The following is a 230,686-nucleotide window of genomic DNA, read 5'->3' on the forward strand; positions in this document are numbered from 1 at the left end:
TGTCGTCGCTTACGCTCGAAGGTTGTAAGATCGACAAGCCGGCCGGAGCTGTATGGAATACCTCTAAGCATGCAGTCTGCGATGCTTCCGGCAATATTATCACATCGCAAGTTGTCATCAAGCCTAACACAATCGGCATTGAGCGCATCAGTCCGAACGAGCCGGGTTATCGTAGCATATACAGCATCGAGGGCGTGAAGATCGATATCCCATTTGAGCAATTGCCTTCCGGTGTGTACATCGTAGATGGCAAGAAAGTACTCAAGATGTAATATTGCAATCGAGGATGGCGGTGCATTAGAATACGCAAACTGCTGTGTTACTTGTGACATTCGGCTTTGGGTTGCATACTCCGGCATGATCTCTTCAGCCTCCATCTTAGCACCTTGCATTTTGCGCATTCTAACTAACGCATCTGAATGGGGCTGTGGCAAAATTCGATTTTGCTACAGCCCCTTCCTCTCTTTGTAGCCCTTGTGTGTCTTCCATCGAGGCTGCTAATTCCTGTAACAGAAGGCCCAATTGCGACAATCTCTCTGCTTTTAGAGAGGGGTAGCGGAATTGTCTGACACGATCCAAGCTGGAAGATCGAGAGGAAAGAGGCCTTTCTGTTTTTTGCTAAGAATTTACTAACTTGCTCGCAAGGATCTCCCTTATAGGAAGAGACAAGGAAAGGCCTCTAACCGGAGAGGTAGCTCCTGACGCTATCTCCCACAGGGAGAGATTAGGAGTTCTTGCAATAGCTTCAAGAGGAAAAGGAATGAGCAAGTTCAATTGGAAACCAAGAAAAAGGAGAACGAAAAGATGAAAAGAACGATTACACTGGGATTATTTTTTGTGTTGTCTGTGTTGTTCTATGCAGTGCAGGCACAGGAGCCGAAGAATTACGGATTTGAAATCAACGGAGAAGTGATAGGCCCCGGGAATTATCAAAATATTACCACTATACCGGGAGTGAGCGGAATGATAAGCTATACCCCCGAAACCAAGGTCTTGAAGATGCAGAATGCCGAGCTTCTCAGCATTCGGAACATGGAAAATGAGGGTATGACAATACAGCTCACGGGAAACAATTCTGTCAGGACTACTCGTGAACTCGCTTTGGCTATGAATGTCTCAACCCGTATCACCGGCCATGGTACGCTGATGGCTGCTTCCAGAAACAATCCGGCCATACTTATTGCTGGTAGCAAGATGGGATCTTCTTCGGAATCGAAAACAGTCCTTACCGTAGATGGGGGCTGTACACTGACGGCTATTGGAACTCAAGGAATCTGTGGTAGAGCCGAGGACAAAGGGGGAGGTTTGATAATAGATGGAGCCACAGTAAAAGCCACAGGAGCCATGGGAGGCTCTGTCGTGGAGTTGCTGTCTTTTGAGCTGAGAGGAGGATGTGCGATTCGTCAGCCCAAAGGAGCTGTATTCGATGCAGAGGAAACTCATTCTATTGTCGATGCTCTGGGGCAAGTTGTGAAGACAGAGGTGATAATAGAGCCAATTGTAGAGGAAGAAGATTATGGTTTCTCGATTGTCGGTATCCCAATCACTTCTCTGAACTACCAGCGTATAGGAGAGATCGAAGGAGTAACGGGAAGTGTCGTGTATAATCCCCAAACTAAGGTCTTGACCTTAGATGGAGCCTCTATTCAGGCAAGTGGACAGGCCGGCATTTGGAATAGAGAGAATTATGATATGGTGGTAAGCCTCATGGGGAAGAATAAAATCGTAACCGAATCCAGAAGTTTCGGAGGGATCACTTTTTCCACAAGCGGGCGTATTACTGGCCACGGAGAGCTCGATTTGTCTGCGACTTATTCCGGGATCCTATTGGGAAAACCGACAGGACTTAGGATTGACGGAACTTGCAAGCTCGTAATATCCGGTGGTACTTTTGGTATGAGGGGCTGCAACAAAGAATTTCGAGAGAGTATAAGGATAGATGGGGCTCCATTGCTCAAAGTCATAGGCCTCGGTGGAGGCTCGATAGCAGAGCTGGGGTATCTTGGCTTGGAGAATGGATCTCAAATTTGGTTACCTCGGAATGCTCGATTTAGTGGAGAGAAGTGCGCTGTGGTAGATGCCAATGGAGAAATAGTGAAAACAGAGATTCTTATCTCCAATGTGGCTCCGGAGTCGGCAGAAAAGGTAGAGACAGAGCCGAGTATAGAGGCTTATACACACGAGGGATATTTGTATCTCACGTTGCCATGCAGAGAGACTCTCTATATATATGATTTGAGTGGTGTGTTGCTTAGTTCGGTCAATCTGTCCGCTGGAGAGCATCGTGTCGCCCTGCCGGAAAGAGCTTTTCTGTTGAGAGTGGGTGACCACATCATGAAAACTCTCGATTGATTTGCTTTTGCAGAAGAAGTCCATAAAGTTAAAAAACGCTTTGAGGGGATGTGCAGAGCTCTCGTGTCGAGGCCTGCTCCAGAAATAAACTTAAGGTTGTTCTCCGAGGAGGGGTGTATTGGAGACTGTTGCCCTATGCAGCAGTCTCTATCTATATGTTGTGGTATTTTGCGGACAACCTTTGTGACTGGAGACTGTTGCATAATGAGACTGTTGCGTAATACGGCTTTCGCAGCCTTATTATCGACATTCGGGCTTGATTATACATGACGAGTATTTCTCTCCGCTCCTTCTTAGAGCCTTGTGTTATGCCCGTTTTGTCCAGTCTTAGGCAGGTTTGCGAGCAAATCTGCGAAACTGTTGTATGAGGCAACAGTCTCTACTGATGATTGTTTAACTTTGTGCCGGGTGTGTCCGTTTATCAAAACTTGCTCATTCGGACAATAAGACCCATTGCCACAGAGAGTGTGTATCTCGTGTGGCATCTGTTTAGAATAAAGCGTTGTTTATCTAATCAAGGAGTATATGAAAAGGAAAAAACTCACCGCTCGTCTTTCTATCTTGTCGGCAATAGCTCTGCTTTCCATTCAACCTGCTTCGGCTATGCACATTATGGAGGGATATATGCCTCTGGATTGGTGTGCCATCTGGTATGCACTCTCTCTTCCGTTTGTTGTGCTGAGTTTTATGTATCTGCGCAGACAGGTCAAGCGTTCTCCCCGTATTCGTATTAGCTTGGGTTTGGCCGGAGCTTTCGTGTTTGTGCTGTCTGCTCTCAAATTGCCCTCGGTGACAGGGAGTAGTTCGCATTTGACAGGTACAACTCTGGGTACTGTGACTGTAGGTCCCATGGCTATGCCTCTACTTGGTCTCATTGTTTTGCTTTTTCAGGCTCTTTTGTTGGCTCATGGCGGGATCTCCACCCTTGGAGCGAACGTCTTTTCAATGGCTGTAGCCGGCCCGTTTGTTGCTTATGCTGTCTATGTATTGTTGGGTAAGATTGGTTTTAATAAGCATGAGATGCTCAGGCACATCAATCTTTTTATTGCCACTTTTCTCGGCACTATGGCTACCTATACTACCACTTCTTTCCAATTGGCAATTGTCTATCCTGACGCTCAGAGTGGCATCTGGGGGGCGGCCATGAAGTTCCTCTCTATTTTCGCTGTTACGCAGGTGCCATTGGCTATTCTCGAGGGGATTATTACGGCACTTGTCTTCTCTATCCTGCTCAAACAGGGAGTTAAGCCTGTGCATATGATGATTGCTGACAATAATAAATAACAAGGAGAGAGCTATGAAGAATTTGTCTAATCGTATTATACTGTCTTTGCTTGCGCTGTTGGCGTTGGCTGTCCCCATTGTCGGGATTTTTGTGGATTTCGGAGGAGGTACGGATGATGCTGCCGGAGAGATGATCGGGCAGATCACGCCCGGTTTCGAGCCTTCCGATCGTAGCTTTGGTATCTCTCCAAGTGAGGAGGCCGAGCCTTGGCTTTTTGTGTTGCAAATACTAATCGGGCTTATTCTCTTTGCTATAGCTCTCTATGCATTGAATAAGAATCACAAGAGAGAGCAGCGGTAGGTGAGTAGCGAATTTCTTTCTCCCTCCAATACCGGAACGTGGGTTTCTTAAACCTAAGATAATGGGTAGCGAAGCATCCTTACTCTCTCCGTTGAAGTATCGGTTTGTACTTCTTTTTGCTCTTTGCTTTTGCGCACTGGTCGTTGTACTCATCTTGCCATCGGCCAGTTTGCTTCTGGCCATGGCTGCAGTTGTGTACTCCTTGCTACTTATTTTTAAGCGAGAGGAGTTGTCCCGTTTGAAGCATATGACCGCCGTGGCTTTTGCCTTTATCCTGCTGGGGGTATTGCCTTTGCTTTTCGGGCGCACTGCAGGTGATGACAATGCCTGGCTTTCCTGGTATGGATGGGGTGTGACGGCAGATACTTTTCACATGGCTTTGTTGGTTGGCAGTCGTTGCCTGGCTGCCTTTGGGGTCTTACTGACTTTGATGGCATTCTTCCCTATTTATATGATGGCATCGGAAATGCGGCGCATGGGTATTCCCTCCTTGTTTGTCGATCTTTTTGAACTCATATACAGGTATATCTATGTTCTTTCCGAGACTGCCGAGCATATACGCACGGCCCAGATAGCTCGCCTGGGGTATGCTTCGTGGAAGACAAGACTGCATCACTCGGCTCAACTCGTCGGGCAGACTTTGGTATTGGCCTATGACGAAGCTGATAAGATGTACAACGGACTGCTTTCTCGTGGTTATGACGAAGATGCCAGCAAAGACAAAGAAAAGAGAGATACGAGGGGCACGTCTTTGCTCCCTCAGACTGATCAACCGATCTTGCAACTCAAGGATATTTGCTACGGATACGACAAATCGAAAGAGGTCCTTAAGAACTTCAACCTCTCTATCCCTGCCGGTCAGCGTTTGGCTATATTGGGGCAAAATGGAGCAGGAAAATCCACTCTGTTTCTTTTGCTTAATGGTATCTTTCGCCCATCTGTGGGTAGCATCCGACTTTCCGGATTAGAAGTAAGTAGTAGCTCGAAGGATTTGTCCCGACTGCGCAAAGAGGTTGCTTTGGTCTTTCAGAACTCCAACTATCAGTTGTTTACTCCTTCAGTGCAGGATGAGATTGCTTTTGGGTTGAGGAATATAGGTCTCACAGGGCAGGCTTTGCAGGCTCGTGTGGAGAAGCAGTTGAGAGATTTCGGCCTTGTGGAGATGCGGCACACCCCACCGCATAAGCTCAGTGATGGGCAGAAAAAATGGGTCGCTATAGCTGCTGTACTTGCCACGGACCCATCAGTTGTCATATTCGATGAGCCGACTTCCAACCTCGATTGTTTGTACAGCCGTAAAGTCTTTCGTTTGATGCGACAGCTAAGTCATGAGGGGAAGACAGTGATTCTCTGCACTCATGATATGGATTTGGCATATGAGTGGGCCGAGAGGATCGTGGTGCTGCGCAAGGGAGAGGTTTTGGGCGATGCTACTCCTTCGGAGATTTTTGCCGACACTGCTTTGTTGCACGAAACGCATCTGGATACACCACGTATGCTCCGCTGTAGCCTGCAGTCGAATACAATTCCTCGGCCGGAAGACTTACCCGGGAGCCCACAGTGTTACTTACCTCTTTTTATACACAGTGGAGCCGTCCGAGCTCTTATTGTTGGCGGAGGCCGTGGGGCTGCAGCTAAGGCTTCTACACTCACAGCTTGCGGATTGCAGACTGATGTTATTGCCACTGAGGTGTGTCCGGATATTCGTCGTTTGAGCGAGGAGAATCGGATAAGCCTATACCTGCGATCTTTTGTGCCGGGAGATACACAGCCTTACCGCTTGGTTGTAGCTGCAACGGGAGACAGTCGGCTCGATCATGCAATTTGTCGTGAAGCCGCTGATCACTCCTCCTTGTATGCAATGTTGAGTGACCCGGATCGCAGTCTGTTTCATTTCGCAGCCACAGGGCAGCGTGCAGGGATTGAGATCGCTGTGCACAGTCGGTATAGACTGCCGGAATTATCCACAGGATTAAGAGACAAAGTGCTAACTTCGTTACCCATTTCTCTCGACGATAGATTGGAAGAGTTGGGTTTGCTTCGAGCCGAATGGATACGAAGCAAATCACAAGATGAAGCATTGGCCCGGTCACTAAGACTGGCTTATGAAAATAAAGTGAAGAGTTTTATAGATAGTATTACGCTATGATAGGTCTCATAGGGATCAACCACAATACAGCCCCAGTGGAGGTTCGTCAGCAATTTGCCCTGTCTCCGGCCGAAGCCTCGGCCTTTGTAGATGGACTGGTGCAGATGGGGCAAATCTTGGGAGCGATTGTTCTTTCCACTTGCAACAGGATAGAGGTCTATTTTGAACATGAAGGATCCGACCCTGCGATTGCAGAAAAGATCAGCGAACGCTTGCGCACATTCAAGAAGATAGACTATCCCGCAACCCAGTATGTATACAGCCATAGGGGAGAGGAGGTGACATTGCACCTTTTCCGTTTGGCTGCCGGTCTGGAGTCTATGGTGGTCGGTGAGACACAGATTTTGGGGCAGCTCAAAGATGCTTTTCGGCAGGCTAACGACAACAGCCAAAGTACTTCTATGCTTTCTCGCCTTTTTCATAAGGCTTTTGAAACAGCCAAAATTATTCGCACGGAATTTATCGTATCCTCCACACCTATCTCGGCAGGTTCGGCTGCCGTAGAGATGATGGACGGCTTGCAGGGAGTGGAGCGTGATATGCCGGTTCTTATATTGGGAGCCGGGCAAATGGCCGAAACGATTCTTTCGGCTTTGAGGGCAAAGGGCTATTCTCAGGTGAAGATGTACAACAGGACTCGAGAGCGAGCAGCCAAAATGGCGGCATTGCACGGTATATCCTATTATTGTGAAGGGGAGTTGCACAAAGCTCTCGCAGCCTCTCGGCTTATTTTTGTGACCACCTCTGCCCTTACCCCTATTGTGACCCGAAACGAGATGTCGGCAAGAGACCGGGATGTCTTTCTTTTCGATATGAGTGTGCCACGCAACATCGAGCCAGAGGTGTCCGATCTGCCATTCACCCATGTCTACACCATAGATGACCTCAAGAGAGAGAATTTAGGACAAGATGTGCAAGCTCTCGATCATATCGCTATAGAGCGATGTATCTCTGAGAAAGCCAAAGAGTTTTCTTCCTGGGTAGAGGCTTCGCAGTTGCGAGGGATTATAGGCCGGATCCAGAGCGTGAGCAAGATGTTACTTGAGAAAGAATTGAACAACCTCCCATCGGCTATACCGGCAGAACAAAAGTCGCTGATCGAGGAGCATGACGAACATTTCCGCATCACACTCTCTACTGCTGTCATCGCCGCATTGAAAGAAATTACTTCCGATGGGCGAAATATGAAACATGCCGATGCGATCAATGCCCTCTGTCGGGCAATAGAAAAAAGAGAGGCATGAAAGAACATCTTGTGATAGGTACAAGGGGGAGTCGCTTGGCTCTCAAACAAACGGAGATGGTAGTCAAGGCTCTCTCTCTTGCCTTCCCCGGGCTGAATTGTTCGGTGCGGGTTATTTCTACCCGTGGCGACAGAGATCTGGAGATGTCTCTCAGTGGTCAGCTCACCAAAGGTCTTTTTACGCAGGAGATAGAAGCTGAACTTCTGGATGGGCGTATCGACATGGCTGTACACAGTCTCAAAGATTTGCCAGTAGAATGTTCCCAAGGGATTTGTATCGGGGCTTACCTGAAACGCGCTCCAGTGCAGGAGGCTTGGATCGGCCCTGCTCCTCTTGAGCGAATGCCGGCAGGGAGTATTATCGGTACTTCCAGCCCCAGGCGGATTGCCCAGTTGCAACGCGCATGTCCGTCTTTGCACACCAAGCCTATCCGAGGGAATGTGGAAACACGTATTGCCAAGCTGCGTGCCGGTGAGTTTGATGGAATATTGATGGCTTGCGCAGGTATGCTTCGGCTTGGATTGGAGGATCAGATCACCGAGCGGATACCGACCTCTACGATTGTCCCGGCTCCGGGACAGGCTGCAATAGCAGTGCATCGGAGAGAGAATGACCTGGAGACAGATCTGTTGTTGAGCGCAATCAATCATCAAGATACAGAGCGAGAAGTTGTCACCGAGCGGACTATTCTTTCGGCTCTGGGAGGGGGGTGTGCAATCCCTCTCGGCTGTTATTGTCATTATTCAGGTCAGGACAAACGGTATACTGTGCAGGCTTTCCATGCCGGTAGTAATGGAGCCGAAGCTGTCTATCTGGAGGAGTGTTTTTCTGAGGATGACTATGAACAAAGTATACGACAGATCGTACGTAAACTCAAAAGAGAAGCTACCTTATGATACAAAAAGGGAAAGTCTATCTGGCAGGAGCCGGCCCAGGAGATCCGGGTTTGCTTACTCAGCGTACAGCCCGGCTGTTGGCAGAGGCGGATGTTGTCGTCTACGATGCTCTCTCCAATCTCTCTTTGCTGGAGAATTGCAGGCCGGATGCAGAATTGATATCCGTTGGAAAACGTGTCGGCAGGCACTCTCACAGTCAAGGAGAAATCAATGAGATCCTTGTTCAGCAAGCAAAAAAAGGACTGGCGGTTGTCCGGCTCAAGGGGGGTGACCCTTTTGTTTTCGGTCGGGGTGGAGAGGAGATGCAAGCCCTCAAAGCGGCTGCCATCCCTTATGAGGTTATCCCCGGGGTAACTGCCGGAGTGGCTGTGCCGGCTTACTTCGGCATCCCTGTTTCTCACAGAGGTTTGTCTACGACCGTCACTTTTGTTACTGGCACGACCAAGGAAAACAGAGAGCCGGACTTGGATTGGCAGGCATTGGCTAGTTTGAGAGGTACGATTGTTTTTTATATGGCTACTCGAATGGCTCCTGTGATCAGTAGCAAACTGATAGAGGCTGGAATGCCTGCTGTGACACCCATGTGTATCATCAGTCGAGGAACTTTGCCTCAGCAGCATATTCTCAAAGGAATGATAGCAGACTTTACAGCCGAATACACCGATTATGAGCAGTTGTCTCCCGGTTTGATCGTTATTGGAGAGGTAACCCGATTTGCTGAGGATTATGCTTGGCATTCATCTCTGCCATTGGCCGGGAAGACTGTCCTTGTGACTCGTTCTTTGGCTCAAAGCTCCGTACTGGCCGATAAACTCAGAGAAGCCGGAGCCGAGGTGTTGCTGTTCCCGACAATTTGCATTCGTCCCAAAGATGATTTGACGGAGCTGCAAAGAGCCATTGAGCATATTGAGACTTATCACTGGTTGGTATTCACTTCGGCCAATGGTGTAGAAATCTTTTTCGATAGACTCCATACTTCGGGGTATGACTCTCGCATCTTGCATCATTTGCGATTCGGAGCTGTCGGCAAGGTGACAGCAGAGGCTCTCCGTTCTTTTGGGATACGGGCAGACTTTATCCCACAAACTCATACCGGAGAGGCTTTTGCTCGTGAACTTTCTGCTCGGGAGAGCTTGTCCGGTCTGCGTGTGCTGATTCCCGGTTCGGCTCTTTCTGGAGAGATTCTCCCTTCTTTGTTGGAAGAAAGTGGTGCAGTCTGTGAGCCGATTGCTATTTATGACAATTTGCCTATGGACTACCCAGAGCAACAATTGAGACTCCTCACAGCTCATCCCTTAGACTATATCACATTCTGCAGCTCTTCGGCAGTGGATAATTTCTACCGCCTGATAGAGCGATACGGCTTGCAAGAATGGATCTCATCTGCCCGCACTGCTGTCATCGGTCCGGTCACGGCAAAGACCCTCGCCAAGTATGACCGGCAAATTGATATAGAAGCCCCAGAGGCACATATGGATGCATTGGTGCAAGCTATTATAGGTAATGACAACTAATTCAAACAGACATAATTAATATGTTCCCTGAAACCAGACTTCGCCGTCTCAGAAGCACGGCACAAATGCGAGCTATGGTACGTGAGACTGCCCTCGCTCCGAGCGATTTTATCGCTCCTCTTTTTGTTGTACACGGACAGAATATAAAGGAAGAGATCTCTGCCATGCCGGGGCAGTATCGTTTCTCTATAGATCGAGTGGTAGACGAATGTCGTGAATTAGATGCCGAAGGTGTTTCTGGTGTGATGCTCTTCGGTATTCCAGAGCACAAGGATGCCACGGGATCTGAGGCATATAGCCCGGATGGGATAGTACAGCAGGGGATTCGGGCGATAAAGAAAGCTCTGCCTCACTTTATCGTGATAGCTGACATTTGTATGTGTGAATATACCGATCATGGGCATTGCGGTATTATACATGATCATGATGTAGATAATGATGCAACACTGGAGTATCTGTGCAAGCAAGCTGTGTCCTTGGCCCAAGCTGGAGTGGATATGGTAGCTCCCTCCGACATGATGGATGGCCGCATCAAAGCTATGCGCAAGGCTTTGGACGAAAATGGCTACACCAATTTGCCTATCATGGCATATTCGGCCAAGTTTAGCAGTGCTTTTTATGGCCCTTTCCGTGAAGCTGCAGACTCGGCTCCTTCCTTTGGAGACAGACGCTCTTATCAAATGGATCCGGCCAATGCTAATGAAGCCATCCGTGAGATCCGAGCCGATATAGAGGAAGGAGCGGACATCGTGATGGTCAAGCCGGCTTTGCCTTATCTGGATATTATCCGACGTGGTACCGAATTATTCGACCTGCCTATGGCAGCCTATCACGTGAGTGGAGAATATGCCATGGTTAAGGCTGCTGCGGCTAATGGTTGGATAGATGAGGATCGTATCATATTGGAATCTTTGATAAGTATCAAGCGTGCCGGAGCCAAGATCATCATTACCTATTTCGCCAAGGATGCCTCTCGCCTGCTTAACAAACGATAAATCGCTATGAATACAAAGCTCTCCGAAGCCCTTTTCGAGCAAGCCAATCGTTATATCCCAGGAGGAGTAAACAGTCCTGTACGCGCTTTCCGCAGTGTAGGGATGAATCCTCTTTTTATCGATCATGGCAAGGGTAGTCATATCTTCGATGTGGATGGCAATGAATACATAGACTTTATATCATCTTGGGGCCCCCTTATTTTAGGGCATGCCAACCCCACCATCCAGACGGCCATCCAGGCAGAGGTTGAGAAGGGAACCAGCTATGGAGCCTGCAATGCATTGGAAGTGGAGATGGCCAAAGCCATATGCTCTTTCTTTCCTTCTACCGAGAAGGTAAGGATGGTCAATTCCGGTACCGAAGCCACAATGAGTGCCATACGGTTGGCTCGTGGTTATACGGGGCGTTCGCGTATCATCAAGTTCGATGGCTGCTATCATGGACATGCAGATAGCTTCTTGATCAATGCCGGTTCGGGTTTGGCGACCTATGGTGCAAGTGGTAGTGCCGGAGTCACAGAGCATACTGCACACGACACGTTAGTGGCAGTGTACAATGACATTAATTCTGTGCGTAATCTGCTTGATCTCTATCCGCAGGAAATTGCGGCTGTGATCATTGAGCCCATTATGGGTAATATGGGGCTGATCCTGCCCAAGAATGGTTTCTTGCAGGAGCTGCGTGAGCTGACAAGAGAGCGTGGTGTACTGCTCATTTTCGATGAAGTCATTAGTGGTTTTCGTGCTGCTAAGGGTGGGGCACAGGAGTTGTATGGAGTTTGTCCGGATTTGACATGCCTTGGCAAAATCATCGGAGGAGGTTTGCCGGTAGGAGCCTTTGGAGGGCGTGCTGAAATAATGGATTTGCTCTCGCCTCTTGGCCCGGTCTACCAAGCCGGGACTCTCTCGGGTAATCCTTTGGCGATGGCAGCCGGTTTGGCGATGTTGAAACAATTGGCAGAAGAAGGTTTCTATGATAAACTGGAAGAAATAGGAGCTGAATTTGAGCGTCTTGTAAGAGAGGCGATTGCCCCCTACAAGAATCTCCTCTCGTTCAATCGGTGTGGTTCGCTTTGTACCCTCTTTTTCAAGTCCGGTGGGGTGAAAATGAACGAAGATGCCAAGCTCTCCGATACGGGACTGTATGCACGCTACTTCCGCATGATGATCGAGCGTGGCATTTATTTGCCTCCAAGCCAGTTTGAGTGCATGTTCCTCGGTGCAGCACACAACACCGAAGATTTGCAGCGGACATCCAAAGCAATGCGGGAGGTGTTGGATATTCTCTTTACTTAATAAAGCCTGTCACTATATCGACAGCCGTATGAGGAGCTCTTTTGAGAAGGGTTTCTCATACGGCTGTTGCCGTTTAGCTCTCTTTACAAAGAACTCAAGCAATAGTCTCATTTTATGTGATTATGACATAAACAAAACCCGAAACTTATTGAGTACCTTTGCACTCTCCAAATTGCGATTTACTAACTACAGATATATGGCAAAGGTTATGAGAATTAAGAAGGGTCTCTCGCTCAACCTGAAAGGGAAAGCCCCAGAAGAGCGTTTGCGCCCACTCTCTCCAAGCTCCACTTATGCAGTGGTTCCGGATGATTATCCCGGTCTGTTGCCTAAGTTGATGGTGCGAGAAGGTGACCGGGTATTAGCCGGAAGCCCTTTGATGTACCACAAAGGAGCGGAGGAATTGGTATTTACCTCTCCTGTTTCCGGAGAAGTGCTGTCTATCAATCGGGGGGCTAAGCGCAAGATACTCAGCATAGAGATCAAACCGGATGCAACAATCGAGTATGCTCCTTTTGATATAAGTCGGGCTGCGAACCTCCCGGCAGATCAGTTGCGTAATTTGCTCCTTTCTTCCGGTATGTGGAGCTTGCTTCGTCAGCGTCCGTTTGATCGGATAGCAGATTTGAGGCAGACTCCCCGGGATATTTTTGTGACAGCTCATTTTACCGCCCCTCTGGCCCCTCGTTGTGCTTATATGTTGGCTGGGCGTGAGGCCGAGTTGCAAGCTGGTCTGTCAGCCCTGGCAAAGCTCACTCAGGGCAAGGTGTATGTGGCAGTAGAGCCGGGTGCTTTCCCGAATTTGAAAGAGGTAGAGCGTGTGGAGGTCTCCGGACCTCATCCGGCTGGTCTTTGTGGAACGCTTATCAATAAAATTGCCCCTGTAAACAAAGGCGAGATGGTATGGACGCTCAAAGCCACTGATGCAGCTGTGATAGGCCGTTTCTTGCTGACAGGTAAGACAGATTTCAGTCGTCCTGTAGCTCTCACCGGAAGCGATGCAGCTCAGCATGGCTATACCGAGTTGTTGCCGGGTTGTCGAGTACGTGAGGTGTTTGCAGATGCGCTCTGTGTCAGAAAAGAGCATGAGCGTGTGATTTGTGGAGATGTGCTCACTGGGCGCAAACTTGACGACAGCAATCCTTTCTTCCCACAAGGTTGTGATCAAATCACTGTGATTCCGGAGGGAGACGATGTAAACGAGTTTTTTGGTTGGGCTACACCTGGCTTCGGCAAGCTTAGTCACAGTCGTAGTTTCTTCTCTTGGATGAGTCCGAAGAGCCGAGAATATGTGGTTGATGCCCGTGTGAAGGGAGGCGAGAGGGCGATGATTATGAGCAACGAATATGACAAAGTATTTGCTCTCAATATTTTGCCCGAGTATTTGCTCAAGGCAATCATTGCCTTCGATATCCCCAAGATGGAAGATTTGGGGATTTATGAGGTAGCCCCGGAAGACTTTGCCCTCTGTGAATTTGTCGATACTTCCAAGATAGAGATACAGCACATTGTACGTCAGGGCTTAGACCTGCTCTACAAAGAAATTAACTGATCACAAACCCACTAATTTATCAATACAGTGAAAGCGCTAAGAAGAACATTAGACAAGATGAAGCCTACCTTCCAACCCGGAGGTAAGCTCTCTGCTTTTCATTCGGTATTCGAAGGGTTTGAGACCTTCCTCTTTGTACCGAACAAGACTGCCCGTACGGGTGTGCATATCCATGATGCTGTAGACTCCAAGCGTACCATGACAGTTGTGATCATGGCCCTTATGCCGGCTCTACTCTTTGGTATGTACAATATTGGTTACCAACACTATCTGGCTGTCGGTCAGCTGTCTCAGGCTGGATTTTGGACACTCTTTGCCTTTGGTCTCTTGGCTGTTTTGCCCAAGATTGTAGTGTCTTATGTTGTCGGTTTGGGTATCGAATTTACCATAGCTCAGAAGAAACACGAAGAGATACAGGAGGGATTCCTTGTTTCCGGTATGCTTATCCCTATGATTGTACCCGTGGACACTCCTCTCTGGATGATAGCAGTAGCAACCGCTATTGCTGTTGTTTTTGCTAAAGAAGTTTTTGGCGGCACCGGTTATAATGTGTTCAATGTGGCCCTTGTGACACGCGCAATCTTGTTCTTTTCTTACCCGAGCAAGATGAGTGGAGATGAGGTCTTTGTGCGTACCGGCACCAGCTTTGGTATGGGTAGTGGCACTGTGGTCGATGGCTTTTCCGGAGCAACTCCTTTGGGGCAGATAGCAGTATCCTCTGACACTGCGACTCCTATAGCTGAGCAACTGCACAATATTATGAATAACCCGTTGGATCTCTGGCACCAATTCTTGGGGCTGATCCCGGGATCTATAGGGGAAACCTCCAAGTTGGCAATTCTATTGGGAGCTATTCTTCTCATCTGGACGGGTATCGCTAGTTGGAAGATTATGCTTTCCGGTCTGGCTGGAGCCTCATTCATGGCATTCATTTTCAATCTTTTTGGCAGCACACCAGCTATGCAGGTTAGCCCTTTGCAGCACATGTTGCTTGGTGGTTTTCTCTTCGGCTTGGTATTTATGGCAACAGACCCTGTTACATCGGCTCGCACCGAGACTGGTAAGTGGGTCTATGGTTTTTTGGTCGGTCTTATGGCTGTCTTCATTCGTGTGCTCAACCCCGGCTATCCGGAGGGTATGATGCTTGCTATTCTTCTGATGAATGTTTTTGCTCCACTGATCGACTACTTTGTGGTGGATGCTAACATCAAGATGCGCAAACGCAGGCTAAGCAAATGCAAACAGGGAGTAAACGCCCAATAATCAACAGACGGTTATGAATAGAGAAAGTAATTCATATACAGTAGTCTATGCCACCATCATGGTGGTACTTGTGGCAGTGGCTCTGGCATTTACAGCTCAGGCCCTGAAGGAGACACAGGACAACAACGTGAAAATAGACAAGATGCAGCAGATCCTCCGTTCGGTAGGTATTGTAGAGAACGCCAAGTCTGCTGTTATTGATAAGTACAGATCAACGATCAAACAAGAACTTCTGGTCCGTGCCGATGGCTCTATTGCCCAAACTTATGAAGGAAACAAAATTGCCGACAATGAGGCATTTTCCCTTAACACGGCAAATGCTTTCAAGGAATTGAGCAAGGGCAAAAAAGATCTGACTATGCCGGTCTATGTGGCCGAAGTAGCCGGTACTACCAAATATATTTTCCCTCTCAACGGAGCCGGTTTGTGGGGGCCGATTTGGGGATATATTTCGGTAGATGAGGATTGCAATACGGTATTTGGTTCGGATTTCGGACATCAGGGGGAAACTCCGGGACTCGGAGCTGAAATCGCTACTCCCAAATTTATTGATCAATTCTCTGGCAAAACGCTTTTTGATAAGGATGAGTTTGTTAGTATAGCTGTCGTGAAACCTGGTCAGAAACCTCATCGTGAAGGGCAGGACTATGTAGATGGAATATCCGGAGGAACGCTCACCAGCAATGGAGTAAATGAAATGCTTTTTTCTTCCCTCCGGCATTACACTGCATTTCTTATGCAGCACCGTGCTACAGCAGATACGCCTGCTCTTTCTTCTGCTGATGGCGAGGAAGCAGTGCAAGATGTTTCAATGACAACCGTAATCGAAAACAACTAAGCATATGGCACTCTGGAATAAGAAAAATAAAGAAATCTTACTGTCTCCATTGAGCAAAAACAACCCTGTGATTGTGCAGATGCTCGGTATTTGCTCTGCTCTTGCTGTTACAGCTAAGTTGGAGCCTTCGATCGTGATGGCTATATCGGTGACTATTGTGGTGGCTTTTGCTAATGTGATTATCTCACTGTTGCGCAAGACGATCCCGTCTCGGATACGTATTATTGTGCAGCTTGTTGTGGTGGCAGCTTTGGTAACGGTTGTGAGCGAGCTCTTGCAGGCCTATGCATATGATGTGAATAAACAGCTCTCGGTATTCGTTGGCCTGATCATCACCAACTGTATCCTTATGGGGCGTCTTGAAGCTTTTGCTCTTGGCAATGGGCCATGGGAGAGTTTTCTCGATGGAATTGGTAATGGAGCTGGCTATGGACTGGTATTGATAGTGATCGGATTTTTCCGTGAGCTATTTGGCTCGGGTTCTCTGTTGGGCATGAGAATAATCCCCGAATCTTTCTATGAAATGGGTTATGCCAATAATGGCCTAATGGTTATGCCTCCGATGGCACTGCTTCTGGCAGCTTGTATCGTTTGGGTACACCGTGCTCGAAACAAAGACTTGCAGGAGGAGAACTAAGCAACAGCAGTGTCACACAGTAATAAAAGCCAAAACAAACAATGGATTATATAAGCTTATTTGTCCGCTCGATCTTTGTGGACAACATGGTTTTCGCTTTCTACCTGGGGATGTGTTCCTATCTGGCCGTTTCCAAAAATGTGAAAACCTCCATAGGTCTGGGTGCAGCTGTGACTTTCGTCTTAGTATGTACGTTGCCTATCAACTATATGCTTGAGAATTACGTCCTGAAAGACGGGGCCCTGGCGAGCTGGCTTGGCGAGACTTTCCGTGGCGTAGATTTGAGCTTTCTTTCGTTGATCATCTTTATTGCGGTAATTGCCTCATTTGTGCAGCTTGTGGAGATGGTGATTGAGCGTTTTAGTCCTGCGCTGTATAACTCTCTTGGGATTTTCCTGCCGTTGATAGCTGTCAATTGTGCTATTCTCGGGGGATCGCTCTTTATGCAACAGCGAGAATTTGCCAATGTCGGTATGGCTACGGTCTATGGCTTTGGTTCGGGGATTGGTTGGATGCTTGCCATCGTTGGTATGGCAGCCATACGTGAGAAGTTGCAGTACTCCGATATCCCCAAGCCCTTGCGTGGATTGGGAATTGCCTTTATCATCACCGGATTGATGGGAATTGCTTTCCTGAGCTTCTCTGGGGTCAAGTTTTGAAGCTGACAAGTATATAAGTCCAACTCATAGATCAGTCGAATCGAAATGATGCAGATAATACTTACGAGTGTGGTTGTCTTTGTGGTCATCACACTCATCTTGGTGATAGCTTTGCTATTTGCCAAGAGCAAGCTGGTTCCTTCAGGAACAGTAAAGCTCTCTATTAACAACGACAGCAATTTGGATGTGCCTATTGGAGGAACTTTGCTAAATACACTGCAGTCCAACAATATCTTTCTCTCTTCGGCTTGTGGTGGAGGTGGTAGCTGCGGACAGTGTCGCTGTCGTGTGGAAGAGGGTGGAGGACAGATCCTGCCTACCGAGATTCCCCACTTTACCTATAAGGAGCAGAACAACCACTGGCGATTGGCTTGCCAAACGAAAGTGAAGGAAGATATGTCTATCCAGATACCGGAGAGTGTTTTTGGGGTGAAAGAATGGGAGTGCGAAGTCGTATCGAATCGCAACGTATCCACCTTTATCAAGGAATTTGTAGTACGTCTGCCCAAGGGTGAGGTGCTGAATTTCCAGAGTGGTAGCTATGCACAGATCTCTATCCCCAAGTATGACATCAAGTACTCCGATATGGAAGTCGAAGAGAAGTTCCGATCGGATTGGGATAAGTTCAAAATGTGGGATCTCTCTGCTCGCAATGATGAGGAGACCGTGAGAGCCTATTCGATGGCCAATTATCCGGCAGAGGGCAATATCATCACACTCAATGTCCGTATTGCTACTCCTCCTATTGACCGCAACACCCATACTTGGGCAGCGGGCATACCGGCCGGTATTTCTTCCTCCTACATCTTCTCTCTCAAAGCGGGAGACAAGGTACGTATGAGTGGGCCCTACGGAGACTTCCATATTCAAGATACCAATGCCGAGATGCTCTATATCGGAGGAGGAGCTGGTATGGCACCATTGCGTGCTCATATACTGCACCTCTTCAAGACTCTCAAGACTGGTCGTAAGGTATCTTACTGGTATGGAGCTCGCTCGAAGAAAGAGATCTTCTATGAAGAAGACTTCCGAGAGATAGAGAGAGAGTTCCCCAATTTCTCTTTCCACATAGCTCTTTCTGATCCGCAGCCGGAAGATAACTGGACCGGATACACAGGTTTCATCCATCAGGTGATTCTTGACAATTATCTCAAGGACCACGAGGCACCGGAGGATATCGAATACTATATGTGTGGTCCTGGCCCAATGGCCAATGCCGTGAAGGTGATGCTCGACAATCTGGGCGTTGCACGAGAGCAGTTATTCTTCGACGACTTCGGTTGATGCACTGTTGGGTAGCTCCGACTTTGCGAGCTATTTAATCTCTTGTTTATCAGAAATTCGAGTTGCCCTATAGCTCTCGAAGATTACAAACGGCTGTCACTCTGTGAGGAAGAGTGGCAGCCGTTTGTTTTTGTACAAAAGCTAATTCGGTCAAGGAACGAAGGATTTTCTCGCCTCTTGGATTATCGGATGCATTTGATCATTACACAATAAGAGGGTAGGGCTATGATAAACATGTTGCTTAGCTCATGTTGCAACATACTTCTACCGGGAGTTCAGCCTTGACACGCCAATTGGCTGCCTATGTTGCACCTCCACCAAAGGAGTGCTGCTATCTTCAGCAGATAATTCGATAGATTCGCAATCCAAGGAAAACATATTCTGATGCAGTTGCCTTGATAGGAGGCTGCTGCGGCACAGAGGTTTGTAGAAAAAAGCCTTTCTTTGTAGCCAAGCTGTCGTAGCCGGGGCTTTGTAGTCGAATTTGTAGGCTGCGACACAGATGTTTTATTATTAAGCTATTTCGATGTATAGTACGAAAGATAGAGATCAAGAGTTGAGTGCCCTTGGTAGCAAAGTTGATTATAAGCAGGATTATGCACCCGAAGTGTTAGAGGCTTTTACCAACAGACATCCTGATAATGACTATTGGGTGCGCTTCCACTGCCCCGAGTTTACCAGTCTTTGTCCCATCACGTCTCAACCCGATTTTGCCACAATTTATATTGACTATATCCCGGGTGAACGAATGGTGGAGAGTAAGAGCTTGAAGCTCTACCTGTTTAGTTTTCGTCAGCATGGAGCTTTCCATGAAGATTGTGTCAACATCATCATGAAAGATCTTATCGCACTTATGGATCCCAAGTATATAGAAGTACTGGGAGACTTTACCCCTCGTGGTGGTATCAGCATATTGCCCTACTGCAACTATGGTCGGCCGGGTACCAAGTATGCCGAATTGGCCGAGCAGAGATTGTTCCTCCATCAGTCACCGAGATGAAAATTCTTGCTATCATCAACCCCATAGCTGGAGTTGGGGAGAAGAGCCAAGTCCCTTCTCGATTGGCCAAGGCTATTCAAGACACGGACCATCAGTTGGCTGTTACCTACACCAAGAGTGCAGGTCACGCCGCTCAGATCGCACATCAGGCGATAGAGATGGGTTTTGAGGCAGTGATAGCGGTAGGAGGAGATGGCACTGTCAATGAGATCGCCTCTGTCCTGAGGCATACTGATGTTACATTGGGCATTATCCCCAAAGGTTCCGGCAATGGTTTGGCCAGAGCTTTGCATATCCCCATGACCATCACAGGAGCTATAGATCGCATTGTCAAAGGCAATGTCCGCACTATCGATTGCTGTATGGCTAATGATCACGCCTTTTTCTGTACCTGTGGTTTGGGGTTTGATGCTAAGGTGAGCGAAGAGTTCTCCAAAGCCTCTCGGCGAGGCCCTCTGCAATATGTTTTCACTACAGTATCGGAGTTTCTCACTTATAAGCCGGAATTTTATCATCTGTGTATAGACGGGCAATGTTTTTCGCAAGAGGCCTTCGTCCTCACGGTAGCCAATGCCCCACAGTATGGCAATAATGCCTATATCGCCCCCGGTGCAAGTCTTGAAGACGGGATCATGGATGTGGTCGTGATTAGTCCTGTGAAGCAAGTACAGGGGCCAGTCTTGGCCTTGCAGCTATTCACTGGGAAAATAGGTAGTAATAAACACCTGGATCGCTATTCCGCCAAAGAGTTGGTGGTGGAGCGTTCTTCTTCGGGCATGGTACATCTGGATGGGGAACCGATTGAGATGGGCAAGGAAATTAAGATTGTCGTACAACCGGCAGCTGTGCGTGTTTTTGTTTAGCTCTCTGCTCACTGTATAATCCAACTGACAACACCTAAAACAACACAATACAAGATGAAAGTAAAACTTCTATTCGCAGCTTTGGCTGTTGCTTTGACTGCGGGTTTGCGTATGCCCGAGGCATCGGCTTGCACTAATCTGATCGTGGGTAAGAAAGCCTCGAAAGACGGCTCTGTAATGGTCTCCTATTCGGCAGACTCTCATGTACTCTATGGAGAGCTTTACCATTATCCGGCTGGCAAACATGCCAAAGGAACGATGCGTAAGATCGTGGAATGGGATACCTACAAGTATCTGGGCGAAATACCCGAGGCCCCCGAGACATACAATGTGATCGGCAACATGAACGAACATCAAGTCCTCATTGGTGAGAGTACTTGGGGAGGACGCAAGGAGTTGCATGAGCCGAATGGCATTATGGACTATGGAAGTCTGATTTATGTTGCTCTGCAACGCTCGAAGACAGCCCGTGAAGCAATTAAGGTAATGACCGACTTGGTAGAGAAGTATGGATACCACAGTAGTGGGGAGAGCTTTAGCATTGCCGATAAGAATGAGGTTTGGGTTTTGGAACTCATTGGTAAGGGCAAGCATGAGAAAGGAGCTGTATGGGTAGCTATTCGTATCCCCGACGATGCTATCAGTGGGCATGCCAACCAAGCTCGTATACAGCAGATCCCATTCAAGGACAAAGCGAACTGCATGTACTCCAAAGATGTGGTTTCTTTTGCTCGCAAGATGGGCTACTTCAGTGGTAAGGACAAAGATTTTAGCTTCCAGGCAGCTTATAATCCTTATGATGCAACCGGCTTGAGGGGCTGCGAAGGCCGTGTGTTTGCCTTCTTCAATAAGTTTAGCAAAGATGCCAAGCAATATGAAAATTTCATCTTGGGCAAGAGCGATACGCCTATGCCTCTCTACATCAAACCCGACCGCAAACTCTCTGTAGGCGATGTCCGTGATATGATGCGTGATCATTACGAAGGGACATGTCTGGATATGACCAAAGATGTTGGAGCAGGCCCCTACCATGTGCCCTACCGCTGGAGACCGATGACTTTTGTTGTTGATGGCAAAGAGTATGTCAATGAACGTGCTATTGCTACACAGCAAACCGGTTGGGTCTTTGTTGGTCAGCTGCGTTCGGAGCTGCCCGACCCCATAGGAGGGGTTTTGTGGTTTGGTACGGATGATGCCGATATGGCTGTCTTTACTCCGATTTACTGTAGCGTGACCGAGGTGCCCGAATGCTATCGACAGGGCAATGGAGATATGCTTACTTTCTCTTGGACTAGCTCTTTCTGGATTCACAACTGGGTGGCCAATATGGCTTATCACAAATACAGCTTCATGATAGAAGATATTCGCAAGGTACAACGTGAGTTGGAAGGAAGCTACGATGCGCAATTGGTGCCCATGGCAGACAAAAAAGCATTGGAGCTTTTCGGACAAGACCCAGCTCAGGCAACGACATTCCTCAATCAGTTCTGTGCGCTCAACTCCAATGCTGCTACAGCACGATGGAAACAGTTGGGCGAGTATCTGTTGGTGAAGTATATAGACGGGAATGTCAAAAAGGAGAAGGATGGCAAGTTCTTGCGTGATGAAAATGGTAATACCCCTATGCCTAATCAACCGGGCTACGATGAAAAGTATTATCGCAACATCGTGGAAGATACCGGAGATCATTTGCTTATCGGACCGGCTAACTGATCCCTACAATAAGGTATTATAAATACGAGCAGGCTGCAGCTGTATTGCTGTGGCCTGCTTTGTTTTTGGGAGAGAAATCCTGGGAACTACTACTTTGAGGAGATCATATAAGCACATATTGGAGCTTTGTCGTATTGAGTAGTGATCTCAAAAAAAGCAGATAAGAGAGAGCTTGTTTTTCTTCTGTTGAAGTTGGTGTGTTTTGTAAATTTTTGGCCATGGCGAAAACCAGAGAAAATAGGATAAAAGGGACTGTACAGACAAGAGGAACCTCACCTCTTTTTTGCATTTTTCTGACACCTCAAAATGTCGATGAATAGGGCATTCTGAAAGGGGGCAAATTCTCTCCTGTGAGAAATTTTGCTAACACAGGAGAGAATAATATTTTCCTCAGGAGAGAATTTTTGCTCTCTCCTGTGTTAATCAAAGAGCCTCCCATGAGCATCAGAAGAAGGAGAGAAAAAGAAGCCTAAAACCTCTCAATTTGGGTGGAAAGTCGAGAGAAAAAGAAATATAAAGATGTAGAAATAGATGAATAATTACACTTTTGAGGGCTCCAACCAAACTTGCTCATTGCTACCTTTTTGTAAACAAAGCAATCCGCCGATAAAAGATGATAATACTTTAAGTTGCGCCCTGTGTTTTTATTGAGAAGAGGGATGATGTGTTACTGCAAAAAAATCGTTTCTTCGCTCGTATAACCGAAGATCATGCAATAGCATGGTCTCATAAAAGTTGTGGTGCATTATGAAATCTATTTCTTTGACAATCCTGTTTTCCCTCTTTGCCCTGACCCTGAATGCGCAAAAGAAAACGTTTCATGATTTTTCCGTAAAGACTATCGATGGAAAAGAGCTGTCGTTAGCCTCCTTCAAGGGAAAGAAAGTATTGGTTGTAAATGTAGCCTCTAAATGCGGACTTACCCCTCAATACTCCAAGCTGGAGGAGCTGTATCGTACATACAAGGATCAAAACTTTGTGGTTGTGGGATTTCCTGCCAATAATTTCATGGGACAAGAGCCTGGCTCTAACGAAGAAATCGCAGCTTTTTGTTCCACGGAATATAATGTCAGTTTCCCGATAATGTCAAAAATCTCCGTGAAGGGAGAGGATATGGCCCCTCTCTATCATTGGCTTACTGAGAAAGAAGAGAATGGGGTGGAAGATGCCCCGGTGAAATGGAATTTTCAGAAGTTTATGATCGATGAGCATGGCTGCTGGATAGGGGTTCTTTCTCCGAAGGAAGATCCTTTTTCCGATAAAATTATTTCTTGGATAACAGGATCACCGAATATGGAGTAACAGACGGATATGTAAGTCCCTGTAGAAACAGAAGAGAGAGCTGCCCATTCTCTATTTATGTTTGTGTTTGTGCAAATTGGGCGCAGTAGAAAATTTAAGAATGTGATTATGAAGAGAACGTATTTATTTAGCATGCTTATCGCTTTTGCAGCGATGCTCACTGCCACCTCGGCTGTGGCTCAAAATCAAATTACTCTCACAACTTCCAAAGCTGTGGGAGAAACAATCGAATTGGAAATCAAGGCCAATGGGGCCTTCTCCGTAGAGGGAGCCACTCTTGTAGAAGGCAAAGAGTACACGATTGCCGATGCTAATGGGAAAATAATTCTCAAAGGTGATATTACCTTCTTGGACTGCGGTTCGAGCATGCTTACTTCGTTGGATGTGACGAAGGCCCCTTCGCTCTCAGAGCTTGATTGCGAGGAAAACCAACTCACTTCATTGGATGTGACGAAGAACCTCCTTCTCTCAGAGCTTCACTGTGAGGAAAACCGAATTTCTTCCTTAGATGTGACGAAGAACGTGAATTTGACAGACCTCAATTGTTCTGCCAACCAAATAACGTTGCTGAATGTGGTGAATAACACGGAGCTGTTGGAGCTACATTGCTCCAGTAATAAACTCACTTCGTTGGATGTGACGAAGAATACCAAACTGGAGGAGCTTTGGTGCTTTGACAATCAACTTTCTCAACTTGATTTGTCAAAGAATAAGCAGCTGACAGAGCTGGCTTGTTCTTTGAACAAGATCCAAGGACAGTCAATGGATAATCTTATAGCATCTCTACCTGTTTCTACCGAAACAGATGGAGAAAAGAGTTTCCTGGGTGTTATTGACAATACGACCGGAAAGGAAGGCAATATCTGTACAAAAAAACAAGTAGCTGCAGCTAAAAGTAAAGGATGGATTCCTCAAGAATGGAAAGGAGATGCAGGGTGGATCGATTATGAAGGATCGAGCGACGTATCCATCAAGGAAGTGTTGCCCGAGGGAGAAGCCTCAGTTGTCGCTATCTACAGTGTGGACGGCCATCGCCTTTCAGAGCTTCAGCCAGGAGTGAATATCGTTCGTCTGAACAATGGTAAGACCCGTAAGATTTTCTTTGCCAAGTGATTTGAACTAAAGAGGGTGGTTTGAGACACCCTACAAGGAGGGGCTGTGCCAAAATGTTTGTTTTGACACAGCCCCATATTTGTATTGCAGAGGTACAGCTCTTCTTCAATACTCTTGAGAAAAGGAGAAATTGGGCAGGCATGTTTATCTTTGCCCCATGTACTCCGGAAGGCTATCTTTGAGACTATCGCTTAATACAGTAGTAGCTGTGCATTATTATCGGCATTCAGCTTTGGTGGTTGCATACCTCAAATATGCTCCCTCTTTTTTGCTTCCGATATTTTGCAATCTCTGTGTCTTACATAGTTGAGCAATAAGGATTTGACGGATATGTATCCGAGGTATGATGTTTGCCCGGAGTTGAGTGATGAGATTTTTCTTGGATAGATCCATCCCAACAGGACAGAATATATAATCATATGAAAGTTTGTTCTCCTCTTCCCTCTCTGACAGCTTCTCGCCGTTTTTTGTGGCTGATTGGTGGAGGTCTTGGTCTATTCTTTTTGCTGCTGTGCATAGCTCGGTATATCGATTTGCTACCCTTGACAGAGACAGAGTCGGTGCTTGATAGTCACTTGATGCAAGGCAACAAATTGCTTCGGTATGTTTTTTTCGGCTTACCCCTACTCCTGTTGCCTCTGCTGAGGAAGGGGATATTCCCCCATTCCGGCGGAAGGTATCGGCGATGGATCCCCTTTGTTGCAGCCCTCTCTGCCTACTATTGGTTCTATACACCTATGTATTGCTTGTATGGCCTGATTGTCATTGCTGCATTGGCTACTCTCGATGCTTTTGCAGAGAAGCGTAAACCCGAAAGGCCTACTTTGTTGCAGTGGGCTTGGCTTGCTTACGGTGCTCTGCAGCTTATCGGGATGCTTTGGGGGCCGACTGAATATGCCTGGAAAACCGGTCAAACGCGGATCTCTCTTTTTGTCTTTCCTCTCATTGCTTGTCTCTACCGCCCCAAAAAGGCCGAAGTCATGCGCTTCTTTGTCCTTGCAGGGCGCCTGCTGTTTCTTTATCTGGCTTTTTGCTTTTCTGTCTATCTCCTTTACACGGCAATTCTGGGTATGAACCCCATGATAGCTCTGACTTTCGACAAGTATTATTTTTCTCTTTCGGGGGCTCCCTTTCCTTTTGTATCTTATGCTTTGCTGTTGTCGTGGGCACATGCCATACAGCCTACATTCTCTATCTGGCTAATGCTTACAATTTGGCTCTGCAACCTGTGGATGTACCGAACTAAAGGTCCCGGAATGAGGAGTATGGAGTTACTCTTCTACTACTTGCTGATGTTTGCCTATGCTTTTGCCCAACAGACTCGCTATGGATTATTGGCTCTCTGTATATTGGGAGTATTGGTGCTGTTGCATTTTTGTTTGCTTCGATTTCGTCCGTCCGCAAGGCAAATCAGGATTTTCTCCGTTGTTCTTATGAGTTTGTTTGTCTCTGTGCTGTTTGTGTTGTGGTACTTTCGTCCAACCTTCCTTCAGGATGAGGTTCGGATGGAGCTTTTCAGCCGATGGGTAACACATTATCCCGATCGTTGGCTTTTCGGTTGGGGTACAGGAGGAGAGAAAGCCATACTCGACACTCTCCATACGCACAATGACTTTTTGTCAGCTCTTTTCAACCATGGTCTGCCGGGGCTTGCTGTACTGCTTTTTTGGATCGCGATATGGAGCTATGAGGCAATTCATACTCGTAATGCTTTGCTTTCGGCTCTGGGGATCACTACTTTGGGACTGATGTGTATTGATGGTCCTCTTAATGCGATGTACGGAATATCCTTTCTTTCTCTCATGCTGCTTTTTTATCCTCATTCTCCACAGATATATTTGCACCCCGAGAAAGACAAAATGCCAACTCACCACCTCAATTCGATATGACTGCCAATATCCAGCTTAGTATAGTGACCGTATGCTATCAGGCCAAACCCTTGCTATCGAAAACCATAGCAAGTGTGTGGGCCAACAAGCGACCCGATGTGGAATATCTTGTGGTGGATGGAGGTTCGACAGACGGCAGTCTTGAGCTTATCGAGCAGAGCCCCGTGATCGATCGTTATGTGTCGGAGCCGGACGGAGGAATCTACGATGCGATGAATAAGGCTGTCCAGTTGGCTTCGGCCCCATGGATTATCTACATGAATGCGGGGGATGTTTTTGCCGGAGAAGATGTCTTACGTCATTTTATGCCGTTGCTCAATGCGGAAGCCGATGTTGTATATGGTGATATCATGAAACCTCGTGCCGATGGGAGCCTCTATCTCAAGGCTGCACATAAGCCAGGAAATTATCACAAGATGTTTTTCTGCCATCAGGCTGCTTTTACCCGTCGGAGATTGTTGAGCAAATATCCGTTCGACACAAGCCTGAAACTCTCGGCAGACTTTTTGCTATATAAGCAGCTTTATCTGGCCGGCTATCGATTTGTGTATCACCCACATGCTGTGGCTGTATTCGATACGCAAGGGGCAAGCAACAGGCAGCGATCTCGTGGTTTGGCTGAGAATATATCCGTAATTCGTCGCACAGATAGTTTGTTTGAGCAAATTCGTTTGCTCCCTCGTCTCTACTTTACCTATCTGATGACCCTAATTCGTAGAAAATGATACTTGCTTTTGATGCCAAACGTTTTACGCATAATAGAACCGGCTTAGGCAACTACAGCCGCTTCTTGTTGCAGGCTCTTGCCGAAACTTTCCCCGAGCATAGCTATCTGCTTTTCTCTCCGTCGGAAGGTAAACCGGAGTTGTACTCTTCTCTTTTGGAGCGGCACCCTTTGCACCTACATACACCCGATAGTCGATGGGGGTGCATCTTCCCTGCGGTATGGAGGTCGAGTGATATTCTCCGTCAGGTACAAAAAAGTGGAGCCGAGCTGTATCATGGTTTGAGCAATGAGCTTCCGCATGGCAAAACTACCAACCTGCCGATGCTGCTCACTGTTCACGACTTGATATATATGCGTTATCCGGACTTCTATAAGCCAATCGACAGACTGCTCTACAAAAAGAAATACGGAGACTCGGCTCGGAGAGCGGACCGCATTGTTGCCATTAGTGAGACAACAAAAACAGATTTGATAGATTACTTCGATATTTCTCCCGATAAAATCGATGTCGTCTACCAAGGCTGCCATCCTGCTTTTGCCATTGCTGATAAAGTTGCTGCCGAAGCAGCCAAATCTCGCTATGCTTTGCCCGATAGCTACATTCTTTTTGTGGGTAGTATAGAGGAGCGGAAAAACCTTGGCCTCATCGTGGAGGCTCTCTCGCTCTTACCCTTGCCGGATATACATTTGGTAGCTATTGGTCGTCACACGCCCTATACCGATCTGGTGAAAGAAAAGATTGTGAAGTTGGGTTTGCAAGATCGTGTGCATCTGTACCACAATATTCCTTTTCTTGATCTTCCTGCTATTTATCAGGCTGCAACTGTTTTTTGTTACCCTTCTCGTTTTGAGGGCTTCGGTATTCCTGTGATCGAAGCTCTCTCGTCTCGGATACCTGTTGTTGCTGCCACTGGGAGCTGCTTGGAAGAAGCCGGAGGGCCCGACCAACTCTATACAGATCCCGATGATCCTGAGATGTTGGCCTCGATGCTCGAAACGGCTATCTCGGATACAGCCAAGCGAGAGGAGATGATAGTTCGAGGGCAAGAATATATCAAAGCATTCCGGGCTGACCGCATTGCGCAAGACATGATGCGGATATACCGCTCTTTAGTCTGAAAAAGGAGCCTCTTGGCTCATTATTCCACAGATGTCAATGTCTTTCTAAACGTCATTTTTGTGGATGCTTGTTTAGCAGGATAACACTTCGGAGCCTGCATGGGAAAACATATGTATTAAGATGCAAAGGGCCTGTTATATTTCTGTATACTTATCCTCCCTATAAGGCTACCCAACAAAGCCCGTTGCATGCCAAATTTATCGTCTTGAACTATTACCTTTGCGCTGCGCGCTCCACAAGAGGAGCCGTGTGCAGGCCTTTCCTCGTGTTCTTTATCGCCGAAAAAGTCTGTGGACAATTATTCGTCTCAACGTTGCGCTCTCTAAAGTGATACAAGATGCAAGACAGTAACACAGCCCCCGAGGCATCCATCCTGTTGATATACACAGGTGGTACCATAGGAATGATAGAAAACCCCGATACGGGAGCTTTGGAAGCCTTCGACTTTGCCTATTTGTCGGAAAACCTACCCGAGCTAAAACGTTTTGGATTTAAGATAGACTCCATACAGTTCGATCCTCCCGTAGATTCTGCCACAATAGATATTTCTCTGTGGTCTCGTTTGGCCGAAACCATAGCACAGCGTTATGAGGAATATGATGGTTTTGTTATCCTGCATGGCACAGATACGATGGCCTATACGGCCTCTGCTCTGAGCTTCATGTTAGATGGGTTGTGCAAGCCGGTGGTTCTGACAGGAAGTCAGTTGCCTATCGGCAAATTGCGAACTGATGGGAAAGAAAATCTCATTACAGCTATCGAGATAGCAGCGGCTCGCAATAGTTGCGGTTCCATGCGTATACCTGAGGTGTGCATCTTCTTTGAGAATTATCTGATGAGGGGTAACCGCTGTGCCAAAATATCGGCTGATCAGTTTAATGCGTTCGACACCTTCAATTACCCTCGTCTGGCTTTTGCCGGAATAGATATCCGTTACGAATCAACCTATATAGCTCCTTTGCCCAAGCCGGGGAAGAAGTTCGAGATACACACTGGTATGAATACGCATGTTACTTTCCTCAAGCTTTTCCCTGGTATTTCTCCCGATGTTGTGCGAGCCACATTTGATATCCCCGGGCTTAAAGGAGTTGTCTTGGAGACTTATGGGAGTGGCAATGCGCCCATGGAGCCGTGGTTCCTCGACTTGATCCGTTTGGCCATAAGCAGAGGTATTGTGATCGTAAATGTGACACAATGCGTCATGGGGTATGTGGATATGGTTAAGTATAAGACTGGCCTCTATCTCAAACAGATGGGCGTGGTGTCCGGCTATGACCTCACTTCGGAGTGTGCAATAGTTAAGCTCATGTACCTCTTTGGGCAGGGCTACGAACGAGACGAAGTGGCTCGACTCATGGAGGTACCCCTGCGTGGAGAGTTGAGCTGTGATCCAATCATTGCCCAGCGACATTTCGGGCACTGCGAACAATCTGTCCCGTCATTCGAAACAAACGGTATTTGATTGTGTAAGCGTTTGTTTGGAGTACCATGATCCGGTTTATGAGCCTTGCCAGCGGAAGTAGTGGCAATTGCTATTATCTGGAGACTCCTATGGGAGCCCTGCTGATTGATACCGGGATCAATGTACGTACTATTGCTGCCAATCTGAAGACTGTCGGAGTCGATCTGCAGCAGAAGCTTCGCGCCATCCTGCTCACTCATGACCATGCCGATCATATTCGTTCCATAGGACGCACTTCGCTCAAGTACGAGCTTCCTATCTATGCTACCGAAGCTGTTTTCGCTGGGATAGACAAGAGCCGTTACGTGGTGGAGAAACCTCACCTTTCACTCAGACATGTTATAGACAAGGAGACTCCTTTTGAGTTGATAGGCTTGCGGGTAACTCCCTTTGATGTGCCACACGATGCTTCGGACAATGTCGGCTACTACATGGAAGGGGACGATGATTTCCGTTTTTGCCTGCTCACCGATGTCGGGCATATTACTCCTACTATTCGCTCCTATGCAGGCCGAAGTAAGCATTTGGTCGTGGAGGCGAATTATGACTCTGAGATGTTGATCGCTGGCCCATATCCTGATTTTCTAAAACAACGTGTTTCCGGGCCACGTGGGCATTTAAGCAACCAAACCACAGCAGATTTTCTGTCCGAAGTTTTCACTCCCGAGATGGAGAATATTTGGCTTTGCCATTTGAGTAAGGACAACAATCATCCGGAACTGTGTTGGAAGACGATAGAGAACCGACTTTTCTATGAGGGAATCCGAGTGGGGAAGGATGTCAGTCTCACTGCCTTGGCAAGGACTCGCCCCTCTCCTTTGTATGTTTTGCAGGATTAAGATGTATGACTTGCTAAGCCTCCTCAAAAAAGCCCTCTCAAAACACTTTTCCTAATCAGTGTTTTGAGAGGGCTAAAAAGTTCTCCTTGAGAGGTCGTGCAAGGAGATTTGTGGGGCTACTCATGAGGGACTGTATACCGTTCCTCCCATTGAGACCGCTGCACAGTACGGTACTTGCTATGTTGTTTTCGACATTCGGGCTTAGTCATAACGATGAGTATATCTCCTGCACCCTCAGTCTCATTTTAGATTACCATATTCTGCAAAGTCAACAAAATGGCAAGTAATTGCCTTTCGGGAGCCCATCTAAAGGACTCTTATTCTTTTTCCCACTTGGCGCATTCACCACTTTCTGTCCTGAGTAAATAAAAACCCATTGGTAATTTGCTGACATCTATCCAATCGTTTTTGTCAGTCGTTTGCAGCACATCTACCAATTCTCCTGATGATAGTTGGTAGATACGGATGATGCACCCTTGCCACATCCCGACAATCCTGATGCAGCTCTTTGTTGGATTCGAGTATATGGCTATCGGGTTGTTCGCTTTACTTGTTGGCAATTCGGTGGAGATGTCGGAGTAATACTCATACGCACCGCAGTCTACGGAGTGGTTGTTTACTCTGGCATTTCCTGCGATGTCTTTCCCCTCAAGGACCCAATTGGGGATAAGCGAGCTGCTCCCTATGTTCGGGCCCTGGTCAATGTATTCGGAACCGGCCTTGAGTCGCCAATCGGTTTGCTGTAATTCTTGTTGTTGTGCTTCATTACTCGGATTTCCCTCGAAAGTACTTGGTCGCACAAAGTTCTGGGTTGCCTTTTGAGATTCGGTAATGCAGCCGATAACTGATGATACATTCTCTTGGATGCTGTTGCCATTTGCGTTGTTTACTATGGTGGAGCAGTACATATATCCATTTGCTCCTTGGGTAGAAGTTCCGCTAGTATAGGTACCTCCTCCTTTTGCTATGGGAGCCGAAATCTCGTTGTTATAGATAACGCAATTGACTACAGTGCCACAATAGTTCTCAATCCCTCCTCCATAAGCCATTTTGGGTAGGGAGTTGGGATTGGCTTGCGCTTTGTTGCCACTGACGAAGCAGCCGAAGATAAGTCCAGGGTTGCCATCTCCGCCCAAGTTCTTAATTCCTCCTCCAAAGGCTTTTGCAAAAGCATTTGCCAAATTGTTTCTGATAACGCAGCCATGCACTTTTCCCTTGTTGCAGATCCCTCCTCCTTCGGCATATTGATGCCCGTCCACCTTGTTCCCTTCGATGCGACATTTGTTTACCTCTCCATTTTTCTCGTTTGCCACTCCTCCGCCAATTACAGAAGAACTGCCGTCTGCCATATTGTTGTAGATGTTGCAATCCTCCATTTTCCCGTCGTTGTATACTCCGCCTCCGACGACACCTCCGTTGCTGCCGGAGTGTGTCTTGGCATAATTATCCGAGATCGTGCAGCCTTCCATTTCCCCGTAAGAGTAGGCTCCTCCACCTTGAGCCGATGAGGAGGCGTAGGAGAAATTCTCCGCTATTTGGCATCTACTGACCTTGGCATGATTGAATATGCCTCCACCTTGGCTGAAAGCCATAGAAGAAGAGATATTGTTCCGAATGGAGCAGCCAGATACATGGCCGTTGTCATCATTGTATATCCCTCCCCCACAGGATGTAGAGTTGGGGTAGCCTTGGGTGTTGGCATTAGAGTTTTGTATACTGCTATTTTCTACGAGTCCGAGGTTATAAATGCTACCACCCATTGCTTTGGAAATACTCCTCTCCGAATGGCAAAGGTTATCGCAGAAAAGACTGTTGCTAATTTTACCCTCATTGTATGCTCCTCCTCCGAATGCCGGATTGTATGCCGACTCGAAGCAGGCATTATTTCTTATCACACAATTGTTTATAGATAGGTTCTTTGTGATGTAGATCCCTCCGCCTTTGCCATCATTGGTGTTGTTCCCTCCTTCGATTGTCAGGCCATTGAGTTGAGTCTCTTGTACAAAAGGGCCATTCGAAGTGATCACCCTATAGCAGTTGGCTTCGTTCCCACTTACTTGCCAAGTCCATATTGGCAGATTTTCATTCTTTGCCGGTTTCCGAACCCAGTTGTCTTTGACTCCATCTACATCCCCGCTCAGGATAGTCCGATGTTGGAACTCCCATGCGGAGATGTTGCCATCACCATCATTGTCTGTTTTGGTTCTGCTGTCAATGTCATTTTCATTTCCTGCAAAGCCACCATAGAGATGTACCCCTTCTTTTATCACAAAGGTTTTGCTGCGAGGATCTTTCTCATTTAGTTGTTGAGTTGGATAGTAAGATCCGGCCGCTATCCAGATCTGATCTCCAACCGAGGCTTTGTTTATCATAGCTTGTATATCTCCCGATGCTTTTTCCCAAGAACTACCGTCTCCGGTAGCTCCTTCCTTCACGAATAGGATGCGTTGAGCATTTGCATGGGTAGCCGATAATAGTAGCAGAATGCTAAGGATTGTATTTCTCATCGTATTTCCCTTTTTCAATTATAATGATTCTCTGTTTTGCTGAAACATACGGAAGCCTTTCTTGGCGGACCATTGAAGGAGAGATTCCTTCTCTGGCAAAGGTAAACTTTTATAGAATGGAAGATGCTCTTTTGCAGCTTGTTGCTGATGGTAGATGGAAGCTTGTATTTTTATTTGCTGCTGATTACCTTTGCTTGGACCTCTTTGGAGAATTGGAGAAGAGTGTTCTCCGAGTTTGTTTTTCTGTGGAGGTCTGTTTCCTCCTTCGTTTTGTCTCGATATAAGATTGATTTTCTTATTGTCGGAGGAGGAAAGGTTGGGCGTTTATTGTAGAGAGTAAGTTCCCCGTTCTGTGTGTATTCAATTCCTTGGATTAACTTTGCAGTTCGCAGAAGTATTAAGCTTAGTAACATAGATAGAGATAGATTATGATCAAGTTAGACAGTCTGGATAGACGTATTCTCAGCATTATTAGTGAGAATGCTCGTACTCCGTTCAAGGATGTGGCCGAGCAGTGCGGTGTATCTCGTGCCGCCATACATCAGCGTGTACTGCGTTTGCAAGAACAGGGTGTGATTATAGGTTCGGGTTATCATGTCAATCCGAAGACATTAGGATATAGTACTTGTACCTATGTGGGAGTGAAGCTGGAGCGAGCCTCGCTTTATAAAGAAGTGGTGCCCAAGCTGTATAGTATTCCGGAGGTAATCGAATGTCATTATACCACCGGACCGTATTCTGTCTTGATCAAGCTGTACGCCAAAGACAATAATCATCTGATGCGTATCCTTAATGCCACTATTCAGGAAATTCCCGGTATCATCGCTACCGAGACTCTTATCTCCCTTGATTTGGCTTTTGTACGCAATATCCCCATCCCGCAGGAGGAGCTTTGAGCCAGTTCTCAAAGGTCCCTTGTACTGTTCCCCGGAGGGAACGTAGCTGCCTATGACCATTGCTCGCTCTTACTCCCTTGTGGAGCTTTGTCGGTCTTTGCGAGCATGTATTGCTCATGGTTTCGACGGTAAATATTGGATACACGCCGAGACCTTGGATGTACGCACTAACGAAAGTAGCGGTCATTGCTATTTAGAACTGGTTCAGAAAGGAGAAGATGACGACCGACTGATAGCCCGTATGCGTGCTTCCATGTGGCGGAACGTAGCTGTGGAGGTTTGCAGCCGGTTCAAGCAGCAGACAGGAATGGACTTTGCTTCTGGTATGGAGGTAATGCTTCTGGTCTCTGTTTCTTTTCATGAGCAATTCGGCCTCTCTCTTGTCATTCACAATATAGATCCTGCCTACACCTTGGGCGACTTGGCTCGCCGCAGGCGGGAGATTGTGGATCGCTTGAAGCATGAGGGTTTGTTGGAGCGCAACAGAGAGCTTCCTCTGCCTCGTCCCGTACGCAGCCTCGCGATCATTTCTTCTGCTTCCGCTGCCGGGTATGGCGATTTCGTACACCATTTGTCCGATACGACCGAAGGTTTTGTTTTCTACACACATCTCTATCCGGCTGTTATGCAGGGTGAGCAGGCCGAGCGTTCTATCCTTGTAGCCTTGGAGCGCATTGTGGCAGATTGCCGGTTATACGATGCTGTTGTTGTGATACGTGGAGGAGGAGCTGTGGCCGAGCTTAGTTGTTTTGATTCTTATGCCATAGCCAGAGCAGTGGCTCTTTTCCCTCTGCCTGTGATATGTGGTATCGGTCATGATAGAGATTGCTCTGTATTGGATATTGTAGCTTCTGTCTCGCTCAAGACACCCACAGCCGTAGCCGATTATCTCATTTCTTCGATGCGTAAGGAAGCCGATATGATAGAGCGTTTGGCAATGAACCTACGCATGGGGGCACAGCAATTGCTCCTCGGCTATGCCGATAGACAAGAGCGGTTGGCTATCGGCCTTTCTCAGCCTTTGAACCGTCTGATGCGTTGCTATGCCGATCGGCTTGGGTCTTTGGAGAAGAGTCTGGCTGTGGAGGGGCATCGCTTCTTGCAAGTCGAACAGAGGCGTCTCTCGGGTATAAGTGATAAACTCCCTCTTCTCAGGCGAGAACAAACGAACCGTCTTCTACAACAACTGACTTTGTGCTGCCGACGGATAGCTCCGGCTGCTCGGCAGTGTCTTGCTCTTCGGGATAGGGAGCTTAGTTTGCATGAGCAGGCTATCCGTCTTTCGGAACCAAAGCGTATCTTAGAGCGAGGTTTTGTCTTTGTTACAGGAGGAAATGGCCTTTTTCATACCAGATCCTCTTCGTTGGAAGCAGGAGAGCGGGTCTGTTTGCACTTTGCTGATGGGCAAAAGATTGCTCATATAGCGCATACTGAAGAGACTGACGAACAGCAGTAAAAGAGCATAGATGCAAGAAACATAATACAAACAATCATTTGTCTTATCACAATGAAACCTATTGCATTGATTACCGGAGCAACATCCGGGATAGGAAGGGCTACAGCTATCCGGCTGGCCGATTTGGGCTACAGACTGATCGTCGCAGGTCGTCGCCAAGAGAGGTTGGAGGAGTTGAAAGCCGAACTGGCAGGCCGTACCGAGCTTTTCCTCATTTGTCTGGATGTGCGATCTCAGGCCGAGGTTGAATCCAAGCTGGGGCAGCTACCGGAGGAGTGGCGAATGGTAGAGGTCTTGATCAATAACGCCGGATTGGCAGCCGGCTTGGATCCCATACAACAGGGCAATCCCCAAGATTGGGATCGTATGATAGACACTAATATAAAGGGATTGCTATATGTAACACGTACGATTGCCCCTGGTATGTGTAAGCGTCGTAAGGGGCACATTTTCAATCTGGGATCTATTGCCGGCAAGCAGGTCTATCCTAATGGAAATGTCTATTGTGCTACCAAGCATGCTGTAGATGCCCTCAGTAAGGGAATGCGTGTGGATATGCTTCCCTATGGAGTGAAAGTGACGCAAATTTGTCCCGGAGCTGTGGAGACGGAGTTTTCTCTAGTGCGTTTTCATGGGGATCAGCAAAGAGCCGACAATGTCTACAAAGGCTTTGAGCCACTCAAAGGCGAGGACATAGCCGATTGCATAGCTGCAGCTCTCACCTTGCCCGACAATATTTGTATCAATGATATGCTGGTGATGCCCAAAGCGCAGGCTGACGGGATCTTTTTTCATAAGCATTGAGTTTCGGATTTTTCGAGACTGAAGGATATTTGGCTGTGGATGGCAATTGCATCCGGAGGAAAATACCGGTTGTGCACGTCTTACAGTTGCTATTTACTAACCCTCAAACACGAACAAACATGGGATTTATCAAGGAGTTTAAGGAATTTGCCATGAAAGGCAATGTCATGGACATGGCTGTTGGTATCATTATCGGTGGAGCTTTGGGCAAGATTGTATCTTCGTTGGTCGAAGATGTGATTATGCCTCCTGTCGGAATGTTGCTTGGTAATGTTAATTTCTCCGACTTGCGAGTTGTCCTCAGAGGAGCAACTGTAGAAGCTGGAGAGACCATTCCGGAAGTAGCTATCAGATATGGAGCTTTCTTGCAAACTGCGATAGACTTTCTGATTATTGCTTTGGCTATATTCCTCATGATCAAGGCTATTAATAAGTTTAAGCGCAAAGAAGAACCAGTGGAAGAAGCTCCAGTAGCTCCGGCTGAGGATATTCGTTTGCTTAGTGAGATACGAGACCTGCTCAAGAAAGACAAATAAGAGAGCTGCGTAGGCTTGTATAGGCCTAAAGAAGAGCCTCTCAAACCTTTTTCTATCAGAGGTTTGAGGGGCTCTTCTTGTCGGAGGATAGCTGATGGCTATCTACTCTTTCGTGCAATATTTCTTTACTCCGATTATTTTGAGTCTGTGCAATGGCTTTATTTTACAAGACTATCTTCAGTGTCTTGTGGTTCCCTTTCTGCACAATTCGCAATACATAAATGCCTTCTGGCAGAGTAGAGGGAAGTTGCCATTCCGAGCCTGCATTTAGTGAAGTGTGAGCAAGGAGACTGCCTGAGATGTCGAATAGGGATACTTGGGTGTCATCGAAATGAGCTTTGATCATCCGACTGGCTTTGTTGTACGTATATCCTTCCTGCTCCGACTGCAGAAGATTGGGGGAGTCTATTCCGGTAAATATCTCATCCTTGAGTACGATGTATGAGACATTTGTTTTCTGTGAATCATTGGGGTCTAACCTGAAAGAGACCATCACCTTCCCATTTCTTGACAAGAATGGAAATCCCATTACTGGGGTATCCGTTTCGGGTATCTTGTGGAAGTCGGACACGTCTACTCCTGTTTTCTGGTTGATCCATTCACTCAAAGTCATTTCGGTACCATCTTTGCGAGCGACAAAGCAGTCCCAACCTCCTGTTGGTGCATATTTGCCACAGAGCAGCTCGTCATCCGACCAGGCATTTATGGCAATAGCATCTGAAATCTTGTCGAATATGATAGACTTATTCTCCGATAGTTTGTGAATGTAGGGCGATTCTTTTCCGAGGTGTTCTTCTTCTTTGTTGTACGGTCTAATTCCGGCGCAGATATATTCTTCATTGAAACTTGGGAGCATCTTACGTCCGGAGGAAGGAACAATTGCGAATTCAAAACCGCTTGGAAGAGGGATTGTTGTACCGAAGAATGTAGCGTCGTCTAAGCCTTTGGAGTGGTATTGGCCATCTTCACCTATTTCCCAAACCATGAATCGATCCAGCCACCCAGTCCAGTCTTTTTTGAAACCCAAAGATTTTCTTCCCGTCTTGTGAACAGAACATGGCATTGGTGAACTGGGCATCTTTCTGCGGTACTTCTAGGATGGAAAGCTTGTACGGGCCATCTTCTTGCCGTATTCCAACAAAAGGTTTGAGTGTAAAAAGCCGCCTTTTTCTTTGGCTACATTCCCACAGATATATTTGCCATCCGCAGATGCAAACATTGGCCCCACAAAGGGGTACTCCGAATCGGGACTGGTGAAAGCTGTGAATTTGTTGTCGGCTTCGGTTATGACACCTCCATTACCCTTTACGACGAAAATGAGCATATCTCCGTTGTCGAATACAGAGACTATCTGGTGTTGTTCGGGTGGATAATAGCTTTCCTTTGTTTCAAGGTCGTACCGGAAACTATTGTCTGGGTTGAGGCCGAAGATATAACGACCATTCCCGGAAATCCCTCCGGTGAGACAGCCAGTCTCGTGCTCTCCTGTGAGCATGATGGGGCCTTCTACGATACCTTGTGCTTGCGAGGAGTGAGAGAAAAGAAAAGAGAAGAAAAACAGCCCGGGGGCAAGTAAAAGGGAGGAAGAGAAGTAACTTGAAGTTTTGATAACCGCTGCAATTGAAGGACAATCGTGTTTCATAATGTGTTTCATTTTTACTTGATAGTGTTGTGAAATTAAAGGACCAACATTTATGACGTTGGTAAAACTTGTTTCCGCAATATTAGATTTGTGTTTCTTGTGGTTTTCATGGTCTTTTCCATGGTATGCTTTTGCCTCAAAACCTTTGTTTTGGAGAACGGATAGAGGTTATTCTTGTTTGTTAAATGCTATGCTCGAATGGTTGGTATTTTGCCGTTTTTCTTAGAAAATACATGCCATCCGATCACGAGAGTAGATTTTTATGTAAGAATATCTCTTCGAGTTCTATCTTTTGTACATTTGTGGCAAGTGGTATGATGAATGTGATGCGGAAAGAAAAGAGAGGAGATTTCCTCTTTCTTCTTATTTGCGTCTTTGTTGTGACCTTACTCGGAGAAGTTCTATGGTGAATATTTTGTCCCGAATCGTTTTTTCGTTACTCTGTCTTACAGGATTTATTTCTTCAAATCTATATGCCCAAAGTGAGGGATCTATACAGGGCTTTGTCTTTTCTGACAAAAAACCGGTCGAATTTGCCTCAGTGATAATTTACGCCTCGGATAGCACTGTGATTCTGAATGGTACTTATACAGACCGTCGAGGGTTTTATCATTTTAGGTCCCTAGTCTATGGCAAGTATAGGGTGGAGGTTTCCTCCGTCGGCCATGAGAAGAAAGCTCTGACAGCAACGGTCGATAGCCTACATAGTGTGGTTACACTAAACTTCGATCTCCCTCTCCAGAACAAAGAGTTACAAGAAGTCTCTGTCTATGGATTTTCTCGCAATCATGTAGGTCGCCATAGCTATCATTTCGATAAGGCGCAGAAGAGTAGAGCTGCGGTTGCTCGAGATCTGGTTCTCTCACTTCCTCGTTTAAAGGAGAATCCAAGTACAGGGCGAATTGCCTCCGCCAATGGAGAGCCTGCTCCCCTTATCCTTATAAATGGAGTTGTTTCTGATGAAGAAGAGCTCAAAATGATTCCTCCTCAAAAGATTGTTCGTGTAGACTATTACGATTTGCCTCCTATGCGCTACAATACGGCCAATAGCGTGATTGATGTGATTACCCTTTCTCTCGACGATGGGCACACTGGAGGGGGAGAACTGGGAATATTCCCCTTAGCTACAGAAGCTAATGCTCGTATGTCTTATGCCTATAACAAGAGGAGGCATAGAGCGAAGTTTTTCTCGAATGTCTTTTATCGGGATACTCGTCTTGGTCGTAAAGAACAACAAGAAATAAGCTATACAACAGAAACTCCTTATTCATTTCTGTATGATAAGGAGGAGAAGTTCCTTGTCGAGAATCTACTTCTCAAAGGGGTATATACTTACACTGATGCAAACAAACAGACATTCCAGGCTTCTGTATCAGGTGTTTTTGACCATTTCAAAAATCGCAGTCAGTTATTGGCTGAGGCCTTTGTCAATACGAAAAAACAAAACCGCAGGGGAGAGTCTCATAGTAGAGCTTCGACCTTTAGTCCGATACTTGATTTATACTACGATTGTCGTCTGCCCAATGGAGATAAACTTTATGCAAATACTGTTTTTACAACCAATGTTGTGCAGCAGGTAATGGACGCAGAGGAGCGAGATCATGAGAATCTATCTCAAATTTTCTACCAAGATCATTTGTCTGCGAATAATCACAAGAGTTCCTTGATAGCTCAGCTCGATTATGCTCATTATCTAGGGCGAACTCTCCTACATGCTGGAATACAGGGTATGTATTCGCGTTCTCTCTTTAAGATCGACGGAAGTAGTTTGGCGAAGAAAATTGATGATTTGCAGCAACAGTATCGGCAGCGTGTATATGTCTCTTTGGAGGGTGGCTTTGGCCATTTCTCTTATCGTATCACGCCAGCATTGTCTTTGGCCTACGCCTCTTCTCATTATGGACAGCCGGAATCTCGTATTCGTTTTTTCTTTAGTCCCGCAGCACAGCTTCTCTACCGATTCAAGCAGAGACACCGTTTGCGTCTTAGTATGGAGGGGGAGAATTATGTCCCCGAATTGGGGCAAACTACCAGCGCATTACGACAACTTAGAGAAGGACTCTTCTTTCGGAATAATCCTCATTTGAAGAATAGTTATCGCCTGAAGTCTCAAATTCAGCACAGTTGGGCAAACAAATACATCGATATAGAAACATCAGTCAGTTACCGGCATGTTTGGGATGAATTGATTGCCTGTTTTGCAGAAGAAAAAATTAGTGGTGTAACGGCTATTGTGCAGTATCCTGACAATGCGAAATATTTTCGGCAGGTAGAGTTTCGGAGTGAACTTGCCCTGACGCCTTTGGGAAATGAAGTTCTCACTCTTCGTTTCTATGCTCATCCTCGCCAGCAGTACTACAAGTACACGGACGAGAGGATCTCCTCTTTGAGCTCTCTTCCATTAGGAGCTTCGATTGCTTTTCGCAAGAGAAATTTTGGATTGCAGGCGGATTGCTCCTTACCATACAAAAATCTACGTGGTTATTTCACATCTTCCTCTGACTGGTATTCTGCTGTAGCGATTTTTTATGGTGTTGGCAACTGGTCTTTCCGGGCTGGTGTAGAGAATCTTTTTAGAGAAGAAATGTATGTCTCAGACAATCATCCGGATGTGCTTGTTCAAGAGAATGTTCACACTTATATGCGAGATAATTATTGGAAAGTCTTTGCCGGCTTCAGTTATTACTTCTCTATCGGGAAGGAGTATCGTTTTTCAAAAGAACTGGACAATGAGGACTATGACCGTGGAACTCTTTAATCTTTGACTTTTTTATTAACCCCAGACCGGATACACTCCAAATCCAAGAATATATTTAACCCTGTCTTTGGAAGGTTTGCTGCTGTCAAAAAGAAAGTCTTTTGGTTTGAATGTTATTCTAATTGAAAGAAAAAAGGAGGTTGGACTAAATTTATTTGCTGTATCAGCCATCTAAGTTTGCATGGAAGTGTTTGTTTTCATACCTTAGCTGCGCACAGATTGGATCGTAGGTCTTTTGGGGGGTTGGGCTGGCGATCATTTTGGGGTGCAGAAGATATGCCAAGGATCATAGGTACAATGAGCATCAATAGCACAAGCAAATACCAGACGGGTTCTTTTGTAGAGAATTTTCGGGGAGATTTTACCCACTCTCGGCTGACTGCACCTTCTTTCTCCGAGAGCAGAGAAGTCGAGCTGTTTATCACCTCCTTCAAAGGGAGATGCTAGTGAACTAATAGAGGATTTTTCGTAACAGATCAACAAGAAGATTAGTCGTTTTAGTAATTCAAAAATATTTTCAAAAACAATGAACCGAAAGAAAAATCATTACTTACTTGGTTTCGTTATTCCTGCAGTTTGTTCTGCCTTTGTTGTGAACACTCCAGCCAATGCCTCTGCATTGAGACCCTTGTCTTATGCAACACATAGTGTGAGAGCTGAGGAGCCTGCAGAAGCTTTCGCCGAAGAGGCTGTGGAAGTTGTAGAAATGACAGAAGCCGGCAAACTCAAGGAAAAGTTGGGCGAAAAGCTCGCTACTGTCAAATCTCTGAAGGTGAAAGGCCCCATCAATGTAGTGGATCTTCGTGTTATTAAGACTGATATGACTGCTGTTGAAAGCGTTGATTTGGAAGACGCAAATATTCAAGAGCACAAGGAAGGTACCAGTACATATGCTGCCAATGAAATTGGTGGATTTCAATTCAGTCAAGTTGAAAAGATCACTAAATTCGTATTCCCTAAGAGCTTGAAAACGATTGGGAGAAAAGCATTTATGGGATCCAAACTCAAGGAGGTTATTCTCCCGGAAGGGCTTGAGACTTTGACTAAAGAGGCTTTTCAAGGTTCTGTCGATCTCAAGAAAGTTGTATTGCCCGGCTCTTTGAGAGTTGTTACCTATTCTGCTTTCTCCGGTTGTAAGGCTCTCGAGTCATTGACATTGAACGAAGGAATTCAAGAGATTGAAAGCACTGCATTCAAGAATTGCAATGCTTTGACTGCTGTTTCTTTTCCATCTACAATCACTAAGGTTCAGGGTTCTGCTTTCAATAACTGCAAGGCCTTGAAAGAAGTGACCAGTCTGGCAACCACTCCTCCCTCTCTTGAGGCTTCTGCTTTTGCGCAAGAGGTGTTCGATGGAGCCAAGTTGCTGGTAGCAAAGGGTAGCTTGGATAAATACAGAGCTGATGAGAAATGGAATAAGTTCAAAACAATAGAAGAAGTCCAAGGCGAAGTGATTGTTGATCCCAATCAAATCGTTGCTATGGAGACAGCTGGTCAGTTGGCTATCAAGCTGGAAGGCAAGTTAGATAAGGTTGAGGCTCTGAAGGTCACAGGAAAGATCAATGCGGAAGACTTGAAGACCATGAAAGAGATGGTGAAGTTGGCTGAGATTGATCTTTCCGAAGCCCAGATTGAGGGCACGGAAACAGCTGCGGCTAACACAATCGGAGAAGCACAATTCAGTGGAAAAGCTATTTTGACGCGTTTTGTATTCCCAATGAATCTAGTGAAGATTGAGAAAGAAGCATTCAAAGGAACCACTTTGGCAGAGGTAGCCTTGCCAGAAACCCTCACTGATTTGGGAGAGAGCGCATTTATGGATTGTGCTGAACTCTCTGGTCTTACGTTGCCTGCATCTCTCAGCACCCTTGGCTCTGATGTGATCAAGGGTTGTCCCAAGGTGACGATTCTCACCAGCAAGCCAACCACCCCTCCAACTGCTACTGCTGCTGCTTTCGAGGGACTTTACTCTACCCTTGAGTTACGTATTCCAGCAGAAGCCAAAGCTGCTTACAAAGCTCATGAGATGTGGTCAAAGTTCACCAATGTGAAAGATTTGGAAGGTAACCCAATCAGCGAAGATCCTGCTATCTTCACAATCACGATGGATGAAGCCGGTAAGCTCAAAGACTTGCTGACCGAAGATCAGAAGAATACCCTCACCGCAATTAAGGTGAATGGCCCGATCAATGTCAGAGACTTGCGAACTCTGAAGAAAGAACTGATCTTGATTGAAAAGATCGATTTGGCTGATGCTAATATCGAAGCTGTAACTATCGGAGAAAAAGAATATCCGGCCAACTCGTTTGAGGAGTCTCAGTTTGAGGAGAAGAGAACTCTCAAGTACTTCATATTCCCTAAGACGATCAAGAGAATAACTGCCAATGCCTTCAAAGGATCGGGTCTTGTAGAAGCCATCTTGCCCGAAGGCCTGGAAATGATAGATGGGATATACGCTTTTGCTTTCTGTTCAAATTTAACCAAGGCTTCTATACCAGCTTCATTGAAAGTTCTCCCTGCATATACATTCGTAAGTAATGCTAATCTGCAGGAAGTAACCTTTAAAGCAGGGCTAGAGGAGATCCAGAACAGAGCTTTCTCTGGCTGTAAGATGTTGTCATCAGTTAGTTTGCCGGAAACTCTTAAGTCTTTGGAAGGCGGAGCTTTCAAGGGTTGTGTACCTTTGACGGAGTTGACATTGCCAGCTTCTCTCCAGAAATTGGGTAAGGATGTAGTAAAAGAATGTCCCAACTTAACTAAACTTGTTTGTCTGCCGACCACTCCTCCCGAGGCTCCTGTAGATGCATTTGAAGCTGTTTTGTATCAGAACTTGGAGCTTCGTATTCCTAAGGAGGCTTTCGAGGCTTACGATAGCCACGCTGCTTGGTCTCAATTCCGTAACCTGAAAGATTTGGAGGGTAAGCCCTTGGCTATTGACAATGAACTCTCGAAGATCTCTGGTGTGAGAGTAGCTGGAAATGTGATTTCGATAGAAGTATCTGGAATGTCTACACTTGTCATATACGATGTCTTGGGTAGAGAGATTTATCCTCTTAGTCTAGTTGCTTCGAAGGCAGAAGTGAATGTGAAGACTGGGGCTTACATTGTTGTTCTCAACGGTAAAGCAACAAAGGTGATGGTCGATTGATCTGTTTTTGATATAATAAAGATGAAGAAGTTATTTATCTTCTGCATTACAATCGCACTGGCTTCGGCCGTGCGATTGTTTGCACAAGCAAACTCTCAGGACATACCTCTGATGACCTCAGAGGGTCGTTTTTATTGGGGGTATTGTGATCTCGAATCTCCGTTGAGTAGGCCAGGGCGCGGATATCCCAAAGGCTTTATAGGCAATGATACTAAGATTAGTTCCTTTGCTCGTTTCAAGGCAGACAAGACTAAGGCGTACAGTGGAGCTAAGGTTTTGGGTATGCGTGTGGGTGTGTGTGCAGATATTCCCTCTGCGGAGTTATTCGTGAGAAACACTCTTGAGGGAACCTCTCCCTTGCTTAGCAAGGTCACTAATTTGAGGCAGGGTTGGAATGAAGTGTTCTTCAATAATTCTTATTCTTTGGAGGAGAAGGATGTGGTTTTTGGCTACACCTATACTCAGAAAGATGTACTTGCTTCTCCTTTTGTTATAAGCGTGGACGAGGTTATATCTGCTCCCATGGAAGGCAATTACATCTCTTTGAATGGAGGCCCCCCCACGGTTCGTACCCATGAGCAAGGTTGTCTCAGAATCCAGTTGATTTTGGACGGGGATCATCCTGAATTCCATAACAAAACTCAGATTGCGGATTTAAAGCTTTCTCCTGTTATGAACGAAAAGGGAGAGATAACAGCTAAATATAAGCTATATAACATGGGGTCGAATAGGATTGAAAAGGTCGAGATCTCTTACTATGTAGATAATAAGCTGTGCAAACAGTCGGAGCATGTGACCTCTCTGCTTCCTTTGGAGCCTCTCGAGATAGAGGACAAAGAAATCAAAGTGTTGGGAGGCAAAGAGCTGGGTGTCAAAGTTAGCAAGGTGAATGATCAGAAAATCTTCTCCCAGCCGAGTGTTTTCTCTTTGGAAAAAATTTTGGAAAAGGCTTATCCACGAAAGGTTCTTTTGGAAAACTTTTCTACTGAGTTTTGTAGCTCTTGTCCGGGAGGCCATTCTCAGTTGAAAGAATTGATTGGAGAATCTTTCTCAGACAAGGTCACTTGGGTTGTTCATCATGTTGGATTTACCTATGATAAGTTTACATTAGAGGAGAGCAAATCGTTGGAGATGCTCTATGGAGATCCTCACAACCCGCCTTATCCGGAAGGTCCCTTTGCTCCTGCTATATCTCTTGACAGGACTTCTTCGGAACTTAAAATATTAAGCACCAAAGAAAAATTTCCTGCACATCGTATCTTTTCTAAAGACAAGGAAAAGACTAAGATGTTCTTTGAGGAAGCTGTGGAAAGACCGGCTCTCCTTACAATAGAACTTACTGAAGCCTATCGGGCGGAAGATCATAGTCTGAACATCTCCATATCAGGGGAGACTTTGCCTATGCTTGCAGGTAAGGGTATATATGCCAATATCTACATTGTGGAAGATCATATCTATTCTACAGATCAAGTTGGTACTGGGACTGATGAGAATGGAAAGAGAAAGCCCTTTATTCATAATGGAGTGTTGAGAAAGTTTGTAACCCCGATTGCCGGTGAATTGATTAAGGTCAGTGCCGAAAATAAGTACTCATTTGAGACTGCTTGTACTCTTGATCGAAGCTGGAACCCTGCTAATCTGCGTATTGTGGCCTTTGTTGCTAAGGCATTGAAAAGCGATCCGCTTGATTGTCAGGTGTACAATGCAGAAGAGACAATCATTTCGACGTTTAAAAATGTCGATCTCATCCAAGATGATGCTCAAACTCTCTTGTTTGTGAAAAATGGTACTATCTTTTGTTCTGGGGAGGCTTCTATTGATTCTGTCTATAGCCTTGAAGGGAAGCGTTGTCTCAATGAAGGGCTGGAATCGGGTGTTTATGTTATCCGAGTGAGAAAGGGCAACAAGATGTTTGTTCGCAAGATCAACATTAAGTGAGTGTTGTTTTGAGTGCAAAATTTATTTTAATACCATCTTTGATTATTTTGAATCATGAATACTAATTCTAAGCTGCGTTATTTGTTTTTATCCATAGGGCTGGTGTCTTGTTTGTTGCAAGGGATTTTTGTCTTGAGTGCGCAAGAAAGTCAGGCTGTTATTAAATTGTGGACAAGAAAAGAAATAGGCACAACTCTTGACCTAACTATAGAGCATGGTGAAGGAACAGAGATAAAGGTTGAAGGGGCCGAAAAAAATCTTTTCAACTCGGGTTACTACACGATAAAGGATAAAGAGATCAGAATTGTAGGTCCTGTGCACCGACTTTTTTGTTTTGAGAATCAACTTGACTCTGTAGATATTAGTGGCAGTTCTGTAATCGAGTATTTGGGCTGTAGTAATAACAGAATGAAGAAGCTTATCATTGGTGAGGCTAATGCCTCGATGAAGACACTACACTGCTACGGCAATGAGCTCCGCTCTTTGGATCTGGAGAAACTCCCCAACTTGGAGTTCCTTAATTGCTATTACAACTACCTGAGTGATTTGGATCTAACTCCTTGTTCGAAGTTGAAATTTGTGGCTGTTTTCGGTTGTTTTATCAAAGGCGATAAGGCCGAAAAGTTTATCAACAGTATGCCAACTTGCGGAATATTGACTCCGGGTTTGTTCTTTGCAGTAAATATTCTAAATGCCACACATAATGAGACTAATGTTTTTTACAAAGATCTCATTGACAAGGCTAAAGCAAAGAATTGGCTTGTGAAGGACTTTGCTATGGGGGCAAATGAGTATAATGGAATAGACTATGAAGGAGAACCAAACCCCATAAGTTTATTTCCTACTGAGAAGAGGCTTTTTGTGGTGAAGTTGGATAAGAGTTCGAATCGTTGCTATATCGAAGGAGCTCGCCCTAATACCGTAGGGGCTATATTGGGGATGGACGGATCCTGTATCAAGGTCTTTTCTATTGACAATGAAGGTAGAGCTGTTATTGAGTTGGATTCTCTTTCTTCAGGAACTTATTTGATACATATAGATAGGAGAGAGGTTAGCAAGTTTGTTCTCTGACATCTTCTGTTATCTATTAATAAGCGATTGGTTAAAAGATTGATATAGCAAATAGACATGATTAAGAATTTGAATAGTTACTTGCTTGCTGTTTGGAGTTTGGGACTCATTGTAGGAGCCATATCTTGCTCATCAGACAACAAAAAACAAGGAGAGGAGATACCGGTCGTTTTGACTGTGAAACAAACCTCTGTGACAGTAGAGGAGGGACAGACTGTGCAATTGGAAGCCAGTGTTTCTCCCGAGGGAACCAAGATCAATTGGACGAGTAAAGATGCCACCATTGCCACAGTAAGTGAAACAGGCTTACTATCTGCAATTAAGCCTGGCAACACTTCAGTAGAGGTTTCCGCAATAGGAGCTGAAACCAAGAACATTGCTGTGATTGTGACCCAGAAAAAGGTTCCAGAGGAGAACAAATATCACTTCGAAGCAGCTGATTTTGCTTCCTATAAACTCCTTTTGGAAGGGAAAGAGGATATGGCTGATAAGATCCGTGCTTATGAAGAGCAACTTGGGCTCCGAAAGCTCAACGAACAAGAGTCTGATGACAAGAAGCTCCTTTTCAATACCTATGGGAGCAAGCTCTCTGTAACGAACATCACTGGTGTCCGCTACAAATTTCCTAATCCGGAAGATGAAGCAGATAGGTTGGGAGTTGTACTGATGGTTCTAGCAAATCCGTTGAATTTGGAGATTGCACTTGGAGACGAGTTCTCCGGTTGGCTAAAGAAGAATGGTTTGAGTGGTAAGATGACTGACTATTCCGATGCTGTCGGCATCATTGGAGGAAATGGAGAATGGGCTGCCGGTATGGAAACAGAGGACAAGAAATGGAATGTAGTTGTGTTGGATATGGCTGGTAAAACCGCTATAACCGTCGAGCCGCTTATTTCTTTTGAGTTTTCTAAAGCCGAACGGATTGCTTCTTTGAAGAAGATTCTTTCCCAAAAAGTCTTGTAGAGTAAGACTTCCATAGACTTAAAAAAGGAGGCTGTGCCGAATATTCTTTTCGGTACAGCTTCCTTTTCTTTTGTCCCTTGGGAAATAAGTATCCAACCCGTAAGGATCGTTGCATGCAACGATAGTCCCTTTTCCTCTCTCAGAACCCCGACTTAAGAGTCTTTCTCTTGATCTCATCAGATCAAGAGAAGCTTTGCATTGCTCTCTGAATTGGATTAAGATCTCATACAATGTCTCTGAATGGTAGTGTCCGAAAAAGAGTGTAGGTTAAGTTTCTCTTCTTTTCATTTGACATCCCTATTTTGCTTGGTCGTTTTCTTACGTCGAACTGACGTTTCCTAAACTGGAAAGTATATTTCCCTTATGTGGAAAGTTTGCTTTCCACACTTGGAAAATAGATGCCCTATATAGGGAGGCTTTTGCCTGATATGCTCATTAAGGCTGGGTGGAGTATCCAGTCTCTTTGTTCATATCAAGCCATATCTGAAAGGAGTTTGTCCACCTCATCTTTCGGTTCGAAGGCGAGACTCTTTGATGCCATTTTGTCAGTGAGAAATTGGGATGGTATCATATTTGATTGATAGAAAGTTAGATATGAACATCAATAGCTATACCATCAAATCGCAGGAGGCTCTACAGCAGGCTGTAGAGCTGTGCCGCGTCGAGGGGCAGCAGCAGATAGTGCCGCTGCACTTGTTAGTCGCCCTGATAGACAAGGGCGAGAGTTTGGTAGATTTCGTTCTTCCCAAATTAGGGTTGCAACGGACTGTATTGCGTGAGCGAGCCATGGCTCTTTTATCTAAGCAGCCTAAAGTCTCCGGTGGAGAGCCTTACCTTGGCAACGAGGCAAATGAAGTCTTTAGACAAGCGGAGGATATTGCCCACCGGATGCAGGATCGCTATGTTGCGCTGGAGCATTTACTCTTGGCTATTATATCAGTTAAGAGTGAGGCTGGGCAGCTGCTTAAAGATATGGGAGTGACACATGAGCAACTCGAAGCAGCTGTTTTGGAGCTTCGCAAGGGAGCGAAAGTGACGAGTCAATCGGCTGAGGACACTTATCAGTCTCTGGAGAAGTATGCGACAGATCTTTGTGCCCGTGCTCGCGACGGGAAGTTGGATCCGGTGATAGGTCGAGACGAAGAGATACGACGAGTGTTGCAGATCCTCTCCCGTCGAACTAAGAATAATCCAATTCTCATTGGTGAACCCGGAGTGGGGAAGACGGCCATAGCCGAAGGCCTGGCACATCGTATCATACGAGGAGATGTGCCTGACAATTTGAAGCAGAAAAAGATTTTCAGTCTTGATATGGGAGCCTTAGTCGCCGGGGCCAAGTATAAAGGAGAATTTGAGGAGCGTCTGAAATCCGTAGTCAGTGAGGTGAGCAAGAGCGAAGGAGAGGTGATCTTGTTTATCGATGAAATCCACACGCTGGTGGGTGCCGGCAAAAGTGAGGGGGCTATGGATGCCGCCAATATCCTCAAGCCGGCTTTGGCCAGAGGAGAATTGCGGGCTATTGGAGCAACAACCTTGGATGAATACCAGAAGTATTTCGAGAAGGATAAGGCTTTGGAGAGACGTTTTCAAATGGTTATGGTAAATGAGCCAGACGAGCTGAGTACTATATCAATTCTACGGGGTCTTAAGGAGAAGTACGAAAATCATCACAAAGTGCGTATTAAGGATGAGGCTATCATTTCGGCTGTCAAGCTCTCCAATCGTTATATTACCGATCGTTTTTTGCCGGACAAGGCAATTGATTTGATGGATGAGGCTGCAGCCCGATTGCGTATGCAGATGGATTCTTTGCCAGAAGATCTCGATGAGGTGGAACGCCGAGTCAAACAGCTGGAGATTGAGCGAGAAGCTATTCGCCGAGAGCAAGACGAACCCAAGTTAGCCAAGCTTGAGAAAGAGATAGCCGATCTGAAGGAAGACGAACAGTTGCGTCGGTCGGTTTGGCAGCGGGAGAAAGATCTGATCAATACCATACAGCAGTGTAAGGTAGCTATAGAAGACCTCAAATATCATGCCGAGCGTGCCGAACGGGAAGGAGACTATGGCAAGGTGGCAGAGATCCGCTATGGATCCATTGTAGCCGAGCAAACAAAAATGGCAGAGTTGCAGCAACAACTCTACGAATTACAACAAGATGGTAAGGCGGCAATCAAGGAAGAGGTAGAATCGGATGATATAGCAGAGATCGTGGCTCGCTGGACTGGAATACCCGTGAGCAAGATGATGCAAAGCGAGCGCGAAAAGTTACTTCATTTGGAGGGTGAATTGCACAAACGAGTCGTAGGTCAAGATGAAGCTATTACGGCTGTAAGTGATGCAGTGCGTCGTTCTCGTGCCGGGTTGCAAGATGCCAAGCGTCCTATTGGTTCTTTTCTTTTCCTCGGATCTACTGGAGTGGGGAAAACAGAGTTGGCCAAGGCCCTGGCAGAATATCTCTTCGATGATGAGGCTATGCTTACTCGTATTGATATGAGCGAGTACCAAGAGAAGTTTGCTGCCTCTCGACTCATCGGAGCCCCTCCGGGATATGTAGGCTACGAAGAAGGAGGACAACTCACGGAAGCCGTGCGTCGTAAGCCTTATTCAGTAATCCTTTTCGATGAGATAGAGAAGGCGCATCCCGATGTATTCAACCTCTTGCTACAGGTCTTGGATGATGGGCGACTGACCGATAATAAGGGCCGAACAGTCAATTTCAAGAATACGATTATTATCATGACTTCTAATGTCGGTTCGAATATCATACAGCAACAGCTGACAGGCCTTTCCGACAATGTAACAGAAGAGACTGTAGAGCAGACGAAGCAGCAGATCCTGAATTTGCTCAAGCAAAGTGTACGACCCGAATTTCTCAATCGTATAGACGAGGTTATTGTATTCCGTCCGCTTTGTAAAGGGGAGATCCGTCGTATTGTGGAGTTACAACTGCAGGCGGTGTCTGCTTTGTTGGCGGAAAATGGTTTGAAAATGACTTATACACCAGCTGTTGTAGACCGAGTTGCGGAGCGAGGGTTCGATCCGGAGTTTGGAGCAAGGCCGGTGAAACGAGTACTGCAGCGTGAGATCCTCAATGAGTTGAGCAAGGCTTTGCTGGCTGCTCAAGTGACCGGAGAGCATCCTATCGTAATTGACTTGGATGAGAAAGGAGAGTCGATCATTTTCCGGAATTGATTTCGAGGTCGGGATTGTCTGTCAATCGATCGATCTTGCAAAACACAAAAAGGGAGTGCCATAATTAATGGCACTCCCTTTTTGTGTTTTAGGGAAGAGAAAACTGCGAAGTGTTGAGATGGGAGAGAGCGTGCGTAGTACTTATGACTTAACTCAGTACCCTGAAAGCAACACCGCAAACTTATTCGACATGAACACAGCTATCACAAATTCCTTGCATGGAGAGCAAGGATAGGTGTCTGTCTGTGGATCCCTTTACTTATCCTTTAATGAGGGTCGAATCTTCTTGTGCTATATTCAAGCTGTCTGTCTCTGCAGCAGCTGTGGCAGCTGCCACAGCATCTACCTGCTGTGCTGCGGTAGAATCGGTTGCTGTGACAACAGCTACCTCTTCTTTCGGACTTGTTGCACGTCTGATGCCTTTGTCCATACCACTAAAGCCCATGAAGCTCATAGCCAAAATACCAGCTACCAACATTGCTGCTGGCATGCCCACCATGGCTTTCGGTAGAGCTGTCTTAGCCAATTGCTCGCGGATACCGGCAAAGGTAACCAAAGCCAGTGTGAAGCCGATAGCAGTACTGATAGCATAGATAAGACTCTGCATGAAGCTATAGTCTTTTTGAATGACGAGGATAGCAACCCCCAGTACGCAGCAGTTTGTAGTAATCAAAGGCAAGAAAACACCGAGAGCTTGATACAGAGAGGGGGATACCTTCTTCAGGATAATCTCCACCATCTGCACCAGTGCAGCGATAATGAGGATGAAGACAATCGTTTGCGCAAATTCCAGACCATAGCGATCCAGAACAAACTTCTGAATCAGAAAGGTTACGATCGTAGCCAGCGTAAGAACGAAAGTCACGGCTGCCCCCATTCCTATAGAGGTCTGTACTTTCTTGGATACTCCCAAGAAAGGGCAGATACCCAAGAATTGAGCTAATACGACATTGTTTACAAATATCGCAGCAATGAATATCAATAAGTATTCCATAGATTCTTCTGTTTAGGGAGGGGGGATTAAGCTTTCTTCTGGAGTTTATTCACAACAGCAATCAGGTAGCCCAGAGCGATAAAAGCACCGGGAGCAAGTACGAAGAGAAGCGCACCATAGCTCTCTGGATAGAGATTTAAGCCAAATACGCTACCTGTACCGAGCAGCTCACGTACCGAGCCCAAAAGTGTGAGCCCCAGTGTAAAGCCAAGACCGATACCTATACCATCGAGAGCAGAGTGCAGTACTCCTCGCTTGGCCGCAACAGCCTCAGCACGCCCCAGCACAATACAGTTTACCACAATCAGAGGGATAAACAACCCTAAGCTGGCATACAGAGCCGGCACATAGGCCTGCATAAGCATCTGCAGCATGGATACAAAACCTGCGATCACGACAATAAAAGCTGGGATACGCACCATATCCGGAATCAACTTTTTGATCATGGAGATCACCACATTGGAGCAAATGAGCACAAACATGGTGGCCACACCCATCCCTAAGCCGTTCATGGCGGAGGAGGTTGTACCCAGCGTGGGGCACATCCCGAGCATCAGCACAAAGGTGGGGTTTTCCGCTACGATACCGTTTACAATGACGGCTAAATTCTTGTTCATGGCCATATCAGTTGCCTCCTTCCGTTTGATTGGTGGTTACTACTCTTTGGTATGCCTTGTAAGCCCTATTCACCGCATCTGTGAAAGCCCGGCTCGAGATAGTAGCAGCTGTGATAGCATCTACACTCCCTCCGTCTTTGGAGACTTTCAGCTCTTTTACTTCGGGCATGGCGATACCTTTGACACATCCCTTGCCTTTTCCTTTTGCGTCTGTTTCGCCAAACCATTCGGGGATTTTAGTTCCCAAGCCCGGTGTCTCGGCATTTTCCAGTTCCACAAAGTCTATGATTGTTCCTTCTGTATCGAAGCCTACCATTTCGGAGATTTTACCACCGAATCCGTCGGCATAAGACTCCACGGCATAGCCTATGGTCTCTCCTTCTTTCTTTGCTGTATAGACAACCACATCGGCTTTGTCCCCATCAAGCGTAAACTTAGTTTCGCTCAATTCGGTCTTATCGTCCATGCCGGGGATTACCTTGGCGATGGCTGCGTTTTTGGCTGCTTCTTTGGAGACTTTGATAGGCTCTTCGGTCAGCTTGTACATACCGCCGAGCATAGCTGCTACCACCAGGCAGATACCTACCAGAGAGAGCAACATATTGGGTAGAGTAGAAGCGAGTTTTTTCATTTCTTGTTTCCTCCGAAGCGTTTAGGTTTCATATAAGTATTGATCAGTGGCGTAAATCCATTCATGATCAGGATTGCAAAAGACATCCCTTCCGGATAGGCACCGAACAGGCGAATAGCCACTGTGAGGAACCCGATCAGGCAACCATAGAGGATCTGCCCTTTCTTGCTCATGGGCGAGGTCACATAGTCCGTAGCCATGAAGATGGCACCGAGCAGCATACCTCCGGTGAGGACATGGAACCAAGGAGTCGGGTATATGGCCGGATCTACGAGCCACATGATACCTCCGAAGATAAAGGCTGTAGCCAGTATACTCACAGGGATGTGCCAAGTGATGATACGACGCATGAGCATATAGGCACCTCCCAGGATGAGGGCAATGGCTGCCATCTCTCCGAGTGACCCTCCATGCAGACCAATCAAAGTATCCAGCGTAGAGGGGAGCATATCGGCGCTCATACCAGGTGCTCCTGCTATCACGCCCTTGGCTATACCCAAAGGAGTCGCACCGGTGGTTGCATCTGCCATTGCAGCTCCGAAAAGAGGCTGTGGTACAGGCCAAGTGGTCATCTGTACCGGGAATGAAATAAGTAGGAATACACGCCCTACCAAAGCCGGGTTGAAGATGTTACCACCTATGCCACCGAAAGACAGCTTGCCGAGTCCCATTGCTACAAGAGCTCCCAGCAGAAGGATCCAGATAGGCAGGTTGCTTGGTACATTGAAAGCGAGCAATACACCTGTGAGAATGGCCGATCCATCGAAAATTGTCGGACGCCGTCCCATCAGGTACTTGGTAATCACGTACTCCACAATACAGCAGGCCACTACGGACACGGCCGTAATGAGCAGCGAGTGCCAGCCAAACAGATATACAGACACTAAGAAGGCAGGAATGAGGGCGATGAGCACCCCATACATATTCTTGCCTATACTGTCGCCTCCATGAATATGAGGCGAGGGGGATATAAACAATTTATTTTCCATACGAGTGCTTCACTTATTTCTTGCTTCTTGAGCGAATGATACCCATTACGGTCTGTTTGCCCAATCGGATATAGTCCAACAAAGGACGATGAGCTGGGCAAGTGTAGCTGCATGAGCCACATTCGATACAGTCGAAGATATAGTTGGCTTCGGCCCCTTCCCAGTCTTTGAATTTTGTATCGCGCATCAAGAACGCAGGGTTGAGCCCCATCGGGCAGGCCGATACACACTTGGCGCAGCGGATACATGGCTCCATAGGCTTACGCTCGCTTTCTTCCCGACTCAGCAGCAATACACCGCTGGTCCCTTTGGTTACGGGAACATCTGGGGTCAAGAGAGCTTTCCCCATCATTGGCCCACCTCCGATGATTTTCCCTGTGTCTTCGGGCAGACCGCCGGCCGCTTCTATGAGGTTGGCTATGGGAGTACCCACACGCACCAGGTAGTTGGATGGTGAGGCGAGTTTCTTACCCGTGATGGTTACTATGCGTTCCACAAGAGGCTTGTTCTTCTGCACAGCCTCATAGACAGCAAATACGGTACCGACGTTTTGTACAACAGCACCCGTGCTGATAGGCAAGGCTCCGCTCTTGACCTGTTTGCGTATCACGGCATCGATAAGCTGTTTTTCGCCACCTTGGGGGTATTGTACCTTCAAGGGCATTACCTCTATGCCGCTATATTTAGCTGCCAAGGAGCTCAAGTGGCGTATCGCATCAGGCTTGTTGTTCTCCACGCCAATCACGGTGCGATTTACTCCAATGGCTTTCATCAAGATTTGGCAGCCAACCATGATTTCTTCTCCTTTGGCCATCATCAAGGCGTGGTCGCTCGTCAGGTACGGCTCACACTCTACTGCATTGATGATGAGGATTTGAGGAGTTGATCCGGGAGGGGGAGACAGTTTGACGTGTGTGGGGAATGTAGCTCCACCAAGCCCCACGATCCCGGCTGCGAGTATCTTGTCTATAATAGCCTTCGGCTCCAGATCGCATTGAGCTTGCAGCTCTGTACTTCTGTCGATGGTATCTACCCATTCGTCACCCTCTACATCGATGATGATAACAGGCTTTTTGTAGCCACTGGCATCGTATTGTGTATCCAGCTTGGCTACTTTACCGGATACCGAGGAGTAGATGTTGGCCGATACAAAGCCCGATGCTTGGGCGATCAGCGTACCTACTTTCACCTCATCGCCTTTGTTTACCACGGCAGTTGCCGGTGCTCCGATATGCTGTCCCAGAGGGATAGCCACTTGTTTGGGCAGAGTAAGCACCTCGATGGGCTTCCCGGCCGACAATTTGTTTTCCGGCGGATGAATACCGCCGAGTCTGAATGTCCTCAACATAGACTTGATATGCTGTATATTGATTATTCTTCTTCGAGATAGGAATTCACAAGAGACTAAGAGAGCTCGAGGATCAGGCCTGAGGTATTGTTGCTTCTTGCGCTACCGGGGCCGTTGTTGCCTCTGGTTTGGCTGCCGGAACCTCAGGTTTCGGCTTGCGTGGCGGGAAGTTAAGCTCATGGATTGCATGGGTAGGACAAACCTCTACGCAAGAGCGACACAGACGGCACTTCTGCCAATCAATATAAGAGAGATTGTTCTCTATTGTGATTGCTTCGAACTTGCACTCTTTCAGGCATTTGGAGCATCCGATACAAGCATTGGTACAAGCCTTCTTGGCTACACCGCCTTTGTCTTTATTTACACAGCTGACGAAGATACGGCGACTCTTGGGCCCTTTCTTACGCAGCTCTATGATGTGCTTGGGACAGGCTTTCACGCAGGCTCCGCAGGCAGTACATTTTTCTTCGTCCACTTCTGGTAGGCCAGTCTCCGGGTTCATGTGTATGGCACCGAAGTTACACGCAGCCACACAGTCTCCACAGCCCAGACAACCATAGCTACAGCCGGTCTCTCCACTGTATAGAGCTGCAGCGATAGCGCAACTCATAGCACCATCATAAGTATTGGTGCGAGGGCGAGCTTCGCAGTCTCCATTACAGCGCACCACAGCTACCATAGGGTCAGCTGCTCCTGCAGACATCCCCAGAATATCGGCTACTTTGTTCATCACATCGGCTCCACCGACGGGGCAAAATAAACCATCCAAACTATCAGCCTTGGCACAAGCCGAGGCAAAACCCGAACAGCCGGGGAATCCGCAACCCCCACAATTGGCCTGAGGCAGCACTTCTGCTACTTGTCCGATACGTGGGTCTTCCTTGACTTCAAACTTCTTGGCTGCCAGAAATAGCAACAAAGAGCCGATTGCTCCGATCACAACGAGCACGACTACGGTAGTAAGAATTATCATATTTATTTCTGTGTGTAGATTTTTCTCAAACTAAAGACGAATTTCTTTCGCAGGATACTGCCCGATAAGGCAAGCAATGCATAATACACTGCAATGGCTCCGAGACCGACCAGAGCAGCGAACAAGTCGTCCAACCCCAGCATAAGAGAGACAGCTACAGTAGCTACCAATACGATCAGCGGAAAAACAAAAGAAAGCAGCATGGCCCACCAGCCGAGGGATTCCCGTCCTTCCAGCTCAACCTGCTCACCCTCTTGGAGGGTGGGGTAGGAGCCAGGGACTACTATTTCCCGCTCTTTGCAATCGGCAGAGCTGCAAAAGCCTTTGGCATGACAGCCGGCACATGCACTCATTTGCATCATGCGTACAATCACCCTATCGGGATAAACAGCCTTTACTTCTACTATTTGCCTAACAATATCGGCCATCTTGTGTGGTTCGTTCGTACTAAGCAATATAACCTACAATGGCTACACGCGACCGCAAAAATACACATTATTCGGTAAAACCCTATTCAAATCTTACAGCAGTTGTCAGATTGACTCTGTTATACTCTTCTCGAAGCTGTTATGAATGATATTATATTGTGTAATACTCAATTATCGATACCCCTCTTGTCGCATTTGTAAAAGACAATGCGACTCTGCCGAAGTCTTAGCTTCAGCAGAGCCGCATCGCAGGGGATCAAAATCGAGAGAGTTCGATCAGCGTAGGAGTTCCTTTATGGCTGCATTTTGTATGTATTTAGCAAACTCCATGTCGTTGGCTGCATGTTGAGCCATATGGCGGTCTTGCTCGATCGCAGACCGCAAGTTGTTTATTACGCCATTCATGTCGTTCGTCCGGGCTGCTATAACGGCTTTGAGGTATGCAGTTGTAGCGTCGGGGCGGCCAATCTGCTCCAGAGTCTGTGATGCCTTGTTGTATTCGTGGTTGAGGATCTGTGCCACCGCCGCATTGTTAGTCTTGGCTTCTCCGTAGATACTTACGGCTTCGGCATAGTCGCCATGGCTGAGGGCGAGCAGTGCGCGGGCTTCCTGGAGCTCGGGTACGTTACCGGCTCCACCGAAGAGTTGCATGGCTTTGTCTCTTTCTCCATTCATTAGAGCCAGAAGACCCATATTCATACTCGTTTCGGGGTTGCCGGGCTTTTTAGCATTGGCAGAGGCAAACCATTCGGCTGCATCAGCCATTTTGCCATCCCGGTAGTAGAGCATACCGATGTTGTTGTAGGCTCGGTAGTCTGCCGGATAGATCTTAATCGCCTTGCGATAGATTGCCTCTTGCTCGTCCGGGTTGCTTACCAGAGTGGCTGCGTAGAGAAGTTCCTCTATATTGAGCTGTTCGGGTTTGCTGGCTGCCAAAGAGCGGATTTCATCGTCGCTCTTGCCTATGATCTCCACATTGGCTGTAAGTCTGGATCTTCTCAGTTGTGGCAGAATATCATCGGCCAGCTGTTTGAATACCACGGAGATATTTTTGATCTCACGCTCACGTGTTTCGGGGTCGGGGTACATCTGCAAGACACGCAACACAAGCTCTTTGTCCTGAATGTTGCTTTTCTCCACCAACTCTTTGAAGCCTTCCCAGTCTTGGGCTGTGTAGTGAGCTGCGATGTCAACGTTTTTGATCCTGTTGCGAGAGAACTCTCTCTTTAGCGAAGCTGTGGTATTGCTCTCTCGTTTGCCACTGAGACGCTCGTTGAGCTCTATTCCGCCATCGGGAGAGGCGTAGGCCTGTACTTCCACCGATACACGTTTGTTCTGGGCTTCGTTGGCTTCTTTTACGGTATTGCGCCAATCGGCTATTTCTTTCTTGCCTAATTCTTTACTTCTCACTTCTGCCTGCTGTATGAGGAAGTGTATGTTGGCATTGTAGGCTTCTTTGATGATACGCTGAAAAGCATCCGGAGCAATGGCGGCCGAGGAGTTTGCTGCTGAAGCCAAAGCTTCTGTAGCGATTACACCGTCGGCTATTTTTACTTCTGGCAGGGTATATTCTTTGTTCCCCTTTTTGCCCTTGAGGTGAAGGTACAGTTCGCTGCGCTGCATATCGGGCTTGTAGTGAAACGAAAAATCCATTTTCACTGCATCTCCCTGAGCAAAAGAAATGCTACGCTCGTTGCCACGCACTTTCTCTCCCTGATAAACAAAGGAAGGTCCCCAGGTCTCTCCGTTGGCATAGCGCAGTACGGGAGTGATGATTAGTTGGGCTTTTTTCTTGAACCATTTAGGTGCAAATGTGGCTGTGGCAGATACGGGTATTCTACCTCCTTTCAGCTCCATAGGCTGTGGGGCTACTTTTACCATGTCACTGCTGTAAGGGCGGAGTTTGGACGAGCAAGAAGACAAGCCCAAAACAGCCATGGTGATGACAGCAATACGGACAAAAATGTTTGTTTTCATTGATTGTATTGGATTAGTTGTGATAGGATCGATATTTCTGTATGCCAATAAGTTTTTGCCCCTCCCTCCTTTCATCCGGAATGAGGGCTGGCAAAGATACTTCTTTTCCGTCATCGGTCTTGGAGACATTTCTGTTGCCCAATTATGCTCTTGAGAGAGAAATGTGCAGGAGAGTGCGATCTGTGATGTAAAAAAATGTTTTTGTCGATGTGGCGAAAATCGCTGTTTTGAGAGTCGTTTTTACTGGTTTGTTTCTCAAAAAATCCCTTCTCCAGAATGCCCTATTCATCGGCATTCTGAGAGGGTCAAATTTCTCTCCTGTGAGAGCAAAATTTTTCTCCTGTGTTAGCAAAATTTCTCTGAGGAGAGAATTTTTGCTCTCTCCCCAGAGAATAAAAATTAGAACCCCAGAGGGGGGCAGAGCCGACAAAAATCGACAGTTTGCGTTTTTACGTTTTGTTGTTGTTAGAGTATTGTTTTTACATGCTTTTGAAAAGTCTTCTTCTGAGGTGTGGTTTTGTTTCTAAGTTTGCTGCAAGGCAGAGATGGCAGAAATGATTGAGTTGAAGATTGGCTTGAAGCCTTAGGTCGATGTTCCGCAGACATTGTACCCGAAAGTTGCAATCCGGGTATATATCCGATGTAACCCGCACCCGAATACTGTAATTCGGATTATATGGGATGCCGGTTGAGTTGTTTGAGAGTAGCAAAATCTTATCTTTACGGGGAGGAGAGCGACAGTATCTGCACGCAGAGAGGGTGTCTGCACGTAGAGGGAGGACTGTTTCGCGTAGTGAGAAGAAAATAGGATCAAATACGATTAGCAATGAAAAAGTTATTACTTGCAGTTATTTCTGTCATTGGACTAATGGTGCTGCTGGGTGGATGCTCAAAAAAAGATGAGCCGAATGATTACTCCCTAAATGGGACAGTGTGGGTCAACAATGAAAATGGTGTCAGGATACTGAAATTCGAGAAAGAGACGTTCTCCTTCAATGCTTCCTATGAATCGGAAGATCGAAGACAGGTGAGAGAGCAAGGCTGGGGTACTTATGTGTATAAGCCTCCATTCGTTTTTTTCTCAGCAATTAATCCGAGCACGGGGCGAATCGATACTCAAACCGGCAAGATTGACGGCAACAAACTCTCTTTCCGTAATTTTATATACACCAAACAAGAGTAAGTAGCTGCGAAAAGCTGTTCCAGCGAAGAGAGTATTGCTTGTTTCTTTTAACGGGCAGGCTAATGGGAGACAAGGAGGCACCATCGAAGGGTCTCCTTTGTTTGTTTTAAGCGAAGTGCAAATTTCTACCAATAGGGAGGTATCGCTGTTATTTTGTTGTTTTTGAAGAATACTTTTTATAATTTGCGCACGGTTTGTCGGAGGAATAGCCAATCCTCTACTTGCAGCCAACACATAAAACAACACAACAATCAAACAACACAACAAAATCTTTTTGCCACCATGAAAGTGTACCAAACAAAAGAAATTCGGAACATCGCCTTACTCGGTAGTTCCGGCTCGGGAAAAACCACCCTTGCGGAGGCTATCCTCCTTGAGGGTGGAGTGATAAAACGCAGAGGAAACATTGCTGCTGGCAATACTGTCAGCGACTATTTCCCTGTGGAAAAAGAGTATGGATACTCGGTTTTCTCTACTTTGATCAGCACTGAGTGGATGGATCGCAAGTTGAACTTTATCGACTGTCCCGGGGCAGATGACTTTGCCGGAGCGATCGTTTCTGCTCTCTCCGTAGCCGACATTGCTGTAATGGTTGTGAACGCACAGTATGGCATAGAGGTGGGGATGATCAATCAGTTTCGCCACATAGACCGGCTCAACAAGCCCTCTATCTTCCTGATCAACCAGCTTGATAGCGATAAGGCGGACTATGAAGCTGCTATTGCGCAGCTCAAAGAACGCTACGGCTCGCGCATCGTGCCGGTGCAGTATCCGGTTAATCAGGGAGCTGGCTTCAATACGGTCGTGGATGTGCTGAAGATGAAGATGTACAAGTACGGAGCCGAAGGCAGCCAACCCGAGGTGACTGACATCCCCCAAGAGCAGATGCCCAGAGCAAAAGAGATGCACCAGGCTTTGGTAGAAGCAGCAGCCGAGAACGATGAGGCCTTGATGGAGAAGTTTTTCGACCAGGGAAGTTTATCTGAGGAGGAGATGCGTGAGGGGATCCGTGCCGGCTTGCTTTCTCGGAGCATTAGTCCGGTATTCTGTGTCAGTGCCGAAAAATGTGTAGGCGTGGGTCGCAGTATGGAGTTTCTTGGCAATGTGGTACCTTCCCCCGGCAAGATGGCTCCTGTTTTGAGTCAGGAAGGAGAAGAGGTAGGTCCGGATGCTTCGGCTCCGACCAGTTTATACTTCTTCAAAAGCTCTATCGAACCACATATAGGTGAGGTTTCTTACTTCAAGGTGATGAGTGGGACGCTCAAAGAAGGGGATGACTTGGAGAATATTTCCAGAGGATCGAAAGAGAGAATCAGCCAAATCTTTGTTTGTGCAGGTCAGACCCGCACCAAAGTTGAATCCATGGTGGCTGGAGATATTGGGGCTACAGTCAAGCTTAAAGATGTGCGACGAGGTAATACGCTCAACGCCAAGGGAGTGACACATAGTTTCGATTTGGTGGAATATCCACAACCCAAGTACAGACGTGCCGTGCGTGCAAAGAATGAAGCCGAATCGGAAAAGCTCGGTGAGATACTCAATCGTATGCACGAAGAGGATCCGACTTGGGTAGTAGAGCAAAGTAAAGAGCTGCGCCAGCTGATCGTTGGAGGCCAGGGAGAGTTTCATCTGCGTACCCTCAAGTGGCGAATAGAGAACAACGACAAGGTGGAAATTGAGTTTATGGAGCCTCGTATCCCATATCGGGAAACGATCACCAAACCAGCACGGTCGGATTACAGACACAAGAAACAGTCCGGAGGAGCCGGCCAGTTCGGTGAGGTACACTTGATCGTGGAGCCTTACGAAGATGGTAAACCGATGCCTGAGACATACAAGTTCGGTGGTCAGGAATTCAAGATTACGGCTCGTGATACACAGGAAATACCGTTGGAATGGGGTGGTAAGCTCGTCTTTGTCAATAGCGTTGTAGGGGGAGCTATCGATACCCGTTTCATGCCGGCCATCCTCAAGGGGATTATGGGGCGTATGGAGCGTGGCCCACTCACCGGCTCCTATGCCAGAGATGTGCGAGTGATTGTCTATGACGGCAAGATGCACCCGGTAGATAGTAATGAGATCTCGTTCATGCTGGCCGGGCGCAATGCTTTCAGTCAGGCTTTCCGTGAGGCCGTCCCGAAAGTATTGGAGCCGATATACAATGTAGAAGTATCGGTGCCTGCTGACTATATGGGAGATGTGATGAGCGACTTGCAAGGACGACGTGCTATTATCATGGGCATGGAGAGTCGCAAAGGCTATGAGCTGATCAAAGCAAGAGTTCCTTTGGCCGAATTGTCCTCGTATTCGACAACACTAAGCTCTGTGACAGGAGGGCGAGCTTCGTTTGTGATGTCTTTCGACAACTACGAACTGGTGCCCGGTGATACGCAGGAGAAACTCCTGCAGGCCTACGCTGCAGAGCAGGCCAGTGAGGAGTAAAAAGCTCTTGAGAGAGATTGTGCCAAGTTCTCAATAGTAGTAGATAGATGCAGAGGGGCCAAATCCGAAAGGAGAGGCCCCTTTGTCTTTTTAGAGCTTTGTGCAATGGTTTTCTTTTGAGGCCATAGCTATTCGAGATACGAGCAAGTCAATCGCTGTCCCATGGATTCTCGGAGCCATCTCCTGTATGCTGTAATGGTTCTCAAGAGGCTCTCTCCAAAAGCCCTCCGAATACTTTGTGTGTTAGCAACCAATTGTTACCTTTGCTACAGTTAGTTATGTATAATCGCCAAATGTCAGAACTCATGAAGAAAATTGTGTTGATAGCAGCGACCTTGGCTATGGTCTCTGCCTTTACTTCCTGCAAGCCTAAACAGAGTGCTTATCGGCAAGCTTATGAGGCTGCAAAACAGCGCGAAATCGTATCCAAAGAGGGAAGCTCTACAGCAACAATGACCGAGGTATCCAAGCCTATTGATCGTCAGGTATTGGTACGCCAGGAGAATCTCTCCGTATTGGAGGGGGAGAACGCCAACAGCCTGAAGCGTTATAGCGTGGTGGTAGGGAGTTTTCAGAATCATGCCAACGCTCGTAGTCTGAAAGAGCGTATGCAGGCCGATGGTTATGAGGCTGTGCTGGCTCAGAATGAGCAAGGGATGCTGCGTGTTATCGTCAGCAGTTTCCACTCACGTCAGGATGCTGCTGCCAGCCGCGATGCCATCAAGGCTCGCTATGCACCCAATTTCCAAGATGCTTGGTTGCTGGAGAAGACCAACTAAATGGAAATTTTGCAAAATCAATCGCTACGCCCTCTCAACACCTTTGATATAGATGCCCAGTGTTCCTACTTGCTGCGTTACGACAGCCTTGAGGACCTGAAGCTGCTACAGAGGGACGAGTTCGTAGCCGAGAGTAAGACGTTGATAATTGGCGAGGGGAGCAATATGCTCTTCCTCGCCAATTTCCATGGCATAGTACTCGTTTCGGGTATGAAAGAGATCTCTCCGGCTCGCCCCGGGCAGGGAGTGGATATATATCTGGAGGTCGATGGAGGTGTGAGTTGGGATTCTTTGGTAGCTCACTGTGTACAGCAGGGATTTTATGGAACCGAGAATCTCTCCCTTATCCCCGGTACGGTAGGAGCAGCTGCTCGGCAGAATATAGGAGCCTATGGAGTGGAGCTGTCTTCGCTGGTAGAGTGGGTCGATGCTTTCGATTTGTCTACCGGAGAGCAGAGACGTTTTGCCGTCTCTGAGCTGTGCTACGCTTATCGGTACAGCGTATTCAAAGAGCCGGATATGCAAAAGTGGGTAATCTACCGGGTTTGTCTTCGCCTGAGTACGGACTATAGGCCCAATCTCGCTTATGCCGATCTGGCTGGATATTTTAAGGGAAAGGCTCTTCCTACAGCTGCGCAGCTGCGCGAAGCAGTGATAGAGATCCGGAATAATAAGTTGCCCGAAGTCGGAAAGGTAGGGAGTGCCGGGAGCTTCTTTATGAATCCTATATTGGAGAATACACAACTGATCCGGCTTTTGCAGATAGCCCCCGATGTGACATATTACCCTCTATCTGACGGACGAGCCAAAGTCTCGGCTGCTTGGCTTATCGATCATGCAGGTTTGCGTGGCTACCGCAATGGTGCCGTTGGAGTTTGGGACAGGCAAGCTCTTGTCTTGTGTAACTACGGCGGAGGTACGGGTACTCAGATAGGCGAACTGGCTTCGCATGTACAGCAGGTTGTCAAGGAGAAGTACGGAGTTGATTTGCAGCCCGAAGTAAACTATGTCTGTTGAGTAGGATATGCCACGGATTATCGTATTAGGCTCGGGTACTAGCACTGGAGTTCCTGAGGTGGGGTGCCATTGCGCTGTATGCAGTAGTACCGATCCTGCGGATAAGAGATTGCGGACATCTGTCCTCTATATCACTGATAGCGGCAAGCGGATCCTTATTGATTGTAGTCCCGATTTCAGACAGCAGGCTTTGAGAGTGGGGCTGGATCGCCTGGATGCCATTGTTCTCACACATGAGCATTACGACCATATCGGAGGGCTGGACGATCTGCGTACCATTTCTTGGGATAAACCCCTGCCTATCTATGCTGAAGAACGTGTGCTGGCAGCTATTCGTCATCGTTTGCATTACTATTTCCGAAAGAATCCCTATCCCGGTTCACCACAGTTGGACCTCTATCCGATTCATCCCGGAATCCCTTTTGAAGCTGCCGATATGGAGATTTTGCCTATTCGGGTCATGCATGCCGGTCTGCCGATATTGGCCTATCGGTTGGGCGATTTTGCTTTTGTCACCGATCTCAAAACGATTTCTCCTGTTTCTCTCAAGTCGTTGCAAGGGCTTAGTTTGTTGCTGCTGAATGGTCTTCGTCACAAGCCGCATTTGTCTCACCAGACAATAGACGAAGCGATAGATCTGATAGCCAGAGTTGGGCACCCCAAAGCCTATATCACGCACTTGTCGCACCATGCTCCTCTGATGGCGGAGATGAGCCATTTCTTGCCGGAAGGGGTGGTTGCTTCTTACGATGGATTGGAGGAGAGCTTGCCCAAGTCTCCCTATCGCTACGCCGATTGTGGCGAAATGCCTTATGATGAAGCTCTTGATGTGCAACGTTCTCTTTTCGATGCTTTGCTCAAAGCTAAGGCGATGAATAGGCCTACACATTCGGTGCTGATGTTTTGCGAGCATGAGCCGGTCCTCACGATTGGCCGACATGGCGATAAGGCCAATCTGTTGGCCGACAGTCTGCAACTTAGCAATAGGCATATCCGTGTGCATACAGTAGATCGTGGTGGGGATATCACCTACCATGGGCCGGGGCAGATCACCGGTTATCCGGTCTTTGATTTAGAGATGTTTGGGCTGGGTATCAAGCGTTATATTTCTCTGCTGGAGAGCTGTATCATAGAGCTGCTGCAAGGCTATGGTATCAAGGCAGCTCCAGTGCCCGGAGCCACAGGTGTCTGGATAGATGTGGCAGAGCCATCGAAGATGCGCAAGATATGTGCGATAGGGGTGCGTAGCAGCCGCTATGTGGTGATGCATGGTTTTGCTCTCAATGTGAATACGGACCTCTCTTATTTCTCTCTGATCAACCCTTGTGGGTTTACCGACAAAGGGGTGACATCTATGGCACGTGAGCTGGGTTATTCGCCGGATATAGAAGAAGTCAAGCGCAGGCTGCAGCAGATCTTCCATTGTCGTTTTTCGGCTTTGATGCAGGCTGTCACTCCTCCGATGATATAGTTATCCTTTCTCGTCTTTTCTGTCATTCTCTATATGGTCGCCCTCTTTTTCTTTCCGAAGGAGGGCGTTTGCATTGCGTTTAAGCCCTTCGTAGCCGGCTCGTTTGACTGCTGATCCGGAGAATAGCCGAGTGTAGGTTTCCTGATCAAAGTTCTTCAGACTGTCGTAGCTGAGGTCGAACAGCTCGGGTTTGGGAGCAAAGGCTTCGACAGTGGTGGGGGAAGCAAAGCGGTTGTGTGGGCAGACCTGTTGGCAGGTATCGCAGCCATAGAGCCGGTTGCCCAAGAGAGCTGCTTCCCTCTCGGGTAGAGGGTCGGATTGCTCTATGGTTAGGTAGCTCAGGCAACGCAGAGGGTCGAAGCCTCCATCATACAGAGCCCCCGTGGGGCATGCCTCTATACACCGACGGCAACGGCCACAGCCAAAGGCCAAAGGGCGATCCGCCGGGAGCCAGGTGGAGACAAGCAGTTCTCCCAAGACAAAGAATGTACCCCGCTTCGGTATAACGATCAGCCCACTTCTGCCTCGCCAGCCAAGTCCGGCCTGTACAGCCCAGTATCGCTCCAGTATTGGGGCTGAGTCGGCGAAAGATCGCCCCTGTACTTGCGGATCTATCTCAGTACGGATAAAGCACAACAGCTTGTCAAGCTGCTTTTTGACCACCTTATGATAGTCTTTCCCATAGGCATAGTAGGCCAACTGCGGAGCTTCGGGAGATTGTCTGAGGGCTGGGTAGTAGTTCAGGGCCACACAGATGATAGATTGTGTGCCGGGGAGTAGTTGTGTGGGGTCTTCGCGTAGTGGATGATTGCGGTCGAGATAGGTCATACAGCCACATTTGCCTTCTGCTACCGCTTCTTTGTAGGATCGGGCAACTTCTTCCGGTACGGCTTCGGCACGAGCGATCCCCACACAGGAGAACCCGAGGCGGATGGCTTCTGCTTTGATTTTTTGTACAGATATTGAGGGAGACAGTTCCTCTTTCATTTCCTAATGGATTCTATCGATCTGGATTTGTACCTCTCCGATGTCGAGCATTGCGTTCAGAAGTGTCAGGGAGTGATAGTTGCGGAGCAGATCGTCCACAGAAATGTCCCGGGTTTGCAATTGCCCATTCAGGCGAGTCAGATGTGTGCCCACAAGCAGAGGAAGCCGGGGTGTGTAGCAGAAGTTTGCCGGATCTTTTTTTGTAGAAAGGAGAATATTGGCATAAGAAACATCACTGATCAGCCCGTTGTGGCAGAGTAGTATGTCTTCGTCTTCGGCACATCCGTCTTTCAGGGCCTCAAGGGAGCTGCGGTCTGCCCATTTGTTTCTGTAGTTTAGCCCGGCAGGAGCTTCTACTATTCGCAGGGAGCGTATCGTCTTGGGCGAATAGCTCGAAAATTGGATCTCTTCCACAGCTTGGGCCGTGTAGATAAGGCGGCATTTGGCACGCCCGTGGCGTAGCTGAGGTGGGCATAGTGATTCTATGTTTGGGAGTGGAGGTAGCGGATGTGGAGCGATGCTGCGGAGCATGCGCTCAAGGTGGAAATTGATAGACAAGGCCTGTCCGTTGTCCAGACGGATTGTTTCGAGTAGGAGACGCATCAGAATGGGAGATAAACTTTTTGCTGCGTTTCGGCATACTCTCGCTCCGGCTCGCTGTGGATCGTGATCCCTCCACCAGAACGAAAAAGGTAGGCCGGATTGGTTGGTGAGGAGCTTCTTGCAGCCTCTTCTTCGGGTAAGGTCTTGTCCTGTTGTTCGATGTAGCGAATCATTACAGCGGAAGAGAAAGATTGTCCATCGAAATAGCCGAAAATGCCCGAGTAGAAGCCTCGAGTTGTCTCTTCTGCTCTGGCTATTGCTGTCATGGTGGCATCTTTGGGTGCCCCACAGATTGATCCGGCAGGGAGCAGCTGTCTCAGCACTGAGCCGGGACAGAGCTGCAGCTCTTCGGGGAGCTTTCCGTTGATTTCCGAACTCATCTGCAGGATAGGCCCATGGTTGGTCTCTATCCGCTCTGTGTAGGCAAAACGCTTGACTTCCACTTGCCGGGACACGCGACTCAGATCATTACGTATTAAGTCTACAATAGTGTAATGCTCGGCCAGCTCTTTCGGGTCGGAGCGTAATGTCTGTTCGGCATTCGGCAAGAGAGCATCAATGGTCCCTTTCATGGGGCAGGAGGAGATGATGCCGTCGGAGGAGATATGCACGAAAGGCTCCGGAGAGAAACATACCAGTCTGCCTGGGATATGGAGCTTGTAGGTGGCTGTCACATGGTCGTAGACCTGCCCTAATGAAAGAGACATATTCAGGGGTGTTGCAATGGTGAGGTTGGCCAAAAAACTGTCTCCCCGGTATAGAGCTCGCTGTATTTCCTCGAATCGTTTGCTGTAGCGATCTATGCCTTCGGGGTAGGGCTCAAAAGTATATTTCCCCTGCAAAGAGTAGATTTGGGTGGCATTACCATGCCCTTGGATGGAGAATCGTATCTCGGATTGAGAGAGGGGGTGTGCAACGAAGTAGGCATGTTGCAGCTCATAGTCCAGCACCACAAGAAAAGGGGTTGCTTGACTGGCGGCTTTGTCCATCTCCCGAAAAGCCGAGTCGGCCGATATAGATTGCAATGACATAGGCAATTCGTATGATTTGAGAGCAAAAGTAATACCTTTGGGCTGCAATGCGAGAAGTCCTGTTTATAGACAATCACGACTCTTTTGTCTACAATATAGTGGAGCTTTGGCGACGATATGTTGAGCATTCGCTGCGAGTTTGTTCCATAGATGAAGCTGAGAGACAAGACCTGAGTGCCGTTGCCGGGGTATTGCTATCTCCGGGTCCGGGCCTGCCTTCGGAATTACCGTCTCTGATGCGCTTGATCAATAGGTGTGTTCGCTCTCCCGAGCCTGTCCCTCTTCTGGGGATATGTCTGGGGCACCAAGCTATTGCCGAGTATTGTGGAGGCCGCCTGTTACACTTGTCTTTGCCGAGCCACGGCATGGCTTCTTCGCTTGACATCCTCTGCCACCGGGCGGCTCTGCAGGGAGTGCCTGAGGGGAGTGTGGTGGGGCGTTATCACAGCTGGGTGGTAGATCATGAGCATTTGCCCAACTGCCTTGAACCTTTGGCGATGAGTAGTGAGGATGGCTCTCTCATGGCACTCCGACATAGAGACTTGCCTATGTGGGGGCTGCAGTTCCACCCCGAGAGTATTATCACTCACCGAGGTGAGCGTTATCTGAAAAACTGGGCGGATACACTGATGTACTAAGATTTATCAACCAATAAACGATTGCATACATGGATTATTTCGATAAGGCGGATCTTGCGATTACGATTTGTGACAAGGATGGTATTATTCTAGAGATGAATGAGCAGTCCAGACGTGTCAATCTAAAGCCGGGGCAAGAGCTTGTCGGTAGCAATGTGTTGGATTGCCACCCCGAGCCGGCTCGTTCGATGCTGGAGAAGATGATGCGAGAGCAGACCAAGAATGCCTACACCATAGAAAAAGGCGATGTGAAGAAGCTGATCTACCAAATCCCCTGGTATGACGAAAATGGAGCCTATGCAGGATTTGCCGAGTTGTCTATGGTGATCCCTTTCGAGATGCCTCACAAGATTCGCAAGCCCAAAAACAACTAAGAGATTTTTCTTCCCCCCCCTTCGCTCCAACTACATACACACATTGATTTTAAGAGAAATCTTGTGGAAACATTTTAATCCGTCTTATTCGCATTTTTGCATGAAACGAGACCACGATACAGCCTCCCAAAGAGGCTGTTTGGTGGCCTCTTTGACCGGACTTTGTAGAATTGTAATAATCTCAAGTTGTTGAAAATGAGGATGAATGGCCTGTGCTTTAAGTGCATGGTCGGATCTGAATGTCGATGATAACACAGAGAATGCTGTATTTATGCAATAGTCTCAAATTGTGTTTCACCGGATTATTATTCTATATTTGCCTTACGATTGTGCACTATGCATAGTGCGAAGTCGTAGGTCGTGCAGTGGGCTGAGATTGGATGCCGACAATGCCGGTGTTTGCGGTTCGAGACATCTCCTCTTTTCTTCATTATGCACGAGTAGAGATTGTAGAGTATCAATTTAATTACTAACGATAGTACAAGCGATGAAAAAGACTTTTATGCTGTTGGCAGCTGCAATGCTGACAATGTCCTTTGCGCTGAATGCGCAGACCGAACGCAAGCTCGGTTTTCGTGCTCAAGTCGGAGCTAATGGTTCCAAGATGACACAGTTCGCAGACGGAGATTTGCTGCTCGGCTTGCGTGCCGGTGTGGCTCTTGATATCCCTATTCAGGATGTGCTCTCTTTCAGACCGACTCTGCTCTTCCAAACCAAGGGCGAAGCAATCCCTGTTACTGTGGGCAAAGTAAATGTTCGCCCTATGTATGCAGAGTTGCCTCTGTTGCTCAACTTGAATATGGGTGGTACTGAGAATCTCAATTTCTATGTGAATGCCGGTCCCTACGTGGCTTATGCTTTTGCGGGTAAAGCCAAGGGCAGAAGCGGAGCTGTCTATTTCGATGGCAAAAAGGGTAATGAGGTAGATTTGGATCTTTTTGAGGAGATGAATGGTGTAGATAAGGATGGCGAAGAACGGTCCGATTTGACTCCAATGAATAGACTCGACGCCGGTATCAACGTGAACTTCGGTATGGACTTTGCCAAACATTGTTTCCTCGAAGTAGGAGCAGAGTATGGCTTCCTCAATACAACTAACCATGTAGAAATCCCCTATTGGGCGAAACATCGGCCCGAATACCGTGCCAGCCACAATGCCACTGTGCACTTCTCTGTCGGTGTACGTTTCTGAGAGTTTAGAATTAATTAATCGGAGATTGTTCTCCCCAGACTGAGGTTTTTCTTCGGGGAGACTTCTCTTGGAGAGATAATAATAATGAAGGAGGGTGCGTCATATCGGATTTATGGCGCACCCTCTTTGGGTTTGTCGGGATGTATCCGTCGTGTATCTCGATGAAGACTCCATCACACTTGTGATAGTGGTCTCAATAATGGCGTGATGGATAGCGCATTATGCGATAGTCCCCTTTGAGTATATTATTATATAGAGCTGTCTTATATTTTCTTCTTCTCAGTGCTTGTCCGCTCTCTTTTGGTTGTAGCCGGCTGTCTATCTGTTTTGCTCGGTTTGCTTGGTTTATTCTTGCCTGTTTTGCCTACAACCCCTTTTATGCTTTTGGCAGCCTATTGTTTCTGTCGCAGTTCGCGCCGCTTGTATGTCTGGTTAATGTGCCATCCTCACTTTGGTTTCAAACTCTATTCGTTTAGGATTGGGCATTCGATCACTCGTAGGGCCAAGTGGCGTATATGGGTGGTGTTGTGGGCTTCCCTCTCCCTCTCTATTTATTTGGTGCCTTTGCTGTGGGTGCGCTTGTTGCTAGTCCTTGTCGGGCTGGGTGTCACGGCTCATATTGCTCGTCTGGGGACTTTGCAGCTTGCCGATCAGCAAAGACAGAGAGAAGATTACCGATGCTATGTGCAGAAACTGCAACGATCTTCGGCACAATCGGCACATAGACGGATTTGATCGTGATTTTGGCAGAAATGAAGTTTCTCTCATGAAGCCATTGTGCGACCTCTTCCTATTCTTATGCAGGCATACACTGAGAGTGGAACCTCTTGTTTGGCTATTGTATCCGACTCGAAAAGATATTTCCTGCCTTTAGCTCCTCCTTTACGACACTATCTACCTACGCTGCTGTAGCTTCCATGTATATCTTTGCAGTGTCGGAGCAAGACAGAGACTTCTCACAAGAAAGGCCATTATGCCGGCTATGGATGGTCTCAAATGTGGCCGGATTTTTACCGGATTCTTCACCTATATCTATTAAGTATATGTCCCGGGAGGGTGTGAGAGTCCTTTTCAGTAGGGGGTTGTCTGTATTTGTTGTCCCCGATTTCTACCTGCTAAGAGACTGTTGTGGGAGCCACATTATGCAACAGTATCGAGTCAAATGAAAGTCGAGGAGAAGGGTAGGCCTCGAATGTTTTATTTCTTTATTCAATAACACTTTAATCAAGGAGGATTTTATTATGCCTTTGAAGTTTAGACTTGTGACACGAGATGTATTGGTGAAGGGGCAAAAAGAAAAGAGACAAATTGCCCAAACGGTTTACAGTGGTAGCTCTGATCTCGATCGTTTGAGCCGGCTCATCGGACAGATTTCTGCGCTTAGCGAAGGGGATGTGAAGTCTGTGCTGGATACGATGTCCAGACTCGTTGCTCGTGATTTGATCGATGGACGCCTTGTTTCACTTGGTGATTTGGGACGATTGCGCCTGACCGTGAGGGCGCAGGCTCCCAAAGCCGATGGAGAGTTTCTTACTCGTATGATCCGGAAACCGGGCATTGTTTTCAGTCCTGGTCAGCTGATTCGCTCGGAGTTGCGTGATGTCAAGTTTATGCGAGTGGATACTCCGACGAAACCCGCAGCTCCCAACGGGGGCTCTGCTCCTTCCGAGCCGGGAGATAATGGAGGAGGTCTGGGAGCCTGACGTAGGGCTTGAAGATCATACGTAGTTTTTTTGCTTGATTGAAAGAGAGGCTTCTGTGTCAGGATATTCTTTCTCCTCGTCCGGGAGTCTCTTTTCTGTCAAAAAAAGAGAGCTTTTCTCTGATGAATTATGGAGTAAGGCCTTCTTCGCAGATTAAGTCTTTTTTTGAATACACTACATATTATTTATGAGATGAGTTGTTTATTATGAGCAAACGAAATTTTAGTCTGTCGGAAGTGGAGTATATTGTTATCCACTGTTCGGCTACCAGAGAGAATAGATCTTATTCGGTAGAGGATTTGTTGAGAGATCATGTTGGCCGAGGCTTTGTTGGGATCGGTTATCACTACTATGTGACTCGTGATGGGCATATCCATTTGACTCGTCCGTTAGACAAAATGGGAGCACATGTCTTGGGCTACAATCATTGCAGTATCGGCATTTGCTATGAGGGAGGCTTGGACGAGCATGGGAAGCCGGCCGACACTCGCACCCCGGAGCAGAGAGTTTCCCTGCTGCGATTGATACGGATTGTGCGGCAATACTGTCCTTTGGCGATAGTGCTGGGGCACAGAGATTTGACTGTGGATCGCAATGGAGATGGACGGATTGGTCCGGACGAATGGATGAAGAACTGTCCTTGCTTCGATGCTCGTCAGGCTTATAGTCGTATATGAAACGTTTATCTCCTTCCTCTCAGTTGATTTTGGCCTCTTGTCTTGCAGTGGGAGGGTTGCTGCTTCTCTTTTGGGGAATGCTTCTGCCTCCTTGTGGAGCCATAGATGGGAGTGTATTGCTGGCTTATGGAGAGCTGAGCACTTTTGTGGCTGCTCTTTTGGGGATTGATTATCACTACCGAAGTAAGTCTTGATCTGTTTTTTAGACCTGTCTTATCCGGAGGGCTTTCCTCTACAAGTGTACGAATAGAGAGATCGTTGCACAGACTCTTGTGCCACAATCTTAATAGAAGAATTTTTTTTTGTTGCTTGTATGAGGGGAGGCTCTCCGTATTGGCGGAATGAGTTTTGAAATTTTGTTTTCACAGAAGTGCAAGTTTCTATGCCCTTAGTCTTGTCTGTTTGGCAAAAAGCTATACCTTTGCCGGAGTAAACGGAGATCTTGCATTTGTTTTGGGCTTTTGCTTGTCTTTGTTGTCGGTGGGCGAAGACCCATTGTCTTTTTTTGTCCTGTGGTGTAATGGTAACACGTCAGATTCTGGCTCTGTAATTGAGGGTTCGAATCCTTCCAGGACAACTGTTTGAGAGGCTGTCTTGGCTTTTTGCCGAGATGGTCTCTTGCTTTTTTTATTGAAACTATTCAGAAGAGGGCTTTTTCCTGAAAAGCTTGGAGTCGTGGGGAGACTAAGGCATTGCTGGCAGGCTTTTTGAGGCAGATAAATGGCCAGAGGGAAATCCTTTCTCTTTATTTTCTATGCTTTTCTCTTTGTAACTCTGTTATTTGCGTTGTCACTATTTTCTTCCTATTTGTTTGTTTCGGGGAAAAATCGTAAGTTTGCTCTGCATATCTTTATATGCCGGCATATTGTCTTTGTAACCCTTGAGTGGGTGTCGGGGTGCGTAGTCTTCGAGAGATGCTTAGGAGGGGGCTGTGGCTTCCCGGCTTGACCCAAGGGGTCGTGTGGGGGTTGTTTGGGTATTCCCTCTTTTGAAGAGTGCTGGTGGTAGGGGTTTGCATTAGTGAAATATTTGAGATAAAAAACCAATACGTTAATTAATCAACAAAAACGAAATGAAGAAAAGTTTTCTTTCGGTACTGGGTGCGGCTGCACTTATGACCGGTTTGTTGGTCTCAGCTCCCAGCTGTAGCAAAGATTACGATGGAGATATCAACGACCTGAAACAACGGGTTGATGAGAACTCCAAAGCAATCACCTCTCTGCAGGGTGCCGTTAATGAGATCATGAAGAGCGGTAAGATCGTTTCCTCTATTAAGGCTGAGGGCATGAAGCTCGTCATTACCTTTATGGACGGAAGCACTATGGATGTGACATTGACTCAGAAACCCAGTACCTTGGAAATTAAGGACGGTTATTTCTGGATTGATGGAAATAAGACCGATATCAAGGCTCCTGCTGATGGCAAGGATGGCAAGGATGGCTTGCCCGGTTCTAGACCAGCCATTATCAAGGGTAAGGGTACCTACAATAAGGAAACCAAAATGGGTAGTGAAGACACCGAGGTTGATTACTGGTGGATGATCTCTTATACCAGAGGTACCGGTGAAGCTTTGGAAGAGACCTATACTTGTCTGGATGTGAAAGCTCGTGGCGACAAGGGTGATAAAGGTGACAAGGGCGATAAAGGCGACAAGGGTGATAAAGGCGACAAGGGTGATAAAGGTGACAAGGGCGATAAAGGCGACCAAGGTACCTATGGCAGCTCTGTTGTTCTGATTAAAGGTAAGGGAGCTTACAATGAGGCTGCCAATATGGGCTCTGAGGATACAGAGCACACCTATTGGTGGACTATTATTTATGGAGATGCCGAAGGTAAGGTAATCAAAGAACGCAAGTGTACAGATGTGCGTGCCGATTATGTTACTGTAGAGGTTGGCGAAAATGGCAACTGGTGGATCGATGGTAAGGATTCCGGTAAGCCTGCTACTCCTGGTAAGGTGATGATTGAAGAAAATGAAGCTGGGTTCGTGGTTATTACAATCACTCAACCCGGTGGGGCTCCCAGCCACACCTTCGTGTTGCCCATGGAGTCTTCCGATCTGAAGGGTGTATTCTTTCGCTCTGACTTCAACTACCGTGGATATCAAGCGATGAACTTCGGTTATCAGCTTATTAAGCCAATCAATGTTGGTGGAACTCCTTCTATTGCCGACAATGGTGAGAACTTTGTTGATGAGGGTAAATACATCCGTCAGACACAAGATGAGTATGAACTGATCTACGATCTCAACCCGACAGGCTTCAATGCAGCGAAGTATATCAAGGAAGCTGCCAATCTGTCTTTCGAAGTGAAGGCAAATAAAGAGGTGATTCATACTCGTGCTCTCGTGGATGCAACTGAGAGAATGCTTGAGGTTAAGGGTGTAGACTTCTCTAAAGAAGGACAACTCAAGATTACTGTAAATGGCATTGCTCCCGAAGCTCTCGGAGGGTCTGTCGATGCTGACACGGACTTGGAGCTTACCACTTTGGCTCGCCTGAAGGTGACGACAACCAATGCTGAAAAGTTTGGTAACAAGCAAGTACTCTCAGATTGGGCTACTGTCTACAATGACATTACTGAATGCCAGTTTGCCATTGGCTTGAATAAGGGGGCAGCTGCTGGGGTTCAAGCATTGCCTTTCATTTTCCAAGATAATGAGGTTCTTGATTTGAGTGTAGATTACAAGGGAGAGTTGAATCTTGCCGAACTTCTTTCTCTTCGCATGAAAGAAAAACCTGAGTCTGAATCTGGTTATACAGAATGGAAAGATGCTTCGGAATTCATGGCTAAGCATGGCCTGAAGTTTGAGTATTACTTGATGAGCCAAGGTGACAATAATATGCGTCTCATCAAGATTGATGGAGAGAATGCTGCTCGTTATGATGTGATGTCTGTCAGTGCAGAGGGTGTTGTAACTCCGGGTACTGATAAGGTGCGCCCCAACTTGGCCGTTAATTGCTCTCAGGCTATTCAGGTGCGTGCTGTGGATGACAATGGCGTGATTGTTGCTCTTGGATTTGTTCGCATCGGTGTTACTGCAGAAGAGAAAGTGGCATGCATTGAAGAGACATGGAAAGAGCAGTACAGCTTTGTATTGAACGGACATCACGATGACTCATTCACTATCTCAGCCGAATCTCTGAAGAAAGGTTTGTTGGAAGCCCTTGCTGGTACCTATGGAAGTAATAAGTACAATTATGGCATTGTAGAGGCTATTTTGGCTGCTAACTACGATTTGTCTGCTGAGTTTGTTCAAGGAGATCCTGAAAACTTTGTTATCGAAGAGGGAGAGGATAATCAAGCTAATCCTGTTGTGAGAGTGACGAAGAAAGGTTGTCTCACAGAGGGTGCTAAGACATTCAAGATCGTTTATAAACATAGCCCGGAGACGGTAGATGTTGATGCCTTGCCGACAGATGCTGGCTGGTTCCCCATTGTGCCTGAGTGTGTTTCTTTCGAAGTGACTGTAAATGTGGTGAAGCCCGAGGCTGCTATAAATGCAGGAATCGCTGAAGCTTTGAACCAGAAGGTTGTTACCTATTGGACAAACACCAACCCCTTGACCGGCGAGGTGCATGCAACAGACGATATCCAGATCGCTACCGTGCAAGAGGAGCCTGGAGTAGGAGCTGTTGGTAAAGCCCGTGTAACACAGGGCTTCAAGACCAACTTTATCCTGGCTCTCATGAAGAAATTGCAAGACAAAGGCTTTGAGGCTAATATCGACTTCAAGATCGATATGGATAAAGTGATGCCTTCTGGCAAGAAGTTCGGGGAGCTGTATCCTGGAGCTACTGTCCTTAATACTCCCGGAGGAGCAGACTTCTTTGTAAGCATTCCCGATGTTATCACCGATGAGGGTGTCACAATCCCGATGCAGCTCATCGCCAGAGAAAAGGACTGCCAAAATGAGTTCTTGTTAATGGCGTTTGATGTGGTGATGCGTGCTCCGGCTAAGCTGCAAGATGCTCAGACTTCTTTCTCTCCTGCTTTGAATGCAGCTGAAAATGTGAATGCGGTAATCAACTTCGATGTGCTTGATGTTGAGAATAACAATGCTCCTATCTATGAGAATGGAGAGATTGTAAACGGGGATAGAGCGAAGTATCTCTTTGGAAGGAAGGCCGGATTTGCTTACCTCGAAGCAAATGTTGACATTGCATTTGCTCCAGATGCAACAATGTCTGAAGACCTGATAGCTGCAGCTCAGGATATGATTACCAAGGGGCTTATCAGTTATGAGCTCACTGCTTCCTCGGGCGTAGGAGTTTTAGCCAAGCCTGCTAAGCTGACTGTAACTTACAAGCCTGGAACAACTCCAGTGAACTTGATTAAGCCGGTAACTTTTGTTGCTACAGTTAAGGTGAAGTATGGCAAGCTGTTCCAGACCCAAGCTACATTCAAATATGTATTTGAGCCTCGTAAGTAATCCATAAGGATTTCGTAAGACGAATAAAACTTCTTTTTGGGCTGTCCGCTTTGTCGGGCAGCCCCTTTTTTTGAACTGTCCTTTCTTTTTTTTGAGAGGTTGGCTGAATACGCAGGGCGGAGGCGATGAGTTGTCTGTATTTTTGTTTTGGAGACGATTGTATAACTCAGTGGTTGCTGTTAGTCATTACCATCATTTACATTCGAATTTGTTTATGTAGTCGAGGTATATTCATTCTGTTAGTCGTCTTGTCTCATGATTATTGCATTTTGAAAGTCCAAAAAATCAGCTGAAATGCTCCTTAGGAGCTCCGTCCAATATTCTCTTTCGGAAAAAACTCCTAATCTCCCATTATCTTTTTCTGCACATTCTTCCCTCTTTCGAGTCTCTTGGTTTTTACTTTACTTTTCCCTCCTAATGGGTAAAGTAGAGATTTTCAAGGTGCCTATGTGCCACAAATCCAATGAGGTAAATTGTTTTTTTGTTGATCTCTTAGGCTTTTTCTATTTGTTTTTTTATTTGGTATAATCTACCTTTGCCTTGCAATATAGAATGAAAAATGCCTCTGTTAACTTTTTAGAGGGGGAAGATGCCGATTGGCATTAGCGTGTACCATTAGAAAAAACGATAGAGAAGAAAATAATACTCACATGAAGAATTTACTCGTCAAATGTAACAGAGCGGAACGACTCCTATGGGGGGCTTTGTCTCTGTTCTTAATTCTGCTTGCTTCACCTCGGCTTGTTGCGCAGCAAGCAAGTGATTTGAAAATCACGACTACCGTTAAGGATTCCAAGTGTGGAGGGTCTGACGGAGAGGTGAAGATAGAAGTAGCCTTTAAGCCGGGCCATGGAGCTGGCCACACGATCAGAGAGACTTTGTATCAGCTTCGGAACTCCAATGGGAATCCTATGGCTCCATCTGCAGACTATGTTGTAGGCGATACGTTCCTTGTCCCGGTGGATACCTATACTCCGCAAGCAAGAGTGTCGTTTGAAAATGGGACCTCTGTTGATATTTCGGGGAGTGCAGTTCAGGTGAAGACAACCTATGTAGAGATGACAAGTGTTATCTCTGTTGAGAGGAAATCTCTTAATCACTATAAGCCCAATGGGCAGCAGAAGCCTACTGGGATTTTATCTCTGTACGTAAAGGATGGTACTCCTCCCTACACTGCCAAGATGTTGAAGAAGCCCGCTACATGGACTGGCCCTACGGAGTTTTCTCTTGAAGCAAATCAGAGAAAGTTTATTTATGAGGTTCCAGTTGGAGAGTACGAGATACAGATATCTGATGGATGCAAGAGCGGGCAAGCTGTTACAGTAAATATGGAGTATGTAAGATCCGACCTCCCCAAGGGTGGAGAGAGTGACTTCCCATATGGCCCTCCGTATCTTAATTTCGAGATGAAAAAGTCTAATTGTGGTTGGGTTGTCTACTACCACAATAAGAAGGCTTTCCTAAAATATGAGGAAGAAACAAGAGATATTTATCCTTATATCAATGATCAGGATACTCTGGCGAAGTATTATGATTATGCTTTCCAGACTATTCAGGAGTTTAAAAATGGTACTCCGCGTACATATTATGCGGCAGGTACCTACAAATATTTTTCTGATCAAGGAGTGGGAAATCATGGAGATTCTTTCCTGAACTTGTACTATCGGGTTTCCACAGCGGAAAATTATCAAACCATGTGGTTGAAAGACCAATATTGGCCCCTGGTTTTTCTTAGAGTCAAAGGATCTTCCCAAGAAATGAGTGAGGGGCATCATCCTTACAAGAAAGGGGCTCCCTTCCCCAATTTGATCGAACATTATCCCGAAAAGCTCGATGCTAACGACCCTTGTAACGACAAATATTATCTGAGGATACGCCCTAATAAAGAGACTACTGCTTTGATGTGTTATCCGTTGAAAGTTGTTGTGAGAAAGAAAGGGTCTCCGGATATTTTGGAGACGTACGCTGATTTGACACATGTCCATCATCCTACCAATGAAGGGGGGGCGTATCAGCGGCTTAAAACGGTGTTCGATCCGACTCAACATTACGAGCTCACGATCACAGATGCGGGACCTAAGGGTGGCTCCAAGCAGATCCTCGATATACCTCCTAAAGAGAACGTGTCTTATCAGTTTAGAGGAGGAGGAAACCTGCCCGTACAGGTGGACTGGTGCAAGGGGAAAAATCTGGTGGACTTAGCCATTCGTCGTATCCCTGTGCCCGTGCCGATGCGCAAGCACAAAATTACGTTTGTGAAAGCTCCTGCTGGTTTCTCACCTCTTCCTGGGGCTATGCGTGTAGGAGAAACCTATACTATGCCAGATGACTACATTTGGGAGGTAGTACGTGTCTTATCTCCCAAGGGAGAGGGTATGAAAGATTTAGTCTTTTATGATATTCCTGAGGGAGACTATGAGTTTAAGGTCGAAATTTGCGATAAGATATACAATCTCAAGGTAAGTACAGGCAATCTGGGTCGTAATAAATATTCGGAAGACCCACGAGCATTTACTCCTCGTTTGACAAAAGAGGAGTGTGGTTATGCTCGTTTTTATCCTTTTGCCGGAGAGGGTGGTCGGAAATTCCTCCTCAAGAATGATGTTGGAATAGAGTCCAATCTGTACATATCCCAATTGCCGGAAGGAATAAAGGCTACGGACATCAGAACTAATCTTACCGGTAGGGCTTTGGGAATCTGGAAAACTTACACAACCATAACAGCAGAAGAGAATCCAAAACCGGAGGATATTTATTTGGATATCCCTGCTACCAACGATAAGATGGAGGTACGTTTGGTTTATGTCCCCAATGGAAAAGATGCAGTATTGGAGTGTCTCCCTCCTCACACTATAGATCTCGCTAATGCGGCTCTCTCTTATGACAGAGAGAAGTACATCGGTTATATCTGTTCTACCAAAAAATCTGGTCTTATTCGTGTCAACCCAATTAATTATATAGGGGATGTTACTGTGCAGCTCTTCGATCGAAACGAATCTTCCCTTACGGATGACAAGAAACTCGGTGAAGTGAAGCTGAGCTTGAGTGAGTTGAATGCAGGCAATGGAGCTGTGTTTAAACTGAAAGAGGGAGGCCCTATCCCAATCGATCCCGAAGGCTACAAGATGAAAATAATGGATGATGCCTGCAAGAATACTTCTGAAGAGCGTCTTATTGTGTATTCTCTTCCCCTTCCCACTGTGATTAAAACAGAAGGAGATCGGCGTAAGTATTGCGAAGGAGAGACGATTGATATATCTATTGTAGCTCTTAATACAGAAGGGGATGATGCATACAAGTGGACCTTGCCTGATGGAAATACTCTTAAAGGACGAAGGATCCGTTTGGAAAATGTCAAATCAAATCTTTCGGGTACTTTCAAGGTGGAGGTTTCGGGGATTGTTTGTGATGACGTGGCTACGGTAGAAACGATCACGTTCCCGATTTCTGTGGCACCTCGCCTTCTTTGGTGGCGCAAAGATGCTATTAATGCAGACTGGCATAATGTTAAGAATTGGGCAGACAAAAATGGCAATCCGGTGAATGCCGTGCCCGCAGAGTGTACCACCGTGCATATCCCAGCTACGGTGGACAAAGCTTTCCCTGATTTGGGTGGCAAGACCGATCGCACAACGTATGGACAGCCAGAGTGTGAAGACCTCTATCTTCACTATGGCTCTCAACTGGGTAACCCACACTTCCTCTCCTATCAAAAGGCTTATGTTGATTACAATTTCGGTAAGATCAATGATACGTCACATGCTGTTGAAGCTCATCGAGAACCTCATTTCGAAGAAGCTGACAGCAAGCTAATGGATCGAGATCGGTGGTATATGATCGCTGCTCCTCTCAAAGAGATTTTCTCTGGAGATTTTGGTTTGGCTGGCTATCCCAAGACGCACCAGCGTTATTTGAAGGTAGTGTCCACCGGGACTGCTCCCACTGATGCCTCTTTCAAAAAGCCGATTAATAGTTTAGTTGAGCTGTTGTCCGATCACAATGGGGCAATGGCACTCAAGGTAGGTAAATATCAGGCCGATGTTGTTGGTTATAATGATCATAAGTATCTAAATCAATTAAACGGTATTATTCGTATCCCCTTCTTTGAAGATTTTTCCACTGCTTATCCGTTACATTTGTATGATCCTCTTCATAAGATTAGTACATTCGGCTATTTCAATGAGAATACCCTTCAGCCGGTAAATCGGACAGACCAGCGCGTGCGTTCCGACGAGGTCGCCTATCGCTTCACTTTCGAAGAGAATAACAAGCGTATCGGTACAGTAGATATTTCCGGAGTAGTGGAAGAGGGGTACGCTTTGATGCTCAAGGAAGGTTTGGCTCAAAACGAATGGTTTATGGTTGGTAATCCTTTTATGACTCCAATCAACTTCGACAAGCTCTATGAAATCAATAAGGATCGTATCCATCCCTATTACTATATTTTCGATGGTGGAACTAAATCTTGGAAGCATTATTCCAAGAATCATACTGCAACTTCTGAACTGAAATCTTCGATTGCTCCTTTGCAATCTGTTGTATTGCATAAGAAGTCTACAGAAGCCAAGCTTCTCTTCCCGGTGGGTAAGAATTCAGTGTTGCTTGATTCTTGGAATGAGGGGGCCGATTTAGTTGAGTTGCGTTCGACCTCAGGTAAGTCTGAAGTACTTCCTCTATCTGTCCGTGTAAGTAATGTGCGAAGAGAAGGGACAATTTCCTATTTGAGTTGGGAGGAGAATGGCTCTGTTCCTGCCTTGAGCAATAGTGAATACAGCTTTGTGCCGACTGTCTTCTTTGTAGACCCCGAAACAGGAGCTTCCAATGTCGTAGAAAGCCCAACGAAAGCCTATGGAGCATTTGCTCTTGGGGTAGAGGCAACATTGGGAGGAGAAATGGAATTGTCGTTTGATCAGCTTGATCGCTCTGTATACGAGCAACTCACGTTGATAGACAAGATGGAGGGTAAAGAGCAAGACTTATTGTCCAATTCTCTTTATCGCTTTGTACATCAGCCTAGTGATCATCCTGCTGACCGCTTTATCCTCAAAGTAAAACGCTTTGGAATAGAGAATGAGCCAACACAGCTTGACAACTTTATTGCTCCTAACTTGTTTATCTCTCGCCGAGGAGATCATCTTCATGTCAGTAGTACCGTGGGTCTGCGCTCTGCTGTGATCTTCGATATGCAAGGTCGCCGTTGTGGAGAATGGCAATTTACCGGCTCTACCAATGCCTATATCGACATTGACAGTAATATGCAAGGAGTTGTGATGATTGATCTTCGTTTGCAGGACGGTAGTCGTCGAATTTGCAAGTTTGATACAGCCAAATAAAAAGGTGTATTAATAGATAGTTTTTTTTCTTAATTAATAATTAAAAACAACGTTAAAATGAAAGTAAAATCGCTTTTACTGGCAGGGCTCGCAACTGTGGGCTTGCTGGCGTCGTGTAACAAGAACGACGAAAATTCGATTGCGAAAGAGAAGAATGATGGCACCACCTATGCCAACATTAGCCTAATGTTCAATGCAGATGCTTTCCGTGCAGGAGAGGGTTTTGATGACAAGACAGAGTATAATCCTGCAGGAGAATGGAAAGGTAACGATGCTTTTGAACGCGTGGATGTTTATATCGTTGGAGATGCTGTGAGCAGTGGAGAATATACTCTGGCTGACTTCAATCAGGAAACTGCTGGAGATGAAGTGAAGCTAACTCCTAAAAGAGCTATCAAGACAACTCCAGGGCAGAAACAAGTGTACGTTCTTGTGAATGCCCCTGCTTTGGTTCGTGAGAAACTTGCGACTGTTGATAAGACTGAGTTTATCGCAGCCTGGAAGGATGTTATGACTCTCGACAAGTGGTCTGCAGCTCCTGCTCCAAATGCTGTTACGATGGCTACTTTTGCTAAGTTGGCCGATGATGCAAAGGATCTTATCATGATGAGCAATTCGAAGGATATTTCTTTGGATGTAGAGGACGGAGTCACAGAGCAAAAGGCTCTCGAAGAGAGTTCTAATAATCATGTTGTTGTTCCTGTTAAGCGAGTTGCTGCTCGTGTGGTGACAACATCAAGTGAAGAGCAATTCGAGATTAGACAGAAGGGTACAAATATCAAGTTGGGTACCATTAAGAACATCACTTATGCTGCAGCGCAGGGTGAAAGAAAGTCTTATATCCAGCAGATGATCGAGAGTGACGTGATTAAAACTCCAGCTTTTGAAATAGGGGCAAATTGGGACAAGACTTGGTCTTGGACGGAGTTTGTGAACAATGGTGTTTACACGGACATGGAGGAAAACTATGACTATACGGATCTGCACAAAGGGATGAGAAATGGTCAACCAACTCCGGAAGCTCGTAAGGTAACAAAGAAGGATGGAAACCTTGATCCTGGAAAAATAGGAGCTATTGCTGATCCTATATTCATCTTTGAAGCCAGCCATAAGAAAAAAGGCCAAGGAGAGACAACTCCAGCAGCTTACACTGGAGGGTTCCGTAGAGGTAATACCCCGTATGTGTTGGTGCGTGCTCTTTTTGTTCCTGAACAGGAGTATTTTGCGGAAGGAAATACCAAAACTAATGAAGAAGAAGACTTCTACCTTGGTACAACAACAAACAAACTGTATTCATCTAAGGAGAATGTTACAGATCCCACAAAGGGCGGTTTGAAAGGTCAGAAGTACCACAAGTATGAAAAGGGTAAGGTTCTCTATTATGCTTTTGTGAACCCTGATGTTGTAGGTAAGACTTTGGATGCCCCTGCTTTCCGTAACAATGTTTACCACATCAACATCACTGGTTTCAAGGAAATTGGTCTGAACTGGAATCCTCTTTATCCGGAAGATCCTAATACAGACGACCCCAAGAATCCTGACCCCAAACCCAAAGATCCGAATGAAGACCCAAATACACCGATTGATCCGAACGATCCTAACAGCCCATCAGACACTTATATGAGTGTGACTGTACAGGTGCTTAAGTGGAACGTACACAGCTACGATATCGATTTGGGTCTCTAATAATTTGAGATTCATGTGACGACCCTATCTCGCAGCAAGGAGACTCCTCTAAGTGAGTCTACCGGCTGCGAGCCGAGGGGCCGGCTTGGAGATGAACTAAAGCAATATCTTTCCGGCCCGAATCTTTTCAGAAAAAGTATATATGGACTTATAAGATCTTTTGTATGAAAATCTTTTCTCTCCGCTACCTTATTATCCTCTTGGCCAGCTTCTTGTTTTTGATGCCGGGATGTGATCTGATCAATGAAGACATGGACGATTGCTCTGTCTTCCTGGTGGTGACGCCTTACTTGCAAACTCCCTGTATGGAGAAGGCGAGCTATCCCACGGATGTGGATCTGCTCCATATCACACTGAGCGATGCCGAGGGCAAGGTCGTGGCGCATCAAGTATTCGCCAATGCCGTATTGTCAGCCGAATCGCAATTTATTCTTGAAGTACCGGCTGATAATTATAAGGGAGGTACTTATCTCTGTACTGTATGGGGTGGAGCTGTAGACAAAGACTATCTATTGAGTAGAGCTCTTGAAAGAGGAGTAAGCGTGAAGGATATCAAGCTTGCCTTGAAAACGGAAAATGCCGAGGTAAGAAGCTATATCTTCCACACTCTTTATCAAGCAGTAAAAGAGGTGAAGCTTCGCAGTAAGGACGAGTTGGATGGCATTGATAAGGTATATGTCGCTCCTAATCTGAGACCTTACACCTATGATTTTAATGTCACAGTCCGTGGCCTTTCGGCGGAATTGCCTGCTGAGGTTGCCATAACGGACAATAATGTTGCTTATGCCTACACCGGAGAGTTGTTTACTCCAACCGAGGCTGTAAGCTATGTGGCAGCTTTGCCTAATACCGAAAATACACGCTCTGTACATCTGCGTACGCTGGACATAACTCCCAAGACGACAGATCCGAGACTCAAATTGATCAACAAGCGCAGTGGGACTACTTTGTTGGATTTTAGCTTGAAAGCTCTTTTGGCTAAACTGCCGGATTACAAACCCTTGTGTAAGTTCGAATATGATATTGATATTGAGTTTCACACTTCCATCTCTGTGGTGATATCTATAGATGGAATGCCAGTGCACTCATATGATATAGAATTGTAATGTTTCTTCGAAATAAGAATATACTCTCATGCGTAAAATATATCAACTCTTAGCCTTCGTCTTTTTTGCTACTTTCCTCTTCTTGGGAGTGACGGCCTGCTCTTCCGAGGAGAGGAAGGATCTAAGAAGGAATGGAGAAGACTTCTTTGTTTCCATGGATGTGACATCTCTTCGTGCTCATGGGGAGGATATGGAAGATCCTGGGACAACAGATCCCAACACAGATACAGAGCTTGATGAAGACAAGGTTCAATCTCTCCGATGGATACTCTTCCCTGCTGGGTCTGATGAGAATACTCCAGCTAAGTTCAATCACCTGTTTACAGCTGCTGATCTTCAGGCGAAGCGTTTTGTTCTCAAATTTAAGTCTGAAGATCTAGGGATCTATGATATGATTTTTATCGCAAACGAACCAAGTGGGAAAGGCGTGGATAGCCCCGCTGTTACCCGCAAACAATTGCGAGAGATCAAGATGGACATGGAGAATATCTCAGCAAGCGAGGTAGGGAGTGGCAAGAGTGCTCTTTTCTTGATGACTGCCAACTATGAGAATGTTTCTTTGAATACCTCTCTGCCTGGCAGCGGTACACAAACGAATCCTCACAGGGTGGATTTTACCCTCCAAAATAAAGCTCAGCGTCCCAACATTAAGGGAGCTGATCGTTCGGCTGTGGAGCTGATGCGGGCTTTGGCTAAGATGGAGATCACACTCAAAGATATCGTGACTATTGAAGAGGATGATACTAGAGCAAAAACTTATTCATGGTCCTTGCCATATGGCTTCGAGCCCAACTCTTCTTTGGAGATTAGGTTTAAGAATATGCCGAACGCTTATTATCTGCTTCCACAGAAGAAGATGACGGATATCCCTGCACAGAACTATTTGTACCAATTCAAATTTACGGGCACCAACCCAGATCCTAAGTATGTTATTGCCCCCCCTGCTCTGGAGGAGCCATCCATTGGAGGAGTGGTTGTTGGAGACTATAAGATATATGTTTATCTCCCTGAGTACTTGTTAGGCAAAAATGTAGAGGTGGAAAAACAGCCGGGTTTGGAGTTTATCTACAAAGCAGAAGGAGAGGCTGATATGAGGTCCGAATTCCGCCCAATCGATAACAGTGGTGGAACTCATTACGATAAAGTCCTTGAAGGATTGGATCTCGGGGCTTATTGTATCTATCGCAATCGTTTGTACAAGGTAAATGTGAAAATAAAGGGAAAGATAGATATTTGGCCTCCATATGTATAATGCCAGATCTATTTGACCTACACCCAAGTAGAGAAGACTCTTACTCCAATTGGGGTGGGAGTCTTCTTTTTGTTCCATTTGTGATCACTTAGTCGTTTTCGAGATGCCTGTCTAGTGTGATGTTTTCTGTATATCTCTGCCTGGAGTAGAATGTGCATTATTTTAGAGGGTTGTTTGAGTACAACTTCTTTTATACCTTTGCTCCCCTGATTGCCGTCGTGCGCCTGTTGTGCATTGTTTTTTCGTGGTCGTGTGTCAAGCAGGCTGTTCTCTTGATGGGAAAGAGCGTAAGCTGAGGCTATGTGTCCGAGGTCTTGGCTATGAAAAGCAGAGTATTCACCCGAATCGACCTGATAGTAGAGCGGGGTGTATGTCGAGCCAGTCAGTAAGTTTAACCAAATAACAGAACAACAGTGGATACACTAAGTTACAAGACCGTCTCCGCAAACAAGGCAACTGTGACCAAGGAATGGGTGGTAGTGGATGCGGCCGGTCAGAATCTTGGGCGTGTTTGCTCCAAAGTGGCTAAGCTGCTTAGAGGGAAGTACAAGCCTAACTTTACACCGCATGTAGATTGTGGTGATAATGTGATTATTATCAATGCCGATCAAGTAGAACTTACCGGCAAGAAGTGGACAGATAGAGTCTATCTGCGTTTTACGGGTTATCCCGGAGGTCAGAGAGAGTTTACTCCTGAAGATCTTCTGAAGAAGGGAGCCGATCGTCTTTTTCAGAAAGTCGTAAAAGGTATGCTCCCGAAGAATCGCTTGGGCCGTTCGCTCATGCGTAACCTCCACGTATACGGAGGCAGTGAACACAAACATGAGGCGCAAAAACCTCGTGTGATAGATCTAAACTCTTTGAAGTAAAGCAGATATGGACCAAATTAATGCAATTGGCAGACGTAAGGCAGCTATAGCTCGCGTCTACATGAAAGAGGGTAGTGGTAAGATTACTATCAACAAGCGTGATATTGCAGTCTATTTCCCTTCTTCTATCTTGCGCTTTATTGTAAAACAGCCGCTTGAGAAATTGGAAGTAGTAGACAAATATGATATCAATATCAACTTGAGAGGAGGCGGCTTTAAAGGACAGAGCGAGGCTGCTCGTCTGGGGATAGCTCGCGCCCTGATCAAGGTAAATCCGGAAGATAAGGCTGTGCTTCGTGCGGCTGGTTTTGTAACTCGTGATCCTCGTGTCGTAGAGCGTAAGAAACCCGGTCAACCCAAGGCACGCAAGAGATTCCAATTCAGTAAGCGTTGACGTATCTATGTCTTCCGCCTTTTACGAATCATTGCTCTTGTGCAAACTTTGTATAGGAGGGCGGTTGGCTGCTATACGTTGTCGTGTTTAGTATCTAAATCATGCGGATTCTTGCTTGTTATTTAAGCTAGCCGAAAGGCTCCAAGTAAGGCTACTGTATGGTTGTATCAGTAATCATCATTACAAGAACGTAAACAAAACAACAATGACAAACGTAACATTTGATCAGTTACTTGAAGCCGGTGCTCACTTCGGACACCTGAAAAGAAAGTGGAACCCGGCTATGGCTCCGTATATCTTTATGGAGCGCAATGATATCCACATCATTGACCTGCACAAAACAGTTGCCAAAATAAATGAGGCTGCAGAGGTGATTCGCAATATGGCTCGTAGTGGCAAGAAGATTCTCTTTGTAGCAACCAAAAAACAAGCTCAGGAAGCTGTGGCTCAGTTTGCCTCTTCTGTGGGCATGCCTTATGTCGTAGAGCGTTGGCCGGGAGGTATGCTCACCAACTTCCCCACTATTCGCAAGGCAGTGAAGAAGATGACTCAGATCGACAAGATGACCAGTGATGGCACATTCGACAACCTTTCTAAGCGCGAGAAATTGCAGATCTCTCGTCAGCGTGAGAAGTTGGAGAAGACTCTCGGCTCTATCGCAGATATGAATCGTTTGCCTTCAGCTCTTTTCGTTATCGACGTGATGAAAGAGCACATTGCCGTACATGAAGCTACTCGCTTGGGGATACCGGTATTTGGTCTTGTCGATACCAATAGCAATCCCAAAGACATTGACTATGTGATCCCTTGCAATGACGATTCGTCTAAGGCTATCGAGTTGGTGATGTCTGCTATGTGTGAGGCGATTAGCGAAGGTTTGATGGAGCGTAAGGCTGAGAAAGGAGACGAAAACGAAGAATCGGAAGAGGGCAGCCGTCGCGGTGCTCGTTCGGCTCGTCGTGAGAGAATTCGTCGTCGTGAAGGCGAAGAGTCAGCAACTGAGAGCGTAGAAGATACTACAGCAGAGGTTGCAGCCCCAGAAGAGACCGAAGCTTCTCAAGCAGAGGTAACAGAGGCGGCTCAAGCCTAACTTTTGGCTCCTTTTACCCCAAGAGTTATCCCTCTTAATACAGGAATACCACGTGCCGGTGGATCGCTCCGGCGATTGCGCTGCACGTGGTATCTTTTTTTCTGTGGTAGACAGGGCAGCTCCAGATGGATGTTTGCCTTATCCGAATATTTTCGAAATAAAATAATACACACAACTTAAGATTATGGCTGTTACTATTCAAGATATTGCCAAGCTGCGTAAGATGAGTGGCGCTGGTATGATGGACTGCAAGAAAGCATTGGAAGAAACCAACTGCGACTTCGAGAAAGCAATGGAGATTATTCGCAAAAAAGGTCAGGCTGTTGCCGCTAAGCGTTCTGATCGTGTTGCTGCTGAGGGTTGCGTGCTGGCTGCTCATAAAGATGGCTTCGCTGCAGTTGTATCCCTACAGTGCGAGACAGACTTTGTGGCAAAAAACCAGGAAACAATTGACCTGACTCAAGCTATTTTGAACATAGCGATGGAGAAAAAGCCGGCTAGCAAAGAAGAGCTTTTGCAACTCCCCTTGGCTGATGGTCGTTCAATAGCCGATCATGTGGTGGAGAGAACAGGTGTGACAGGCGAGAAGACAGAGGTCGGAGCCTACGAATGCCTCTCAGCCGAGGCTGTTACCAGCTACATCCACATGGGTAATAAGTTGGCTACAATTGTTTCTTTCAACGAAGCTATAGACAGCCAGATGGCTCGCGATATAGCTATGCAGGTTGCTGCTATGAACCCCGTGGCTGTGTTGCCGGAGGAAGTTTCTGAACATACGATTGAACAGGAGCGCACCATTGCTAAAGAAAAGGCAGAAGAAGCCGGTAAGCCTGCTAATATCATTGATCGTATTGTTGATGGTGCTTTGCAGAAGTTCTTCAAGGAAAATACTCTTCTGCAGCAGGAGTTCGTAAAGGACAATAAGATGACTATCGAGCAGTATTTGCACACTGCCAGCAAGACTCTTACAGTGAAGGCCTTTAGACGTGTGAGTCTGAACGAAGAATAATTCTTCGCATGTGTTGGCTGGCTCTTCTATTGAGGAAGAGAGTGTTCTGGCCATAATTCATAATTAAAATAGAGGGTGTGTCGAAATGATTTTCGGCACACCCTTCTTTTTTGAGAGAGCATTAAAGAGGCTACTGAAAAGCCTGTTGCACAATGTGCGGTACTTGCTGCGTTATTTTCGACATTCAAGCCTGATCATATATGGCAAGTTATTGCTGTCCGATAAAACTTTTGGATTCACTCGTAGCCCCATTCAAGCTCAGGTAATATACGGATGTAAGCTCTCTTCCTCCCAAATAAATTCCTAAACACCTGTCATTCAGTAAAAATCATCGGCTGTCCGCTAAAATCTGCGTGAAAAGGACGTTATACAGCCCTGTGTTTGCGCCAGAGGTTTTTGAATAGTAGACTGGAGAAGGAAATGTGTGCGATTATGCGGTTTTCATCCTTCCTCAAGGTCGGCTGTCCGACAAAATCAGTGCTGTATAAAGGAGGAGGGGGCTTACTCAAACAAAATCAGACGGAATACAACCTATTCACTAGGATTGAAAGCCCTATTTTGCCCTCTTCTAAAGTTTAGCGGACAGCAATAATGGTAAGTACATTCTCCATGCCCTCCGTCTCAATGCCTTTTTTAGATTGTTGCATTCTGCGAAGTCAACAAAATGAGACTGTCGCGCGTCTTTTAGCCTTGTTCCCATTGTTCCCTGATTGCATCTTTGTACCTTCAGCCAAGACTAAATATTGACTATATGAGCACTAAGCCTACCGATGTCCACCTCAGTTTTCTTGAAGTTTACACTCAAGTCTGTCGTGACCGAATGAAACACTCCTTCCTTCGCCAAATCAATGCCTGTGTGGATTGGAGAAGTATTCGTACACTCTTGAATAAAAAGTACACCAAGACTCAAAATGCTAAGACCGTTGCATAACTCGCTGTGCAACGGTCTTATGCCATAAAAATAGCTGATAAAACACTTGGATAATAGACGATTTTCCCATATTGCGTTCAATTTAATAGTGCACCTTATTGTATTATCTGGAACTAACAAAAGTTGCTATGAGTGAAATGTTATTATGTAAATGCCAAAGTAGTATTAAAGCACACAAAGTCGTTAGTATTCTCAAAAATAATAATATTGTCTTCCGCCAGCACGATGAAACAAATAATCCACGCACAGGAGCATATGGCCCAACTCCCGGCATCGCAATTTATGTGTTTGAAAAGGACTATGAAAAGGCTCTGACACTAATAGAGCCGATTGTCAACTCCTCGGCAGAAAGCACAAAAACATTCTGCCCGAAATGTGGCAGTGAAGACACCGTCCGTATCGAAAAAAACAAATTCATCACACCACTGCTCATACTCTCAATAGTCTTTTTCATAGCTCCTGTTGTCTATTTCTACTTCACAAAAGACTTGGAAAACAAATCAATAATACTGAATATCCTTGCCATTGTTGTATTCATATCCAGCATAGTGATTCTCTTTCTTTGTGACTATAAAAATGTCAACTACAAATGCAACGACTGTGGCAAAAGATTCAATCGCATATAAAGTGACCTCATCCCCAGAAGTATAACTTCAAATCTGCTATCACATGAAAAGTAAAAGCCTCTTGGTACTGCTTGCGCTGCTTGTTGCCCTCCCCGTATCAGCTCAGAATTTCATTGGATCCTGGAGTGGCCAAATCAGCTTCAGAGGTACCAGCCTTCGCATAGTATTCAACATATCCAAGAATACTGAAGGTAAAACCGTCTGCACGGTGGACAGCCCCAATCAAAGCGTCAAAGGTATCCCGGCTTCAATTGAATTTGCATCATCTGATTCTATAAGCATACGGATCCCGAACATCGGAATAGAATATAATGGCAAAATCCAGGGTGATATGATCTACGGAACATACTCGCAGGCTGGTGTAAAGTTGGAACTTAATCTAAAAAACGAAGAACTCGTTTATCTGCGTCCGCAGAATCCGCAACCGCCATATCCATATACGACAGAAGAAATCGAGTTTGTCAATGAAGACGAAAACGCGACACTTTCAGGAACCATCACATATCCCGTGAATTATCAAAAGGGCAAAAAAATCCCTGTGATAGTGATGGTCACAGGCAGCGGGCCACAAAACCGTGACAACGAAATCTACGAACACAAACCTTTTCTTGTTATAGCGGATTATCTTGCAGGAAACGGATATGCGACCCTCAGGTATGATGATCGTTGTGTAGGAAAATCAACAGGCAAATACCAAGCTGAAACCACAAAGGAGGTTGCAAAAGACGCTGCGCTTGCCGTGAAATATCTGCGTGAAACAAAACAATTTTCAAAAATAGGCTTACTCGGACACAGCGAAGGTGGAAGCGTAGTCTTTATGCTTGCTGCAGAAAAATAGATAGACTTCGCTATCTGTATGGCAGGAGTAGGCATTCAGGGAGATGAATGTCTGTATCAGCAAGGTGTAGCCATAGCAAAACAGTTTGGACAGGAATACCAGTTCACAAAGAAGCAGTTAAGGGATTACCTAAAAGGCACAATGTCCCCATGGTATGAGTTCTTCCTTGATTACAATCCAGCTTCCGACATAAGCAAAACCACCTGTCCTATCTTCGTAATGAACGGAGAAAAGGATTTGCAAGTCATAGCCTCATCAAATGTAGAAGTCATTAGAAGCAATCTGCCGAAAAACAAGAAATCCAAAGTGAAAATCTATCCTGGACTGAACCACTTGTTCCAAGAGTGCACAACGGGTGTACCGACAGAATACATTAATATCAAGCAGACAATCAGCCCGATTGTCCTTGAAGATATTGTAGATTGGTTAAAACAAATATTCTAGTCAAATAGTATAATGTTGAAACGAAACGATTGGCTATAATTATGCTAGAATATTGAGTCGTTTTTGAAAATGATATGTTAATCAATTTGGTTGCATGTAGCCCAAAATTGTAGCCAGATAAAATAGGACTGTTTTGACGACTATTTTCTCTGTAGCCGTGCTACAGCACTATATAATCTTCTGAACAACAGCAAAATGTGTGTGCTCTATACGTACTCTTGGGTACAATTTTCGTTACATCAGTTTTTCTGTAGCCATATTGCAGCCAAAGTAGAGCATTTTGGGAGTTTCGACCTACTCTGGAGGTGCTCTGAGAAAGGACCTGATACAAAAAAAGTGCCTTAACTCATTGAGAATTAAGACACTTACTGTTTTGTGGCACTTATTGGCTTATCATTTCCAGAGTACGTTCAGCGGAAGCGGGGGGATTCGAACCCCCGGTACGGTTACCCGTACGACAGTTTAGCAAACTGTTGGTTTCAGCCACTCACCCACACTTCCTCGCAATTGAGAACGAGAGCTCGTTCGTCTTGTGCGGCACAAAGGTATAAATATTCTGCGGAAAACCAATATGGCACCATTGGATAATACGATACTTGCATGGCATCGCTTGGGACATTTTCAAAAAGACCGATAATAAGGGAGGCATTGTAAGTATACAGCAACTTGCACTGTCGTTGGTTGAGAACTCCCCCAATAGTCTCAATAGAGACAGCTGTAATACTGCTCTTGTGGTGTTATTGTCAGCATTCGGGTTTGGTTATACATCTAAAGTGTATCCTCTCCACTTTTTCTCAATCATTTTATACTTTCATGATTACTGCATTCTGTAAAATCCAAGAAAATAGTTGCTGAAGCAGTCCTTTGTAACCCATGCGATGGTTTCCATATACATACTCTGTAAGTACTCTTGGCTATAATAGTTGCATCGAGAAGAGGCCAAGGAGATTGATGTTCGTGTGCAATTTTTGATATAAAAAGTTTATGGATTTTATTGTTAGAGGGCTTTGTAGGTTTGATAAACCCCTCACTGTTGGTATGGAGAGAAGACAAACTACCCATATTACATTGTTATTTCACTCTGTTTTTCATTATAAATGGGTATTTGTTGACGTAAAAGTGGCTCATACCTTCGCAGAGGTGTTAAAAGACTACTTGTAGAAGAATTTGATATCTCAGTCTGTAGTTTATATGCCGCTTACATTGGTACCTGTCTGTAGCCACAACATTCAAAAATAAAATGAAATAAAGATGCGTGCATTATTACTGATTGCAGGGCTTGGGGCTTGCCTTTCGTCCTCAATTCTCAAGGCAAACGCTTTGACGGACATGGAAATGGAAGAACCCAAGGCTCAGAAAGTGAAGATTACTTCTGGTCTTTCAGAAGGGGAAGATCTGGTAATTTCTGCCATGGCAGAAGAAGACTCCACTCCATGGATAGATCTCAATGGCAACGGGAAAATGGATGAAGGAGAAGAAATAATCAACGATCCTTGGACGACAACCTCTCTCAAGTGGGGGGATAAATCCGAGGTTGTTATTTATGGTAAGAATTTGCAGGCACTCAATCTTTGCAATGCAAAGCTAAAAACAGTAGACCTACGAGAAGGAGGATCCTTGGAGACTCTTGAACTGGCGGGAAACGAGTTGGAAGAGCTTGATGTCACCGCATTGAAGGATCTCAAGTCTCTCAATGTTTCTCAAAACAGGATAGGGGCTGAAGCCATGCACAAGATGATAGTTTCTCTTTGCAATGGATATCTCTGTCAGCTGATGGTAATTAATACTTCTTCCGAGGTTGAAGAGTATAACGTTTGCTTGAAATCCGATGTTGAGGCCGCAAAAATGAAAGGCTGGTCAGTGATGGATGCAAAAGATGGCATGGACTATCCTGGCAGTGAACAGAATGTGCCAGCGCAGGGAGGACGCAAAATCTTATTGACCACGGGGCTAAAGAAAGGAGAAGACTTCAAAATCCATCTTGTGGCTGCCGAAGGTACTACCCCATGGATAGATCTCAATGCTAACGAGACACAGGACGAAGGAGAGGGGTTGCCCGCTCAGGAGCCGGGGCAATTTGTTACGGTCAAATGGGGAGAGAAAGCTGAAGCTGTGATTCATGCAGAAGGGCCGAAGGTTTTGATGATAAAAGCAGCCAAACTGCAATCCATTGGGCTGAAAGATGCTATCACGCTGGAAATGATAGACTTGTCGAATAACGAGTTGGAAGCTCTTGACTGCTCCGAATTATCTGGACTCTCTTCTATCAATGTTTCGCAAAATAAGATTACTGCAGAAGAGATGAGCAAGCTCATCAAAAGCCTGAATAGCAGCGAAATATCTGCCAAGAACATCACTGTAATCAACACCGCTCCGGAGCAAGCAGACTGCGAACACAATGTGTGCCTCAAGGCTGATGTAGAGGCTGCTGTGGCTAAGAAATGGCAGGTGCTCGATGCTGCTACTGGTATGGATTATCCCGGAAAGGAGATTACCCCGGAGCCTGAGGTCCCGGATGAAGTGCAGACAATCACCTTATCTTCCGAACTGATGCATGGAGCTCCTTTTAAGCTAATCCTCAAGTCCGATGCTACGGAGTATTCTCCATGGATTGATCTCAATGGTAATGGAAAAGATGACATGGGCGAGTACTTGTTTGCCGATGGAATGACACCTGTCAGTCTGACTTGGGGTGAGAAATCTCAGGCTGTGATATATGCTAAAGATATTTCTGGGCTTGTGCTCAAAAATGCTCGTGTTAAGACCATTGACTTGAGCAAAGCTCCTCTTTTGGAGGAGTTGGATTTGTCGAGCAACAGGATAACATCAATTGATTTGTCTTCTCAAACGCTTATCAGATCTCTTGATCTCAGCGATAATAAGCTCACCTCTCTCTCAATTGACCCTCTTGAGAAGCTTGTAAGGATTGATTGTTGCAACAATCCGATTGGTAGCCTCGATGTCAGCAAGGCAAGAGATTTGGAGGATTTATTTGCTAACGCTTGTATGTTGAAGGAATTGAATCTCAGCACTCACAGCAAGTTGAAGAGTGTTGTTTTGAAGAAAAACAGACTTGAAAAACTTGATCTATCTGCAGCTGTAGAACTCGTGTCTTTGGATGTCGCTGAGAATGAACTGAAAGAGCAGGATATGCACAATTTGATCTCTTCTCTTAGTGCAGAAGGGACTGGGAAGTATTTGGTAGTGATCAATACCTCGGAGAAGGCCCAAGAGACCGAGCGTAATGTTTGTCTGAAAGCCGATGTGGAGTTGGCTATGCAAAAGGGTTGGATTGTGCTTGATGATAAGGATAGTAAAGCGTTTCCCGGATCCGATGTTATAGGTGTTGTCTATCCGCTCCAGTCCGAATTTGCTATTCATGCTTTGGCCGATGGATGGAAGGTCTTTTTTGGAGATGAGATAAAGCACTCTGTCGCTTTGTACGACTTTGCCGGTCGATGTCTCTATTCGGTCACTGGCCACTATGAGATTTTCTTGCCTCAAGTTGGAGACCTATTGTTGGTTCGCATCGACAACAAGGTGATAAAACTTATTCGCTGAAAGGGTGATGCTTGAAAAGAGATGTCCCCTCCACGACCTATACCGATAGGAGTTGTGGAGGGGACGTTTTGTTATGAAGCTAACGCAGCAGCTTTTTCTTCTGATTGACCATTAAAGTTGGTTTGTTTTGTAAATTTCACTTGTGATAAAGATCCGAGAAATAGAGGGAAAATAGGCTATTTGTAGACAAGTGAATGTAGCTCTTTTGTTCCTCTTGTGTCCGTCTTCTAAAATGTCTATGAATAGGGCGTTCTGACAGGGTGAAAATTCTCTCCTGAGAGAAAAATATTTTCTTCCGCACGAAAAAATATTTTCTTCCGCAAGAAAATTTATCGGAGTGCGCACGAAAAAATATTTTCTTGCGCACGAATTTTTGCTCTCTCCTATGCTAATAAAAAATGCCTCCCATCAACATCGAAAAGGAGAGCGAAAATACGATCAAAAAGCTCTCAAATAGGGCAGAAAAGATACGGCAAAAAGGAAATATAATAATACAGAAGCAAACAAATAAATAGAATCCTGAGGGGCCTCTAAAGATGAGAATGTACTATACCACAAAAGACGGCTTGTGTTTGTCGAAATAATACTCTTGGCTTATTTTTGTGCAGGTAAGTTACCGAAGAAGAATATCCTTGACCATATGAGCAGACTTGATCTTTCCGGTTTGGGGGTTGCCCTTGTAACTCCATTGAACGAAGATGGCAGTGTGGACTATGCCGCCTTGTCTGCCCTTGTTGAGTATCAGATAGAGGGGGAGGTAGACTTCCTTGTGGCTCTCGGAACTACCGGAGAATCTGCAACTTTGAGTGCCAATGAGCACCGCCGAGTGATAGAGACAGTTGCCGAAAGAGTCAATGGTCGTCTGCCTCTGATTGTCGGTGTGGGAGATAACTGCACTGCTCGGCTTGTGGAGCGTTTGCGTGCCCTCGATACCCATGGGGTAGATGGGATATTGTCTGTCGTTCCTTACTACAACAAGCCTACCAAGAGGGGGATTATCGCTCACTTCGAAGCAGCTTCCGAGGCAAGTCCTTTGCCTATTATTCTCTACAATATCCCTGGACGTACAGGAATCAATATGACTCCGGAAATAACGCTGGAGTTGGCCGATAGATGTCACAATATCGTGGCAGTCAAGGAGGCTTCGGAGGATGTCAATCAAGTACGTGAGTTGGTCAATGGCAGTCCTGAGGGCTTTGTCGTGCTTTCTGGGGACGACCATTTGTCCATCCCTTTCATTCAAGCGGGAGCCAAGGGAGTCATCTCTGTGGTGGGGAATGCTTATCCTCGGCGTTTTGGAGAGCTTATTCGTTTAGCTCTCTCCGGAGACTACGGAAGGGCTACCGAGCTTAGTCGTTCGTTCGATGAACTGTACTTGCAGCTCTTTGCCAATGGTAATCCTGCCGGTATCAAATGTCTACTTCGCAGGATGGGGTTGATCGCATCCGATGTGCTTCGATTGCCCTTGGTTGCCCTCTCCGAACCGGAGGCCGCAAGACTTGTAGACGAATATGCTCGATTGGGGGCGGATCGTTAGATGGGGCGTTTCTTAATCCCGTGAATTATTGCGTACTTTGCCGTAACAAAGTAAATCATCTATTATAGATAGGAATTATGAATGGTATAGTGAAAATACTGGGTATCATTGTGATGCTCGTTGGCGTATTGTTTTTGGCCGTGCCGTATTTCATGAATACGACTTCCAACGTTACGTTGTTTGCCGGTTTAATCCTTGTTGTACTGGGTTTTATCGCTCACATCATTATCAATAGAATCGCCGGCGAATAAGTCTGTGCCGGGATTAGGCTGTCTCTCTTTTCCCTCTTGACGGTTTGTTTTTCCGTAGGAGGTGGATTGGAGGCTTTTGTCCGGTCTCTCCAGGAGAGGAAGGGGGTGTGGTATTGGTGCTACGTTTTGCTATGAAAGACGTGCCGATATCGCACTTTTTGTATGGCCATACTTGTGGCGGGAGAAAACAATGAATGCATGATGCGAGCTTTTTTGATAGGGGCTACTGCTTCTGGTAGTGGCAAGACGACTTTTACACTTGGAGTATTGAGAGCTCTTGAGCGTAGAGGGCAGATTGTGGCACCGTTTAAGTGTGGCCCGGACTATATAGACTCTCAGTTTCACAACAAAGCCGTCGGACGCAACTGCTCGGTCAATCTTGATCCTTTTTTTGAAACTCCGGCAGAACTTCGGCGCACTTTCTCTCATTATTCTTCCTCTGCCGATGTGTCCGTAATAGAAGGTGTGATGGGGCTGTATGATGGCTACCGAGCTGCCTGGGGCTCCTCTGCCGAAGTGGCGACAAGTCTCAATGTGCCGGTGGTACTGCTTGTCAATGCCAAGTCTTCGGCTTATTCGGTCGCACCCGTCTTGTATGGTTTTCGGCATTTCGTTTCTCCTGAGTTGGAGAAGGCTCCTCGCATTGCCGGTGTTGTCTTTAATAGGGTTGCCTCGGAGTCGCATTATCAGTACCTCCTCTCAGCCTGTCAGACGGTCGGTTTGCAGGCATTGGGCTACCTGCCCAAGATGGAGGAAGTTGCAGTCCCCGACAGACATTTAGGATTGGATACGACAGCTATAGACAGCTATGATGCACAGATAGAGCGTATCGCAGATGCTGTGGAAGCTCATGTCGATCTGGAGGCTCTACTGAATTTGTCCACTGTATTTCTACCCACAGAGAAGAGTGATTGGCCGGATTTTTCTGCAACATCATCTCTGCGTATTGGAGTGGCGCAAGATGAGGTCTTCAACTTTGTTTATCGGGCTAATCTTGATCAGTTGAGCCGTTTGGGCAAATTGACTTTCTTTAGCCCAATGAGGGATTCGGCCTTGCCCGATGCCGATTTGCTATATTTCCCCGGAGGATACCCTGAGTTTTACCTTCATGAGCTTTCATCTAACCGGCAAATGTTGGCAGCCGTACGCTCTTATGCCGAAAAAGGAGGACGCATACTGGCCGAGTGCGGAGGGATGATGTATCTCTCCGATTCTGTTAGAGGAATGGACGGGCTGACTTATCCCATGGTTGGATTGTTCAAGCAAGAAGCTACCATGGAGGGGATGAAACTTCAGCTTGGCTACCGACAGTTTGAATATGCCGGTCGCAAATGGCGTGGGCATGAGTTTCATTACAGCCGTGTCTTGTCTCCTTTGCCCAGTCTTGTGCAGATGCAGACGGCAAGAGGAGGCGATGTGGCTACAGCTTTGTGGCGTCGAGACAACGTGATTGCATCTTACGTTCATCTCTATTGGGGAAACAGGTCGGACATCCTGAGCCTATTCGACTAATGGCTAAGATATACACTCGCACGGGCGATAGAGGCCAAACCGGTACACATGGCGGAGGTAGAGTCGGAAAAGACGATATTCGTATTCATGCTGTCGGGGAGTTGGACGAGCTTAATTGCTACATAGGCAAACTCCGAGCTTCCCTTGATGCCAGAGATGACAGACAGCCTCTGCTACATCGTATCCAGCGAGATCTGATGGTCTTTATGAGCCATGCAGCAACTCCGTCTGCTATCCGGGAGAGCAATCCTAATCCTCTACCGACAGACTCGACTCTTTACTGCGAGGCTTACATAGACCAGCGACTTGCCGGTTTGCAAGACAATGGATACTTCTTGCTTCCAGGAGGCTCCCCCATTGCGGCCGACTGTCATATCTGTCGAGCTGTAGCTCGACGTGCTGAGCGCAGTCTGTGGAGCCTGCATAGGCAAGATCCTTTGCCCGAGGAGTTACTGTGTTATATCAATCGGCTTAGTGATTTGTTTTTCGTTATGGCACGAGACGAACTCTCTCGTTTGGACCTGACAGAGGAGCGTTGGCAAGCCTTTAGTTATAAACGAAAGAGCAAACATTGACTCTCGCTATTCCTTGTTTCTCTTTAGTTCTATCCTTATCCATCTTACAATATCTATATACCATGAGATCTATCATGTTGGCCGGTACGGGCAGTGATGTGGGCAAAAGTATTTTGGCCACAGGGCTGTGTCGCATCCTTAGGCAAGACGGCTATCGCCCAGCTCCTTTCAAGGCTCAAAATATGGCACTCAACTCTTATGCCACACCGGAGGGGCTTGAGATTGGTCGGGCACAAGCAGTGCAAGCCGAGGCTTGTGGTATTGATTGCCACGTGGATATGAATCCTCTTTTACTCAAACCCAATTCGGATCATAGTTCTCAGGTTGTGCTATTGGGTAAACCTGTAGGCAATAAGAATGCCTATGAGTATTTCCGTCGCCAGGGGCGAGATGAGCTGCGTGAGGTTGTTCATCAAGCCTACGACCGATTGGCGGCTCGCTATGAGCCGATCGTACTCGAAGGAGCGGGCAGTATCGCCGAATTGAACCTTCGGGATACTGATTTGGTGAATATGTCCATGGCTTGCTATGCCGATGCAGCCGTGCTCTTGGTGGCCGATATAGATCGTGGAGGGGTCTTTGCTTCCGTTTACGGATCGATAGCCCTTTTGCCGGAAGAGGAGAGGCGATTGATCCGAGCAATTATCATCAATAAGTTCCGTGGAGATCGAGCTTTGTTCGACGAAGGAAAGAAGATTTTGGAGGATCTCACCGGAGTGCCGGTTTTAGGTTTGGTGCCTTATTTTCATGATATACATATTGAGGAAGAGGACTCTGTTTCGCTTGAAAAAAAACACCGACAGGCTGCTGAGGGGAAAATAAATGTAGCTGTCATACACCTCTCCCATATATCCAACTTTACCGATTTCGATTCTCTGGAGCGAGACCCACGAGTACATCTGTTTTATACTAACAACCCATCCGAAATACAACAGGCTGATATTGTGATTTTGCCAGGGAGCAAAAGCACGCTCTCCGACCTCTCCGATATTCGCAACAACGGAGTGGCCGAGGCTATTGTGAGGGCACACAAACGTGGATCCACTGTGTTGGGGATTTGCGGCGGTTATCAGATGATGGGTATGGAAGTAGCCGATCCGCTCTGTATAGAAGGAGGCGCGTCTCAGATCCCAGGTTTGGGATTGTTGCCTATCCGCACCGAAATGGAACAGGAGAAGACTACCCGACAGGTTACTTTTGAGCTGCAGGCTCCGCTCTGTGGCAAGGGCGCTGCCTATGAGATTCATCAGGGACGGAGCTTGCCTGTTGCTTCGGCTGTCCATTCGCCCTTGTGTCGTCTGGCTGATGGAAGCTATGATGGCTATGTGGCAAATCCGCGTTGTATGGGGACCTATCTGCATGGCATATTGGACAATGCCGATTTTGTAGAAATCCTGTTGCAGCCCTTTGCTTCTCGTGAGAAAACCCATGCAGTGGATTACGCGAGCTACAAGAATGAGCAGTACGATAAATTGGCCACTGCTTTGCGCTCATATCTCGATATGGATCTTTTTTACCGAATACTTAATCGGCAAGACCTATGATAGTCGGACACGGAGACGATCTATATCGTTACTGCGGTCGGATAAGAGCGAATTTTAGCAGTAATATCTATGCCCCGACCGATAATACAGCTCTCAAGGCGCATTTGTCTGAGTATATATCGCTCATAGATGCCTATCCGGAGCCACAGCCTTTTTCTCTGGAGTCTAGTTTGGCTCGGAGGCTCGGTGTGGGAGTGACGAATGTGATGGTTTGTGCTGGAGCAACCGATGCCATTTACACCATAGCCCATCATCTCCAACCGCAGTCGGTAGCTATTGTACTGGAGCCTACTTTTAGTGAATATGCAGATGCTCTCTCTGCGGTGGGGATTGATCCGCTACATGCCTTCGACTTGTCTGCTGCTATCGAAATGGCAGATTGGGTAAGGGGGCAAAGGCAATCGGACTGCTCTATTTGGCTTTGTAACCCGAATAACCCAAACGGAAGGGTTTGGGATTTGAGAGATTTGTCTGCTTGGGTTACTCGTCGGCCCGATATTCTTTTTGTGGTCGATCAGTCTTACGATAGTTTCACGCTTTGTCCAACGCTTATGCCTTCGGCGGTTCTTGAGCGAGACAATTTGTTGATTCTTCGCTCCATGACCAAACAATACAAGTTGCCGGGACTTCGCTTGGGATATGTCTGTGCATCGGAGAATAAGATTGAGCTTCTGCGGCAGGGACGAATGCCTTGGGCTGTCAATGCACTGGCCATTGAGGCGGGACTGTTTTTGAGTGAAAAGCCATCGCAAGAGGACTCCTTTGATTTGGAAAAACTGCTGCAATCGGCCACCTGGTTGCGATCTATGTTGCTCGATTTAGGACTGGAAATCGAACCGACAGACACGCATTTCATGCTCTGCCGTTTGCCGGATCATTTGAGACTCGATTCGAAGCAGTTCAAGCAACTTTTGGTAGAAGATTATGGCTTATTGGTGCGCGATGCTTCCAATTTTTATGGATTGAGTAACAGGCATATCCGCATAGCTGCCCAATCCGAATCGGACAATGAGAGCCTTGTGCGAGCTATTTCCGAGATTGTTTCATCTTTCAAATCCTGAGCTAAGTGGGGCGTTTTTTTGTTTTCTGGATCTATGTCTCTTTGCCCATTATCATGCCTCTTGTGTTGGGTTGGCGTATGGATCGGATATTGGGGGATCCTCCTTCCATGCCACATCTGATTGTCGGATATGGCAAGCTTATAGCTCGTTATGAAAAACAGTTGAACAAGCCGGATCTCTCTCCCGCCACTTTGAGACGGAGAGGACGTTTGATGGGATTAGGATTGACGCTGGGTAGCTTCTTGGTTGCTTTTGTCCTACTTGGATTCCTCTATTTTCTTTTCCCTTTGCTACCGGTGCTCCTGTCTGTTCCTCTCATTTTTTATTGCTTGGCAGGTACTACCCTGGCAGAGGAGGTAAAGCAGGTCTTCGCGGCAGTGGAGGTTTCATTAGACGCAGGCCGTGTGCAGGTGAGCCGTATTGTGGGTAGAGATACCAGCAAGCTATCGGCGCAAGAGATACGTATTGCAGCCTTGGAAACACAGGCCGAGAATCTCAATGATGGAGTGATAGCCCCGATTTTTTACTACTTCGTCGGAAGTGTATTCGGGATTTTCTTGGGTTGTTTTCTCGATTTGTCTCCATTGGTGGCCGTCGTTCCAGCCACGGCTCTTATGCTATGCTACAAAATGGTCAATACGCTCGACTCGATGGTGGGCTATCGTAGTGAACGCTACCTGCATTTCGGTCGATTCTCAGCTATTCAGGATGATGTATGGGGTTGGATCCCGGCACGTCTCACGGCTTTTCTCTTGCTTTTGGTCGATGGTAAACTGAGCCTTTTGCCCTTTGTACGACGCTATGGCTCGGCTCACCTGAGTCCTAATAGTGGCTATCCGGAGGCTGCTATGGCAGCTCTGCTTAATTGCCGTTTTGGTGGGCCTCATGATTATTTTGGCAAGGAGGTCTATAAACCCTACATAGGAGAGACTGAGCGCAGAGTGAGAATGGCCGATGCTCGTCGAGCGATCCGCCTGAGTTTTCGGGCAGAAAGTTTGCTGATTATTTTGCTTAGTCTGGTAGAGCTGCTGATAGGGCTCTATTGTGTCTTTTGCTATTTTTCTTTTCTCTGAGATAGAGGCTTATAGGGCAATTTGTCCCTTTGCCTCCTTTGCTGTCCTCTATTTCGTCTCTGCTTGTTTTTGGTCTTGTACAGGATAAAAGCTGTACTTTTGCACATATGCAACCATAATGTGCAATATTAGAAGTATATATGATAGAACAAAATCTAATCGCTTTATTTGCTAAGAGTTTTGCCGAGCATTGGGATCTCCCTGCCTTAACCAACTATATCGAAAAGAACACTTATAGCTATGGGGAGTTGGCCGATCGGATTGCCTATTATCACCTATTATTTGAAGAATTGGGATTGGAGCCCCAGGATCATATCGCTCTCATGGGAAAAGACACTGCCGAATGGGGTATTGTCTTTCTGTCTGTGATTACTTACGGAGCAGTCGTTGTTCCTATCTTACAGGATTTCAACCCTACGGATGCAGCTGGTATCATTACGCATTCCGATGCCAAGCTTATATTCGTCAATCGGGCCATTTGGGAAACTCTGCCTGATAGTCAACTTCCCGAGCATTTGATTGCAGCTCTGGAGATTCAGACCGGAGAGGTAGTTGCTGACCGTACACCGGAGGCTCGCTTGCAAGGTTTGGAGGGGCGTTGTGCTGGTCGCAAGGCCTCGCTTTATCCGCAAGGCTATCGTCGAGAAGATATTGCCTATCCGGAGGTGCCGAATGATCGACTTATGGTGCTCAACTATACCTCCGGAACAACCGGCTTTAGTAAAGGTGTAATGTTGAGTGGCAACAATTTGGCCGGTAATGTGACCTATGCCGCAACTCTCGATTTGATGTATTGTGGGGATCGGGAATTGTGTTTCCTTCCCTTGGCACATGCCTATAGTTGTGCATTCAATTTGTTGACCCCCATGGTGGTTGGTGCACATGTATTTCTGTTGGGTAAAATACCTTCCCCGAGGGTGGTAACACAGGCTTTCCAGGATGTTCGTCCGAATTTGATCATTACCGTTCCATTGATATTGGAGAAGATTTATCGAGAGATCATCATTCCTCGACTCAAGCAGCCGGCCTTGAAGGCCTTGCTCAGGTTGCCTTTTGTCAAGGCGATTGTCCGCCGGTCTATTCGTCGCAAGATGACCCATGGCATGGGTGGTAACTTCTGTGAAGTCATTGTGGGAGGGGCAGCTCTCAACCCCGAAGTGGAGTCTTTCCTCAAACGCATCGGCTTCCCTTTCACTGTTGGGTATGGCATGACGGAGTGTGGCCCTTTGATATGCTACGAAAATCATAAGCATTGGGCCTTACACTCTTGTGGAAAACCTCTGAAAAAGATAATGCAAGTACGTATCGATAGAGGTGAAAATCCGGAAGCAGAGGTCGGAGAGATACAGGTGCGTGGAGAAAATGTTTGTCTGGGTTACTACAAACGAGAGGCAGAGACCCAAGCTCTTTTCACCGAGGACGGATGGATGCATACCGGAGATTTGGGTACAATGGACGAGCAGGATAATGTATATATCAAAGGCCGTTCCAAGACGATGATACTCGGTGCCAATGGACAAAATATCTATCCTGAGGAGATAGAGTCGAAGATCAATTTACTGCCCTATGTGTTGGAAAGTCTGGTGGTAGAGCGTAATGGCCGTCTGGTGGCGTTGGTAGTTCCTAATGTGGAGCATATTCGCAGAGACGGGATAAGCAGAGAAGAAGCTACCCGACTGATAGAACAATCACGCAAGCAACTCAACGAAGAAGTAGGTAGCTATGAGAAGATTACCAAATTCGAGTTGCGAGAAGAGACCTTTGTCAAAACTCCCAAACAGAGTATCAAACGATTTATGTACCAGTGAACTGATTCAGAGGTCCGAGACCGGATAATAACCCCGGATTGTAGGTTGCTCAGATGCTCTCTTCTGTGTCACATCGTTCATTACTATGGAAGTATTTTGTACCTTTGAGCGTATATTCGAGCCGAATGGTTTCTGATAGTACTCTTATGAGAGTCTTGGGCTTCAATATGACGGTTGAATAATGAATATGATGTCAAACATATAAATGACAAAGAAGTAACATGAAAAAGATTGTATTCCTGCTCGTAGCTTTGGCTTTCGCTGCAACAGCTTTTGCCCAACTCCCTTCTGTAGAATTGAAGGATATAGATGGCAAGACCGTGAACACCTCTCAGCTTAGCAATGACGGTAAGCCCATGATTATTAGTTTCTTCGCCACTTGGTGTAAGCCTTGCTTGCGCGAATTGAAGGCAATACATGAAGTTTATCCTGATTGGCAGGATGAGACAGGAGTCAAGCTCGTTGCCGTATCTATCGATGATGGGCAGAATGCACAGCGAGTGAAACCTCTTGTGTCCGGTAATGGTTGGGAATACGAAGTACTACTCGATACCAATGGGGACTTCAAGCGTGCCATGAATGTAAATCAAGTGCCTCATGTATTCATTGTAGATGGAGAAGGGAAAGTGATCTACAACCATAGTGGATATACAGATGGCTCCGAACAGCACCTCATTGAAGTAGTACGTGAGCATATCGCAAAAAAATAATAAATAATAAGGAATACAGACGCACAACACCATGCAAGTATCGGTGATGAAAAGATCTTTATTATTGACTCTCGGTCTTTCGGCAGCTACTTTGGCTTATGCAGATTCTACAGAGGGTTTGCAGCCGGCCGGAGATAATGTCTCTGTCGAGAAGAATGCCTCTTCTGCCATTCAGGCACAGGGAACAAAGAAGTTCGGTTGGCAGCCATTGAAAGCGACTTTTAATGTGCAGTCGGATATGTTGCTCTCTACGGAGGAAAAGACAAAAAGACAATGGTTTGGCAATAGCTATGTGACAGCTATTCTGCAAAATAATTTTCTTGAAGCACGTGTTCGCTTCGAGGAGCTTTCTCGCCCTTTGCCCGGCAACGAAGCTAATCAGGGACGTGGAATCCCCTACATAGGACTTACCGGGCGATATGGCTCTCTCGTCGATCTGAGTGTAGGTGACTTCTATGAGCAGTTTGGAAGCGGAATCATGCTCCGCTCGTATGAAGAGCGCAATCTGGGGATAGACAACTCCATTCGTGGTGCAAGGGTAACGACGCGTCCGATAGAAGGCGTATCTATCAAAGCTCTGGCAGGGCAGCAGCGTAATTACTTCGATCGGACGATGAAGTTCTTCAGCAGTGACCGTGGTTATCTCTCTGCCTTCGATCTGGAGTTGGGTTTGGATAAATGGATTAAACCCATGCAGGAGAGTGGTACTTACCTGAGTCTTGCCGGGAGCTTTGTTTCCAAACATGAGAAAAGCGAAGTGATCCCTGTGACAGAGGGTGAGAAGAAAATGCAGCTCAACCTGCCGGAGAATGTTCCGGCTTGGGGTACGCGTCTTTCTCTGCAAAGAGGGGGAATGTCTATTTATGGCGAATATGCTTATAAATACAACGACCCTACAGCTGATAACAAGTTTATCTATCGCGATGGATCGGTGGCTATGCTGTCCGCTTCGTACTCTCGCTCTGGTATGAGTGCTTTGTTGCAGGCCAAGAGGAGTGAGAATTTCAATTATCTCTCCAAACGTACTGTGCTCGGTTTGCCTTTGCATATCAACTACCTCCCCCCTTTCTCTCAACAGCAGACCTATACGCTTGCAGCTCTTTACCCCTATGCCACACAGCCTGGCGGAGAATGGGCTTTTCAGGGAGAGTTGAGATACACTTTCAAGCGTAAGACTTTGCTGGGTGGTAAGTATGGTACCCAAATCCGTCTCAATGCTTCACATATTCGTGGTATCAAGCAGGATTGGCAAGACAGGAACGGCAAGCGGATTAATCTAAAGCCCGGTGATGAAGGCTTTGAAGAAGCTATCATAGGAGGCAATGGTTACTCTACTACTTTCTTCGGCACAGGGGACTTGTATTTCCAGGATATCAATTTTGAGATTTCTAAGAAGTTGAGCCCTTCGTACAGTTTCACTCTTACCTACATCAATCAGAGGTACAACAAAGATGTGATTGTAGGGCATAAGGATGATTACGACAAGGAGAATATTGCCAAAGGTGTTGCTCACCCCGGTATGTATCATACCAATGTGTTTATTTATGATGGCAAGCATAAGCTCAGCAATAAGTTGCAGCTTCGTACCGAGTTGCAGTATCTGACTACTAAGCAAGGTGAAGGGGATTGGATCTTTGCTTTGGCTGAGTTGTCTATCCAGCCGGGCCTGATGTTTACGATCAGTGACCAGTACAATGCAGGACTGACCAAGGAGCATTACTACATGGCTTCGGTAGCCTATGCTAAGGGAGCGCATCGCATACAACTCTCGGGAGGACGTACCAGAGAGGGTATCAACTGTAGTGGTGGTGTGTGCCGTCTGATGCCTGCAACACAGGGTGTGTATATATCTTACAACGGAAGCTTCTAATCACAAGTAAAGATCTCTTATGATGATATTCAATAAATTGACCGCAGCTTTGCTTTTAGCAGGAAGTTTCGCTTTCGTTGCTTGCGATAGGATAGAGGAGGGCAATAGGTTGAAGCCCATGAACGACCCCGAACCGGAGAACCCCACGCAAAGTCAGCATACTGTATTGCTTGAGGATTATACCGGACAGGAATGTTCCAATTGCCCAGTCTTTGCCAGTAGGTTGCATAAGGCTCTTGAAGGTGATCTCAAATCCCATGCTGGCAGGGTTGTGACCGTGGCTATACACAGCCATTTATTGCCTCACAAGGGTTCCGATTTCCCCACTGCAGATGGAGAGGCCTATGCTCGTTGGTTGGGTCTGGATGCAGTGCCTAAGGCTGTTATAGACAGAACAGGTGAGAATGGCCTTGTGTCTGCAACCGGCGACATTACCGAAACGATCGAACGTCTGAAAAAAGCTCTTGCTCAACCGGCCCAAATGGACCTTTTTGCCAAAGCCTCTTTCAATGCCGATAGGACAGCAGTGTCTGTGTCTGTAGTGGCAGTGGGAGCCAAGAAGGAAGATGCAAAGCAGTATAATGTACAGTTGTGGCTTCTGGAGAATGATATCAAGGCTTTCCAGGAATACCCTGGAGGAAAGCACAAGGAGGATCACGAGCATGACCATGTGCTGCGTGCAGCTCTAAATGGGACCTGGGGAGAGCCAATTCAGCTTGGTGGTAAGTATCTTCATACGTCGAATTTACCCCAAACGGTGCTTGAGACAGCGAAGCAAAACCCCGACAATCTTCGTGTGGTAGCTTTTGTCTATGATGCTCAAACCAAGTCGGTAATCGAAACAATAGAAGTAGGAATTAAATAAGAAAACGATAGCAAATAGAGAAAAATGAAGAAATTACTATTTATTGCTGTAGCCCTTTGGGGCACGATCTCTGGCCTTTCTGCTCAGAAAGTTGCCATTATGCACAATGGAGGAAAAGACGAGCTTCCCGAAGGAGGAACCATCACAGCATATTACGAGACGAAAGAGGGCATTACAAGTGCGGATATTCATTTTTATTTGAATCCGGATGCTGCTGCCATAGGTAAGGAATACAAGGTTACTCTTTCCAAGGTAGACCACAAAGGAGATGCCAATTGGGGAATCTCTTTGTTATGTATGGGAGAAAGCTGTCAAAAGGTAAATGCCTATGGAGATGTCCATGCAGACGGCCGTCGGATTAAGTTGGAGAAGTACGAAGAGGGAGAGTTTGGTTATCCCAATGAGGTGCATCCTACTTATGAGTTCAAAGAAGCTTTGGCTGATACGAGGGATGATTTCAAGGTCAAGATTGATGTCACACCAGTAGCGGGAGGTTCTCCAATCACTTTTTATGCGCTCCTCAGACACATTAGTAAACAGAGTACGAATGTGATAGAGTTTGCCAAGGTGGCATTGCTCAATGAAGCTGATGGACTCTGTACTTTGCAGTATACTTCCGAAGGCCGCAATCTGGAGTTGGAGGTCTTCAATATCTTGGGCAACTTGCAGTATAAGGGAATGTTGCCTGCCGGGGTATCGGCTTATCGCTTGCCAGTAAGGCTGTCTCAGGGGATTAGCATTTTCCGTATCTCTCACAACGGAAAACCTGTCTTTACGCAGAAGTTCAGGATAAAATAAGAGGCTTTCTGAGCTTTGATAGATTCTCCCTGGTTTTATGAGGGGAGAAAACAAGGGAGATGCGCTTCGCATTGCGAAGCGCATCTCTTTTTTTGTTTTATGAAGAATAAAGTTGGGCACAAAGAGTTACCTTTGCAACGATAATCGAGATTTCAAACCCAAATAAAACAAACCAGTATGGAAGATCCCTTACCGCCATCCGAGCAGAAAGGCAAGCCCCGATCGTGTAGTTGCGATATGGGGGAGGGGATGCCGAACTGGATCGATCTTGTCAGATCCTTTTGATCAGGTTTCTGATCGACAGTCATCTCCTCTTGCTATCACTCCGATGTCGTAGTCTTGTGAGTGAATGAGAAGAATCTTATGTATTTAAGCTAAGGAGATGATCTAATGAAGAGATATATCTACCCTTTTGAGGGATTTTGTGAAAAGTCTTCCATAGAGTCCGGCTGCTGGGTATCGCTGGAAAGCCCCGGGACGGCCGAACTTAGTTCTTTGGTGACCGACTTGGGTGTGCCAGAGACTTTTATCAGTGACATAGCCGATACAGATGAGCGTCCTCGCACCGAAGAGGAGGATGGTTGGCTACTCACGATCTTGCGTATACCGATAGAGATTATCCACGATGAGGACGTCACCTATTCTACTGTTCCTTTGGGTGTGATCACCTCAGAGACACAGAATATCATTGTATCTATATGCTATTTCGAGACACGCATTTTACCTGATTTTATTGGCTATTCTCGCCGCAAAAATATTTCAGTAGATACGCAGGCTAATTTCTTGCTGAGACTGCTGCATAGCTCGGCTGTGTGGTTTTTGAAATACCTCAAACAGGTAAATGTAGAGGTTACACGATCCGAAAGCGCACTTGAGCAGAGTATCAGTAATGAAGACCTTTTGCAATTGATGAAACTGCAAAAGAGCCTTGTGTACTTTAATACCTCAATTAGGGGAAATGAAGCCCTGATTGGTAAACTGCGTACTATCTATAGGTCCGAGATAGATGATGACCTCAATGAGGATGTTATGATAGAGATGCGGCAAGCCTACAACATGGTGAACATATACAGCGACATTCTTACAGGCACGATGGATGCTTTTGCGAGTATCATATCGAATAATGTGAATACGATCATGAAACGTATGACCAGTATTTCTATGTTGCTCATGATCCCTACTCTTATTGCCAGCTTGTATGGTATGAACGTAGAATTGCCTGCTGCCGAGAAGTCGTATGCATTTTTGCTTGTCTTAGCCGTTTCTATCTTCTTGTCTGTGGTTGTCTTCTGGATATTCAGACGACTTAAATGGCTCTGAACTTGGGAGGAGCAGACTTGTTGTGAGGGATAGGATTTCCCCCCCCCCCCCCCCTTTTTTTTAGTGAGAGGCTTTCGATAAGGAAGCCTCTATTCTTTTATTTCAGACCATTTCTTCTCCTGCCATTTACCTGAGATAACAAAGAGATAGCTGGATAGGCCTATGAGTACATAGTAGACGATCTCTACTGTGTAGCAGATATGTACGGGAGCTTGCAGGCCATAGGTCATTGCAGCAGAATAGCCCACATAGAATACAATAGTGGCAGCCTCGATTATAAGAGCCATTTTACTGGCTCCAGTAGCCGATACGGCAGAGAAGTACATGTTGCCGACCGAACAGATACAGAGAGCTATGCAGATTACATAGAGAGCCGGCTTGGCAGCTTCTATGAGAGATGTTTCATCCGTGAATATGTGCAGCACAGCCGAAGGGGCAATAACTGTGATCAGGCAGGCTATGAGCATTGTCCCCAAAGAGAGAAAGGCAACTTGTCTGAGGTATTGTGGTATTTGAGCTGTCAGACCGGCTCCTATCTTGGTGCTGACTGTTGTACTTACTGCTGTACTATATGCACTGATAGATATATATAGGAATATATAGATGCTACGAATAATGGATGCGATAGCCAGAGGTCTTTCTCCCAGCTGTTCTATCATGAAGAAGAACAAAGTCCAAGAAGAGAGGCTAAGCAAAGACTGTAGCATAATATAGACGGATAGGTTGAGAGTCTTTTGCATCAACCTCCAATCGAATTGCTGGAGCAACTTTTTTCTTAAGCCATAGAGCTTAAAGTCTACTACTATGTGAGTATAAATGAGGTAGAAAATCAGAGAGGATACTTCGGCCAAGACTGAGGCTATTGCAGCTCCTTCCAATCCCATTTGTGGTAATCCCAGTTTCCCGAAGATAAGACCGTAATCGAGAACTATGTTGACCACAGCCATTACAACTGCATTGTAGGTAAGCACTTTGGTTTGGGCTATTCCTACAAAAAAGGAGCGAAAAACAATCCCAACAAATGCGAAGAGAAATCCCCATATTCGCCAGTCCCAATAGGCTGTGGCTGCTGTGGCAACTCGCTGTGATGAAAGTACACTGTGGAAGAACGTTTCTCCTCCAATCAATCCTGTGCCAATAGCCAGAGTGGCGGCTATTAACAGCATCAGTAGGCTGTGCCAGAGGATATTGCCTATGGCACTGTAAGAGCCGGCTCCATATCGCCGGGCTACAATGATTTGTGTGCCTATCCCCAGCCCGAAACCTAGAGTGAAGATGCAGAAGTAAGCCATGGTAGCCATCGTAACTCCGCCGAGAGCCACTTCTCCCAAACGCCCGACAAAAGCAGTGTCGGTAATACCTATGATATTCTGTGCCATCAGAGACACGAATACGGGGGCGACAATGTGTAGGATTTGGCGTTTTTCAGATTGCATAAATCTGTAGACTACAAGGCTAAACAAAGGTAATAAATCTTGATCTTGAACAGGAAGAACGATTGTTAGTAGTTTGTTTGTTACTCTTTTGTTGCAGATCTTGTGTTTTTTATCTTAGCGAGCGTCAAGATTTTTCCTGAATAAACTCTAAATGGAAAAATCATCACTCTGTATCTGTGTATATACCTATAAAGGCCTACTTCTGCCCCCTTATTACCCCCTCTTTCAGGTATTTTGCTGAGACCGGCTTACTCTTAGGTTTGCAGGCAGTTTCTAAAACAAAGTCAGTAAAACAAATTACTCTATGAAAAAATTACTTATTACTCTCATTTCCCTTCTTTTGTTTTGTTCTTCTTTTTCTGCTTTGGCTCAGACTATGGCCCACAACGATTTTACATCTGAGGGATATAGGTATAGGTTGAAGTCTTATTCTGTTTTTGGTCAAAAGACTGAATACAGTTACGATCAAGAGGGGCGTCTGATAGAGAAACGTACGACATCGGAATCGGAAGAAGGAGAAACGAGATTGGAAACAATCGTTAAGTTCTTCTATGATGAGAAGGGTTACTTATCCAAGATTGATACTTATGGACGTCCGCGTATCTCTACCGGAGAATTTGATCTTGTGAGTGGAAGAGAACTGTTTATGCGAGATGAGAAAGGCTATTTGACCAAGTATGAGCGATACGGTCTTCTGGGGGAACATATAGATGATGAAGAGCTAACGAAAGTGGCGGGATGTGAAGTTTTCTACAATGAAGATATGCTTCCGGTAATGGGGGATGTCTATTATTTGGATCAAAGGGCAAACCAATGGCTCCTCTATCGTAAGTGTCAAATTTCTTACAATGATGATAAGAAGATTGTTTTAGTTTCTCAGAGAGCCCCAGAAGAAGGAGGTGGAGAAATTTTTCGTGAAGAGTTTGCCTATGATAATCAGAAGAGGCTCATCTCTTTGATTTTTTCTGATGAAGCCAGTGGAGGCGCTAATGGCAGGTTGGAATTTGCTTATGAGTACGATGAGGTCGGGAATTTGGTGAAGGCAGGCCGTGACAATTTTCCTTTTGTGTACGGGTATAACAATGAGTTCCCTCTGGAGGAAACTTTTATACCGACTTGTAAAACTATAGCGAATTCTATATGTGAAGAGTTTCGAAATAGTGTAGCTTTCAGGTCTTTCCCCATGGGGCTTATTGGAAGTGGCTCTAAGTTTGCCCCGATTTCTGAAAATGAAGAACAGATTGTATATGAGGCTACTCCTCCGACTTCTATTTTACAGATAAAAAAAGATGTTCACTTGCGGGCTCATGTAGAAGGAGCAATGCTTATTCTTAATTCGGATTTGGAATTGACTGGAAGCCGAATGAATATATATAGTATGGCTGGCGTTCTCGTGAAAAGTGTGTTGTTGTCGAATGACAATGCTGTCGAAATCGAAAACTTGGAGCCAGGTTGCTATATCTTGTCTTGTCAGGGTGTAAGTTGTAAGTTTTCTTTCTAAATCAAATGGACGAAAAGAGTAGTTGTCAGGTCTTTCTAAAATAGGGCAGAAGCTCTGTTCGGCGTTTTCCCAGATCCATTCTCACTCTTCTTGGAGAGTGGGAGTGGATCTGTTTTTATCTGTATTGAAACAACGGAACGATATGCTCACGTCACCCTGAAGAAACTCTTCGATGAGTTCGAGCGATTTCTCTCTTTCAGTGAAGAATTGCCGTGCAAAGGTCTCATTAGGTGGAGGGGCGAAATATCACAGCCTTGTCGGAGGGAAGCGATACTACCTCCTTGAGTGAAGGAACTTGGAGATCAGGGGCAAGGTTCGGAGTCTCGATTGTAGTGAGATGTACATTACCTCTCTGGATGTGAGTGGAAACCCCGAATTGGTGAATCTGATTTGCTATGAAAATGCCAATCTCAAGACCATAACGATGGGGGATGTTTTCAAATATTGGTGTCCGATAAAACTTTTCGAAAGCATAAAAGGTATAGTTAAGCCCATAAATCAGCTCCTTTGGAGTCTTTTTTGTTTCTGTAAGCCCCTTTTTTCTTGCACAGAGTCGGCTGTCCGATAAAAAGCCCCTCAAAATTCATTGACGAGAACCTGTTTTGGTATTCTCTTACCTCTTGTGCTGGCAAGAGCATGAGATTGTTTCCCAAAAGCTCTCCTAAGAGATTGACTATTCGGCTGTCCGATTAAATAGAACGCCAATATACTTTGATGAAAAGGAGAAATTCTCTTAGAAAGAGAATAGTTGGTTATTTCTTAGAATAGCAACCGGTAAAAAGAGAATGATAAGTCTCGAAAAACTTTTATCGGACACCAATAGTTTTCAAACTCAAAATCCTGCAGACTACCAACAGTTCGGTTGGTGCTATCAACATATCTCAAGCTGTGAGTTTGGAGAAGTTGTATTGCAACAATAGTAAGGTGTCGGCACTGGATCTGACTAAATACCCCCGCTTGACAGAGCTGAATTGCTCAGGTAATAAATGGTTTCGCTTAGATGTAAGTCAATGCCGTGAACTCACAAAGCTGTTTGCTGCGGGTTGTAACCTGACTAAAGTAGACCTTAGTAAGAACAAAAAACTGAGAGAGGAGGTGCAGCTGCATGTCAATTGTCTCAAAGCTCTGCAATTCTCGGCTACTGATCTTCATACACTCACCCTTTTCGACAATGAGATAGAAGGGAAGGCGATGACGGCTGTAATGCAGCTTGCCCGTATTCACAGTCAAGGATGACCCCTCTATTCCCAATCGAGCTGGATTTATCGTATTTAATACGGAGAATGAGCCGGAGCCCGATAAGAATAAGTGTTTGGATACGGATGTCCGTATTGCCAGAGAAAAGAATTGGACAGTTTTCTCTACTGATGCCGAAGGAGAAGTCCTGATTTACGAGGGTATTTCGACGCTCTCTACACAGGCCGCCTTGTCCCGGAGTTTTTTCGTTTACCCCAATCCTGCTGTGGATGAGATTTTTGTCCGCAATGTAGAAGAAGGGAGGGAGATCCTGATATTCGATACAGTCGGGGCTTGTGTTCTTCGTGCCCAATCGACCGGAGATATCACTCGTATTGCTGTTGAACAACTTGCTCCCGGTTCCTATTTCGTGTGTGTGGATGGGAAAGTGGAAACTCTTTGGATGAAATAAATCGACTATCATGTAGCTCTATTTTCGTCCATTTGAGACCTTTTTTGCCCCTCTCGAAATGTCTATGAATAGGACGTTCTGGAAGGGGCAAAAATATCTCCTGAGGGAATTTTTGCTAACACAGGAGTTAGCGATTGCTCCCTCAGGAGATATTTTTTGTTCTCCCCCCAGAGAATAGTTTTGCATTACATATCAAGACCTTTTTTCTTTACAGAAGGCTCTTCAACTTTTTATTGACCAGAGTTTCCGGAGTCGATCCTTTTTTTTGAATCCTCCCTGTAGAAGTCTTAGCCTTTATGGTGATAATTTGTGTTTTCAGATGGGATGGATTGTTTATTTGCAAATAAAACATAACTTTGCTGCGGATTGATAGTGAGAGTTTTAATTTTATCTCTTTGTTATAGCTTCCTTGAGTACTGATGTGGGGAGGTTTTTGTTCGGAGTGCTCTCTCGCTTTATTGTTCTTTTGTCGTAGTATGAAAAAGCCATTTGTTGTTGCTCTGTTTTGTTTTCTCTTGCTGGGGTTATGCTTGACCAGTTGTGATTTTTTTTAACAACCGGAGGAACCACCGGCTTTGGAAAAGATGCCACCGGTCTCTCAGTCCGGCAAAAATATTGTTGCTTTTGAGATAGAGGGGTTCGATAAGCCTTTTTATGTCAATAAATGGGGGCAATTTTGGGGTTTCCCTATCCCACGAGAAGCTTCTGTGGTGCTGAACTACAGGGAGAAGGATGATAGTTACTACTTGGATATTTTTTCTTCCAAGATGGGAGGAGATGGTCCTATGAATTCTTTTTATTTTCAATTCTTTTTTCATAAAGAAGAACCCCTTTTTGTTATAGATAAAAGTGGCTTGTCTCTGGATTTTTTGGAAAAAAGTGTTGTCTCGTACTATTTTTCGCGTGGTGGAGGAGAGATTTTTGTTGACAAGTTGGATCTGGATGTTCCAGCTATAGCCGGAAGATTTGAAATATCAGTTGAGCCTGCAACAACTATAGTTATCCCACCAAAGAGACTTGTTGTAGACTCTGTTGTTCCTCCTGGTTCTTTCAGAGTTGATCAGGAGGAACCCAAGCCTCTTGTATTAAAAGGCTTTTTTGACCTCAAAGCCCCCATATTGCAATTTAACAGACATGAGTATAAACAGGAAAATGAACAGAAATGAAACACATTAGTTGGCTTAGAATCGTAGCCTTAGTATGCCTATGCTTTTCCCTGACAGATTTGTCCGGTCAAACCTCCGATTTGTCAGAGGTAAGGCGGAGCATTGATCACATTTTTCCAGGGTAAACAAAGAGGATATTTCAACAGGGATTCTACGGGATTATGCGATAGAAGGTATCCCTTTGGAACAGTATGATGGCTGTCTGAGAGATAGTAATTATTCTGATTTTAGTGCTCAAATACTGATGCTTACCTCCTTGTTTTCGGGAGCTGTTGATGAGAGAGACACAGAAGTTGTAGCCCTTGACTCCTTTATGGAAAAATGTGAGAAAGCAAGAGCCTCTGATTTTTCTATTCTTCTGTACAAATACAATTACATTGCGGAAGATGCACTGCAAAGAGGGTTGGTAAGGGCTGAAAATGGACAGGCTGTCGTCCATGGAGATCCGGAAGATGTGTACAAAGAGGCTCATATCTTCTCTGTGGCACCCAAGACCATTGTCTGGAAGACGAGAGAAGTTGAATTTCGGATGAATCCTGAATTGCTTTTCTCGGACGATTCGGATATTCGAGCAATCTATGTTGCTTTTGAGGATGGAGATTCTTTTTCGAGGATTTATCCCTTCCGGAAGATCAAGCATTGCTACAATGAAGATGGAGTCAAGAGAGTCCGTTTCAAAGTTGTGCTTGACAGCGGGAAGGAGCTGTTGAGTCAAACGAAAATATTGGTTGATAGTTCTTCGGATCTGTTCTTGAAGAGTGGTGCAAGAAGTGTCGACACAATTCCTATCCCTGCCACTGATGAGCATAGTGGAGGGCAGTTGACAATCCTCTACACCGGTTCTCGTAAGATTCTCAGACGGCCACTAATAATTGCTGAGGGGTATGAATTGACAAAATTGTCCCCAAATCTCGGTGTAAAACTGGATGATTTTTCTGGAATACTCACAGGTCAGGTTGCAACTCAAAATGAGCTTCTATCTCAATTTGATTTGGTCTATTTGGATTACAATGATGGGGCAGATGATATCTGGAGAAATGCGAACCTAATGAAGGATGCTATACGTTGGGTGAACAGGCACAAAGGCTCAACTCCCAATGTCGTTATGGGGTACAGTATGGGAGGTTTGGTTGCTGCAATAGCTCTTCGGCAAATGGAGATTGCAGGGGAAGATCATCAGGCTTCTAAATACATTTCCATGGATTCTCCCCACCAAGGAGCAAATGTACCATATGGAGCTTTGTGTTTCATTGAAGATCTCTTAAACATGAAGCTGAGAAAAAACTTGGAGAGATTGTTGAAAAACAGTCGTAAAACAAAGAAGTCGGAAAAATTTACAAGCAATATGTCTCTGGATGTAATTAAAGAGATTCTTACAACCGGAGCTACCCCACAGTTGATTGCTCAAAATGTTGATCCTCAGGCACAACGCATACATGAAGAATTTATGCGTAAATACCATGAATTAGGACTCCCTCAGAAAACTGAGAATGTGGCATTCTCGAATGGAGATATGTCTGGGAAAAAGTTGCTTTTCCCCGGAGATGACATGTTTGTGGTAAAAGCCTCATTAAGACCAGGATTCGGATATTTCGTTCAGACTATTTTACGGTTTATCATTTCTATAAGAGCTGATGACAGTCTGGTTAGTACTCTTTTGAATCTCATTCCGGGAGTTAGCTGGGTTAGTGCTAATTTGAACATCCGGGCAGTGGGAAAAAAGAAAACTTGGCCACGGTACCCTGTGTATTCATTCAAAATCGCATTTCATCGGTTGCATCTTTTTGTCTTTCCCACTGTAAAGTATTTTCACAATACAACTCGCTATTCTCCAGAGTCGTGTTTGGCTCTGGATGGAGCTCCTGGTAGCTTTTTCCCTCTCTCCAAGGACAATTTAGAACAAGAAATATCAGATGGACAGGGTTGTCTATACCATTTCTTCCTGCTTAAGTATGGAATGAAATCTCATTTGAAGCAAGACAAGTTTTCCTTTATTCCTCGAAATAGCGCCTTATATTTAGATGATTGGGGAAGTGATTTGGAAGAAGAATTGAATACCAATGAGCTACTGTGGAAGAAAAGAACACCCTTTGATAGGATATATGGCTCTTCTACCTCTCGAAGTCATATGGAGCTGTCTTCTCATGGTGAGGCTTTGAAGTTGGAATTGGAAGGAAAAACCTCTTATACCCCTACAGTTAATGGCCCTTCAGCTGTTAAAGAATATGTTGGAGATCCTTATACCTATAGCATTTCTTCTCCTTTGCCTGATTTTAATTATCAGTTCTTTGTTTCTCCAGGTTTTGAAGAACTCTCTCGTACAGAGCATTCTATCACACTCAGGTATGTAGGGGCTCGTCCGAGTCCTACTTGTCTCAGGTATTTTCATGTCTATGTGGGAGCTCGAGCCTATATCAATACTCCGAATGGAAAGGAATATGTTGGAAAAACAGGTTTTAAAGGTTCTTATGTGGGAACTCCTGATCCAATGCATATCACAGCAAAGCAACTGAAAATGAATTTTAAGCTTAGTGATAGCAATACGAAAGAATTCTTTTTGCCGGCTATTCTTCTTACTTGGAGAGGAGGGGGTGATGTATGGGATGCTGAATGGAGATGCGATGAAACAAATGAGAATTACAACACTCGGAATTACATCAGAGAATATGCAAAAAAACAGGAATTAGATTCAGATTCTCTTGATAACAGCATGGCTCTAATAGGTGCATACGAAGAGGACGCTGAATCTCATCTTTACAAGGCAAAGCCCGGTGCAGGAGTTTTTGCCACAAATGGTCTTGTTGATGAAGAACTGCCAATTGGTCCTTTCCCACCCAAGCCTTACCCTCCTTTGCCTCCTCCTATCCCTCCCTATACCCCAGAGGAAGGTCCTAAGGAAGAAGAGATGGGGACTTCATATACAGTTCCTGATTCATACTACGTTTTCGTTCCCTCTTTCATTTCAAGACTCAAAGGGAAGGCAACTCTTCAGGTTCGACTCTCAAATGAATTAGGGACTGGGGACTGGTCTTCAAAGTTTGAATATCGTCAGTATGATGGAAACGAGGAAAATACTCAACAAGAATCGGATGTACTCTTGGTTCCCTCCGTTGTCGTAGATGGGAAAGGAACGATCATGTCTAACAATGATTCTCCTTTGGTAGAAGAAGGGGCTAAGTTGTACATGGAGATTTGGACAGACCAGGGAGAAAAGGTTCGCTCTTGGTATGTCAAAACCGGAGAAACTGTAGACTTATCTTTCTTACCTTCCGGAAAATATTTTGCTCGATTTGTTTCCAGAGGAAGAGCTTTTATCCAACATTTTATGAAAGAATAAGTGAGCATTTTGTTTACAACAAAGAGAGGGGGATATGCCAATTCAGGCACATCCCCCTCTCTTTGTTGACTAAATAGCTCCTTTCTCAGAGAGGAGCTGACGAATATATTATTGCAATATGTAGTCTACGAATATGCCACTGGTATGCACTGCATGTGGCTCTATGTCGCCCTCGGGTACGAGTTTCTCAATTTCAGCCACTACGCAATCCGCAGCCATGGCCATGAGAGGCTGGAAATTCTGAGTCGTGCCTAAGTATACCAAGTTCCCGAACTCGTCGCCTATACTTCCCTTGATGAAAGCAAAATCAGCACGTAAAGGCTTCTCCAGTAGGTATTCAACACCATCTACACTCACTTTTTGCTTACCTTCCTCGATCACAGTACCGATGCCTGTTTGAGTGAGCACCCCACCCAAACCTGCGCCTCCGGCACGTACACGCTCGGCCAAAGTTCCTTGCGGACTGAATTCGACTTCCAGCTCTCCAGCATTCATTTGTTCTCCGGTGAGTTTATTGGTCCCGATGTGGCTGGCGATTACTTTTTTTACCTGCTTAGAGGCCACCAAACGACCAAGCCCTTTGTCGGGGAAGGAAGTGTCATTGGCGATTATGGTAAGATCCTTTACGCCACTTTTAACCAACTCGTCAATGATGCGCTCGGGAGTCCCATTGGCAAGAAAACCGCCGACCATGATAGTCATACCGTCTCTAAACTTTGCCGCCAAGTCTGCGGCGCTGATAGCTTTCTTCATAGGTCTTGTTTATTTGTTTTTTGAAGTTACACTGCACACCCACACCGGCTCGAAGGGTATTCGGGCCGGTTGTGGCACAAAGTTATACCAAATAAACGGTCTCAAACACCTTTGGCTTGATTGGCTACGGCTTCCATCAAGGCTTTTATTTTATCGGGATCTCCGAGAAAGTAATCCCGGCAGAGATTGAGATCATCGTCAAACTCAAAAACGTAAGGGATAGCCGTGGGCAGATTAAGAGAGATAATGTCTTGATCCGAGATGCCTTTCAGCTCCTTGATGATAGCTCTGAGGCTGTTGCCATGTGCTGTAACCAAGATGTCCTTGGAGCGAGCCAGAGAGGGTAAAATGGTATTGGTCCAGTAGGGTAGTATACGTTCTATGGTATCTTTGAGTGATTCGGTAAGGGGGAGTAAAGCTTTGTCTACTGTTGCATAGCGTTTGTCTTGCAGAGGAGAGCGTTCATCGTCCGCTTCCAATGCTTGAGGAGGAACATCGAAGCTCCGTCTCCAAACTAAAACCTGCTCATCTCCATACTTGGCTGCTGTCTCAGCTTTGTTGAGCCCTTGCAACATCCCGTAATGTTTCTCGTTAAGCCGCCAATCTTTCTCCACCGGTATCCAATCCAAATCCATGACATCCAATACATTATTGAGCGTTTTGACAGCTCTTTTAAGGTAAGATGTAAAGGCCTTGTCGAAGAAGAAACCATTTGCCTTGAGTTGGCGACCGGCCTCTAAGGCTTCTTCCACACCTTTTTCGGTAAGATCTACATCCGTCCAACCGGTGAACCGGTTTTGTCTGTTCCATTCACTTTCTCCGTGGCGGAGCAACACGAGTCTTTTCATTTCCTGAATTTGCTTGTTTTTGTTTGTACTATTCTCTGCATTGCGAAGGTACAAAATGAGACGCAGTGTTGCCTATTGTCACAGTATGGAGTTGCTGTTCTTTTGCAGGTGTCTCCGAGGGTTATTGCCGGGCAAAACAGGATCAGGTGTTTTGTTTTGTGAAGAGAGGGTGACAAAATGTCGGTGGCAAGGCTTACAGAATGGCAGTTTTTTTGCTTTTGAGCTTGAACTCCTTTCTTCGCTTATCTGTGTGGTTTAAATGTCGAAAAATGAGGGCGATAATTAGCTTCCAAAGGGCTATTCAGGCTTTCAAAAACCTTTGCCATAGACTTATTTTTTTTATCTTTGCGACCATTATAGCAATGCGACTTAAATACTACCAAACAACATATTTATGATGGACTCCAAAATCCAGGAACTGACCGATAAGATTTATCGTGAAGGTGTAGAAAAAGGCAATAGTGAAGCCGCAAAAATTGTTTCTGAGGCAGAAGCCAAGCGCGCTGAACTGATAAAGCAAGCTAAAGCAGAGGCAGAGCAGATCGTGAGCGATGCCAAGAAAAAAGCTGCCGACTTGGAAAAAAATACCCAATCTGAGCTTAAACTGTACGCAGATCAGATGCGCGAATCGCTCAAGAGCGCAATCGCTGACCAGTTGACAGGTAAGATTGTAAGCTCCAATGTAAAGGCGGCTACTGCCGATCCGGATTTTGTACGTCAATTGATCCTCACACTGGCAAAAAACTGGCAGGCAGGAGAGCAGATTGTAATCGGCACCGCTGATGCCGAAGGACTGATCAACTACTTTGCAGCCAACGCCAAAGACTTGTTGGATAAGCAAGTGAAAATAGAAGAAGTAGCAGGTAAACCAGCTGACTTTACCATTTCTCCGGCTAACGGAGCCTACAAGGTGATGTTTGGCGAGGAACAATTCATCAATCTCTTCAAGAGCTTCCTCCGTCCGAAGCTGGTGGAAATGCTATTCTAAATCGGCAAGGTTCCACATAAGCTATGGCTAAGTATTATGCTACTGCGGCCGGCCTGCCTAATATCGCTGTGGAGGATCGCAAGATCCCCTTTAGTACCAGCGAATATATAGCCGAGCTGCGCAGTGTGCTCACTCGAAAAGATGAGCAATTGCTTGATTTACTCCTGTGGGAGCGGGAGAATCGCTATCTGCTCCATTATTTGCAAGCAGGAGAGTCCGAGGCAGAGACCGAATCCGGCCCATCGCTGTTTACGTACGAAGAGATAGGGCGCATTATCGAAGCACATCAGAGCGATGAATGGGGAGTTCGTATTCCTCGATTCAAGCATCTGCCCCCATACTACTACACATTTATAGAGGAGCACCTGCAACAGCAGGAGGGCGAGAAAGAAATCTCTACTACGACCGGTATTGCAGGTGAAGACCGTTTGGCTGCCTTGTATTTTGCCCATGCTTTGGGCTGTGGAAACGATTTTCTGGAAAAATGGTTTGAGTTGAATCTCAATATGCGCAACATTCTGGCTGCTCATACAGCTAGGCGTTTGGGTTGGAATCCTGCTAAGTATGTGGTGGGAGACAATGCCGTGACAGAGAAGCTCCGCACAGAGAAGGCCAGAGATTTTGGCCTGACTGACGAGCTGGAGTATTTGCCAGAGATCATGCGTATAGCTGAGGAGGGAGATATTACCAAGCGTGAGAGAATGATAGATCTTTTCAAATGGAATTGGCTTGAGGAACAGTGTTTCCGTAATGTGTTCGATATAGAACGCCTCCTTTGCTACTATTTGCAGCTATCTATCATAGAGCGATGGGTAAGTCTGGATGAGACCACCGGCGAAGAGACTTTCCGCCGGATTGTCAGCTCTCTGAAAACTCAGAGTTCGGAATCGCTCGAGGAATTCAAACGAAATCAAAAGAAATAAATCATAATGGCTACTAAAGGAGTTGTTAAAGGCATCGTGTCCAACCTTGTGACCGTAGAGGTGGACGGCCCGGTGTCTCAGAATGAAATTTGCTTTATCACCGTGAGTGGTACTCCTCTGATGAGTGAGGTCATCAAAGTGATTGGCAAGAATGCTTATGTACAGGTATTCGAAAGCACTCGTGGCATGAGAGTTGGTGACTCGGCCGAATTCCTCGGATCGATGCTTGAGGTAACCCTCGGACCCGGTATGCTCTCCAAGAATTACGATGGTCTGCAAAACGACTTGGACAAGATGGATGGAGTCTTCCTCAAACGTGGCTCTTACACCTATGCTTTGGATGAAGGCCGGAAATGGGAGTTCAAGCCCTTGGCCAAAGAAGGCGAGACCGTGACAGCCGGTCATTGGTTGGGTGAAGTAGACGAAAACCATCAGGCCCACAAGATTATGGTGCCTTTTGTAATGACTGGGAACTATACCCTTCTTTCTCTTGCAAAGGCCGGTAGCTATACTGTAGATGATACCATTGCCGTACTGAAAGATAAGGAAGGCAATGAGCACAAGGTGACCATGGTGCAGCGTTGGCCGGTAAAGAAAGCTATTACCTGTTACCGCGAAAAACCTAGGCCTTTCAAGCTTCTTGAGACCGGAGTCCGGATCATCGATACCCTTAACCCGATTGTAGAGGGCGGTACGGGTTTTATCCCTGGCCCATTCGGTACCGGCAAGACAGTGCTCCAGCATGCAATCTCCAAGCAGGCAGAGGCTGATATCGTGATTATTGCAGCTTGTGGTGAGCGTGCCAATGAGGTGGTGGAGATCTTTAAGGAATTCCCTGAACTTATCGACTCACATACCGGACGTAAGTTGATGGAGCGCACAATCATTATCGCCAATACTTCTAACATGCCTGTGGCTTCGCGTGAGGCTTCCGTATATACAGCCATGACTATCGCCGAATATTATCGCTCTATGGGGCTTAAGGTTCTGCTCATGGCTGACTCTACTTCTCGTTGGGCACAGGCTTTGCGTGAGATGTCCAACCGCTTGGAAGAACTTCCCGGCCCGGATGCCTTCCCGATGGACCTTTCGGCTATCGTGGCAAACTTCTATGCTCGTGCGGGTTTTGTGTACCTTAATAACGGCTCTTCCGGTTCGGTTACTTTCATTGGTACCGTATCTCCGGCTGGAGGTAACCTCAAGGAGCCAGTGACAGAGAATACCAAGAAAGTGGCTCGTTGCTTCTATGCTTTGGAGCAGGAGCGTGCAGACCGCAAGCGTTATCCGGCTGTAAACCCGATAGACTCTTATTCCAAATACATCGAATATCCAGAATTCGAGGAGTATATCTCCGGTCATATCTCCCATACTTGGACGGAGATGGTACTTAATACCAAGACTCGTCTGCAGAGAGGGAAAGAGATTGCCGAGCAGATCAATATCCTTGGGGACGATGGTGTGCCGGTGGATTACCACGTAACCTTCTGGAAAGCCGAACTCATCGACTTCGTGATTTTGCAGCAGGATGCTTTCGACGATATCGACTGCAATACTCCGCTTGAACGTCAGCAGTTTATGCTCACAGAGGTAGTGAAGCTGTGTGAAGCTGAGTACGACTTTGAGGATTTCTCGCAGGTGAGTGAATACTTCAAGCGAGTTATCAACGTGTTTAAGCAGATGAACTATTCGGAATATAAGAGTGCGGACTTCGACAAGTTCTACTCTCAGCTGCAAAGTGTTGTAGCCGAACGTATCAAGAAATAATGTAGAATCCTCAATATCAGGTATAGATAGTATGGCTACTCAAGCATTCCAAAAGATATACACCAAAATCTCCAACATCACCAAAGCGACCTGTTCGCTCAAAGCCGGTGGCGTAGGCAACGAAGAGCTTGCTACGATCAATGGCCGTTTGGCACAGGTGGTGAAGATCAATGGAGACGAAGTAACGATGCAGGTATTTGCCGGTACGGAAGGTATCCCTACCAATGCAGAAGTGATTTTCATGGGTAAGTCTCCTTCATTGAAAGTGAGCGACCAGCTTGCCGGTCGTTTCTTCAATGCTTATGGCGAACCGATCGACGGTGGGCCTATGCCGGAAGGTAAAGAAATCGAGATTGGAGGCCCGTCTGTGAATCCTGTACGTCGTGAGCAACCCTCCGAGCTTATTGCAACAGGTATTGCTGGTATCGACCTTAACAATACATTGGTAACCGGTCAGAAGATTCCTTTCTTTGCCGACCCTGATCAGCCCTTCAACCAAGTAATGGCTATGGTAGCTCTGCGTGCCCAATCAGACAAGATTATCTTGGGTGGTATGGGTATGACTAATGACGACTACCTCTTCTTTAAAAATACATTTAGCAATGCAGGTGCATTGGACCGCATTATCAGCTTTATCAATACAACTGAAGACCCTTCCGTAGAGCGTATCTTGGTGCCGGACATGGCTTTGGCTGCTGCTGAGTATTTTGCAGTGGAGAAGCATCAGAAAGTGTTGGTGCTGCTCACTGACATGACAAACTATGCCGATGCTCTGGCTATTGTGTCGAACCGTATGGACCAGATCCCTTCGAAAGACTCTATGCCGGGTTCTCTCTACTCAGATTTGGCTAAAATCTACGAGAAAGCTGTGCAGTTCCCCGATGGAGGTTCTATCACCATTATCGCTGTAACGACCCTCTCGGGTGGGGATATTACCCATGCTGTGCCCGACAACACTGGTTATATCACAGAGGGGCAGTTGTATTTGCGTAGAGATACAAATGTGGGTAAGGTTATCGTAGACCCCTTCCGATCATTGTCTCGTCTGAAACAGTTGGTAATTGGCAAGAGAACACGTGAAGACCACCCGCAGGTAATGAATGCTGCTGTGCGTCTGTTCTCCGATGCGGCCAATGCCCAGACTAAGATGGAGAACGGATTTGACCTGACCGACTACGATACTCGTGCATTGGACTTTGCCAAGGACTACTCTGCACAACTCTTGGCGATTGATGTCAATCTGGATAATACCGAGATGCTTGACGTTGCTTGGGGACTCTTCTCCAAACACTTCAAACCGGCTGAGGTAAATATTAAACAGCAGTTGGTGGATAAATATTGGAAGAACGCCCAGTAATCTGCGAATAGAGAAGACATGGCAATTAAGTTTCAATACAATAAAACCTCTCTACAGCAGCAAGAGAAGCAGCTCAAGATGCGAGTGCGCACTTTGCCGACAATCAAAAGCAAAGAGAGTGCTCTGCGTCTGGAAGTTAAGCGTACGCGTGATGAGGTAGAGAGATTGGAACGCCAGCTTGAGGAGGAAATTGGGGGCTACAAATCTATGGTAGCCTTGTGGGATGAGTTTAACCCGGATCTAATCACTGTCAAGGATGTACGCCTCTCGGCTCGCAAGGTTGCAGGTGTGATCGTTCCCCAACTGGATGGTATCGACTACGAGACTCACCCATTCAGCCTCTTTAACTCGCCTTCGTGGTATGCCGAAGGGATAGCTCTTTTGGAGAGCTTGGCCACTACCGGTATTAAGGCTGAGTTTTTTGCTCTCAAGCTGGAGTTTTTGGAGTATGCCCGTAAGAAAACAACTCAAAAGGTGAATCTTTTTGAGAAGGTACAGATACCGGGATATATTGATGCTATTCGCAAGATTAAGCGATACCTCGAAGATGAGGAGAGCTTGTCCAAATCTTCGCAAAAGATCATGCGCTCGAATCTCGAAAAGCATGCTGAATCAGTAGAACAGGAGGATGCCCTATGATATACAAGATGAGTAAGTACTCTTTCTTGGTCTTTCACCAAGAGTATGAGGCCTTCCTTCGTCGCTTGCGTGACTTGGGATTGGTGCATATACAAGAGTCTCAAGATGCCGCATCGGCAGAGGAACTCACCGAGTTGTTATCTCTGCGCAAAGAAGTGGATGCTTTTCGCAGGGTGATCCTTCGCAGGCGCTCTCCGGAAGCCCCCGAATTGAATCGAATAGAGATCGAATCGGAAGAGGTTGGGCGTAAGGCCTACCAAGAAGCTGTGGCTCTCTTGGATCGTGAAAGAGAATTGGAGCAGAGCCTGACACAAAAGAAGCGTGAGGTAGAAGCAATGCAGGTGTGGGGACAGTATGAGCCTCAAGACCTTGAGCGTCTGCGTGAAGCCGGATATAATATCCGTTTCCATGTAGTCCCGACCTCTGCCTACCAAGAAGAATGGGCGGATGAATATGGGGCAGTGCTGATCAATTCGGTTCGTTCCGCCAATTACTTCGTTTCCGTACAGAAGATAGGAGCTCCTGCCATTGCAGACATTGAGGAAGTGCATCCGCAAGAAAAAAGTCTCAAGACTTTGCAGAATGAGCAGTCTGATTTGGAGAGAGAGCTGGAGAAGACGCAAGAAGATATAACTGCTTTTGCAGACAATCGTTTGCCGGAGATTTTGGCTTACGATCGTTTGTTGCAAGATCGTTTCAGTTTCGGAAATGCACTCTTGCAAGCCGATAGACAAGCAGATGAGCGTTTAATGATTCTTCAAGGCTGGATTCCTGCCCAACAGGCTTCCGAGCTGGAGGCTGCTCTCGATAAAGACGGTATTTATTATCAGCAGATGGAGATTACTGATGAGGACCAAGTGCCTATCAAGTTGAAGAATAATTTCTTCTCTCGTCTGTTTGAGCCGATAACGAAGATGTTTTCGCTGCCGAATTATAGCGAGCTCGATCCTACTCCTTTCTTTGCCCCATTTTTCATGCTTTTCTTTGCTCTTTGTTATGGAGATGGAGGCTATGGTGCAATTCTTTTTATTGGGGCTACGATACTCAAATTCAAGGCTAAACCGGATATGAAGCCAGTATGTTCGCTTTTCCAATGGCTTGGTGGAGCGGCTGCGATTGTTGGGGCACTGATGGGAACGGTGTTGGGTTTGGTGATGCCTTGGGCTGGAGATGATTTGCTTGGTGGGGTAAGTGATGACTACTTCCTGAACCAAAACAACATGATGTCCTTGGCTATCGGTATAGGTCTGTTGCAGATTATATTCGGCAAGTTTATTGCCGGGATGAAGCTAAGCAAACAGCGTGGTTTCAAGTATGGCTTGGCTACTTTTGCTTGGGGTGTCATTCTGATAGCCGGCTGCTTGTTGCTCCTTTTGCCAAGACTATTCCCAGCTTTGCCGGAGTTGGTAGAGTATATCCTGCTTGGTGTAATAGGAGTAGCAGTGCTGATTGCATTTTTCTACAACTCACCGGGTAAGAATCCTCTCTTTAACTTCGGAGCTGGACTTTGGAACACCTACAATATGGCTTCTGGCCTATTGGGGGATACACTCTCTTACATTCGTCTTTTTGCGATTGGCCTCACAGGAGGTATTCTTGGAGGGGTGTTCAACAATCTGGCCTGGAATATGACTGAGGGAAGCATCGTGATGCGTATTTTGGTGATGCCTCTGATTCTTATACTCGGGCACAGTATCAATATCGGTCTGGCTACAATCAGTTCACTGGTACACCCATTGCGTTTGACCTTTGTAGAGTTCTACAAAAACGCAGAGTTTGAGGGAGGTGGCAAAGCCTATTCTCCATTCAAGAAATCTTGAACGAACAATAACTAAAACAAATACCAACCAATCAAAAACTTTCAAGTATTATGAATCTTATTTTGGCTTACATCGGCCTTGGGCTGATGGTTGTTCTTACCGGTATCGGTAGTAGTGTTGGCGTGACAATCTGTGGTAACACCGTAGTAGGTGCCATGAAGAAGAACCCCGACGCTATGGGTACCTACATTGCCCTCTCAGCTTTGCCTTCTTCTCAGGGTCTGTATGGCTTCGTTGGTTTCTTCTTGGCAAATAGTCTTATTGGCAAGCTCGTTGCTCAGAATGTGTTCGATGGCCCGATGGGAGCTATTGCTGGCTGGGGTATCTTCGCTGCAGGTTTGGCCTTGGGTGTAGTGGGTTTGTTCTCTGCTATACGTCAGGCTCAGGTATGTGCTAATGGTGTACAAGCCATCGGTGGTGGACACAACGTGTTCGGTGCAACCATGGTGATGGCCGTATTCCCCGAGTTGTATGCTATCTTGGCTCTGCTTGTATCTATTTTGATTTTCAATGCAGTACCGGTGATGGTCGGTATGTAATGCGATTTGGAACTCAATCGTTCTAAATAGTAATAGAGAGGCTACCCGTTGCTTTTGCAAATAGGGTAGTCTCTTTTTTTTCTCCATTTCGGAGGAAATGAGGCGAAACAGCAATAGTATTTTCTTTATCTCTACTTATCGATGACAACCCTCCTCTCCATTATTTTGCCTGTTTATAACGTAACTCCCTATTTGAAGCGTTGCCTGGACAGTCTTGTCCGCATCCCTCTGGAGCGGTCTGAATACGAAATTATAGCTATCAACGATGGTAGTACTGATGATAGCGAAGAGATATTGAAGGCCTATGCACAGTCTCATCCCGAGGTTGAGATCCGTCTTTATAGCCATTCTAACAGAGGATTAGGCCCAACTCGTAACCGTGGTATTGACTTAGCCAAGGGAGAGTATGTTTGGTTTGTGGATTCGGATGACTGGATTGATCCTGAGGTGGTGCCAGGCCTGATTAAGCAGATAGAAGAGGAGCAGTCGGATCTGATTCGATTCCTTTTCGATATAGTTCCGGCTTCCGATTATGATGGACCACAGATTCTAAATACCCGGAATGAGAGACTACAGAAAAAAAGCTACAGTGGGGAGGACTTTTTTCTGCATTTCTTCAATCCTGATGAGTGCTATTCTTGTTGGACCCTGTTTCGCCGAACATTTCTCACTCAAAACAATCTTTGCTTCTACAAAGAGAAGATGTTGTTTGAGGATATTCCCTTTACGGTAGCAGTGCTTAGTTCGGCTGCCAAGGTTTCTTTTGCCCCGACCGTGGGTTATTACTACTACATCCGGAAAAACTCTCTTGTGCGAGAGAGCAGCTTGGAGATGCCACGGTTGCGAAGTAGGCTTCAAGTCTGTGCCCTCTTGCTCAAACAGGCACACGAAGTACAGCGAATATCCTTAAAGCGACGAATTACACAGATTGCCAGTGCCCATTATCGCTTTGTAATGCGCTTTGCAGCAACTCATTGTTCTCGGGATGAGATTGTAGAGCTTCGTAAACTGGCCGAAAACCTTCGGCTTTACCCCGAGGTTAGCCGATATATTTCTTTCCCGACTAAAATCCTTGTGCTTCTCTCTCAACATTCCTTTGCTCTCTACCAGTGTGTTTGCAAACGGCTCCTCCCAAAGCTGGGATAGAGACGAGAGAGAGACAACGGAGCTGAGAGAAAAGAGGCGGTAGAAAGAAAAAATAATAAGAGGAAGCTGTTGCGCAGTTTCCTCTTTTTTATTTTGAGGAGATGGAGAGAGGAAACAGGCTTATCGACAGAGGAGAAGATGTCGCATAGTTTCCTTCCGCTGCACCAGAAAGGGAGAGAGAAAGGAGACATTGTTAGTTTACAAATAATCCCTACCTTTGCGAGGCTTGACCGAATCGTACGGTAGGCATAAAGACTTAATAAACAAATAGCTAACACGAAGTATGGCAACAAAAATCAGATTGCAGCGTCACGGCCGGAAGGATTATGCCTTCTACAAGGTTGTAGTCGCAGACAGCAGGGCTCCACGAGATGGAAAGTTTATTGAGAGGATAGGTTCTTATAATCCGAACACTAATCCTGCTACAATAGATTTGAAATTCGACCGTGCTCTGTATTGGCTCAATGTGGGTGCGCAGCCTACAGACACAGTTCGTTCAATCCTTTCTCGAGAAGGAGTCCTTATGATGAAGCACCTCCAAGGTGGTGTGAAAAAAGGAGCTTTCGATGAAGCTGAAGCACAGCGTCGTTTCGATGCTTGGTTGAAAGCGAAGAAAGACGAACTGATCAAGGTTAAGGAAGGAGATCAAAAAAAGCAGGGAGAAAAGGTTGCTGCTTTGCTCAAAGCCGAAAAGGAAACTAACGAAGCTAAGGCAAAGCTCTTGAGCGAGAAGCGTGCAGCGATAGCTAAGGCAAAGGCCGAGGCAGAAGCTGCTGCCAAAGCAGAGGCTGAACAAGCAGAGGCACCTGCCCAGGAGGAAGCACCTGCTGCCGAAGCAGAAGGAACTCCCGCTGCTGAATAATCCACACCAACAACTCCAGCGGTGCGCATGGAGAAGAGGCTGTATCGAAACTGTAGTTTTCGATGCAGCCTTTTTTTTGTTCTGCGAGAATGACGATATATGGATAGACAAGAAGTATCCGTTGTGTCTATCGCATTCTTACGCAACAGTGGCATGGATAGAATGATAGAGAAACAAGAGGTCTCCATTGTATCTGCCAACTACACAATAGCAAAGAGGACAGATAAACAAGAAGAAACCACATAATTGTGCTACCATCGACATTTGAGCTTACTCGAGTATTAAGAGGTGTGCATCCTCAAGATTTTGCGATTGCTGAATCCGTAGTTTCTGGGCAAGAGGCTATTCATGCAAACTTTTTGAGCAGCTGTATGACATCCTTAATTGATATATTTTGTAAACTTTTTGCCCCGCCAAAAGGTCAAGAGGAGAGAGGAAAAAAGACTCTACGGACAAGTTAGTATCTCCCTTTTTGTATGCTTTGTACTGACCTCTCCAAATGCCGATGAATAGGAGGTTTTGAGAGGGTCAAAATTCTCTCCTGAGGAAATTTTTGTTCTCTCCTGTGTTAGCAAAAATTCTCTCAGGAGATATTTTTTGCTCTCTCCCGTGTTAGGAAAAAACGATTCCTGTCGACATTAAAAAGAGAGGAAAAATACAGCCCCAAAAGTCTTCAATTCGGGCTGAAAAGCAAATCCGAAAGTAAACGGATAGAAGCTGAAATAAATAGAAATATACATGCTGGAGTTGAATATTCAAGGGATGGATTTGGAGATTTCTGCAGATCTCTGTGCGCAACTGTTTCTCTCGGAGAGATGTTTGTATGGGGAGGGAAGCCCTCATAGTTTTGTTTTTGAATACTCGTGTAGAACACTAATAAAAGCCTCTTATAAGTAGCAGTCACGGCGTTGTTTTTCGATATTACTAATGTTTAGATTTAAGCCCTTTCTCTCATACCGTCATCCTCTTAATGCTCTATTCTACACCAAATTGATGCGAAAGGTTTCTGAGGTCGTTTTTTAGAGAGTGCTGTGCAATAGTTTCTCTTTGTGAGTTGTGCCGAGATACTGAAAATGAAGACAAGAACCGGATAACTCGGGTTTGGGTATAGTAATACTTGCTGAGAAGCCTGTTGTGCAGTAGTGACGAATTGGAAAAACTCCTACCACTCCTCTCTTGTCCTGTTCGTAATTAGAAAAATATTCCTTGAAGGCTGCTTGCCATTATGCGAAAATGCTTATATTTGCAACCGCATTGGGGCTAGACAAAGCGGCCGCGTAGCTCAACTGAATAGAGCATCTGACTACGGATCAGAAGGTTACAGGTTTGAATCCTGTCGCGGTCACTCTTCTCAAGGCTGCTATGTGGAGCGTTCCGATACTTCTCTTGGCCGCGTAGCTCAACTGAATAGAGCATCTGACTACGGATCAGAAGGTTACAGGTTTGAATCCTGTCGCGGTCACTTTTCTCAGAATGGTTATTCCCTCTTTTCCTCCTCTTTTTTTCTTTTTCTTCTTCCGATATTCCCTCATGGCTTGAAAGACAGAGAGCTTGTTCCTCTTTTGTATAGTCTTTCTTTTTTTACTTCGTTGCTGAAATATCATCACAAGGTATCATGCTCCTCATAATGAGTTTCGTGTTGCATGACGCGACACTTGCCACACATTATCTTCGACATCGGAGCTTCGTCATAATGACAAGTATACTCCCTTAGTCTCCCCTTCTCAGTGCCTTGCGATTAGTTTATTTTGCACAGCCTCCAAAATAGCACATTTTAATTACCATTTTGGGAGTTGCGAAACATCCCTGTCATAGATGTTTACAAATCGTTTCCCCTTTCCCATCCTCAGTCCTAAAGTTTAGCAATGCCTGCATCCTAAAAAGTCGAGCCACAAGCTTGCAGATACAGCTTTTGAGGAGCCCATTGCATAGCACTCTGTGCCTTTGGGGAGTTGCAACTATTGCATATATCGCTGATACTTAGCATACTTATGTGCGATTAGTAGCATCAATATGGCAACAAAACCAACAGAACAGGCTCCAAGCTTTCTTCATGTATATACGCAAGTTCGTCGCGATCGGATGAAGCACTCCTTTCTTCGCCAAATCAATGCATGCGTTGATTGGCGAGGTGTGCGCACACTGTTGAACAAGAAGTACACTAAGACACAGAATGCCGTAGGTAACCCAGCCTACGACGCCTTGCTGATGTTCAAGATTCACTTGGTATGGTTTGAGCGATTATGAGGTTGAGGAACGGATTAATGACTCACTCCTTTTCAGTGAATTCCTTGGCTTAGCTCTTGGCTTCCCTTCTCCAGACCATAGCACCATCAGCCGTTTTCGCTCGGAGCTAACTCGTCTAGGCATTATGGATAAGCTCCTTCGTGAGCTGAATAAGCAGTTCGAGAAACATGGCATTAGCCGTATTGACCAAGGCGCCATCGTGGATGCCAGCATTGTAGACAGCCCTTATTCCCCTGATGGCAGCATTATCATTGAAGTGGCAAAAGATAGAGAGGATGCTCGCTCACAGGATGCGTTGGACCAAGAGGAGGCTTATCAGTATGAACTCAGAAGAGGTAAGTCAGGCGTTGACTCTGAGGCTCGTTGGGTGCGCAAGGGCAAGCATTATTGATATGGATACAAGAAACATGTACTTACGGATGAGCAAGGTTTAGTAGAAGCGCTCATCACAACACCTGCTAATTGTGCTGATACGGTTACTTTACCCGACTTGATAGAGAAGTCCGGGTTGTCCTCCAGGGTAAGTATGCTAGCGGATAAAGGTTATTGTAGCAAAAAGAATTCGGAGAGCTTAGCTCGTCATGGCTTGAAGGATGGCATTATGTTTAAGGCTAGTCGTGGGAAAGTTCTTAACGAGAGGCAGAAGCAACTCAATCGGATGATAAGCAAGACCAGATGCTTGATAGAACGCACCTTCGGTAGTATTCGCCGGTGGTTCTCGGGAGGAAGATGCCGCTACCGAGGGTTAGACAAGACACATACACAGAATATCCTTGAAGCCATGGTATACAATCTCAAGCGTATGCCAAGGCTTATTGTGCTTCAAGCTGCCAAATAAGCACAAAATCCCCGACCTTGTGGCGATTTTCCACAAGATCGGGGTAAAGGAGGAGAATATCACAGCTGAAAAACACGACCTCAAGTAGCAAAACATGGTCTGAAAGAACAAGGCTACCGACTTTCTATTGCGCAATGGTCTCTTTGAGATGATCTGTGCAACAGATTTTTCAAGAGACTTTGAAATCCTATGCTAAAATCTCCAGTGTTTCATACCAAAAAGTTTATCAAAAGAATAAGCGAGGCATCTCAACGGACACTTCGCTTATTCTTTTGAGTTTGGTAGGAGAGAGATTATTCCTCCTTATACATAGAAATTATTACTTTCGATATCTATGTCTCCATATTCCTCCCAAGCTTCTGCAACCTTTTCTTCATCTAAACCATATTCCTCAGCAATATCTTTTATATACTGACTTTCTTGGGCATCATTCCAAGGGCGCATCACTAGAATTTTTGTTGGAACTGATAGGTAGAAGAGGTATTCTTTAGCCTTGCGAGGTCCTTCAATATCAAGTCCTGGACGTACACTCCCTCCAGAAGTCTTTTCTTCGGGAGTAGCAAACTTTACAAAAGAGAGATTGAGGTTGAAAGAGAGATATTCTCTTATGATACCTCCGCCCCTATTCTCTTCAGTAGGATCTGCACTGGCTTGCAAATCTACGAAGTAACCTTTTAGTCCTACATTGCTATGCGTAAGCTTGACAGCATCACTTTTTCGCTGCAAGAGCTTGTCTTCTGGGTCTGTATCTCTATATCCAAAAGGAGCGAGAGGAACTCCAGAACTAATATTTAAGGAAGCTCCCGTTTTGAAGTTTTTGACATTGGAAGTCGAAATGAACATTTGGCACAATTTCTCATTCTCTTTTGTGAGAAATTGAGTGTTAATACGATTCCCGTTCTTATCGAATAAGTTTGCGATGATACACCAAACAGCTCCTCCCGATAGGCGGAATACATCTTCTCCATCTGTACGCTCATATTTATCTCCTTTGAGCTCTAATGTCATTCTCTGTATTTTCTTGAAAGGGAAATCTTTGCTATGAGGATTTGCGTGGAATAAGCTTCCATGCATGTGCCCCTCTGCCATAAGAAGCTCCACTTTAGTGGGCCAACTCGCTGTAGCTTTGGGGATTTCCGGCTCAGGAGTAGGTTCAGGAGTAGGTTCAGGAGTGGGATTGGGGGGAACAACTGGTCCCGGAGGAGTAGGGGGGGTAGGTTTGTCTTTGTCACACCCCCCAATAGATAAGCTCATTGTTACCACAAAAAGGCAGAGCGAAAGAAATTTGATTGTTGACTTCATGGTGATAATGTTTTTTTTATTTGACATTTACTGTCACACGAATATCGACGTCCGTAACACCTGAAACTCGCTTAGAAGGACTGTCATACTTATAGGGTTTTCCATTGTCATCAAGCTTGGAGGCAGGAGGTGTTACATGAGAGAGGGAGATGCGTAGTTCGAAACTATCTTGCCCAATTGTCGGACTTACACAAAAGTAGCCTGTAAATCCAACTGGGTATTCAAGATCTCTCCCTTTTTCATCGACATCTCCATATTTGTAATTGATAAGCTTCTTGTCAAGTTTTTTGTAACGAAGTTTTTCCTCATCATAGCCTTGATAGGAACGGAAAAAGAACTGATGCATTTTCTGTTGTACCGGTGTTAGAAATTCGTGGTTCAGTAGTACATCAGATTTGTTGTAAAAATTAACTTCTAGCTTATGCCATTTCCCTTTAGGTAGAGTTATAGGACCCGAGGTGACAAATTTGTTCTCATCATTGTACTCTCCCAAGAATCTTACAGGAGTTCCTCCGATTTCCGGGACAAAGTTGTGAGCAAAAATATTATCCTCGGATAATTCAGATTCGGGAAGAGAGCCGGGAGTGAACAGAAACTCTATTTTTACGGGCTCACTGTGTCCTTTGTCTAGAGCTTGGTTTTTGGGCTCTGGAGCTTTCCCGCAAGCTGTTACAAAAGACAGTAAAGAAAGTACTACTATTGATTTGATAAGACTTTTCATATCTTTCTATGGGTGGTGGAACTAAGGTAGTAGATAAAATTCAAAATTCGTATCGCATTCTGAGCTGTATATCACGTCCTTTCTCATGAGCATAGTAACGGAAACGATTGGTATATTCTTTGTACAACTCATTTAAGAGGTTATCTGCCATAAGGCTTATTTCCAGACGTTGCATCTTGTTGATTCGTAAGCCTAAAGACGCATTGAGACCAACCAAATGGTAAGCATCGGGAGTCACATCCACAAAGTCTATAGATGGATCAAAATTCTTTTGTTTAGTGACATATTGATGCATGACTGCTATTGAGAGCTTGTTGATCCCACTCCTGTTGTAGATCTTGCTCCATTCCAGTTTTTGGCTATACTTGTCAGAGGGGATGTAGGGAAAATAACCATGTGTGTCAAGATTTTCTGCCCTTATCCATTCTCCTTGCAGAGTGTAACTGAGATTTTCTATCGGAGGGCGAACTGTGATAACCAAGTCCCCTCCGTAAAAGAATGCCGGATTCTGTTTGTAGCGGAATACGGGGAAAAAACCATTGACGAGCTGTTGAGTTTCTGGCTTGCCATTTTTTCTGGATGGTTGAGCATAAATATAGTTCTTGATCCACTGTACAAAGCCGGATGAATTAATAGAAAGGTAAGTGCTATTAAGCTGTATTTCGTTGCTCCATTTGAGTCCTTGTTCTGGTTTGAGATTTTTGTCGCCAAGTTCGAAAGTACCAGCACCGTGGTGTAACCCGCTACTATATAGTTCACTTACCTCTGGTGCACGCCATGCCAGGCCCAAATTAGTGTGCAGACGCAGCAGGTTGCTGGGAGCATACATTGCTGAGAGTGTGAATGTTGGACTATTGTATTGTTTGGCTTTCTTTTCAATAACACTACCATAACGATTTCCGATATTGTCATAACCATCTGCATGCAGATACTTATAGTCATATCGAGCTCCTGCCTCCACTTCAAACGTCGGCTTAGCATATTTACCAATTACCCAAAGTCCAACATTTTCGGCTAAGAAGTTTGGTACGATAGGTACAAATCGGGTATTGTCGTCACTCTTATTCACTTGATAAGAACCTGAGCTCCCTACCACAAGGCGCCAATCATTTCTCTTGGATGTTTCCCAGCCGGCTTGCAGAGAATGGGTGTCGAGGGTGAGGCCAAGTACCGGCAGATTGTTGTTGTCTCCTTTTCGGATTTCAAATTCTTTTCGGACGTCTTTTTGGTAGTCGTATTGAACTTTCAAACGACTGTCATTGTCGAAGATCCATTTCCCATCTACACGACCGATCACGTGATTGACTTGCTGGCGTGGATTTTGAATTTCAAAAGAACGATCGAAGTAGCGATCTGGGCGACCAGTTTCGAATCGATCATACAAATCTTCGAGGTTACCAATGTGAGAGCCAAAGAAAACACCTAATTCAGTATGGTAGTAGCTACCAAAGGCAGATACTTCGTATTGTTTGGTTTTAAAACCAGCTGTAAAGGCTGCACTCAGTTCTCGAGAACCGGTGTTGTTCAAGACGTAAGAAGATTTTGGATATTTCGATGGATTGGCATTGTAGTCCTTAGCTTTCATGCTTGTACCACCTGTGGCGTAGTCTCCTCCATAGCCTCCTCCGAGCTGTGCTCTCCAGCGGAAATTAGAAAGAAAGTCTCCACCACCCATTAAGTCTACATTCATACCAGCACGATAGGGATTCAACCCACTGCGAATAGCTGCATTGCCGGATAGTTTGTCGCCTTTAGGTAATGAGGCCGAATTGAGCAGGATAACACCACCAATAGCTCCAGCTCCATAGCGGATAGACTCAGCTCCTTTGATGACTTCCAGCTCAGTGGCCGATGAGGCATCCACTTCTGGGGCGTGGTCGGCTCCCCACTGCTGTCCTTCCTGTCTTACTCCATTGTTGATAAGCAGGATACGACTACTGTGCATCCCCTGAATTACCGGTTTCATAATGGTTGCTCCCGTACTAATAGAGCTCAAGCCTGGTAGTTGAGAGAGAATTTCTGCCAAATTCTTTCCGGTACTTTCTTTTAGCCGTGCTTGGGACACTTGTACAGCAATGGAGGTAGCCACAGTACGTGGCTTGTTGGCTATCACTGTTACATCATCCAGCGATTCTACTTGTTCCTTTATTTGAATTCGTAGGGTTTTGCCATTGGCTTGCTCTTTCTTCACTTGTGTTTCGTATGGTTGATATCCCAGCATCTGGACAGCAAGCTTTGCTGCCTTGGAGGAAGGAAATGCAAAAGAGGCTTTTCCCTCGATATCCGTTACTTGAAAATCTTTCTTATTGAGGGAGACGACAGCACCGGGCAAAGACTCCCCGGTTTTCTCATCCACAATCAATACCACAAGTCGCCGTCCTTCGCCTTGTTTTTGAGCGAAAGCCGACGTAGAGAGGAGTAGGCCGCAAAAGAGCAATAGCCACAACTTTGCCACGATCGTTTTCATACTTCTAAGGTCGTTGTTCTATCAAAAAAAATTAGAGTTTCATAACAGAGAAACAAGCAGAAGCAAGCCAGTTGATTTCTATCTCACAAAAGCGATCTGACTTGCCCCGAGGTTATCTGCGATGTCGACAAAGGTATATGTTTATCTTGTAAATAAAAAAACACATCTATATTGAGGATAGGAAGCCTATCTCCCCTCCTTTTTTTTTTGATTAAATTTTACCATACACCGGGCGATATTTTACTTTTGCAGGGTGCCTTCAACTCTATAGAAGGAAAATTTCCCGATTCATAAAAAAGACTGCCCTACGGAACTCTCTACATTGAGTAGTCCCATAGGGCAGTTGTTGCACTATTTGTTAAGCGCAAAAGAGGATTTGCTTACCGTTTGATAATTCTTACAGCGAGAGGATTGCCGGGCATATCTATGCGGAAGATGTAGCTACCGGCAGGCAATTCGGACAGATCCAGATGTTCGGCATCGGAGATCTTATCCCAAGCCTTTACGATATGACCATCCATGGAGTACAATTGTATGCGTTGAGCTTTGGATGCATTTTGCACGTTTACATAGTCTTCCACAGAGGTCGGGAAGACTTGTACAGCATCGGGATTGAGGCCTTCCACATCTACTGTATTGATAGGATCGGTATAGACAACCTCTACCGTGTATTTGGCATCGGGATTGGTGTTGGTCTTATCGGTGTAGACACAAGCAGAAGTTCTAACGATTTCCTCGCCATCACGTTTGATAACATACTGCTTGATTTTAGGGAAGGAGAAGCAGCCATTGGTGCCCCACTTGACGTCTTTGACCGGAGCTTCCAGAGGAATTTCTGAGTCTGAAAGTACTAGTCTGATACCCAGATAGTTATTGCCAAATGTTTTGACTTTGGAGTGCTCCAAGGTGTAGAATCCCCTGTCGTAGTTGTGTGTGGAGGGATTGAAGAAATATGAAGATTCGGCAACTGCAAATTCGTCAGCCGAACCGTTCAGATAACAGATTGCATTCGGTTGCTCTGTGTTGTCTGTTTGAAAACCGACAAACACAATAGAATAGGGTTTTATCTTCAACGGTTTGGGCAATTTGACAGATACCCATTCACCGGCTTTCCAATTTTCGGGTACACTAAACTCTACTACAACCGGTTGGGACTTTTTTCTGGAACCTTCTCTTATGTAAGTATAGAGTTTGCTACCGGCTTTGGTCGGCATTACATTATACTGTACAACGTATAGGGCCTCACTTTCGTTTTGCACATCGTTTAGAGAAGAGCCGATATGCCAAGTCTCACGATAAACCAGGTGCTTGAGCTGATCGGGAACCTGCGGATCTTGTTTGTAGTGTTCTACGGGTACGGGCAGGTATTCGGGGTTTTCCGTGTAGCCGATCTTAGACCATTCTGCATAGTGTGCAGGTCTTTTCCAACTTACTCTGTAGCCTTCAGTTGTTTTTTCTACCTGAGGGTCTATTGTCTTAGTCAGTTCTCCTATCAGGGCAGAGGTTTTGGGAGACCAAGCCGTCTCTACAGTGCCATTTTTGTCGGTATAGATAGCGCGGACACGGTAGGAGACAGTGCCATTGATAACATCTTCCGGGCTCACTTGGTCGATGTATTCCAGATAGGTTTTGCCGGTTTCGTGCTTAACAGAGGCGGGCAGTTGTGTATTGTTGCGCATCACCTGATACTCGATATTTGCACCGGACAAATCTGCTCCAGAGGGAGCATTCCATTTCAGGATAATCTTGTTTTGTTCACTGCTGGCAGCTGCAGCATTGAGCATATACACAGGATAGAAATACCTCATATCATTCCGGTATATCCCCTGTAGAGTCTCGGCCGTTCCATTGCCTACGGGATCGAGGAAAGTACCCATCTGGCGATCTTCTCCTTTGTCTTTGAACCAGTCCCAGTGAGCATTCATACGGCCATAAAAGTCATCCGCTTTGCGGAATTGACAGGCTTCGCCCCCCCCTGTGAGTGTCCCGATCACGAGTTTCTCTGGGTTAAATAGGGACGATCCAGAAGATCCACCTTCGGTACCAGTAGTAAAGGAGAGCTTAAAGTGAGCTTTCGATGCTCCGTAGATGCCGGAGAAAGGTTCTTTCCAGTAGGAAAGGGTCGGGGCCTCCTCGAATATAGAAATCTTCATAGCGTCTCCCATTGGGTGGTGCAAGCCTACTCCGTGAGGAGGAACTCCTCCGCGACGATCCCATCCGTTGTAGAATACTCGGTAATCGGCTGGGATCTCTTGTTTTAGTTTTAGAAGAAGACCGTCGGAGTAACTATTAGTAGGCAGGTAGGCCACTTTTGTACAGCCTACCATACTCTTGGCATAGTATCTGGCTGTGGCACTGTTGGAGCAACCCGGCTTCATATAGTGGAAAGAGAATATCCACTGGTCCAGAGACGTTTGCTTCAGAGGAAAAACTTCACCCGATCCCACACAGTGTGCAGCAGTGATGATGTAGGGAGTGAAGTCCTGCTTGGTATTGTTGAGCAGGGTGCCTGAGCAAGAAGTTGTAGAGCCATCATCGTATGTTATATATATCTGTGTGATACCGGCCTTTTGATCGTAGTAGGCTTCTCCTTCCGGGCAGTTGGCATTGATCATGCAGGATGGGTAGTCCGAAGCATTTTCGCCCGGATCGACATCCAACCATTTTGCTATCTGGTCACGGAAGATATACACCAAACCATCAACGGTGATTTGTGGGGCTTCCCCGGCTACATTGCTCTCGTACTCCAGTACGATCTTGTCACCCGGTACCGGCTCTGAAGCAAATCGACCTCCTTCGGGGTTGGTGTCGTAGGTGTAAGCTCCATTGACTACGCTGCGACTTTCGTTGTAGACAAATAGTCTGCCTCCACGGGGAATAAAGAATTGGCTATAAGTGGGGTAGAGGGCTTTGGCTCCGTCGGATTGGATTGTAAGACGGTAAATGATTGTTCCGTCTTGGAGACGGATTTGTTCGCCGTCCTTGGCCATATCTAAGGAAGTGGCTATACGTTCTCCAATGTAGTAAGGGCGGGTCGATAATTCGCTGTCCCAATTCGATTGGGCCATCAAGTCATCGATGTTTTTTGTCTGTTTCAGAGTGATTAGCGGAGTAACCTCGCTGGTCGAGCGCATGCTCATCCGCTCGGGGGTACTAAAGCTCTTCGGTTGGCCTGCAAAGCTCACCTGAGCAGAAAGATCCGAGATAGACCCCAGGCTGATCGTTGCTGTTAGCATGGAGCTCAACAGCAATTTTCCAGTTAGATTTTTCATTTTTATCTGCAAAACGTATGTTGGTTGTTGGTTATTTTGTGTGGTACATTCGACGCAACTATTCTGCAATTATACGAATTTATTGGCTTCGTCTGCCTTTGTAGAAGAAAAGCTCCTATCGCTCTACACATATCCACATACTAATGTGCGACTGAGAAGCAAAAACGAACAGTATTTTCTGTGAGCTCTTTCTATCGGAGAAACTTCGTTCGGATCTATGGGGGAGGACGAAAATAATGTATCTCAATTGTTCGGTAGTAATTCCTATTTATTTTCTTTTGTTTCGAATAGTCGGTGATGTATCGAGACTGTTTAATGTTTTATGCACTTATTTTGAGCAAGGGGCTTATTGTTCTTTCTTATCTCGGATAATTCATACATTTGTGACGTTTGTGCAATGAATCCGGACTGGACCGGGTTCGATAGGCACCCGACCACAAGAATACCTCATAACTAATAAATACACTTTAGGATTATGAATCTTACTCACATCGAACACCTCGGTATCGCTGTTAAAAGTATCGAGGAACAATTGCCTTATTATGAAAATATCCTTGGTCTGAAATGTTTTGCCATAGAAGAAGTGGTGGACCAAAAGGTTAAGACTGCTTTCTTCCAGATCGGGCAAACCAAGATCGAATTGCTGGAGCCCACAAGCGAAGACAGTCCGGTAGCAAAGTTTATAGAAAAGCGTGGCGAAGGCATTCACCACATCGCCTTTGCTGTGCCTGATGCCGGAGAGGCTCTCAGTGAGATGGCTGCCAAAGGAGTCCGACTGATAGACGAAAAGCCTCGCAAGGGAGCTGAAGGTCTGAATATCGGATTTTTGCACCCCAAGAGTACTTGTGGAGTGCTTACCGAACTTTGCGACTGCAAGGATAAGCACTAATTCTCTCGTCTGTGTGGTTGGGCCGATTGGATTTAGGAGATTGGCCTGAAGGTCGAGATTGGCACCAATATCAATGTATGAATCAATAATAGTCTTAGATATTAACTATGAGTAATCAATTAGACAAAATCCGGGAGCTGATACAGCTCCGTGAGAAAGCCCGTTTGGGTGGAGGGGAAAAGCGTATCGAAAAGCAGCACGAGAAAGGTAAGTACACTGCTCGGGAGCGTGTTGCCCTCCTGCTCGATGAGGGTAGTTTTGAGGAGATAGATATGTTTGTACAACACCGTTGTACAAACTTCGGTATAGAGAAGACCAAGTTCCTCGGTGATGCAGTGGTGACCGGTAGTGGAACGATCGATGGTCGTCTGGTCTATGTATTTGCTCAAGATTTTACCGCTTTTGGTGGAGCTCTTTCCGAGATGATGGCTTCGAAGATTTGTAAGGTAATGGATTTGGCCATGCGTATGGGTGCCCCGGTGATCGGTCTCAATGACTCGGGAGGTGCCCGTATTCAGGAGGGGGTAAATGCCTTGAAGGGATATGGCGAGATTTTCCAGCAAAACATCTTGGCCTCCGGAGTCGTACCTCAGATTTCTGCGATCTTCGGTCCCTGTGCCGGTGGAGCAGTGTATTCTCCGGCTCTCACGGACTTTACGATTATGTCTCGTGGTACCAGCTATATGTTCCTCACTGGCCCCAAAGTAGTGAAGACCGTGACCGGAGAAGATGTATCTCAAGAAGATCTGGGAGGTGCATCCGTACATACAACTAAGAGTGGTGTGGCTCACTTCGGTGTAGATAGCGAAGATGATGGTCTCCGACTCATCCGCCACTTGCTGAGCTTCTTGCCTCAAAACAACATGGAAGAGGCTCCCTTTGTAGAGTGTAAGGACCCTGTCGACAGATTAGAAGACAGTCTTAACGAAATAATTCCTGACGAGCCCAACCGTGCATACAACATGTATGATGTGATCGGAGCTATCGTAGACCATGGAGAGTTCCTCGAAGTACATCAAGATTTTGCTCGCAATATTATTGTTGGTTTTGCTCGCTTCAATGGTATGAGTGTGGGGATTGTGGCCAATCAGCCAATGGTTATGGCTGGTTGCCTTGATAGCAATGCTTCTCGCAAGGCTGCCCGCTTCGTTCGCTTCTGCGATGCTTTTAATATTCCTTTGGTAACCTTAGTCGACGTACCGGGATTCTTGCCGGGTACAGGACAGGAATACAATGGTGTGATTACCCATGGAGCCAAGTTGCTCTATGCCTATGGCGAGGCCACAGTACCCAAAATTACTGTGACACTGCGCAAGAGCTATGGAGGAGCTTATATCGTGATGAGTTCCAAACACCTGCGCGGAGACCTCAATTACGCCTGGCCTTCTGCTGAGATTGCCGTGATGGGGCCGAGCGGAGCTGTGGAGATTATTTTCGCAAAGGATGTCGCTGCAAGCGAAGATCCGGCTCGTACAGCCATGGAGAAAGAAGAGGAGTATCGTGCTGCTTTTGCCAACCCTTACAACGCTTCTTCTTATGGCTATATGGACGATGTGATAGAGCCGCGTAATACCCGTTTCAGAGTTATTCGTGCTTTGGAACAGTTGCGTACCAAGCGGATGTCCAATCCTGCCAAAAAGCACGACAACCTACCTCTGTAAACTTTAGATCGAGAGTCCCTCTGTGGGCTCGCCACACAGATGAAAAACAGATTACTACTGATAAGCGCGATTTTGGCAGTTTTTTGTCTGCCTGAGTTGTGGGGGCAAAAAGCTACTCAGCTCAGACTCAATGAGCTGTTGGTAGTCAATGAATCCAATTTCATAGACGGCTATGGCGAGCATGGTTCGTGGATAGAGATCTACAATACTTCGGCTGCGACCGTGGATATCAAAGGTTGCTATCTGACCAATGACCCCGATAATCTCAAACTTTACCCAATACCCAAGGGCGATGTGCAGACTCGCATACCGCCTCATCAGCATTTGCTCTTTTGGGCTGACGGTAGAGCCGACAGAGGGACTTTTCACCTCAACTTTACCCTGGACCAGGACAAGCCAAACTTTGTTGCTCTTGTGGATGCTGATGGGATCACCATCATAGACCGCGTAGAGGTGCCGACTTCGGCCAATACACCGGATGTCAGTTATGGGCGTTTGGTGGATGGGCACGGGAGCCTCGATGGGCAGCAGGGCTGGACGATCCTGGAAAAAGTGACACCGAGTACTAACAACGTGACACTCGACTCCAACGAGAAAATAGAGCGACTTAAACGAGAGGATACCAATGGTTTTATCATGACTGTTACAGCTATGTTGGTGGTTTTTCTTGCTTTGTTGAGTCTCTCTCTTGCCTTCAAACTCATTGGCAGACAGGCTATATCTATCTCGCGTACTCGTGCTGCGGGGAGCAAATACAGAGCTATAGCGGTCAGCCCTGAGATGGTATCTATACCGGGGGAAACTTTGGCTGCCATAGCCTTGGCCCTCAAAGCTGAGTTGGATAGCGTTCATGATGAAGAAGATACAGTAATCACTATCGACAGGGTAGAGCGTAAGTATTCGCCTTGGAGCTCCAAGGTGCATAATCTCAGGCGTATGCCCGAGAGGAGGGTAGGCTATCACAAGTAAAACAAGATGAATATGAAAACTGAAAAGAAAGCAACCGGTAAGCGTAGCTCTGCCAAAGCACAGCAGAGCAAGGACATCTCTGCGGAGGTTTACGCAGCCATTGCTATGGCTCTCCATCAAGAGGGCTATGATATACATGACGAAAATCCCAAGCTGACTATTCGGCGGGCTACAATTGCATCAGCCTGGACTCTCAAGACAGAGGTGATGCTCAAGCAGCCTCAGAGATATTAATTACTGCACTTCATTACCAACTATTTCAGTAGAATAAACCCATGAAAGAGTATAAGTATAAAATCAATGGTAACGAGTATAAGGTTACCATAAACAGTTTGGATGGAGACAAAGCCGAGTTGGAGGTAAATGGTACACCTTTCAAGGTGGATATTATTGGCGAAAAGAAGAAAGCCTCCTCTAAACCGGTAATCAAAAGACCGGCTACCACGGCTGCTCCTGCTGCGGCAAAGACTGCACCTGCAGCAGCTCCTTCTGCCGGAGGTGCCGGCATAAAGGCCCCACTGCCTGGTGTGATCATCGATATTTGCGTCAAAGTTGGCGATGAGGTGAAGCGTGGGCAAAAAGTCGCTGTCCTTGAGGCCATGAAAATGGAGAATGCGATCAATGCCGACCGTGATGGCAAGATCGTAGAGGTCAAGGTAGCTAAGGGCGACTCTATCTTGGAAGGTACGGACATCGTGATCATAGGATAAGTCGATGGGAAGCTTCGGTAGTTTCTTATTGGAGAATCTGGAGGTCTTTCTCTCCTACACGGGTTTTGTCAATGCCACCTGGGGGCATTTGGTGATGATACTCGTGGGGCTGGGATTTGTTTTTCTGGCTATCAAATATGAGTTTGAGCCTCTTTTGCTGATACCGATAGGCTTTGGTATCCTTATCGGTAATATCCCTTTCAAAGATGCCGGCTTGCAAGTCGGTATTTATGAGGAAGGGTCGGTGTTGAATATCCTGTATCAAGGGGTATCCAAAGGCTGGTATCCGCCACTCATTTTCCTTGGGATTGGGGCGATGACGGATTTTTCGGCTTTGATCTCCAACCCTAAGCTAATGCTTATTGGGGCAGCTGCTCAGTTTGGTATCTTCGGGGCTTATATCATAGCTCTACTGATGGGATTCGAGCCTAATCAGGCCGGTGCTATCGGTATCATTGGTGGGGCGGATGGTCCTACGGCTATTTTCTTGTCCTCCAAGTTAGCCCCGGATTTGATGGGAGCCATAGCCGTATCGGCCTATTCCTATATGGCTTTAGTTCCGATCATCCAGCCTCCTTTCATGAAACTGCTGACTAATAAGAAAGAGCGGCTTATACGCATGAAGCCTCCCAGAGCTGTAAGTACTACCGAGAAAATTATTTTCCCGATTGTGGGGCTTTTGCTTACCTGTTTTTTGGTTCCTTCGGGGCTCCCTTTGTTGGGAATGCTGTTTTTCGGCAATTTGCTGAAAGAATCTGGGGTGACTAAGCGACTCGCAGATACAGCCAAAGGACCATTGATTGATGCGGTGACAATCCTGCTTGGTGTGACCGTGGGGGCTTCTACACAGGCTACACAGTTTCTCACCTTTAGTTCGATTAAGATCTTTGCCTTGGGGGCTTTGAGTTTCGTGATCGCCACTTGTACGGGAGTTCTATTTGTGAAAGTGATGAATCTTTTCCTGAAAGAAGATCAGAAGGTCAATCCGCTTATCGGTAATGCCGGTGTTTCGGCTGTGCCGGATAGTGCTCGTATCTCACAGGTGGTAGGTCTTGAATATGACCCTACCAACTACTTGCTGATGCATGCCATGGGACCTAATGTGGCGGGTGTGATCGGTAGTTCGGTGGCAGCAGGGGTTTTGCTCGGATTTTTAAGTATTTGATCGCTCCCGTTTTTTTGTCGGGTTATTTTTGAGATACTCAACTCAGGAGGGGGCTGCCGTGTCGAGAAAGACGGGTGGTCCCCTCCTTTATTTTTCTCTCTCCCAAAAAATAAAAAGACTACCGCATAATGAGCATATCATGAGAAACCGAAGGAGGTGTAGCAAGAAGTCTTGCGCATAGCTCCCTTGTGTAGTTTATTGATTCTCCGATAATGCAAAAATCTCCTCCACATGAAACGGTTGAAGCATTACATAGACCAGATAGACCCTGCCGTTGGTGTAACTTTCCTTTTTACGTTTATCTATCTGCTTTTCCCCTCTGCCAATAATACTTTGGATTCGTTGGCCTATGCTCGTTATATGCGGGAGGGTTCGGAGATTTTCTCTCCTCATCACTTGTTGTACCATGTGCCAAGCCATCTGTTTGGCTGTCTCATAGGTACGGATTGGATATTAGAGTGGATGTGTGCATTCAACGCCATAGGCGCAGGCCTTTGTCTGTGGATGAGTGCCCGTATTATCTCCCGATTGCTTTCTTCCGTCGAACCTGATATACACACGGACCGAGACTTGCCTCCAAGCCTTCCTCGCTACTCTGTTGCCTTTGCGTTGTTGGGGCTTGGTAGCTGTTATGGTTTTGTACGATTCGCTACGGATGCAGAAACCTATATTTACCCGCTTTTCTGGGCTTTGTTGGCTACTGATGTCTGGCTCAAACAGCGGTTGGACAGTTCCTGTTTTTCTCGTTGGTCGACATTGTGGGTTGCTTTGTTAATGGCAGTAGCCTGTCTGTTTCACCAGATCTATTTCTTCTGGTATTTGGGCTTGGGGGTGAGCTACTTGCTCGTTGGTACCCCGAAGGAACGGCTGCGTACCGCTTTACTGTATGCCTTGGGAGGGAGTGTAGTCCCTGTGGTTTATGCTTTCTGTTTTTGCTTAGACAGCTATACCGAAGCTCCTAACTTGTTGATCTATATTTTCTATGACTACTATTTGCACCCCGAAGTCGGTTTGTTTCTATCCCCCAAACTCTTTGTTCTTTCTTTGGCAAATCTTGCCCGGTCTTTTTACCAGCTACATGGCTATATCATCCCGTTCCTAAAGCATTATCCCTTATGGACAATCGGAGTTGCCGGAGCTTTGTGGATGCTTTTGAGTGCTTTGAGTGCTTATTTGCGTTGCCGGAAAATTCATCTTCAGTTCGTGGCACGAAGGGGACGATGTCGAGGGCGTGATTGTGCTTCTATCTTCTTGTTGATCTTTTTTCTGCAACTTGGCTTTGCTGCTTTGGCCGGAGCGAATGCTGAATTTATGACCATGCTCCCCTTCTTACTCTTTTTCTTCTCTTTTGCTCGCCGGAGTCGCTGGCTGTATGCTCTTCGCCCTTTGGCTTTCTCTCTTGTTTTGTGGAACTTCTCTCTGGCTCTCTTCCCCTCTCATTTCTATTCTTTGCAGCCGATTCGAGGGCAAGCCGAATTTGTTTTACATCACCCCGATGCCCAGTATTATTTGCAAGAAGATATTTGGGTGAGAAATTATTACCTCTATCACTTCCCTACAGCTCCGGTGCCTCAAATTCATTCGATAGACCAAATCGCAGTCGATTTTGTTAACGCAGAAGATATGCAGCAAGATTCTATAACAGGAGAGAAGAGCAATCTTCGATATAATATGGGTGATGCTTATACCGATATGTATAGCCCTCGCCTGCTGTCCCGTGCCAGTTTGCTTTCTGCTCCTGCCGAATTGTCGGCCTTTGCCGACAGGCTATCAGTTGATACGCTACGTTTCTCTGTCGGTTACACACTTATGGAGAGAATCTCCCCGAAAGGATCGTATCCGCCTTTGCCTTGAGCAACTTTCCTTTTGTGCTACTTACCTAATGTATGGCGAAGCTGATCCCGGCCGATACCGAGAAGACAAGCGGTTGTGCTTTGTATATGGTTTGGAGTTGAGATCTGCTGTCGAAATAGTAACCCAAAACGGGTTCCAGGTAGCAGGATAAAGAGTTGCTCAATCGGTAGGACAGCCCCAGTTTGCCATAGACGGAGAATTGCCAGGGGTGTTGAGATAGCGTTTCTTTTCCATATTCTGCTCGGACGGTTTTGTCTATTTGCCCTCCGATGCCCGAATAGAAATGCCACTTTGGAGAGGAAAGGAAATGCCAATTTACACCCAGAGGGAACCCTATATTGTGCAGGTGTTGCGATTCTCCTTTTGAACTCGAACTATACAAGTAAGTATAGACCAAACCGCTCTCCAGCACCAAACGAGAAGAAAGAGGGATATCCACTTTCAATCCGAAGCTGAGTGGTAAAGAATGTTGTAAGGTCTCGGTTGCAGCATCGTTGTTTGCTTGTGCCGCGGGATTTTTGTCTTCTCCCTCTCCTTCGGTCGAGTTTGAGTCCGATCCCGGAGGAGTAACACTGTTGTCCATATCGTTAGATGGATTGCTGGGATAGTCCGTAGGCGGAACATCGTACTGTCGTCTGCTTTTCGATATGGGTAGTGAGGTCGCCCCTCCTTGAGAGACATATGCTGCGAGTAGTACTTTTTGGTTGTTCTGTTTGGGGTAGTGGTATCCTCCCATATTCGATAAGGAGGGTAGAGGCTTATGGCTGCGCAAATCAGTCTTCTTGCTGTTGTTGTGAGAGGTGGATTCTTCTGAGGGTTGTTTATTTTCTTCCTCATTTTTTTTGCATCCTGTTTCTTCTTTGCTTGTCGCTTGAGGAGACTCATTGGCTGTCTCCGGCTGTGACGACTCGGTAATATGCATGCCTGTCTGCATTTCTTGATTTGCACGGCTTTTTCCCGAAATACTCCTGCTTCCTTTCGGGAGAGAAGTGAGAGATTGCATCATATCAAAGGCTTGGGCAGTGGCTTCTTGGTCGGATCCCTTATCGTTGTCCTCTCCTGTGGCATCCTCCCTCTGCATGGCGAGCGTTGTATGGAGATCGGGCTGCAGCTCAGTCCGTCTCAGCAGGATAAATACGGCCAATCCAATACCCAAGAACACCGCTGCTACAGCTCCATACCACAAACGTATGCTTCTCGATTTACGAGCTGGCAGATGTGTTTGCAACGCCTTCCATCCCTCATCCAGATCAAGAGGAGGAGGAGAGGCCTCGGAGGCTTTGTCTCTTATTCGGCTTAGCCAGTCTCGTTGATGTATATCTTTCTTAGACACTATTTTGTTGTATTGGCTTGAGTGATTTCTTTTGCAAGCAATTTGCGAGCTCGACTCAGTTGAGATGCAGAGGAGTGCTCGGCTATGCCCAATGTCTCAGCTATTTGTTTGTGGCTGTACCCTTCTATCACATAGAGAATGAATACGGCTCTGTATCCGGGAGGTAGTTTGTGGATCATAGCCAGTATTTGCTCATAACTGAGGGCGGATACTTCATCGCTGTCTGGCTCACTCTCCTCCTCTTTTTCATCGGCCAAAAGCTCTACCGGATAGTCTGCCCACTTGTTTCCCTTTCGTAGATGCATCAGGGCTTCGTTGATTGCAATTCTGCTGAGCCAAGCTTCGAGGGAACCTTCCGAGCGATAGTGAAATCCATTGATTTTGTCGAATACCTTGATGAAAGTGTCGTGTAGCAAGTCTTTGGCCGTATCCGTATCGCTTATGTACCGGCAGATCGTGCGAAGTAGAGAGGGGGCATAGTCGTAGTATAAAGTCCGGTAAGCCTCCTGCTCCCCGGCTTTGCAACGCTCTGCCAAATCTTGCTCTCCTATCTTCCTCATTATGGTCTATTGGATTCAACTTCTCAAAGATAAAGCAATATGTTAAGAAAGTTGTTGCCAAATAGCAGTTGTGTTTTTTGTCGGTTGTTTTTGTCGATTTATTCTTTATTGCATTCGCCTTCTTGAGACCATTATACGGGCGTCCGAACCTTACTGAAACAAGCTTTCGCTCACCCTCGAGAATTCCACATGAACGCCCTCCGGCCAGTTATATCCATCTTCCACCTCTATAATGCAATCTCCCCTTGATTACTGCATCCGGTTGTAACAAATCAATCCTTCTTATCGAACTCGAATGGCATAAATGAGCCCTTTGGGTAGGTTTCAAAACGGTAGTTATAACTTGCCATTTTGTTGACTTTGCAGAATGCGGTAACCTCGAAATTGGGATTGAGAGTGCAGAGAATATACTTGTCATATATGACCAGGCCCGAATGTCGAAAATAAGCAGCAAGAGCCGTGTTATGCAACAGTCTTATAAATACATATTTTCGCAGGTGATAGTGGCGAAGATGGGCGATGAAATGGCATTGGATTTTTAGTCTCTTACTTTACTTCCTCTCTCTAAACATGGCGGAGGCACGGATTGGAGGTTCGGGTGAAAAGGAAGCTGCGTTCGACTCCATTGGGATGAATAGGGTCGGACTCCGATTTTTTGGTTTGAGTTGGCATCCACATGGAGAGCGAGAGAATGCTTCTATCATGCCGTTGAGATTGGACAGGGATGCCTATTGGGTGCAAAACTTAGGTGCAATTATTTCTTACGAACGAATGCTTTGGGCAGACGTCCTCTCCTCCAAAGCAGCTATTGCTCTTTACTCCGACTGTGCAGCGCAGTTGGGCGGATTTGTTCATGTCGGCTTGCGGGGGCGTATCCTGAAACTGGGAAAGCATCAAGTTTGGGGAGGTATAGGTCCGACTTTGATTTTCAGGAAAAACTGGTTGAATATAGACGGATATAGAGATCAGAACTTATTCAAAGGAGTGTCCGGCGACAAGTTCCAGTACCTCTTTTTGTGGTATGCGGGAGAGTTCGACTACCGTTATTCTATTTCCTCTCATTGGGATGTGGTAGGGAGCTTCGTTCCCGGTTATCCAGACCTGATGAGTTTTTCCCTTGGGGTGAATTATAATTTTTCTCTTTGATACTTCTTTTGTATAAAACTGTCCCTTTAGAGAGCTGTTTCTTTGTGGAGGCTCCTTGTGGCCTGTTGGGGGGGCTTTTTTTTATTTGCAGGGGAGAGAGCAAAAATTCGTGCGCAAGAAAATATTTTTTCGTGCGCACTCCGATAAATTTTCTTGCGGAACTATTCGAGGAAAGGGCATTGGGGAGCCGATTGAGGGTAAGTGGATGAGAATGAGAGGGATTTTCGGAGTGTTGCGATGGTTTGCATTGGAGTGTAAAGAGCAGAAGATGTGGATTTATGCAGAAGTTCCGTTACCAAATCATTAGTCGATTCGTTGATTGGTAACGGTGAGGTAAAAGAAGGTAACCGAAGAGGGTTTCGTCGGTCTTGAACTTTTTCTCTTCTGCGGTGCTGATGCACTATGACACAATGTTTTGCGTAACAGAGAAGGCTTCGGTAACGGGTAACTTTGCCCATAAAAACAGAAGCGTATGCGAAGAGACAAATTCAAGGTGTTGCTCTACCTGAAAAAGAGCGGATTGGACAAGTCGGGGCAAGCTCCAATCATGGGGCGGATAACGTACGGGCGAACCATGGCGCAGTTCAGTTGCAAACTTTCATGCGAACCCGATTTGTGGAACGCTCGTGAGAGCAGATTGAACGGCAAGAGTCATGAGGCAGTGGTTACGAATGGCAAGTTGGATCGTTTGCTCCTTTCGGTGCATTCGGCTTATCGGAGACTTTGGGAACGAAGTACAGTATTTACGGCAACGGACATCAAGGAGCTGTTTCAGGGGAGTATGCAGAGTCAGACGACTTTCTTGGAACGATACGACCGCATGTTTGAAGAGATGGAGAAATTGGTCGGGGTGGAAATCAAAGCCTCTTCGCTGTATGCCTATCGCTCGACTCGAAAGCATTTGCAACACTTCATCCTTCATCAGTTCCACTCTTCGGACATCGCTTTCGGGCAGATTGGGGATGATTTCCTCTCGCAGTTGGAACATTATATCAAGGGCGTGTCGGGGCTGTCGCAAGGCGGTTACAGACGAATCGCTTTGTACTCCAAGAAGATTCTCCGCTTGGCGTATCAAGAGGGACTTATCGACCGCTTGTTGTTCGATGAAGTAGAAATAGAGCGAGGCGAGAACAGAGTGCCTCGTGCATTGGACAAGGTATCATTGGAGAAGTTGCGGGCTTTGACTTTCGATGCTCACGAATCGGCACTAGAGACAGCTCGAGATTTGTTTGTTTTCTCTTGTTTCACGGGCGTTGCCTATTGCGATATGGTTACCCTTGGTCGGGAGCATCTTTTTACGGATGATGAAGGGGCATGGTGGCTGAAGTTCCGCAGACAAAAGACTGACACACTTTGTCGTGTGAAGCTTCTGCCCGAAGCGGTGCGTTTGATAGAGCGGTATCAGTCAGAGGAACGAATCACGCTCTTTGAGCCCGTTGCCTATTCAGTTTACCTTGCTCAACTCAAGGCTTTGCAACTCCGAGCGGGCATCGCTGTTCCACTTTCGGCTCACGTCGGTCGCCACACTTTTGCCACACTCATAACGTTGGAACGAGGTGTCCCCATCGAAACCGTGAGCCGAATGTTGGGGCATGGTAGCATCAAAACCACGGAACGATATGCCCACGTCACCCCGAAGAAGCTCTTCGATGAGTTCGAGCGATTTCTCTCTTTCACCGAAGATTTACGACTCTCTTTGTGAGCTTCAAGAATATGCCCTGAAAAGCACCTAAGCTTTTCCGAGAAAGCAATAAAGCTTTTACCCGAAAGCTTAGAAGCTTTGGGAGACAACGTTATTACAATTCATACAGCACACGAAAAGATTATGCGCAGTACATTCAAAATCCTATTCTATATCAATAAGAATAAAGTCAAAACAGACGGTACGACAGGCATCCTTTGTCGCATCACCATCGACGGAGCAAACGTGGTGATGAGCACGGGCGAAAGTGTTGCTCCCCACGAGTGGAACCTGAAACGAGGAGAAACAACCGATAAGAAAACGAATCAACGCTTGCAAGCCTTTCGGGACGAAATCGAACAAGGGTACAACAACTTGCTCTATCGATATGGGGTGGTGAGTGCGGAACTGCTGAAAAATCATTTGCAGGGTGTGGGCAAAGCTCCGACAACACTTTTGGCAATGAGTCGGGCAGAAGTGCAACGACAAAGCGAGGAAGTTGAAAAATCCAAGAGCGAAAGCACCTATCGGCAGAATGGTTATTCGGATAGGCAGTTGAGAAACTTTGTGCGAAGTCGAGGTGAAGAGGATGTGCCTCTTACGGCAGTTACGATGGGTTTCTTCGACGATTATCGCTTCTATCTGAAGAGAGAGGATTATGCTCCTGCAACGATAAACAAACATCTGTGCTGGTTGAGCCGATTGATGTATCGAGCCGTCAGCCAAGGGACAATCCGTTTCAATCCGTTTGAGGGTGTGAAGTATGAGACAGTGGAGCGCAAACCTCGCTTCCTCTCCAAGGGCGATGTGGCGAAGCTCTTGGCTTTCCCATTGCAGGATGAAGGGGCAGAACTAAGCCGAAGAATGTTTCTTTTTGCAGTCTTTACAGGTTTGGCTTTTGCCGACTTGCAAAGCCTGCGAGTTTCACAAATAGAAACGAATAGCGATGGGAAACGATATGTCCGCAAGGCGAGACAGAAAACAGAAGTGGAAAGTCTGATACCATTGCACCCAATAGCAGAGCAGATACTTTTGCTCTACTTGAAAGAGGAAGACTGCAGCAATGACCACGAAGTATTTCCCGACACGATAACCAAAAGCCAACTTGTTGCCCACCTCAAAGCTATAGGCTTGGCTTGTGGCATACGCACTCCGCTGACTTGGCATATCGCAAGACATAGCTTTGGCACACTAACCTTGGAAGCTGGTATCCCAATGGAGAGCATCGCCAAAATGATGGGACACGCCTCCATCTCCAGCACGCAAATCTACGCTCAAATCACAGACCAAAAGATTGCAAGGGATATGAATAAGTTGATAGAAAAAGAATTCAAAACAAATTTTACTTTAAACTGAAAAATCAATGCAAAAGCAAATATAAATAACTAACTTCGTAGCGTTAATTCGATATGATTCTTCAGGTTAAGCATATTTCCAAAGCTTTTGGAGATAACCATGTCTTGGATGGAGCTTCTCTATCTCTTGAATTTGGACAAATCTCCGTGCTGATGGGAGCGAATGGATCGGGCAAAACGACTTTGTTTAATATCATCTCTGGATTTCTCAAGCCAGATGCAGGAGATGTATATTTGAATGATAAATTGATAAAGTCTCTCAGCCCGTACGAGATTGCTCGCATCGGACTATCTCGTACCTTTCAAGACATGCGGCTCATCAGCAAGCTAAGTGTCCGAGAGAATGTCCTACTTGCATTCTCGCAGCAGCGTGGCGAGGCTTGGTGGCGTGTGTTTTTTTCAAATAGAGAGGAAGAAAACAAGCTTATACAAAAGGCCAATGAGATTCTTAAAACTTGCTTTATTGAGGATGTCTCAGATAGTCTTGCTGGGCAAATTTCTTACGGGCAACAGAAGCTCCTCAATCTGGCTTGCTGTTTGGCGAGCGATGCGCCGATTTTGCTTCTAGACGAACCAGTGGCTGGGGTCAACCCCAAGTACCGAGACTTGCTAGCTCAAGTTATTCTCGGTCTGCGTAATTCAGGTAAAGCACTGCTTATTATTGAACACAATCGAGACTTCATTGAGCTCGTGGCTGATAAGATTCTATTCCTCAATGGAGGGAGAATCTCGGAGTATGCGAGCTATAAAGCTTTTAGAGAGAATGAAATCGTCCAAAATGCCTACGTATGAGTACACTCCTAGATATTCGCCATATTAACTCGGGCTACGGGCAGAAGCAAGTCCTCCACGACATATCGCTACAGATCGGGGAGGGTGAGATCGTGCTATTGGTGGGCTCCAATGGCTCGGGGAAGAGTACACTCTTCAAGGTTATCTATGGTTTGCTAGAAGCTTGGTCGGGCGAAATATCCTTTGAGGGGGCCTCGCTTCAGTCACCACAGCTACATACGCCAGCCTCTCGATTGATTGGCAGAGGACTGATGTATATTCCTCAAAAGGGCGAACTGTATGAGGATATGAGCGTTAGAGATAATCTATACTGCTCCCTCCTGCACCTCGGGTGCAAATCCGAGATCGACAGCCGTATGGAGGAAGTTCTAGAGCAAATGCCACTCCTCAAGAAACGATCGAAACAAACAGCAGGACGGCTAAGTGGCGGCGAACGTAAAATGCTAAGCCTAGGGATGGTCATGGCCAATAAGCCTCGTCTCTTGCTCTACGATGAGCCACTTGCGGGGCTTAGCGAAGACAATACAGAGCAGGTACTCGACTATATCCAAAAACTCAAAGCACAGGGAACGAGTATCGTCCTCATTGAGCACCGCATTCGAGAACTCATGGGGCACGTCGATAGAGTCCTCGGGCTTAGGCTCGGTAGGCTATACACTGGAGATTTAAACACATTAGATAACATCAAACAATTCATCGTATGAACAAGAATAGAAAAACACTATTAGGGCTCATCCTTGTAGCTCTCGTTGTAGTAGCAGGCTACTTTGTTTGGAGAAATAGCCAAGAAAAAAACTCAGAAGAGAAAGAGATCGTCAAGATTGGGGTGATAATGCCCCAAACAGGATTTCTTTCTAGTCCTGGCAACAATGTAATTAAGGGGATTAATCTTTATTTTGAAGAGTTTCAGAAAGAACATCCAGATAAACAAATAGAGCTAATTTTTGAAGACTCTAAGTCAGATCCTAAAATTGGAGTTAATGCTATTAACAAACTCATAGAAATAGATGGAGCCAAACTTATTATTGGAGATATAGGAAGTCCTATTTTGCTTGCAATGGCTCCCATTGCGGAGAAAAATCGGGTTGTGTTAATTTCACCAGGGGCATCCAATCCTAAAGTTAGGGATGCTGGAGACTATGTCTTTAGAATATATACGTCAGATGAATTTGATGGGAGAGTTATGGCTAACTACTTGATAAGTAGAAAAAAAGTAGAAAGTGTTGCTTTGTTGCACTTTAATAATGATTATGGTATAGGACTTAGCAAATCTTTTGAAGAATCATACAGCGCGCAAGGAGGACAAATTTCTTTGGCGTATTCATTTGAAGACTCAAGAGTTGATTTCCGTGAAATTATTTTGAGAGTAAAGAGACAGGCAATAAGAGATTTATATTTTATTGGTAGTCCCAAACAGAATGCCAGCTTTCTTAAACAGCTGAAAGAACTAGATTGTACTTCTAACGTTTATGGAGTACTGAGTTTTGAAGACTCCGAATTTTTGAATATTGCCCGTAACTCATTTGATTCTGTAATTTATACTACTCCTTATTTTGATTTAAACGATGGACGGGAAATTGTTGAAAACTTTAAAAAGTCTTTTGCCGAGAAATATAGAGAAGTTCCAGATTTGCAATCAGCTCTTGGTTATGATGTCTCAAGTATTATTGCCCAAGCACTTGTAAATGGGCATTTTGAAGAGAATAACGTGAAAGATGAACTTTATAAAATTCAAGACTTTTTAGGGGTTACAGGAAGAATAAGCTTTGATCAAGCGGGAGATGTAAAAAAAGACATTCTGATTAAAGAGGTATATGGGACTGGAGAAACGCGCATTCTAGAAGTATTGAGTGTCGACTAAACAAGATATGCTAGGATTTTAATCAATTACAAACACTAATATGGATACTCGAAGATTCAAATCGGCTTCTAATCATGGTATAGAGTTTGGGGGGGGGAGAACCACATCATTTCATCAATCACTTCCTCATAATGGCATCTTAGAGCAATTATATACCATTCTTGTGTTATCATCATCCGAAGAAGTCAATATCTTAAATGACCTTGCAAAGAAAAAGGAGGTCTATTATGACGATAGTATGGTTGAAGAATTATTTAGAAAAGCTGAATCCTCGTCTTCTGTGGCAAATACGATGTACCTAAAGAATAAATATTTGTATATAACTACGAGGGGTGTAATGAATTATTTGAGACTGTATGAAGAACAGAGTAAAGGGGTTAATCAGGAATACTATAACTTTGAGGTTAGTCAGGTTAGAGAAAGGATTAGATTTATACTGTCGGAAAATCCTGAAGATAAGTTAAGTATAATATCTCTTGGGGCAGCAAACTCAGATAAAGAGTGTAGGATATTTAGAGATTTAGAAGCAGAAAATAGGAGTAGAATCCAATATATCCCTGTAGATATAAGTAACTATCTTGTTCATTTAGGGATAATGAATATTTCATCTCAAAAGGAAACACAAAATGTTAAAACTCAAGCAATAATATCTGACTTCTGGGCTTTATCCAAATATATTAAAGGGAAACAGGATGGAATAAAGAATGAATTGTTTGGAAAAGGTCGGAGGTTATTTCTCCTCTTAGGTGGAACATTTGGAAATTATCCAGAAGGAGAGCTACTAAATGTTATTGAGAGCTTTATGGAAGTCCAAGATGAGCTTATTATAAGCGTGAAGTTAGCACAAATAGCCCAACCTGTTAGCAAAGAATATGAAGATTTGCCAGGAGACTCTGAATTTCTTTTAGAGCCGTTAACCTACATACCTTTTTTTTATGGCTATGCTAGATATAAAAGAGATTTATTAATAAAAAGTGGAGGGGATACCATTTTGAAGGATAATGATCCTCAAAAAAAATATGTATCAGTCATCCCTAAATCCATTTGTTATGCTCCCTATATAAAGGTGAGAACTCAAAATAATTGTTCCGTTGATATGCGGTTAGCGTGGAGTACTCGATACATCCTAGAGGAAACAAAAGAATGGATCAGAAAATATATAAGTGAAGATGAAGATTACATTTTTACGAGTACAAATGAGAGAATTTCTGAACATAAGGATGATTACGCTCTCTTCTTCCTAAAAAAGGAATATTACGATTATGGACCGACGTTAAGGGCTCTAATGCAAAAGTATTATAGAGAGATTTATGAAGGTCATACTACACAATTAGAAAATATCTTTTCTTCTCCAGAGAGGTCCGGCTATTTATATAAAAAACTATCTAAAAAGGAGATATCTGGGTATAAAGTCATATCACGTTATATAAATAATCTTGTAAAATAAAGATGGATGTTAAATTACTAAAAACTTTTTTAGAAGTCTTTTGGGTTTCCTTGATTTCCCTCTTTTCGGGGCATTTGTCTCAGTTATCTATAAACTTTAAAAATCCTATTGATTATCCTGAGTTAATAAAAGTCTTGTGTTTAGTATCCGCCATAGTCTTACTTACTAGATTCCGAATAGTCTACCATATGATTTTTGAACGGGCGGATAGGAGAAGAATTGAGGATGAAATATCCCAAAACAAGGTATTAGACATCAATAAATACTTTTCGGAAGAATGGGAAAACTCTAATCCTTCTAGACGAAGGTGGTGGGTATTAGGTATAGTTCTTTTATTTATATACATACTAGATTGGAACTATTTATTATCATTGATACACTCTGGCTCATATTAATAGCACTCTCATTTAGAGGTCTCTACTACATACTCAGCTTCTTCCACATTGCCCATGCAGTGTCTCTGACTCTGGCGGCGTATATGGTTTATACGGCGAGTGTGTTGTGGGGGGGATCGCTTTGGTTGGCTGTGCCACTGGCTATTGCGGTGGTCGTTTTGCTGATGCTGGGGATTAACCAGTGGGTGTATCGTCCGCTGAAACGACATGGTCTTGAGAGCTGGCAGATGATGATCGCTTCGCTGGGGCTGTACGTGGTGCTGCAGAATGTGATCTCCATGATTTGGGGGGATAGTACGCTGAGCTTTAGGACGTGGGAGATCAAGGTCGGGCACGAATTTATGGGAGCCTACATAACCGATGTGCAGATCATCACAATCATGAGTTCGGTTATCTTACTATTTCTGAGCCACCTCTTCATGCAGCGCACGAGTATTGGGCGTCAGATTAAGGCTGTGGCCTCCAATCCTGAGCTCAGTCGCGTTCTAGGGATTTCTGAGACCAAGGCCATAGCCTGGAGCGTGGGGATTGGCACGGGGCTGGCTGCCTGTGCTGGGATTTTGATTGCGGCCGACATAGATATGACCCCGACGATGGGTTTCAACTGGTTGCTTTATGGTGTGGTAGCTATGATCATTGGGGGGATGGGGCGGATGCGCTACCTCCTTCTTGGAGCTCTCCTGCTGGCCACAGCGCAGCATCTATCGGCCTACTACATCGATAGCAAATGGATGAACGCCACGGCCTATATCATCTTGATTGTATTCCTCTACTTCCGCCCATACGGCTTTAGTGGCAAGCAACTCAAAAAAGCAGAGATCTAATGGAGTATTTGCTACATCTGTTTGTGCTAATCTGTATCTACACTATTTTGGCACAGTCGCTTAGTCTAGTAGCAGGATATAGCGGTCAGGTATCTCTGGCGCATGCGGGCTTCTATGGTTTGGGAGCTTATACGACCGCTCTGATGTCGATACACTGGGAGACACCTGCGATGCTGAATATCCCTGTGGCTATGCTGCTCTCGGGAGGCTTAGCTTGGGTTGTGGCTCGTGTGGCGGCCAAGACGGTCGATGACTACTACATCATCATCACTTTGGGCATTCAGGTTGTGATCTACTCAATCATGAATAACTGGCAGAGCGTAACCCATGGCCCCTTGGGGATACCTGGTATCCCAGCTTTCGCCATAGTGCCAGGTGTGGAGCTGGAGAGTAAATTCGCCTATTGCCTCCTTGGTATGACCTTGGCGGGTTTGGTGTGGGGCGTGCTACATCGGCTGATGCATTCGCCCTTTGGTCGGGTGCTCATTGCCCTCAGCGAAGACGAAGTCTACACGAAGAGCTTGGGCAAAGATGTAGCAGGAGCCAAGACCGTTTCTTTTGTGATCAGCGGGATGCTGGCCTCTATCGCAGGTGTCCTCTATGCACACTACATCAGCTACATTGATCCGAGTAGCTTCACGGTGGATGAGTCTATTTTTATTCTCAGTATTGTGATTATCGGTGGCATGAGAAATTTGCTGCACATCTTTTGTGCAGCGGCTTTCTTGGTTTTACTACCCGAAGCACTTCGCTTTGTCGGAATGCCCTCGTCCATCGCAGCTAATATGCGGCAGATCTTCTATGGGTTAGCATTGATTCTGGTTTTCTACCGTATGAGAAGCACAAATCAAAAGCTCTCCATAAATATGGAAGTACAAAGAGATATCGAAAATAAAGGGTAGGTTTTTTTTATGTATGACTTATATCTGTAAATATGCTACCGTTGATATCTTTCGGACAATATCTTTTCTAAATTGGAAAGTCTGTAGAGTATTTTCCCTGCAATTTGGGTGTAGGGGATAACACCCCTGTCTCGATAGTCCTGCAAGGTGCGGGGACTGATAAAAAGGCGTTCGCAGACTTTTCGCCCTGTGAGGTAGATTTCTCCTCCGAAAAGCGGACGATGTGTCTCAGCAATCTCTTTCAGCCGCTTTGTCATCTCCCTGATGCCCGAAATGAGTTCTTTCATTTCGGGCGTTTCTCTGTTTACAATCTCGTGTTCCATGGTTACTGTTTCTTGTGGTTAGACTTTGTGAGGAGTGCTTCCACATCCTCACGTTTGTAGTAGCACTTATGCCCAATTTGGATAAAGGGCAATACGGAAGTATCCCGATAGTGCTGGAGCGTCCGTTTGCTGATATTCAGGATGCGACAGACATCCCCGTTGTGCAACAAGTCGGGGAGTTCGGGCTTCGTGCCGAAATGTTCTCTCATGCAAAGAGCCAGTTCTTCGATGCTCTTTTTCAGTTCCTCCCAAGCGGAGGTATCAATGGCGGTAAATCTCATATTGGAATGCTGTTTTTGTTACTCTGTTTTTGTCTTTTGATGCAAATGTAGGAAGCCTCTCCATTCGTTCTTTCAGTCAGGGATAACCGAGGAAACAGAGGGAACTCGCAGGCAAATATAGAGGCACATACCTACACAGAAAAGGCTTTCGGTTAAGTGCGTACTTGTGGCTTCGATAAGGTATGAAATGGCTTCCTATCCGATAAAAAAACGCAACTTGTTTCTCTTCCGATGCAAAAGGGTGCAGAAGTATGAAACCCGATGCTGTCGCTTGAGAGCAGTCTCTCTTTGTTCGATTCTTTTTTGAGGTGTTTTTGTCCTGATTTCCGCTCTATTTCCTTCTCTTTTTCGGAGCATTGTATAGCACCCGAAAGCAACAAACTCGCAAAGCTTGTCTTCTCATTCTCGGCTCTCTAACTTGGTTTCAGCATCCGTTTTCGGGTGAAAGTTCAAAATCAAGAAAAAAGAGGCAATGGGAACAATGAAAGGAAAAAGCCATCGGCAACAAAACGAAAACAGTTCACTCTTCTTCTTTCACTGTAAGAATATATATACAGTGAAAGGGAAAAGTGGAGAAATCTCTTTTTGTTCACCGAAGGGCAAACAGACTCACCCCTCCCGACCTCCGTGAGAGCACGCTTTTTCTCCTTTCACCGTTCTCCTCCTCTCTCATCATTTCATTCTATCGATTTATGAAACCAAGATATTACGACATTCAAACCATCAAACAGCAGCCTATATCGGCTTACCTGAAATCCTGCGGTATTGCTCCTGCCAAAGAATACACGCACTATGCCCTTTATCATGCCCCCTATCGAAATGACCACAATGCCAGCCTGAAAGTGGACTTTCGGCAAAACCTCTGGCACGACTACGGAATAGGTAAAGGCGGAAGCATCATCGACCTTGTGATGTTGATGAGAGGATGCAGTGCTTACGAAGCCATGGCGCTTCTTGCCGATGAAGAGTTGTTTGACCAACAAAAGCGTGCCCCTTCCGCCTTTCATCGTTCAATACCTTCCCAAGCAAGTAATTCTCCATCAAATACAAGGCACATCCTCTCCATCGGTGAAGAGCTGCCCTCGCATTTGAAAAACTATCTCCAAGGGGTACGCAAGATAGACCTTGCCGTGGCAAGCCCTTATCTCCGCCATATTCGTTACACCATCGGAGGACGAGAGTACGCTGCTATCGGCTTTCCCAATCGTTCGGGAGGTTATGAGCTTCGAGATAATAGAAATTTCAAAGGGAGTATCGCTCCGAAAGATATTTCTCTGATTAACGGAGAATCCGATGGAGCACTTTGTCTTTTCGAAGGCTTTATCGACTTCCTCTCCCTTCTCACGATGAAAGGAAAAGAAATCGCTCCTTGTCTTATCCTGAACTCGGTAAGCAATCTGCACAAAGCCGTGTCTTACCTCCAAGAAGCAAAAATCTTCTCGGTCAAAGCCTTCTTCGACAACGATGAAGCAGGGCGACAAGCTGTTCGTGCACTTCGTGCCACAGGCATAGAGGTGGAGGATATGAGCAGGTGTCTCTACCCACATCATAAAGACCTCAATGAGTATCACGTAGCCCAAAGTAAGCAACAACAAGAAGTACAACAAGTAAAGCCTGCCATTGCAAAACGTAGAATCAGATAAGCCATGAAAGAAGGATTTGATTTATCCCATTATCTGAACGTAGGGAAAGGAAACCAAGAGAAACAGTCGGAGCAATCCCAACCATCCGAGTTCACCAAGCTCTCTTCGACATCTGAGCAAACACTGCCTTCCGAGTCTCTGAATGAAGAGAAGGACAACCTGAAAGCAGAGCAATCCGAACAAGAGAAGGAACAAGTGACACCAAGCATTCAAAGACGTATCAGCCAGAAGCAACGTAAAGAGAACTTGGAAAACTATCGGGAATCCTTTCTCGTTCCCCACAAAATCATCGACCGAAAGGCAACCTATCTCAGTCGCTCCACCTGGGAACGCTTGGAGTTCGTTGTCCGTCGATTGGGAGATTATGGTGCCAATGTTTCAAGTTTCTTGGAGTGCATTGCTCTCCAACACTTGGAAGAGTACGGAGACGACATAGAACACTGGCGCAAACTCTAATCTCGGTATTCCGAGCCATCAGTAATGGAGTTGCTAATCGGCATTCTCAGAAGGGGGAAGAAGGGAGTGGTGAAAGCCAATCGTATCAGACGCAAAGGGTATTCATCGGTAGTAGTGCAAGACGTCAGTTTGTAGCCACAAACTGCTCTTGCCTCCTCACTCGTTGGTTCGGGAGGGGAGCCGTAATCACTTCGTTCTCATCGGCTGGGATGCCTTAATAAGCAAGTTAAGATGAAACCAAAAACAGATAAAGAGAGAAGAAACAAGGGAAATAATAAGACCCGCATTCTTCGGATACGTTGTTCTGAAGAGGAACAACGAAAGATACAAAAGCGTGCAGAGCAATCGGGAAAGAAACTATCCGAATTCTCTCGTGAGATGCTCCTGACGGGAGAGGTCATTGCCATCCCGAAGTTGGAGGCAAACGAACAGGAAGCTGTTCGAATTTTGCAACGCATCTCCCATTTCTTCACCCATATTTCTAACCTGATTAAGACGAAGGATGCCTCTTGGGCAGTGATGACCAAGAATCTTTCGCTCGTCTCATTGGAGGCTTTTAAGCGGTTTTATAATCCTCGCCATCGAGTTGTAGACGAGGTGTATGACATCTTAAAGATAGAGCGCAATGATCGCTAAGTGCAAAGCCATAGCACATGGTAAGGTAGCCTTGGAGTATATTTTCAGGGAGGCAAAACTCAAGAACAGGCTCTTATTTCAAGAGCTTTGTTCAGATAAGCCAAGAGGAATATACGAAGAGATGTGTTTGTTGAGTGATTACAATAGCCGTTGTCGAAATAAGTTCTTGAGAATTGAAATCGGCATTGCTCCTGCAGATGAAGCAAAGATGAACGCTGTGAAGCTCCGACATCTGGTGTCTGAATTTATACAAGCCATGGGGTTGGAAAAGCATCAAGCCGTTGCCGTTACGCACAAGGATACGGACAATCTGCACATTCATATCATCGCCAATCGAATCAGTATGGATAGAGTTGTCTATGATACGACCTTTGTGAGTAACAAGGCAGCACGAGTGGCGGAAGAGTTGAGTCGCAAGCACGGTCTAATCATTGCCAATGAGATACGAGCAGAGAAACGGTATCAAAAGCCGAGAGCCCATCAAACACGGGAGACGAGTAAGGAGAAATTGCGCACAATGGCTTACGGACTGTTGGGAAAGTATGCAAATGGCGGACTGAATGGCTACGCTTCCTTTCGATATGAATTGAGACGACAAGGAGTAACCGTTGAACAGATGATGAACAAGAAAGGGGGAATCTATGGTCTGAAATTTCTTTTTGAGGGGCAGACTTTCAAGGCTTCGGAGATAGGACGAGAGTTCGGATACAACTCACTGTTGAAACAATTCGGACTCTCCTATGCCACTCCCTATCACTCTTCAGTTCCGATTTATCAGCCGAAAGAAGTTGTACAGGAAGAAAAGCTACAACCAGTACCAAGCCTTGAACCAAGCCTTGTTGAAAGCGTGGTGGATGTTGCAGAAGGGATTGCATCAGGAATTGGCAGCGTGTTGGACTTCCAAGTTCATGGAGAGGATTATGCTGAGACTGACTTTCAGCGAAGACTGCGTCACGAAGCCAACAAGAGAAAGAAACGGGGACGAAGGATGTAGAAACAGACACTTCCTTTCCCGAAAAGAAAATCATGACGGAACGCTCACTTTCTCACGCAAAAGAGTATCTTTGCTGAAGATAAAGTGAGCGTTCTTTGTTAGTACAAACACGAGCAACCAAAAGCATCTCACTCATTTCCAAATCGTTACCTGCCTACTACTCTCTTGTCGGTAACACCCTATTCTTCAACAAGATAGTTCCATCTTAAATTTTCGGCACGGAAGAAAATATTTTTTCGTGCGGAAGAAAATATTTTTTCGTGCGGAGAGAATTTTGGCCCTCTCAGAATGCCGATGAATAGGGCTTTTTGGGAAGGTCTCAAAAAACGGCTTTTTTCATCTTCTTTGGATCTTGACCAAACTGGAAAATTTAGCAGGCAAATTAGAGGTTTTTATGATCGAAAAACCTTGAAAAGTACCAATGTATTGAGCTATCTTGGGCTCTCATTCTTTATTAATTGTATCTTTGTTCACCGGGGTGTCCCAAAGAATGAAACTTAGAGCCTTTGAGTCGATTGGTTGGTAAAAAACATAAACAGGAAAGCGAAGGACATATACGAGAATGTGAAGCTGGAGGCAGATCGTTCAGTCTCTCCACGCAAAGGGATCGAAAAACGGTTTTGTATGGGGGTGCAACAGGATGCCCGAAGAGTTCCTGCAAGGAGTAATGAGGCCTTTCGTGGTGTTGTTTGCAGAGAATAGAGAATAAAGAATAAAGAGCTTGGTGATGAAGTTGGAGAAAAAGCAGCAGGGTGCTGGTCTTAAAAAAGAAGAATGGAGTCTTGGAAAGATCCTGATAGCTATTGTCGTAGGTCTTTTTGCCTATTTGATGATTACTGATGGTTTGGATATTGCTAGAGATATAAAATCCGGCAAGACTCCCGATTTTTTAGTGGATGTGCGAGACGGTATTGTCGATGGGTATTACGGCAATCCGCCAAGGTATTGACCAATACGCTCGACTGGGCAAGGTTATATCGACGAGGTATGGAGTAACGGAAACAGAGAAAGTCGAATACCTCTGATTGGGTGTAAACTTTAGGAACTATGGGAGAGAGGCTGCTGCTTTGAGTGCCGGAATATGCACCCTTTGGCGATTTTGTAGGAGGCGTATGCCGGTCACCTATTTAGACTTATCTTTGTGGATACTTTGAAGTGGCCGTTGCACCACATACTCTCGCCGTGTTGCTTCTGATTTTGTTTGCACGCATCGGGGTATGTATTTTGGGTTCTCGATTCTCGGCCCCTTAATCTTGGGGCCTTTCTTTTCAAGTGTTGAGATCCGACTGTTTCTTGCAATGTCTCTATCAAAGTGGTAAGTCACAGGTGGCGATAGCCTTGTATGTGGCAAAAGCAAACAATATCTCACTTGATATGAGCAAGAATTTATTTGTCAAAAACATCGCTCAGTTGGTTACCTGCTCGGGTAGGGAGGCCAAGAGAGGAGCCGAAGCGATGAACGATATCGGCCTGATAGAAGGCCCCGCAGCTGTAGTGATACGAGAGGGGAAAATTGCCTATGCTGGACTTATGGACGGTGTAGACCCTGAACTGACGAAAGGCTGTGATGTCTATGATGCAGCAGGCTGTTGTGTGTTGCCTGGTTTTGTAGACAGCCATACGCATCTGGTTTTCGGCGGATTTCGCGAAGACGAGTTTCAGTGGCGTCTGCGTGGTGACAGCTATATGAGCATCATGGAGCGCGGAGGGGGGATCAACAACACGATGAAAGCCACCCGAGGCGAATCGAAGGAGCAGCTCAAAGAGTCGGCCCGTGCGCATTTGGACGCAATGCTGGCACAAGGTGTCACTACCGTGGAGGCCAAGAGTGGCTATGGTATGGAGCTGGAGGCCGAGTTGAAGCAGCTGGAAGTCGTAGCAGAGTTGCAGCAGGAGCATCCGATGACGATTTTTCCAACCTATATGGGAGCACACAGTACACCTCCCGAATATGCTGGTCGTGAGGATGAATTCATCGATTATCTCAACAGAGAAGTACTTCCGGCTGTGATGAAGCAGGGCATTGCCCGCTGTTGTGATATTTTTACGGAAAAGGGAGTCTTTGACCACGCCCAGACCCGTCGCTATCTGGCGGCAGCCAAGGAGGCTGGCCTGAAGTTGAAGATGCATGCCGATGAGATCGTTTCTTTCGCCGGTGCTGAGTTGGCTGCCGAGCTGGGTTGTCTCTCTGCCGACCACCTTTTGCAGATCTCCGATAAGGGGATAGAGGCTTTGGCCAATTCACAGACCGTTGCAACTCTTTTGCCGGCTACTGCTTTCAGCCTCAAAGAGCCTTTTGCTCCGGGGCGTAAGATGATCGACAACGGCTGTGCTGTAGCTCTTGCCAGTGACCTTAATCCGGGTTCATGCTTTAGCTGTTCCATGCCACTTTTGATAGCTTTGGCGACGATCTACATGAATATGACGGTGGAAGAAGCTATTACAGCCCTTACAATCAATGGGGCAGCTGCGCTTGGCTTGGCCGATCAGACGGGTAGTATAGACGAGGGCAAACCCGGAGATTTGTGTATCATTCGTTATCCCTCATATAAGTTCCTTTCCTATCACTTTGCTATGAATTTGGTTCGAGCAACGGTGAAAGATGGTCATGTATATGCTTGGCCGAGGACGGAGCTGTGAAATAGTAATACCACAAACTAAATACAATATCAATTACTTATGCTTACAGATCTAACTGTAAAGGGTTTTCTGGCCGAAACAGCCGGACAGGAACCGGTGCCCGGAGGTGGCAGTATTTCTGCTCTCAATGGTTCTATTGCTGCTGCGCTTGCCGAAATGGTAGCCAATCTGACTATCGGTAAGAAAAAATATGCCGAGGTAGAGGAGCAAATGAAGCGTATTGCCGGCGAAGCTGCCGCTATCCAGAAAGAATTGGTGCTGGATATTGATCGTGACAGCGATGCCTACAATTTGGTATTCGATGCATTCAAGATGCCGAAGGATACGGATGAAGAAAAGGCTGCTCGCTCGGCCAAGATCCAAGAGACAACGAAGATTGCAGCCAGTGTGCCTATGGAAGTGGCTCGTCGCACTTACTCTTTGTTGGACAATATCGAGCAGGTGGTACGTCATGGCAACCAAAATGCCATCACGGATGGCTGTGTAGCTATGATGTGCGCTCGCACAGCTATCTATGGTGCCTTGTTCAATGTGCGAATCAATCTTGGATCTATCAAGGATCAGGAGTTTGTTTCTCAGCTGCAGGCAGAGGCTGACCACATTGAGGCGGATACAACCAAGCGCGAAGCTGCTATCATCGAATACACCAAAACCCAGCTTTGATCATTATGGCTAAGAAAATATACGAAGTAGGGGCTCAAGATCTTACTCTTGACTTCTTAGAGGAGTTTCTCCACGGAGACTTCGAGTTGCGTTTGTCCGATGCTGCTGTAAAGAGAATTGAGCATTGCCGCAACTATCTCGATAATAAAGTAAAGGAGAGCGACCGACCTCTTTATGGGATTACGACTGGTTTCGGTTCGCTTTGCAATCGATCAATCAGTGCAGACGAATTGACCCGTTTGCAGGAAAATCTGGTTAAGAGTCACTCTTGCAGCTGTGGCAATGAGGTAAATCCGGACATTGTGCGCCTGATGCTTTTGCTCAAGGCTCATGCTCTGTCTATCGGCAACAGTGGTGTGCAGGTAGTGACTGTGCAGCGCATTCTTGATTTCTTGAATGCCGGAGCTTTGCCTGTTGTCTATGATCGTGGTTCTCTCGGTGCCTCCGGAGACTTGGCCCCTTTGGCCAACCTTTTCCTTCCCCTGATCGGAGAGGGAGAGATGAACTACAAGGGAAGCAAACGCCCCTCATGCGAAGTACTTGCAGAGCTGAAACTCGATACTGTGACACTGAAGAGCAAAGAAGGATTGGCCTTGCTCAACGGTACACAGTTTATGAGTTCACATGGCGTTTATGCCTTGCTCAAGGCTCGCCGCTTGATGAATATAGCCGACTATATGGGAGCTTTGTCTTTGGATGCTTTCGACGGATTGGTAGCTCCTTTCGACGACAGACTTCATACTATTCGCCCACACAAGGGGCAGCTCACTGTAGCTCGTCATATGCGTGAATTGCTGGAGGGCAGCGAACAGGTGGCCAAACCCAAGAAGCAAGTGCAAGATCCCTATAGCTTCCGTTGTATTCCGCAGGTGCACGGAGCCAGCCGCGATGCTATCGACTATGTCAGCTCGGTGGTTGTGACGGAGATCAACAGCGTGACCGATAATCCCACAGTATTCCCCGATGATGACATGGTGGTATCTGGGGGTAACTTCCATGGTCAGCCTTTGGCGTTGGTTTATGACTTCTTGGCCATCGCTTTGGCTGAGTTGGGTAATATCTCTGAGCGTCGTGTAGCTCAGCTGATATTGGGCTTGAGAGATTTGCCCGAGTTCCTCGTAGCTAATCCCGGTCTGAATAGTGGCTTTATGATCCCGCAGTACGCTGCGGCTGCTATGGTAAGCCAAAACAAGATGTATTGCCACTCTGCCGCCAGTGATAGTATTGTATCAAGCAACGGGCAGGAAGACCATGTCTCCATGGGTGCGAATGCTGCTACTAAGCTCATCCCACTGATTGAGAACATAGAGCGCATCTTTGGTATTGAGTTGCTTAACGCAGCTCAGGCTTTCGAGTTTAGAAGACCGACACGCACATCTCCCAAATTGGAGGCTATGTTGGCTGCCTTGCGTATCAACGTCCCCAGAGTAGAGGATGATGTCGTGATGTATAGACAAATACAGCTGGCTACGGACTTTATCCGGACTTACGCTTTCTGATAAGAGGAGGATCGGATCCCTCTTTGAGACAAACAATGGACTGCCCTGTCGATAGACGAGGTGGTCCATTGTCGTATTCGCTCATTCGAAACCATGGCATAGCCTCCTGTTGCTTCGTTTCGTAGACGTTGGTTTCGATACTGTTGCATGACGCAGCACTCGCTGCCTTATTATCGACATTCGGGCCTGGTCATATATGACAAGTATATTCTCTGCACTCTCAATCCCAATTTCGAGATTACCGTATTCTGCAAAGTCAACAAAATGGTAAGTAAAACTTGTCATTTTGAGACCCGCTCAAAAGGGTTTGTTTCGACAGTTAGCCTCGAGTAAAGCCTCTATCTGAACCTATTTTCCCTGCCGCCTTTTCGCTTAGGCTTGCAAGCAATTATCTCTTAACTTTGCGAAAACACAAAAAACGACATCTGTCTACTAATAGACTATAGAGATATGGCAAAGATTTTGATCGCCTTCGACACAGTTGAAGAAGGTTTTGAGGAATTGAAACGCAAGCATGAGCTTACTTTCCCTCCCAAGGGGCGAGATTTTAGTCGCGAGGAGCTTTTGGAGATGATACCTGAATATGAGGTTCTCTGTTCCGTATTTGATATACCAGTGGATAGCGAACTGATAGAGCGTGGCAGCCAGTTGCGTCTGATTGCCAACTATGCTGTTGGCTACAATAATATAGACTTGGCCGCAGCAGCACGTCGCTCGATCGTGGTGTGCAATACGCCCCATGCTGTGGTAGAGCCTACCGCAGATTTGGCTTTGGCACTGCTATTGGGCTGTACGCGCCGGATATGCGAATGGGACAAGGTCTTCCGCTGCGAACGTGAGAAAGTCGATCGAGGGCGTCTCTCCCGATTAGGTTCCAACCTCTATGGCAAGACAATAGGCATATTGGGTTTTGGTAATATCGGAGCCGCAGTAGCCAGACGCTGTAAGGCATTTGGAATGAAAGTCCTCTACAATAAACGTCATCGCCTGGATCCGTTGGATGAGGAGCGTTTGGATATCGAATACATAGACAAGGAGGAGCTGCTCAGACGCTCCGATGTCATTTCCCTGCACACACCCTATACTCCCGATACACACCATTACATAGGGCAGAAGGAGTTCGAGATGATGAAGCCCTCTGCCATTCTCATCAATACTTCTCGTGGGGCTGTGGTGGATGAGCATGCTTTGGTAGCAGCTCTTCGAACAAACCTCATTGCGGCAGCCGGTTTGGATGTCTTTGAGTTTCATGACGAACCTTTACCCGAGCTTTATGATTTGCCCAATGTTTGTCTGACTCCGCATATCGGTACTCAAACCTACGATAGCAGGGTAGAGATGGCCGTGGAGTTGTGTAACAATGTACTCGGCTTTTTGGACGGAGACCGACCTTATAGCAGGGTGCCAATGCCTCAATGATAGAACTTTCCACTCCGGTTGTACTGCCCCGTTACCCTTTTCGCATCGGCTATCGGGATTGCATCTTTTTTCTCGGCTCTTGTTTTTCTCGTCATATCGGAGATTACCTTTCGGAGCTGGCTTTCCCCACTGTGGTCAATCCTTTTGGGGTCTTGTACAATCCGCTTTCCATAGCCGGAGCTATCGACCGTCTGCGACAGCCTGATCCTTTTTTGTCTTCGGATTTGTTTTTTCATGAAGGTCGCTGGAGTAGTTATATGCACCACAGCTCTTTTTCTCATCCCAGTGTCGAGTTGGCTCTGGAAGCGATGAATACACAGTTGTCAGAAGCTGCTCGTCTCTTGCCTTCTTGCTCGCTTTTGGCCCTTACTTTCGGTTCGGCTCGGGTGTATCATTTGCGTGAGAGCGGAGAAGTGGTGGCCAATTGTCACAAGTTGCCGGCTGATCGTTTTTTGCGTAGAGACGTACCTCTGCAGGAGCTGATTGACAAGTGGTCGGGTCTTGTACAGGAGTTGCTATCCTGTTATCCTCGGCTAAATATCCTTCTGACGGTGAGCCCTATACGTCATTTGGGTGACGGAGCTACGGCTAATGCTCTAAGTAAGGCCAAACTCCTCTTGCTTTGTAATGAGTTGCAAACAATTGCCCCTGATAGAGTGCACTATTTCCCTGCTTTTGAGATTATGATGGATGAACTGCGAGATTATCGTTTTTATGCAGACGACCTCAAGCACCCATCTGCCTTGGCCGTACGTATCATACGGGAGCGATTTACCGATGCTTTGATAGAAGAATCGGTCAGAGAAGCCATGTCTCAAGTTCGTGCACTTCGCCTGCTGCAAAATCACCGCCCTCTGCAACCATCTGCCACTGATGAATTGCAGCAAAAAATAGAAGTAAAAAGGCAACAAATTCGGGCCAAATACCCTTATATAAACATCTAACAATCTACTATCATGGTATCTGTCTCTGAAGTTACGGATGTATGCAAGGTCTTGGAATCTCGATTGCAGCACAAGGGGGATATTACGATCCTGCTTACCGATAGTCGTTCTCTGACTAATCCGCAGGGAGTTCTGTTCATAGCTCTTGTCTCCAAGCATGGAGATGGGCATAAATATATAGAGGAGTTGTATGGCCGTGGTGTGCGTAGCTTTATGATAGAGCAACCTCTCCATTTGTGGATAGATTTATTTCCGGAGGCCAATTTCTTTCGGGTGGAGAATACGCTCAAGGCTCTGCAACTATTGGCTATTGCTCATCGCAAGAAGTTTTCCTATCCAGTGATAGGGATCACGGGTAGCAATGGTAAGACAGTTGTAAAGGAGTTTTTGAACCAGCTGCTTCGCAAAGATTTCTCTATTGTCCGTTCCCCACGTAGTTATAACTCTCAGATCGGGGTCCCCTTGAGTGTCTGGAATATGGGAGAGGGGCATAACCTGGGGATATTCGAAGCCGGTATTTCTCGAGTTGGTGAGATGGCCCGATTGGCCAGGATTATCAAGCCGACTATCGGTGTCTTTACTTGTATCGGCACGGCTCATCAAGAGAATTTCAAAACCATGGAAGAGAAGTTGCAGGAGAAGTTGCTGCTCTTTCTGGATTGTAGGGTTGTGATTTATAATGCCGATAATGAACTTATTCGCAATGCAATTCGATCCTCTGGTCTGGAGGCTCGTGGCCTGGGTTGGAGCATGAGGGATCGTTCGGCCCCGCTTTTTGTGGAAGATGTGACTTCGACTGAAGAAATGACTTCCATTACAGTATGTTTCATGGGTTTGATAGAGAGCTTTGTGATTCCTTTTACCGACAAGGCCTCTATCGAGAATGTGATTCACTGTATTGCTGTGCTGCTTTACCTCAAACCAGCCATGCTGAGCAATGCCGATCCTTTCCTCAAACTGGAGCCGGTGGCTATGCGTCTTGAATTGAAAGAGGGGAACCATGGAAATATCGTAATCAATGATTCGTACAACAACGATTATGGTTCCCTCGATATAGCTTTGGACTTTCAGCAGCGCAGGGTTCGTACGCCAGGGATGAGACGGGTACTGATCTTGAGTGATATATTGGAGAGCGGAATGTTGCCCAAAACGCTCTATCGCAATGTGGCCGCCTTGATACGCGACCGCAAGGTGGATAAGTTTTTTGCTGTGGGAAGAGAGCTGGCCAAACAAAGAACGTCTTTCGAAGGGATCGATTGTTCTTTCTACGAAACAACAGCCGATTTGCTTGAATCTCAAGAACTTAAATCCATTTCTGGAGCCTGTATCTTGATCAAAGGGGCAAGGCAGTTCCGCTTTGAGCAGATTTGCGACAGATTGTCTAAGCAGGTACATGAGACAACTTTGGAGATCAACCTGCAATCTATTGCACAGAATGTGGAGCATTACAGCTCTCTTATCAAGCCCGAGACCAAAATGATTTGTATGGTCAAGGCACGTGGCTATGGTGTGGGATCCTATGAGCTTGCCAAAACATTGGAAGACTGCCATGTTGATTATTTGGCTGTTGCTGTGGCAGATGAAGGAAAAGAATTGAGGGAGAGAGGAGTGCGTATGCCTATCATTGTGATGAACCCCGAGCCGACAACATGGAGTACTTTGCTGGAATACAAACTTGAGCCGGAGATCTATAGCTTTTCCTTGCTGCGGAAGTTTATGGCGGCAACTATGGAGCACGGACTCCGGTCTTATCCTATTCACATCAAGGTAGACAGCGGGATGCATCGTTTGGGCTTTTCTCCCAATGATATGGATGAGCTTGCGCAGTTGCTTTTGCTCCATCCTGAGGTGGAGGTTGCCAGTATCTTTTCTCATTTATCAGCAGCAGATACACCGGAGTTCGACCAGTTTACTCTGCAACAGATACGAACCTTCGATCACGCAGCTCATGCACTCGCTGCCCGGCTGCCCAATAAGCCTTTGATGCATATCCTCAATACGGCCGGGATAGAACGTTTCTCCGAGTATCAGTATGATATGGTGCGCCTTGGTATCGGATTGTATGGGATCAGCCCTAACGGCAGGGAAGGGCTGCAGGATGTGGTGCGTTTGCGCTCTACTATTTTGCAAATCAAGGAAATACCTGCAGGAGAGCCCGTAGGCTATGGCTGCAAGGGAGTGTGTGATCATAATATGCGTATCGCTGTGCTTCCGATTGGTTATGCTGATGGGTATAGGCGTTGCCTTGGTTTGGGAGTTGGACAAGTATTGGTCGGAGACAAACTCTGTCCCACTGTGGGGAATATTTGCATGGATACCTGTATGATAGATGTCACTGAGACCAATGCAGTTGAGGGGCAGCGTGTTACTCTTTTCGGTGATCCCCGTATCCCTATTGAAGAGATAGCAACCCGGCTCGATACAATCCCATATGAGCTACTCTCCTCTCTCTCTCCCAGAGTGAAACGCCTTTATTACCGCGAATAGGATAGACGCCATGTGGCAAGACTACTTCACATACCTCATAGGGGCCGGTGTGTTGATCTATATCATCTGCCGGATTGTCCGTTGGTGGAGAGCTCCTACGGCAAACGAATCGGGTTGCTGCGGATGCTCTTCTTACCCTTCGTCCCGAAAGGGACAGAAAGAGAGGAAGATAAAGGCCCCCCCCAAGCTCTTGACTCGCTCGGATGACAAGGAGTAATAGCTTTGAGCTTGGACTGTATAAAAACCTTGTCCTTGTCGTTTTTTAGATAGGCCTTGGCTTATTTCTACACGATAGAGAAGTCCGGGTAGATGGCTGTGCAAAAGGATTTTGTGATGTGTGTCTTTTATGGGAAAAGTTAAATCCACGGTACGACCTAGATTGCCCGTTTCTTTGGAGGGCTTTCTTATCCTCTTCAGTGAAGGTATGCCCAAAGAACTCGCACTCCAATTGAGACTCTTTGCGGATGGCATGGACAACGGGAATGAACGTCCCGTCTCCCGAGACTTTCAGAGAAAGACGGGCATCGGTATAAAGGGAGACTTCCCCAATTTTAATGCTGATGGGAATAAGTGAAGTTTTGCGGTATTGAAGCAAGTCCTCAAGATGCTTACCCTTTTCCAGACTTTCACGGCTTACGCCCATCTGCTCGAACTGCTCCCACTTCACCTTATCGGGGTCGATGCTTTGAAAGGACTGTTTCTGCTCCCTCGCATAGTCCGAAGGATTGATACGGGCGGAGTCCAGCATATCCTTATTGGAGGGGACATCCGGTGCTTTGAGCATCTCCGAGAGTACGCGTGCACTGGCAACGGCATTCTCAAAAGGCACTTTGAAGAAGTTCAGCGGTGTAGGATGCTTGAACTGTCGCATGAAGTTGGAAAGGAAATTCTCCAGTGCGTTGCTGTGCTTGTCGAATTTCAGAAAGCTCTGTTCATGCTTGGCGGTGGGTGGAACTGTTTTTAGTTCGCCTTTCTCATCTGCTCCGGCAACAGCTCGGAGACTCTGATCCTTCTGTTCTTTGACCAAAAGGACTTCTTGGTCTTTGATTTTTTCGTCCATATTACAATGTATCTAATGACACCAACAGCGGTGCACGGACAAAAGTAAACCATAGATAAAGAGTGTGTTGCAGGTATGAAATAAGTGCGTACTTGTGGCTTCGATATGGATAGAAATGGCTTCAAAAGAAAAATCATTTCAAAATTTAGCTAATCCAATATTCTTTTATAACATTGCACTCATAGTATAAGAATGAACGTTCTGTTTTATTTAAGATGATGGCACGAACAAACAACAAAGAAATCGTATTGAAGGAGGCTTTCAGGCTATTCTTTTGTTTAAGGGATATGATGCGGTCAGCTTTGCAGATTTGGTCAAAGCAACGAATATTTCACGAGGAGAGATGTTCCATCACTTCAAAGGAAAAGAAGATATCTTCAATCAGGTGGCTGATCGTTTTGTATTTAATTTTTTTCGAGAAGGAGAGAGTTTCATTGAATCTCCTGAGTCGACAACACCCTTGAAAGATTTTTTAGCTCATTGTACCAGGATAGTTGGTAAAAGAATGCTCCATTTTTCAGAGACTCTAGGAGCGTCGGCTACAGCAGCTAGTTTTATGGGTTTTGTTCTGTATCTCAAGGTACATTATTCATCATGGCAAGAAAAGATGCAGGAGCATGATCCAGAAAGTGGTCGTTTCTCTTATGGGACAGTCCTTTTTACTTTTTATGGGAAGGCTTTATCCTAATTACCGAATTAAGCAAAGCATAAAACAATAAAAGAGGTTCTCATTACATCTGAAGACAGAGTTGATTCATATGATATGAACAATACACAACAGAGAAGACTTGTCTAATCTGTTTCTCAGAGATTCGATTTAGCAATAAGGCTGATCACCTATTTTGTTTCGATTCTTTTGAGCAAGGGTCCTCAATCCTTGGTCTTAAAAAGGGTGATTAATTTGTATTCGAGCGATCGTAGAAATTCATTAAATACCCAGAGAGAGTGAAAGCAGAAGCACTTTGTTAGTATGCATGAAATAATCCCTAATTAAAATGGAAAAAATAAAAGGACAAAATCTTGTGCCTAGTGACATTTTTCAAGCACTGGATATGATCGAAATCAAGGGAGGATTATCTCCACAAGAAAGTCTAGAAGGGAGCAACATTGCTACGGTCTGTGATGTTACATTATATGTCGCATGCAAGCCAACCTTTTCGGGTAATTGCGTTCCTCAATGTGGTTGCAAACCGACTGATCCTATTGAAAAGCCTAAGCTTTAGTTAAAGCAAAGTGAGAGAACGAAGCAAGATTTGTATTATAAATTCATATCACTGCTTTGTTCTCTCTTAATATTAATTCTTATGTCGACGAAAAAAGAAAGTAAATATAATTATCGAATAACCACATCTGACAATATTATTTGGTTCAATGGACTATCTCGATGCTATTTTAAGGTTGCCCATAAATTAAGCGACCGAATTCAAAACTTGCTTAGAGATAATAAGATTTCTTCTTTGGAAAAAACTCGCCTAATTTCTATAATCAACTTGTAAAAAGTGGATTTATTGTCGATGATAAATTCGATGAATTTTCCATTATCAAGAGTCGGTACAACGACGCTGTTAATGAACGCAATTATTTCCTCATAATACTTCCAACCGTAAACTGTAATTACAAGTGTTGGTATTGTTATCAGCAGCATTTACCATCACATATGAGTACAGAAACCATGGAGAAAATAAAGAAACATATTTCATACGTAATAAAAAATTTTCAAATAACATCTCTTCATATAGAATGGTTTGGAGGCGAGCCTTTTATGTATTATAACGACGTCATAAAGCCTCTCAGTCAATTTGCCCAGATTTTGTGCAGGGAGAATAATATTCAGTTCAGAAACACGGCTACAACGAATGGTTATTATATCAATTCGACTATTCAAAAATCCATGAAATCCATAAAGATTTCACAACTTCAACTTACTCTAGATGGTCTACAGGATGTGCATGATCAGGTAAAGTATGCAGGTGAAAATCGTTCTGCTTTTTCAATATCTCTTTCTAATATGGAGCAATATTTAACTCTAAACGAAACCTTTAGATTATATCTAAGACTAAATTATACTAGAGAAAATCTTTCGAAAGAGATAGTAAGTCAAGTGAATAATTTTATATCTGTGAAAAATAGAAGTCGTGTAGATGTCTTTTTTCGCAAGGTGTGGCAGGAGAGTGTTGATAGAGGAAGAGTCAGTTTAATAACTGAGATATCGCAACTATTTCGAGACTCTGGATACCAAACACCTGTCATGAATGACTTAAATCTTGACTTCAAAACATGCTATGCTGATAAGAAGTTTTTCAATACGATAAATTGGAATGGAGATGTCTTAAAGTGTACGGCAGATGAAAAAACTCTGTATACAAATAACCCTCCAGGGAAACTGAAAGCTGATGGGCAAATAGAGTGGCAACAAGGGTTCCTCGAAGATTACTACAAGATTCGCTTTGAATGTGATAATTGTATGGAGTGCAAACATCTCCCTATTTGCATGGGGAGATGTCCCAAAAGTTCAGAATATCTGGATGGAAAGAGGTACTGTAAAATGAGTTTAGGAGACTTTAGTATAGAAGATTCGATATTACAATACATAAGTGAAGTTGAAAGATATAACATATGAAACGATCCATTCTATTGTTGATATTCCTCTGGAGTGCAAGTATAGGAGTAGCTTGTGGTCAAATGCTTGATGGAGGTATTGTTGATTCAGAAGCAAAGCCTCTGTCAAATGTGGTGATAGCCCTGTATTCGTCCACAGATACTCTAAAACAGAAGTTCTATACAGTGACTGATAGTGCGGGTCTATTCTCTTTTGAGAAAATCCCTGCTGACGAATACGTTTTGTGTGCTTCGTCTTTAGGCTACAAGCCTTATTCTGCAAATGTATTGGTCGGGAAGCAGGCTGTGCACTTGGGGATGATTACAATGGAAATGGAGTGGAAAGAACTCTCGACCGTAATGGTGACAGCCAATTACATACAGCATAAGGGGGAGAAAACTATCTATAGGATTCCGACTTCTGTAGCAAACCGAGTTCGTTCAGCCTTCGAATTGATGCGAGTTGTGCCAGAACTACGGATTAATCCTTCAAGTCAGTCTATTGAGTTTGCCAATGGCGCATCTTTCCTTATCCTCATTAATGATATCCCTTCTACCGAAGCCGAACTGAAAGCGATCCCAACACAAGATGTGAAAAAGATAGAGGTCTACGATACACCGCCAGCCCGCTATATGGCATATGACTGCGTGATCAATGTAACGACTTTTGATCGCACGCAAGGCTATGCTGTTGGATTCTCTGCCGATCAATCGATATGCCCTTCTTCAGGCTATACTAATGGGTTTGCTTATGCAGTGTATAACAAAGGACAAAAGAGTGTGGCAATACAGTATTCGTATACACGTCGTCGTTTTACGGAACTGATCGGGAAGGAGTCTTATCAGTTTACACTTCCCTCTGGCTCAGTAGACCGGCAGCAGGATTTACAAGGAACAAAAGATATGCACATGCATTTGCCTGCGCTTTATTACATCTATAATAATCCACAGAAGCAGATATTGCAAGTGGTTATTAAGCCAAATTTTTCGCATAGCTACAACAGCTATATGAGTGATATTTCCCTGGCGAAAGAGGCGAAACTGAAGGGGAATGCCTGTGATCGAACTAGTATGATTTATCCCTCAGTCGATGTTTTCCAGCGCTACTACTTTGCATCAAACAAATACCTGTCAAACAATCTAGTGTTCACGAATTATAGAGTTTGGCAGGCTTACAAAAACAGTGAGTGGGATGCGATGAGCGGAGTACGACTTTTGAGCAACGACATGACACAAAGCAATGTCAAATATTCGACTATTTTGCAGACAGACTTTACGCATATTTTAGACAAGAATGTGTACTCATTAGGGATGCGTTATGCAGGCTCTCTACTTAATACATCTATCAAAGACCTTCAGTCGACAAACAATTACCACTCAACACAACATAGCATTGATCTTTATGGAGACTATGTGCAACAGCTTGATTCATGGACTTTTGTAGGGCGTATTGGTTTAGGCTACCTGTACAGTAAGGCTTATGAAGCAGAACTTTCAAACTTGTTGCCACAGACGGATTTGTCGGTCTATTATCAAATAAATCCTCATCATAAACTTGTTTTCAAAACCGCATATAGTTACAACGAGCCATCTTTGAGTCTTCGAACTAAGAATACTCGCTCCTTGATACAAGGCTTACGTTACAGTGGAAATCCAAATCTGAAAGGGACGACGAATGCAACGATAGGAATTCACTATACGATGAGTTATAATAACTTCTATTGTTCCCTCTCTCCAATTCTTACTCAACAGTGGAGTCCAATCTTTTCTAATTACATCCTCAACAGAGAGGAAATGCTACAACGTCCCGAGAATGCCAAGGGACAAACAATTACAGCTCTACGGTACAACTTACGCTACTCGTTTTTTTCCAAAGAATTACTGACTTTCACAATCAATGGCAGTCTGAGTCATCATTCACTTACTCCCCACTCGATGAAGCGTATTACTTACTTTGGAACACCGATTAACTATCAGATTGATCTCAATCTTGGTCGCTTTTCTGCTTTCTATCAAGGTTCTCTCTTTCGTGAGTATATGTCTGGCTTGACGATTAATGCTGGTGATGTTACTTCCAATATCGGCTTGAGATATCGGATTAAAAACTACACTTTCTCTCTTAATGGTATTTGGTTCCTCACTGAACCAGAGCAGTGGTCACGCACAAATCCAACAAGCTTGGTTCAGATGCAGTCAAAAACAATAATCCAAGACCAACGCACAGTAATTACGCTTGGAATGAGTATAGATTCGTCTTCTGGTAATTCAAATATGAAGGCTCGTTCATTGAATAATAATGATAACGATAGCGGAGCTTTCTGATCAACAAAAATTTTATTTGGACTCCTAAGGAATTCCATGAGAATAAATACATTATGCATTATATCGAACAGACTGATGGTATGGATTGTGGTCCAGCATGTTTAGCAATGATTGCCAAGCATTACAAGCGGCCTGTGGATAGGGATGAATTACGGCACTTTTGTGCCTTAGGAAAGGATGGCGTTTCTTTGCTTGGCATAAGTAAAGCAGCTGAAAGAATCGGTTTTAAGACAATCGGAGGGCGATTAAGTTTAGAGATGCTTGCCAACAAGGTATCGCTCCCTTGTATTGTTCATTGGAATCAAAATCATTTTGTTGTTGTTTACAAAATAAAGAACTACAGAGTAGGACAGTACTCAATCTGTGTAGCAGATCCAAGTAGAGGACTTATAACTTATGATGAAGATGAGTTCTGCGAACATTGGATAAGTACTCAAATTGACGGTATAGAAAAGGGAATAGCCTTGCTTCTTGAGCCAACAGAGCAATTTTATGCTCAAAGGGATACAGAAACGACTACACAGAGTCGGATCAGTTTTCTTTGGGCTTATCTCAAGAAGTACAAGCGTTTCTTTGCACAATTGATATTGGGATTGTTGCTTGGTTCACTACTTCAGCTAGTTTTTCCTTTTCTCACTCAAGCTATTGTGGACATGGGGATTGGGGGAAAAGATATAGGCTTTGTGTGGCTTGTGTTGTTGGCGCAGATGATGCTTCTGTTTAGTCGTACAGCCATTGACTTTATCCGTTCTAAAATACTCCTACATATCTCGACTCGTATCAATATTTCTCTCATCTCGGACTTCTTCATCAAGTTGATGAAGCTTCCGATGAGGTTCTTTGACACTAAGCTAACGGGTGATCTTTTGCAACGCATAGAAGACCATCATCGGGTAGAGCAGTTTCTTACCTCAAGCAGTCTGAGTTTGCTTTTTTCTTTCTTTACTTTCCTCGCTTTTGGAGTCGTCCTTGCCATCTATAATCTCTGGATATTTTTGTCTTCCTTTTGGGGACATCTCTCTATGCCGGTTGGATTATCCTGTTTCTCAAGAAGCGCAGGCAATTGGACTACAAGTATTTTGAGCAATCAGGTCGCAATCGCAATGTAACTTATCAGCTTATAGGGGGTATGCAGGAGATTAAACTACAAGGGTGTGAACAACGTAAACGTTGGGAGTGGGAAGATGTTCAAGCTGATCTTTTCAAAATCAATCTGCAATCCCTGAACCTGCAACAAGTGCAACAAGCAGGAAGCATTACTATCAACGAGGTGAAGAATATTCTCATTACCGTTCTCGCAGCGACAGCTGTGATTCACGGCAATATGACCCTTGGTATGATGCTGGCAGTGCAGTACATCATCGGACAGCTCAACAGCCCTGTGGAGCAACTTATCCAGTTTATTTATTCGTGGCAGGACGTGAGCATCAGCTTGGATCGTATGAATGAAATACATACCGAAACCAACGAGGAAAATGCAGAGAGGACACGGAATAACTATACCGAAGAGTCTACAGATGGGCATTCGATCGCCATCAAAGACCTTTTTTTCAAATATGACATATATAGCCCTAAAGATACTCTCTCTAACATCAACCTTACCATTCCCAACGGCAAAGTAACGGCAATCGTAGGTGCAAGTGGTAGTGGAAAAACTACACTAATCAAGCTCTTACTGGGTTTCTACGAGCTATTGAATGGAAGTATTCGGGTAGGCAATGCTAATCTAAATGAATACAATCTCGGGTGGTGGAGGAGTCAATGTGGAGCCGTGATGCAGGAGGGCTATCTTTTTTCCGATACTATTGCAAGGAACATCGCCGTATCAGACGACGAACCCGACATCGAACGTATCCGCCATGCAGCCCGTGTGGCAAATATCGCAGACTACATCGAAGCTCTTCCTTTAGCCTATAATACCATGATAGGACAGGATGGACAAGGCATTAGTCAAGGGCAGCGACCAACGCATCCTGATAGCAAGAGTAGTCTATAAGAATCCGATGTTTGTCTTCTTGGACGAAGCGACTAATGCCCTTGATGCCAACAACGAGCGCGCCATTACAGAGAACCTTTCGGATTTCTATAAAGGGAAAACGGTGGTTGTGGTAGCACACCGCCTTTCTACAGTTCGCAATGCCGACCAAATTGTAGTTTTGGATGAGGGGAAGATTGTAGAAGTAGGGACACACGAAGAACTTACTGCAAAGCGTGGTAAATACTTTGCCTTAGTAAAGAATCAATTAGAACTTGGCAACTGATATGGAAGAGAAAAAGGAACAAGAGCGAAGTTTTGAGCTTCGTAGCGAGAAAGTTCGCAGTATAGTAGGACAAATTCCATCCTCACTGGTTCGCTATGGTATTACCGCCATTGGAGTTGTGTTGCTTTGCATTGTTGCTGTAGCCTACTTCCTCCCCTATAAGCAGGTCTATTCCGGGACAGCTGTCATACATGAGATAGGTAGTGAACATAAGGCGGATACCACAGAAATAAATGTGTTATTAAAATTTGGAGAGAAGCGTCCCAATGTCCTCATGGAGGGAGCATCGATTGAGTTCCAATCGGCTGTTGAAGTTGTAAAAGGCAACATTCTATCTCTTTCCATGGAAAGAGACACTCTCGGTAGACAAGAGGCTCTTTGTCGTGTACCATTGCGACCTATGAAAAAGCTGGAACACCGAGAAGTCGATTTCCTATTGACCATTCACTCCGAGAACTTACTGACTCACTTTTTCTCAGGATTTTTAGGGAAGTAGCTTCTCTGACAACCTTCAACTCTGGGTAAATCTCAAATAAAATAATCATATGAAAAGACTAACCCAAACAGATCCTTTTAAGATTGTATCTTCTGAGAGTTCCTCCGCTTCAGAAGTTCGTGAAGCTACCGATGAGTTGATCGAAATAATACTCGAACTGAGTGATTCAGCAACCGATGATACTACTCTGTTTCGCATTATGAACTATACTCGGTTTATACTCCAGACATTACAAAAAAATCACTCTGTAAGTTCTTCTATCCAACTCTGCTTTTCAGAGCTAGAGCAAGTGCTTTCCATTGAACTGGAGATTTTAGAGAAAGGCCTGAAGAAAACGAACTTTTCCGATGCCAACTTACAAAAAACTTCTTCAATTCACTGGACAGGAAAGGTTGTAGATTTAGTGGAGCTTCTCTATGCTCTGGATACCTGCAACTGTATTAATAATGGAGAGATCAGTGTAGAAGAATTGTCGGATAGGCTTTCCGAGGTGTTCGGATTCGAAATCAAGAACTGTTACAATGTTTATATGAACATGAAGCACCGTAAAGACGAAAGTCGTACCTACTTTCTTGATGAATTGAAAGAGAAATTGAACAGGCGGATGGTAGAAAGTGATATCAGGGGAGGAAAGTATAAAAAGAGATGAAGAAAACGGGGAACTTTCCTACCATAGAAAGTTTCTCGTTTTTTGCTTTGTTACCATTGACGAAGAAACCTTCCTTTTTGCCTACCTTTGTGGAGCATCTATTTTCCCAAAATTCATGGACCAGACAGAAATAGAAAGCAACTGCGCAGACAGTTGCCGGCGGGGATCGATAGAGGTTATCTGTGGTTCGATGTTTAGTGGCAAAACAGAAGAGTTGCTGCGTCGTTTGCGTCGGGCTGGGATTGCCAAACAAAGAGTAGAGATATTCAAGCCATCTATAGATACCAGATATGATGATGTGGAGGTTGTATCGCACGATCGCAATTCCATTGCTTCAACTCCTGTAGACAATTCCGCCAATATCCTTTTGTTGGCTTCGGATGTGGATGTTGTGGGGATAGATGAGGCGCAGTTTTTCGACGAGCAGCTTCCTGACGTTGTGTCGGCTCTGGCCGATAGCGGAGTGCGTGTCGTGATAGCCGGCTTGGATATGGATTTTATGCGCCGACCATTTGGCCCCATGCCCCACTTGCTGTCAATAGCCGACTCTGTGAGCAAGGTACACGCTATCTGTGTAGATTGTGGTCATCCGGCCAGCTATAGCTATCGTTTGGTGGAAGGGTCAGAACAAGTGATGCTCGGCGAATTGGGCGAATACAGACCTCTCTGCCGCAAATGTTATCAAAGGCATACGTCTAAATAAATACTATGAAAACAAACAACATCAAATCGAGTTTTTCCATTTTCTCTTGCGTCTTGCTGTTCTCTTTGTCGGCCTGTTCGTCGCGTAGGTCAGCCCATCAGTTACCCGATGGACACTATACTCTTGGTGGCAAACTTTATACCTCTGCCTGGATACAGCATTCGGCCGAATACAAGGCCCTTTGCTTGCAGGCCTACAATGTTGCTACTGATAGGATTGACCACTTGACTTCAGCCATGAGACCGGCCGTGGAAAAACCTATTGCCATAGTTACGGATATAGACGAGACCATATTGGACAATACACCCAACAGTGTGCATGAAGCTCTCAAAGGAAATGACTACAATAGCGAGTCATGGACGGAGTGGTGCAATCGTGCTGAAGCTGACACTCTGGCTGGGGCTGTGCGTTTCTTCCAACATGCAGCTGACAAGGGCGTAACTGTCTTTTATATCTCCAATCGCAATGCTGCCGAGCGAGATGGCACATTGAGAAATCTTCGCAAGTTCGGTTTCCCTTATGCCGATGAGGCGCATTTGCTTACTCGAGAAAATACCTCTGACAAACAGGCTCGCCGAGATGAAGTCTTACGCAATTATGAGATTGTGATGTACTTGGGAGATAATTTGGGGGATTTTCATTCGATTTTCGATTCTGCTGATCCTTCTGTGCGAGACAAGGCTTTGGACTCCTTTGCATCGGAGTTCGGACACTGCTTTATCGTTTTACCCAACCCCAACTATGGGACTTGGCACAAAGCCATGAATGGAGGATACTTTGATCTCAAGACACAAGACGAAAAGTTGCTCAAAGTCCTCAAGACGTACTAATCGATAACCTCGTATACTCGTCCTACCTCACGGATGAATTTTTTCAAGAGACACTATAGAGGTATCCTCGTCGGAATACTTCTCGCCCCACCGGCCCTGGTATTGCTGCTGGCCGTTTTGCTCTATTTGCCTCCCATACAACAGTGGGCAACCGAAATAATAGAGCGAAAGGTCTCCGAAGCCACGGGTATGGATATCTCTGTTGGAAAACTTCGTCTCGGTTTCCCTCTGAGCCTGACAGTACAAGAAGTACAAGCCATACAGTCGAATGGGGATACAATGGCAAAGGTGGGAGAGTTGAGAGTCGATGTTGCTTTGCTTCCTTTACTTCACAAGCAAGTAGAAGTCAGTGGCCTTGGCTTGTTCGATGCCTCTGTCAATTATACAGATTCGGCAGGACTGCTCAAATTGCGAGCAAAGGTGGGGGAGTTGCAGACCGGCCCTTTGGCCCTTGATCTTGATGAGCAGAAAGCCGATTTGGGTCGGTGGTTACTGCGCAATACAGACTTTTATTTTTGCTCTACGGATACTGTCCCTGATACAACACAAACGGATAAGAAGCCACTTAAGTGGGTTTTTACTCTCAGCAGTCTGGATATAGATTGCATTTCAGCCCATATCGAATTGCCTTTTAACCAAGTATATACCTCTGCCAACATCGAGTCTGGTACGATCTCCAATGTCGAAGGGCGACTGGAGGATAATCTATATACGGTGGGGCATGCCCGTATACAAAATGCCAAGGGCTCTTATGATCGAGATTTATCCAAGCCCAAGGAGCCAGAGGTGATGGACTATGGTCACATAGAAGTTGCCGGGCTGGATGTTGAGCTTAGAGATCTACTCTCCCAAAGAACGACCCTGCGGTTAAACTTGCTTTCAGGCTCTGTCCGAGAGCGATCCGGTCTCCAGATAGAGCAACTCAAAGCTCGGTATAGCATGGACTCGCTCGGGTTGGCTGTCCGAGACATGCAGCTCCGCACACAGCATTCTTTACTTAGTGGGAGTTTTGAAATACCTTTTGATTCTTTCTCCGCAGGAAAATATAAGGATAGCCGGGTAGACCTTTCAGCCTCACTTTCGCCAAAAGACATTGCTCATATAACGGGTATAAGTCTTACCCAAAGTGTGCGAAAAGGGCAGGCCGCTGGTTATGTCGGAGGCAATATGGGGGATGAAAAATTGCCGGATATAAAGATCGTAGCTAAAGGAAGGGGGGGGATAGACCGTATACAGGTAGAAAGGCTGTATGTCAATTGGCCCGGTTACGCGGATATAAGAGGAAAGGGAGAGATACTCCATTTGCAGAATCATGCCAAGCGTGGGGGCCAGATAGACTTGAACTTTCTTGCACATCGGAATGCACAGCAATTACTCGCTTTCGCCGGCCCGGAGGTGTTGCAGCGTTACAGGCTCCCGGATAAGACAAACCTCAAGGCTACCCTTTCGGCCAGAGGAAGTCGTTATGTTGTGCAGTTGCAAGTCCGAGATGAGGATCGAGGTTTGGATCTGAAAGGTTTCTACGATCTTCTTAGTCGCAAATATGAGTTGGATGCTCAAACTTCGAGTTTGAATCTAATGCGCTATATGCCTTACGATTCCATTGGATTTGTAGATGCTACAATAAGAGCAGAGGGAAAGGATTTCGACATATTCAAGAAGGGAACACAGGCCAAGTTGGAGTCCCGAATTGATAGGTTGGACTATGCCTCCTATCGTTTCGATAGTATCAGTATAGATGCTAAGCTGGAAGAAGGAGCTTTGGGGGCTTCTTTTGCCAGCCCCAATGAAGGATTATCTTTTGGAGGTATTTTGGATGTGCTTATCAGCAGGGAGGAAGTATCCGGAGGCCTCATGTTGAAAGTCGATACTATCGATTTGCAATCCATGCGGATGACCGACTCTCCATTGGCTCTATCGGCCACTCTTGCTGCGGAGTTTCGCTCTAATCTCAAGGAGACACATACCCTATCGGCTATTCTCAGAGACTTGAGAGTTTCTGTTGGGCAGGACCATTTGACTCCGCAAGAGATAAGTCTTAATCTGAAGACCTTGCCAGAGCATATCAGTGCAGAGTTGATGACCGGAGATTTGTCTGTCGAAACAAATCTGAATCACGGCATAGACGATCTGATCAAGGTCCTCGGGCATATCAATGATTTTGTGCAGCAGGAAATTTCTTTGGCTCAGATGCCCGAGGCTTATAGCCACCACTCCTTAGATCAACTATACACGCTGTTGCCTAATGCCTCTGTAAGCCTCACAATGGGACAGAATAATCCACTTAGAGATTATTTGAGCTATAAAGGGATATACTATAAAAATGCCAGTGCAGCCATCTTTACAGGGGAACAAAAAGGCATCGAAGCTATTGTGGACTTAGTTGGATTCCAGCAGGATACGACACGCATAGACAAGATCCTATTTCTCATTGGGGCAGGTACAAGCAGAGGTTTTTTTGGCCCAACGGAGTCTCCTCTATACATGCCTGCCTACCATGGCAGCGTGGAACATTTGTCTCGTAATGGAACCGAAGATTTGTCAGATACCGTTCCAGCTTATCCAGATTTTCTCGACTTCAAACTTTTGGTCAAGAAACAGGCTTATCGCTCTCAAAAACCATTTGAATTGTCGGTTGGAGGGAGGGCTTCCCTCAATGCTTTGGCTGTGCGGGCTCAAATGTTTGATGCCAACAAGCAGCCATTGCACCAGTTAGGAATGAAAGCTTTTGTAGACAGTTTGGGGTATGGTGTGCATGTGGAACCGTATTTGGGGCAGCTGATTATCCAAAAATTTCCTCTTACGGTCAATGAGGGCAATATACTCTACCTCTACAAAGGAGCTAAACGACTAAAGGCTGACTTGGAATTTCTTACTAAAGATAGGGCTGCTCTGCGTCTAAAGACGGGGCCAGAAGAAAGGAAAGAGCAGGAGATACGGCTCAGTATAGAGCGTTTAGGCCTTCCTCTGTTGCACTTTTTGCCAGGGATGAATACTTTGGGAGGAATGATGTTTGCCGATTTGCGTTTACAGACCGAGAATATCTCTTGGGATGATATGATTGGGACAGGAGATATTTCCATAAATCAGCTTTCTTTTGAGGGACGTGAGGTCGGAGATTTGGCAATGGCTATGTTTTATCAGCCACGTAATAAACAGTCTCACTATGTGACAGCTGATTTCAGCTACAATGGAAATACAGCTTTGCGATTTGATGGAATATACAATCTGGGAGGGGTGAAAGCTTCTTCCATTCAAGCTGATGTGAAATTTGCCGAGTTCCCTCTTACGATCGCAAATCCTATACTGGGAGCTGGTGCGGCACGCCTGTTCGGAACAATCAATGGAAATTTGGATGTGGACGGGCCAACAGATAAGCCTGCCATAGGAGGTGAAGTCTTCTTTAGTTCGGCAGGAGCGCACGTTCCTCAGTTAGGTACGACTATCTATACAGACTCCACAGCTTTGCGATTCGATCACTCAACTATATTCTTCGATAACTATAAGTTCTATACCGATGCTAATAGGCGGGAACCGTTGAGTGTGGATGGTTATTTCCGTCTTTTTGGCAAGCCGGCTATGTATACTGATTTGCGTATCAAGGCTAATAATTTGCAGATTGTCAATAGTAAGGAGGCAAAGGAGGGCGATTTGCTGTATGGCAAACTGTTTATGTCTACCGATCTTAGCCTGAAAGGAGCTGTGGATAAGCTCAAAATCAGAGGAAAGGTAGATGTGCTCGGAAATACCAATTGTACATACATTTATACGGATAGCCCCCTTAAACCCAAAGACCGAATGGCCGGGCTCGTCGATTTTGTTGATTTTTCCGATTCTCTCTACAGACCCAAGGCCGAGATGCCGGAGCTTAGCTTGGGACGTCTGGATATCCTGCTGAATTTGCATATAGACCCGGCTGTACAGGTCGGAGTTGATTTGCAAGCTGGTCATTCAGACTACGTGCAGCTGACCGGAGGAGGCGACCTTACCTTTTCTTATCCTCCTTATGGTGAGATGAGTCTTACGGGTCGTTACGAAATAAGTGGGGGGGGAACAGCTCGCTACACTCTGCCCGTGGTGGGGGCTAAGCTCTTTAATGTGGCTCCGACAAGCTATATCTCCTGGAGTGGCAATGTGGCCGATCCGTATATTAATTTCCGAGCCATGCAGCGCATCCGAGCTGATGTTGTGGAAGAGGGTAGCGAGAAGGGCCGCAAGGTAAACTTTGATGTCGGAATCATAGCTAAAGAGAACTTGAGCAAGCTGAAACTGAAATTCGACTTAGACGCTCCGGAGGATCTCAATATGCAAACGGCTATCAAGTCTATGGGACCGGAAGAACGAGGGAAACAGGCTATCGGTCTGATGGCGACAGGTATGTATTTGGCCGGAGGAGGCAGCAGCTCCAATCTTACCTTTGATAGTGCAATCAGTGCTTTGATACAGTCTGAGCTGAGCAGCATGACCAACAAGTTGCTCGAAGGCTCCGATATAAGCATAGGTATGGAGAATAGAGAAGGTGCGTCTGCTGCCCCCAGCGATATTACCTACACTTATAGTTTTAGTCGGCGTTTCTTTGATGATCGTATTCGTCTGATGGTAGGTGGCAAAGTACAGACAGGGGCCAATGTGACGAATAGGGAGCAGACATTCATTGATAACGTAACATTAGAATACCGATTGGATCGTGCCGGTTCTCGCTATCTGAGCCTTTTCCATCACCGGAATAACGACAGTATGTTTGAGGGGGAGATAACGGAGACGGGGGCCAGTTATCTGATTCGTCGTAAGCTGATGCGCCTTTCCAATCTGTTTGAGTTCTTGCGGCGTAAACAGGAATCAGCCTCAACTCCTACCAAACAAAAGTCTGCCATCTCTCAGTCCGAAGAATGATGAAGTATCGTTTGTTTTTCTTTTTCTTTGCCTCTCTCCTCTTGTTGAGTAGTTGCTCGGTCTCTTCTGTCTTGAATGAGGGCGACAAACTCTATGTGGGGATGAAAAAGGCACGTATCACTTCTCAGGATCGAAGTGTTCACGGACAAAAAACACTCTCCGGGGTAGAGGCTGCTATCTCGGCTGCTCCGAATAATGCCTTTTTCGGCAGTAGTAGGCAGGTACCTTTTATCCCCCCCATTGGCCTGTGGATACACAATAAGTATTCTAACGATTCGACTCGAATTGGTAGGTGGATATACAAGAAGTTTGCTTCCAAGCCGGTTACTATTCGTTCGGTCAATCCTGAAAACCGCTGTAAGGTAGCGGTGGGTATAATGAGAGAGAATGGCTATTTCCATAGTTCGGCCAGATATGAAGTGATAGAGACCAAACGAGACTCTCTCAAAGCGCATATTCGCTATTTCATAGATATGGGGCCGGTCGTTTTGCTCGACAGTGTACATCCTTTGCCGGTTAGTCAATTCCCGGATAGTACTGTCTTTCGGGAAAGGAAATACGCATATCTGAAGAAGGAATCCCCATTCTCTCTGGAGAATTTGCTGAAGGAGCGTGAAGATATCTCTGCCACTATGCGCGATCAGGGCTATTATTTCTTTTCCCCCGATGCTATCACTTATGAGGCTGACAGTCTCAATAAGCCTGGTCGGATAGCTTTGCAGCCTCGCTTTGTCCCTGGTTTACCTCAGCAAGTTTTCAAACGTTGGCATATGAGACAGCTTACTATCTCAATCCCAGGAGAAGCGGGGCAGGCTCCTACAGACTCTATTGTCTATGAAGGTCTCAAGATCCATTTTTATGGCAAAAATCCTTTGGTACGCCCCGGCGTGTTGCGCAGGCGTATCCTATTGCAGAATGATGATATTTATTCTCAACGAGCTGAGCAGCTTAGCCGTCAGGCTCTGTCTCAGTTAGGAGCTTTCGGAGCAATGGATTTTCGTTTCAGTCCGGCCCCTCTGTCTGATAGTTTGGATGCGTCCGAGGGACGGCTGGATCTCCTCCTCTCTGTTCTGCAAGATAAGCCCTGGGATGTTTCTTTGGAAATGATGCTCAAAACCAAAAGTAATAATTTTGTAGGGCCCCGACTGAAGTATACAATGGCCAAACGTAATCTTTTCGGAGGAGGAGAGCGTCTTTCTTTTGATATTTACGGTTCTTATGAATGGCAAACAGGGAGACGTCCCGAAGGGAGCAAGGCGATCAACATCAATAGCTATGAATTTGGTTCGGGATTGAACCTCACCTTCCCCGGTTTGCTATGGCCCGGGCAAATAGACCGCTATTATCTCTTCCCTACTTCGACCACATTTGGCCTCACAGCCTCGCTGCTCAATCGGGCCGGTTTCTTTAGAATGGTCTCTTTGGGGTTGCAATCTAAATACGAGTTCCAACCAGCTGAGCCACACAGACACCAGATTGTTCCACTGAAGCTCAATTACAATTTACTACAGTACACTACACCCACATTCGATGATATTCTGAGAGAAAATCCGGCATTGGAATTGAGTTTGCGCAGCCACCTCATCCCTCAAATGGGATATATTTATACTTACAGCAATCGTTTTTCCGGTTGGGGGCGACATCATTTGTGGATGGAATATGGCTTATTTGAGTCCGGCAATCTGCTTAATACGACCTATATGCTGTTTGGCAAGGATTATAGTGAGACGAAAGATGCATTGGGAGTTCCTTTCTCTCAGTTTATCAAGCTGACTGCCGAGCTTCGCTATACTTATAGGATCAATCGTAAGCAGTCCTTGGCCACCCGTTTGGGTACTGGGCTTATTTATAGCTATGGGAATGCACGGATTGCTCCCTATAGTGAACAGTTTTACGTGGGTGGAGCCAATAGCATACGAGCTTTTACAGTGAGGAGCGTTGGCCCCGGCTATTTCATCCCTCAGGCGAATAATCGCTATGCTTTTATCGATCAGACAGGAGATGTCAAACTTGAGCTGAATGCCGAATATCGTTTTAAGCTATTGGGGAGTTTGGATGGTGCTGCTTTTCTTGATGCAGGCAATGTGTGGTTGATACGGCAGGACGAGAACAGACCTGGTGGTGCAGTTCGTGATATTGCTTCTTTTGGCTCCTTCTTGGATCAGTTGGCTTTGGGTACAGGCTTAGGGCTTCGCTATGATTTAGATTTTTTAGTCGTTCGACTAGACTGTGGCATCGGTTTGCATTTGCCTTATGATACGGGCAGATCTGGTTATTACAACATCCCCAGTTTCCGAGATGCATTGGGAGTTCATTTTGCTATTGGTTACCCTTTCTAAGTGACCTCCCTTCGGAATCTTTTTTACACGTGAGTCTCGAACTGCTTCGAAAGTCTCATTTTGAACATTCTGGTACATTTAAGAGGGGCTATGGAAAAAGTTTAGCTTTTTCCATAGCCCCTCTTGTTGTTCATCGCAAACCTTATGCTTGGTCTGCACTTTGGACCAGAGCCTTTCTCCAGAGGGTTACTTGCTCACGCAATTGTCGATCTGCTTCGGTGTCTATGATAGCTCCTTTTGTCAGATCGAATGATTGACCGAAATTGGGTAGCGAATATTTGGCGATGATGTTTGCACCGAACCAAGGAAAAGTCTCCGCAGCGAGATTTAGTACGGAGGCTCCTCCCCTTTGCCCAGGAGATGTGCTCATGAGTAGCATCGGTTTCTGTCCGAAGATATTCATGTCTATGCGCGAAGTCCAGTCGTAGAGGTTTTTGAAAGCCGTGCTAAATGCTCCATTGTGTTCTGCTAGAGAGCAGGCAATGGCATCTGCAGCATCTAATTTGCGTTTGAAATCTACGGCTTGAGCAGGGATACCTCCCTCTTGGTTGCGCTCAACAGAATAGATAGGCATTTCGTAGTCATTGAGGTCAATCCACTCGATTTCGATTCCTTCTGCGAGGCTTAATGCGTATTTGAGTAGAGATTTGTTGATTGATTGCCGAGAGTTAGATCCGGCAAATGCTAATACTTTCATTCGTTTGTGCTTTTTTATTGATTAATACAGATAATCGGGAAGTTGCATTGGTACATCCATCACCAGTACTACGGCATCTTCGGTAGCATGTACGGGGATATCGTTGGTCTCCCATACTCCAAACCCATCGCTGGGGCCGAGCTCTTGACCTGCTACTTCGAGCCGTCCGCTTATGACAAAGAAGTAGGCTCCGTTATCTTTTCGTTTGATGGTATAGGTGCAGGTCTTACCCTTGTTGAAGTCTCCCCAGCTGAACCAAGCATCCTGATGGATCCACACACCTTGATCATTGGGATAGGGGGAAAGGATCTGCTGAAACTTATTTGTCTGTACAAACTCCGTGATCTTCTTCTGCTGATATCGAGGTTTTACTCCTCTCTCTCTTGAGAAGACCCAGATCTGCAAGAAGTGTACAGGTTCGTTAGCCGAATCGTTGAATTCGCTATGGGTTACTCCAGTACCTGCTGACATGACTTGAATATCGTTACGCTGGATCACGCCTCCTCCGCCCGTGCTGTCTTTGTGCCTGAGTGCCCCTGAGAGAGGGATAGAGATGATCTCCATATCTCGATGTGGATGTGTTCCGAAGCCTTCGCTACCAGCCACACGGTCTTCGTTGATGACCCTTAGTGTACCGAAGTTCATACGTTCTGGGTTATGGTAGTCTGCAAAACTAAAGGTATGGTGGCTCTTGAGCCAGCCATGATTGGCAAAGCCACGAGTGCTTGCCCGATGCAATACTGTTTTCATATTACTTGTCTTTTGTGTTTACGGTAGCAAATGGCATGGTGTTAAGAGGTACTTATTGATCCATTCTAAGGTCATACAACTTTGGAAACACTGTGCACAGCCTGCTTGGGAGTTAATCCCATTTGTTGTTATTGGATAATGCATACTTGCCTCCTCCCATGAAGAAGAGAGATAAGGCCCCGAATAAAAAGAGTCCTGGTAGCTCGGCTATCCATCCTCCGAATTTATTCAGACTGAGGATGGAATAGTCTCCGATCCACATGATAGCTATGCAGTTGAGGACGAGGATTAGAGCTGCCAGTCTGGTACGATATCCAACAATGAGTAGTAGAGGTGCAATTACCTCGCCCATATATACGCCGAGTGAGATAGATGAGGGTAATCCTTTGGCTATGACCATGTTTTGGATGGGTTCGATACCTTCAATGATTTTGGCAAACCCATGAAGTAGCATCATGATGCCCACAGAGAGGCGTGTGACCAAGGATCCTAAATCTTTATTTTTATTCATAACGTTTATACAATCAACTGTTATACCTGCCTTTGGGGTTCGTAAGACTACTTATTTAGTTTGTAGAATAACTTACTACCTCCGAATCGTATCCGTGGTATATTAACAAGGATATATGGCTAAGAAGTTCAATTGAAGATAAATTTTGGGCTGTTGCTCTTTTTTTGTTCAAACTAAAAGTGGAATGAGAAATGCTTCTCGAGATTGCAAGAAACATGTGTCATAGGGGGCCCTTAAACTCACAAGAGCTAATTTCTCACTGGTATGCAGAAATAAAGAAGGATCCTCCAAATGAAATTGAAGGATCCTTCTTCTTTGCGGTATGGACGGGACTCGAACCCGCGACCCCCTGCGTGACAGGCAGGTATTCTAACCAGCTGAACTACCACACCAGCTTCTGTTGAGGATTTCTCCCCTTTTGCTCTGCAAAGGTAGAGCAAATATTCTAATCCTGCAATACTACAGTGATAAATTTCTGTTTTGGTGTTGTTGGCTCTTTTTTATCATGCTGATTTACAGATGGATGTATGCCTATATCCCTGTTGTAAAATTGAGACGGGATCATCTTTCCCCTACTAATAGCACTGGTCTTATACAGCCCGAGAGGCATTTTCTTGCGAAAAATCGTTTGCATGGGGTCATAAATTCTCCAGCATGAATGGTGAAATTGTGAGCAAGGGAGAGCTGTCTTATTAGATGGTTCTGCTCTCATAGATTTGCGGAATTTGGCTTCGTCTGCTTATATCCTGTCGGTAGGCGAAAAGAGCCTGCAAATAGTTCGTCGCTAAGGTTTTTAGTAAGTTATAGCTTAATATACTGGAGAGGGTGTGCTATCGAAAATCTTTCGTAGCACGCCCTCTGAGTTTTTCTGGGTAGTGTAGCGAGTGTAGCCTCGTGGAGCATATTCAAAAAGAGAGTCGATAGGGAGAGAAAAACGCAGAAAGAAGATCCTATTCCTCGCTGTCAAAGTATGCAGATTTTGTAAAAACATACTTCTCAATAAAAGCCGGAAAAACGGAGGAAAAGGAGAGCATAGAGACAAGTGAATCTATTCCCTTTTTATGGGTTTTTATTGGCCTCCCAGAATGCCGATGAATAGGGCGTTCTGGAGGGGTCGAATTTTTCTCCTGAGAGAATTTTTGCTAACACAGGAGAGAGCAAATTTTTTCTCAGGAGAGAATTTTCGTTCTCTCCCGTGTGAGTAAAAAACGACTCCCGTCAGCATCAAAAAAGGGAGGAAAAAACCAACCAAAAAGCCTCCAATCCGGACACAAAAACAGCTTGTAGTAATAATATAAATAATGATAGTAATACATAATACAACACTGTTTGCGAGGATTAAATCAGGAGCTTAGCAAGCTATATGTGCGATGCTCCCTCTTCTGAGTTTAACACCTTTGAGAAAGAATTTTTTTCACAAGAGTGTATCCTCTTTTTCTCCAAAACGTCCACTTAGGGGAGGAATAGAGATGTGGTTACTTGATAAGCATTATCGGAATGGGTAGTATAAATAGCTCACGATGATGGTTGCACAAACACATGAGTGTCAAATCATTACATTTTATGCCTTATGTGATAAAGACCCGATAGTTGCTCCACTGAAAAAGACTGCTTCCCCAATGGTCTGTAATAGTTTCTGCTATGCCGGGATTTATCACCAAGGTCTATTATCCAGTGCTTTCTTGTGCCTTGTCTCACAATTGTATGCTGTGAACTCCAATTTTCCGTGGAGAGGTAAGGGTGATGGGGAGAATGTCAGAACGAGGCATCCATGAGAGTAAGAGAAAAGGAGCCAGTAATTTGGGGAGAGGCAGGTTATGAGTCTGAGGTCTGGAGAGCTAAGGCAAAATTGTGAGAAGAACCTATGTAATGCCCTTTGTTGAGAGGAGGTTTTCGGCAGTGGAGATCTGCCTTTGCAATGGGGAAAGTAGCCCCAGTTTTAATGACAAAAAGATTGCTACATTTGTGTTCGTGTAGGTTGTACTATATTAACCATACACGGGTATGCTCTGATATGGCTTGGCGTAGCTATTTGCGGGCAATAACCCGAGTCGTCCTCGGGGGATTTTTGTTTTAGATATTATTCATTCATCCAAATTAAAAACAATAGCGTATGAATCTAAGAAAAGTATTTCTGGTATTCGCTTTGGCTCTCTCTGCTGTTTTGCCGGTATCTCTGTCGGCTCAGCAGATGCAACCACTACCCATTGATACTGCCGTTCGCTACGGTAAGCTACCCAATGGGCTTACCTATATCGTAAGGCATAACGCCAACCCCCAAAAGAGGGCTAACTACTACATCGCACAAACGGTAGGCTCTATTTTGGAGGAAGAAAATCAGGCTGGTCTGGCCCACTTCCTTGAGCACATGGCGTTCAACGGAACAAAGAATTTTCCTGGGAAGAACTTGATCAGCTTCTTGGAGCGTATCGGTTGCCGCTTTGGTGCTGACCTCAATGCTTATACAGCTTTTGATGAGACTGTGTACACGATCATGGATGCTCCTACGCAGGACATCAATGTGGTAGACAGCTGCCTCTTGATCATGCACGACTGGAGTAACAATATCACACTTGATGGTAAGGAAATAGATGAAGAAAGAGGTGTGATACACGAGGAATGGCGTACCCGTGACAATGGAGATATGCGTGCCATGACTTATACTTTGGAGAAGGCATTCCCCAACAACAAGTATGGCAAGCGTATGCCTATTGGTATGATGGAGGTTGTGGATAATTTCCCCCACGAAGACCTTAGAGCTTACTACAAGAAATGGTATCGCCCAGATCAACAATGTGTGATTGTAGTAGGGGATATTGACCCTGACTACGTAGTGAAAAAACTCACAGAAATATTTGCCGACATCAAGGCTCCGGAAAATGCTGCCGAGCGTTATTATGTGGAAGTAGAAGATAATGAAGAGCCTATCTCCATTATTGCTACTGACCCCGAAGTGACCAGCACCAGAGTGCAGATCATGTATAAGAGGGATATAATGCCTCGTGAAATGAAAGCAACTGTAGCAGGCTTTATGCTCAACTATCTGAATCGTATCGCCTCCAGCATCATCAACGAACGTTTCATGGAGATGATGATGAAGCCCAACGCTCCTTTCTTGCAGGCCGGAGCTTATCAGGGGCCGTACATGACTATCGCAAAAACTAAGGACGCTCTCAACTTCATTGCTATCGCACGCGAAAATGAGGTGAAGAAGTCGCTTGATGCTTTGGTGGCAGAAATTATGCGGATTAAAAAGTTCGGTTTCACAGCAGCCGAATACGACAGAGCTCGTACTAACCTGATCAAGTCTTTTGAGAACTCATACAATGAGCGTGGTAAACGCACGAATGGTAGCTATACCGAGGAATACAAGAGTTTCTTTATTGATGGTGGCTATATCCCCGGTATCGAAACCGAGTATGAGATGATAAAGATGATGGCTCCTCAGCTGCCTCTGGAGTTGGTAAACAACGCTATTAAGGAATACATTTCCGTAGACAAGAATGTCGTACTGACTGTAACCGGCCCTAAGAAAGATGGTATCACTTATCCTACCGAAGCCGAATTGACAGAGATGTACAAGCAAGCTACCAAGCAGGATGTAGAGGCTCCCAAGGAAGAGGTGTCCGATACCAATTTGATGGAGAGAGCTCCCAAAGGCGGTAAGATAGCCGGTGTGAAAAAGAATCAGATGTATGGTGCTACCGAGGTGAAACTCAAAAATGGTGTTACAGTCTACTTGAAAACAACTGACTACAAAGATGATGAGGTACAGTTGTATGCTGTTAAGAAGGGTGGGTCTTCTCTCTATGGCGAAAAAGATGCATTGAACGTAAAGGTCGTCAATGATGTATTGGATCTTGGAGGTCTCGGTAAGTTTGATGCTATTGCTTTGCAGAAAGCCCTTACTGGACGCTCTGTGGATGTATCTGCTTCTGTAGATCTTCACGAAGATAAGATCAGTGGTTCCAGCACGGTCAAAGACTTCGAGACCATGATGCAGCTTGTCTATCTTACTTTCACTGACATGCGTGAAGACCAAGATGCCTACGAAGCTCACAAGCAACGTCAGGTAGAGCGTATCAAGAGCGTCAAGACCAACCCTCTCTATTCACTCAGAGATACTATTGCGTATGTGTTCTACAACAATAATCCTATCATCAAACCGCTTAATGAAGAGGATTACGAGAAAATAGACTACAAGCGAGTAATGCAGATTGCCAGAGAACGCTATGCTAATGCCAATGGTATGCAATTCTTCTTCGTTGGTAATATCGATGAGGCTACGATGATCCCTCTTATCGAAAAGTATATCGGAGCTTTGCCTTCCAACAAGAAACAGACTCCTAAAACCAATGAAGACAAGAAGCTGACTTTGCGCAAAGGCAAGATGGATCTCTTCTACAAGAAAGATATGGATACTCCTATGGCTCAGATCTATGATATGATCCATGCTCAGATGCCATACAACTTGAAGAATGTATTGGTCATGGATGCTCTTGTAGCAGTGCTCGACCAATGTTACACCGCCAGCATTCGCGAAGCTGAGGGCGGTGCATACAGTGTAGGCGTAACTGGTGAGGTTCAATTTGATCCGATGAACGAAGCTTACATCTTGGTAAACTTCCCCACTGATCCTGCTCGTGCAGACGAAATGAACAAATTGGTCTATGTAGAGTTAGATAACATTGCCAACAATGGTCCGAAGAAAGAATACCTCGACAAGACCTTGGTTAATATGCGTAAGAGCTACGAAGAAAACTTGCGCAAGAATGCTTATTGGCTATACAACCTCAAGCGTTACTACACAAGAGGAGCAGATTGGGCCGGTATTTATCTCGATACACTCAACTCAATCACAACAACTGATTTGCAGAACTTTGTGAAGGAGTTTATGAAGCAAGATAACCGCTTGCAAGTAAGACTTTCTTCCACAAAGACAGAAGCAGAAAAAGCTGCTAACCAATCAGCTAAGTAAGCCTTGCCTCGGGAACCTTTCGGGTTATCCGAACTTGTAAAAAGTTTGGGCAACCCGAAAGGTATTTGAGTAATACAGAAAAAGCCCGACCCTTCTTGTTTGGAGGGTCGGGCTTCTTACTTTTTAGGTCTGCCGAAAGAGGAGGGAGCTCAGATCTCGATTGTCATACCTTCGTTGGCTGCGATTGTATTGGGGAATACGGAGCGTGCCTCTTGTAGCAAGCCGCTCTCATCCGTATACCTGGCTGAATAGTGGCCTATCAGCAGCCGTTCTGCTTCGGATAGTTGTGCAATGCGTGCTGCCTCTTTGGCCGTACTGTGGCAGGTTTCTATGGCTCGCTTGCATTCACTTTCCATAAAAGTCGCTTCGTGGTACAGCAGACTGACTCCTTTTATCTGCTCTATCAGCTGGGGATGGTAGGCTGTATCGGAGCAGTATGCGTAGCTTTTCGGGGTGTTGGCAGGCTTGGTCAGACGACTATTGGGGATGAGAGTCCCATCCGGACAGGTGTAGTCAGCTCCGGCTATGATGTCTTTTCTTAGGGATACGGGGATTTTGTAGAACTCGGCCATCTCTGCAATCAGGTGGCTCTTCTGTGTTTTCTCCCTGAAGAGGAAGCCGGCACAGGGGATGCGGTGGTTCAATGGCAGGGTATGCACCTCGAGCGATCGGGTTTCTAATATGCAAGCCATCTGTTTGGTGTCGTGCGGACAAATCTTTACTTCGTAGGGTAGTCTGTCGCAGAAGAATTTGAGTATAGGCTCTAAATACAGCTCTATACCCGAGGGACCGTGAATAAAGAGAGGAGCCGTGCGTCCGAGCAACCCCATGGAGGAAATGATACCCGGCAGTCCGAAGCAATGATCTCCGTGCAGGTGCGAAATGAAAATATGCACCAAGCGAGAAAAACTCACTCGGTGCTTACGCAAAGACAGCTGCGCTCCCTCTCCGCAGTCTATCATGTAGAGTTTGCCTCTGTGCTCCAAGATTTGGCAACTGGGCAGGTGTTTGGTTGTTGGGGCAGCTGACCCACAGCCGAGGATAAGCAGTTCCATTGTTGCTATATGGCCAAAAGTCTTTTTAGTCTTCGGTCACAGTGTTTCCTGCACGAGGCTGTGCTTTCTTGCTATGCTTACGATATCGACGAATCCAGTATATCAGCCCGACAACCAATACGATCCCCAGGATGCCGAAGCCTATTTCATGGCTGTAGACCGATACCTTGTCGATCAATTGTCGTTCGGTCTCTATACCGGGTACTTGGGCTAAGCCATAGCCCAAGGCAGCCAATATACTGTTCCACAGGCCGGCTCCTATCGTGGTGTAGAGCAGAAAAGGGAGGAGTTTCATCTTGGCAAGACCGGCTGGGATACTGATCAATTGACGCACGGCTGGGATAAGACGACCGATGAGCGTGGAGATAGCCCCGTTCTTGTCGAAATAGACCTCTGCATTGTGCACTTTCTCCGAGCTTAGCATGAGAGCTTTGCCCAACTTACTTCTGGCGAAAGCGTACACTACGGGCCGGCCAAGATAGCGAGCCAAATAATAGTTGATCACTGCTCCTATGTCTGCGCCAAGTGTGGCAAACAGGACCACTAGATAAACATTGAGATCGCCCCCACCGGCTGCTTTGAAAGCAGCTGGTGGGACAACTACTTCACTTGGGAATGGGATGAAACTCGACTCTATGGCCATCAACAAAGTGATAGTCCAGTAGTTGAGATGATCCAACGCCCATTGTATGATAGCTTCCATATACAATACCTAAAGATCGTGGCTGGTGGATTATCCTTTTGCTACCACTTTCTTCCATGTATCTTTCAGCGATACAGTGCGATTGAATACCGGCTTCTCTTTGGTCGAATCGATGTCCGGAGAGAAATATCCGACTCGCTTGAATTGGTAGGAATCTCCTGCCTTGCCTTGCAACAAGAATGGCTCGGCCTTGCAGTTGTGCAAAACTTTGAGTGAATCGGGGTTGAGCAATTCGGCCAGCTCTTTTCCTTCGACAGCGGAAGGATCTTCGTCAATAAAGAGTCGATCATACAGACGCACTTCTACATCCACGGCGTCGGTACAAGAAACCCAGTGAATGGTACCCTTGCATTTGCGAGCCGAATCGCTTCTCCCACTTAAGGTCTCGGGTAGATATTCTGCATAGACTTCTGTCACATTCCCCTGATCATCTTTGGCACAACCGGTGCAGCTAACGATATAAGCCGATTGTAGGCGAACTTCTCTCCCTGGGCTGAGGCGGAAATACTTTTTCGGAGCATCTTCCATAAAGTCTTCTCGCTCAATGTACAGCTCTCGGGCAAAAGTTACTTTGTGCGTACCGGCTGCTTCGTCTTCCGGATTATTTATTGCATCGAACTGTTCGGTTTGTCCTTCGGGGTAGTTTGTTATGACGAGTTTGATCGGATCCAGTACGGCAGCCACACGTGTAGCTCTCTTGTTTAGATCTTCGCGCACTGCATGTTCCAACAAAGCTACATCGATCATACCATCGTATTTGGTGTAGCCGATCTTGTCTATAAAGTTGCGTATTGCTTCAGGTGTATAGCCACGTCTTCTGTAGCCACAAAGAGTAGGCATACGGGGGTCGTCCCATCCGGCTACCAAGCCCTGTTGTACCAGAGCCAGTAACTTACGTTTGCTCATCATGGTATAGGTGAGGTTCAGTCGGTTGAACTCGTATTGCCTGGGGCGGTAGTTGCTCTCTTGTGGCTTGAGAAGGTCTATGAAATAGTCGTAAAGCGGACGATGTGGTACAAACTCCAGTGTGCAGATAGAGTGTGTAACCCCCTCGAAATAATCGCTCTGCCCATGTGCAAAGTCGTACATGGGGTAGACATGCCAGCTTGTGCCGGTACGATGGTGAGGTGTGTGTATGATACGATAGATAATGGGGTCGCGGAAGTGCATGTTGGACGAAGCCATATCAATTTTGGCTCGCAGGGTCATCGCTCCTTCGGGGAATTCGCCTGCATTCATTCTCTGAAAGAGGTCGAGACTTTCCTCCACTGGTCTGTTGCGGTAGGGGCTGTCTGTTCCGGGAGTGGTAGGTGTCCCTTTCTGGTCAGCGATTTGTTGGCTGGTTTGTTCATCTACATAGGCATGCCCTTTTTTGATGAGGTCCACAGCAAAGTCGTACAACTGCTGGAAGTAGTCCGAAGCATAGTACTCATTGCCCCACTCAAATCCCAGCCATTTGATGTCCTCACGTATGGCATCTACATACTCGACATCTTCTTTGGTGGGATTGGTATCATCGAAGCGTAAGTTGCATACCCCGCCATATTTCTGAGCTATACCGAAATCCATACATACGGCTTTGGCGTGCCCTATATGCAGATAGCCGTTAGGCTCCGGTGGGAAGCGAGTCTGCAGGCGTCCGTCGTTGAGTTTTTCAGCCAGATTTTTCTCTACAATTTGCTCGATGAAGTTGAGGCTTTTGCGTTCTTCTGTTTTGTTTGTTTCGTCGCTCATATGGCGTATTATTGTGTTTACCGTTGTTTTCGTACTTGTTTTGCTTCTACCTGCGCTTGAGGATGCTATTCAGGACTCTTATGGTGGAGATCAATTTACCACTGCCGATAGAGTAAACCTCCACGGTCCAGACATGTGTAGACCTGCCCTGATGCATGATGCGAGCTTCTGCTCTGAGGGTATCTCCGACCAGTGCCGAAGATACGTGATTGCCACTTACCTGTATGCCGACTTGCAGCTCATCCTCTTCGCATAGTACCACAGAACCCAAGCCTGCCAAAGTCTCTGCCAGAGCCAAACTGGCTCCACCGTGGAGGATACCCAATGGCTGACAAGTACGATGATCTACCGGCATAGTAGCTTCTACATATCCACGCAGGATAGCTGTACACTCGATCCCCAACTGTCCCATCAGTGTGTTTGGAGCCAGAGAATTGACCTCCTCCGGCGTGTAGGCCACATCGTCGTATGGGTGGAATACGAACTTGTGCAGCATATGTGCCACTCCATCCTGATCGTTGGATTTGGTAATGTAGTCGGCGCAGGCTTTTACTTGTTCAGCTGCATTGGCAACAGCCACACCCAAGCCGGCCATCTGTATCATTTCGACATCGGAAGGGGAGTCACCCACTGCGATCAGTCCTTCTCGCCCGAGATCTAATTTGTCCAGCAGGTGGTTAATGGCATTGGCTTTCCCTTTGACAGGATCTTCCGAGAAATCTATTTGGGCCTTCGTTCTGCAGTTGTATAGCAAAGTCCCTCGCTCAGGCATGAGATAGCCACTGAACTCATCCAGACGGAGCTCGGCTGCCAAATCGAGCATACGCTCCAGAGGACGCGCAGAAGTGAGAGCGATACGTATCCCCAGTTCACTCTCGGCTTGTATCAGTGATTCTTTGTTGGCTGTGGACAGGCGACTTTCGTTATCCAGAAGCGTGCCGTCTACATCCAAAACAATTAGATTGTACTTCATCAGAAATTGATATTGGCACCTGCCATTACTCCGGCTCCCGGAGCGGGATAGCCATAGTGGTGACTGTAGTGCGTGAAAAAGATGTTGCGACCGATCGCATAGAGAGCAATGCGATTATTAAGATAGTAGTCCAAACGGGCGTTCATCAATTGTATGTTCGGAAGCCTGGAATCTTTCAGGCCTCCTTCCTGAGGCTGGTTGTATTCTATTCCGCCCACAAATGTGTAGTCGAAGCTCAATTTGAATGGTTTGAGCGGTTGGTAATACATAGAAATAGTAGCTTCTACTGAGGGTTTGCCGTCTACGATGTCTTTTTTGCTACTCCTGTTCCATCGTGAGTATTGAGCCTTGGCAGAGATACCCCATATACCACGGATAGAATATGAGAGGTGACCTCCGAAGCCCCACATGGAGACATTGTCGTAATAGGGTGTAAATCCGACATGCTTACGGAAAGCTTGGTTGATAAGGGCCGAGCCATTGTCCTGCATATCTGCCGGTCTGAATAGATAGTAGTGATCTATCTTTGCCAAGTCTGCATACAGGCCCAGGTTGAGTCTTTGAGTGATAGCTGCACCTGCACCCAAACGAGCCTTGTATCGTACACGAGAAGGATCTATCACATATTCTGGAAGCAGGTAGGGGTTTTCTCCACTTATTTGTCTTAGATTGTTGTGCAGCAGTCCTCCCTCAGATTCTGCATAAATACGGTAGGCATCGGCAAATGAGATAGAAGCATCGAGCAACGGATAGAGGAATATCTTGGGGCTGACTCCTCCATTGATACTTGCTCCGAAACCTCCACGGATACGGATTTCGGTGGTGCCAACGGAGGTGTCCAGATTGAGGTAATGTTTCCCACCTGCGAAGTATAGCCCTCTTTCGCTTCGTTTGACATTGGGGCGGGCATGCAGATCCAGTCTCTTTTTTGGGGAGAGATACACCACACCTGCATCGGCATCGACATGGAAAGATAGGTCTCCCACCACTCGACGACTTATCCCCAGCTCTGCCTTAGGATAGTGCTCTACCAAATCGTAGTTTTGTCCGGAAAACTGTGCAAATCGTGTATGGTAGCCATACATCAGACGTAAGCTGTAAGCCCAGTTGTCTGTGTCGTTTGCTTGGGAGCTCAACCCTACCTTCACTCGCACCCCATGCTCCACGGCGTGGTCTTTGGAGTCGTATCGGAAATTCTTTGTTGATGGGACTATCTGATTTAGATCGGGCCAGACACCGTAGTAGTTGTAATAGCGATGACGATAGTCCGCAGTCACGCTAAGAGAGGTTTTCTCAAAGCGATGTGTGTAGAGCCCCGACACGTCGGTAAGGCTGTTTCTGTCTTTGGTCTTTACAGCTTTATCGGCATCGGTCACATCTTCCAAAGCAGAGCGATGATGAAGGTCGAAATACAGCTCATCTTTCTCAGTATTCAGTATGCGGTAACCAGCATCGGCACGGAAGCGGTAGAGAGTCCCAGCCCCCAACTCCAAATACCCACGGTGAGGAGAATGGATAAACCGCTCCGCTATGGGACTTACGTGCCCATCTATGTTGGCAGGGAGACTCGGGGCATAGTGCATCTGGAATTTCAGCGGAGTGGCTGAGAACGGACGCACCTGAGGAGCTTTCGTGCTCACCGAAACGGGAAGCCCCTTCTCAACGGGCACAGAGATAACCTTGTCAGTAACTACGGTGAGCTCTCTGCGTAAAGTATCGCTTTGCCCACCTCTCGGGTTTTGTGCATGGAGAGTGGCGGAGGCTATGGCCCAACTCAAGGCTATGTAGGTAACAGTGCTTCTATTCATTGATTTCGATAGTCTTAATTCATTTTAGATAGACGGCTATTGATCATCTCCTTGATGTCTGCTTCTTCCCCACTGTAGTTTTTCTCAAGGCTCAGCAGGTACTGCTTGGCTGTCTCGGGTTGTCCCATTTTGATGTAGATATCTGCCAACAACACAAACCCTCGGGCAAGCCAGTATTGCTGAGGTGTACTTTGCTTGATAAATTTGTCGCATAGAGACTTAGCTGTTTGCAGATCTCCCACTTCATACTTGATTTGGGCAAGAGTAACCAGAGCTTCAGCCCCAAGAGCTGTGTCTGTTTCCTTACTTATGGGGTGCAGTAAGGTAACTGCTTCGGCAGATCGACCCTTGGCATGCAGAGCCTTGGCCTCAAAAAGAGAAACTTCCTTTTCGTCCCCTAGCTTACCCGAAGACTTGACTTCTCTTGCTATAACGAGCAGGTCGTCGTGCCGTTGCAAGAGATAGGCAGCCCGTATGGCCGATACTGCATAGTTGTTATAGGCCATTTGGGAAGTTGCAGATTTGTAAGCATCGCTGTAGAGGGCGAAGGCTTGAGCATAATCCCCCTTATCCATGAGAAGCTGCCCCAACAAGCCTTGTGCCTCGGAACGGATCTCCGGCACTACATCCTGGTTGTTGAGAGTAGCCAACACTCGGGCTGCTTCGTCTATGCGAGATTCTTTTTGATAGGTCTTTGCCAAATAGAGACGAGCCCTGTTTGCTTCGGCTCCCTTGGGGTATTTCTCGAGAAATTGCTCGAACGCAACAGCAGCGTTGGCCGAGCCATTGTTGAAGCGAGTCATAGCTTGCTCGAAGAGAAGTTTGTCTGTCTGTGTCAGCTCGGCTGCATAGTCTTTTGCCCCCACTTGCTCTACGTAGCTTGCGTACTCTTCGGCTCTGTCTGCCTGTAGGTAGATTACTCTAAGATCCGAAAGAGCCTGTCTGGCCTCATCGCTTTGTGGGTATTTCTCTATTACTCCTTTGTATTGCACGATCGCACGATCGGTCTGCCCATTGTGGTGGTAGAGCATTGCCAGCTCCAAGCAGGCCATTCTACCCCAGCGACTTTCCGGATAGTCACGGATCACTTTTTGCAGAGAAGTCTCGGCCGTAGAGAGTGGCATACGCCCTACTATGGCTGCACGACCTTTATTGTAGAGTAGCTCAGCTGCATTTTCTGCTGCGGGGTATTGGCTCAGATACTTGTCTATTGTAGCCATTTGCTTGTCGTACTGCTCTTTGTAGCCATAGATTTCCGACAATCGATACAGAGCTGTGGCTCCTGCTGTGGGGTGCTGCTCATAGGCCGTCCGGTACATCTCTGTGGCTTCATTCATTCTTTTTTGGGCATACAGACAGTCACCCATACGAGTGCGAGCATCGGCAATTCTCTCGGTGGAGACTCCCGGAGTGGCTACGAAATCGGCCAAGGCAGCATAAGCCCGGCCAAACTGTTTTTGATTGAAAAGGGCATAGCCCAATGTGTAGCGAGCATTGGCCAGATTGTCATTCCCACTGCGACCAAAACGTTGCACATAAGCCAATGCGTCCTCGGCTGCCGAAGGGTAGCGGTCGGATTGGTACTTGGCTTGGCTTCGTCCCAGAAGGGCTTCGGCTGCATACTGAGAGGAGGTATCAATGTCCAATGCTTGTGAGTAATAAGCCTCGGCTTCTGAGTATCGGTGCTCTCCCATAGCCAAATCTCCCAAACGAGCCAGTACATACTGCTTGGCAATGCGGATAGACTGCGTCGGCATCTCTATCCTGTTGATCGAGGCCAAGCTTGAGGCATAATCCTTGGATGTGTAGTAGGCTTCTGTAAGGAGTAGAGCAATGTCGTCTCTGTATTTAGACTGTGGAAAGTTTCTCAAGAATCGCTCCGCAGCATTGACTGCCTGTCCGAAGCTCGAGCTGCCTGACTGTCGGAGTGTTATTGCCATATTGTAGAGGGCAGCTTCGCGTATATCTGCTGTGGCCTCGGTGTTTCCCTCCACCTGTTCAAAGGCCAGTACGGCTTCCGTGAAGTTGTTCAGCTCTATTTTTGTTTGTCCCAGATAGAGAGCTGCTACTGCTGCTGTGAGGTCACTGCCAGAAGCTGCAATGGTGAGAGGCCTTTCGGCTTCGTGGTACTGCCCCATACGGTATTGGGAGATACCCAAGGCGCAAGCCAGTTCAGGCTCTATACTCTCATCGCTCGAAGCGACATACGAGCTCAGTAACCGAGCCGAATTGTCATAATCCCCAAGGTGAAAATAAGACATTCCGGCTGCCCGCTGTAATTCCTTGCGAGATCGCATATCGGGTCTGGATTGCCACAACTGCTCGAGTGTACCCACGGCTGTGCTCCATTTGCCTTCGGCAAAGTTGATCTGCCCCAAATATCCTTCGGCCTCGTCTGCCAAATCTTCCGGCCATGCAACCCCCAGCAAAGCCCGGCGCGCTGCATCGTATTGCCCTTGTTGGAAGTCCAATACAGCACCGTAGAATCGGGCTTGTTTGTGCCAAATGCTGTTGCCGTCTCCCACAGAGCCGAGTAAGTAGCGTATGTCTTCGGCTTTTCTCTGTTTGTCGGGTATTTGCATCATGGCATAGGCCTGACGGACTTTTACCTGTATCTCTTCCTCGGCACGCAGTGCATGCGGTTCTATGCGACCATAGAAATATACGGCTCGCTCATAATCTCCCTGCGTGAGGTAAATCCCCCCCAATAGAGCGTATGTCTTGGCCCGGTAGGGACTATCGGGATAGCGTTCCAGATACCGCAAAAGAAGGACATCGGCATCGGCTCTCCCCATCTGTGCTTCAGCTGCATTTCGGTAAAAAAGAGCTTCGGAAAAATCCAGCTCCTTCTCTTTTGAGGCTTCTATGTAACGATCGAGGCTTGCGATGGCAGCTGCATAATGTCCTTGTCTATAACGAGCTATACCGTCAGACAGGTCTTGTTGTTCGAGGTATTTATTGGGTTGCTGCGCAGATAGGGCGATGGCCTGAGTTGCGAGCAAGACAGTGGTGATCAGTCTCTTCATATCTCCTTCTATCGATATTATCCTTACCTACAAAGATAATCAAACGAAAGTTCGCACTAAGTAAACAGAATAAAAAATACGCAGTATGGCCTTTCTTTGTTTTCTATACCTTTGTTACGTTATAAGTATCAAGTACAAGTATTTAGACAGACGTGGTTTATAGTAAACACAGATGGTGGATTGGGGTGCTTCTTTGCTTTTGCATCCTGGGAGGATTTGTGCAGCAAGCAGAAGCACAGAGTAGTAAATACACGGTGAAACCGGAAGATACGATCTATGGTCTGGCTCGACGCTACCATACGACACAAGAAGAAATCTACCGATTGAATCCCTCTTTGGCCTCTCGTGGATTGAGGGCCGGTGAGGTGATTGTATTGCCCGATGGTAAGAATACAGCCAATTCCACCTCTTCTGCTCAGCTCTCCAATGGAGGGAAATATATCAAGCACAGAATAGCCAGAGGGGAAACGCTCACAGCTATAGCCCGGCAATATGGAGTATCCGTAGCCGATATATTAAAGATCAATCCCGAAATCAGTGCCGACCGCTATCCAGAAGGCTTCATTTTGTTGTTGCCCGGTGGTACCAGTACCTCACACAATGACCGTGTGCGAAATCAAGCCGAGAGTGTACCCGAAACGAATATATTCCATAACCCCATATCGCTGGGTCGTGGTCGGGTAGATACTCTGAGGGTATCAGTCATTCTCCCATTAGGGAAAAATGCCCCCGAGCGTTATGTCCTCTTTTTTGAGGGCTTTTTGATGGGGATAAATGATCTGAAGAAATCGGGTATCTCCACCATTCTGCATGCCTACGATGCGGATGGTTCTTCGGAGGTCGATCGTATATGCCACAGCGGAGCTCTACTGGGAGAACATTTGGTGATAGGAGGTAGCTCTGATGCCGAGATCAGCAAGCTGGCAAATTATGCTCGGCAGCACCGGCTTAATTATGTGGTCCCTTTCAACTCTCAGATAAGCGATGATGCCTCTTTCTCCTCTCTCTTTAAGCTCAATCCGAAGCAGGAGAGTCTGTATCCGATGATTTGTAAAGAGTTTGTTCGCAGATATTTCGGCTACACAGTCATTATTGCTGCAGTCTCTCCGGATGAACAGGAGGACCCCCTTATTACTCCTCTTGAGGCTGCTATTCGCCAGGCTGGAATTGCTTGTCACAGGCGTAAGGTAGAAGACCTGGGGAGCCTTGACAGTCGCACATTAGTCCTCCCACGATCTTCCTCGGGACGTGGGTTGCAAACGCTACTCTCACAGCTGGAGACAAGCCGCAGCCGTTGCAAAATATTTGGCTATCCTGAATGGCAGGCTCAAAACAAACAGACCTTGGAGAAGCTGGCCAAATACGAGACCACATTCTATTCTTCTTTCTTTTTTGACCCCTCGGATATCGAATCGAGTCTGTTCCTGAAGAAGTACAATGCATGGTACAACCACAGATTGGTGGAGTCTTTCCCGAGATACAATGTCTTGGGCTATGATGTTGCTCGATACTTTGTTCGTGCCACAGCTTCCTACGGCATGGATTTTTACAACTATTTAGCACAAATCCCCTCAGATGGTTTGCAATCGGATTTCCATTTTGTTCGTCCGAAAGGTTCGTCCCTGTTTATCAATGGCAATGTTTACTTCGTTACACTTCGTGCGGGGCAGAATCCGCTGCGTGAATCCATTTTCTGAGAGCTGGAGGAGAGCTTTCTCCTTTCGCTCTTTGCTGCTTATTACGCTGTGCGTTTTAGGCTCTTCCCCTGGCTTTGGGCAGAAGAGTAAAGATTTTACCCCGAGCTACTATGTGGGAGCCGGTGGTGGCACATCGTTCGGTGCGGTCTATTTCTTTCCTACAGTCAATCAGGATATCCATATGGGCTACATTGGAGGGCTGGTCTTCGGTGTGGATGTGGAGCCTTATGCTGGAATGCGAATGGAGATCAACTACAATCGAAGAGGTTGGGTAGAGCGTTTCGAGGCTGAGCGCAAACAGAATTATAGCAAGAGTCTCGAGTATATAGAGGTGCCCCTGATGTCGCATTTCTACTACAGGGCAGGCAGTGTAGGCTTCTTCTTAAATGTGGGCCCTCAAATCGGCTTGCGCATAGGTGAGCATACGGAGCGATCGGGTAGTGGCTTTACCGAGCAAGAACTCAGGCGTATAGATCAGGCATTGGGCGACAAATTTATGTGGGGACTTGCCGGTGGTCCGGGCTTCTTCGTTTGCTTGGGAAAGCTCGGTCAGTTGGAGTTGGATGCCCGTGCTTTTTTTAATTTCAGTACTGTCTATCCGATCGGTCGTAGCGAACCGTATGGCAGAGCAAACGAATTTGGCGGATATGTCAAACTCAATTATTTCTATCGCTTTTAGTTTTTTTAGTTCAAACCATAAAACAATCATTTAACACATGACAATCAAAAGAACCATCCTTCTATTCGTTGCTGCCATGGCAATAGCTGTGGGTGCTTCGGCACAACAGAAGTACAACTTGCGTCTCAATCTAGCTGACAAAGCAGCCTATACAGTCTCCACGGAGCACAACAACAGCTCTACTGTGAATGCAGCAGGGCAGCAGATGAAGCTCGGACAGAGGATGAAAGTCTCTACAAAAATGTCCTACGACAAGTTGTCGGACGGTAATTTCCGTTGCACAATGACGATCGGTCGAATCGACATGGAAGCCGATGCAATGGGGCAAACTATGCAAATCTCGTCGGCAGATGCCACAACGAATGAGCAAAACAAACTCTTCAAGGCTATTGTAAATAAGCCGATCTACACCACTCTTTCTCCTCAGGGACGCTCCTTGGGTAAGGAAGATGTGAGCCAGATAGAGCAGGCCGTGGAGTCGATAATGCCCAATCTTGGCAAGGCCATGGCTGAGCAAATGCGCAGTCAGGCTGTCACTAATAACTTCTATTTCCCCAATCATCCGGTAGCAGTGGGAGAGAGTTGGGTTTGCGAGCTAAGTAATAATTTGCCAACCATGGCTGGTAAAGGAGAAACCCTGACCGTGAAGCAAACAATCAAATGCACACTGAAAGAGGTAACAGACAAATTCTTCGTCCTTAATACTGTAGGGGATATTATCACAAACGAAAATGGAATAGAGCTAAAAGGACTCCAGGAGACCAAACTGTACATAGATCGTAATACTGGTATTGTTGATCATGCCACAGTCAAGGCTAATTTGGGAGGCCATGTATCTCAGATGGGGCAGGAAATGGATGTAAAGAGCATTGTTTCTGGCAAAGTAATAGTAAAGCCTGTCAAATAAGGAGTGTCTGAATTGTCAAGACTTCTGATTTCAGAGCTTGACCAAGTTTTTTTGATAAGGTGCTGTGGGCAAAATTCGATTTTGCTCACAGCACCCATTTAGGTGCGTTAGAATGCGCAAAAAGCAAGGCCCTAAGACTGGGGCTGAAGGGAGTATACCGGAGTATGGAACCGAAGTCCAATGTTGCAAGTAACACAACAGTTTGTGTATTATGTGACACACCATCTTTTCTGATGTAAGCCCCTCGAATTTCTCTATCAAGATTGTTGCATAATTATGCTTCTCGTTGCATTATTCAGGCTACTTCGATTGAGGGGCGTGTACATGAAAGATTAAAGTCTCAGCATTCACTCCTGTATTCTGCGAAGTTCGGCCAAGAAGAGACTGTTGAAACAGTCTTTTGGAGAGATATGAGATATAGGCGAGGGAGCATAGACAATCATCTCAAAAAAAGAGCTATTGTGCTGCTCACAAGCCTTGCAGAAGAAAAATATAGTTGTACCTTTGTCAGCGGTTTTACCAACGGGGTGTAGCGCAGTCCGGTTAGCGCATCTGCTTTGGGAGCAGAGGGTCGAAGGTTCGAATCCTTTCACCCCGACGATTTGAGAAAGGCCTCTGCCATTAGAAAGTCTTAGTGCTTTCCGATGGCGGAGGCTTTTTTGTGAGATCCTTGTTCCCTATCTCAACAAGAGTGGCATTTTGCAGGGTTGGGCAGAAAGGCTGTTGTACCCCACCCTTTTTTTTGAGAGACAGATAGGACGTAAAAAGAAAAGCGACTACTTCGAGACAAGAAGTAGTCGCTTTTTTCGTGAGCTCCCTACCAAGAGAGAACTTGAGCCTGTCTATCTACAAAATCAGAGCACTTTGTCAAGCAGGGCTTCATCTACCAAGTAGGGTAGTGTGATGTGGTAATGGTCGCTATGCTCCTGGTTGAATTGGGCCGAGGTGGACATGGCATTGGCATTTCTTGCCCATGAGCGACGAGCAACGCCACCCATTACGTCCCAAAGCATAGCCGACTTCAATATCTCATCTACACGCTCGGAACCATCCAATACCATACCAAATCCACCATTGATAGATTTGCCGATACCTACGCCTCCTCCATTGTGCAAGGCAACCAAACTCATTCCTCTGGCTGCATTTCCGGCGTAGCATTGCACGGCCATATCGGCCATTACGTTACTACCGTCTTTGATGTTAGATGTTTCACGGAAAGGAGAGTCTGTGCCGCTTACGTCGTGGTGGTCACGACCCAGCATTACCGGTCCGATCTCTCCGTTGCGCACCATTTCGTTGAACTTAAGAGCAATTCTCAAACGACCTTCTGCATCTTGATAGAGGATGCGAGCTTGCGTGCCTACTACCAACTGGTTTTTCTCTGCATCGCGGATCCAGATATAATTGTCGAGGTCTTGACCACGTCTGTTCGGGTCAATACAGCTCATTGCTGCGTGGTCTGTCTTGAGCAGGTCTTCGTGCTTACCGCTAAGGCATACCCAACGGAAAGGCCCATAACCATAGTCAAACAGCTCCGGCCCCATGATGTCTTCTACATAGCTTGGCCAGATGAAACCGTCTTTTTCGTCTTCTCCGTTGCGTGAGATTTCTTTCACTCCGGCATCGTAGATAGATTTCATGAAGGCATTGCCATAGTCGAAGAAGTATGTCCCCTTGGCAACAAGTTTTTTCACGGCCTCGAAGTGGCGACGGAGACTGATGTTCACTTCTTCCTCAAACTTGTAACGGTCTTTCGCCAACAGAGCTGTACGCTCCTCAAAAGTGAGACTGGCCGGACAGTAACCACCTTCATAGACAGCGTGGCAACTGGTTTGGTCGCTTAGCAAGTCGATATGTATATTGTTGGCGATGGCGTATTCCAGCAGTTGCACGATGTTGCCGTGGAATGCAATGGAGCAGGCCTCTTTCTTTTCTATAGCTCGAGTTGCCATTTCAAAGGCTTCTTTCTCCGATTCGGCTATGAGCTTTACCCAGCCTTGGGAGTGGCGAGTCTCGATACGAGAGCTGTCCACTTCGGCTACGATAGATACGGCCCCGGCAATATCGGCAGCTTTGGGTTGAGCTCCACTCATACCTCCAAGACCGGACGAAACAAAGAGCTTGCCGGCCAAATTGCCATCTTGTGGAATGCCTAATTGTTGTCTACCGGCATTGAGCAGGGTATTGAATGTCCCATGCACGATCCCCTGCGGTCCGATATACATCCAGCCTCCGGCAGTCATTTGCCCATAGTTGGCAACACCCATTTGGGCTGCGATCTCCCAGTCTTTGATATTGTCGTACATCCCCACCATCATAGAGTTTGTGATGATAACGCGAGGAGCAGAGGGTTTGGATTTGAATAGACCCAATGGATGGCCACTCTCTACAACGAGGGTTTGGTCCTGAGTCATTTCCTGCAAGTATTGCATGATCAGGCGATACTGCATCCAGTTTTGACATACCTGACCCGTTTCGCCATAAGTAACCAATTCGTAAGGATAAAGAGCGACAGCGTGAGACAGATTGTTGTCTATCATCACCTGAAAAGCTTTCCCTTCCATACATTTACCTGGATACTCATCTATGGATTTTGCTTTGAGGTCTCCTTGCGGTCTGAAACGATAGCCATAGATTTTGCCTCTTGTCTTGAGCTCTTCGAGGAATTCCGGAGCGAGCTTTTCGTGCAGCTCCTTGGGGATATAGCGCAAGGCATTTTTGAGCGCAATACGTGTTTGATTGGGGTTCAACCTATAGCCTCTGTCCGGAGCTCTACGAATGCCTTCGTCAAAAGTCGGATACTCGGGCAGTTCTGCTGAAAGCGAGAATTTTTGTGAGAGTTGTTCCATAACTTCAATATGTATGTTTTATCTGAATTTGGTCTATTCATTGTACTTGGGAGGAATCCCTTCGGGGGCACTAAATTAGTCATAAATACGCTGAGTCCCAACAGAGGTCTGAATACGTGCAGCGGGAGAAGAAAAAAGGAAGATTCGGACTGTTACACAATCTTGCGCTCGTTGTGTTCGTAACCATCTCGATAGCTCTTTTAGTCGAATTAGTAGTGTGTTATTTTGTTTATAGTTGCTTCTTTTGGTTTTCTTTTAAGGCTCATTTTTCTGCTCGGATTAGGGCCTTTTTGGTCGTGTTTTTCTTCCCTTTTTTGATGTCGACAGGAGCTGTTTTTTTCTAACACGGGAGAGAACGAAAATTCTCTCCTGAGAAAAAAAGTGTTCTCTCCTGTGTTAGCAAAATTTCTCTCAGGAGAGAAATTTGACCCTTTCAACCCCCCCCCTATTCATCGGCCTTTTAAGAGGTCGATGCAAAGCCTATGAAAGGGAGCATGTTTGCTTGTATACGGAGCCCTCTTTTCCCCTCTTTTTTCTCATTTTTGTTGCGATCTGATTTTTACAGAATATATCAATTCTGAAAGAGGAGATCGTTGCATGAGTTCTTGCCAAACAAGAAAAAGGTGTGCCGAAATTAATTTCGACACACCTTCTCGTTAGGTTGTTTGAACAGAGCTGAAGTTCTCTAATCGGGTTGATGATTCGAGTGATTCCTCAGGCTGTCTTAATGGATCGGTATTTTGTTGATTCGCTCGATATGTCGTCCTCCCTCAAAATCTGTAGAGAAAAAGGCCTCTACGATTGCTCGGGCCTCGGCTTCGGTTACAAAGCGTGCCGGAAGGGAGAGTACGTTGGCATCATTGTGCTGTCTGGCCAGGCGAGCTATCTCGGTGCTCCAGCAGAGGGCGGCACGTATGTGGCTATACTTATTCATCACCATGGATATTCCGTTGCCGGATCCGCAAATAGAGATACCCACTTGCAGGTCTCCACTTTGGATGGCCTGGGCCATCGGGTGCGCATAGTCGGGATAGTCGCAACGGTCTTCCGACGGACAACCGAAGTCTTTTGTTGTGTAGCCCATATCCCGAAGCTGTGCAATGACTTTTTGTTTGAGGGCATAGCCTGCGTGGTCGGAGCAGAGACCGATCGTTTTTCCTTTGCCTTCCATTGTCAAGCGTTTTTTAGCGAGTCAATTGTTCTTTGATGCGGGCAGCTACCTGCTCGGGTGTGAAGCCGAGTTTTTCGTCCAGCACTTTGTAAGGAGCTGAGAACCCGAAAGAATTCAGCCCCCAAATGGCAGATTCGTCTCCAACCAAAGAGAGTAGATTGACCGGCAGACCGGCTGTGAGACCGAACTTTTTCATTGAGCGAGGCAGCACGCTCTCTCTGTAGCTCTCAGCTTGCTTGGCAAAAAGACCTTCGCTTGGTACCGACACGATTTGTAGCCTGTGTCCCTCTGCACGCAAGAGTTTGGCGGCCTCTGCCAGAGTCGATACCTCCGACCCGGAAGCCAATAGCACGATTTCGGGGTTTTCGTCTGCCTCTACAACATAAGCTCCGTAGCGAGCCTTCGTTGCATCATTGTACCGGCCTTGTGCCGAAGCTGGCAAGTCGGCAATGTCTTGTCTGGAGAGGATCAGAGCAGTGGGGGTTTTGCGATTTTCTATTGCCATCTGCCAAGCGATAGTCGTTTCTATTGCATCGGCAGGACGGAGAACCAGCATAGCATTCTCTCCACTGTGATTTTGCAATTTTTCCAGCAGTCGTATCTGGGCTTCGTGTTCCACGGGTTCGTGGGTGGGGCCATCCTCTCCAACTCGGAAAGCGTCGTGCGTCCAGATGAATTTGACAGGAAGCTCCATGAGGGCAGCCATGCGGATAGCCGGTTTCATGTAGTCGGAGAAGACAAAGAAGGTACCGGATGCAGCCGTCACTCCTCCATGTAGAGCCATCCCGATCGTTAGGCAAGCCATGGTCAATTCGGAAACTCCCATCTGCAGGAAAGCACCGCTAAAGTCTCCTTTACGCATGGCGTGAGTATGCTTCAGGAAGCCATCTGTCTTGTCTGAATTGGATAGGTCGGCCGAAGTCACAATCATATTTTCTACCGATTCCGATAGCTTGGCCAATACGGTAGCCGAAGCCGAGCGAGTAGCTTGGTTGGGTTTCTGTTCGATGCTTTCCCAATCTATTGCTGGCAGTTCATTGGCAAACCATGCATCATATTTGCAACTCAGTTCGGGGTGCTCGGCTCTCCACCTGTTTTCTTCTGTTTTGCGAGCTCTGCTCAGCTCTCTCAATTCTTCAAGTCGGGAACGATAGAGTTGCTCTACTTCGGGGAATATTACGAAAGGATTTGATGGGTCCCCACCGAGGCTCTTGATTGTCGTTTCCATACAAATGCCAGCCTTTGAAAGCGGTTGTCCATGGGTAGAAATGCGATCCTCTCCACTACCTCCATCCGAGCTGATAGCTCCTTTGCCCATGACCGTATGCCCGATAATAAGGGTCGGTTTGCCTACAATTGCTTTGGCCTCGGAAAGGGCTTTGCGAAGAGCTTCTACATCATGTCCGTCGACCTCTATAATGTGCCAGCCCCAAGCACGGTACTTCATAGCAATGTCTTCGCTGCTGACCTCCTCTACTTTTGTGGAGAGCTGTACGTTGTTCGAGTCGTAGAACATGACTAAGTTGTCCAGCCCCAAATGCCCTGCAATGCGTCCGGCTCCCTGTGAGATTTCCTCTTGGATTCCTCCGTCAGAGATATAGGCGTAGATTGTTTGACTCATCATCCAACCGAAGCGATGTGCCAAGAACTTGGCGGCAATGGCAGCTCCGACAGCGTAGGTATGCCCTTGACCCAGAGGCCCGGATGTGTTCTCCACTCCTCTCTCTACGTCTACTTCCGGGTGTCCCGGTGTACAGCTACCCCATTGGCGGAAGTTTTGCAAGTCTTCCATGCTGTACTTCCCGATCATTGCCAGTTGTGAGTACAACATCGGCGACATATGCCCGGGGTCGAGGAAGAAGCGGTCTCTACCCGGCCAACGTGGACTGTCGGGGTCGAAAATTAGAAATTCGGAAAAGAGCACATTGACAAAGTCTGCCCCACCCATGGCACCGCCGGGGTGTCCGCTCTTAGCTTTTTCTACCATAGATGCAGCAAGGATGCGGATATTGTCTGCTGCCTTGTTCATGAGCTGTCTGTCGTTCATACGGATTGTTGAATGATATAAGTTTGACTTCTGTAGCTACAAAAGTACACAAACTAAATGGGTGCGGATTCCGTCGTTGACCTTGCTTTTAATATAGTTCTCCTTGTAGCTACTACCCTCATTCTCTCACTCTCACCTTTACTCACACATACACACTCTCTCTTGATTTCGAGGAAAAGAAAGGGGAGGGCAGCCAATAACATCAGCTGCCCTCCCCCTTCTTATCCGGAAAAGCCGGATTATTTATCCAATGCGTCGAAGCCTTCTCCGTATACTCCACGTACTCGAGCTTCGGAGACAAAGGCCTTCGGATCTATTTCCCTTATGATTCGATAGATGGGGACAGACATATTTTTGCGTGCTACCACCATCAACACTTTGGCCGATTGGTGACTGTACCCTCCTTGTGCTTCTAATATCGTGCAACCTCTCTTTAGTCGGTTGGTGATAGCCTCATTGATCTCTTCGTATTTGAGACTGAAGATGAGGAACTGCACCGACTGCCGATTGCTATTCATGTAGAAGTCCAGAGTCTGTGCGACAACTAATATCTCTACCACAGAGAAGGCCAGCTTGCCCAATGCCACGCTCCACGGATACTGTGGCCCCATATAGTGGCTCACGATACAACCAGTAACGATGATCACTGTATCTACCATGATCATGGCTCGTCCGAGGGAGATATTTCTGTACTTGTTGATAATAGCCACTACAACATCGGTACCTCCTGTACTGCCATTGACAGAGAACACAAATCCCAGACCAATACCACAGAAAATGGATCCGATAAAGAGGGCGACAAAAGGCTCATTGGTTAGCAATGGTCCTACATGAGGGATGATGTCGGTGACAAAGCCTGGCAAGTTCTGATAGATCTGCAAGCCCTGAGCTGTATCTGTGGGAGTAAACAAAGCCTGACCCACAGGTATAGTGAAAGCGAGCATACCAACTCCTATTACTGTCTTGAGAGAGAATTTCCAACCCAGGAAAACAAGGGAGAGAACCAACAAGCCAACATTGATGATGTTGTAAGGGATTGTAGCCGGAATGTTCGTGGCTATCTGGATAATGGTAGTGATACCGGCGAGTCCTCCGGAAGTTACGTCTTGCGAGAGGATAAAAGCCGTCCAGCCCAAAGTGTAGGAAACTACACCCATAAACATGAAAAGGAGATCCCTCAGGATCGTCTTAACAGGGCTTTTCTTGGCTACAATAGGAGTAGAAGCTGCTGTCATAGCTTGGATCTAAATTTAGATTTTAATGATTCGTCAGATTACAATATTGATGATGCGGCCGGGGACTACAATCACCTTTTTGGGAGCTTTGCCCTCCAGCCATTTGGCTGCAGATGAAGATTGGAGAGCAGCCGACTCTATTTGTTCTTTGTTGAGATTGGCATCCAGATCGAGGTGGAAGCGGACTTTCCCATTGAAACTTACCGGATAGTGTACCGTCTGTTCCACAAGGAGGGATTCATCCAGCTCTGGCCAACAAGCTTCTACGATGCTTTCGGGCTGATCCTCGTTGGCTGTTGCCTGCCAAAGCTCTTCGGCAACATGAGGAGCAAATGGCGAGAGAAGCACGAGCATTGGGCGGAGTACCTTCCGGCTGCGACATCCCAGACGTCCCAACTCATTTACCGTGATCATAAAAGCGGGGACAGAGGTATTGAAAGAGAAGTTCTCGATGTCTTCACCGACCTTTTTGATCAGTTTGTGCAGGAGCTTCAACTCTTCCTTATTTGGCTCGCTGTCTTCGAGGCGCAAGCCTTTTTCGTCGTAGTAGAGAGCCCAAAGTTTCTTTAGGAAACGATGCACCCCGTCTATTCCATTGGTATCCCATGGCTTGCTTTGCTCCAAGGGACCGAGGAACATCTCGTAGATCCGCAGAGTGTCGGCTCCATAGCGATCTATGATATCATCGGGATTGACCACGTTGTACATCGATTTACTCATCTTCTCTACTGCCCAGCCACATACGTACTTCCCATCTTCGAGCACAAATTCGGCTGAAGCAAAATCAGGTCTCCAAGACTTGAAAGCTTCCAAGTCCAGTATGTCATTTTTGACCAGACTTATATCTACGTGGATAGGACTTACTTCGTATCGGTCTTTTAGCCCAAAACTCACGAAAGTATTGCTGTCCTTAATACGATATACGAAGTTGGACCGCCCCTGTATCATGCCCTGGTTTACCAGTTTGCGGAAAGGCTCTGCCTCACAGACTATTCCCAAATCGTAGAGGAACTTGTTCCAGAAACGACTGTATATGAGATGCCCCGTGGCGTGCTCTGTCCCTCCGACGTAGAGGTCTACATGCCGCCAATAGCGATTGGCTTCTGGACTAACCAAAGCATTGTTGTTGTGCGGATCCATGTAGCGCAGGTAATAGGCACTGCTACCGGCAAATCCAGGCATTGTGCTCAACTCCAGAGGGTAACCCTCTTCTGTGTACCAGTCTTTGGCTCGACCTAATGGTGGCTCTCCATTCTCTGTGGGGAGGAATTTGTCTACCTCTGGCAGGCACAGTGGCAGGCGATCTTCCGGGAGAGCATGAGGAACACCGTCTTTGTAATAGATAGGGAAAGGCTCTCCCCAGTAGCGTTGGCGACTGAATATGGCATCTCTGAGACGGTAGTTAGTCTTTACTCGGCCCAGTTTTCTCTCCTTTATGATCTCTTTAGCCTTGGCTATGGCTTGCAGTACGCTCAATCCGTTGAGCAAATCGGAGTTGATGAGGGTGCCAGTCTTGCTATCTTTGGAATCTGTCCATTCAGTAGGATCCGAAGGCTCTTCTCCCTCAGGTACTACAACCTGAATAATCGGTAGACCAAATTTGCGTGCAAAGGCAAAGTCCCGGCTGTCGTGAGCAGGAACGGCCATGATTGCGCCTGTGCCATATCCGGCCAATACGTAATCGCTAATCCAGATCGGTACTTTCTCTCCACTGAGTGGGTTGATGGCATAAGAACCACTAAAAACACCGCTCACTCGCTTGTCGGCAATACGTTCGCGCTCCGTCCTGCGCTTGGTTGCATCCAGATAGGCTTCTACTTCGGCCTTCTGTCCCGGAGTGGTAAACTGCTCTACCAATTTGCTTTCCGGGGCTAATACCACAAATGAAACGCCATAAACCGTGTCCGCCCGTGTGGTGAATACGGTGAATGTCCTGTCACTATCAGCCAATCTGAACTCCAATTCTGCTCCTTCGGATTTACCGATCCAGTTTCGCTGCATCTCTTTCAGAGCGGCAGTCCACTCAAGATCTTCCAGATCGTTGAGCAGCCGCTCGGCATAGGCGGAAACACGCAAGCACCATTGTTTCATTTTGCGCTGCTCCACGGGATGTCCTCCACGGACACTCAGGCCTTCGCTCACCTCATCATTGGCGAGGACGGTTCCCAATGCCGGGCACCAGTTGACCATGCTTTCGCCCAAATAGGCCAAGCGATAGTTCATTAGTATTTCGGATTGGGCTTGGAGCCTCATACTTTGCCATTCTTGGGCACTGAAAGATATTTCAGCCCCGGTATAGGCCATTACTCCATTGCTCCCGCTATTCTCAAATTGTTTGATCAGGGATGCTATTGGTTTGGCCTTTTGTTCGGCTGTATCGTAGTAAGAATTAAAAAGTTGCAGGAAAACCCATTGTGTCCAGTGGTAGTAGGATGGGTCGGAAGTCCGTATCTCTCGGCTCCAGTCGTAGCCGAAGCCGATACGGTCGAGTTGCTCTCTATATCGAGTGATATTAGTCCGGGTTGTTTTCTCGGGATGTTGGCCTGTCTGAATGGCATATTGCTCTGCCGGCAACCCGAAAGAGTCATAGCCCATAGGGTGCAGTACATTGAAACCTCTATGCCGCTTGTAGCGAGCTACGATATCGCTGGCGATATAGCCCAATGGATGTCCCACATGCAAGCCCGCCCCGGAGGGGTAAGGGAACATGTCGAGAATGTAATAGGGACTTTTGGTAGAGTCTTCGCTAACCCTGTATATCTCTTTCTCGCTCCAGTATTTGCGGACGCGAGATTCGATTTCGGCAAAATTGTATTCCTTCATATTTGTGTACTAACCGGGCGTCTTATAACACAGGGGCAAAAGTACGAAATAAACGTTGCACGATAGCTGTATCCCGGTTGTTTGCCAGGGCTTTATTTGGGAAAACTCAGTGCTCCTCTTTGCTGCACTCTTTGAGCCACTATCCTCCCTATCTTCTATTTCTCTTTTTGAGGGAAAGGAGATACCAACGGTTTTGTTATCCTTTCTCTTATTTTCCAATATTCTTTCCTATGCTGTGTCGTGGATATCTCATTTGTATCCTGAAAGAATTTTACACAGCAAATATATTTTGACAAGACTCTCTTTTGTTGGCTGTAAAGAGTGGAGATTTGTGTAATTCTATGCCTGAACATTTTTTTGTCGCGATACTTTTTGTTTTATGTTTGTGATAAAGTTTATTTTAAGGAGTAAGCAATAGTCGAATATTTATATGCCATGGATAGATTTGAAAGATTTCACCAATCTGTACCCTGTCAGTAAGACATTGAGATTTGAATTAAAGCCCGTTGGAAAGACTTTAGAAAATATCGAGAAAGCAGGTATTTTGAAAGAGGATGAGCATCGTGCAGAAAGTTATCGGAGGGTGAAGAAAATAATTGATACTTATCATAAGGTATTTATCGATTCTTCTCTTGAAAATATGGCTAAAATGGGTATTGAGAATGAAATAAAAGCAATGCTCCAAAGTTTCTGCGAATTGTATAAAAAAGATCATCGCACTGAGGGTGAGGACAAGGCATTAGATAAAATTCGAGCAGTACTTCGTGGCCTGATTGTTGGGGCTTTCACTGGTGTTTGCGGAAGACGGGAAAATACAGTCCAAAACGAGAAGTACGAGAGTTTGTTCAAAGAAAAGTTGATAAAAGAAATTTTACCTGATTTTGTGCTCTCTACTGAGGCTGAAAGCTTGCCTTTCTCTGTTGAAGAAGCTACGAGGTCACTGAAGGAGTTTGATAGCTTTACATCCTACTTTGCTGGTTTTTACGAGAATAGAAAGAATATATACTCGACGAAACCTCAATCCACTGCCATTGCTTATCGTCTTATTCATGAGAACTTGCCGAAGTTCATTGATAATATTCTTGTTTTTCAGAAGATCAAAGAGCCTATAGCCAAAGAGCTGGAACATATTCGTGCGGACTTTTCTGCCGGGGGATACATAAAAAAGGATGAGAGATTGGAGGATATTTTTTCGTTGAACTATTATATCCACGTGTTATCTCAGGCTGGGATCGAAAAATATAACGCATTGATTGGGAAGATTGTGACAGAAGGAGATGGAGAGATGAAAGGGCTCAATGAACACATCAACCTTTACAACCAACAAAGAGGCAGAGAGGATCGGCTCCCTCTTTTTAGGCCTCTTTATAAACAGATATTGAGTGACAGAGAGCAATTATCATACTTGCCTGAGAGTTTTGAAAAAGATGAGGAGCTCCTCAGGGCTCTAAAAGAGTTCTATGATCATATCGCAGAAGACATTCTCGGACGTACTCAACAGTTGATGACTTCTATTTCAGAATATGATTTGTCTCGGATATACGTAAGGAACGATAGCCAATTGACTGATATATCAAAAAAAATGTTGGGAGATTGGAATGCTATCTACATGGCTAGAGAACGAGCATATGACCACGAGCAGGCTCCCAAAAGAATCACGGCGAAATACGAGAGGGACAGGATTAAAGCTCTTAAAGGAGAAGAGAGTATAAGTCTGGCAAATCTTAATAGTTGTATTGCCTTTCTGGACAATGTTAGAGATTGCCGTGTAGATACTTATCTTTCCACACTGGGCCAGAAGGAAGGACCACATGGTCTATCTAATCTCGTTGAGAACGTTTTTGCCTCATACCATGAAGCAGAGCAATTGTTGAGCTTTCCATACCCCGAAGAGAATAATCTGATTCAGGACAAGGACAATGTGGTGTTAATTAAGAATCTTCTCGACAATATCAGTGATCTGCAGAGGTTCTTGAAACCTCTTTGGGGTATGGGAGACGAACCCGATAAAGATGAAAGATTTTATGGAGAGTATAATTATATCCGAGGAGCTCTAGATCAGGTGATCCCTCTGTACAATAAGGTAAGGAACTACCTCACTCGGAAGCCTTATTCGACCAGAAAAGTAAAACTCAATTTTGGGAATTCTCAATTGCTTAGTGGTTGGGATAGAAATAAGGAAAAGGATAATAGCTGTGTGATTTTGCGTAAGGGGCAGAACTTCTATTTGGCTATTATGAACAATAGGCACAAAAGAAGTTTCGAAAACAAGGTGTTGCCCGAGTATAAGGAGGGAGAACCTTACTTCGAAAAGATGGATTATAAATTTTTGCCTGATCCTAATAAAATGCTTCCTAAGGTTTTTCTTTCGAAAAAAGGAATAGAGATATACGAACCAAGTCCGAAGCTTTTAGAACAATATGGACATGGAACTCACAAAAAGGGAGATACCTTTAGTATGGATGATTTGCACGAACTGATCGATTTCTTCAAACACTCAATCGAGGCTCATGAAGATTGGAAGCAATTCGGATTCAAATTTTCTGATACGGCTACTTATGAGAATGTATCTAGTTTCTATAGAGAAGTTGAGGATCAGGGGTATAAGCTCTCTTTCCGAAAAGTTTCGGAATCTTATGTCTATTCATTAATAGATCAAGGCAAGTTGTATTTATTTCAGATATACAACAAGGACTTTTCTCCCTGCAGCAAAGGGACACCTAATCTGCATACCTTGTATTGGAGAATGCTTTTTGACGAGCGCAATTTGGCAGATGTCATATACAAACTGGATGGGAAGGCTGAAATCTTTTTCCGAGAGAAGAGTTTGAAAAATGATCATCCCACGCATCCGGCTGGTAAGCCTATCAAAAAGAAAAGTCGACAAAAAAAAGGAGAGGAGAGTCTGTTTGAGTATGATTTAGTCAAGGATAGGCGCTATACGATGGATAAGTTCCAGTTTCATGTGCCTATTACTATGAATTTTAAATGTTCTGCAGGAAGCAAAGTCAATGATATGGTTAATGCTCATATTCGAGAGGCAAAGGATATGCATGTCATTGGAATTGATCGTGGAGAACGCAATCTGCTGTATATATGCGTGATAGATAGTCGAGGGACGATTTTGGATCAAATTTCTCTGAATACGATTAACGATATAGACTATCATGATTTATTGGAGAGTCGAGACAAAGACCGTCAGCAGGAGCGCCGAAACTGGCAAACTATCGAAGGGATCAAGGAGCTAAAACAAGGCTACCTTAGTCAGGCGGTTCATCGGATAGCCGAACTGATGGTGGCTTATAAGGCTGTAGTTGCTTTGGAGGATTTGAATATGGGGTTCAAACGTGGGCGGCAGAAAGTAGAAAGTTCTGTTTATCAGCAGTTTGAGAAACAGCTGATAGATAAGCTCAACTATCTTGTGGACAAGAAGAAAAGGCCTGAAGATATTGGAGGATTGTTGAGAGCCTATCAATTTACGGCCCCATTTAAGAGTTTTAAGGAAATGGGAAAGCAAAACGGCTTCTTGTTTTATATCCCGGCTTGGAACACGAGCAACATAGATCCGACTACTGGATTTGTTAATTTATTTCATGCCCAGTATGAAAATGTAGATAAAGCGAAGAGCTTCTTTCAAAAGTTTGATTCAATTAGTTACAACCCGAAGAAAGACTGGTTTGAGTTTGCATTCGATTATAAAAACTTTACTAAAAAGGCTGAAGGAAGTCGTTCTATGTGGATATTATGCACACATGGTTCCCGAATAAAGAATTTTAGAAATTCCCAGAAGAATGGTCAATGGGATTCCGAAGAATTCGCCTTGACGGAGGCTTTTAAGTCTCTTTTTGTGCGATATGAGATAGATTATACCGCTGATTTGAAAACAGCTATTGTGGACGAAAAGCAAAAAGACTTCTTCGTGGATCTTCTGAAGCTATTCAAATTGACAGTACAGATGCGCAACAGCTGGAAAGAGAAGGATTTGGATTATCTAATCTCTCCTGTAGCAGGGGCTGATGGCCGTTTCTTCGATACAAGAGAGGGAAATAAAAGTCTGCCTAAGGATGCAGATGCCAATGGAGCTTATAATATTGCCCTAAAAGGACTTTGGGCTCTACGCCAGATTCGGCAAACTTCAGAAGGCGGTAAACTCAAATTGGCGATTTCCAATAAGGAATGGCTACAGTTTGTGCAAGAGAGATCTTACGAGAAAGACTGATGGACGATTATATATTGATATCCACATTGAATGATTTTATCTTTTGTCCATACTCTATATACTTGCACAATGTGTATATGAGTATGGACAAGGACTTGTATCATGCAGCACCACAACTCAGAGGAACTCTTGCCCACGGAGCAACGGATGATAGATCGTCATCAACACGAAAAGATGTGATTCTAGCCCTACCTATATGTTCGGAGCGTTTTCATCTTATAGGAAAAATTGATGTCTATAGGCAAAGGGAGAAAAAACTTATTGAACGTAAGTATCAGCTCAAGCAGATTTTTCAGGGGCAGATTTACCAACTGTGGGCACAGTTTTTTTGTATGAAAGAGATGGGGTATGAAGTGGAATCTATCGCTTTTTACGAGATGTCTACCAACAAGATGAGACCCATACCTTTACCTTCCTCTGACGAAGAATTGGAATTCGAAGCATTCATTGCTCGTTTTCTGAATTATGACCCATCCGAACCAATCATTACCAATCCCAATAAGTGTAAGCATTGTATTTACTGTAATTTGTGTGACAAAACAGATGTAGAGAATGTTTACTCATAAAGACATTGAATTCAGGACGATTTTTGTTGTCAACTGTGTTCGAGAGCGTAACCTCCGAGTGAGCAATGGAGAGTTGCTTTTGGAAGAAAAAGCTGATGATTCAAGCAAGGTTAAGACATTGACTAAATTACCTTTTCAGAAAATTTTAGCTCTCTTCATTGTTGGACATATAACCATTACTACTCCTCTCATAGATAAATGTCAGAAGTATGGAGTCGCTTTAATTGTGATGAAGCCCAATTTTCGTCCAGTTTTCTTCTGGAGCAATCCCGCTGAGGCAAACTATTTACTTCGGCAACGTCAATACCAGATGGATAAGGAGGATTTGACTATTGCTAGGGTTATTATCTCGAATAAAATTTGCAATCAAATAAAGACTCTCTTGGATACTCGAAGGAAAGACTCTTTAACGGAGTCGGCTGTTGAAAAGTGTAGATTACTTCTTCCTTTGGCTAATACTTGTACTGACTATTCTGAATTGATGGGCATAGAGGGAGCTGCATCACGAGAGTTTTTTGCTGCATTTTTCCAACAACAAAATTGGAAAGCTCGACGCCCACGTACCAAGTGTGATGTGATCAATGCTACTCTTGATATAGGCTACACTATCCTATTTAACTACATCGAATGTTTCCTTAGGTTATTTGGTTTTGATCTTTATGTTGGAGTTTTTCATCGGTTGTGGTTCAGGCGTAAGTCTTTAGTTTGCGATCTGATAGAGCCCTTTAGGTGCTTGATCGACAAGGCAGTCAGGACAGCATTTAATAGAAAGCAGTTTACCGAGAAAGATTTTGATTTCAAAAGAGGAGAGTATTACCTCAAACTGGAGAAGAATAAGGAATACCAAAGATTTTTCTTCGAAGTGCTTATCCCTTACAAAAGGGATGTTTTCAGCTATGTCCAAGCCTATTATCGTTGTTTCATGCAGAAGAAATCTGTGAAGAAGTACCCTCAATTCCTTGTTTAATATGCTTATTATCAGTTATGACATTAGCAATGACAAACTCAGAAGTCGTTTCTCAAAGATGTTGGTGAAGAATGGAGCCATTCGTTTGCAATATTCTGTGTACGAGGTTAATAATACCAACAGAATGCTTGAGAACTTAACTATAAAAATCGACGAGCAATTCGCGAGAAAATTTGAGGGAGGTGATAGTGTGATTATTTTTGACGTCTCTTCCGTAAAGTTGAAGAAATATGGCAATGCAATCCATCGAGATGCGGATGTCGTTTTTCTCTGAATACAGACCTG

General features: G+C 45.8%; 173 protein-coding genes, 6 tRNA genes and 6 pseudogenes. 143 read left to right on the forward strand and 42 right to left on the reverse strand.

Translation table 11 applies throughout. The annotated features are described in order from the left end of the window. From B5D48_RS09080 to B5D48_RS01305, 26 genes and pseudogenes are all read left to right on the forward strand, one after another. Positions 1 to 272, forward strand: a pseudogene (locus tag B5D48_RS09080) (hypothetical protein); the annotation flags it as partial. A 532-nt stretch (positions 273 to 804) separates the two neighbouring features. Continuing rightward, the gene (locus B5D48_RS01180) at positions 805 to 2,352 is read left to right on the forward strand and encodes a hypothetical protein (protein ID WP_143742782.1); all 1,548 of its coding nucleotides are present in this window, start codon (positions 805 to 807) and stop codon (positions 2,350 to 2,352) included. Between the two features lie 525 nt (positions 2,353 to 2,877). Next, on the forward strand, positions 2,878 to 3,636 hold the full coding sequence (locus B5D48_RS01185) for an energy-coupling factor ABC transporter permease (RefSeq protein ID WP_023937839.1): 759 nt from the start codon (positions 2,878 to 2,880) through the stop codon (positions 3,634 to 3,636). Positions 3,637 to 3,649: 13 nt separating this feature from the next. Next, positions 3,650 to 3,937 carry an energy-coupling factor ABC transporter substrate-binding protein gene (locus B5D48_RS01190; RefSeq protein WP_023937840.1) on the forward strand — a complete coding sequence of 96 codons (288 nt, stop codon included), beginning with the start codon at positions 3,650 to 3,652 and terminating at the stop codon, positions 3,935 to 3,937. A gap of 61 nt (positions 3,938 to 3,998) precedes the next feature. Then, positions 3,999 to 6,086, forward strand: coding sequence for an ATP-binding cassette domain-containing protein (locus B5D48_RS01195; RefSeq protein ID WP_023937841.1), 2,088 nt, complete (start codon positions 3,999 to 4,001; stop codon positions 6,084 to 6,086). Further along, positions 6,083 to 7,330: a glutamyl-tRNA reductase gene (hemA, locus tag B5D48_RS01200; protein ID WP_023937842.1), complete on the forward strand. Its 1,248-nt coding sequence runs from the start codon at positions 6,083 to 6,085 to the stop codon at positions 7,328 to 7,330. Before B5D48_RS01195 ends, hemA begins: the two co-directional genes overlap by 4 nt. Further along, on the forward strand, positions 7,327 to 8,226 hold the full coding sequence (hemC, locus tag B5D48_RS01205; RefSeq protein ID WP_023937844.1) for a hydroxymethylbilane synthase: 900 nt from the start codon (positions 7,327 to 7,329) through the stop codon (positions 8,224 to 8,226). Before hemA ends, hemC begins: the two co-directional genes overlap by 4 nt. Continuing rightward, positions 8,223 to 9,740, forward strand: coding sequence for a uroporphyrinogen-III C-methyltransferase (gene cobA, locus B5D48_RS01210; RefSeq protein WP_023937846.1), 1,518 nt, complete (start codon positions 8,223 to 8,225; stop codon positions 9,738 to 9,740). Before hemC ends, cobA begins: the two co-directional genes overlap by 4 nt. Positions 9,741 to 9,760: 20 nt before the next feature. Then, entirely contained in the window at positions 9,761 to 10,735 is a 975-nt protein-coding gene (gene hemB / locus B5D48_RS01215; RefSeq protein ID WP_023937848.1) for a porphobilinogen synthase, read from the forward strand. A 6-nt stretch (positions 10,736 to 10,741) separates the two neighbouring features. Continuing rightward, positions 10,742 to 12,031 (forward strand): glutamate-1-semialdehyde 2,1-aminomutase, encoded by a 1,290-nt coding sequence (hemL, locus tag B5D48_RS01220; RefSeq protein ID WP_023937849.1) that lies wholly within the window; start codon positions 10,742 to 10,744, stop codon positions 12,029 to 12,031. A 196-nt stretch (positions 12,032 to 12,227) separates the two neighbouring features. Beyond that, the gene (locus B5D48_RS01225) at positions 12,228 to 13,583 is read left to right on the forward strand and encodes a Na(+)-translocating NADH-quinone reductase subunit A (protein WP_042120352.1); all 1,356 of its coding nucleotides are present in this window, start codon (positions 12,228 to 12,230) and stop codon (positions 13,581 to 13,583) included. 27 nt (positions 13,584 to 13,610) lie between these two features. Further along, positions 13,611 to 14,846, forward strand: a complete 1,236-nt coding sequence (locus B5D48_RS01230) for an NADH:ubiquinone reductase (Na(+)-transporting) subunit B (RefSeq protein WP_042120348.1) — start codon at positions 13,611 to 13,613, stop codon at positions 14,844 to 14,846. A gap of 13 nt (positions 14,847 to 14,859) precedes the next feature. Next, on the forward strand, positions 14,860 to 15,684 hold the full coding sequence (gene nqrC, locus B5D48_RS01235) for an NADH:ubiquinone reductase (Na(+)-transporting) subunit C (RefSeq protein ID WP_023937852.1): 825 nt from the start codon (positions 14,860 to 14,862) through the stop codon (positions 15,682 to 15,684). A gap of 4 nt (positions 15,685 to 15,688) precedes the next feature. After that, complete coding sequence (gene nqrD, locus B5D48_RS01240; RefSeq protein ID WP_023937853.1) at positions 15,689 to 16,321, forward strand: NADH:ubiquinone reductase (Na(+)-transporting) subunit D; 633 nt, start codon at positions 15,689 to 15,691, stop codon at positions 16,319 to 16,321. Between the two features lie 41 nt (positions 16,322 to 16,362). Continuing rightward, the gene (gene nqrE, locus B5D48_RS01245; RefSeq protein WP_023937854.1) at positions 16,363 to 16,980 is read left to right on the forward strand and encodes an NADH:ubiquinone reductase (Na(+)-transporting) subunit E; all 618 of its coding nucleotides are present in this window, start codon (positions 16,363 to 16,365) and stop codon (positions 16,978 to 16,980) included. A 45-nt stretch (positions 16,981 to 17,025) separates the two neighbouring features. Then, positions 17,026 to 18,264, forward strand: coding sequence for an NADH:ubiquinone reductase (Na(+)-transporting) subunit F (gene nqrF, locus B5D48_RS01250; protein ID WP_023937855.1), 1,239 nt, complete (start codon positions 17,026 to 17,028; stop codon positions 18,262 to 18,264). A gap of 526 nt (positions 18,265 to 18,790) precedes the next feature. Further along, positions 18,791 to 19,264, forward strand: coding sequence for a preQ(1) synthase (gene queF, locus B5D48_RS01255; RefSeq protein WP_023937858.1), 474 nt, complete (start codon positions 18,791 to 18,793; stop codon positions 19,262 to 19,264). Next, positions 19,261 to 20,127: a diacylglycerol/lipid kinase family protein gene (locus B5D48_RS01260; protein ID WP_023937859.1), complete on the forward strand. Its 867-nt coding sequence runs from the start codon at positions 19,261 to 19,263 to the stop codon at positions 20,125 to 20,127. Before queF ends, B5D48_RS01260 begins: the two co-directional genes overlap by 4 nt. 54 nt (positions 20,128 to 20,181) lie before the next feature. After that, the gene (locus tag B5D48_RS01265; protein ID WP_023937860.1) at positions 20,182 to 21,840 is read left to right on the forward strand and encodes a dipeptidase; all 1,659 of its coding nucleotides are present in this window, start codon (positions 20,182 to 20,184) and stop codon (positions 21,838 to 21,840) included. A 747-nt stretch (positions 21,841 to 22,587) separates the two neighbouring features. Beyond that, positions 22,588 to 23,142, forward strand: a complete 555-nt coding sequence (locus B5D48_RS01275) for a glutathione peroxidase (RefSeq protein WP_023937866.1) — start codon at positions 22,588 to 22,590, stop codon at positions 23,140 to 23,142. A gap of 108 nt (positions 23,143 to 23,250) precedes the next feature. Continuing rightward, complete coding sequence (locus B5D48_RS01280; protein WP_143742783.1) at positions 23,251 to 24,255, forward strand: leucine-rich repeat domain-containing protein; 1,005 nt, start codon at positions 23,251 to 23,253, stop codon at positions 24,253 to 24,255. A 419-nt stretch (positions 24,256 to 24,674) separates the two neighbouring features. Further along, positions 24,675 to 26,144: an O-antigen ligase family protein gene (locus B5D48_RS01285; RefSeq protein ID WP_023937871.1), complete on the forward strand. Its 1,470-nt coding sequence runs from the start codon at positions 24,675 to 24,677 to the stop codon at positions 26,142 to 26,144. Continuing rightward, positions 26,141 to 26,869 (forward strand): glycosyltransferase family 2 protein, encoded by a 729-nt coding sequence (locus B5D48_RS01290; RefSeq protein ID WP_023939271.1) that lies wholly within the window; start codon positions 26,141 to 26,143, stop codon positions 26,867 to 26,869. The genes B5D48_RS01285 and B5D48_RS01290 overlap by 4 nt, the downstream gene beginning before the upstream one ends. Next, positions 26,866 to 27,990, forward strand: a complete 1,125-nt coding sequence (locus B5D48_RS01295; RefSeq protein ID WP_023937873.1) for a glycosyltransferase family 4 protein — start codon at positions 26,866 to 26,868, stop codon at positions 27,988 to 27,990. The genes B5D48_RS01290 and B5D48_RS01295 overlap by 4 nt, the downstream gene beginning before the upstream one ends. A gap of 338 nt (positions 27,991 to 28,328) precedes the next feature. Next, positions 28,329 to 29,453 carry an asparaginase gene (locus tag B5D48_RS01300; protein WP_023937874.1) on the forward strand — a complete coding sequence of 375 codons (1,125 nt, stop codon included), beginning with the start codon at positions 28,329 to 28,331 and terminating at the stop codon, positions 29,451 to 29,453. A gap of 26 nt (positions 29,454 to 29,479) precedes the next feature. After that, positions 29,480 to 30,292, forward strand: coding sequence for an MBL fold metallo-hydrolase (locus tag B5D48_RS01305; RefSeq protein ID WP_042120358.1), 813 nt, complete (start codon positions 29,480 to 29,482; stop codon positions 30,290 to 30,292). 317 nt (positions 30,293 to 30,609) lie between these two features. Here B5D48_RS01305 and B5D48_RS01310 read toward each other — a convergent pair whose 3' ends face one another. After that, positions 30,610 to 32,799, reverse strand: a complete 2,190-nt coding sequence (locus B5D48_RS01310) for a hypothetical protein (RefSeq protein ID WP_023937877.1) — start codon at positions 32,797 to 32,799, stop codon at positions 30,610 to 30,612. A gap of 428 nt (positions 32,800 to 33,227) precedes the next feature. Here B5D48_RS01310 and B5D48_RS01320 point away from each other — a divergent pair, with 428 nt between their 5' ends. From B5D48_RS01320 to mscL, 4 genes are all read left to right on the forward strand, one after another. Then, positions 33,228 to 33,695 (forward strand): Lrp/AsnC family transcriptional regulator, encoded by a 468-nt coding sequence (locus B5D48_RS01320; RefSeq protein ID WP_023937879.1) that lies wholly within the window; start codon positions 33,228 to 33,230, stop codon positions 33,693 to 33,695. A gap of 52 nt (positions 33,696 to 33,747) precedes the next feature. Beyond that, the gene (gene xseA, locus B5D48_RS01325) at positions 33,748 to 35,151 is read left to right on the forward strand and encodes an exodeoxyribonuclease VII large subunit (RefSeq protein ID WP_023937880.1); all 1,404 of its coding nucleotides are present in this window, start codon (positions 33,748 to 33,750) and stop codon (positions 35,149 to 35,151) included. A 51-nt stretch (positions 35,152 to 35,202) separates the two neighbouring features. Next, positions 35,203 to 35,955 carry an SDR family oxidoreductase gene (locus B5D48_RS01330; protein ID WP_023937881.1) on the forward strand — a complete coding sequence of 251 codons (753 nt, stop codon included), beginning with the start codon at positions 35,203 to 35,205 and terminating at the stop codon, positions 35,953 to 35,955. Between the two features lie 119 nt (positions 35,956 to 36,074). Then, a complete protein-coding gene (gene mscL, locus B5D48_RS01335; protein WP_023937882.1) occupies positions 36,075 to 36,491 on the forward strand; it encodes a large-conductance mechanosensitive channel protein MscL in 417 nt (138 codons plus the stop codon). Between the two features lie 163 nt (positions 36,492 to 36,654). Here the strand turns inward: mscL and B5D48_RS01340 are convergent, their stop codons facing one another. After that, on the reverse strand, positions 36,655 to 37,518 hold the full coding sequence (locus B5D48_RS01340) for a T9SS type A sorting domain-containing protein (RefSeq protein WP_023937884.1): 864 nt from the start codon (positions 37,516 to 37,518) through the stop codon (positions 36,655 to 36,657). A 66-nt stretch (positions 37,519 to 37,584) separates the two neighbouring features. Beyond that, positions 37,585 to 38,133 (reverse strand): hypothetical protein, encoded by a 549-nt coding sequence (locus B5D48_RS01345; RefSeq protein WP_143742784.1) that lies wholly within the window; start codon positions 38,131 to 38,133, stop codon positions 37,585 to 37,587. Between the two features lie 403 nt (positions 38,134 to 38,536). On the opposite strand from B5D48_RS01345, the gene B5D48_RS01350 reads away from it, so the two are divergent. The 6 genes from B5D48_RS01350 (at position 38,537) to clpB (ending at position 51,203) form a co-directional block, all read left to right on the forward strand. Beyond that, positions 38,537 to 40,891 (forward strand): TonB-dependent receptor, encoded by a 2,355-nt coding sequence (locus B5D48_RS01350; RefSeq protein ID WP_023937889.1) that lies wholly within the window; start codon positions 38,537 to 38,539, stop codon positions 40,889 to 40,891. A gap of 526 nt (positions 40,892 to 41,417) precedes the next feature. Further along, positions 41,418 to 44,039: a leucine-rich repeat domain-containing protein gene (locus tag B5D48_RS01355; protein ID WP_023937891.1), complete on the forward strand. Its 2,622-nt coding sequence runs from the start codon at positions 41,418 to 41,420 to the stop codon at positions 44,037 to 44,039. A gap of 21 nt (positions 44,040 to 44,060) precedes the next feature. Continuing rightward, on the forward strand, positions 44,061 to 45,977 hold the full coding sequence (locus B5D48_RS01360) for an Omp28-related outer membrane protein (RefSeq protein WP_023937893.1): 1,917 nt from the start codon (positions 44,061 to 44,063) through the stop codon (positions 45,975 to 45,977). Positions 45,978 to 46,031: 54 nt separating this feature from the next. Further along, the gene (locus B5D48_RS01365) at positions 46,032 to 47,048 is read left to right on the forward strand and encodes a leucine-rich repeat domain-containing protein (protein WP_023937894.1); all 1,017 of its coding nucleotides are present in this window, start codon (positions 46,032 to 46,034) and stop codon (positions 47,046 to 47,048) included. Between the two features lie 57 nt (positions 47,049 to 47,105). Then, complete coding sequence (locus tag B5D48_RS01370) at positions 47,106 to 48,011, forward strand: Ig-like domain-containing protein (protein ID WP_023937895.1); 906 nt, start codon at positions 47,106 to 47,108, stop codon at positions 48,009 to 48,011. Positions 48,012 to 48,605: 594 nt separating this feature from the next. Continuing rightward, positions 48,606 to 51,203: an ATP-dependent chaperone ClpB gene (gene clpB / locus B5D48_RS01375; protein ID WP_023937897.1), complete on the forward strand. Its 2,598-nt coding sequence runs from the start codon at positions 48,606 to 48,608 to the stop codon at positions 51,201 to 51,203. A gap of 427 nt (positions 51,204 to 51,630) precedes the next feature. On the opposite strand, the pseudogene B5D48_RS01380 reads toward clpB, so the two are convergent. The 8 genes and pseudogenes from B5D48_RS01380 to B5D48_RS01415 form a co-directional block, all read right to left on the reverse strand. After that, a pseudogene (locus tag B5D48_RS01380) lies at positions 51,631 to 52,197 on the reverse strand (electron transport complex protein RnfA); the annotation flags it as partial. Between the two features lie 26 nt (positions 52,198 to 52,223). Then, positions 52,224 to 52,814 (reverse strand): RnfABCDGE type electron transport complex subunit E, encoded by a 591-nt coding sequence (locus B5D48_RS01385; RefSeq protein ID WP_036888336.1) that lies wholly within the window; start codon positions 52,812 to 52,814, stop codon positions 52,224 to 52,226. A gap of 7 nt (positions 52,815 to 52,821) precedes the next feature. Continuing rightward, the gene (locus B5D48_RS01390; RefSeq protein ID WP_023937901.1) at positions 52,822 to 53,445 is read right to left on the reverse strand and encodes an RnfABCDGE type electron transport complex subunit G; all 624 of its coding nucleotides are present in this window, start codon (positions 53,443 to 53,445) and stop codon (positions 52,822 to 52,824) included. Further along, entirely contained in the window at positions 53,442 to 54,434 is a 993-nt protein-coding gene (locus tag B5D48_RS01395) for an RnfABCDGE type electron transport complex subunit D (RefSeq protein ID WP_023937902.1), read from the reverse strand. Before B5D48_RS01395 ends, B5D48_RS01390 begins: the two co-directional genes overlap by 4 nt. Before the next feature lie 13 nt (positions 54,435 to 54,447). Beyond that, positions 54,448 to 55,782, reverse strand: coding sequence for an electron transport complex subunit RsxC (rsxC, locus tag B5D48_RS01400; protein ID WP_023937903.1), 1,335 nt, complete (start codon positions 55,780 to 55,782; stop codon positions 54,448 to 54,450). Between the two features lie 73 nt (positions 55,783 to 55,855). Next, on the reverse strand, positions 55,856 to 56,755 hold the full coding sequence (locus tag B5D48_RS01405; RefSeq protein WP_023937904.1) for a Fe-S cluster domain-containing protein: 900 nt from the start codon (positions 56,753 to 56,755) through the stop codon (positions 55,856 to 55,858). Between the two features lie 2 nt (positions 56,756 to 56,757). Beyond that, positions 56,758 to 57,183, reverse strand: a complete 426-nt coding sequence (locus B5D48_RS01410) for a SoxR reducing system RseC family protein (protein WP_023937905.1) — start codon at positions 57,181 to 57,183, stop codon at positions 56,758 to 56,760. A 276-nt stretch (positions 57,184 to 57,459) separates the two neighbouring features. Beyond that, positions 57,460 to 59,160, reverse strand: coding sequence for a tetratricopeptide repeat protein (locus tag B5D48_RS01415; protein ID WP_023937906.1), 1,701 nt, complete (start codon positions 59,158 to 59,160; stop codon positions 57,460 to 57,462). Positions 59,161 to 59,986: 826 nt separating this feature from the next. Between B5D48_RS01415 and B5D48_RS01425 the strand changes: the two genes are divergently transcribed. From B5D48_RS01425 to lipB, 6 genes and pseudogenes are all read left to right on the forward strand, one after another. Next, positions 59,987 to 60,343, forward strand: coding sequence for a hypothetical protein (locus B5D48_RS01425; protein ID WP_078801638.1), 357 nt, complete (start codon positions 59,987 to 59,989; stop codon positions 60,341 to 60,343). 282 nt (positions 60,344 to 60,625) lie between these two features. After that, the gene (locus B5D48_RS01430; RefSeq protein ID WP_023937912.1) at positions 60,626 to 62,785 is read left to right on the forward strand and encodes an elongation factor G; all 2,160 of its coding nucleotides are present in this window, start codon (positions 60,626 to 60,628) and stop codon (positions 62,783 to 62,785) included. A gap of 305 nt (positions 62,786 to 63,090) precedes the next feature. After that, positions 63,091 to 63,564, forward strand: a complete 474-nt coding sequence (locus B5D48_RS01435; protein WP_036888181.1) for an SPOR domain-containing protein — start codon at positions 63,091 to 63,093, stop codon at positions 63,562 to 63,564. After that, positions 63,565 to 64,581 carry a UDP-N-acetylmuramate dehydrogenase gene (murB, locus tag B5D48_RS01440; protein ID WP_023937914.1) on the forward strand — a complete coding sequence of 339 codons (1,017 nt, stop codon included), beginning with the start codon at positions 63,565 to 63,567 and terminating at the stop codon, positions 64,579 to 64,581. Positions 64,582 to 64,588: 7 nt separating this feature from the next. Next, positions 64,589 to 65,248: pseudogene (locus tag B5D48_RS09325) on the forward strand (MBL fold metallo-hydrolase); the annotation flags it as partial. Between the two features lie 99 nt (positions 65,249 to 65,347). Further along, positions 65,348 to 66,052: a lipoyl(octanoyl) transferase LipB gene (lipB, locus tag B5D48_RS09330; protein ID WP_394364782.1), complete on the forward strand. Its 705-nt coding sequence runs from the start codon at positions 65,348 to 65,350 to the stop codon at positions 66,050 to 66,052. Here lipB and queG read toward each other — a convergent pair whose 3' ends face one another. The 3 genes from queG to B5D48_RS01460 are packed head-to-tail and all read right to left on the reverse strand — an operon-like array spanning position 66,053 to position 68,673. Continuing rightward, complete coding sequence (gene queG, locus B5D48_RS01450) at positions 66,053 to 67,039, reverse strand: tRNA epoxyqueuosine(34) reductase QueG (RefSeq protein ID WP_023937916.1); 987 nt, start codon at positions 67,037 to 67,039, stop codon at positions 66,053 to 66,055. Positions 67,040 to 67,042: 3 nt separating this feature from the next. Beyond that, positions 67,043 to 67,642, reverse strand: a complete 600-nt coding sequence (locus B5D48_RS01455) for an aminotransferase class IV (protein ID WP_023937918.1) — start codon at positions 67,640 to 67,642, stop codon at positions 67,043 to 67,045. Then, entirely contained in the window at positions 67,642 to 68,673 is a 1,032-nt protein-coding gene (locus tag B5D48_RS01460) for an aminodeoxychorismate synthase component I (protein WP_078801652.1), read from the reverse strand. Before B5D48_RS01460 ends, B5D48_RS01455 begins: the two co-directional genes overlap by 1 nt. 47 nt (positions 68,674 to 68,720) lie before the next feature. Between B5D48_RS01460 and B5D48_RS01465 the strand changes: the two genes are divergently transcribed. The 21 genes from B5D48_RS01465 (at position 68,721) to B5D48_RS09010 (ending at position 93,267) form a co-directional block, all read left to right on the forward strand. Then, entirely contained in the window at positions 68,721 to 69,311 is a 591-nt protein-coding gene (locus B5D48_RS01465) for an anthranilate synthase component II (RefSeq protein ID WP_023937920.1), read from the forward strand. Positions 69,312 to 69,340: 29 nt separating this feature from the next. Next, positions 69,341 to 69,685: a PAS domain-containing protein gene (locus B5D48_RS01470; RefSeq protein ID WP_023937921.1), complete on the forward strand. Its 345-nt coding sequence runs from the start codon at positions 69,341 to 69,343 to the stop codon at positions 69,683 to 69,685. 487 nt (positions 69,686 to 70,172) lie between these two features. Next, complete coding sequence (locus B5D48_RS01475; RefSeq protein WP_023937923.1) at positions 70,173 to 70,877, forward strand: porin family protein; 705 nt, start codon at positions 70,173 to 70,175, stop codon at positions 70,875 to 70,877. A 282-nt stretch (positions 70,878 to 71,159) separates the two neighbouring features. Next, positions 71,160 to 71,612: a YbaN family protein gene (locus B5D48_RS01480; protein WP_023937925.1), complete on the forward strand. Its 453-nt coding sequence runs from the start codon at positions 71,160 to 71,162 to the stop codon at positions 71,610 to 71,612. 506 nt (positions 71,613 to 72,118) lie between these two features. Continuing rightward, complete coding sequence (locus B5D48_RS01485; RefSeq protein WP_023937928.1) at positions 72,119 to 72,580, forward strand: HU family DNA-binding protein; 462 nt, start codon at positions 72,119 to 72,121, stop codon at positions 72,578 to 72,580. 206 nt (positions 72,581 to 72,786) lie between these two features. Beyond that, complete coding sequence (locus tag B5D48_RS01490) at positions 72,787 to 73,257, forward strand: N-acetylmuramoyl-L-alanine amidase (protein ID WP_023937930.1); 471 nt, start codon at positions 72,787 to 72,789, stop codon at positions 73,255 to 73,257. Beyond that, positions 73,254 to 73,451 carry a hypothetical protein gene (locus B5D48_RS01495; protein WP_023937931.1) on the forward strand — a complete coding sequence of 66 codons (198 nt, stop codon included), beginning with the start codon at positions 73,254 to 73,256 and terminating at the stop codon, positions 73,449 to 73,451. The genes B5D48_RS01490 and B5D48_RS01495 overlap by 4 nt, the downstream gene beginning before the upstream one ends. Positions 73,452 to 73,763: 312 nt before the next feature. Beyond that, a tRNA-Gln gene (locus B5D48_RS01500) sits at positions 73,764 to 73,834 on the forward strand. 495 nt (positions 73,835 to 74,329) lie between these two features. Continuing rightward, a complete protein-coding gene (locus tag B5D48_RS01505) occupies positions 74,330 to 77,689 on the forward strand; it encodes a hypothetical protein (RefSeq protein ID WP_023937935.1) in 3,360 nt (1,119 codons plus the stop codon). 650 nt (positions 77,690 to 78,339) lie between these two features. Beyond that, positions 78,340 to 83,022, forward strand: coding sequence for a PKD domain-containing protein (locus B5D48_RS01510; protein ID WP_023937937.1), 4,683 nt, complete (start codon positions 78,340 to 78,342; stop codon positions 83,020 to 83,022). A gap of 57 nt (positions 83,023 to 83,079) precedes the next feature. Further along, the gene (locus B5D48_RS01515; protein WP_023937938.1) at positions 83,080 to 84,708 is read left to right on the forward strand and encodes an Mfa1 family fimbria major subunit; all 1,629 of its coding nucleotides are present in this window, start codon (positions 83,080 to 83,082) and stop codon (positions 84,706 to 84,708) included. 164 nt (positions 84,709 to 84,872) lie between these two features. After that, a complete protein-coding gene (locus B5D48_RS01520) occupies positions 84,873 to 85,814 on the forward strand; it encodes a FimB/Mfa2 family fimbrial subunit (RefSeq protein ID WP_023937939.1) in 942 nt (313 codons plus the stop codon). Between the two features lie 28 nt (positions 85,815 to 85,842). After that, positions 85,843 to 87,066: a hypothetical protein gene (locus B5D48_RS01525; RefSeq protein WP_023937940.1), complete on the forward strand. Its 1,224-nt coding sequence runs from the start codon at positions 85,843 to 85,845 to the stop codon at positions 87,064 to 87,066. A gap of 413 nt (positions 87,067 to 87,479) precedes the next feature. Beyond that, entirely contained in the window at positions 87,480 to 87,935 is a 456-nt protein-coding gene (gene rplM / locus B5D48_RS01530) for a 50S ribosomal protein L13 (protein ID WP_036888194.1), read from the forward strand. Positions 87,936 to 87,942: 7 nt separating this feature from the next. After that, entirely contained in the window at positions 87,943 to 88,329 is a 387-nt protein-coding gene (gene rpsI, locus B5D48_RS01535) for a 30S ribosomal protein S9 (RefSeq protein WP_023937944.1), read from the forward strand. A 205-nt stretch (positions 88,330 to 88,534) separates the two neighbouring features. After that, positions 88,535 to 89,419 (forward strand): 30S ribosomal protein S2, encoded by an 885-nt coding sequence (gene rpsB, locus B5D48_RS01540; RefSeq protein WP_023937945.1) that lies wholly within the window; start codon positions 88,535 to 88,537, stop codon positions 89,417 to 89,419. A gap of 184 nt (positions 89,420 to 89,603) precedes the next feature. Next, positions 89,604 to 90,428, forward strand: a complete 825-nt coding sequence (tsf, locus tag B5D48_RS01545) for a translation elongation factor Ts (RefSeq protein WP_023937947.1) — start codon at positions 89,604 to 89,606, stop codon at positions 90,426 to 90,428. Between the two features lie 751 nt (positions 90,429 to 91,179). Continuing rightward, complete coding sequence (locus B5D48_RS09000; RefSeq protein ID WP_023937949.1) at positions 91,180 to 91,359, forward strand: hypothetical protein; 180 nt, start codon at positions 91,180 to 91,182, stop codon at positions 91,357 to 91,359. Between the two features lie 128 nt (positions 91,360 to 91,487). Next, positions 91,488 to 91,985, forward strand: coding sequence for a putative signal transducing protein (locus tag B5D48_RS01550; RefSeq protein ID WP_036890159.1), 498 nt, complete (start codon positions 91,488 to 91,490; stop codon positions 91,983 to 91,985). A 43-nt stretch (positions 91,986 to 92,028) separates the two neighbouring features. After that, positions 92,029 to 92,823 (forward strand): alpha/beta hydrolase family protein, encoded by a 795-nt coding sequence (locus B5D48_RS09005; RefSeq protein WP_023937951.1) that lies wholly within the window; start codon positions 92,029 to 92,031, stop codon positions 92,821 to 92,823. A gap of 18 nt (positions 92,824 to 92,841) precedes the next feature. Further along, positions 92,842 to 93,267: an alpha/beta hydrolase family protein gene (locus B5D48_RS09010; RefSeq protein WP_023937952.1), complete on the forward strand. Its 426-nt coding sequence runs from the start codon at positions 92,842 to 92,844 to the stop codon at positions 93,265 to 93,267. A 414-nt stretch (positions 93,268 to 93,681) separates the two neighbouring features. On the opposite strand, the gene B5D48_RS01560 is transcribed toward B5D48_RS09010, so the two are convergent. Then, positions 93,682 to 93,768 (reverse strand) — tRNA-Ser (locus B5D48_RS01560). A 750-nt stretch (positions 93,769 to 94,518) separates the two neighbouring features. Here B5D48_RS01560 and B5D48_RS01570 point away from each other — a divergent pair. From B5D48_RS01570 to B5D48_RS01630, 14 genes are all read left to right on the forward strand, one after another. Continuing rightward, the gene (locus B5D48_RS01570; RefSeq protein ID WP_023937955.1) at positions 94,519 to 96,828 is read left to right on the forward strand and encodes a leucine-rich repeat domain-containing protein; all 2,310 of its coding nucleotides are present in this window, start codon (positions 94,519 to 94,521) and stop codon (positions 96,826 to 96,828) included. A 640-nt stretch (positions 96,829 to 97,468) separates the two neighbouring features. Next, positions 97,469 to 98,365, forward strand: coding sequence for a 4-hydroxy-tetrahydrodipicolinate synthase (dapA, locus tag B5D48_RS01575; protein ID WP_036887662.1), 897 nt, complete (start codon positions 97,469 to 97,471; stop codon positions 98,363 to 98,365). Positions 98,366 to 98,442: 77 nt separating this feature from the next. Then, positions 98,443 to 98,616, forward strand: coding sequence for a hypothetical protein (locus B5D48_RS09155; protein WP_023937959.1), 174 nt, complete (start codon positions 98,443 to 98,445; stop codon positions 98,614 to 98,616). A gap of 198 nt (positions 98,617 to 98,814) precedes the next feature. Next, entirely contained in the window at positions 98,815 to 100,128 is a 1,314-nt protein-coding gene (locus B5D48_RS01580) for a cobyrinic acid a,c-diamide synthase CobB (RefSeq protein WP_042120378.1), read from the forward strand. Then, a complete protein-coding gene (locus tag B5D48_RS01585; RefSeq protein ID WP_023937962.1) occupies positions 100,128 to 100,703 on the forward strand; it encodes a cob(I)yrinic acid a,c-diamide adenosyltransferase in 576 nt (191 codons plus the stop codon). The genes B5D48_RS01580 and B5D48_RS01585 overlap by 1 nt, the downstream gene beginning before the upstream one ends. Positions 100,704 to 100,765: 62 nt before the next feature. Further along, positions 100,766 to 102,247: a cobyric acid synthase gene (locus tag B5D48_RS01590; protein WP_036887340.1), complete on the forward strand. Its 1,482-nt coding sequence runs from the start codon at positions 100,766 to 100,768 to the stop codon at positions 102,245 to 102,247. Next, a complete protein-coding gene (locus tag B5D48_RS01595) occupies positions 102,244 to 103,308 on the forward strand; it encodes an aminotransferase class I/II-fold pyridoxal phosphate-dependent enzyme (protein ID WP_023937965.1) in 1,065 nt (354 codons plus the stop codon). Before B5D48_RS01590 ends, B5D48_RS01595 begins: the two co-directional genes overlap by 4 nt. Positions 103,309 to 103,361: 53 nt before the next feature. Further along, positions 103,362 to 104,381 (forward strand): adenosylcobinamide-phosphate synthase CbiB, encoded by a 1,020-nt coding sequence (gene cbiB, locus B5D48_RS01600; protein ID WP_042120387.1) that lies wholly within the window; start codon positions 103,362 to 103,364, stop codon positions 104,379 to 104,381. 140 nt (positions 104,382 to 104,521) lie between these two features. Continuing rightward, positions 104,522 to 106,189 carry an AMP-binding protein gene (locus B5D48_RS01605; RefSeq protein WP_023937968.1) on the forward strand — a complete coding sequence of 556 codons (1,668 nt, stop codon included), beginning with the start codon at positions 104,522 to 104,524 and terminating at the stop codon, positions 106,187 to 106,189. A gap of 221 nt (positions 106,190 to 106,410) precedes the next feature. Beyond that, a complete protein-coding gene (locus tag B5D48_RS01610) occupies positions 106,411 to 106,899 on the forward strand; it encodes a TlpA family protein disulfide reductase (RefSeq protein WP_023937969.1) in 489 nt (162 codons plus the stop codon). A 46-nt stretch (positions 106,900 to 106,945) separates the two neighbouring features. After that, the gene (locus tag B5D48_RS01615) at positions 106,946 to 108,769 is read left to right on the forward strand and encodes a DUF6029 family protein (RefSeq protein WP_052512529.1); all 1,824 of its coding nucleotides are present in this window, start codon (positions 106,946 to 106,948) and stop codon (positions 108,767 to 108,769) included. Between the two features lie 19 nt (positions 108,770 to 108,788). Further along, positions 108,789 to 109,634: an Omp28 family outer membrane lipoprotein gene (locus B5D48_RS01620; protein WP_023937971.1), complete on the forward strand. Its 846-nt coding sequence runs from the start codon at positions 108,789 to 108,791 to the stop codon at positions 109,632 to 109,634. Between the two features lie 24 nt (positions 109,635 to 109,658). After that, complete coding sequence (locus B5D48_RS01625; RefSeq protein WP_023937972.1) at positions 109,659 to 110,432, forward strand: hypothetical protein; 774 nt, start codon at positions 109,659 to 109,661, stop codon at positions 110,430 to 110,432. A gap of 390 nt (positions 110,433 to 110,822) precedes the next feature. Further along, positions 110,823 to 111,752: a magnesium transporter CorA family protein gene (locus B5D48_RS01630; RefSeq protein ID WP_023939102.1), complete on the forward strand. Its 930-nt coding sequence runs from the start codon at positions 110,823 to 110,825 to the stop codon at positions 111,750 to 111,752. 89 nt (positions 111,753 to 111,841) lie between these two features. Here the strand turns inward: B5D48_RS01630 and B5D48_RS01635 are convergent, their stop codons facing one another. Further along, entirely contained in the window at positions 111,842 to 113,188 is a 1,347-nt protein-coding gene (locus B5D48_RS01635) for an MATE family efflux transporter (RefSeq protein WP_023939038.1), read from the reverse strand. Positions 113,189 to 113,492: 304 nt separating this feature from the next. Here B5D48_RS01635 and B5D48_RS01640 point away from each other — a divergent pair, with 304 nt between their 5' ends. From B5D48_RS01640 to B5D48_RS01670, 5 genes are all read left to right on the forward strand, one after another. Then, complete coding sequence (locus B5D48_RS01640) at positions 113,493 to 114,689, forward strand: T9SS type A sorting domain-containing protein (protein ID WP_023939037.1); 1,197 nt, start codon at positions 113,493 to 113,495, stop codon at positions 114,687 to 114,689. 894 nt (positions 114,690 to 115,583) lie between these two features. After that, on the forward strand, positions 115,584 to 115,925 hold the full coding sequence (locus tag B5D48_RS01655) for a leucine-rich repeat domain-containing protein (protein WP_143742785.1): 342 nt from the start codon (positions 115,584 to 115,586) through the stop codon (positions 115,923 to 115,925). Beyond that, positions 115,900 to 116,337 (forward strand): T9SS type A sorting domain-containing protein, encoded by a 438-nt coding sequence (locus B5D48_RS01660; protein ID WP_023938432.1) that lies wholly within the window; start codon positions 115,900 to 115,902, stop codon positions 116,335 to 116,337. The genes B5D48_RS01655 and B5D48_RS01660 overlap by 26 nt, the downstream gene beginning before the upstream one ends. Before the next feature lie 746 nt (positions 116,338 to 117,083). After that, positions 117,084 to 117,503 (forward strand): hypothetical protein, encoded by a 420-nt coding sequence (locus B5D48_RS01665; RefSeq protein WP_143742786.1) that lies wholly within the window; start codon positions 117,084 to 117,086, stop codon positions 117,501 to 117,503. 181 nt (positions 117,504 to 117,684) lie between these two features. Continuing rightward, positions 117,685 to 120,840: an esterase/lipase family protein gene (locus B5D48_RS01670; RefSeq protein ID WP_023938436.1), complete on the forward strand. Its 3,156-nt coding sequence runs from the start codon at positions 117,685 to 117,687 to the stop codon at positions 120,838 to 120,840. Positions 120,841 to 120,948: 108 nt separating this feature from the next. On the opposite strand, the gene B5D48_RS01675 is transcribed toward B5D48_RS01670, so the two are convergent. Next, positions 120,949 to 121,593 (reverse strand): CoA transferase subunit A, encoded by a 645-nt coding sequence (locus B5D48_RS01675; protein WP_023938437.1) that lies wholly within the window; start codon positions 121,591 to 121,593, stop codon positions 120,949 to 120,951. Between the two features lie 101 nt (positions 121,594 to 121,694). Continuing rightward, positions 121,695 to 122,441 carry a 2,3-diphosphoglycerate-dependent phosphoglycerate mutase gene (gpmA, locus tag B5D48_RS01680; protein ID WP_036887356.1) on the reverse strand — a complete coding sequence of 249 codons (747 nt, stop codon included), beginning with the start codon at positions 122,439 to 122,441 and terminating at the stop codon, positions 121,695 to 121,697. Positions 122,442 to 122,838: 397 nt separating this feature from the next. Here gpmA and B5D48_RS01690 point away from each other — a divergent pair, with 397 nt between their 5' ends. From B5D48_RS01690 to B5D48_RS09335, 13 genes and pseudogenes are all read left to right on the forward strand, one after another. Further along, entirely contained in the window at positions 122,839 to 123,429 is a 591-nt protein-coding gene (locus B5D48_RS01690) for a V-type ATP synthase subunit E (RefSeq protein ID WP_023938441.1), read from the forward strand. A 23-nt stretch (positions 123,430 to 123,452) separates the two neighbouring features. Then, the gene (locus tag B5D48_RS01695; protein ID WP_023938443.1) at positions 123,453 to 124,352 is read left to right on the forward strand and encodes a DUF2764 family protein; all 900 of its coding nucleotides are present in this window, start codon (positions 123,453 to 123,455) and stop codon (positions 124,350 to 124,352) included. A 6-nt stretch (positions 124,353 to 124,358) separates the two neighbouring features. After that, positions 124,359 to 126,116 carry a V-type ATP synthase subunit A gene (locus B5D48_RS01700; RefSeq protein WP_023938444.1) on the forward strand — a complete coding sequence of 586 codons (1,758 nt, stop codon included), beginning with the start codon at positions 124,359 to 124,361 and terminating at the stop codon, positions 126,114 to 126,116. 31 nt (positions 126,117 to 126,147) lie between these two features. Further along, positions 126,148 to 127,473 (forward strand): V-type ATP synthase subunit B, encoded by a 1,326-nt coding sequence (locus B5D48_RS01705; RefSeq protein ID WP_023938446.1) that lies wholly within the window; start codon positions 126,148 to 126,150, stop codon positions 127,471 to 127,473. Positions 127,474 to 127,491: 18 nt separating this feature from the next. Beyond that, positions 127,492 to 128,112, forward strand: a complete 621-nt coding sequence (locus tag B5D48_RS01710) for a V-type ATP synthase subunit D (RefSeq protein WP_023938448.1) — start codon at positions 127,492 to 127,494, stop codon at positions 128,110 to 128,112. 8 nt (positions 128,113 to 128,120) lie between these two features. Continuing rightward, positions 128,121 to 129,932 carry a V-type ATP synthase subunit I gene (locus B5D48_RS01715; RefSeq protein ID WP_394341828.1) on the forward strand — a complete coding sequence of 604 codons (1,812 nt, stop codon included), beginning with the start codon at positions 128,121 to 128,123 and terminating at the stop codon, positions 129,930 to 129,932. 50 nt (positions 129,933 to 129,982) lie between these two features. Further along, entirely contained in the window at positions 129,983 to 130,471 is a 489-nt protein-coding gene (locus B5D48_RS01720; RefSeq protein ID WP_023938451.1) for a V-type ATP synthase subunit K, read from the forward strand. Positions 130,472 to 130,612: 141 nt separating this feature from the next. Continuing rightward, on the forward strand, positions 130,613 to 131,617 hold the full coding sequence (locus B5D48_RS01725; protein WP_023938455.1) for a glycosyltransferase family 2 protein: 1,005 nt from the start codon (positions 130,613 to 130,615) through the stop codon (positions 131,615 to 131,617). A 283-nt stretch (positions 131,618 to 131,900) separates the two neighbouring features. Continuing rightward, the gene (locus B5D48_RS01730; protein WP_023938459.1) at positions 131,901 to 132,479 is read left to right on the forward strand and encodes a 30S ribosomal protein S16; all 579 of its coding nucleotides are present in this window, start codon (positions 131,901 to 131,903) and stop codon (positions 132,477 to 132,479) included. Positions 132,480 to 132,578: 99 nt separating this feature from the next. After that, positions 132,579 to 132,725, forward strand: a complete 147-nt coding sequence (locus B5D48_RS09085) for a hypothetical protein (RefSeq protein WP_023938461.1) — start codon at positions 132,579 to 132,581, stop codon at positions 132,723 to 132,725. Between the two features lie 1,025 nt (positions 132,726 to 133,750). Next, a tRNA-Arg gene (locus tag B5D48_RS01735) sits at positions 133,751 to 133,824 on the forward strand. Positions 133,825 to 133,867: 43 nt separating this feature from the next. Next, positions 133,868 to 133,941, forward strand: a tRNA-Arg gene (locus B5D48_RS01740). 551 nt (positions 133,942 to 134,492) lie between these two features. Then, a pseudogene (locus B5D48_RS09335) lies at positions 134,493 to 135,564 on the forward strand (IS5 family transposase). 303 nt (positions 135,565 to 135,867) lie between these two features. Here B5D48_RS09335 and B5D48_RS01750 read toward each other — a convergent pair. The 4 genes from B5D48_RS01750 to B5D48_RS01765 form a co-directional block, all read right to left on the reverse strand. After that, positions 135,868 to 136,866 (reverse strand): hypothetical protein, encoded by a 999-nt coding sequence (locus B5D48_RS01750; protein WP_023938475.1) that lies wholly within the window; start codon positions 136,864 to 136,866, stop codon positions 135,868 to 135,870. A gap of 16 nt (positions 136,867 to 136,882) precedes the next feature. Further along, entirely contained in the window at positions 136,883 to 137,587 is a 705-nt protein-coding gene (locus tag B5D48_RS01755) for a hypothetical protein (RefSeq protein ID WP_023938477.1), read from the reverse strand. Positions 137,588 to 137,627: 40 nt separating this feature from the next. Further along, positions 137,628 to 140,054 (reverse strand): TonB-dependent receptor, encoded by a 2,427-nt coding sequence (locus B5D48_RS01760; protein WP_023938478.1) that lies wholly within the window; start codon positions 140,052 to 140,054, stop codon positions 137,628 to 137,630. Between the two features lie 380 nt (positions 140,055 to 140,434). After that, positions 140,435 to 143,326, reverse strand: coding sequence for a T9SS type A sorting domain-containing protein (locus B5D48_RS01765; protein ID WP_042120536.1), 2,892 nt, complete (start codon positions 143,324 to 143,326; stop codon positions 140,435 to 140,437). A 475-nt stretch (positions 143,327 to 143,801) separates the two neighbouring features. Between B5D48_RS01765 and mce the strand changes: the two genes are divergently transcribed. The 7 genes from mce (at position 143,802) to B5D48_RS01800 (ending at position 150,574) form a co-directional block, all read left to right on the forward strand. Then, complete coding sequence (gene mce / locus B5D48_RS01770) at positions 143,802 to 144,215, forward strand: methylmalonyl-CoA epimerase (RefSeq protein WP_023938482.1); 414 nt, start codon at positions 143,802 to 143,804, stop codon at positions 144,213 to 144,215. 107 nt (positions 144,216 to 144,322) lie between these two features. Beyond that, on the forward strand, positions 144,323 to 145,876 hold the full coding sequence (locus B5D48_RS01775; RefSeq protein WP_023938484.1) for an acyl-CoA carboxylase subunit beta: 1,554 nt from the start codon (positions 144,323 to 144,325) through the stop codon (positions 145,874 to 145,876). A gap of 39 nt (positions 145,877 to 145,915) precedes the next feature. After that, positions 145,916 to 146,845, forward strand: a complete 930-nt coding sequence (locus B5D48_RS01780) for a lamin tail domain-containing protein (RefSeq protein WP_036887371.1) — start codon at positions 145,916 to 145,918, stop codon at positions 146,843 to 146,845. A gap of 12 nt (positions 146,846 to 146,857) precedes the next feature. Then, a complete protein-coding gene (locus B5D48_RS01785; RefSeq protein ID WP_023938487.1) occupies positions 146,858 to 147,079 on the forward strand; it encodes a hypothetical protein in 222 nt (73 codons plus the stop codon). 41 nt (positions 147,080 to 147,120) lie between these two features. Further along, positions 147,121 to 147,555 (forward strand): acyl-CoA carboxylase biotin carboxyl carrier protein subunit, encoded by a 435-nt coding sequence (locus tag B5D48_RS01790; RefSeq protein WP_023938489.1) that lies wholly within the window; start codon positions 147,121 to 147,123, stop codon positions 147,553 to 147,555. Positions 147,556 to 147,559: 4 nt separating this feature from the next. After that, positions 147,560 to 148,720 carry a sodium ion-translocating decarboxylase subunit beta gene (locus tag B5D48_RS01795; protein ID WP_023938490.1) on the forward strand — a complete coding sequence of 387 codons (1,161 nt, stop codon included), beginning with the start codon at positions 147,560 to 147,562 and terminating at the stop codon, positions 148,718 to 148,720. A gap of 231 nt (positions 148,721 to 148,951) precedes the next feature. Next, positions 148,952 to 150,574, forward strand: coding sequence for a hypothetical protein (locus tag B5D48_RS01800; RefSeq protein ID WP_023938492.1), 1,623 nt, complete (start codon positions 148,952 to 148,954; stop codon positions 150,572 to 150,574). 25 nt (positions 150,575 to 150,599) lie between these two features. Here B5D48_RS01800 and B5D48_RS01805 read toward each other — a convergent pair whose 3' ends face one another. Beyond that, entirely contained in the window at positions 150,600 to 151,907 is a 1,308-nt protein-coding gene (locus B5D48_RS01805) for a porin family protein (protein WP_023938494.1), read from the reverse strand. Further along, on the reverse strand, positions 151,907 to 152,467 hold the full coding sequence (locus tag B5D48_RS01810) for an RNA polymerase sigma factor (protein WP_023938496.1): 561 nt from the start codon (positions 152,465 to 152,467) through the stop codon (positions 151,907 to 151,909). The genes B5D48_RS01805 and B5D48_RS01810 overlap by 1 nt, the downstream gene beginning before the upstream one ends. 519 nt (positions 152,468 to 152,986) lie before the next feature. On the opposite strand from B5D48_RS01810, the gene B5D48_RS01815 reads away from it, so the two are divergent. The 9 genes from B5D48_RS01815 (at position 152,987) to B5D48_RS01860 (ending at position 162,870) form a co-directional block, all read left to right on the forward strand. After that, a complete protein-coding gene (locus tag B5D48_RS01815; RefSeq protein ID WP_023938499.1) occupies positions 152,987 to 153,613 on the forward strand; it encodes a hypothetical protein in 627 nt (208 codons plus the stop codon). A 472-nt stretch (positions 153,614 to 154,085) separates the two neighbouring features. After that, positions 154,086 to 155,315: a site-specific integrase gene (locus B5D48_RS01825; RefSeq protein WP_023938041.1), complete on the forward strand. Its 1,230-nt coding sequence runs from the start codon at positions 154,086 to 154,088 to the stop codon at positions 155,313 to 155,315. A gap of 123 nt (positions 155,316 to 155,438) precedes the next feature. Beyond that, complete coding sequence (locus tag B5D48_RS01830) at positions 155,439 to 156,650, forward strand: site-specific integrase (RefSeq protein WP_042120402.1); 1,212 nt, start codon at positions 155,439 to 155,441, stop codon at positions 156,648 to 156,650. Between the two features lie 53 nt (positions 156,651 to 156,703). Then, the gene (locus B5D48_RS01835) at positions 156,704 to 157,441 is read left to right on the forward strand and encodes an ABC transporter ATP-binding protein (RefSeq protein ID WP_023938039.1); all 738 of its coding nucleotides are present in this window, start codon (positions 156,704 to 156,706) and stop codon (positions 157,439 to 157,441) included. Next, complete coding sequence (locus tag B5D48_RS01840) at positions 157,438 to 158,145, forward strand: ABC transporter ATP-binding protein (RefSeq protein ID WP_023938038.1); 708 nt, start codon at positions 157,438 to 157,440, stop codon at positions 158,143 to 158,145. Before B5D48_RS01835 ends, B5D48_RS01840 begins: the two co-directional genes overlap by 4 nt. Further along, the gene (locus B5D48_RS01845; RefSeq protein WP_023938037.1) at positions 158,142 to 159,302 is read left to right on the forward strand and encodes an ABC transporter substrate-binding protein; all 1,161 of its coding nucleotides are present in this window, start codon (positions 158,142 to 158,144) and stop codon (positions 159,300 to 159,302) included. The genes B5D48_RS01840 and B5D48_RS01845 overlap by 4 nt, the downstream gene beginning before the upstream one ends. Before the next feature lie 40 nt (positions 159,303 to 159,342). Then, complete coding sequence (locus B5D48_RS01850; RefSeq protein WP_023938036.1) at positions 159,343 to 160,749, forward strand: L-histidine N(alpha)-methyltransferase; 1,407 nt, start codon at positions 159,343 to 159,345, stop codon at positions 160,747 to 160,749. A gap of 352 nt (positions 160,750 to 161,101) precedes the next feature. Then, on the forward strand, positions 161,102 to 161,968 hold the full coding sequence (locus B5D48_RS01855; RefSeq protein ID WP_023938035.1) for a branched-chain amino acid ABC transporter permease: 867 nt from the start codon (positions 161,102 to 161,104) through the stop codon (positions 161,966 to 161,968). Further along, a complete protein-coding gene (locus tag B5D48_RS01860) occupies positions 161,968 to 162,870 on the forward strand; it encodes a branched-chain amino acid ABC transporter permease (protein WP_023938034.1) in 903 nt (300 codons plus the stop codon). Before B5D48_RS01855 ends, B5D48_RS01860 begins: the two co-directional genes overlap by 1 nt. 35 nt (positions 162,871 to 162,905) lie before the next feature. Here the strand turns inward: B5D48_RS01860 and B5D48_RS01865 are convergent, their stop codons facing one another. Beyond that, on the reverse strand, positions 162,906 to 163,193 hold the full coding sequence (locus tag B5D48_RS01865; protein WP_023938033.1) for a helix-turn-helix domain-containing protein: 288 nt from the start codon (positions 163,191 to 163,193) through the stop codon (positions 162,906 to 162,908). 2 nt (positions 163,194 to 163,195) lie between these two features. Further along, on the reverse strand, positions 163,196 to 163,474 hold the full coding sequence (locus tag B5D48_RS01870; protein ID WP_042120401.1) for a helix-turn-helix domain-containing protein: 279 nt from the start codon (positions 163,472 to 163,474) through the stop codon (positions 163,196 to 163,198). Positions 163,475 to 164,166: 692 nt separating this feature from the next. On the opposite strand from B5D48_RS01870, the gene B5D48_RS01875 reads away from it, so the two are divergent. From B5D48_RS01875 to B5D48_RS09175, 12 genes are all read left to right on the forward strand, one after another. Next, on the forward strand, positions 164,167 to 165,117 hold the full coding sequence (locus B5D48_RS01875) for a toprim domain-containing protein (RefSeq protein WP_023938029.1): 951 nt from the start codon (positions 164,167 to 164,169) through the stop codon (positions 165,115 to 165,117). Between the two features lie 3 nt (positions 165,118 to 165,120). After that, positions 165,121 to 165,573, forward strand: coding sequence for a DUF3408 domain-containing protein (locus tag B5D48_RS01880; RefSeq protein WP_023938028.1), 453 nt, complete (start codon positions 165,121 to 165,123; stop codon positions 165,571 to 165,573). 231 nt (positions 165,574 to 165,804) lie between these two features. Continuing rightward, positions 165,805 to 166,209, forward strand: a complete 405-nt coding sequence (locus B5D48_RS01885; protein WP_023938027.1) for a plasmid mobilization protein — start codon at positions 165,805 to 165,807, stop codon at positions 166,207 to 166,209. Then, a complete protein-coding gene (locus B5D48_RS01890) occupies positions 166,199 to 167,203 on the forward strand; it encodes a relaxase/mobilization nuclease domain-containing protein (RefSeq protein WP_023938026.1) in 1,005 nt (334 codons plus the stop codon). Before B5D48_RS01885 ends, B5D48_RS01890 begins: the two co-directional genes overlap by 11 nt. A gap of 727 nt (positions 167,204 to 167,930) precedes the next feature. Further along, complete coding sequence (locus tag B5D48_RS01900; RefSeq protein ID WP_036887382.1) at positions 167,931 to 168,152, forward strand: hypothetical protein; 222 nt, start codon at positions 167,931 to 167,933, stop codon at positions 168,150 to 168,152. A gap of 425 nt (positions 168,153 to 168,577) precedes the next feature. Beyond that, entirely contained in the window at positions 168,578 to 169,843 is a 1,266-nt protein-coding gene (gene hutI, locus B5D48_RS01905; protein ID WP_036887384.1) for an imidazolonepropionase, read from the forward strand. Between the two features lie 39 nt (positions 169,844 to 169,882). Further along, a complete protein-coding gene (locus B5D48_RS01910) occupies positions 169,883 to 170,506 on the forward strand; it encodes a cyclodeaminase/cyclohydrolase family protein (RefSeq protein WP_023938021.1) in 624 nt (207 codons plus the stop codon). Positions 170,507 to 170,511: 5 nt separating this feature from the next. Further along, positions 170,512 to 172,005: a histidine ammonia-lyase gene (gene hutH / locus B5D48_RS01915; protein ID WP_023938020.1), complete on the forward strand. Its 1,494-nt coding sequence runs from the start codon at positions 170,512 to 170,514 to the stop codon at positions 172,003 to 172,005. Between the two features lie 450 nt (positions 172,006 to 172,455). Then, a complete protein-coding gene (locus B5D48_RS01925) occupies positions 172,456 to 173,424 on the forward strand; it encodes an NAD(P)-dependent oxidoreductase (RefSeq protein WP_023938018.1) in 969 nt (322 codons plus the stop codon). Continuing rightward, positions 173,421 to 174,368: a GSCFA domain-containing protein gene (locus tag B5D48_RS01930; protein WP_023938017.1), complete on the forward strand. Its 948-nt coding sequence runs from the start codon at positions 173,421 to 173,423 to the stop codon at positions 174,366 to 174,368. Before B5D48_RS01925 ends, B5D48_RS01930 begins: the two co-directional genes overlap by 4 nt. Before the next feature lie 12 nt (positions 174,369 to 174,380). Then, positions 174,381 to 176,855 (forward strand): bifunctional UDP-N-acetylmuramoyl-tripeptide:D-alanyl-D-alanine ligase/alanine racemase, encoded by a 2,475-nt coding sequence (locus B5D48_RS01935; RefSeq protein WP_023938016.1) that lies wholly within the window; start codon positions 174,381 to 174,383, stop codon positions 176,853 to 176,855. 10 nt (positions 176,856 to 176,865) lie between these two features. Then, the gene (locus B5D48_RS09175; RefSeq protein WP_023938015.1) at positions 176,866 to 177,072 is read left to right on the forward strand and encodes a hypothetical protein; all 207 of its coding nucleotides are present in this window, start codon (positions 176,866 to 176,868) and stop codon (positions 177,070 to 177,072) included. Between the two features lie 122 nt (positions 177,073 to 177,194). Here the strand turns inward: B5D48_RS09175 and B5D48_RS01940 are convergent. Beyond that, positions 177,195 to 177,915 (reverse strand): annotated as a pseudogene (locus tag B5D48_RS01940) (DUF4099 domain-containing protein); the annotation flags it as partial. 274 nt (positions 177,916 to 178,189) lie between these two features. Between B5D48_RS01940 and B5D48_RS01945 the strand changes: the two are divergent. From B5D48_RS01945 to tamL, 11 genes and pseudogenes are all read left to right on the forward strand, one after another. Then, positions 178,190 to 178,603, forward strand: coding sequence for a TetR/AcrR family transcriptional regulator (locus B5D48_RS01945; RefSeq protein ID WP_023938013.1), 414 nt, complete (start codon positions 178,190 to 178,192; stop codon positions 178,601 to 178,603). Positions 178,604 to 178,910: 307 nt separating this feature from the next. Beyond that, a complete protein-coding gene (locus tag B5D48_RS01950) occupies positions 178,911 to 179,138 on the forward strand; it encodes a hypothetical protein (protein WP_023938012.1) in 228 nt (75 codons plus the stop codon). A gap of 368 nt (positions 179,139 to 179,506) precedes the next feature. Next, complete coding sequence (locus tag B5D48_RS01955) at positions 179,507 to 180,535, forward strand: radical SAM/SPASM domain-containing protein (protein ID WP_262501288.1); 1,029 nt, start codon at positions 179,507 to 179,509, stop codon at positions 180,533 to 180,535. Next, a complete protein-coding gene (locus tag B5D48_RS01960; RefSeq protein ID WP_023938009.1) occupies positions 180,532 to 182,835 on the forward strand; it encodes a TonB-dependent receptor in 2,304 nt (767 codons plus the stop codon). Before B5D48_RS01955 ends, B5D48_RS01960 begins: the two co-directional genes overlap by 4 nt. A gap of 53 nt (positions 182,836 to 182,888) precedes the next feature. Beyond that, a pseudogene (locus tag B5D48_RS01965) lies at positions 182,889 to 185,096 on the forward strand (peptidase domain-containing ABC transporter). A gap of 1 nt (position 185,097) precedes the next feature. Further along, positions 185,098 to 185,592, forward strand: a complete 495-nt coding sequence (locus B5D48_RS01970) for a hypothetical protein (RefSeq protein ID WP_042120396.1) — start codon at positions 185,098 to 185,100, stop codon at positions 185,590 to 185,592. Between the two features lie 259 nt (positions 185,593 to 185,851). After that, positions 185,852 to 186,241 carry an RteC domain-containing protein gene (locus B5D48_RS01975; protein WP_078801654.1) on the forward strand — a complete coding sequence of 130 codons (390 nt, stop codon included), beginning with the start codon at positions 185,852 to 185,854 and terminating at the stop codon, positions 186,239 to 186,241. Positions 186,242 to 186,356: 115 nt separating this feature from the next. Beyond that, entirely contained in the window at positions 186,357 to 186,944 is a 588-nt protein-coding gene (locus B5D48_RS01980; RefSeq protein ID WP_036887396.1) for a thymidine kinase, read from the forward strand. Positions 186,945 to 186,949: 5 nt separating this feature from the next. After that, positions 186,950 to 187,774, forward strand: a complete 825-nt coding sequence (locus B5D48_RS01985) for a 5'-nucleotidase, lipoprotein e(P4) family (protein WP_023938002.1) — start codon at positions 186,950 to 186,952, stop codon at positions 187,772 to 187,774. A 33-nt stretch (positions 187,775 to 187,807) separates the two neighbouring features. Continuing rightward, complete coding sequence (locus B5D48_RS01990; RefSeq protein WP_023938001.1) at positions 187,808 to 192,667, forward strand: translocation/assembly module TamB domain-containing protein; 4,860 nt, start codon at positions 187,808 to 187,810, stop codon at positions 192,665 to 192,667. Further along, positions 192,664 to 195,006 (forward strand): translocation and assembly module lipoprotein TamL, encoded by a 2,343-nt coding sequence (tamL, locus tag B5D48_RS01995; protein WP_052115624.1) that lies wholly within the window; start codon positions 192,664 to 192,666, stop codon positions 195,004 to 195,006. Before B5D48_RS01990 ends, tamL begins: the two co-directional genes overlap by 4 nt. A 142-nt stretch (positions 195,007 to 195,148) precedes the next feature. Here tamL and B5D48_RS02000 read toward each other — a convergent pair whose 3' ends face one another. The 4 genes from B5D48_RS02000 to B5D48_RS02015 all read right to left on the reverse strand — a co-directional run bounded on the left by B5D48_RS02000 (position 195,149) and on the right by B5D48_RS02015 (position 197,356). Further along, positions 195,149 to 195,703, reverse strand: a complete 555-nt coding sequence (locus B5D48_RS02000) for an NADPH-dependent FMN reductase (RefSeq protein ID WP_023937998.1) — start codon at positions 195,701 to 195,703, stop codon at positions 195,149 to 195,151. A 21-nt stretch (positions 195,704 to 195,724) separates the two neighbouring features. Further along, positions 195,725 to 196,453 (reverse strand): pirin family protein, encoded by a 729-nt coding sequence (locus B5D48_RS02005; protein ID WP_023937997.1) that lies wholly within the window; start codon positions 196,451 to 196,453, stop codon positions 195,725 to 195,727. Between the two features lie 112 nt (positions 196,454 to 196,565). Beyond that, positions 196,566 to 196,964, reverse strand: coding sequence for a DoxX family protein (locus B5D48_RS02010; protein ID WP_023937996.1), 399 nt, complete (start codon positions 196,962 to 196,964; stop codon positions 196,566 to 196,568). Positions 196,965 to 197,282: 318 nt separating this feature from the next. Continuing rightward, positions 197,283 to 197,356: transfer RNA gene (locus B5D48_RS02015), tRNA-Asp, on the reverse strand. A gap of 1,721 nt (positions 197,357 to 199,077) precedes the next feature. Here B5D48_RS02015 and B5D48_RS02025 point away from each other — a divergent pair. Continuing rightward, on the forward strand, positions 199,078 to 201,942 hold the full coding sequence (locus tag B5D48_RS02025; protein ID WP_023937975.1) for a M16 family metallopeptidase: 2,865 nt from the start codon (positions 199,078 to 199,080) through the stop codon (positions 201,940 to 201,942). 149 nt (positions 201,943 to 202,091) lie between these two features. Here B5D48_RS02025 and B5D48_RS02030 read toward each other — a convergent pair whose 3' ends face one another. From B5D48_RS02030 to B5D48_RS02055, 6 genes are read right to left on the reverse strand one after another with little or no spacing between them, the layout of a single operon-like run. Then, positions 202,092 to 203,006, reverse strand: a complete 915-nt coding sequence (locus tag B5D48_RS02030) for a ribonuclease Z (protein ID WP_036887407.1) — start codon at positions 203,004 to 203,006, stop codon at positions 202,092 to 202,094. A gap of 16 nt (positions 203,007 to 203,022) precedes the next feature. Beyond that, on the reverse strand, positions 203,023 to 203,700 hold the full coding sequence (locus tag B5D48_RS02035) for a DedA family protein (RefSeq protein WP_023936137.1): 678 nt from the start codon (positions 203,698 to 203,700) through the stop codon (positions 203,023 to 203,025). A gap of 30 nt (positions 203,701 to 203,730) precedes the next feature. Further along, positions 203,731 to 205,434, reverse strand: a complete 1,704-nt coding sequence (locus B5D48_RS02040) for a glutamine--tRNA ligase/YqeY domain fusion protein (protein ID WP_078801646.1) — start codon at positions 205,432 to 205,434, stop codon at positions 203,731 to 203,733. Positions 205,435 to 205,480: 46 nt separating this feature from the next. Further along, positions 205,481 to 206,407: an HAD hydrolase family protein gene (locus B5D48_RS02045; protein ID WP_023936140.1), complete on the reverse strand. Its 927-nt coding sequence runs from the start codon at positions 206,405 to 206,407 to the stop codon at positions 205,481 to 205,483. After that, positions 206,407 to 208,215: a TonB-dependent receptor gene (locus tag B5D48_RS02050; protein ID WP_023936142.1), complete on the reverse strand. Its 1,809-nt coding sequence runs from the start codon at positions 208,213 to 208,215 to the stop codon at positions 206,407 to 206,409. Before B5D48_RS02050 ends, B5D48_RS02045 begins: the two co-directional genes overlap by 1 nt. Positions 208,216 to 208,229: 14 nt before the next feature. Beyond that, entirely contained in the window at positions 208,230 to 211,241 is a 3,012-nt protein-coding gene (locus B5D48_RS02055; protein ID WP_023936143.1) for a tetratricopeptide repeat protein, read from the reverse strand. A 218-nt stretch (positions 211,242 to 211,459) separates the two neighbouring features. Between B5D48_RS02055 and B5D48_RS02060 the strand changes: the two genes are divergently transcribed. The 4 genes from B5D48_RS02060 (at position 211,460) to B5D48_RS02080 (ending at position 215,122) form a co-directional block, all read left to right on the forward strand. Then, the gene (locus B5D48_RS02060) at positions 211,460 to 212,938 is read left to right on the forward strand and encodes a LysM peptidoglycan-binding domain-containing protein (protein WP_234985383.1); all 1,479 of its coding nucleotides are present in this window, start codon (positions 211,460 to 211,462) and stop codon (positions 212,936 to 212,938) included. Further along, positions 212,922 to 213,617 (forward strand): porin family protein, encoded by a 696-nt coding sequence (locus B5D48_RS02065; RefSeq protein ID WP_023936147.1) that lies wholly within the window; start codon positions 212,922 to 212,924, stop codon positions 213,615 to 213,617. The genes B5D48_RS02060 and B5D48_RS02065 overlap by 17 nt, the downstream gene beginning before the upstream one ends. Before the next feature lie 37 nt (positions 213,618 to 213,654). Continuing rightward, entirely contained in the window at positions 213,655 to 214,524 is an 870-nt protein-coding gene (locus B5D48_RS02070) for a DUF6263 family protein (RefSeq protein WP_023936149.1), read from the forward strand. 523 nt (positions 214,525 to 215,047) lie between these two features. Then, a tRNA-Pro gene (locus tag B5D48_RS02080) sits at positions 215,048 to 215,122 on the forward strand. A gap of 256 nt (positions 215,123 to 215,378) precedes the next feature. Here B5D48_RS02080 and B5D48_RS02085 read toward each other — a convergent pair. The 5 genes from B5D48_RS02085 to leuS form a co-directional block, all read right to left on the reverse strand. Then, entirely contained in the window at positions 215,379 to 217,373 is a 1,995-nt protein-coding gene (locus B5D48_RS02085; RefSeq protein WP_023936153.1) for a urocanate hydratase, read from the reverse strand. A gap of 724 nt (positions 217,374 to 218,097) precedes the next feature. Continuing rightward, positions 218,098 to 218,544, reverse strand: coding sequence for a ribose 5-phosphate isomerase B (gene rpiB, locus B5D48_RS02090; protein WP_023936160.1), 447 nt, complete (start codon positions 218,542 to 218,544; stop codon positions 218,098 to 218,100). A 13-nt stretch (positions 218,545 to 218,557) separates the two neighbouring features. Then, positions 218,558 to 220,591, reverse strand: coding sequence for a transketolase family protein (locus B5D48_RS02095; RefSeq protein WP_023936162.1), 2,034 nt, complete (start codon positions 220,589 to 220,591; stop codon positions 218,558 to 218,560). 239 nt (positions 220,592 to 220,830) lie between these two features. Continuing rightward, a complete protein-coding gene (locus B5D48_RS02100; RefSeq protein ID WP_023936164.1) occupies positions 220,831 to 221,826 on the reverse strand; it encodes a YitT family protein in 996 nt (331 codons plus the stop codon). A 33-nt stretch (positions 221,827 to 221,859) separates the two neighbouring features. Beyond that, positions 221,860 to 224,649 carry a leucine--tRNA ligase gene (gene leuS, locus B5D48_RS02105; RefSeq protein ID WP_042120149.1) on the reverse strand — a complete coding sequence of 930 codons (2,790 nt, stop codon included), beginning with the start codon at positions 224,647 to 224,649 and terminating at the stop codon, positions 221,860 to 221,862. 445 nt (positions 224,650 to 225,094) lie between these two features. On the opposite strand from leuS, the gene cas12a reads away from it, so the two are divergent. From cas12a to cas2, 4 genes are read left to right on the forward strand one after another with little or no spacing between them, the layout of a single operon-like run. After that, entirely contained in the window at positions 225,095 to 228,868 is a 3,774-nt protein-coding gene (gene cas12a / locus B5D48_RS02115; protein WP_234985384.1) for a type V CRISPR-associated protein Cas12a/Cpf1, read from the forward strand. After that, positions 228,868 to 229,434 (forward strand): type V CRISPR-associated protein Cas4, encoded by a 567-nt coding sequence (gene cas4 / locus B5D48_RS02120; RefSeq protein WP_078801650.1) that lies wholly within the window; start codon positions 228,868 to 228,870, stop codon positions 229,432 to 229,434. Before cas12a ends, cas4 begins: the two co-directional genes overlap by 1 nt. Further along, positions 229,421 to 230,401 (forward strand): type V CRISPR-associated endonuclease Cas1, encoded by a 981-nt coding sequence (cas1, locus tag B5D48_RS02125; protein ID WP_023936175.1) that lies wholly within the window; start codon positions 229,421 to 229,423, stop codon positions 230,399 to 230,401. The genes cas4 and cas1 overlap by 14 nt, the downstream gene beginning before the upstream one ends. A 1-nt stretch (position 230,402) precedes the next feature. Further along, the gene (gene cas2 / locus B5D48_RS02130) at positions 230,403 to 230,675 is read left to right on the forward strand and encodes a CRISPR-associated endonuclease Cas2 (RefSeq protein ID WP_036890107.1); all 273 of its coding nucleotides are present in this window, start codon (positions 230,403 to 230,405) and stop codon (positions 230,673 to 230,675) included. Positions 230,676 to 230,686: the final 11 nt, after the last annotated feature.

The organism is Porphyromonas crevioricanis (assembly GCF_900167225.1).
GTDB classification, from domain to species: Bacteria; Bacteroidota; Bacteroidia; order Bacteroidales; family Porphyromonadaceae; genus Porphyromonas; species Porphyromonas crevioricanis.

Excerpts from the sequence above, each read along its gene's own strand:
- B5D48_RS01875 (WP_023938029.1), top strand. The coding sequence starts at position 164,167 with ATGAAACCAAGATATTACGACATTCAAACCATCAAACAGCAGCCTATA.
- B5D48_RS01690 (WP_023938441.1), top strand. The coding sequence starts at position 122,839 with ATGGACTCCAAAATCCAGGAACTGACCGATAAGATTTATCGTGAAGGT.
- B5D48_RS01935 (WP_023938016.1), top strand. The coding sequence starts at position 174,381 with ATGGTATCTGTCTCTGAAGTTACGGATGTATGCAAGGTCTTGGAATCT.
- B5D48_RS01185 (WP_023937839.1), top strand. The coding sequence starts at position 2,878 with ATGAAAAGGAAAAAACTCACCGCTCGTCTTTCTATCTTGTCGGCAATA.
- B5D48_RS01465 (WP_023937920.1), top strand. The coding sequence starts at position 68,721 with ATGCGAGAAGTCCTGTTTATAGACAATCACGACTCTTTTGTCTACAAT.
- B5D48_RS01570 (WP_023937955.1), top strand. The coding sequence starts at position 94,519 with ATGCGTGCATTATTACTGATTGCAGGGCTTGGGGCTTGCCTTTCGTCC.
- B5D48_RS01395 (WP_023937902.1), bottom strand. The coding sequence starts at position 54,434 with ATGGAAAATAAATTGTTTATATCCCCCTCGCCTCATATTCATGGAGGC.
- B5D48_RS09000 (WP_023937949.1), top strand. The coding sequence starts at position 91,180 with ATGAGCACTAAGCCTACCGATGTCCACCTCAGTTTTCTTGAAGTTTAC.
- B5D48_RS01980 (WP_036887396.1), top strand. The coding sequence starts at position 186,357 with ATGGACCAGACAGAAATAGAAAGCAACTGCGCAGACAGTTGCCGGCGG.
- B5D48_RS01910 (WP_023938021.1), top strand. The coding sequence starts at position 169,883 with ATGCTTACAGATCTAACTGTAAAGGGTTTTCTGGCCGAAACAGCCGGA.
- B5D48_RS01635 (WP_023939038.1), bottom strand. The coding sequence starts at position 113,188 with ATGCAATCTGAAAAACGCCAAATCCTACACATTGTCGCCCCCGTATTC.
- B5D48_RS01390 (WP_023937901.1), bottom strand. The coding sequence starts at position 53,445 with ATGAAAAAACTCGCTTCTACTCTACCCAATATGTTGCTCTCTCTGGTA.
- B5D48_RS01815 (WP_023938499.1), top strand. The coding sequence starts at position 152,987 with ATGAAATGGCATTGGATTTTTAGTCTCTTACTTTACTTCCTCTCTCTA.
- B5D48_RS02045 (WP_023936140.1), bottom strand. The coding sequence starts at position 206,407 with ATGAAGTACAATCTAATTGTTTTGGATGTAGACGGCACGCTTCTGGAT.
- B5D48_RS01850 (WP_023938036.1), top strand. The coding sequence starts at position 159,343 with ATGGATACTCGAAGATTCAAATCGGCTTCTAATCATGGTATAGAGTTT.
- B5D48_RS01925 (WP_023938018.1), top strand. The coding sequence starts at position 172,456 with ATGGCAAAGATTTTGATCGCCTTCGACACAGTTGAAGAAGGTTTTGAG.
- B5D48_RS01960 (WP_023938009.1), top strand. The coding sequence starts at position 180,532 with ATGAAACGATCCATTCTATTGTTGATATTCCTCTGGAGTGCAAGTATA.
- B5D48_RS09005 (WP_023937951.1), top strand. The coding sequence starts at position 92,029 with ATGAAAAGTAAAAGCCTCTTGGTACTGCTTGCGCTGCTTGTTGCCCTC.
- B5D48_RS01860 (WP_023938034.1), top strand. The coding sequence starts at position 161,968 with ATGGAGTATTTGCTACATCTGTTTGTGCTAATCTGTATCTACACTATT.
- B5D48_RS01585 (WP_023937962.1), top strand. The coding sequence starts at position 100,128 with ATGGCTAAGATATACACTCGCACGGGCGATAGAGGCCAAACCGGTACA.
- hutH (WP_023938020.1), top strand. The coding sequence starts at position 170,512 with ATGGCTAAGAAAATATACGAAGTAGGGGCTCAAGATCTTACTCTTGAC.
- B5D48_RS01730 (WP_023938459.1), top strand. The coding sequence starts at position 131,901 with ATGGCAACAAAAATCAGATTGCAGCGTCACGGCCGGAAGGATTATGCC.
- B5D48_RS01305 (WP_042120358.1), top strand. The coding sequence starts at position 29,480 with ATGATCCGGTTTATGAGCCTTGCCAGCGGAAGTAGTGGCAATTGCTAT.
- B5D48_RS01460 (WP_078801652.1), bottom strand. The coding sequence starts at position 68,673 with ATGTCATTGCAATCTATATCGGCCGACTCGGCTTTTCGGGAGATGGAC.
- B5D48_RS01720 (WP_023938451.1), top strand. The coding sequence starts at position 129,983 with ATGAATCTTATTTTGGCTTACATCGGCCTTGGGCTGATGGTTGTTCTT.
- B5D48_RS01865 (WP_023938033.1), bottom strand. The coding sequence starts at position 163,193 with ATGGAACACGAGATTGTAAACAGAGAAACGCCCGAAATGAAAGAACTC.
- cbiB (WP_042120387.1), top strand. The coding sequence starts at position 103,362 with ATGCCTCTTGTGTTGGGTTGGCGTATGGATCGGATATTGGGGGATCCT.
- B5D48_RS01330 (WP_023937881.1), top strand. The coding sequence starts at position 35,203 with ATGAAACCTATTGCATTGATTACCGGAGCAACATCCGGGATAGGAAGG.
- cas4 (WP_078801650.1), top strand. The coding sequence starts at position 228,868 with ATGGACGATTATATATTGATATCCACATTGAATGATTTTATCTTTTGT.
- B5D48_RS01840 (WP_023938038.1), top strand. The coding sequence starts at position 157,438 with ATGAGTACACTCCTAGATATTCGCCATATTAACTCGGGCTACGGGCAG.
- B5D48_RS01845 (WP_023938037.1), top strand. The coding sequence starts at position 158,142 with ATGAACAAGAATAGAAAAACACTATTAGGGCTCATCCTTGTAGCTCTC.
- B5D48_RS01505 (WP_023937935.1), top strand. The coding sequence starts at position 74,330 with ATGAAGAAAAGTTTTCTTTCGGTACTGGGTGCGGCTGCACTTATGACC.
- hemC (WP_023937844.1), top strand. The coding sequence starts at position 7,327 with ATGAAAGAACATCTTGTGATAGGTACAAGGGGGAGTCGCTTGGCTCTC.
- B5D48_RS01275 (WP_023937866.1), top strand. The coding sequence starts at position 22,588 with ATGAAATCTATTTCTTTGACAATCCTGTTTTCCCTCTTTGCCCTGACC.
- B5D48_RS02050 (WP_023936142.1), bottom strand. The coding sequence starts at position 208,215 with ATGAATAGAAGCACTGTTACCTACATAGCCTTGAGTTGGGCCATAGCC.
- B5D48_RS01515 (WP_023937938.1), top strand. The coding sequence starts at position 83,080 with ATGAAAGTAAAATCGCTTTTACTGGCAGGGCTCGCAACTGTGGGCTTG.
- B5D48_RS01870 (WP_042120401.1), bottom strand. The coding sequence starts at position 163,474 with ATGAGATTTACCGCCATTGATACCTCCGCTTGGGAGGAACTGAAAAAG.
- B5D48_RS01890 (WP_023938026.1), top strand. The coding sequence starts at position 166,199 with ATGATCGCTAAGTGCAAAGCCATAGCACATGGTAAGGTAGCCTTGGAG.
- B5D48_RS01360 (WP_023937893.1), top strand. The coding sequence starts at position 44,061 with ATGAAGAAGTTATTTATCTTCTGCATTACAATCGCACTGGCTTCGGCC.
- B5D48_RS09085 (WP_023938461.1), top strand. The coding sequence starts at position 132,579 with ATGGATAGACAAGAAGTATCCGTTGTGTCTATCGCATTCTTACGCAAC.
- queG (WP_023937916.1), bottom strand. The coding sequence starts at position 67,039 with ATGAAAGAGGAACTGTCTCCCTCAATATCTGTACAAAAAATCAAAGCA.
- B5D48_RS02040 (WP_078801646.1), bottom strand. The coding sequence starts at position 205,434 with ATGAGCGACGAAACAAACAAAACAGAAGAACGCAAAAGCCTCAACTTC.
- rpsB (WP_023937945.1), top strand. The coding sequence starts at position 88,535 with ATGACAAACGTAACATTTGATCAGTTACTTGAAGCCGGTGCTCACTTC.
- B5D48_RS02010 (WP_023937996.1), bottom strand. The coding sequence starts at position 196,964 with ATGAATAAAAATAAAGATTTAGGATCCTTGGTCACACGCCTCTCTGTG.
- B5D48_RS01520 (WP_023937939.1), top strand. The coding sequence starts at position 84,873 with ATGAAAATCTTTTCTCTCCGCTACCTTATTATCCTCTTGGCCAGCTTC.
- cas2 (WP_036890107.1), top strand. The coding sequence starts at position 230,403 with ATGCTTATTATCAGTTATGACATTAGCAATGACAAACTCAGAAGTCGT.
- B5D48_RS01350 (WP_023937889.1), top strand. The coding sequence starts at position 38,537 with ATGGTGAATATTTTGTCCCGAATCGTTTTTTCGTTACTCTGTCTTACA.
- B5D48_RS01180 (WP_143742782.1), top strand. The coding sequence starts at position 805 with ATGAAAAGAACGATTACACTGGGATTATTTTTTGTGTTGTCTGTGTTG.
- B5D48_RS01810 (WP_023938496.1), bottom strand. The coding sequence starts at position 152,467 with ATGAGGAAGATAGGAGAGCAAGATTTGGCAGAGCGTTGCAAAGCCGGG.
- murB (WP_023937914.1), top strand. The coding sequence starts at position 63,565 with ATGGAAATTTTGCAAAATCAATCGCTACGCCCTCTCAACACCTTTGAT.
- B5D48_RS01260 (WP_023937859.1), top strand. The coding sequence starts at position 19,261 with ATGAAAATTCTTGCTATCATCAACCCCATAGCTGGAGTTGGGGAGAAG.
- B5D48_RS02070 (WP_023936149.1), top strand. The coding sequence starts at position 213,655 with ATGACAATCAAAAGAACCATCCTTCTATTCGTTGCTGCCATGGCAATA.
- B5D48_RS01700 (WP_023938444.1), top strand. The coding sequence starts at position 124,359 with ATGGCTACTAAAGGAGTTGTTAAAGGCATCGTGTCCAACCTTGTGACC.
- B5D48_RS01755 (WP_023938477.1), bottom strand. The coding sequence starts at position 137,587 with ATGAAAAGTCTTATCAAATCAATAGTAGTACTTTCTTTACTGTCTTTT.
- B5D48_RS01195 (WP_023937841.1), top strand. The coding sequence starts at position 3,999 with ATGGGTAGCGAAGCATCCTTACTCTCTCCGTTGAAGTATCGGTTTGTA.
- B5D48_RS01295 (WP_023937873.1), top strand. The coding sequence starts at position 26,866 with ATGATACTTGCTTTTGATGCCAAACGTTTTACGCATAATAGAACCGGC.
- B5D48_RS01285 (WP_023937871.1), top strand. The coding sequence starts at position 24,675 with ATGAAAGTTTGTTCTCCTCTTCCCTCTCTGACAGCTTCTCGCCGTTTT.
- B5D48_RS01605 (WP_023937968.1), top strand. The coding sequence starts at position 104,522 with ATGATAGAACAAAATCTAATCGCTTTATTTGCTAAGAGTTTTGCCGAG.
- B5D48_RS01370 (WP_023937895.1), top strand. The coding sequence starts at position 47,106 with ATGATTAAGAATTTGAATAGTTACTTGCTTGCTGTTTGGAGTTTGGGA.
- B5D48_RS01695 (WP_023938443.1), top strand. The coding sequence starts at position 123,453 with ATGGCTAAGTATTATGCTACTGCGGCCGGCCTGCCTAATATCGCTGTG.
- B5D48_RS01780 (WP_036887371.1), top strand. The coding sequence starts at position 145,916 with ATGAAAAACAGATTACTACTGATAAGCGCGATTTTGGCAGTTTTTTGT.
- B5D48_RS02000 (WP_023937998.1), bottom strand. The coding sequence starts at position 195,703 with ATGAAAGTATTAGCATTTGCCGGATCTAACTCTCGGCAATCAATCAAC.
- B5D48_RS01580 (WP_042120378.1), top strand. The coding sequence starts at position 98,815 with ATGATGCGAGCTTTTTTGATAGGGGCTACTGCTTCTGGTAGTGGCAAG.
- B5D48_RS01320 (WP_023937879.1), top strand. The coding sequence starts at position 33,228 with ATGATCAAGTTAGACAGTCTGGATAGACGTATTCTCAGCATTATTAGT.
- hemB (WP_023937848.1), top strand. The coding sequence starts at position 9,761 with ATGTTCCCTGAAACCAGACTTCGCCGTCTCAGAAGCACGGCACAAATG.
- rpiB (WP_023936160.1), bottom strand. The coding sequence starts at position 218,544 with ATGGAAGGCAAAGGAAAAACGATCGGTCTCTGCTCCGACCACGCAGGC.
- B5D48_RS02005 (WP_023937997.1), bottom strand. The coding sequence starts at position 196,453 with ATGAAAACAGTATTGCATCGGGCAAGCACTCGTGGCTTTGCCAATCAT.
- B5D48_RS01705 (WP_023938446.1), top strand. The coding sequence starts at position 126,148 with ATGGCTACTCAAGCATTCCAAAAGATATACACCAAAATCTCCAACATC.
- xseA (WP_023937880.1), top strand. The coding sequence starts at position 33,748 with ATGACCATTGCTCGCTCTTACTCCCTTGTGGAGCTTTGTCGGTCTTTG.
- B5D48_RS01825 (WP_023938041.1), top strand. The coding sequence starts at position 154,086 with ATGCGAAGAGACAAATTCAAGGTGTTGCTCTACCTGAAAAAGAGCGGA.
- B5D48_RS01475 (WP_023937923.1), top strand. The coding sequence starts at position 70,173 with ATGAAAAAGACTTTTATGCTGTTGGCAGCTGCAATGCTGACAATGTCC.
- B5D48_RS01525 (WP_023937940.1), top strand. The coding sequence starts at position 85,843 with ATGCGTAAAATATATCAACTCTTAGCCTTCGTCTTTTTTGCTACTTTC.
- B5D48_RS01495 (WP_023937931.1), top strand. The coding sequence starts at position 73,254 with ATGAAACGTTTATCTCCTTCCTCTCAGTTGATTTTGGCCTCTTGTCTT.
- B5D48_RS01470 (WP_023937921.1), top strand. The coding sequence starts at position 69,341 with ATGGATTATTTCGATAAGGCGGATCTTGCGATTACGATTTGTGACAAG.
- B5D48_RS01290 (WP_023939271.1), top strand. The coding sequence starts at position 26,141 with ATGACTGCCAATATCCAGCTTAGTATAGTGACCGTATGCTATCAGGCC.
- leuS (WP_042120149.1), bottom strand. The coding sequence starts at position 224,649 with ATGAAGGAATACAATTTTGCCGAAATCGAATCTCGCGTCCGCAAATAC.
- cas1 (WP_023936175.1), top strand. The coding sequence starts at position 229,421 with ATGTTTACTCATAAAGACATTGAATTCAGGACGATTTTTGTTGTCAAC.
- B5D48_RS01415 (WP_023937906.1), bottom strand. The coding sequence starts at position 59,160 with ATGAAAACAAACATTTTTGTCCGTATTGCTGTCATCACCATGGCTGTT.
- B5D48_RS01615 (WP_052512529.1), top strand. The coding sequence starts at position 106,946 with ATGAAAAGATCTTTATTATTGACTCTCGGTCTTTCGGCAGCTACTTTG.
- nqrD (WP_023937853.1), top strand. The coding sequence starts at position 15,689 with ATGGCACTCTGGAATAAGAAAAATAAAGAAATCTTACTGTCTCCATTG.
- B5D48_RS01985 (WP_023938002.1), top strand. The coding sequence starts at position 186,950 with ATGAAAACAAACAACATCAAATCGAGTTTTTCCATTTTCTCTTGCGTC.
- B5D48_RS01930 (WP_023938017.1), top strand. The coding sequence starts at position 173,421 with ATGATAGAACTTTCCACTCCGGTTGTACTGCCCCGTTACCCTTTTCGC.
- B5D48_RS01365 (WP_023937894.1), top strand. The coding sequence starts at position 46,032 with ATGAATACTAATTCTAAGCTGCGTTATTTGTTTTTATCCATAGGGCTG.
- B5D48_RS01880 (WP_023938028.1), top strand. The coding sequence starts at position 165,121 with ATGAAAGAAGGATTTGATTTATCCCATTATCTGAACGTAGGGAAAGGA.
- B5D48_RS01590 (WP_036887340.1), top strand. The coding sequence starts at position 100,766 with ATGAGATCTATCATGTTGGCCGGTACGGGCAGTGATGTGGGCAAAAGT.
- B5D48_RS01430 (WP_023937912.1), top strand. The coding sequence starts at position 60,626 with ATGAAAGTGTACCAAACAAAAGAAATTCGGAACATCGCCTTACTCGGT.
- B5D48_RS02100 (WP_023936164.1), bottom strand. The coding sequence starts at position 221,826 with ATGACAGCAGCTTCTACTCCTATTGTAGCCAAGAAAAGCCCTGTTAAG.
- B5D48_RS01835 (WP_023938039.1), top strand. The coding sequence starts at position 156,704 with ATGATTCTTCAGGTTAAGCATATTTCCAAAGCTTTTGGAGATAACCAT.
- B5D48_RS01675 (WP_023938437.1), bottom strand. The coding sequence starts at position 121,593 with ATGAAGAAAGCTATCAGCGCCGCAGACTTGGCGGCAAAGTTTAGAGAC.
- B5D48_RS01385 (WP_036888336.1), bottom strand. The coding sequence starts at position 52,814 with ATGAACAAGAATTTAGCCGTCATTGTAAACGGTATCGTAGCGGAAAAC.
- gpmA (WP_036887356.1), bottom strand. The coding sequence starts at position 122,441 with ATGAAAAGACTCGTGTTGCTCCGCCACGGAGAAAGTGAATGGAACAGA.
- hemA (WP_023937842.1), top strand. The coding sequence starts at position 6,083 with ATGATAGGTCTCATAGGGATCAACCACAATACAGCCCCAGTGGAGGTT.
- B5D48_RS01620 (WP_023937971.1), top strand. The coding sequence starts at position 108,789 with ATGATGATATTCAATAAATTGACCGCAGCTTTGCTTTTAGCAGGAAGT.
- B5D48_RS02035 (WP_023936137.1), bottom strand. The coding sequence starts at position 203,700 with ATGGAAGCTATCATACAATGGGCGTTGGATCATCTCAACTACTGGACT.
- B5D48_RS01790 (WP_023938489.1), top strand. The coding sequence starts at position 147,121 with ATGAAAGAGTATAAGTATAAAATCAATGGTAACGAGTATAAGGTTACC.
- B5D48_RS01405 (WP_023937904.1), bottom strand. The coding sequence starts at position 56,755 with ATGATAATTCTTACTACCGTAGTCGTGCTCGTTGTGATCGGAGCAATC.
- B5D48_RS01950 (WP_023938012.1), top strand. The coding sequence starts at position 178,911 with ATGGAAAAAATAAAAGGACAAAATCTTGTGCCTAGTGACATTTTTCAA.
- B5D48_RS01630 (WP_023939102.1), top strand. The coding sequence starts at position 110,823 with ATGAAGAGATATATCTACCCTTTTGAGGGATTTTGTGAAAAGTCTTCC.
- B5D48_RS01885 (WP_023938027.1), top strand. The coding sequence starts at position 165,805 with ATGAAACCAAAAACAGATAAAGAGAGAAGAAACAAGGGAAATAATAAG.
- B5D48_RS01355 (WP_023937891.1), top strand. The coding sequence starts at position 41,418 with ATGAACCGAAAGAAAAATCATTACTTACTTGGTTTCGTTATTCCTGCA.
- B5D48_RS01625 (WP_023937972.1), top strand. The coding sequence starts at position 109,659 with ATGAAGAAATTACTATTTATTGCTGTAGCCCTTTGGGGCACGATCTCT.
- B5D48_RS01760 (WP_023938478.1), bottom strand. The coding sequence starts at position 140,054 with ATGAAAACGATCGTGGCAAAGTTGTGGCTATTGCTCTTTTGCGGCCTA.
- B5D48_RS01410 (WP_023937905.1), bottom strand. The coding sequence starts at position 57,183 with ATGGCCGATATTGTTAGGCAAATAGTAGAAGTAAAGGCTGTTTATCCC.
- B5D48_RS01300 (WP_023937874.1), top strand. The coding sequence starts at position 28,329 with ATGCAAGACAGTAACACAGCCCCCGAGGCATCCATCCTGTTGATATAC.
- rsxC (WP_023937903.1), bottom strand. The coding sequence starts at position 55,782 with ATGTTGAGGACATTCAGACTCGGCGGTATTCATCCGCCGGAAAACAAA.
- B5D48_RS01640 (WP_023939037.1), top strand. The coding sequence starts at position 113,493 with ATGAAAAAATTACTTATTACTCTCATTTCCCTTCTTTTGTTTTGTTCT.
- B5D48_RS09175 (WP_023938015.1), top strand. The coding sequence starts at position 176,866 with ATGTGGCAAGACTACTTCACATACCTCATAGGGGCCGGTGTGTTGATC.
- tamL (WP_052115624.1), top strand. The coding sequence starts at position 192,664 with ATGATGAAGTATCGTTTGTTTTTCTTTTTCTTTGCCTCTCTCCTCTTG.
- B5D48_RS01310 (WP_023937877.1), bottom strand. The coding sequence starts at position 32,799 with ATGAGAAATACAATCCTTAGCATTCTGCTACTATTATCGGCTACCCAT.
- mce (WP_023938482.1), top strand. The coding sequence starts at position 143,802 with ATGAATCTTACTCACATCGAACACCTCGGTATCGCTGTTAAAAGTATC.
- B5D48_RS01750 (WP_023938475.1), bottom strand. The coding sequence starts at position 136,866 with ATGAAGTCAACAATCAAATTTCTTTCGCTCTGCCTTTTTGTGGTAACA.
- B5D48_RS01280 (WP_143742783.1), top strand. The coding sequence starts at position 23,251 with ATGAAGAGAACGTATTTATTTAGCATGCTTATCGCTTTTGCAGCGATG.
- B5D48_RS01775 (WP_023938484.1), top strand. The coding sequence starts at position 144,323 with ATGAGTAATCAATTAGACAAAATCCGGGAGCTGATACAGCTCCGTGAG.
- tsf (WP_023937947.1), top strand. The coding sequence starts at position 89,604 with ATGGCTGTTACTATTCAAGATATTGCCAAGCTGCGTAAGATGAGTGGC.
- B5D48_RS01345 (WP_143742784.1), bottom strand. The coding sequence starts at position 38,133 with ATGAAACACGATTGTCCTTCAATTGCAGCGGTTATCAAAACTTCAAGT.
- B5D48_RS01490 (WP_023937930.1), top strand. The coding sequence starts at position 72,787 with ATGAGCAAACGAAATTTTAGTCTGTCGGAAGTGGAGTATATTGTTATC.
- B5D48_RS01725 (WP_023938455.1), top strand. The coding sequence starts at position 130,613 with ATGACAACCCTCCTCTCCATTATTTTGCCTGTTTATAACGTAACTCCC.
- hemL (WP_023937849.1), top strand. The coding sequence starts at position 10,742 with ATGAATACAAAGCTCTCCGAAGCCCTTTTCGAGCAAGCCAATCGTTAT.
- hutI (WP_036887384.1), top strand. The coding sequence starts at position 168,578 with ATGAGCAAGAATTTATTTGTCAAAAACATCGCTCAGTTGGTTACCTGC.
- B5D48_RS01425 (WP_078801638.1), top strand. The coding sequence starts at position 59,987 with ATGAAAAAGTTATTACTTGCAGTTATTTCTGTCATTGGACTAATGGTG.
- B5D48_RS01595 (WP_023937965.1), top strand. The coding sequence starts at position 102,244 with ATGATAGTCGGACACGGAGACGATCTATATCGTTACTGCGGTCGGATA.
- nqrE (WP_023937854.1), top strand. The coding sequence starts at position 16,363 with ATGGATTATATAAGCTTATTTGTCCGCTCGATCTTTGTGGACAACATG.
- B5D48_RS01710 (WP_023938448.1), top strand. The coding sequence starts at position 127,492 with ATGGCAATTAAGTTTCAATACAATAAAACCTCTCTACAGCAGCAAGAG.
- nqrF (WP_023937855.1), top strand. The coding sequence starts at position 17,026 with ATGATGCAGATAATACTTACGAGTGTGGTTGTCTTTGTGGTCATCACA.
- B5D48_RS01795 (WP_023938490.1), top strand. The coding sequence starts at position 147,560 with ATGGGAAGCTTCGGTAGTTTCTTATTGGAGAATCTGGAGGTCTTTCTC.
- rpsI (WP_023937944.1), top strand. The coding sequence starts at position 87,943 with ATGGACCAAATTAATGCAATTGGCAGACGTAAGGCAGCTATAGCTCGC.
- B5D48_RS01550 (WP_036890159.1), top strand. The coding sequence starts at position 91,488 with ATGAGTGAAATGTTATTATGTAAATGCCAAAGTAGTATTAAAGCACAC.
- dapA (WP_036887662.1), top strand. The coding sequence starts at position 97,469 with ATGAGCAGACTTGATCTTTCCGGTTTGGGGGTTGCCCTTGTAACTCCA.
- B5D48_RS02095 (WP_023936162.1), bottom strand. The coding sequence starts at position 220,591 with ATGAACGACAGACAGCTCATGAACAAGGCAGCAGACAATATCCGCATC.
- B5D48_RS01190 (WP_023937840.1), top strand. The coding sequence starts at position 3,650 with ATGAAGAATTTGTCTAATCGTATTATACTGTCTTTGCTTGCGCTGTTG.
- B5D48_RS02025 (WP_023937975.1), top strand. The coding sequence starts at position 199,078 with ATGAATCTAAGAAAAGTATTTCTGGTATTCGCTTTGGCTCTCTCTGCT.
- B5D48_RS09155 (WP_023937959.1), top strand. The coding sequence starts at position 98,443 with ATGAATGGTATAGTGAAAATACTGGGTATCATTGTGATGCTCGTTGGC.
- B5D48_RS01785 (WP_023938487.1), top strand. The coding sequence starts at position 146,858 with ATGAAAACTGAAAAGAAAGCAACCGGTAAGCGTAGCTCTGCCAAAGCA.
- B5D48_RS02085 (WP_023936153.1), bottom strand. The coding sequence starts at position 217,373 with ATGGAACAACTCTCACAAAAATTCTCGCTTTCAGCAGAACTGCCCGAG.
- B5D48_RS01225 (WP_042120352.1), top strand. The coding sequence starts at position 12,228 with ATGGCAAAGGTTATGAGAATTAAGAAGGGTCTCTCGCTCAACCTGAAA.
- B5D48_RS01800 (WP_023938492.1), top strand. The coding sequence starts at position 148,952 with ATGAAACGGTTGAAGCATTACATAGACCAGATAGACCCTGCCGTTGGT.
- B5D48_RS01435 (WP_036888181.1), top strand. The coding sequence starts at position 63,091 with ATGAAGAAAATTGTGTTGATAGCAGCGACCTTGGCTATGGTCTCTGCC.
- B5D48_RS01715 (WP_394341828.1), top strand. The coding sequence starts at position 128,121 with ATGAGTAAGTACTCTTTCTTGGTCTTTCACCAAGAGTATGAGGCCTTC.
- B5D48_RS09010 (WP_023937952.1), top strand. The coding sequence starts at position 92,842 with ATGGCAGGAGTAGGCATTCAGGGAGATGAATGTCTGTATCAGCAAGGT.
- B5D48_RS01830 (WP_042120402.1), top strand. The coding sequence starts at position 155,439 with ATGCGCAGTACATTCAAAATCCTATTCTATATCAATAAGAATAAAGTC.
- B5D48_RS01510 (WP_023937937.1), top strand. The coding sequence starts at position 78,340 with ATGAAGAATTTACTCGTCAAATGTAACAGAGCGGAACGACTCCTATGG.
- B5D48_RS01485 (WP_023937928.1), top strand. The coding sequence starts at position 72,119 with ATGCCTTTGAAGTTTAGACTTGTGACACGAGATGTATTGGTGAAGGGG.
- B5D48_RS01900 (WP_036887382.1), top strand. The coding sequence starts at position 167,931 with ATGAAGTTGGAGAAAAAGCAGCAGGGTGCTGGTCTTAAAAAAGAAGAA.
- B5D48_RS01765 (WP_042120536.1), bottom strand. The coding sequence starts at position 143,326 with ATGAAAAATCTAACTGGAAAATTGCTGTTGAGCTCCATGCTAACAGCA.
- B5D48_RS01970 (WP_042120396.1), top strand. The coding sequence starts at position 185,098 with ATGGAAGAGAAAAAGGAACAAGAGCGAAGTTTTGAGCTTCGTAGCGAG.
- mscL (WP_023937882.1), top strand. The coding sequence starts at position 36,075 with ATGGGATTTATCAAGGAGTTTAAGGAATTTGCCATGAAAGGCAATGTC.
- queF (WP_023937858.1), top strand. The coding sequence starts at position 18,791 with ATGTATAGTACGAAAGATAGAGATCAAGAGTTGAGTGCCCTTGGTAGC.
- clpB (WP_023937897.1), top strand. The coding sequence starts at position 48,606 with ATGAACATCAATAGCTATACCATCAAATCGCAGGAGGCTCTACAGCAG.
- B5D48_RS01610 (WP_023937969.1), top strand. The coding sequence starts at position 106,411 with ATGAAAAAGATTGTATTCCTGCTCGTAGCTTTGGCTTTCGCTGCAACA.
- cobA (WP_023937846.1), top strand. The coding sequence starts at position 8,223 with ATGATACAAAAAGGGAAAGTCTATCTGGCAGGAGCCGGCCCAGGAGAT.
- B5D48_RS01455 (WP_023937918.1), bottom strand. The coding sequence starts at position 67,642 with ATGCGTCTCCTACTCGAAACAATCCGTCTGGACAACGGACAGGCCTTG.
- B5D48_RS01990 (WP_023938001.1), top strand. The coding sequence starts at position 187,808 with ATGAATTTTTTCAAGAGACACTATAGAGGTATCCTCGTCGGAATACTT.
- nqrC (WP_023937852.1), top strand. The coding sequence starts at position 14,860 with ATGAATAGAGAAAGTAATTCATATACAGTAGTCTATGCCACCATCATG.
- B5D48_RS02055 (WP_023936143.1), bottom strand. The coding sequence starts at position 211,241 with ATGAAGAGACTGATCACCACTGTCTTGCTCGCAACTCAGGCCATCGCC.
- B5D48_RS01265 (WP_023937860.1), top strand. The coding sequence starts at position 20,182 with ATGAAAGTAAAACTTCTATTCGCAGCTTTGGCTGTTGCTTTGACTGCG.